The sequence below is a fragment of the Citrobacter sp. MNAZ 1397 genome, from assembly GCF_023613995.1.
In the GTDB taxonomy this organism is placed as follows: domain Bacteria; phylum Pseudomonadota; class Gammaproteobacteria; order Enterobacterales; family Enterobacteriaceae; genus Phytobacter; species Phytobacter ursingii.
Window position 1 is genome coordinate 1 of the sequence record NZ_JAKIVH010000004.1, and the last position, 230,686, is coordinate 230,686.

Here is a 230,686-nt window from a genome sequence, read left to right on the forward strand (position 1 = left end):
GGCCGAAGCCGCGTATGAAAAATACGGCTTTAACGACTTCAAACTCAAAGGCGGCGTGCTGGCCGGTGAAGAGGAAGCGGAATCCATTGTCGCCCTGGCGAAGCGCTTCCCGCAGGCCCGTGTCACCCTCGACCCGAACGGCGCATGGTCCCTGAACGAAGCCATCAGCATCGGTAAGTACCTGAAAGGTTCGCTGGCCTACGCGGAAGACCCGTGCGGCGCTGAGCAGGGCTTCTCCGGGCGTGAAGTGATGGCGGAGTTCCGTCGCGCCACCGGCCTGCCGACGGCGACCAATATGATTGCCACCGACTGGCGTCAGATGGGGCACACGCTGTCCCTGCAGTCGGTGGATATCCCGCTGGCGGACCCGCACTTCTGGACCATGCAGGGTTCCGTGCGTGTGGCGCAGATGTGCCACGAGTTCGGCCTGACCTGGGGTTCCCACTCCAACAACCACTTCGACATCTCGCTGGCGATGTTCACCCATGTGGCGGCCGCGGCGCCGGGCAAAATCACCGCTATCGACACCCACTGGATCTGGCAGGAAGGCAACCAGCGCCTGACCAGAGAGCCGTTTGAAATCAAAGGCGGGATGGTGCAGGTGCCGACGACGCCGGGGCTGGGTGTGGAGCTGGATATGGAGCAGGTGATGAAGGCGCACGAGCTGTATCAGAAACACGGTCTGGGCGCGCGCGACGATGCCATGGGGATGCAGTACCTTATCCCCGGCTGGACGTTCGACAACAAACGTCCGTGCATGGTGCGTTAACCCATAATACGTTCTACACAGCCCGCAGGCGCAAACCTGCGGGCTTTTTTTTACAGCATGTTGATGACAAAGAAACCCAGAGCAGTCATCAGCAATGAGCCAAACACATGCACCATCACCGACGTGATGGCCCAGAGATAATTGCCCACCTGTAGCTGCGAAAAAATTTCCAGCGAAAACGTCGAGAAGGTGGTCATTCCTCCGCAAAGCCCGGTGGTAATCAGTAATCGCCAGCAAGGATCCAGATGCGGCTGTCGTGTGAAGAACGCCAGCGCCCCGCCAATAATAAACCCGCCTATCAGGTTCACCAGCAACGTGCCAGGCGGCAGATGAGGGAAGAGTACATTCAGGCGCACAGAGAGCAGCCAGCGAATTACGCATCCTGCGGAACCACCGACAATCACGGCAAGGAGAGATTTCAGCATGTTTTCCTCAACAAAATTAATAATGTCAGAGGCATGCAGAAGGGAAAAGACAAGCGCCCGACATGCCTCCATTGAAAGAGTCATACCAGGCGTCATCAGCTTCACAGGGAAGCGGTTGGGTAAGGTGGAACGCCATCACCTTGCTAACCATTTTTCAACTTTTTTTGGCGGGAGGCAAGAATAAGACATTCATAACATGGATGTATCAACATTAACGTAGCGACCCGACATCCTTGCCTTATGCGATCTTACCCCAACGCAACGTTTTCTTTTTGCAACGATAAAACCAAACATAGCCAGTGCAATAAAACATAGCCAATATTATATATAATTGATTTATAAGATATTTTTTTGATTTTCACGCATTTCCATGGCAGCATGATCATTATTGAGATTTGACACATTTGACCCGCTCACACTAGCGGGTATTTAAAGGTACGCACATGAGCTTCTACGCACTCCTCATTCTGGCATTTGGGATGTCTATGGATTCCTTCGCTGCATCGATCGGTAAGGGGGCGGCACTTTATCGCCCGCCGCTGAAAGAAGCGCTACGCACTGGCATCATCTTTGGCGTGGTTGAAGCTATCACCCCTGTGATTGGCTGGGGGATTGGCCTGGCCGCCAGCCAGTACGTTATGCGCTGGGATCACTGGATTGCCTTTACCCTGCTGATGCTGCTCGGCACACGAATGATGTTTGAGGGAATGAAAAAAGATGGGCTGGAACCGCTCAATGCGCCCAGACGGCACGGTTTCTGGCTGCTGATCACCACCGCAATCGCCACCAGCCTGGATGCAATGGCCGTTGGCGTGGGCCTCGCGTTCCTGGATGTAAATATTGTCACCACCGCCCTGCTAATCGGCCTTGCGACCACCATTATGGCCACGACGGGGATGCTACTCGGCCGCTTCCTGGGTGCCGCGATTGGCAAGTGGGCCGAAGTGATGGGCGGCGTCGTGCTGATCGGTATTGGCTGTTCTATTTTACTGGAGCACCTGGCATTATTTGCCTGATTTTTCTTTTGCTGACCAGGGGTGGCTGTTAGTCAGCCTGAGGCAGACCGGATCTCAATGGGCATGCTGGTCTTAAGCGCACAGTCGATTATCGTCCATCACAACCGGACACTCAGTGGCTCATTAGTTACGTTGATTTCGACAGATAAATGCCAGTATTGGCCGTACGTTTAAAAACCCCGCCTTACCTGGCGGGGCCGGATTGCAGTCGTTAGCGGAATACGGAAATGGCTTCTGCCAGACGCGTCACCTGACTATTCAACCGATCTGACGCTTCTGCGCCTTCCTGAACACGGTCGGCATTTTGGTGAGTGAGTTTATCGAGCTCTTCTACCGCCAGACTCATTTGACTTATTGCCGATGCCTGCTCAGCCGTCGCCTGACTGATATGCTCAATCAACTGGGTTACATGTTTCACCTTACCGACAATCTCCTGCATCGCTTTCCCGGCATCATCGGCTAACTGACTGCCGGAGCGGACCTGCGTCACGCTGGACTCTATCAGCGCTTTAATTTCGCTGGCTGCGCTGGCGCTACGCTGGGCAAGGGTACGAACTTCACCGGCTACCACGGCAAAACCTTTCCCCTGTTCGCCCGCTCGTGCGGCTTCTACCGCGGCATTCAGTGCGAGAATATTGGTCTGAAAGGCAATGCTGTCAATGATGCTGGTAATACTGGCGATTTGATCGGAGCTGGAACCAATATTGCCCATCATCTGTATCATGCCGCTCATCACTTTGCCGCCCTGCTCAGCCGCTTCACGCGCGCCCTGAGATAAGGCACTGGCTTCGGCGGCAGTAAGGGTATTACTTTTTACGGTGGCCGCCAGCTCATTCATTGTCGCGGCTGTTTGCTGCACATTCGCCGCCGCCTGATCCGTCTGACGGCTCAGGCTATCGTTTCCTTTACATAACGCATCAGCGGCGTTAAGTACGTTCACAGCCTGACTACTGACATCATTGATTAGCCATCGGAACATCAACCCGAGCTGGCCGATTGCCCGCAGGGTGACGCCGACTTCGTCAATGCGTGTCGGTTGTTCCACCTGCTGCGTTTCCCCGGTTGCCACCTGCAGGGCTTGATGACACAGGCGCTCAACGGGACGCACAATTTGCATTTCCAGCCATGTCATCAACGCTAAAAACAGGACTGCCATCCCCCCCGTCAACATGCCCATCTGCCCGGACGTCAGTTGACATAGCGCCCCGACGAGAATGCTCAACAAAAAGGTTGTTATTAACGCTGATCGTAATCGCCAGCGTAATGGCATCGTGACAAACCACGTACGCCAGCGCATAAACCCTTTACGTATGATCAACCCTTTGAAAAGGCGTTTGCCGTTTGCACTCCCCTCACGAAATTGCTGATACAGCGCTTCTGCCTTTACGACCTCATCGTTATCAGGTTTAGTGCGTACCGACATATACCCCTTCACATCACCTTTGCGGATGATCGGGATTGCGTTGGCGCGAACCCAATAATGATCGCCATTTTTGCAACGGTTTTTTACCAGGCCGCTCCACGGCTCCCCCTGTTTAAGGGTAAACCACATATCTGAGAATGCGTGCGGTGGCATATCCGGATGACGAACCAGATTATGCGGTTGCCCCTCAAGTTCACTGAGCGAAAAACCAGACACCTCGATAAAAGCATCATTAGCGTAATTAATATAACTCTCAGGATCTGTGGTAGACATTAACGTCGCATCATTATCAAAAATGCGTTCTTGCTGTGTTACAGGGTGATTCTCACGCATAGAATGTATTCCCCATAAAGCTTAAGAGAGTTTAATTTATATTAAAGGCCTGTCGTTATGTTGGAAGAAACAAGATAAACGCAATGAAATTATGCTATTGAAATAAAAAAACCGTTTACCTCAGCATAGTTCATAAACGGATTTTATCATCATCAAACGCCACTTCTATAATCTACGACAATTATTTCTGCTTAAAAAAACTAAGCTTGCTTATCATTCTCTTCGACAGTGAACGCTATGGATAAGACATAAATAAAATAAAAATAAACCTTAAAGCAAATTAATAACGGTATTTTAAATGGATATTTCAGGAGCGCTGAATTGTATTTTAAATACACTTCAATTAATGGTGAGTTATTTGGGTTAAGTAAGCGGGGCTACTGCCCCTTACTTATAAGACAGGCAGCAAGATAAGCTATTTGTTTCCGGCATACTCTTCCTCAGAGGATTCTCTATTTGCTTGATTTATAATAGCTTTGGCCATCCATTGTACGTTATCAATGACTTCCTGATTGTCCATACCCCAGATATCCTTCATCACCAGAAAGACTTCTGAACCGTACAATAACGAAAAGGCAGCAATGACCTTGCGATACATCTCAGGCGAATATTTTTCCTTCACCGGTTCCATCACCCGAGCAAGCGTCGCTTTACGATTACCACGGACCAGCTTTTTTTCCATTTTATCCGGAGAGTGCCGCTCAAGCGCCCATTGCTGCAACGAGACAAGCAGTGCTGCACGCAGGGCACCCTCATGACGAAACATTTCCGGGAACGCGAAATCAAACAACTCGGCGATACGTTCGCCGACTTTATCATCGCTTTTCGGTTTCCATTCCCGAATAGTTTCCAGACTCGCGCCAACGGCAGCGGCAATTAAATCGCTTTGAGTCGGGAAGTAACGGTAAGCCGTCGCCCGTGAAACACCCGCTTCTGTGGCTAACCGTGAAATGGAGGGGATCTCCCCTTGCTCAAACAAAACTAACGCCTTATTCATTAGCAAATCATACGTTTTCTTGCGCGTTACAGATGGCTCCAAAGCTTCCTCTCCATACGTCCAGACTTTCCCAATTTCACTCGTTGTAACACAAACATAGCAAATCAACATTCGCCTATCCAGGTGACGCAAAATAACAAATCACGCTCGACAAGAAAATTAATTACCTTATAAAACATACTGTTAATTTTAACATCAAAAAATATTTGAGACAATCGTCTCATTTATGCTAGCTTTTTTGAGACGCCAGTCTCAATCGCTGCTACATTTTTTGAGACGGCAGTCTCAATCGTTGTCGCAACAAATGCATTTCACTCTTCCGACTTTGAAATACTCGTTACAAAAGTGAGTTTAGTTAAGGAGAACACGTGAGCAAAGACAATGGCTACATATACGTCGTAACAACTCTTGACACGAAAAGCACGGAAGCTTTTTACGTTAAGTCGTTAATAAAAAAAACGGGTGCCGATGCGCTCATCGTTGACCTGACGACAGTCGCTGATCATTCCGCAAGGGGTGCGGATATTACAGCAGCAACCGTAGCCCGCTTTCATCCTGAGGGAGAAAGTGCTGTCTTTTGTGGTGACAGGGGAAAAGCTATCACCGCAATGTCTCTCGCCTTTGAATTATTCTTAACAAACCGTGAAGATGTGCTGGGCATTATCGGCTTAGGGGGATCGGGCAATACCGCATTAATTACGCCAGCCATGCAAGCCCTGCCGATTGGTATTCCGAAATTGATGGTTTCAACAATGGCCTCCGGAGACGTCTCCGGCTATATTGGCGCCAGCGATATCGCCATCATGAACTCCGTCACTGATATTTCAGGCTTAAACCGAATTTCCCGCAAAGTATTAAAAAGTGCAGCAAATCAGATTGCCGGCGCTGTGGTGTTCTCTCAGGACGACAGCGAAGCCGTTACGGATAAACCCGCGATTGGCCTCACTATGTTCGGCGTCACTACGCCCTGCGTACAGCAATTAACACAAAAATTAGAAAACGATTATGACTGTCTGGTTTTCCATGCCACCGGTAGCGGGGGTAAGGCCATGGAAAAACTGGCAGATAACCATTTATTACACAGCGTACTCGATATCAGTACCACCGAAGTATGCGACTACTTATTTGGCGGCGTTCTGGCCTGTAGTGATGACCGCTTCGGCGCGATCGCCCGCTCTAAAATCCCGTATATAGGTTCTTGCGGGGCACTTGATATGGTTAATTTTGGGTCCCGACCTTCGGTACCCGAGCACTATCGGGGTCGTCGGCTTTATCAGCACAACCCACAAGTAACATTGATGCGCACAACACCAGAGGAAAACGGCAAGATGGGGACATGGATTGCCGAGCGTTTAAATCGATGTGAGGGAGAAGTCAGGTTTGCTATCCCCATGGGCGGTTTTTCTGCCCTGGACAATATTGGTGGGGATTTCTGGGATCCAGAAGCAGACCAGGCTTTTCTCGATGCGTTTAAGGCAACATTTATCGAAACGCCGCACCGTAAACTGATCGTCAGCCCACATCACATCAATTCTGCCGAATTTAATCAGCTACTTATAAATTTACACAAAGAATTAATTCACTAAATACGGAATTAAAGCCATGAAACATACGCGTGAAGGATTATTGCAAAAATTTCATCAGATGATTGCCCGGGGGGAACCCATCATCGGCGGCGGAGCGGGCACAGGTTTGTCGGCAAAATGCGAAGAAGCTGGCGGTATCGATCTGATTGTTATCTATAACTCAGGTCGCTATCGCATGGCGGGTCGTGGTTCATTAGCTGGTCTGCTGGCTTACGGCAACGCTAATGAAATCGTTATGGATATGGCAAAAGAAGTGCTGCCAGTCACCAAAAAAACACCGGTTCTCGCGGGCGTCAACGGGACTGACCCTTTCTGTCAGTTTGATAAGTTTCTGGATGATATTAAAGCGATTGGCTTTGCTGGCGTTCAGAACTTCCCAACCGTGGGGCTGATCGACGGGAATTTTCGGGCCAACCTCGAAGAGACCGGGATGGGCTATGCGTTAGAAGTGGATATGATTCGACTGGCACATGAAAAAGGCCTCTTTACGACGCCTTATGTCTTTAGCCGCGAAGATGCCATTGCGATGACCAAAGCCGGAGCAGACATTATTGTTCCGCATATGGGATTAACCACCGGCGGGAATATCGGCGCGGAAACTGCTCTCACCCTGAAAGACTGCGTGCCATTAATTAATGACTGGGCGAAAGCGGCAAAAGAAGTGCGCCCGGATGTGATCGTCCTGTGCCATGGTGGCCCTATTGCAACACCGGAAGATGCGAAATTCATTTTAGAGAACTGTCCTGAATGTAACGGCTTCTACGGCGCGAGCTCCATGGAGCGTCTGCCGACTGAAATAGCATTAACTGAGACCACAAGGCAATTTAAAGCAATAAGAAACTGATCGGGAGTACGTGTAGCCTGAAAATCGATCCACCTTTTACCGGGGTTTGTATATGCACCCCGGTTTTTTATTGTCGGTTATTTTGCACAGCCGGGTATCTCACGACATTAAACTGGCCGTGTGTTTATGCGCCGGCGGCAATAGGCTTATAGGGGCCTTCAGGTCGCAAAGCCTGGCTACAACAGTCCCCGCAATCGCTCGTTGCTGTGTATTGCAGCGAGCCACGGCAATGACACATCAGCCCTTATGTGGAACATTTAATTAAATAGCACGCTTATTATTTGAAAATTTCCATTTCCCAATCAAATTATTGTTAATCCTTCAATATTTCCATATCCAATCGGCTCCTGTATACTTCACCATGAAGTAAAACAAGTGTGCTCGTTATAATTTGATTATTTTTATTGGCTACCAGGTAAAATAATGAATAACACAGCTCTTTTCCTTAAAAACATTCATTTCCTTGCACAAAAACTCAGTTGGATTGAAAGTGATTCTGTCATTGATGAGTTGAAAGATTTATTTATTACAAATAGTAGTCTTTTACATGATGATGAGAATACTGCATCTTTTATCAATGAGCTTATTTATTGTGCTGAAAAAAACGTCACGCCAGAGGATGTTGAAAAACTAATATCACATTTAAATTCTTTTTTTATATATTATCTTTCAACACAGTCGTTTCACATTGTTTTTGTAGGTGAAAACTGGAGTTCATATCAACGTAACGCACTTTATCTTCCATTCAATATGGAAAGAATCACTTCATTTGATGTGAATCTGGAAACAGATCCAGAATGCATACGCCTGGATCTGGATGATGATACATTAGTGCCAATACTTATCACCGATTACATTGGATTTAACTTCCTCAAAAAAAATAACATACAGTTCCCTGACATCCTGACATCCATTCAATTTCCGGAAAAAAATACAAGCCGATTTAATACAGACATCGGATACATACCGCTTCTCAACTCCCGTTATGAAAAACTCATCAATGAGCCAGATATAAAGAGTGTGATATTAGGTTCATCATATGCATATCAGGGATTCCCGCAGGAACTATTAGAAAAATCAGTAAACCTGTCCTTATTTTCTGGTGATTTTACTTTATCATACAGTCTAATTAAAAAAATAACAGAAATAACAAACACAAGAAACTTCATTATATGCATTGGCCTTTATGATGTTTTTTTCGAGTTTTCAATGGGAGAAGCGACAACATTTCCAGTATCTCGTTATTTCTGCAAAAGCCATAATATTGAATATAATTTCCGAAGCAAAGTTGAAAAACCGAAAAACGAAACAAGCAATCATACCATCCTGGGACCTCTTGATTTACTCGTTCAGCAGATCTGTAAAAAAAACCACCCTCATTATTTTAATGATGAAGAGCTATCAAGGTTAAACAGTTTACTGCTTGATGAAGCGATCGTGCAGGAATCTGTCGATTTTATTAATTCAAGAAATAATTCTACGGACTTTTCATATTCATCAGTTGACATCCTCAAACGCGTAAAAGCGCTGGCAAAGAATTGCCAAAGAAAACATAGCTTTGAAAACAATAAAAACATCCTCTCAACTTTGCTATCATTAATTAATGAAACAGATTCAAACCTTCATTTTATAGTGATGCCGTTTACTCAATTTTACGTTGATAACTTCGATAAAACCCTGAAAGATGAAACGTTGTCATATATAAAAAGTCTCACCAATGGTCATAATGTTTTCATGACTGATCTGTCCACGCAGAAAGCATTTACTCCAGAAGATTTTTACGACTCGGACCATTTAAATTTTAATGGTGCGAAAAAACTCTGTAACCTTGTTAAAGAATTAGGATTCGATATTTAACATACGAAAATTACATACTAAAAAGAGTGCTTTTCTTTATGATTTAACGCCAGGAAAGCAGTTCTGCGGCCTCTGCCCAGGCGATCTTCCGTCGGGGCGGAGGTCAGGATTTACCAGCATCTCTTATTCAGCAGCGCTCTGCGAAAAGAGTGACAGTTCCCACGACAACGAATACTGCCCACCAGGCCGTGTGATTTCAGAAACGACTGCCACGCACAGACTGCCCGGATTCGAGTGAACCAGCACCTGTTTTTGGGGATTACGCCGCCATACAGCCATCAGCAGTGCGTTCAGGAAATTATCTTTTGTCATCCGGGGTTGCATCGCCCAGCCGATAACTTTTCGCGAGAGCAGGTCAATAACCACGGCCAGAGATCTCGCTACATTGAACTAACTTTGTTGAACGCATCAGCGGTAGCAAACTTGCCAGAATAAACCACGGGTAATATTACCCTCAGGAAGCGGGTGGCGTCAGAGGCTGAATCTCCTTACTGTTAACCCAGCCGCGAATCATTTTCCCTGTTCCACTAACAAACTCAATTTGCGTCCAGCCTGCCTGGGTCTGTAAAACACCCACAACATCGCCCTTGACGATCCATGCCTTACGTCGGGTACCGACATCGGCAGTTGAACTCAGATAAACACGTTCAGCATTCGCCTGCGCCAGAGCTTGCCAGTGTGTCTCTTGTGTTGTTTCCAGTTCAAGGCCCGTATTAATTTCAGGCATTAACACATTAATGCACCCGGCGTGCGTTTGACCGCCAGGAATCGTCAGTTTTACACCGTCCGTGCTGGCGCTAATTTGACCTGGCAATACCGATGAGGACCATGAGGTAATCGCATTTGTTTCCTGTGCTGAAACCTGCCCTGATAAAGAAAATGAACAGGTGCGTTTCACGCCATCCGTAGCCGATTCGGCATAATAGCCGGTAAGATGACCCGCAGGAGATATAGCTAACATTAAACCTTCATACACTCCCGAATGGAGGCTGCTGGCATAAGAAGAAAAAGCTGACATCAATATCGAAAAGGCTAAGGTCGTTCGGATTACTCGATTATTTATCACTGTTCCTTCTCCAGGCTTTCATATGTTCTGCGGATTTTAACATCGTAATCGCCGAAATCGCTTCCATTATAGTTGAATGCCATATTATAAAAACCTTTATTCACCATTGCCGATAACAAGGCACTATTCTTATTAAACACATGGAGAAAGGCGCTTAACTGTTTACCTGCATTTGATTTCATATCTTTCAAAAAGGAATCAAAATATTTGTAGCTACATAACTCATAATTAAAGCCCATAACCTGAAACATTCCCCTGGAACATGCTTTTATGGCAGCCTCTGCATCTAGCGAATACGCTTTTGCAAGCGTATCCCATGCAGGAGCCTGGTCCTTGCTGTTTTTTTGTCATTCTGCGCCTGCTTTTTTATGTCTTTATACGACAAAAAAGGATGTGCTTAATCGTACTCTTCTGGTTCAATAACTTCATCAGGATGTTGAAACCGTAAATGTATAGACTGGAACTGGCTTATCGTTCTGATTAATGCACGAGAGATGATACCGTCCTACGGTATTTCATACTGAATAACGGGCTTGATTATATTAATAAGGTACTGAACGATCATTACGTCACGCTGAAAATTCCCAGCCTTCCCAGGTATTCCAACTGCACTTTTCATTAATGGTTGCAAACGGCTACGCGCATTACCCATGTCTGAACAGTCCAGAAGTAGGAAATTATTGCCACCAGGAACTACCGAGGCGCTAGATATCCAAAACTTACCAGCAGACGGCAAAACACATCATACTGCAGAGACATTCAAGGCGTAATGGAAATGGAGTAAAGCTGAAAATGCAAGATTATGGAGCGGGTGAAGGGAATCGAACCCTCGTATAGAGCTTGGGAAGCTCTCGTTCTACCATTGAACTACACCCGCCTTGTGGTGTGACAGGCATTATAAACCTTAAACACCGACTGGCAAGACGCTAAACGACTAACTGACCATAAATTAATCGCTTAGCGCGAATCTTAACATTTCGGTGGGCTGCCCTGCGGCGGCAGATAGCGCAGTGGGTCGATGGCCGTCGCCTTATAGCGTATCTGGAAGTGCAGTTGCACCCCATCGGCATCACTGCTGCCCATCGTGGCAATTTTTTGCCCAATCTTCACGCTCTGCCCGTTATTAACGAGAATAGTGTCGTTGTGCGCATAGGCCGTGATGTACTCATCACTGTGCTTAATCATGATCAGATTGCCATAACCGCGCAGCTGATTGCCGGCATAGACCACCTTCCCTGCTCCGGCCGCGTAAACCGCCTGGCCGCGAGCCCCTGCGATATCGATCCCTTTGTTCCCGCCTTCGGAGGTGGAATACGGTCTGATCACCTTGCCCGTGGTTGGCCAGCGCCAGCAGCGTTGCCCGACGGGCGGCCAGGAAGAGAGCGGTACAGCCGATGAAGGGATGACTTTCGCCGTTTGAGTACCGCCTTTTGCAGAGGACGATTTCGACGAGCTGTTCAGCTTCAGACGCTGGCCAATCTCAATGGTGTACGGCGGAGAAATCCCATTGAGCCGTGCAAGGTCGTTCACGCTGGTGCCGGTCTGGCGTGAAATTTTGGACAGCGTATCCCCACGTTTTACCGTGTAAACATTGCCGCTATCGGACGATTTACTGCCAGCACACCCCGCCAGCAGTAACGCCACTGTCAGGCAAATGACAATGTGGAATGGGTTTCTTGTCAGGCTTCCTGCACGCAAAACAGATCCTCTGTAAAAATGAATGGCCCCTTATTCTAGGCAGCCAACGCCGGGATGCCAACCACTTACCGCTTACTGTCGATAAAGGGATAACCGTGAGCAATAATTTCCATGATTTCAGGCAGCCAGTTCATGGCCGGGATTTTTACCAGCGCCGGATAAAAGACCTGCGGCGAGGGAAAAACATCCACCACGTGGCAGTTTGTTAACTTCGATGCATCCACTTCCGAGGAGGGTAATAACGTTGCCGCCGCCAGCCCGGACTCCAGCCATTCCAGAATGACTCCCGGCTGGGTGATATGCATGATGACCTTCGGGTTGCCCCCGGCTTTGCGGAACAAATCAATCAGCATTTCATAGGTGCCGGAATCTTTCGCCCGGTGCAAAAGCACCAACGGGAATGCCTCCAGCGCCTGATAATCAAAGGGACTTTGCGGTACCTGCGGCAGACATTTTTTACTGATCACCGCCACCAGCCTGACCGGGTCGAAGGAGACAAAATCGAACCCTTCACTGCGGTACGGGCGCTGAATCAACGCCAGATCGATAGTTCCCTCATTTAGCATCGTCTCTAAATGGCTGGAATCCGTAACAGAGATATTTATTTCAGCCTGCGGATGACGCTTATATAACTCGAGAAGCAGAGGTTTAAAATAGGACTGAAAAAGATGAGTTAAACCGATTCTCAATTGAAATTTTTCTTTATTAGCAATCGCCACAGTTTCACGGGCGGTATCTTCGACCTGACGTAATATTTCACAGGCTTTACGATAAAGAAAATAACCCGCATCAGTGGGTTCAATGCGATTTCCCTGGCGTGTAAACAATGGCACATTAAGTTCTTCTTCAAGTTCCTGTATGCGTTTGCTGAGCGGGGGTTGTGCCATATTCAGCACTTTTGCAGCCTGGCTTATGGAGCCTTGTTCCACCACACGACAAAAATAACGTAATCTTTTCAAATCCATACGCTTATACCCCGTAGCATTGAGGCGTTCAGTATCACACTTACCCAACCAAAGGAAAAGCACGTTAATTATTTCACTTTTGCTTTAAATATTTAACATCTGTGCAAAGAGTACTTTTTTGATATGGGGAGAATCAGGAAAACGGTATTTGTTTAAAAAGCACCTGGAAAATAAGGTAGGCGCAGACCTTAATTATCTTTCTTGAGATGGAACAGGCTATGTCAAATTCAGAAAATAAACCTACCAGCGATGTTTACGATTTACGTTCAGCGCTCGAATTATTAAAAACCTTGCCCGGCGAATATGTGGAAACCGATACCGAAGTGGATCCACATGCCGAACTGTCCGGCGTCTATCGCTACGTTGGCGCAGGCGGTACCTGCCAGCGTCCAACACGCAAAAATGGCCCGGTCATGGTCTTCAACAAAGTGAAAGGCTTTCACGATATCAGTGTCGCAATTGGCCTCAATGGTTCACGCAAACGCGTTAGCCACTTTCTCAACTGCCCACAGGAAAAACTTGGCCACCTGTTGAAAGACTCCGTACAAAACCCGATTCCGCCGGTACTGAGCAAAGACGACACTGTTTGCCAGCAGGTTGTACACCTGGCAAGCGCCCCCGATTTCGATCTGCGCAAATTACTGCCTGCACCGACCAACACCGAAGAGGATGCAGGTCCGTACATCACGATGGGGCTGTGCTATGCCTCCGATCCGGAAACCCGCGAATCCGACATCACCATTCACCGCCTGTGCGTACAGAGCCGTGATGAGCTGTCCATGTGGTTGACCCCGGGCCGTCATATCGATGCGTTCCGCATGAAAGCAGAAGCCGCAGGCCAACCGCTGCCCATCTCCATTAGCATCGGCGTGGATCCAGCTATCGAAATCGCTGCCTGCTTCGAGCCGCCGACCACCCCGTTAGGTTATGACGAGCTGAGCGTTGCCGGCGCGCTGCGCGGCCGTGCGGTAGAGATGGTGCAGTGTAAAACCATTAACGAAAAAGCCATCGCTCATGCAGAAATCGTCATTGAAGGCGAACTGCTGCCAAACGTGCGTCTTCGTGAAGACCAGAACACCAATACCGGCAAAGCGATGCCGGAATTCCCGGGCTATACCGGCGAAGCCAAAAACGCGCTGCCGGTAATCAAAGTGAAAGCCGTTACTCATCGCTACAACCCTATCTGGCGCACCACCGTCGGGCCTGGCGAAGAACACGTCAACATGGCGGGCATTCCGACCGAAGCCAGCATCCTGGATATGGTAGGCCGCGCAATGCCGGGCAAATTACTCAACGTGTTTGCGCACTCCGCGGGCGGCGGCAAGCTGCTGGCCGTGATGCAGTTTAAGAAAGCGGCAGCGGTGGATGAAGGCCGTCAGCGCCAGGCTGCACTGCTCGCGTTCGCTGCGTTCCCTGAGCTGAAACACGTCATTCTGGTGGATGAAGACGTGGACATTTTCGACAGTGACGACGTGTTGTGGGCGATGCAAACCCGCTACCAGGGTGATGTGGATACCATCACTATTCCTGGCGTTCGCTGCCACCCGCTCGATCCGTCGCAGATCCCGGAATACAGCCCGAGCATTCTGCAGCAGGGGACATCCTGCAAAACGATCTTCGACTGCACGGTACCGTTCCATCTGAAAAGCCACTTTGAGCGCTCGAAGTTCAAAGAGGTGGATGTAAAACGTTTCCTGCCAGACTTCGAATAAGGGGATAAGTGTGACCACATCACGACGCATCATTGTCGGCATCAGCGGTGCTTCCGGTTTTCAGTATGGCGTGAAGGCGCTGGAGCTTTTACGTGGGCAGGCTCTCGAAGTCCATCTGGTCGTAACAAAAGGGGCGGAAAAAACCTGCGAGCTGGAAACGGATTATCGGCTCGATGAGGTAATGGCGCTGGCGGATGTGGTACATCCGATCGGAAATCTTGGGGCTTCTATTTCCAGCGGGTCGTTTAAGACGCTGGGGATGTTAGTCGCCCCGTGTTCAATGCGATCTCTGGGCTCCATCGCACACTGTCTTACCGATAACCTGCTGACCCGGGCGGCTGATGTGGTGCTTAAAGAGCGCCGCCGCCTGGTACTGCTGGCACGCGAAACGCCGCTGAACCTGGGGCACATTCGCAATATGCAGGCCGTTACGGAGATGGGCGGGATTATTTTCCCGCCGGTTCCGGCGCTCTATCAGCGCCCGCAAAAGGCCGACGAAATCATTACGCATAGTGTCAGCCGCGCGCTGGATCTGTTCGATATTGATGTTAAAAACATCCCGCGCTGGGGCGAAGGGAACTTGCTTCATCGCGTTTAATTTCTCAGGAATTTCTATGTTAATTGGACCTTATGTTAATGGTGCTGCGGTCGTTATCGGCGGCCTGCTTGGCTCCGTTGTTGGCAGCCGTATTCCGGATCGCGTCAAAACCGCACTGCCGCTGACCTTTGGTTTGTGCTCGATTGGCCTGGGCATCAATCTGGTTATCAAAGTGAAGTTTATGCCCGCTGTCGTACTGGCCATGGTACTGGGTACGGTCATCGGGGAAGCCTTCTTCCTGGAAAAACAGATTGGCAAAGCCGCCGGTACCACACGCGGTTTGATCAACCATGTTTTCCCGCCGGTACAGGGGCTGACGCATGACGAATTTACGGAAAAATTCGTCGCCATTATGGTGCTGTTTTGCGCCAGCGGCACCGGGATCTTCGGGGCAATGCATGAAGGGATGACCGGCGATCCGTCGATTCTGTATATCAAAACAGTACTGGATCTGTTCACCGCCGCGATTTTTGCCACCATGCTCGGTTTCTCGGTCATGACCATCGGTATTCCGCTGATCATTGTGCAGGTCGCGCTGGCAACGATTGCCGTTTATATCCTGCACATGATCACACCCGATATGATGGCGGATTTCTCCTGCGCGGGCGGGCTGGTTATGGTGGCAACGGGGTTGCGTATCTGCAACATAAAACCGTTTCCGGTCGCTAATATGCTGCCCGGCCTTTTGCTGGTAATGCCCTTTTCCGCCCTCTGGGCCAAACTGTTTGCCTGAGAACGGGTATAATGTTTAACCGTTGGCGCGACGCCACCGATCCGGCTATGGAGTTGCGCCGTAGCCACACTGGCGTCGCGTCATACGGTTTTATATCGCTCCGGAGAAATCATAAGCATGCAAGAACATGTCATTTTGCTGGATGAGCACGGCTCACCCATCGGCATGGAAGAAAAGTATACCGCTCATCACCATAACACCCCGCTCCATCTCGCCTTCTCTTCCTGGCTTTTCAATTCACATGGTGAATGTCTGGTCACACGCCGGGCGATGGGCAAAAAGGCCTGGCCGGGTGTCTGGACTAACTCCGTTTGCGGACATCCGCAAGAGGGGGAAACGCTTGAACAGGCGATGGTTCGCCGCTGCCGCTATGAAGTTGGGGTCGATATTATCGACATTACGCCTATTGCGCCGGGTTTCCGCTATCGCGAAACCGACCCGTCCGGGATTGTCGAAAACGAAATTTGCCCCGTCTTTGCTGCACAAATCGTTACGCCACTGGATATCAATACCGAGGAAGTCATGGAGTATCAGTGGGTTAAAATTGATGCCCTCTTCCGCTCTCTGGTTGCAACCCCCTGGGCATTTAGTCCGTGGATGGTGCTGGAAGCAGAGAACGCCAACGAACAACTCAGACAATTTGCCGCCAGCGTCAGGCAATAAAAAAGCCCTGTGTTTGCACACCAGGGCTTTTTCACGTCTTAACGACTTATTTTACCGGACGCATCGCCGGGAACAGAATCACGTCACGGATGGTATGGCTGTTGGTAAACAGCATAACCATACGGTCGATACCAATGCCCAGACCCGCAGTCGGCGGCAGACCATGTTCCAGCGCGGTCACATAATCTTCGTCATAGAACATCGCTTCGTCATCGCCCGCATCTTTCGCATTAACCTGATCCTGGAAGCGTTGCGCCTGATCTTCGGCATCGTTCAGTTCGCTAAAGCCGTTACCGATTTCACGACCACCAATAAAGAACTCAAAGCGGTCGGTGATGTCCGGATTCACGTCATTACGACGCGCCAGCGGAGAAACCTCTGCCGGGTACTCGGTGATGAAAGTCGGCTGAATCAGGTGTGCTTCGGCCACTTCTTCGAAGATCTCAGTCACGATACGGCCCAGACCCCAGCTCTTCTCAACTTTGATGCCGATGCTTTCTGCAATGGCTTTTGCTGAGTCGAAGTTATCCAGATCTGCCATGTTGGTTTCCGGACGGTATTTCTGAATCGCTTCGCGCATGGTCAGTTTTTCGAACGGCTTACCGAAGTCGAACACTTCGTCACCGTAAGGGACTTCGGTTTTACCCAGAATGTCCTGCGCCAGGGTACGGAACAGAGATTCGGTCAGCTCGATCAGATCTTTGTAATCCGCATACGCCATATAGAGTTCCATCATGGTGAACTCTGGGTTATGACGAACGGAGATCCCTTCGTTACGGAAATTACGGTTAATTTCGAACACGCGATCGAAACCGCCAACCACCAGACGTTTCAGGTACAGTTCCGGCGCAATACGCAGGTACATGTCGAGGTCCAGGGCGTTGTGATGGGTGATGAACGGACGCGCAGACGCGCCGCCAGGGATCACCTGCATCATCGGGGTTTCCACTTCCATAAAGTCGCGGCTCACCATGAACTGGCGAATGCCGGCCATGATTTTGGAACGCACTTTGAACGTGTTGCGGGAATCTTCGTTAGAGATCAGATCCAGATAACGCTGACGATAGCGGGCTTCCTGATCCTGCAGGCCGTGGAATTTATCCGGCAGCGGGCGCAGGGCTTTGGTCAGCAGGCGCAGCTCAGTACAGTGAATGGACAGCTCGCCGGTTTTGGTTTTGAACAGCTTGCCTTTTGCGCCCAGGATATCGCCCAGGTCCCATTTTTTAAACTGCTCGTTGTAAACACCTTCCGGCAGATCGTCACGGGCAACGTATAGCTGAATACGGCCACCCACATCCTGCAGGGTGACAAAAGACGCTTTACCCATGATGCGACGGGTCATCATACGACCGGCAACGGCCACTTCAATGTTCAGCGCTTCCAGCTCTTCGTTTTCTTTTGCATCGAAGTCAGCGTGCAGAAGGTCTGAGGTGTGGTCGCGACGAAAATCGTTCGGGAACGGCACGCCTTGTTCACGCAGCAATGCCAGCTTTTCGCGGCGAGTTTTCAGTTCATTATTAAGATCGACTGCCGCGTCAGCGCCCTGTGCTTGTTGTTCAGACATGTTGGTTCCTCATAACCCTGCTTTCAAACTTGCTTCGATAAATTGATCCAGGCTGCCATCCAGCACTGCCTGCGTGTTACGGGTTTCAACCCCGGTGCGCAGGTCTTTAATGCGAGAATCATCAAGGACATACGAACGGATCTGGCTACCCCAGCCGATGTCGGACTTATTGTCTTCCATCGCCTGCTTCTCAGCGTTCTTCTTCTGCATTTCCAGTTCATAAAGCTTCGCTTTCATCTGCTTCATGGCCTGGTCTTTGTTCTTATGCTGTGAACGGTCGTTCTGGCACTGCGTTACCGTGTTGGTCGGAATGTGGGTAATACGTACCGCAGATTCCGTACGGTTAACGTGCTGACCACCCGCGCCCGATGCGCGATAAACGTCGATGCGCAGATCCGCCGGGTTGATTTCGATATCAATATCGTCATCTACTTCCGGGTAAACGAACGCCGAGCTGAATGACGTGTGGCGACGGCCGCCGGAATCGAACGGGCTTTTACGTACCAGGCGATGAACACCGGTTTCGGTACGCAGCCAGCCATAGGCGTAATCGCCGGAAATCTTGATGGTAACGGATTTGATACCCGCCACTTCGCCTTCGGATTCTTCGATGATTTCCGTCTTAAAGCCGCGCGCTTCTGCCCAACGCAGATACATGCGCTCCAGCATACTCGCCCAGTCCTGCGCCTCGGTGCCGCCGGAACCGGCCTGAATATCCAGGTAGCAGTCGGCGTTGTCATATTCACCAGAGAACATACGGCGGAATTCAAGCTGTGCCAGCTTCTCTTCCAGTGCATCGAGTTCAGCGACAGCTTCGTTGAAGGTTTCTTCGTCATCGGCTTCGACAGCCAGCTCCAGCAGACCGGAAACATCTTCCAGCCCCTGACTCATTTGGTCGAGCGTTTCAACAATGGCTTCGAGGGAGGAACGTTCTTTACCCAGCGCCTGTGCGCGTTCAGGTTCGTTCCAGACATCCGGCTGTTCCAGCTCGGCGTTTACTTCTTCCAGACGCTCTTTCTTGGCGTCATAGTCAAAGATACCCCCTAAGAACGTCGGAGCGCTCCGTGAGGTCCTGAATGCGATTTTTTACCGGGTTAATTTCAAACATGGTCTGATTTCTTTAGATGGACTTGTCAAAATGCGGTCATAAGGGCGGAATTTTACCGGATTTCAGCCCTTATTAGTAGAGAATACTGGCGTTAAATTGGCCACAGGTGATCAATGATTAATTGCACGCTGCGATTGCCGCGATACTCATTCACATCCAGTTTATAAGCGATATTGACGACGCGCACACCGTTATCGGGCCAGCAGGAGGTGTCGACATTAAAGGCGATACCATCAAGCAGCGGGCCGCCGCCGACCGGTTCGACCATCACTTTGAGATGGCGTTCCCCCACCAGCCGTTGTTGCAAAAGGCGAAACTCGCCATCAAACAACGGTTCCGGGAACATCTGCCCCCAGGGCCCGGCATCGCGCAACATTTCGGCTGTATCAAGGGTCATTTCATCCGCTTTTAACAGGCCGTCAGAAACGATTTCACCCTGCAACAGTGCCGGATCCAGCCACTCGGTGACCAGTTCGCCAAAGTAGCGCTGGAATTCCTCGAAACGCGCCTCCTCCAGCGACAGCCCCGCCGCCATCGCATGTCCACCGAACTTGATCATTAACCCAGGGTAGAGTGTATCCAGACGCTCCAGCGCATCGCGCATGTGAAGGCCCTGGATTGAACGCCCTGAGCCTTTTAGCGTGCCATCCCCGGCTGGCGCAAAAGCAATAACCGGACGGTGGAAGCGCTCTTTAATACGCGACGCCAGAATACCGACCACCCCCTGATGCCATTCAGGATGGTACATAGCGAGGCCGCCCGGCAGCGTATCCCGGCTGCGTTCCAGTTTTTCGCACAGCGTCAACGCTTCTGCCTGCATGCCCTGTTCAATCTCTTTGCGCGTCTGGTTTAGCGCATCAAGTTCGCTGGCCAGCACACGTGCTTCGCCGAGATTGTCACTAAGCAACAGCGCCACGCCAACTGACATATCATCAAGACGGCCGGCGGCGTTCAGACGTGGGCCAAGTGCGAAGCCCAGGTCACTGGCCGCCAGTTTTTGTGCGTCGCGGTTAGCGACTTCGAGTAGCGCTTTGATGCCAGGACGGCATTTCCCGGCACGAATGCGACTTAAGCCCTGCCAGGTGAGAATGCGATTGTTGGCATCCAGCGGCACGACATCCGCAACGGTGCCTAAGGCCACTAAATCGAGCAGTTCCGCCAGGTTAGGGATCGCCAGCCCACGCTCATCAAACCAGCCTTTGTCGCGTAAAAAAGTTCGCAGCGCCAGCATCAGATAAAAAGCCACACCTACACCCGCCAGCGACTTCGACGGAAAATCGCACTCGCGCAGGTTCGGGTTAATGATGGCTTCGGCATTGGGCAACGTTTCGCCGGGAAGATGGTGGTCGGTTACCACCACCGGAATACCCAGCGCATGGGCCCGTTCAACCCCGGCATGTGACGAGATACCGTTATCAACGGTCAGGATCAGTTGCGCGCCGCGTGCGTGCGCCTGATCGACGACCTCAGGGCTTAGCCCGTAGCCGTCTTCAAAACGGTTCGGCACCAGATAGGCGATGTTATTACCGCCCAGTGCGCGTAAGGCCAGTACGCTCAGCGCAGTACTGGTTGCGCCATCGGCGTCAAAATCACCGACAACCACAATACGCAACCCCTCGCGCAAGGCGTTATAGAGAATCTCTACCGCTTTATCAATGCCATGCAGCCGCTGCCAGGGCAGCATGCCTTTCACCCCGCGTTCCAGATCCGCAGCGCTACAAACACCGCGGCTGGCATAGAGGCGACGCAGAAGTGGGGGAAGCTCGGCAGGTAAATCCGCCGCGTCGTTTGCCTCGCGGCGGCGAAGTCGAATTTCGGCTTTCACGTGAATTACTTACCGCCAGTCTGTTTTTGATGTTGGTCGAGGAAAGCTTTCATCTCTTTCGGCCCCTGATAGCCCGGTACAACATAACCATCGTTTAACACAATGGCTGGCGTCCCGTTCACGCCAAACTGCACGCCAAGCGCATAGTGATCGGCGATATCAAGATCGCAACTGGCCGGCTTAACACCCTTTCCGCCCATCGCGTCGTCAAAAGCTTTGTTACGGTCTTTTGCGCACCAGATGGCTTTCATATCCTGCTCGGCCTGACTCTGCAGCCCCTGGCGGGGGAAAGCCAGGTAACGCACGGTGATCCCCAACGCGTTGTAGTCAGCCATCTCTTCATGCAGTTTGTGGCAGTAGCCGCAGGTGATGTCCGTGAACACGGTAATCACATGCTTTTCCTGTGGTGCTTTATAGACGATCATCTCTTTTTCCAGGGCGTTGAGATGCGCCATCAGTAACTGGTTGGTGACGTTCACCGGCTGGGCGCCGCTCACATCGTACATGGGTCCCTGAATGATGTGTTTGCCGTCATCGGTGACATACAGCACGCCACTATTGGTCAGCACAGTTTTCATTCCGGCAACTGGCGCAGGCTGAATATCGGAACTCTGTACACCCAGTTTCGCCAGCGATTGCTTGATAGCGGCATCATCCGCACGCGCGGTGCCGGTCAGCGCCGCCGCCAGAAGGGTGAAAATGATCAAACCTTTTTTCATAACATATCCTTTAAAAAGCAACGATCACGCCCGCGGGTGATGTTGCTGGTGAAGCTGTCGCAGCCGCTCCGTCGCGACATGCGTATAAATCTGGGTCGTGGAGAGATCGCTGTGGCCAAGCAACATCTGAACCACACGTAAGTCTGCACCGTGATTCAGTAAATGGGTAGCAAACGCATGACGCAAAACGTGCGGCGAGAGTTTTTCACTGTCGATACCGGCCAGTTGCGCGTAATGCTTGATACGATGCCAGAACGTTTGCCGTGTCATCTGCTGAGCGCGCTGGCTCGGAAAAAGCACATCAATCGATACGCCATTCAACAGCCAGGGGCGCCCATGTTCCAGATAGTTTTCTACCCAGTACACCGCCTCTTCCCCCAGCGGAACCAGACGCTCTTTATTTCCTTTACCGATGACGCGCACAACCCCCTGACGCAAGCTAATGTCACTCATCGTCAGCCCTACCAGTTCAGAGACGCGAAGGCCGGTAGCGTAAAGTACTTCCAGCATCGCTTTATCGCGTAACTCCAGCGGCTGGTCAATGCCCGGCGATGCTAATAGCCGTTCAACCTGCGCTTCACTGAGATCTTTCGGAAGACGCTGTGGTAATTTTGGCGAAGCGAGTAATGCGCTGGGATCGTCCTGACGAAATTTCTCCCGATAGAGATGCTGAAAGAAACGACGCATGGCGCTAAGCAATCGCGCTGAACTCGTTGCCTTGTAGCCACCGTCCATTCTTTGCGCCAGAAGGTTTTGCAAATCATCCGCCTGCGCGCTTTCCAGCGACAGTCCTTGATGATGTAGCCATTCCACAAGGCCCTGCAAATCACGGCGGTACGCGCTAAGGGTGTTTTCCGCCAGGTTTCGCTCAAGCCAGAGGGCATCAAGAAATTGTTCGATACGTGCGAAATCTTGTTCCACCTGTGCTCCCCCTTGCTTCGAATCCTTGCATTATGCCTGATTGCGGTGTGATTCTGGTACACTGCACGCAAAGACACATCCGGAATTGAGACGTTTACGTTATGAACATCGGCCTGTTTTATGGTTCCAGTACCTGCTACACCGAAATGGCGGCAGAAAAAATCCGCGATATCATCGGCCCGGAACTGGTGACGTTACACAACCTGAAAGACGACGCCCCCGCTTTAATGGAGCAGTACGACGCTCTGATTCTTGGCATTCCCACCTGGGACTTTGGCGAATTGCAGGAAGACTGGGAAGCCATCTGGGATCAGCTCGACACACTCAATCTCGACGGAAAAATCGTCGCGCTGTACGGTATGGGTGACCAGCTCGGCTACGGCGAATGGTTCCTCGACGCGCTCGGTATGTTGCACGATAAGCTGGCACCGCGTGGCGTAAAATTCATTGGTTACTGGCCAACAGAAGGCTACGAATTCACTACCACCAAACCGCTCATTGCCGATGGACAGCTGTTTGTGGGCCTCGCGCTGGATGAAACCAACCAATATGACCTGAGCGATGAACGTATCCAGAACTGGTGCGAACAGATTCTGGTAGAAATGGCCGGGCAGTTCGCCTGAGCTTAATGCTGGCGTTGCGCCGATTGTTGCGAAATCAGTCGGCGTAAATCTCGCCACTCTTGCGCGTCCATGCTATCTGCGGCCAGCCACAAATGCTGGCGGCGGCCATCTTTTTCCCGACGTAAACGCAGGATCATGCCAATATTCAGCATCCACGGCGTTCCGACGATTTCCCATTCCACGCCTTGCCAGCGCAAACGCGCATCCATCAGCAGTTTGATCTCACCCTGACAGGCATTAATGCGGCGCTGGCTTCGGACGCTGTCGAACACCACCAGTGACAAAAGCAGTAGCCAAAGCGGCGTATAGCTCAACGGCCAGGGCAGCAGCAACACGAAAGCCGCCATCAAGCCATGGAGTAATAGTGAGAGCCATTGTGAGCGCCATGAGACGCGTATATCAGATTGCCACAGGACCACGTTCCCGATTCCGTGTCTGAATTAACTGGATCATTCGCTGCAACGCCTCATCCTGAGGCTTGCCATGATTCATCAGCCAGTTAAATAAATCCGGATCATCGCTCTGCAGTAGACGCACAAACACGCGTTTGTCATCATCACTCAGCGAATCATATTCATGTTCAAAGAAAGGCATGATGGAAATATCCAGCTCACGCATTCCACGTCGACATGCCCAATGAATACGGGCTTTGTTGTTAATATCCATGTTCTGAAACCTGCATAGCCACGATGGGTTGCCATTGTAACGTGTTTTTAATCATCCATCGGCGGAATATTTATCTTTACGAGGAGACTTCCAGAATAAATCCCATGTATTGCAACCATTACGGCCATTTTGCGCGACTTTTCCCATACTCTTTATAAGGCACAAATCGCCTGTTTTTATCGCTTGCATTGGGCAACGGCTCTTTTACCATTAGGTGATAATACGCATCAGGCTAATCAGGACAATACTATGGCTTTTACTCCGTTTCCTCCGCGCCAGCCGACCGCATCAGCGCGCCTGCCGCTGACGCTTATGACTCTCGATGACTGGTCGCTGGCAACTATCAAAGGCGCAGACAGTGAGAAATACCTGCAAGGCCAGGTGACTGCCGATGTGGCGAAACTGACTGACGACCAGCATCTGCTGGCTGCGCACTGCGATGCGAAAGGCAAAATGTGGAGCAACCTGCGTCTGTTCCGTACCACTGAGGGTTTTAGCTGGATTTTGCGTCGTAGCGTTGCAGACTCGCAGCTTAAAGAATTGAAAAAATACGCGGTGTTCTCCAAAGTCACTATCGAAGCAGACAATGAACATGTTTTGTTGGGTATTGCCGGGTTCCAGGCTCGTGCCGCGCTTGCCAATTTGTTTTCGGCCCTGCCGGATGCAGACAAACAGCGCGTGCAGGATGGTGAAACCACACTTCTCTGGTTTGCCCATCCGGCGGAACGTTTTTTACTGGTGACCGATGTCGCCACCGCAGAAAAAGTGACAGAAGCCCTGCGTGGCGAAGCACAACTGAACAACAGCCAGCAATGGCTGGCGCTCAATATCGAAGCGGGCCTCCCTGTCATTGACACCATCAACAGCGCGCAATTTATTCCCCAGGCTACAAATATTCAGGCTTTGGGCGGTATCAGCTTCAAGAAAGGATGCTACACCGGCCAGGAGATGGTCGCCCGTGCGAAATTCCGTGGTGCGAACAAACGGGCATTGTGGTATCTGGCGGGGAAAGCCAGCCGGGTGCCGGAAGCGGGTGAAGATCTGGAACTGAAGATGGGTGAAAACTGGCGTCGTACTGGTACGGTGTTGGCTGCCGTACAGCTGGATGATGGACGCCTTTTGGTACAAGCCATCATGAACAACGATATGGAAGCCGACAGCGTGTTCCGCGTGCGTGACGATGTAAACACGCTCAGCATTGAGCCGTTGCCGTATTCCCTGGAAGATTGATGCCGTGTCGCCCGGTGGCGCTGCGCTTACCGGGCCTACCGATCGTGTAGGTCGGGTAAGGCGAAGCTACCACCCGACAACAAACTACACCTGCCCCACATACAAATAAATCGCCAGAAAGTGGCACATACTGCCGCCCAGCACAAAGCCGTGCCAGATAGCGTGGTTATAGGGAATACGCTTGCAGACGTAAAATATCACGCCCAGCGAGTAAACCACGCCACCTGCGGCCAGTAACGTCACGCCGCCAACCGACAGTTTGATCGCCAATTGATAAACCACAATCAGCGACAGCCAGCCCATGGTCAGATAGGTCACCAGCGATAGCACTTTGAAACGGTGGGCAATGGTCAACTTGAAAAGGATGCCCAGCAGGGCGAGACCCCAGATAACAATCATCAATCCCCGGGCCAGCGGCGAATCCAGTCCCACTAGCAGAAAAGGCGTATAGGTTCCGGCAATCAGCAGATAGATCGCGCAATGGTCGAATTTCTTAAGCCACACTTTTGCTCGCTGATGCGGTATAGCGTGATAAAGCGTGGAGGCGAGAAACAGCAGAATCATGCTGCCGCCATAAAGACTGTAGCTGGTGATCGCCAGCGTGCTGGCATTCGTGTCAACGGCCTGCACCAGCAGAAGCACCAGTCCTACAATACCAAACACCAGCCCGATGCCATGACTGATGCTGTTGGCTATTTCCTCAGCCAGCGTGTATCCCTGTGCGATTAATGGTTTATCCACCATAGTTAACTCCGGGAGAACTCAAAATAAAACGTCGCGCCTATAGAGTAACTGAGAATGATTCCAGTGCACACCTGTTCGCTAAAATAAATCATGATATTTATATGAATAGATAAATATCAGTTAGTTACATAAAAATTTAAACTAACAGGCGTTACTGTTTTTCTAAAGAACCTTGAAATCAATTACATAAAACTGGTTCTGTCCGGGATAGATATCGGCAATGACATTCCGGAGCTCAGCCAGGGACATGTTTTCCTGCTGCGCATGTTCTTCTGTCAGGCTGTCAAGGGTGGTCGTGGACGTACCAACAACCTTGATGGTGCAAAAATAGCCGTCATCCTCGTAACGCCCCACGCGCAAGATATCCCCGGTGCGAAAGTGCGATTCACTTTCATCGCGGAGAGTAATCGTTTTGCGGCCCGCCAGAATGTCGTCCTGAAAGCGCTGAAAAAAAGTGATGTCGTTCGGCTGCATGTTATTATTCCCTGATGATAAATCTGATAAGTGAGTCGTTGATACTGTGAGTATGTTCTCCCACGCCGCTATCGCCAGTCTCAACAATCTTGAGATGATGGTCTACAACTATGTCGTCAAAAATCGTGACAAAGTGATGTACATGACCATCCGCGAACTGGCCGACGGAGCTGGGGTGTCAACCACCACGGTGCTGCGTTTCTGCCGCAAGCTGCAATGTGAGGGGTATTCAGAATTTCGCGTCCGCTTTAAATTATATTTAGAACAAAATGAGCCCCAGCAGGCTAATTTTGGTGCCAGCGAAATTATCAGTTTTTTTAAAAGCGTAAATAACGATGAGTTTGACACGTTATTAGATAAAGCGGTCGATATTATATTATCATCGGAACGTATTATTTTTGTTGGTGCGGGAACATCCGGCGCTCTGGCAAAATACGGTGCACGATTTTTTTCCAATGTCGGGAAATTCAGTAATCATATCGACGACCCTTATTTTCCGGTTACAAATGACATGGCGAGAAATGCCCTGGCTATCGTGTTGTCTGTCTCCGGGGAGACCGAGGAGATTCTGCGTTTCGCCAGCCAGTTCAGCCTCCATCACTGTAAAGTGTTGACCATCACCAGCCATGAGCATTCGCGACTGGCAAAACTGGCCGATTTCAATCTTTCCTGGCATGTACCGCAAACGCGTATTGCCGGGGTTTATGATATAACGACGCAAATTCCGGTGATTTATATTCTGGAATCACTGGGTCGGAAACTGGCGAAGAAAATAGCATAAAAAAACATATTGTTTTATTGATGTAACAAATCACCATAAGGGTAATTTGTTATATCGTGACATTTTTATTCCCTTTGCTAGACTCGAGCGCAGATTTTATTACCAGGGCGAGAATAGCAACAATGAAAAAATTGACCTTACCAAAAGACTTTTTATGGGGCGGTGCCGTTGCCGCACATCAGGTTGAAGGCGGCTGGAATCAGGGCGGAAAAGGCCCGAGTATTTGTGATGTGCTCACCGGTGGCGCGCACGGTGTTCCACGTGAAATCACCCGGCAGGTCATCGAAGGGAAATACTACCCGAACCATGAAGCGGTCGATTTTTACGGCCACTACAAAGAAGACATCAAACTCTTCGCCGAAATGGGCTTCAAATGCTTCCGCACCTCTATCGCCTGGACACGCATCTTCCCGAAAGGCGACGAATTGCAGCCTAACGAAGAAGGTCTGAAATTCTATGATGATATGTTTGACGAACTGCTCAAATATAACATCGAACCTGTCATCACCCTGTCTCACTTCGAAATGCCGCTGCACCTGGTGCAAGAGTACGGCGGCTGGACGAACCGTAAAGTCGTTGATTTCTTTGTTCGCTTCGCCGAAGTGGTGTTTGAGCGCTACAAAGCGAAGGTGAAATACTGGATGACCTTCAACGAAATCAACAACCAGCGTAACTGGCGTGCGCCGCTGTTTGGCTACTGCTGTTCCGGTGTGGTCTATACCGACCATGAAAACCCTGAAGAGACCATGTACCAGGTGCTGCACCACCAGTTCGTTGCCAGCGCAATGGCGGTCAACATTGGTCATCGCATCAATCCGGAAATGAAAATCGGCTGCATGCTGGCCATGGTGCCGCTGTATCCGTTCTCCTGTAAGCCAGAAGATGTGATGTTTGCGCAGGAATCTATGCGTGAGCGCTATGTCTTTACTGATGTCCAGTTGCGTGGTTACTACCCGTCTTACGTATTGAACGAATGGGAGCGCCGCGGCTTCAACATCAAAATGGAAGCGGGCGACGAGCAGGCTCTGCGTGAAGGAACCTGTGATTATCTCGGCTTTAGCTACTACATGACGAATGCTGTGAAGGCAGAAGGCGGCAGCGGTGATGCGATCTCTGGCTTCCAGGGCAGTGTACCGAATCCACACGTGAAAGCCTCCGACTGGGGCTGGCAGATTGACCCGGTAGGCCTGCGTTATGCCTTGTGCGAACTGTATGAGCGCTATCAGAAGCCGCTGTTTATTGTTGAAAACGGCTTTGGCGCATACGACAAAGTGGAAGAAGATGGCAGCATTATCGACGATTATCGCATCGATTACCTGCGTGCTCACGTGAAGGAGATGGTTGAAGCGGTGACCTACGACGGCGTTGACCTGATGGGTTACACACCGTGGGGCTGCATCGACTGCGTCTCTTTCACCACCGGTCAGTACAGCAAACGCTACGGCTTTATCTATGTGAACAAGCATGATGACGGCACCGGCGACATGTCCCGTTCCCGTAAGAAGAGTTTCAACTGGTATAAAGAAGTGATCGCCAGCAACGGCGAGAATATCTAAGTTGAGTTCCCCTCACCCCACCGGGGTGAGGGGACAAACCGGCACTACTTTCCCCCCGCCAGCTCGATAAAACTCCCGGTTACATAAGACGCCTTCTCGCTCAGCAGCCAGGCAATCGCCTGCGCCACCTCTTCCGGCTGACCGCCACGTTGCATCGGCAGCATCGATTTCACCCGATCGACTCGCCCAGGTTCACCGCCAGATGCATGCATGTCCGTATAGATAAACCCTGGTCGAACGCTGTTCACGCGAATCCCCTGCGCCGCGACTTCCACCGACAAGCCCGTGGTAAGCGTATCCATCGCCCCCTTCGACGCCGCGTAATCAACATACTCGCCGGGCGAACCGAGCCGCGCCCCGGCCGAAGAGACATTCACTATAGCCCCGCCTTTTCCGCCATGGGGCAGTGCCATGCGTTTAACCGCCTCCCGGCAGCAGAGAAAAGTACCCGTTACGTTAGTACGCAGTACCTGATTAATCCGTTCCGCCGTCATCGCTTCCACACGACTCTGGGTAAACAGAATTCCGGCGTTGTTGACCAGCGCGGTCAGCGGTTCACCCACCTCATCAATGCGCGCAAACATCGCCACAACCTGCGATTCTTCGCCGATATCGGCCTGTATTGCGAACGCCTTCCCGCCTGCCGCAATAATGGTTTCCACCACCGACTGCGCGGCCTGCGCATTGTGCTGATAATTGACCGCGACCGTATATCCTTCCGCGCCCAGCAGCAACGCCGTCGCCTTTCCTATTCCCCGGCTACCGCCAGTGACCAGTGCAATTGCCAATCTGTATTCCCTCCAATAAAAAAGGCCGGGCAACGCGAACGTTCACCCGGCCTGTAGAAGCGTAGCGCTAATTACTGGTATTCGCTCATCGGCACGCAGGAGCAGAACAGGTTACGGTCACCGTAAACGTCATCAAGACGTTTCACCGTCGGCCAGTACTTGTTCGCCACGCCTGCCGGGAAGACAGCCTGCTCACGGGTATAACCGTGATGCCACTCGGTTACCAGCTCGTTCTGAGTATGCGGCGCATTCACCAGCGGGTTATCAGTCAGCGTCCACTCGCCCGCTTTCACGCGGTTGATTTCGCCACGAATGGCCAGCATCGCGTCAATAAAGCGATCCAGTTCGGCTTTACTTTCTGACTCCGTCGGCTCAACCATCAGCGTGCCCGCGACCGGGAAGGACATGGTCGGCGCATGGAAACCGTAGTCAATCAGGCGCTTCGCAATATCCAGTTCGCTAATGCCGGTCTCTTCTTTCAGCGGACGAATGTCGAGAATACATTCATGCGCCACCCGGCCATCGCGACCCGTATAAAGAACCGGGAATGCCTCTTTCAGACGGCTGGCGATGTAGTTGGCATTCAGAATCGCCACCTGACTTGCCTGTTTGAGCCCTTCGGCACCCATCATGCGGATGTACATCCAGCTGATTGGCAAGATCGACGCGCTACCAAACGGGGCGGCGGATACCGCGCCCTGGCGGGTCAGCATGCCTTCAATCTGCACCACGCTGTGGCCCGGCACGAACGGTGCCAGGTGTGCTTTCACGCCAATCGGCCCCATACCAGGACCGCCACCGCCGTGCGGAATGCAGAAGGTTTTATGCAGGTTGAGATGCGACACATCTGCGCCGATAAAGCCCGGCGAAGTGATGCCCACCTGGGCGTTCATGTTCGCACCGTCGAGATAAACCTGGCCGCCGAACTGGTGAACGATTTCGCACACTTCACGGATAGTCTCTTCGTAGACGCCGTGGGTGGACGGGTAGGTCACCATGATGCAGGAGAGGTTTGCCGCGTGTTGCTCCGCTTTGGTACGCAGATCCGCCAGATCGATGTTGCCGTTTTTATCACAGGCTACAACCACCACCTGCATACCTGCCATCTGTGCGGATGCCGGGTTGGTACCGTGTGCAGAGCTTGGGATCAGGCAGATATCACGATGGCCTTCGTTGCGGCTCTCATGATAGTGACGGATCGCCAGCAGGCCCGCATATTCCCCCTGTGCGCCAGAGTTCGGCTGCATACAAAGGGCATCGTAACCCGTCAGTTTCACCAGCCAGTCGGAAAGCTGAGCGATCATGTGATGGTAGCCTTCGGCTTGCTCCGCCGGGCAGAACGGATGCAGTTCGGCGAATTCAGGCCAGGTGATCGGGATCATTTCCGCAGCGGCGTTGAGCTTCATGGTGCAGGAACCCAGCGGGATCATCGCCTGGTTAAGCGCCAGATCTTTGCGCTCCAGAGAGTGCATATAGCGCATCATCTCGGTTTCGCTGTGATAGCGATTAAAGACCGGGTGGCTCAGGATCGCATCATCACGCAACATCGCGGCAGGTACGGAACGGCTGTCGAGCGCCACATCTTTATCCAGTGCGTCGATATCCAGTCCGTTCGAGTCGCCCAATACCACGGCAAAGAGTTTCTGCACATCTTCGCGGGTAGTGGTTTCATCCAGCGTGATACCCACGGCATTCAGAATATCGCTGCGCAGGTTGATTTCAGCCGCTTGCGCGCGCGCCAGTACGGCGGCTTTATCAGCGACTTCAACGCACAGTGTGTCGAAGTAGTGCGCGTGACGCAGCTTAAGCCCTTTTTGCTGCAGGCCAGCCGCCAGAATATCGGCCAGACGGTGGATACGGCTGGCAATACGTTTCAGACCAACCGGACCGTGATACACCGCGTACAGGCTGGCGATGTTGGCCAGCAGTACCTGCGAAGTACAGATGTTGGAGTTCGCTTTTTCGCGACGGATATGCTGCTCGCGGGTCTGCATCGCCATACGCAGCGCGGTATTGCCCGTCGCGTCTCTGGAGACACCGATAATGCGTCCCGGCATTGAGCGTTTGAATTCATCTTTTGCAGCAAAGAATGCCGCATGCGGACCGCCGTAGCCCATCGGCACACCGAAGCGCTGCGCGGAACCGAAGACAATATCTGCCCCCTGTTTGCCCGGCGCGGTTAACAACACCAACGCCATAAAATCAGCGGCCACGCTGACCACAATTTTACGGGCTTTCAGCTCGGTAATCAGCGCGCTGTAGTCGTGTACTTCGCCGGTGGTGCCCACCTGCTGCAACAGCACGCCGAAGACATCCTGATGATCCAGCACTTTACTGGCATCATCCACGATAACGTCAAAACCAAAGGTTTCGGCACGGGTGCGCACCACATCCAGCGTTTGCGGATGAATGTCGGCAGCAACAAAGAAACGGTTGGCATTTTTCAGTTTGCTGACGCGTTTTGCCATCGCCATCGCTTCGGCAGCGGCGGTAGCTTCATCCAGCAGAGAAGCTGAGGCCATGTCGAGGCCGGTTAGATCCAGCGTCACCTGCTGAAAATTCAACAAGGCTTCAAGACGACCTTGTGAGACTTCCGGCTGATACGGCGTATAGGCAGTGTACCAACCAGGATTTTCCAGCATATTGCGCAGGATAACCGGCGGTAATTGCACGGCGGTATAACCCATGCCAATGTAAGACTTAAAGCGCTTGTTACGACCGGCAATCGCTTTTAGCTCCGCCAGCGCGGCATATTCAGTCGTGGCTTCACCCACCTGCGGCGGCGTGGCGAGCTGGATATCTTTCGGCACGATCTGCGCAATCAGTGCATTTAATGAATCCGCGCCAACCGTTTTCAGCATCTCCTGCTGTTGCTGAGCATCCGGCCCAATGTGACGTTCAATGAAAGCGCCACGGTTTTCAAGCTGGCTTAAAGTCTGTGTCATGAGCGATGGTTCCTGAAACGTGCGGTGAATATAAGTTCCCTCTCCCTCCGGGAGAGGGTTAGGGTGAGGGGAAGCTTGGCACCCTCACCCCTGCCCTCTCCCAAAGGGAGAGGGGGATTAACAATTACTCGTCTTCTAACAGTGCTTCGTATTCTGTCGCACTCAGCAGCGCATCAACTTCTGCTTCATCACTGGCTTTGATTTTGAAAATCCAGCCTTCGCCATAAGGCTCGCTGTTAACCTGCTCCGGCGCATCGCCCAGAGTCTCGTTGACAGCAACGATTTCACCGCTGATCGGGGCATAAATATCGGAAGCCGCTTTTACTGATTCGGCGACGGCGCAATCATCGCCAGCAGCAACGGTTGCGCCCACTTCTGGCAGGTCAACAAACACCATGTCACCCAACAATTCCTGCGCATGTTCAGTGATACCGACGGTGTAGGTGCCATCCGCTTCTTTACGCAGCCACTCGTGTTCTTTGCTGTATTTCAATTCTGCAGGTACGTTGCTCATCACTAACTCTCCAAATAAGAATGAATCACGCGACGGCTTTGCCAGCGCGTACAAAAATAGGTTTCGTCACTTTTACCGGCATTTCACGGTTACGGATCTGAACGATTGCCGTATCGCCAATGCCCGCAGGCACACGCGCCAGTGCAATACTGTAGCCCAGCGTCGGGGAGAAAGTGCCGCTGGTGATCACGCCTTCTTGCGCGTTACCGTGGACATCGGTGAACCGCACCGGCAATTCGTTACGCAGCACACCTTTCTCTGTCATGATCAGACCGACCAGGTGTTCGGTACCTTTCTCACGTTGTAACTCGAGCGCTTCGCGGCCAATAAAATTACGCTCCGCTGGTTCCCAGGCAATGGTCCAGCCCATATTGGCTGCGAGCGGCGAAACGCCCTCATCCATCTCCTGACCGTACAAGTTCATGCCCGCTTCAAGACGCAGCGTATCGCGCGCGCCGAGGCCACAAGGCCTGACGCCTGCTTTCACCAGTTTTTGCCAGAAATCCGCAGCCTGTTCGTTCGGCAGCGCGATTTCATAACCCGCTTCGCCGGTATAGCCTGTGGTCGCGATAAACAGATCACCAGATTCAACGCCAAAGAACGGCTTCATGCCTTCTACTGCCTGACGCTGTTCGTCCGTGAAAAGGGTAGCGGCTTTGGCCTGCGCGTTTGGCCCCTGAACCGCAATCAACGACAGATCGTCACGAACGGTGATGTCAATGGCAAAAGGTTCAGCGTGTTGGGTAATCCAGGAGAGGTCTTTTTCGCGGGTGGCGGAGTTTACAACGAGGCGGAAGAAATCGTCGGTGAAGTAGTAGACGATGAGGTCATCAATGACGCCGCCCGACGCATTCAGCATTCCGGAGTATAGCGCCTTGCCGGGTTTGGTGAGCTTCGCTACGTCATTTGCCAGCAGATAGCGCAAGAATTCCCGGGTACGGCTGCCGCGTAAATCGACAATTGTCATGTGCGACACATCAAACATGCCCGCATCAGTACGTACCGCGTGGTGTTCATCAATTTGCGAGCCGTAATGCAACGGCATCATCCAGCCATGGAAATCCACCATGCGTGCGCCGCACAGCGTGTGTTGTTCATATAAAGGAGTCTGCTGGGCCATCTTTTCCTCGTCGAGTAAGCGGGGCTTTCACGTTTTCAGCGGCGAAAAATTCACCGCATGACAAGACGCCGACTCCGATCCCGGTCGCCGACGCAAACGTTCACTTTCGCCTGAACTTATCACCGAAAGGGGCACTTAACCATAAGAGAAAATGGGTCATCACATTAGCTTATGACCATTTTTAGCAAAACCCCCTACAGAATATTAAACCAGTGCTGAGCGCAAAATGGCGCATAAAGAATCACTCCGGTCGGGAAACTATCGCATTAAGCGATATTTACCACTACAAAAGAGATAATTTTCCCGACAGAGAAAAAACAAGAGATGAGAAAAACTAATCTGAAAAATGAGGTGAAATTAGAATTTTTCAAATGAGGAAGGGTCTCCCTTCCCGCCGGGGGGAAGGGAAAGTGTGACGCAGTTAACGCAACCACTGTGGGAGGTCATTCAGCCCCATCGCCTGGCGAAGCAACTGAGGTTTAACCCCTGGCAATGTATCCGCCAGTTTCAGTCCAATGTCACGGAACAGCTTTTTCGCCGGGTGGGTACCGGAAAACAATTCGCGGAAACCCTGCATTCCGGCCAGCATCAGTGCGGCACTGTGTTTACGGCTGCGTTCGTAACGACGCAGATACATATGCTGACCAATATCTTTGCCCTGACCGTGCAGCCGCTTGAGTTCACTCACCAGTTCGGCCGCATCCATAAAGCCCAGGTTAACGCCCTGCCCGGCAAGGGGATGAATGGTGTGCGCCGCGTCGCCCATCAATGCCAGGCGATGCCCGGCAAAATGACGCGCGTAGCGTCCGGTCAGCGGATAAACCTGCCGCTCGCTTTCCACACGGCACAACCCAAGGCGGTTATCAAACGCAACGCACAGCGCCTGATTGAATGCCTCTGCGTCTGCCTGCTGCATTTGCTCTGCCCGTTCAGGCGGCAGCGACCAGACAATGGAACACAAGTGCGGGTCGGCCAACGGCAGAAACGCAAGGATGCTTTCATCGTGGAAAACCTGCCGCGCGATAGCCTGATGTGGCTCATCGGTACGGATAGTCGCCACCAGCGCATGATGGTTGTAGTCCCAGAAGGTCAGCGGGATATCGGCTTTGTTGCGTAACCATGAGTTGGCGCCATCAGCACCGACGACCAGTCGGGCGGTAAGCATGCCGCCATCCTTGAGGGTAAGAAACGCTTCGTTTTCACCCCAGGCCACCTGCTGCAGCTCCGCTGGGGCAAGGATTGACACATCCGAACACTGATGGGCTTTGTTCCACAACGCCTGATGGATAACGCTGTTTTCAATAATATGACCGAGATGGCTATAACCCATGCTCTGATCGTCAAAAGCAATCCGGCCAAAGCTGTCTTTATCCCACACTTCCATGCCGTGATAACAGCTGGCGCGATGGGCAACAATCGACGACCAGACGCCAAGGCGCGTCAGCAGTTTTTCGCTTGCGGCATTGATCGCCGAGACACGCAGTTGCGCAGGGGCATCCTCTTCCAGGGGGGCGGGCGCATGCTGCTCCAGCACCGCCACGCGCAGGCCACTGCCCTGTAATCCACAGGCCAGCGCCAGTCCTACCATGCCGCCGCCTACAATCGCCACATCAACACTTTGCACAAATAACTCCTGGACCTTAACGCGCCACCCAGCCAAGGGTACGCTGCGCCAGCGCATCACGCGCCGGGGTAAATAATTCCATTGTCATCAAACCGACGTTACGCCCGACCACCAGTGGCGCCCAGCGATTAGCAAAAAGATGCACTAACCCGTCTGTCACGCCAATCGTAGCGCACTTATCATCATGGCGGCGATCGCGATAACGCGTCAGCACGCGATAACCGCCCACATCCTGCTGCTGCGACCAGGCATCAGCCAGCGTTTCGGCCAGGCTCATCACATCACGCATCCCCAGGTTAAAGCCCTGCCCGGCAATCGGGTGGAGCGTCTGCGCAGCATTACCCACCAGCACAGTGCGATGCGAAATAGGTGAAGAGGCGGTGGAAAGCGAAAGCGGATAAGCGTTACGTGCTCCTGCTTGCACAATTCGGCCCAGTCGCCAGCCAAAGGCTTTTTGCAACTCATGGCAGAACGTCTCGTCGCTCCAGCTCAGAATTTGCTCCTGTTTTTCGAGCGGGTGACACCACACCAGCGAGCAACGTCCCTGGGACATCGGCAGCATTGCCAACGGACCGTGAGCGGTAAAACGCTCAAACGCGCGCCCCTGATGCGCCTGCGAGGTCGTTACGTTAGCAATCACCGCGACCTGCTGATAGGGAGCCTGTTGCCAGCTGATGCCACATTGCGCGCCCAGCGCAGAGCGGGAGCCATCAGCGGCGACTAACAAGGTTCCGTTAATCGTCTCACCGCTTTCCAGCGCGACCGCCACACGGTCCTCATCCCTGGAGAAGAAGCTCACCCGTGCCGGACAGTGGAGCGTCACGCCAGGCGCTTTTTTTAGAAGGCTGAAAAGACGGGTACCGACATCATGCAGTTCCACTACCTGGCCGAGAGCCTCAACGCGATAATCATCCGCATCAAGCGTCACAAAACCGGCATGCCCGCGATCGCTGACATGCACAGTGGTGATCGGCGTGGCTTTCTCGGCGATATGCGACCAGATCCCCACTCGCGCGAGTTGCTGGCATGTGCCCGCCGCAAGTGCGATAGCGCGCGCATCAAAGCCAGGATGGTCCTGAGAACTCGGTTCGGTCGCTTCAATCAAATGAACAGGAAGACGGCCACCGGTTAAATGCGAAATCGACAGTGCGAGCGTCGCGCCCGCCATACCGCCACCAACAATAAGTACACTCATGAGCGACGTGCCGCTGCCATCAGCGCCTCAATATCGTCGGCTTTTTTGACGACGCTGGCGGTGAGGTTTTCATTACCGTTTTCGGTGATCACAATATCATCTTCCACACGGATGCCGATGCCGCGATACGCCTGAGGGACATCCGCATCAGGGGCAATATAGAGACCGGGCTCGACGGTCAACACCATTCCCGGTTCAAGGATACGTGAACGATCCTGACCGTAAACGCCGACATCATGGACATCCAGCCCCAGCCAGTGGCTCAGACCATGCATAAAGAAGGGGCGATGCGCATTCTCGGCAACCAACATCTCAACTTCGCCCTTAAGAATGCCCAGTTTCACCAGCCCGGTCACCATGATGCGTACCACTTCACCGTTCACTTCCTGAATCGAGGTACCGGGTCGGAACAGGCGCAGAGCCGTTTCCAGGGATTCCAGGACAATGTCATACACTTCACGCTGCGCCGGGCTGAATGTGCCGTTTACCGGGAAAGTGCGGGTAATATCACCGGCATAACCCATGTATTCGCAACCAGCGTCAATCAACACCAGATCACCATCCCGCATCACGCTTTCGTTTTCGGTGTAATGCAAAATACAGCCGTTCTCCCCGGCACCGACGATAGTGTTATAGGACGGGAAACGGGCGCCGTGACGGTTGAACTCGTGGTGGATTTCGCCTTCAAGCTGGTATTCAAACATCCCGGGTTTACAGGTTTGCATGGCACGGGTATGTGCCAGCGCAGAAATCTCACCGGCGCGACGCATCACGTCGATTTCTTCGGCAGACTTGAACAGACGCATTTCATGCACGATAGGTCGCCAGTCGGTCACGGTGGCCGGAGCAGTGAGATTCTGTCGAGAGCCTTTACGCAGTTTATCCAGGGCGGCAAAGACAATCTCATCGGCATAGGCGTATTCGCCCTGGGCGTGATAGACCGCGTCCAGGCCGTTGAGCAATTGATAAAGATGCTTGCCTATTTCCGGAAATGCCAGCGCTTTGTCCACACCCAGTTTTTCTGGCGCTGCCTCTTGCCCAAGTCGGCGGCCAAACCAGATTTCCGCCGTTTTATCACGTATCCGGTTAAACAGGACGCTGTGATTATGGGTATCATCACTTTTAATCAGCACCAGTACCGCTTCCGGTTCATTAAAACCGGTGAAATACCAAAAGTCGCTGTTCTGACGATACGGGTATTCACTGTCGGCACTGCGGGTCACCTCCGGCGCCGCGAAAATTAGCGCCGCGCTGGCTGGGGCCATTTGCGCCAGCAACGCCTGACGGCGTCGGAGAAACTCAAGCTGTGTCATGACACCTCCTCTGAGCGGAATAGATTAATGCAGGGTTGGCTTACGCACTTCTGGCGCGGTTGGCTGCGGGCGGGTAAATGTGTCATGGCATAACAGAGCCGCAACGCGCACATATTCGATGATCTCTTCGAGCGACATCTCCAGCTCTTCCTGATCTTCATCTTCGTCATAACCGAGCAAGGCGATATTACGCAGATCGTCAATCGCTTCACCGGTTTCGCCGGTTACTTTGTCGAGTTTAGGCTGCGTGACACCAAGCCCCAGCAGAAAATGGTTAACCCAGCCTGCCAGCGCGTCGGCACGATCAAACACGCTCACGTCATCGCCAGTCGGCAGATAAAGCTGGAACAGGAAACCGTCATCTTCCAGTGAGTCGCTGGTGGCGGCATGCATGCTGCGCAACGCCTGTGCGAGCTCATGGCCAAATGCCAGCCCTTCGTTGGTCAAATCATGCAACAGCGGCTGCCAGGAGCTGTCGTTGTTCCCGCCACAAAGCATCCCCGCGATAAGCCCGTGCATTTCCGCAGGAATCAGTCCAACACCTTGCTGATTGAGCAACTGGCCTACATCGTTGTAACCAGGTATTTCGTTCTGTATAGACATGCGCATTCATCGTCGTTGGGGAGAATATTCATGGTATGCTACCACTTTGGACCCTGGTGATATACCCGTCATGCTTCACGTTACATGCCTTTGCATGCACTATGAGTGAATTAAGGTATAGCAAAGAGCTTGAATCCTCTCACCAGGGTGGCTATAGTGACGCCCCTTCGCAGCCAGGACTCGGGTGTGAAGGCAGAGCGCAGTCAAACAGCAGGAAGGTGGCATGTCTGCACAACCCGTCGATATCCAAATTTTTGGCCGTTCACTGCGAGTGAATTGCCCGCCTGAACAGAGAGATGCTCTGAATCAGGCCGCGGAGGATCTGAATCAGCGGTTGCAAGATCTGAAAGTTCGCACTAGAGTCACAAATACTGAGCAGTTAGTCTTTATCGCAGCGCTGAATATCAGCTATGAACTGACTCAGGAAAAGGCAAAAACCCGTGACTACGCATCCAGTATGGAACAGCGTATTCGGATGTTACAACAGACCATTGAACAGGCATTGCTTGATCAGGGTCGCATATCCGAAAGACCGGGGCCGAAGTTTGAATAACACTTCAAGGTTAACTATGGTAGAGTGACCGTGAAGAAAAAATTTCTCTGAGATGTTCGCAAGCGGGCCAGTCCCCTGAGCCGATATTTCATACCACAAGAATGTGGCGCTCCATGGTTGGTGAGCATGCTCGGTCCGTCCGAGAAGCCTTAAAACTATGACGACACATTCACCTTGAACCAAGGGTTCAAGGGTTACAGCCTGCGGCGGCATCTCGGAGATTCCCTTCTTTCTACCTGGTACCATGACACAACTTTCTGCGCTTCCCCCATCACGTCAGGAAATCCGTAAAATCATACGGCAGCGTCGTCGCGCCCTTACCGCTGAGCAACAGGAACAGTTTTCGGTTGCAGCGGCAGCGCGCATGATGGCTTATCCGCCGGTCGTGATGGCACATACCGTCGCCCTTTTTCTCTCCTTCGATGGCGAACTGGATACCCAACCACTTATCGAACAGCTCTGGCGCAGCGGTAAACGCGTTTATCTCCCGGTACTGCATCCGTTCAGCCCTGGCAACCTGCTTTTTTTGCAATACCATCCGCATAGCGAGCTGGTCATCAATCGTCTGAAAATTCAGGAACCGAAACTCGACGTGCGTGATGTGTTACCGCTGGCTCAGTTAGATGTCCTGATAACCCCACTGGTTGCCTTTGACAGCCAGGGACAACGGCTGGGGATGGGCGGCGGCTTTTACGACAGAACATTGCAAAACTGGCAGCGATATTCTCTGCAGCCCGTTGGTTATGCACATGATTGTCAGCATGTTGATGTGCTTCCTGCGCAAGAGTGGGATATTCCACTACCTGCGGTGGTGACGCCATCGACATTGTGGAATTGGTGAATGAAAGAGGCCTACGCCCTGTGGGCGAAGGAGAACACAGAAAAAACGGCAACCCTGAGGTTGCCGTTTTGCATTTATCGCGCCATCAGGCATTACACCGAATCAGTACAGCAGACGTGCGCGGATCGTACCCGGAATCGCTTTCATGCTCTGCAGCGCTTTTTGCGCCACATCTTCTTCGGCTTCGATATCGATAACCACGTAGCCCATATACGGCGTCGTTTGCAGATACTGAGCAGCAATGTTGATGCCGTCGCCAGCGAAGATCTGGTTGATGGCGGTCAGTACGCCTGGACGGTTTTCGTGGATATGCAGCAGACGACGACCGCCGTGCAGCGGCAGCGACACTTCCGGGAAGTTAACGGCAGAGAGCGTAGAGCCGTTATCAGAGTACTTAATCAGTTTACCCGCGACTTCCAGACCAATGTTTTCCTGCGCTTCCTGCGTTGAACCGCCAATATGCGGCGTCAAAATCACGTTATCAAATTCACAAAGCGGTGAATTAAACGGATCGCTGTTCGTTGCAGGCTCTGTCGGGAACACGTCAATTGCCGCACCCGCCAGATGTTTACGCTTAAGCGCATCGCACAACGCTGGAATATCAACAACCGTACCACGTGCGGCGTTGATCAGCAGCGCGCCTGGCTTCATTAGCGCCAGCTCTTCCGCGCCCATCATATTTTTGGTCGAAGCATTTTCCGGCACGTGCAGGCTGACAACATCGCTCATGTTGAGCAGGTCGGACAGGTGCTGAACCTGGGTCGCGTTACCCAGCGGCAATTTGCTTTCAATATCGTAGAAATAAACGTGCATGCCGAGTGACTCGGCCAGAATGCCAAGCTGGGTACCGATGTGGCCATAACCAATAATGCCCAGTTTTTTACCGCGCGCTTCGTAAGAGCCCACGGCGAGTTTGTTCCAGATACCGCGGTGCGCTTTGGCGTTCGCTTCCGGAATACCGCGCATCAGCAGTAACAGCTCGCCAATCACCAGTTCCGCCACGGAACGCGTGTTAGAGAACGGAGCGTTAAAGACCGGGATACCGCGTTGTGCTGCCGCATCCAGATTGACCTGGTTGGTACCGATACAGAAGCAACCAATCGCTACCAGTTTCTCAGCTGCGGCAATAACATCTTCGGTCAGGTTAGTACGGGATCGAATGCCAATGAAGTGGGCATCACGGATAGACTCTTTGAGCTGCTCACTGTCGAGCGCGCCTTTGTGATACTCGATGTTGGTGTAACCTGCCGCACGAAGGCTATCGAGTGCTTTCTGATGCACCCCTTCGACGAGCAGAAATTTAATCTTGTCTTTCTCCAGTGATACCTTTGCCATTTACCCGACCCTGTTTTTTGTCATAACTGATGTTGTGTGGATATTCATCCCCTGTAGTCAACATATCAAAAAAAACTATTGCAGCAATATGAACGTTTGCGTCGCCACTGTGAAGGAATGTCATACAGCGAGAAATGGCAGATGAATATGCTGAAAATAGCTATAGGGGCGGGAGGATTATCAGGGTGAACTCAGAAGCGTGACAGATGTCACCAAATTTGCTCTTTGAGATTTTTTTAATGGGGGAACGCATCCCCCATACAGATCATTTTGTGATGGTTTTGACGCCATCGGCGCTGCCAATCAACGTCACATCCGCACCGCGGTTGGCGAACAAGCCCACGGTCACCACGCCCGGAATGCCGTTAATGGTGTTTTCCAGCGCAACAGGGTCAATAATTTCCAGGCCAAAGACGTCGAGGATAACGTTGCCGTTGTCGGTGACCACGTTCTGGCGATATTCCGGACGACCGCCCAGTTTCACCAGTTCACGTGCCACGGCGCTGCGTGCCATTGGGATCACTTCTACCGGCAACGGAAATTTACCCAGGATCTCGACCTGTTTGGATGCATCTGCGATACAGATGAATTTATCGGCTACCGAAGCAATGATTTTTTCGCGGGTTAACGCTGCGCCACCGCCTTTGATCATCTGCATCTGACCGTTGATTTCATCCGCGCCATCTACATAAATTCCCAGACGGTCGACTTCGTTCAGATCGAATACGGTGATACCCAGGCCTTTCAGTTTTTCTGTCGAGGCGTCGGAACTGGAAACCGCCCCTTCAATCTGACCTTTCATGGTACCAAGCGCGTCAATAAAGTGCGCAGCGGTGGAACCAGTACCAACACCTACGATAGTACCCGGTTCAACATATTTGAGCGCTGCCCAACCCACTGCTTTTTTTAATTCGTCCTGCGTCATCGTCGTTCGCCTGTGGTGAGAATGGTGTGGAATTCGAAGCGCATTATAGAACATGGAAGGGGGAAATGTCCCTGTGAGCTGTGTCACATTACCAGCAGGTACATTTTCGTCTGTAAGACACAAAAAATTATGTCATAGTGCTGAGTAATTATTTTGCAGGAGTATGTCAGTCAGATGAAACGTCCGGACTACAGAACGTTACAGGCGCTCGATGCGGTCATTCGGGAACGTGGGTTTGAGCGCGCCGCGCAAAAGCTGTGTATCACTCAGTCCGCCGTATCGCAGCGTATTAAACAGCTCGAAAACATGTTTGGCCAACCCCTTCTGGTACGTACCGTCCCACCGCGTCCAACGGAACAAGGGCAAAAATTGCTGGCGTTGCTGCGCCAGGTAGAACTGCTGGAAGAAGAGTGGCTGGGTGATGAGCAAACCGGCTCCACCCCGCTTTTGCTGTCACTTGCGGTGAACGCCGACAGTCTGGCAACCTGGCTGCTGCCTGCGCTTGCGCCAGTGCTGGCCGATTCGCCAATCCGCCTGAATTTACAGGTTGAAGATGAAACCCGCACCCAGGAGCGACTGCGTCGCGGTGAAGTGGTCGGTGCGGTAAGTATTCAGCCGCAGGCTCTGCCAAGCTGCCTCGTTGACCAGCTTGGCGCGCTTGATTACCTGTTTGTCGGTTCAAAAGCTTTTGCTGAACGTTACTTCCCGAATGGCGTAACACGTTCAGCATTACTGAAAGCGCCTGCTGTGGCGTTTGATCATCTCGACGATATGCACCAGGCCTTCTTGCAGCAAAACTTCGATCTGCCGCCAGGTAGCGTACCCTGTCATATCGTTAACTCGTCGGAAGCGTTTGTGCAACTGGCAAGGCAGGGAACGACCTGCTGTATGATCCCGCACCTGCAAATAGAAAGAGAGTTGAACGCCGGAGAACTGATCGACCTCACGCCGGGTCTGTTCCAGCGCCGGATGCTGTACTGGCATCGCTTTGCGCCAGAAAGCCGCATGATGCGCAACGTCACCGACGCACTGCTGGCTTATGGGCATAAGGTATTGCGACAGGATTAATACAGAAAGGCCGGGATAACCCGGCCTTTCTTTTCTCTGCTTTACAGCGCGCAAAAAGTTTACTGTGATTTCGTCGTCTGCTGAGCCTGAGCAGGCTCAAGCTGGAATACAACATCCACCTGATCGGCAAACTGAATGGTCGGCTGTTCGTATGTTTCCTGTGCAGATACGGGTGCCGCATCCGCTTTCATCATGCGAACCATCGGGCTCGGCTGATAATTGGAAACGTGGTAACGCACACTATATACCGGGCCAAGCTTAGCATTGAAACCTGCTGCCAGCTGTTCCGCCTGATGAACGGCATCATCAATGGCCGCTTTACGCGCCTTATCCTTGTACGAATCCGGTTGCGCAACACCCAGCGAAACGGAGCGGATTTCATTCAGGCCAGCTTTTAGCGCACCATCGAGCAGGGAATTGAGCTTCTCCAGATCGCGCAGCGTCACTTCAACCGTACGTACGGCACGCCAGCCTTTCAGCACGCTTTTACCGTTTTGGTAATCGTAATCCGGCTGGGTGCGCAAGTTGGCGGAGTTGATGTCTTTCTTCCCGACGCCATTCTTGTCGAGGAATGAGAGATATTCGGCGACGCGATCGTCTGCCTGTTTCTTCGCCGTTGCGGCATCTTTCGCCTGGATATTCACTTCAATCGCCAGGGTAGCAATATCAGGCACTGCGTCCACGCTCGACGTACCCGAGGTAACAATGTGCGGGCCATCAGGCAGTTCACTTGCCTGTACCGACATGACACTCAGTCCCACTAATGCCGCCAGGGCCATCACTTTGAATTTCACGTTTGCTCCTCCATGTTGCTTATTACGTCCGTAAGAAAACGGCACGCCAGGCAGAAGCTTAGCGGATGATTCGGCTTTGTCCATCGGACTAGCCTTAGTTGAACAAGGCCTGCATATGGGCAACACCATCTTTTGCCAGTTGCGCCGCGATAATCCACATCACCGCCCCGACAAGGAAATTGATAATGCGCTGTGCTTTCACGGTACGCAGACGCGGCGCAAACCAGGCGGCCAGAAGCGCCAGGCCAAAAAACCAGATGATGGAAGCACTCACCGTCCCCATCGCAAACCAGCGCTTCGGCTCCGCATCCAGTTGCCCGCCCAGACTGCCGAGCACCACGAAAGTGTCCAGATAAACATGAGGATTAAGCCAGGTTACCGCCAGCATGGTCGCGATAATCTTCCAGCGCCCCTGTTTCATTGCCTCTGCGGTGGTAAGTTCAATATTGTTGCTTAATGCCGTTTTAAACGCCCCAAAGCCATACCACAACAGGAAGGCGACGCCGCCCCAGGTTACCAGCCCCAGCAGCCAGGGAGATTGCATCAACAAGGCGCTGCCGCCAAACACCCCGGCACAAATCAACAGTAAGTCACTTAGCGTACACAGAAAAGCCGTCATGATGTGGTACTGGCGACGAATCCCCTGGTTCATCACGAAGGCATTCTGCGGACCAAGGGGTAAAATCAATGCCGCACCCAATATAAGACCTTGAAAATAATAGGTTATCACAATAGATTCTCAATCAACTTTATCTGGACGCAGACTATAACGCGCGAGAATCATTAGCGGAAATTGAATATTCTAATGAATAATAAGAATTGCTAATACCAAAAGACAAGAAAAAGGCCGGCAACGCCGACCTGATGATTTACGCTTTGACAGGCTCTTTCACCTGTTTGAAATTCACATCCATTTGCGGGTAAGGGAAACTGATACCGTGCTCATCAAAGCTGCGTTTCACTTTTTCCAGAACATCCCAGTAGACGTTTTGCAGGTCGCTACTGTTACTCCAGACGCGCACCACAAAGTTGATGGATGACGCCCCGAGTTCATTCAGACGCACCGTCATCTCCCGGTCTTTCAGAATACGGTCATCAGCCTGAATGATATCAGTCAGCAGTTTGGTGACCAGATCGATATCAGAATCGTAGGCAACGCCAATGATAAATTCGTTACGGCGGACCGGCTCGCGGGAAAAGTTAATAATGTTCCCGGCAATGATTTTTCCGTTGGGCACCACAATGATACGACCATCGGCGCTACGCAGTGTGGTGGAGAAAATCTGCACCTGCAGCACAGTACCGGCCACGCCGCCCAGGTCGACGTATTCCCCGGAACGGAACGGGCGGAAGGTCACCAGTAAAACACCGGCAGCCAGATTCGAGAGTGACCCTTGTAGCGCCAGACCGATTGCCAGACCTGCGGCACCGAGTACCGCAATGACCGATGCGGTTTGCACGCCCACGCGCCCCAGTGCGGCTATCAGGGTAAAGGCAATGATCCCATAACGGACAAGCGCGGAGAGAAAATCGGCAACGGTGGCATCAATGTGCCGCGCCCGCATCAGTTTGTTCACAGTGTTTGAAATCATGCGGGCAATGATCATACCCACGATGATGATGGCAATGGCGGCAACGATGTTAACAGCGTAACTCAGCAGCAACGCCTGGTTAGTCACCAGCCAGGAGCCTGCGTTATTGATGCTGTCGACGACGTGAAGATCTTCCATTCTTTGTTCCTTATGTTGATCCGTGCGGGAAAATGCCTTCCCGACGGTGACGGACAGACACCTAAAGGGTAAACAATAAGGGGCAATTTTGCCAAATCGATCACATTTAATAGTCTATGCAGGCTATTGAATCGGCAATAAAAAAGGCCCGCATAAGCGGGCCTGATTCAAGAAACAAGGCAAAAATTACAGAACGTCAACCGCGTTCAGTTCTTTGAAAGCCTGTTCCAGACGCGTGATCATAGAAGACTGAGCTGCACGCAGCCATACGCGCGGATCGTAGTATTTCTTGTTCGGCTGGTCTTCGCCTTTCGGGTTGCCCAGCTGACCTTGCAGATACGCTTCGTTAGTTTTGTAGTAGTTCAGGATACCTTCCCAGGTCGCCCATTGGGTGTCGGTATCGATGTTCATTTTGATAACGCCGTAGCTTACGGAGTCTTTGATTTCCTGAGCAGTAGAACCGGAACCGCCGTGGAAAACGAAGTTCAGGGCGTTGTGCGGCAGGTTATGTTTCTTAGAAACATATTCCTGAGAGTCGCGCAGGATAGTCGGGGTCAGTTTCACGTTACCCGGTTTGTACACGCCATGCACGTTACCGAAGGAAGCAGCGATAGTGAAACGTGGGCTGATTGCGTTCAGTTTAGTGTAAGCGTAATCAACGTCTTCCGGCTGAGTGTACAGTGCAGAAGCGTCCATATGGCTGTTGTCCACGCCATCTTCTTCACCGCCGGTGCAACCCAGTTCGATTTCCAGTGTCATGCCGATTTTGGACATGCGCGCCAGATATTTGGAGCAGATCTCGATGTTTTCTTCGAGGGACTCTTCAGACAGGTCGATCATGTGAGAAGAGAACAGCGGTTTGCCGGTAGCAGCAAAGTGTTTTTCACCCGCGTCCAGCAGGCCGTCGATCCACGGCAGCAGTTTTTTAGCGCAGTGGTCAGTGTGCAGAATAACCGGAACACCGTAGTGTTCTGCCATCTGATGTACGTGATGTGCACCAGAGATAGCACCCAGGATAGCAGCACCCTGAGGAATATCAGTTTTCACGCCTTTACCCGCGATGAATGCAGCACCACCGTTGGAGAACTGAACGATAACCGGCGCTTTCACTTTCGCAGCGGTTTCCAGAACGGCGTTAATGGAATCGGTGCCCACGCAGTTAACTGCTGGCAGCGCAAAGTTGTTTTCTTTTGCTACCTGGAACACTTTCTGAACGTCATCACCGGTAATGACGCCCGGTTTTACGAAATCAAAAATTTTAGACATGTTTTCGAGTCCTGTATCTGTATCTTCGACCGTTGGAAAAAAGTTCGCGAGCATTACGCGCGCTGAAAATTGGGCAGGTTTCCCTGCCCTTTGAATACTTACTTCTTAGCGCGCTCTTCGAGCATTGCGACTGCCGGCAGCACTTTACCTTCCACGAATTCGAGGAACGCACCGCCACCCGTGGAGATGTAGGAGATTTTGTCAGCGATACCGAACAGGTCGATAGCCGCCAGAGTGTCGCCGCCGCCTGCGATGGAGAACGCGTCGCTGTCTGCGATAGCATTAGCAACGATTTCGGTGCCTTTGCGGAAGTTCGGGAATTCGAACACGCCAACCGGGCCATTCCACAGAATGGTTTTCGCGTTTTTCAGGATTTCAGCCAGTTTCTGTGCAGAAGCATCGCCCAGGTCCAGAATCTGCTCTTCATCTTTGATATCAGAAACAGATTTCAGGGTTGCGGTAGCGGTTTCGGAGAACTCAGTAGCAACACGAACATCTGTCGGGACCGGAATATCGCAGGTACCCAGCAGGCGTTTTGCTTCGTCAACCAGGTCAGCTTCGTACAGGGATTTACCCACGTTGTGGCCTTGAGCAGCCACGAAGGTGTTGGCGATACCGCCGCCAACGATCAGCTGGTCAGCGATTTTAGACAGAGAGTCCAGAACGGTCAGTTTAGTGGAAACCTTAGAACCACCAACGATAGCCACCATCGGGCGAGCAGGTTCTTTCAGCGCTTTACCCAGCGCTTCGAGTTCGTCAGCCAGCAGCGGGCCTGCGCACGCAACGTCAGCGAATTTGCCGATACCGTGGGTTGAAGCCTGTGCACGGTGAGCCGTACCGAAAGCGTCCATTACAAATACATCGCACAGAGCAGCATATTTTTTGGACAGTGCTTCGTCGTCTTTCTTCTCGCCTTTGTTAAAGCGAACGTTTTCCAGCACAACCAGTTCACCTGCAGCAACTTCAACGCCATCCAGGTAGTCTTTTACCAGACGTACCGGGTTGGACAGTTTGTCTTTCAGGTAATTAACAACCGGCAGCAGAGAGAACTCTTCGTTGTACTCGCCTTCGGTCGGACGACCCAGATGGGAGGTAACCATCACTTTCGCGCCTTGTTTCAGCGCCAGCTCGATGGTCGGCAGAGACGCACGGATACGCGCATCGCTGGTCACTTTGCCATCTTTAACCGGTACGTTCAGATCCGCACGGATGAAAACGCGTTTACCTGCCAAATCCAGATCGGTCATCTTAATTACAGACATGGTGAATCCTCTCAATGATTCATAAAGTTTTGCGAACGCAATGTGCGCCCTACCTGAAACCTTTCGCGGCCATCTCTAACGTCGTGTCGAGCATTCGGTTAGCAAAGCCCCATTCGTTATCGCACCATACCAGGGTTTTAATAAGGTGCGCGCCACTGACCCGTGTTTGCGTACCATCAACAATGGCACTGTGCGGATCGTGGTTAAAATCTGTCGAGACCAACGGTAATTCCGTATAGTCAACTATACCATGAAATGTTCCCAGTGCTGCTTTTTGCAGCAACTCATTGACTTCACACGCTTTAACCGGATTTTTCACCGTCACACTCAGGTCAATGGCCGTCACATTTATGGTCGGTACGCGTACCGCAATCGCCTCAAACCGGTCATGAAATTGCGGGAAAATACGGGTGATACCCGCCGCCAGTTTGGTGTCCACAGGAATAATAGACTGGCTGGCTGCACGCGTACGGCGTAAATCAGGATGATAGGCGTCAATCACCTGCTGATCGTGCATCGCGGAGTGGATCGTGGTGACTGTACCCGATTCAATCCCCCACGCGTCATCAAGCAGCTTAATAATCGGAATAATGCAGTTCGTGGTGCAGGAAGCGTTAGAGACAATACGATCGTCAGGCTTTAAGGCATCCTGATTGACGCCAAAAACGACCGTCGCGTCAAGATCGTTACTACCGGGATGCGAGAACAGCACTTTCTTCGCCCCCGCCGCCAGATGTGCTTCGCCATCGGCGCGGCTGCCAAAAACACCAGTACAATCGAGCACCACATCAACGCCCAGTTCGCGCCATGGCAGGGCTGCGATATCGCGTTGATGAAGAATGCGAATTGCATCATCGCCAACAAACAGTTGCTCGCGTTCCTGATGTACGTCCCACGCGAAACGCCCGTGGCTGGTGTCATATTTCAATAAATGGGCCATGCCTGCCGCATCTGCCAGTTCATTGATTGCCACCACGGTGACTTCCGCCCGACGCCCGGATTCATACAAAGCACGAACCACGTTGCGCCCGATACGACCAAAGCCATTAATCGCTATGCGTACGCTCATAGATCTCCTGCAAGGTTACCCAATTTGAGGTGGCTCACAGAGTAATGCAGCAACCTTTACAGAGGAACCTCGCCTGTCACAAACTGCGTTTGATTGATTAATTGTCGAACATTTAAGCGACTGAAACGCTTCAGCTAGAATAAGCGAAACGCAGAATAAAAGGAATCCATGTCCAGCCCTGGCGACCATTTATCTGACTTGCGTCACATTTTTGCAGGAATAATTCGAGGTAAAAGCAAAACGGTAACCAGGCGGTTACCGTTTTAGTCTTTGCCCCTCTCCCGGCGGGAAAGGAAGGCGTTGAGGGCACCGGTTCGTGCCCGACAACAATTAGAGCAGTGCTTTCGCTTTTGCGACCACATTGTCGACAGTAAAGCCGAACTCTTCAAACAGCAGCTCTGCCGGTGCAGACTCACCGAAGGTGGTCATACCGACGATAGCGCCGTTCAGGCCCACATATTTGAACCAGTAGTCGGCGATACCCGCTTCGATGGCAACACGCGCAGAAACGGCTTTCGGCAGTACGGATTCACGGTAAGCCGCATCCTGCTTGTCAAACGCATCGGTAGACGGCATGGACACCACGCGCGCCTTCACACCTTCGGCAGTCAGTTTTTCCCATGCGGCAACCGCCAGCTCAACTTCTGAACCGGTCGCGATGAAAATCAGCTCAGGCTGGCCGTTGCTGTCTTTCAGCACGTAACCGCCACGGGCCACATTTGCCAGTTGCTCAGCGGTACGCTCCTGCTGTGCCAGGTTCTGACGGGACAGAATCAGCGCAGTCGGGCCGTCGGCGCGCTCAACGCCGTATTTCCACGCTACCGCCGATTCCACCTGGTCACACGGACGCCAGGTGCTCATGTTCGGGGTCACACGCAGAGAAGCCACCTGCTCTACCGGCTGGTGCGTCGGACCATCTTCACCCAGACCGATGGAATCGTGGGTGTAGACCATCACCTGGCGCTGTTTCATCAGGGCCGCCATACGCACCGCGTTACGGGCATATTCCACAAACATCAGGAAGGTGGAGGTGTACGGCAGGAAACCACCGTGCAGGGAGATACCGTTGGCAATTGCGGTCATACCGAACTCGCGCACGCCATAGTGAATGTAGTTACCGGCAGTATCTTCGTTAATCGCTTTCGAACCAGACCAGATAGTCAGGTTAGACGGTGCCAGGTCAGCGGAGCCGCCGAGGAACTCAGGCAGTAACGGACCGAACGCTTCAATCGCATTCTGGGACGCTTTACGGCTGGCGATTTTGGACGGGTTAGCCTGCAGTTTCGCGATGAATTCATTCGCTTTCGCGTCGAAATCAGACGGCAGCTCACCGCTCATACGGCGGGTGAATTCAGCCGCTTCCTGCGGGAAGGCTTTGGCATAAGCCGCGAATTTCTCGTTCCAGGCTGACTCTTTCGCCTGGCCGGCTTCTTTCGCATCCCACCGGGCATAAATTTCAGACGGGATTTCAAACGCCGGGTGTTTCCAGCCCAGCGCTTCGCGGGTCAGCGCGATTTCCGCATCGCCCAGCGGGGCGCCATGGGAATCATGTGTACCCGCTTTGTTCGGCGAACCGAAACCGATGATGGTTTTGCACATCAGCAGGGACGGTTTGTCGGTGACCGCACGCGCTTCTTCTACTGCACGTTTGATGGAGTCCGCATTGTGACCATCAACGCCACGCACCACGTGCCAGCCGTAGGCTTCGAAGCGTGCCGCGGTGTCATCGGTGAACCAGCCTTCAACGTGGCCGTCGATGGAGATGCCGTTGTCGTCGTAGAAGGCGACCAGTTTGCCCAGTTTCAGGGTACCGGCCAGGGAGCATACCTCGTGAGAGATACCTTCCATCATGCAACCGTCACCCATGAAGGCGTAAGTGAAGTGATCAACAATGTCATGGCCCGGACGGTTGAACTGCGCCGCCAGCGTTTTCTCCGCAATCGCCATACCGACCGCATTCGCAATACCCTGCCCTAACGGGCCGGTCGTGGTTTCCACGCCTGCGGTGTAGCCCACTTCCGGGTGACCTGGCGTTTTTGAGTGCAGTTGACGGAAGTTTTTCAGCTCGTCAATCGGCAGATCGTAACCGGTGAGGTGCAGCAGGCTGTAAATCAGCATTGAACCGTGACCATTGGACAGCACGAAACGGTCGCGGTCAGCCCATGCCGGGTTCTGCGGGTTATGGTTCAGGAAATCACGCCACAGGACTTCGGCGATGTCAGCCATACCCATCGGGGCACCCGGGTGACCGGATTTGGCTTTCTGTACCGCGTCCATGCTCAGCGCACGAATGGCATTGGCAAGCTCTTTACGTGAGGACATTTTGACTCCAGATCGGACTGTTAAAGGCCATGCCCGGAACGACTTGACTACAGCGCGTTATGGGCTACGCCGGAAAAAAGTGCCAACAATGTAACCCAAGCGGGAAGTCATGTACATGGAGCATCCTTTTGAGGATTAAGAAATCTCTGGAAGCTGCTTGCACGTTGCGCAATGGACTCGCCCGGTAATCGTTCTATTCTTTATACTTGTGCAACTGCACCGGCTCGTTTGTGCGCGGCGCATTATCAGAATTATGAATTAACCAGCGTGGAAGATAAGAGATGAAAATTCGCCCGGCTTTGCTTGCTCTGACGACAGCGACCCTGTTGGCAGGCTGCCAGAATATGGATTCCAATGGTTTTTTGACCTCCGGTGCAGAAGCTTTTCAGGCCTACACGCTCAGCGATGCTCAGGTTAAAAGCCTGAGCGACGAAGCCTGTAAGCAGATGGACAGTAAAGCAACGATAGCCCCGGCGGGCAGCCAGTATAATCAGCGACTTAGTAAAATTGCCGCCGCCCTGGGCGACAACATCAACGGCCAGCCGGTGAACTACAAGGTTTACGTAGCAAAAGATGTCAACGCTTTCGCCATGGCTAACGGCTGCATCCGCGTTTACAGCGGTTTGATGGACATGATGAATGACAACGAGGTTGAGGCGGTGATTGGCCATGAAATGGGCCACGTTGCGCTCGGCCACGTGAAGAAAGGCATGCAGGTGGCGCTTGGCACCAATGCCGTACGCGCCGCTGCCGCATCGGCGGGGGGCGTAGTGGGCAATCTGTCGCAATCTCAGTTGGGCGCGCTGGGCGAAAAACTGGTTAATTCACAGTTCTCGCAGCGTCAGGAGTCCGAAGCGGACGATTATTCCTATGATCTGTTGCGCAAACGTGGAATTAGCCCGATAGGGCTGGCCACCAGCTTCGAAAAATTAGCCAAACTCGAAGAAGGTCGCCAGAGTTCCATGTTTGACGATCACCCGGCCTCGGCGGAACGTGCGCAACATGTCCGTGACCGCCTGGCTGCGGATGGTATCAAGTAATTTTACACATAATGTCCCCGGTGGCGCTTCGCTTACCGGGGCTACATAGACTACATCACCGCTCTTTTTTCGCCGCCTGGATATAGAGCATCTCCAGCGCTAGCGTTGCCGCTGCCAGTGCGGTGATCTCGGCCCGATCATAGGCCGGAGCGACTTCGACCAGGTCCATCCCGACGATATTCAGATCCTTGAGTCCCCGCACCAGTTTAATCGCGCGATCGGATGTCAGCCCGCCGATCACCGGCGTCCCGGTGCCTGGGGCAAATGCGGGATCGAGACAATCGATATCAAATGTCAGATAGACCGGCAGATCGCCAACCGTTTTTTTCACTTCTGCGAGGATGTCTTCAACGCTGCGATCGTTTACCTGACAAGCATCCAGCACGGTAAAACCGTCTCGATGGTTAAATTCAGTACGGATGCCAATCTGCACGGAATGCGCCGGGTCAATAAGCCCCTCCTTCGGCGCCGTGTAGAACATGGTGCCGTGGTCAAATTCACAGCCATTGGCATAGGTGTCGGTATGGGCATCAAAGTGTACCAGTGCCATTTTGCCAAAATGTTTGGCATAGGCGCGCAGCAGCGGCAGCGTCACGTAATGGTCACCGCCAAACGACAGAAGTCTTTTGCCCGCTGACAGCAATCTTTCGCCATGGGCCTGTAACCTCTCACTCATTTCGCGGGCATCGCCAAAGGCATACACCAGATCGCCACAGTCCACGACGCGCAGGCGCTCGCGCATATCGAACTGCCACGGAAAGCGCTGGTGCTCCCAGGCCAGATGCGTGGAAATCTGTCGGATAGCGCCCGGCCCCTGACGGCTGCCGGGACGTCCCGACGTTGCCATATCAAAAGGAATGCCGGTAATCACCCACTCTGCATCGCTATCCCAGGGCTGAAAATGTAAAGGCAGGCGTAAGAAACCGAAGGCGTTGGAGATGAGAGAATTATCATACTGATGTCCCAGAGTGCTCATAAAGCGACCTCCTGATATCGTCGTGATAATGTTCCCGGTATAAATTGCTTATTGCCTTGCAGGAACATTCGATAAGAAAAAATTATCGGCAAAAATCGGAGGTCTTTCCAGGAAGGTGATTATTTGTGGCAAGGCGCAGGGGCAAATTCATTACCGTCGCCCGGAAATACATTCGCTGCACAGGGTGGAAGTTTGCCGCTCTTTCCAGGACTCTATAAATGAAAAACTGACCGATTTAAACGAATAAACCGGTCAGTCAAAGAAATAACCCTACTTATTCATCTTCCAGGTAGGTATACCCGTACAGCCCGGCTTCGAACTCTTCGAGGAACTGCTGTTGCAGCGCATCGTCCAGATCGGTCTGTTTTACCTGATCGCGGAACTGAATCAGCAAGGTTTTCGGATCGAGCTGTACGTATTGCAGCATATCCGCCACGGTATCGCCTTCATCCGACAGTTCAACTTCCACACTGCCGTCAGGGAAGACAAATACGTCTACCGCTTCGGTATCGCCAAACAGGTTATGCATGTTGCCGAGAATTTCCTGGTACGCCCCTACCATAAAGAAGCCCAGCATTGGCGGGTTCTCCGGGTCGTATTCCGGCATCGGCATCGTCGTTGCGATACCGTCACCGTCCACGTAGTGATCGATAGCGCCGTCGGAATCGCAGGTAATATCCAGCAACACCGCACGACGTTCAGGCGCGTGGTTCAGACCTTCCAGCGGCAGAACCGGGAAGAGCTGATCGATACCCCAGGCATCCGGCATTGACTGGAACAGGGAGAAGTTGACGTAAATCTTGTCCGCCATCCGCTCCTGCAGTTCGTCAATAATCGGACGATGCGCACGGTTGCTTGGATCGAGCTGTTTCTGCACTTCATGGCACATGTTCAGATACAGTTGCTCTGCCCAGGCGCGCTCCTGAAGATTGAAGGTACCGGAAGAGTAACCGATATGAATATCGTGCAAATCCATCTGGCTGTCATGGAGCCATTCGCGCAGAGAGCGACGCGTGCCCGGCTCGTGCATTTCCTGCCAGGTTTCCCACATGCTTTGCAGGGAACGAGGCGCATCATCCTGTGGCGGCGTAGCTTCGGAAATTTCACTACGCTCAACGCCGATGATGTTGGAGACCAGCACCGTATGGTGCGCGGTAACCGCGCGACCAGATTCGGTAATCACCGTCGGGTGCGGCAGGCCGTTCTCTTCACAGGCATCGCCAATCGCCCAGATGATGTTGTTGGCATATTCGTTCAGGCCGTAGTTCACCGAGCAGTCTGACTGGGAACGCGTACCTTCATAGTCCACGCCCAAACCGCCGCCCACGTCGAAGCACTGAATGTTGACACCCAGCTTATGCAGTTCAACATAAAAACGTGCGGATTCACGCACGCCGGTGGCGATATCGCGAATGTTGGCCATCTGCGAACCGAGGTGGAAGTGCAGCAGTTGAATGCTGTCCAGACGACCGCGCTCGCGCAGAATTTCCACCAGCTGCAGTACCTGGTTGGCCGCGAGGCCGAACTTGGATTTTTCGCCGCCGGAGGATTGCCATTTACCAGAACCCTGCGACGCCAGACGCGCACGCACACCCAGGCGCGGCACGACATTCAGGCGCTCAGCTTCTTCAAGCACAATGGCGATTTCCGACATCTTCTCGATAACCAGATAGACCTTGTGGCCCATTTTCTCGCCAATAAGCGCCAGACGGATGTATTCACGATCTTTATAACCGTTACACACGATCACCGAACGGGTCATTCCCGCGTGCGCCAGAACCGCCATCAACTCCGCTTTCGAACCCGCCTCAAGACCCAGCGGTTCGCCGGAATGGATCAGCGACTCAATAACGCGACGGTGCTGGTTTACTTTAATGGGGTAAACCAGGAAGTAGTCGCCGTTATAGCCATAGGATTCACGCGCGCGTTTGAAGGCGGCGTTAATGGAGCGCAGACGATGTTGCAGGATCTGCGGGAAGCAGAACAGCGCAGGTAAGCGTTGGCCTTGTGCCTCACGCGCCTTTACCAATTGAGCCAGGTCAACACGGGCTTCCGGGACGTCAGGGTCCGGGCATACGCTGATATGACCCAGTTCATTGACGTCATAATAATTATTACCCCACCAGGCAATATTGTAAGTACGAAGCATCTTGCTGGCTTCCTGGGAGCTCATCGCAACCTCCTGCATGGAACGTAGTACACCGTGTTCGCCTGCTGACGAAGGCGAAAATGAAGACATGTCGTCAGACATAGCGAACCTCAACTCTTTGTATTAAGTGTAAAACAGTTAACTACTATCACAACGTTACGTTGCGATAACAACCCATAAACAGTCCGGCTATGCAGCATAAGATGCTGAAATACCGACTGTGCGACCGGTTTCTTGTTCATAACATTGTAAAACACGTGACCGAACGAAATATGACGGTTCGGCGAAACCACGAGAAAACTCCTGAATCAGCAGGAGAGCCCTTGTTCAGTCATCACAGCGCCATACCGGCCCGGGAGTCCTGAGAAGCGCCGAAATGGGTATAACATCGGCAGGTTTGCAGATTTGAAATGCAGGTTGCGGGGAATAAACGCGCGTCAGAACGACGCAACGGATTCTGCTGAAAGCAACGGTTCATTATCTCGTATCACCTCCACACACGTCTTGCGACCTGCGACAAGCCAAAGCCATAAATTGCTTAACCCGGCTGGAAGTGGCAACACGAGAAATCCCGTGCGCTTTTAATATGAGCCGCGCGCGGCGTTTTATACCGATAACGGGGTGAAAATGCAAAATAAAAAATTCCGTTCGCGTCATCCATAGGGAAAATTTCTGTAACCAATTCAGACAGAACGTGCGTGACCTCAAAAAACGCTGGCAATGGGGTTAAGAAGTAACCTAGAATAGCCATCCAGATGTTAATCCATCTATACTGATTAACACTTAGACAGTCCGTGTCGCTACCTGCACGTCCTCGCGGAACAACCGTGAAGGCATCCTGACACACTGTTTAAGCCAACCGTTTTATTCCAGGGTGAAAACACAATATGGCAAAACACCTTTTTACGTCCGAGTCCGTCTCAGAAGGGCATCCTGACAAAATTGCTGACCAAATCTCCGACGCCGTGCTTGATGCGATCCTCGAACAGGATCCGAAAGCGCGTGTTGCCTGTGAAACCTATGTTAAAACCGGCATGGTGCTGGTCGGTGGTGAAATCACCACCAGCGCATGGGTCGATATCGAAGAGATCACCCGTAACACCGTTCGTGAAATTGGTTATATCCATTCTGATATGGGCTTTGATGCCAACTCTTGCGCCGTACTGAGCGCGATTGGTAAACAGTCTCCTGATATTAACCAGGGCGTTGACCGTGCAGATCCACTGGAGCAGGGTGCAGGCGACCAGGGTCTGATGTTTGGTTATGCAACCAATGAAACCGACGTGCTGATGCCAGCGCCTGTCACCTACGCACACCGTCTGGTTGAGCGTCAGGCAGAAGTACGTAAAAACGGCACTCTGCCGTGGCTGCGCCCGGATGCGAAAAGCCAGGTCACTTTCCAGTATGACGACGGCAAAATCGCGGGTATCGACGCGGTAGTGCTCTCCACTCAGCACGCAGAAGACATCGACCAGAAATCGCTGCAGGAAGCGGTAATGGAAGAGATCATCAAGCCGGTCCTGCCGACCGAGTGGCTGAACGAATCCACCAAATTCTTTATCAACCCAACTGGGCGTTTCGTTATCGGCGGCCCGATGGGCGACTGCGGTCTGACCGGTCGTAAAATTATCGTTGATACCTACGGCGGCATGGCACGTCACGGTGGCGGCGCGTTCTCTGGTAAGGATCCGTCTAAAGTTGACCGTTCCGCAGCCTACGCAGCCCGTTATGTGGCGAAAAACATCGTGGCGGCTGGCCTGGCCGACCGCTGTGAAATCCAGGTATCCTACGCTATCGGCGTGGCGGAACCGACCTCCATCATGGTGGAAACGTTCGGTACTGAGAAAGTGCCTGCTGAACAGCTGATCCTGTTAGTACGCGAGTTCTTCGACCTGCGTCCGTACGGTCTGATTCAGATGCTGGACTTGCTGCATCCGATCTATAAGCAAACGGCTGCTTACGGTCACTTTGGTCGCGAAACTTTCCCCTGGGAAAAAACCGACAAAGCCGCTCAGCTGCGTGAAGCTGCCGGTCTGAAATAATCGACTGAGTAAGCCGCTATGAAGGCCAGCCTTGTGCTGGCCTTTTGCTTTTCCGCTGGCCTAAGATCCCGTCTCTTTCTGTACATAAGCTATACTTGTCATGCGAATTCAGTAGCTTATTGAAAGCGATTACATAATCTATCTCTACTGCCTGCATCACTATTTGTAGCGCCTTCCCCCATAACAAACAGGGTTGTTACACCCCATTTCGGTTTAGTCTGAAACTGTCTTCCTCCCCCTCTCTGATGCTGTTCTTATATCTATAATATTTATCAGTTTTATTTGCCGGTGCGTTTGAATGGAAATGTAACCGATTACACTTGCGTGACATTCATCACAAAAAACAGCCTGGCATTAGCCTACGTTTACCATCGCAAAAACTGATATAACGAATGGAGGGCATCATGCCTGACAATAAAAAACAGGGACATTCAAACAAGGCGATGACCTTTTTTGTCTGCTTCCTCGCTGCACTGGCAGGACTTCTTTTTGGCCTGGATATTGGTGTTATCGCCGGGGCGCTGCCCTTTATCACCAATGACTTTAAAATTGACTCCCATGTACAAGAGTGGGTGGTCAGTTCAATGATGTTTGGCGCTGCAGTCGGCGCCGTAGGTAGCGGATGGATGTCGTGGAAACTCGGGCGTAAAAAAAGCCTGATGATCGGCGCAATCCTCTTTGTTATTGGTTCGCTGTGTTCTGCCGTCGCCCCTAACGTCGAAGTACTGATTATTTCCCGTATTATTCTCGGTCTTGCTGTGGGGATAGCCTCTTATACCGCCCCGCTCTATCTGTCCGAAATTGCACCGGAAAAAATCCGTGGCAGTATGATTTCGATGTACCAGTTGATGATCACCATCGGTATTCTCGGGGCTTATCTGTCGGATACGGCATTCAGCTACAGCGGCGCATGGCGCTGGATGCTCGGCGTGATTGTTATCCCGGCGATCCTGCTGCTTATCGGCGTCTTCTTCCTGCCGGACAGCCCCCGCTGGTATGCCGCCAAACGCCGTTTCCACGATGCTGAACGCGTGCTGTTACGCTTGCGTGATACCAGCGCCGAAGCTAAAAACGAACTGGATGAAATTCGTGAGAGCCTGCAGGTAAAACAGACCGGCTGGGCGCTGTTTAAAGAGAATAGTAATTTCCGTCGCGCTGTCTTCCTTGGCGTGCTGTTGCAGGTCATGCAGCAGTTCACCGGGATGAACGTCATCATGTATTACGCGCCAAAAATCTTCGAACTGGCAGGCTACAGCAATACCACGCAGCAAATGTGGGGAACGGTAATCGTCGGTCTGACCAACGTACTGGCCACCTTTATCGCAATTGGCGTCGTAGACCGCTGGGGCCGTAAACCCACGCTGGTGCTTGGCTTCCTGGTGATGGCCGTTGGGATGGGGGTGCTGGGCACCATGCTGCATCTGGGCATTCACTCACCGGGCGCACAATACTTTGCCGTCGCCATGCTGCTGATATTTATCGTCGGGTTTGCGATGAGTGCCGGTCCGGTTATCTGGGTACTGTGCTCGGAAATCCAGCCGCTGAAAGGGCGTGATTTTGGCATCACCTGTTCTACAGCAACCAACTGGATAGCGAACATGATTGTCGGTGCCACGTTCCTCACCATGCTGGACTCTCTCGGCAACGCCAACACCTTCTGGGTCTATGGTGGCCTGAACGTGCTGTTTATTGTCCTGACGCTGTGGCTGGTTCCGGAAACCAAACATATTTCGCTGGAGCATATCGAGCGTAACCTGATGAAAGGTCGCCCGCTGCGCGAAATCGGTTCGCATAATTAAGTTGCTGGCGTGCCTCCGGAACACAGGCACGCCGTCCCACCTACGCTACCGCGGGCCAGCCCTCTTCTGAGCGCTGGTTCGCGCATCTCCTGACAGAAAAATCTGAATTTTCGCTTCCGCCGCTGTTATAGACAGAGGGGGAAAACGATTGACGCTTCTGCGATTCCTGCTTCCTGCCGCCAATATGCTGTTTTTCATCCGCTAAAACGCACAAAGAATGACATATCGGGGATTCCGCCATTCATTTTTATTATTTTCATTTGAAACATGATAATGATAATTATTGTGTTAACATTTAGTTATCTTTTAGTAAAAATCATGTATGTCACTGTAATGTAAGAAACATAACGGGTGTCTCTTTTCGTCAGTTTCTTCCTTGCACAGACATATTCCTTAATAACCAGGAACACGCATGGATCACATTGTTTACGTTGTGGACGATGATAATTCCGTCAGGCAGGCGCTGGTGAGTCTGCTGCGCGCGGAGGATTATCGGGTGGCCGACTTCTCCTCAGCGCAAGCGTTTCTCTCCCACCCTTTTACCTCACAACCCGGCTGCCTGATTCTGGATATGAACATGCCCGGCGCCAGCGGTTTCGACGTCACTGACGCGCTTTCCCGGCTTGGGCACGTCATTCCGGTTATCTTCCTGACCGGCTTCGGCACCATCCCGCTGTCGGTCAAAGCGATGAAAGCAGGGGCATATGAATTTATGACCAAACCCGCCGTCCCCGGTTTGCTGCTGCAGGCGGTTGCCGATGCCCTGAAACTGGCAGAGAAAACCCTCGACGAAACACAAGAGATGCAGGCATTGACCACGCGTTATGACTCACTGACGCCGCGCGAAAAAGAGGTGTTTCAACTGGCCATTGGCGGCCTGCTGAATAAACAGATCGCCACCGAAATGGGCGTTAGCGAGATCACCGCCAAAGTCCATAAAAAGCGGGTGATGGAGAAAATGCAGGTCCGCTCCCTGACCGATCTGGTCAGGGCCGCAGACCGTCTGAATATTCAAAAGACCCTTGGGCGATAACAACCGGGTTTATGCTTCGGCGGTGTGAGTCGGCAACGTAAAAGTAAAGACGCTGCCGCAGGGTTGGCGAGGTTCCGCCGTCAATTTACCGCCGTGCTTTTCAATGATGCCGTAGCTGATACTCAGCCCCATCCCCATACCGTGCTCTTTGGTGGTATAGAAGGAGTCGAACAGACGTTTCTGTACCTCGGGCGTAAAACCCACGCCGGTATCGGCAATAGCCAGACGAATGTTACCCGATTGTGGATTGTCTGAACTCACCGTAAGCATCAGCGGGCGATCATCTATCCCCGCCATTGCATCAATCGCATTGACGATCAGGTTTAATAGCACCTGCTGTATTTGTACGCTGTCGCCAAAAATCGCGGCATCCTGCGCTTCCAGATGGTAATGCAGCGCGATCTCCTGGCGTTCCAGCTCGCTGCGCGAGAGCGCCACAATATGGTAGACAAGGTGATGCAGGTTAATCCGCGTGCAACCTGAGGTCTGGTTTCTCGTCAGCGCCTGCAGACCGCGGATAATGTTACCCGCACGCTCCCCTTCGCTAATGATCTCTTCCAGGCTGGCGCGTGCATTACCCAGCATCGCAGGCTCGCGGCTCAGCCAGCGCAGGCTGGCGCCCGCATTGGCGACAATCGACATCAGCGGCTGGTTAATCTCATGGGCGATAGAGGCCGTCAACTGACCAACGGTGGTCGCACGGGAAACACGGGCGAGATCGGCCTGCGCCACGCGAACCGCATCCTCAGACTGGCGACGCGCCGTGATATCGGTAATCACGCCGAAATATTCCGCGACGTTAGCCTCATATTCCACCGGGTTGCCCACGCCCAGAATATAACGGCATTCGCCATCCGGGCGGAAAATACGAAACTCCGCGCGCATTGAGACGCCATTACGCACGCTATCGGTAACCAGCGTGTTGATACGCGGGAAATCCTCCGGATGCACCAGCGTCATAAAGTCGGCCATTGATAACGTACGCTGATGCTCAGGCAGGCCCAGGATGCGCGCATACTCGTCGGAAACAAACATCACATCCTGTTCCAGCTCCCAGCGCCAGGTGCCGGTATTGCTGATTTTCTCCCCGAGCATCAGCGAGGTCTGGCTGGCGCGCAGCTCTTTTTCCGCCCGGCGACGCTGCACGTTCTCTTCGACCCGCTCGGCATAAAGGCGCGCCGTCTCCAGCGAAACCGCCGCCTGCGCCGCCAGCATTCTGACGATACGCGAATGCCCGGCGGTGAAAATCTCCGGCATTACCCGATTTTCCAGGTACAACACCCCCACCAGTTTGCCCTGCTTATGCATCGGTACGCACATGATGCCTGCACCAGACGTCACCAGATAGGGATCCTGGCTGAACGGACCGAACAACTCAGACTTGCTGATACGAATTTCCTGTCCGGTACGCATCACTGCCGTCAGTACCGACAACGGCATATCGGTAGCCGAGGGGCGCTCCCGGACAATCTGGACCTTCACCCCTTCCGAGGATGTCTCTGCCCATGCCTGAGTTTCAGGAATGGTGTTATCAAGGATACGAATCAAGAGCCCACGCTGCGCCCCCGCCCGCTCCAGCAACATCGTCATCAAGGTATGCACAAGGCGGTCGAGGTCAATCTCTTCGGTCATCGCGCGGACCGCCCGCAGTACACTCTCCAGATCGTGCATCATTTCGTTTTGCGCGAAGGTGATGGTGTCATAAGGCGAGCGTTGCCCTGCGGAGGCCAGATGGGGGTACTGCCTTTCAAGCTGACGCAGCTTTGCCATCGCCCCCCAGCGCCGCCATGCAGTGAAGGCATTTCGGAAATAGCCGTCTGCTGCCACATGCCAGCCCATGGTTTTAGCAAAGCCCCCGGCCAGTTCACACGCCAGGCCATTCACCGGATGACATTCAACCTCAGCGGAAAGGGCGATGGCGTTTTCGTACGAGGCGATGGCGAGATCGTTCGCCTGCTCCAGCCTCGCCAGCTCCGCGCGCACCAGCGCCACCTTATCGGCAAAGGTCGCCGGGTTGTGATCCGCCCAGCGAGCGATAACTTCATAATGTGCGCCAAGGATTTCCCGCTGTTCGGAGGTCACGGTTGCCGGCGTCAACCTCTGTGCCAGCGAAAGGGCGCTGTAGAAGTGATAATCCAGCAGATGCAGATAGCCCGGTACCATATCGGCTACCGGCGCCGCCCTTTCCAGGCAGCGGGAAGCATCGTCATACTCGCCAGCCATAAAATGGGCCATTCCCTGATAGAGCCAGAACCAAAAAATGGTCAGCGGTATCGGCTGCCTCTCGGGTTTATTGGTTGAGTCCAGGAGCGCTGCGGAAAAGAGATTATGACCACTTAACGTGCCCGAACCGGCATTACGCAAATGGTTAACGTACAGACGCTGGATAAGCAGCATGACCTCAACATCCGGGAAACGTAACTTGCGGATAAAACTCAGCCCGCCTTCAATGGTCGTCAGCACCCCATCGAGATGATCGCCACGGATCAGGAAGTTCATCGTCTGATGGCGAATAATAAGGCAGGCCGCGGTTAAATCACCGTGCTCGACCGCCGCACTAAAGCATGCTTTAGCGTGATCCACCGCTACGCTCAGCGGTTTGACCCAGGCACTGCACAAATCTACCGCCAGAAAGGTACGCCCCATAAAGGGATTTAGCGGATGTTCCTCAACCAAATCGCGCCCCAGCAGCGTGTACATATACCCCTTTTCGTACGTATGGTAGCGACAGCCAGTCAGGACGCCGTACCAGGCAATCGCTGTAGTGAACGCACCGCTGAAGCCATGCTCCAGGGTCATCAGTATGATTCGGCAGAGTAAAAGAAAATGCAGGCGTGGGGCGGTAAACGCGGAAAACATACTGGCGCTGAGCATCAGGTTGATGACGGCTTCGGCCTCGGGGTTGTCAATTCGCGCAAGCTGGCGAAAAAGCTTCGCCGGGTCATCCCCAATGCGCGCCTCTATCCGTTGCCAGGCATCATCGCACTCCGCATCTGTCGGCGCACGGCTCAGGTGAATGCCGAACACCGCAAGCCAGGCCAGGGCGGTCTCCAGCGCAAGACCCATATCCGACTGTCGCATTTGCACTTCCGCCATCATGCCTGCGGTAACCGCCTTTTGTTGCAGGCTGCCCGGCGCGCGCAGGAGCTGATGACACAGCGTCAGCGCAGAAGGCAGATTACCCTGCAAAAACTCACACTCCGCCTCTTCAAAAGCGAGCGCGAAATCCTCATCCGGCGCGGTAATCAGGGCATCTTCTTTCAATAACCGCGCGGTACGCAGATAACGCACCGCCGAGGCATAATCCCCCGTCAACCTGGCGCGCTGCGCAGCAAGACGGCAGATAGCGCGATAATTGTCTCGCTGGGGCGAAACGCGAACACAGTCAATGGAGGAAGTAATGTGGTGGACCGCCAGAAACAGATTTTCATTGCAGTCGTTTTGTGACACCGCGTCGGTAAAGAACCGCGCGGCAGCAAAATGGAGATGACAGATATCATCCGCTTCGAGCAGCGCCTGCGCCGCCTTCTGCACCCGATCGTGGGTAAAGGCGTACTGGTCACCGCTGCGGCTGATCAGTCGGGCGGCAACAGCAGGCAGCAGATGTTCATGTAGCAGCGCCGGCGCTATCTTCTGCATCGCACTGAGCAGTGCGGGGTTACCGTTTCCCCCCACACAGGCCAGACAGCCCAGCAGCCTGCGCGTCAGGGAGGGCATCTCCGCCAGTTGTTGCAGCACCAGGCTAGCGACATTCTCCGTGTAGTTACGCGAACGGATCGCATGTGAATCGTAGTGCAATTTGCCATGCTGTTTGTGATGAGTAATCAGCCCGTCTTTGACGATGCGCTGAATAAATTCATGCGTAAAGAGCGGATTACCGCCGGTTTTTTCGTGGATCAGCGCCGCCAGTTCACCGAGGCAGGAGGCCCGCGTCTGCAACAGTTCCGCCAGCCATCGCGACACCGCTTTTACACTCAACGGCTCAGGCCGCAGTTCAACGGTATAGCGGGCGCCGACGCGCAGAGTCGATAACAGAGCCTCTTCACTGCCATCCGCAAATACGCCGGTGTCAGCGTACGAAACCACCAGCAGCAGCGGTAGCGACTCGCTGCAACTGACAAGGTGCTCCAGCAGATGCAGGCTGGCCTGATCTATCCAGTGAATATCATCAATCAGCAGTACCAGTGGTCGGTCCGGTGTGGCAAACGCCTCAACAAGCCGGTGCGCCATCAGATTGAAACGCATTCTGCTATCCGCCGACTGGGTATTCACAACGGTCGACGGTGGGTTTTCAAGCAGTAGACCTAACTCCGGCACCAGATTGACCGCCAGCGCTGCATGCACGCCAAGCGCTCGCGTTAAACGCATTTTCCAGCGAGCCACCTCTTCCGCGCCCTGGCCTAGCAGCCAGAGCGTCAGCGCGCGAAACGCAGAGGCGATAACCGTATAAGGCAAAACCGGCGAATACTGGTCGGCCTTACTCACCGCGAGTAACGCCTGGCGCTGTTGCAACTTTCTCAGCGCCGAGGCAATGAGCGAAGATTTACCGCAGCCCGGCGGTCCACCGATCGTGACCAGGGCGTGCGCACCACTTTCCGCCACCCGGTCAAATACCGCCAGCAGTTGATGGTGTTGCGGGTGGTCGAGAAAAAGTGGGTCCGGCTGCAGACGCGCCGCAACCCGGTCCTGCAAGCCGGGAATAAACGGCGTAATTTCACCGTTTTTAGCCAGCGAAGCCTCGCAGCGACGCAGGTCGGCAATCAATCCGTCGACGGTCTGGTAACGGTTGTCCGGCGATTTCTCCAGCAGTCGCAAAATGATGTCCGACAGCGTTGAGGGAACCGATGGGCGTACCTGCCGGGGCGGTCTGGGGGCGGAAGCGATATGGTGATGAGCCCATTCAGCCTGCCCGCCATCGCTGAGATCGAAGGGCAGCTCGCCGGTCAGCAGTTCATAGAGCACAATGCCAAGACTATAGAGATCGCTGCGGCTGTCGACCCTGTCCGGCGTACGGGAGGTGTGCTCCGGCGACATATACGCCAGCGTACCGCCAGGCTCCGTCAGGCGAGACGGGTCGAAGGCGTTCGTCCCTTCGCTGGCGAGGCCAAATCCCCCCAGTCGATAAGCACCGCCGGGGTCGATAAAAAAGTGGCCTGGTTTGATATCGCTGTGCATCAGCCCCTGCGCATGCATCTGGCGTAGCGGGGCACAGAGGCCAATGGCAACCGAAAGAAAATCGGTAATGCTTCGTGTGCGCAGCCGGGGCAGTTGGGCAAGGGTGCGGAAAGGAAATGGCGTATAAACCAGTGCGTAATGACCATGATAGCTGGTACTGCTGAACGGTTTTATCGCCCATGCGTCTGAGAGTCGCCTGCGAAGCGCAAATTCATTTTTTAAGCGTTGGGTCGTATGAAACGCGGCTTCATCGCCAGATACGGCCGCGCTGGCAAGGATAAAACTGCTGCCGGAATGGAGCGGCTGGCAGAGTGTCCAGGCAATCCCTCCTTCCTGCGTCAGCGGCGTGAAAATGATGTCATCGGTTAAGGTGACAACCTCACCATCCATCATTTTACCGGCAGCAGAAAGTTTCTCGCTCATTAGCGCTCCTCACACAGAGAGTTCGCGGCGGATCTGTTCCAGCAGCGTTTCGATTTTAATGGGCTTACGCAGCAGCGTAACGCCCCCGAACTCGGGAGCATAACGCGACAGGTTTTCATCTTCATGTCCGGAAATAAAAATCACCGGCGGCGGCGCGCAAAGCTGAGCCACCCGGCGATACAAATCCAGGCCGCTCATACCTTTTAGCTTGATATCAATAATAAGCAGAGATGCGTCAGACAGCGCGGATTCATTATGAAGAAATGCCTCCGCAGAGTCGAAGGCGTCAGAGTCGTACCCCTCCGACTGGAGCAGGTTGCTTAATCCACTACGGACGGAACGTTCATCATCGATAATGACAATGCGCGGTGACAGCCTCATGCCGTACTCCTCTGTCTGCCCTCTGGCTAAGGGGCGCTTTTGTCGTCAGGAGGTGGCGTGCCGCTGATTTTGGGCACACATTCATGACGAAACCAGGCCATTGTCACCGGCTCGCGGCGCAGAAGTCGCCGGGCGAGCGGAATCAGTTGTTCGCCGACCAGCATACCAAAAAGGCCCAGCAGGGCGACGATCGGTGGCGCGGGTGAGTGTACCTGCATTGCGCCATAGATAACGCCCGCTAACAGGCCCGCCGCCAGAGAAATGACATACGATTTCAACATGGTTAGCCTGCCCCTGTCTGATGGCGTTGAGAAAGGATCGCGTTGTCTGCCGTTTGCGCTGCAGCCTGTGGCTGACTTATGGCGGCCTGGGGTTCATGGTGCGGGCGCAACGCAGAGATAGCCTGTTCACCTGCCAGCATGCCGAGCAGCCCTACCAGGGCTACCGCTGGCGGTGCCGGCGAACGGACCTTTAACAAGGCATAAACCAGCCCAATAAACACACCTGCGCCGAGGGAAATGAGCGCTGTACTCATGGTCATTCTCCCCTTATCGGGTTCAGAGCCGGGCGACGCTGACGCGCCGCCCCTGCACATTATTTATTGGCCGGAACCGGCGCCAGCGTGCGGTGAGCGCCTTTAGCGCGAGCCGGCGCTTTGTGCACCATGGTATAGGCATAATCAACGCCCATCCCATAGGCGCCAGAGTGTTCCTTCACGATATCCATCACCGCGTTGTAGGTCTCTTTGTGCGCCCAGTCACGCTGCCACTCCAGCAACACCTGCTGCCAGGTCACCGGGATCACCCCCGCCTGAATCATGCGCTGCATCGCGTAATCATGTGCTTCTTTCGAAGTACCGCCGGAAGCATCCGCCACCATATAGATTTCATATCCCCCTTCCAGCATGGCGCACAGGGCGAACGTGTTATTGCACACTTCTGTCCACAGGCCTGATACCACCACTTTTTTCTGACCATTTTTCGCCAGCGCATCACGCACTTTCTGGTCATCCCAGGAGTTCATGGACGTGCGCTCAAGAAGGTCATGCTCGGGGAATACGTCCAGCAGTTCAGGGAAGGTATTTCCGGAGAAGCTTTCCGTCTCAACGGTGGTGATGGTGGTTGGAATGTTGAAAACTTTTGCCGCTTTCGCCAGACCAACGACATTGTTTTTCAGCACCTGGCGGTCAATCGACTGCACGCCAAACGCCATCTGCGGTTGCTGATCGATAAAAATAATCTGGCAGTTCTGGGGAGTCAGTACTTCAAGCTTAGCGTTGTTCATAAGAATACCCGTTGTCGTTAAGGAGCAGTTTCCCGTGAAAGGGGAGCGGACGTTTTGCTGACAGTGACCGGGGTATTCTCGCGCGGCTTAAGCAGGCGAAATGACGTTCGTCCCGGACGCTGCTGTCGGGACGGATAGTAAGAGTTGTCAGAAATGAGAACTATTATCTCTGTGTATAACTATACGTTCGTATAGGTATACCTTCGTATAACTAGACGCCGTTTTCACCAGCTCACCATAATCCCTCCCACTTCCACGCTCTGTTCTCACGGAGCATCGCATCTTATCGTCCGGCAGCATCAGGCCTGCTTCGGATGGCTCAGACAGGAGGATTTATGGTCTCACTCGGTAAAGCCGAACTGATATTCATCAACGGCAAATTTCATACGGTAGACAGGGAAAACCCGGTCGCAGAAGCGGTCGCCATCCGTGACGGCAAATTCCTGGCGGTGGGCACTCAGGCCGACGTCATGGAATATCACAGCGACGGCAGCAAAGTGGTGGATCTCAACGGCAGCACCGCCATTCCGGGCCTCAATGACTCGCACCTGCACCTGATCCGTGGTGGTCTGAACTATAACCTCGAACTGCGCTGGGAAGGGGTGCCGTCGCTGGCGGACGCCCTGCGGATGCTGAAAGAACAGGCGCTGCGTACCCCCTCACCGCAATGGGTACGCGTGGTAGGCGGCTGGAGCGAATTTCAATTTGCCGAGCGCCGCATGCCGACGCTTGACGAGATTAACGAGGCCGCGCCGGATACCCCGGTCTTTATTCTTCATCTCTATGACCGCGCCCTGCTCAACCGCGCTGCTCTGCGCGTTGTCGGCTACACCAAAGATACGCCGAACCCGCCGGGGGGAGAGATCCAGCGCGACAGCAACGGCAATCCTACCGGCATGCTGATTGCGCGGCCAAACGCCATGATCCTCTATGCCACACTGGCCAAAGGGCCAAAGCTGCCGCTGGAACAGCAGGTTAACTCCACCCGCCAGTTTATGCGCGAGCTAAACCGTCTGGGCCTGACCAGCGCTATCGATGCGGGCGGCGGTTTTCAGAACTACCCGGAAGATTACGAAGTGATCAGCGAACTGCACGCCAAAGAGCAGATGACTATCCGCATCGCCTATAACCTCTTCACCCAGCGCCCCGGACATGAGCTGGAAGATTTCGAGAAATGGACCGACATGCTGACGCCGGGCCAGGGCACCGATTTCTTCCGCCACAACGGCGCGGGTGAAATGCTGGTGTTCTCTGCTGCGGATTTTGAAGATTTTCTTGAACCGCGCCCGGATCTCGCACCCGGCATGGAAGATGAGCTGGAGCGCGTGGTACGCCACCTGGTTGAGCACCGCTGGCCGTTCCGCCTGCACGCCACCTATAACGAATCGATCAGCCGCATGCTCGACGTGTTCGAGCGCGTGAACCGTGATATTCCGTTCAATGGTCTGCACTGGTTTTTCGACCACGCAGAAACCGTGACCCAGCAAAACATTGACCGCATCAAAGCACTCGGCGGCGGTATCGCCGTTCAGCACCGTATGGCGTTTCAGGGGGAATACTTCGCGGAACGTTATGGCATGGACGCAGTCCGCCATACCCCGCCGGTGACGAAAATGCTCGAAACCGGCGTGCCGGTCGGGCTGGGAACCGACGCAACCCGCGTGGCCAGCTACAACCCGTGGACCGCATTGTACTGGCTGGTCTCCGGACGCACCGTCGGCGGTATGCAGATGTACGACGTCAATGCCAGACTCGACCGTGACACGGCGCTGATGCTCTGGACACAGGGCAGCGCCTGGTTCTCCAGCGAACAGGGCAAAAAAGGCCAGATTAAAGTGGGCCAACTGGCTGACCTCGCCGTCCTGAGCAAAGACTATTTCCGCGTGCCGGAAGACGAGATCAAAGGCATTGAGTCGGTTCTGACCGTGGTTAATGGCAACATCGTCTATGCCGCAGGCGGTTTCAGCGCCGAGGCTCCGCCTGCGATCCCGGTACTGCCGGAGTGGTCGCCGGTGGTCAACGTGCCGGGTCACTACCGCAGCGCGCCGCCACAGCAAACACGCGTCGGCATGATGCCCGCCGCACATCACTGTAGCGGCCCCTGTGGCGTGCATAACCACCAGCACAATGTAGCGCGCGGATCGTCCATTCCGGTTTCAGACGATAACGCCTTCTGGGGCGCGCTCGGCTGCAGTTGCTTCGCGTTCTGATGCCTATGAAAAACACAACGCTGATGTCGCCCCGTATTGATGCGGGGCTGTTATTCCTGCGCCTGACCGGCAGCCTGTTGCTTCTCTATGTGCATGGTCTGCCGAAGGTGCTGAACTTTCATCAAGAACTGAGCCGAATTGAGGATCCGTTTGGGTTTGGCCCCTGGTTCAGCCTGCTGCCCGCCATTTTTGCTGAGGTGGTGTGCCCGATATTCATCATTCTCGGTCCTGGTGCGCGGCTGGCCTGTCTGCCGATTATTGGCGTGCTGCTGGTTGCCATGCTGGTTGTGCACCCGCAATGGAGTATCGCGGAAGGACAATTTGGCTGGCTGCTGCTCATCATCTTCACCACGCTGGCGTTAACCGGCCCGGGTAAATGGCGGGTAAATATGCCGGACAAACAGGAGTTCAGGCATGGCGCAAGTCAATGATGTTCATGCGGCGACGGCACAAACACCGCCCGCCGCATCCGCTGGCGCGTCCTCCTGGCAGCCACTGCGCCAGCCGGTATTTCGGATGCTGTGGATTGCCACGGTGGTCTCCAACATCGGTTCATGGATGAACGATGTGGGGGTGAACTGGACCATGCTGACGTTAAGCGCCGACCCGCTTTCCGTGGCGCTGGTTCAGGCGGCGAGCAGTCTGCCGATGTTTCTTTTCGCCCTCCCCTCCGGCGTGATGGCAGACATTGTCGACCGGCGCAAATATCTGCTGTTTTCCCAGCTATGGGTGTTTATTGCCGCCGCCGGGCTAACCCTGCTTTCTCTCTTCGGGCTGGTCACGCCGCTGGTGCTGCTGATTGCCGCGTTCTTGCTAAGCACCGGTGCAGCGATGAGTTCACCACCGTTTCAGGCCATTGTGCCGGACCTGGTGGAAAAACACGAACTGGCCCCGGCCATCGCGTTGAATTCACTCGGTATCAACATCAGCCGCGCCATTGGCCCGGCGCTGGGTGGGCTGATCCTCTCTTTTGCCGGACCATGGGTGGTCTTCGCCCTCAATGCGACATCGGTGCTGGGCGTCGCCTGGGTCCTGTGGCGCTGGAAAGCCGAACCGTTGATTCAGCGCCTGCCGCCGGAACACTTCTTTTCCGCCGTACGCGCCGGGCTGCGCTACGTGCATGCCGCCCCGGTACTGCGTAACGTGCTGGTGCGTACCGTGGCGTTCTTCACCTTCGCCAGCGCCGGCTGGGCGCTGCTGCCGCTGGTAGCGCGCCGTGAGTTGGGCCTTGGACCTGGCGGTTACGGCATCATGCTGGCCTGTATCGGTCTGGGAGCGATTTGCGGCGCGATAGTGCTGCCGCGTTTACGTAAGCGCCTCAACCCGGACAGGCTGATGGTACTTAACAGCGTCATTTTCGCTATCAGCATGCTGGCGCTGGCATTTATCCGTCATTTCTGGCTGCTCAACGCTTTTGAATTTTTGACCGGTTTCGCCTGGATTGCGGTGCTCTCCACCCTCAATGTCGGGGCGCAGCGTAGTGCCGCTAAATGGGTGAAAGCCCGGGCGCTGGCCGTCTATCTGACCGTCTTTTTTGGTTCGATGACGCTCGGTAGCGCCATCTGGGGCCAGTTGGCATCGCACTTTAGTATTCCAGCCTCATTGTGCGTGGCAACAGTGGGCATGCTGCTGGCAAGCCTGACGGTGCTGCGCTGGCAGTTGAATAAAGATCCAGACCTCAATCTGGACATACGCAATATCGACAGTAATGCCCAGGCGCTTGATATCTCACATGAACGTGGCCCGGTGATGGTGATGTATGAATATCTGATCGATCCCGAGGATGTCTCCCGCTTTGTCGTCTGCATCCAGGAGATTCGCCGGGTACGGGTACGCGGCGGCGCGTTGAGCTGGTCTGTCTATGAGGATGTCCAGCGCCCTGGCGTCTTTGTGGAATCGTTCGTGGTCGGCACATGGATTGAGCATCTGCGCCAACTGGAGCGTCACACGGTGAATGACTTGCTGATTCAAAGCAAGGTACAGGCATTCCATCGCGGCGGGCAGCTTCCCGAAGCACGTTATCTGATAGCACCCATAATGTAACAGCAACCCCTATCAACCCAAGCAATAGCGACAGTGAGGATTTACGTATGAGCACAATCAAAACGCAGGACGGTACGCAGATTTATTACAAAGACTGGGGCGCGGGAAAACCGGTATTGTTCAGCCACGGCTGGCCGCTGGATGGCGATATGTGGGACAGCCAGTTGAATTTCCTGGCCGAGCGCGGCTATCGCGTCATCGCCTTTGACCGCCGCGGTTTTGGCCGCTCCGACCAGCCGTGGGAAGGGTACAACTACGATACCTTCGCCTCCGACATTAACGATCTCATCACCGCGCTTGATCTGCAGGATGTGACGCTGGTGGGCTTCTCCATGGGCGGCGGCGATGTGTCGCGCTATATCGGTCGTTACGGCACGGCGCGCGTCAAAGCGCTGGTACTGCTGGGTGCGGTGACGCCGATTTTCGGCAAAACGGCGGACTACCCACAGGGTGTCGATGCCAGCGTTTTCGAGGGCATTCGCGACGGACTGCGCAAAGACCGGGCGCAATTTATCAGCGATTTCGCCACGCCGTTTTATGGTATTAACGCCGGGCAGACGGTTTCTCAAGGTGTGCTGACCCAGACGTTGAACATTGCACTGTTGGCCTCACTCAAAGGGACCATTGATTGCGTCACCGCCTTCGGCGAGACCGATTTCCGTCAGGATATTGCTAAAGTTAACGTGCCGACGCTGGTGATTCATGGCAGTAACGACCAGATCGTACCGTTCGAATCGACCGGTAAAGTGGCTGCAGAAATGATCCCCGGCGCACAGTTAAAAGTGTATGACAATGCGCCGCACGGTTTTGCAGTGACCCATCAGGATCAACTGAACAACGATTTGCTGACCTTCCTGCAATCGCTGTAAGTCAGAATGAAGCCTCGCTCCCTGTCCGGAGGAGGCTTTTCCTTGCACTCCCCCGCTCCCCGCCCTATTCTCTGCGATTATGAAAACCACCCGTCTCCCCATCGCTATACAGCAGGCCGTGATGCGCAGCCTGCGGGAAAAACTTGCCCTGGCCAATCAGAAACTTGAGCGTAATTATCCGGAACCCAAACTGGTTTATCAGCAACGGGGGACGGCGGCAGGCACGGCCTGGCTCAATACGTATGAAATCCGCCTCAACCCCGTGTTGCTGATGGAAAACCAGCAGGCGTTTATTGACGAGGTGGTGCCGCACGAACTGGCGCATCTGCTGGTGTGGAAACATTTTGGCCGCGTTTCACCACACGGCAAAGAGTGGAAATGGATGATGGAAAGCGTGCTTGGCGTCCCCGCGCGCCGGACTCATCAGTTTGAACTGGAATCGGTACGGCGCAATACCTTTCCCTACCGCTGCAAATGCCAACAGCATCAGTTGACCGTGCGCCGACACAATCGCATAGTGCGCGGTGAGACCACCTATCGCTGCGTACACTGCGGCGAAACGCTGGTACCTGAGCGCTAATTACATGAACCATTAAGAATGTTTTCCACGCCAACTGATTGCATCTGACAATCGCTTCCGCTACGTTGCGCACTCCAGTTGACAGGGAGTTCTCAATGTTACGCGTTATCTCATCTTTACTGCTTATTCTCAGCGCGCCGGTACTGGCGGGCGGCATCAATAGCTTCGCGCAGGCGAAAGCTGCCGGTGTTAACGTCAATGCCGACGTACCGGGCGACTTTTATTGCGGCTGTAAAATTCAGTGGCAAGGGAAAAAAGGGGTGGTCGATCTGGCCTCTTGCGGTTATAAGGTGCGCAAAAATGAAAACCGCGCCAGCCGAATTGAATGGGAGCATGTTGTCCCGGCCTGGCAATTCGGCCATCAGCGTCAGTGCTGGCAGGATGGCGGACGGAAAAACTGCGCCAAAGACCCTGTCTATCGCAAGATGGAAAGCGACATGCATAACCTGCAACCCGCCGTGGGGGAAGTGAATGCCGATCGCGGCAACTTTATGTACGGTCAGTGGAACGGTGGCGAAGGCCAGTATGGTCGCTGCGAAATGAAGGTTGACTTCAAGGCCAAACTGGCCGAGCCTCCTGCCAGCGCCCGTGGCGTGATTGCCCGTACTTACTTCTATATGCGCGATCAATATCAGCTCACCCTGTCGCGCCAACAGACACAGCTTTTTACCGCCTGGGATAAACTCTACCCGGTGACCGACTGGGAATGTACGCGTGATTCGCGCATCGCTCAGGTTCAGGGGAATCATAACCCTTACGTGCAGCGCGCTTGCATGGCGCGAAAGAGCTAACCTACACTAGCGGCAATTGTAAATTTGCAGGTACATTGCCCCTCACCCGGCCCTCTACCCGAAAGGGAGAGGGCAGAAACCAGCCTGATTACGGCGAGGGGAAATGCGCCACACTTCACACGGAAATCTGAACTATGCGCGTCCCACGCATCTACCACCCTGAACTCATCCAGACGGGCACTGAAATCGCACTCGCTGATGATGCGGCAAACCATGTTGGCCGCGTATTACGCATGGGCCATGGCCAGGCTATTCAGCTCTTTGACGGATCCAACCAGGTGTTTGACGCTGAAATCACCCGCGCCGATAAAAAGAGCGTTATCGTTAAAGTGATTCAGGGAGAGGTGGACGATCGGGAGTCGCCGTTGCACATTCATCTGGGCCAAGTGATGTCTCGCGGCGAGAAAATGGAATTTACCATCCAGAAATCGATCGAACTGGGTGTAAGCCTCATTACGCCACTTTTTTCTGAGCGCTGCGGCGTTAAACTCGATGCCGAGCGACTGAATAAAAAGATCCAGCAGTGGCAGAAGATCGCCATCGCCGCCTGTGAACAGTGTGGTCGTAACCGTATTCCCGAGATTCGCCCGGCAATGGATCTCGAACAGTGGTGTGCGGAAGAAGAGAGCGGCCTTAAGCTCAATCTTCATCCTCGCGCCAGCCAGAGCATTAATACTCTGCCGTTGCCGGTGGAACGCGTACGATTACTGATTGGCCCGGAAGGCGGGTTGACGGCAGACGAAATCGCCATGACCTCGCGCTACCAGTTTACTGATATTCTGTTGGGACCCCGCGTATTGCGCACAGAGACAACTGCCCTTACTGCCATTACCGCGCTGCAGGTGCGGTTTGGCGATCTGGGTTAAACGGAGAAGCCTATGATTAAGCTCGGCATCGTGATGGACCCCATCGCGCAGATTAATATCAAAAAAGACACCAGCTTCGCCATGCTGCTCGAAGCGCAGCGTCGCGGCTACGAACTGCACTATATGGAAATGGCGGATCTTTACCTGATCAACGGTGAAGCCCGTGCGCGTACCCGCCTGCTTTCCGTCGAGCAAAACTACGACAAATGGTATGAGTTTGGCAGCGAACAGGATATCGAACTCGCCTCGCTGGACGTGGTGCTGATGCGTAAGGATCCACCGTTCGATACCGAATTTATCTACGCCACCTATATCCTTGAACGTGCCGAAGAAAAAGGCACATTGATCGTCAATAAGCCGCAGAGCCTGCGCGATTGTAACGAAAAACTGTTTACCGCCTGGTTCCCGGAACTGACCCCGGAAACGCTGGTGACGCGCAATAAAGCGCAGCTTAAAGCGTTCTGGCAAAAACACACCGATATCATCCTCAAGCCACTCGACGGCATGGGCGGCACCTCGATTTTCCGCGTCAAAGAGGGCGATCCGAACCTGGGTGTTATCACCGAAACCCTGACTGAGCTGGGCACCCGCTACTGCATGGCGCAGAACTATCTGCCGGCTATTAAAGATGGCGATAAACGTGTGCTGGTGGTGGATGGCGAGCCGGTCCCATACTGCCTGGCGCGTATCCCGCAGGGTGGCGAGACACGTGGTAACCTGGCCGCAGGTGGCCGCGGCGAACCGCGTCCGCTGACCGAAAGCGACTGGGCGATTGCTCGCCGTGTCGGCCCGACGCTGAAAGCCAAAGGGCTGATTTTCGTCGGTCTGGATATTATCGGCGATCGTCTGACCGAAATTAACGTCACCAGCCCAACCTGCGTACGTGAGATCGAGGCGGAGTTCCCGATCTCTATTACCGGCATGCTGATGGACGCAATCGAAAAACGCCTGGCGAAACAATAAAGAGATTTACTCGGGCTCATTCGGGTCGCATAACGCTGCCAACGCACAGGCAACGCGAACAGGTCGGGTAAAAGGATGGCGGGAGGGAACCCGCTCTTAAACTCCAAAGTCTGGCTAGTGACAGCGTGCAGCTTTCCCCTCATACTAGGCTGCTGCTTTTTTGAACCAGGAAACAGAACCTCTGACAATGAATTTACAGCATCACTTTCTTATTGCCATGCCTGCTCTCCATGATCCCCTTTTTCGGCGATCGGTGGTTTATATTTGCGAATACAACGAAGACGGCGCCATGGGCCTTATCATTAATAAGCCCCTTGAAAACCTGAAAGTTGAAAGCGTCCTGGAGAAGCTGAAAATTAACCCGGAAGCACGCGATCCGGCCATTCGTCTGGATAAACCGGTGCTGCTTGGCGGCCCCCTGGCGGAAGATCGCGGGTTTATTCTGCACACACCGCCCGCCAGTTTCTCTTCCAGCATTCGCGTTTCGGATAACACCGTGATCACCACCTCGCGCGATGTTCTGGAGACTCTGGGCACGGCCGATCAACCTAAGGACGTGCTGGTCGCGCTGGGCTATTCCTCATGGGAAAAAGGTCAGCTTGAACAGGAGATCCTGGATAACGCCTGGCTTACCGCGCCTGCGGATCAAAATATCCTGTTTAAAACGCCTATCGCTGACCGCTGGCGGGAAGCGGCAAAACTTATCGGCATTGATATCTCGACCATGCCGGGCGTGGCAGGGCATGCCTGATGAGTGGAACCCTGCTGGCCTTTGATTTTGGTACCAAAAGTATTGGCGTCGCCATCGGACAACGCATAACCGGAACGGCGCGTCCTCTGAACGCCCTGAAAGCGCAAGACGGGACGCCGGACTGGAAGCTTATCGAGAAGCTGTTAAAAGAGTGGCAGCCGGAAGCCGTTATTGTCGGCCTGCCGCTGAATATGGATGGCACAGAGCAACCATTGACCGCACGCGCACGCAATTTCGCCAATAAAATCCATGGCCGTTTCGGGGCAAAAATTATATTGCATGATGAGCGACTGAGTACGGTAGAAGCCCGCGCGGGTCTGTTTGAGCGCGGCGGTTTTCGTGCATTGAATAAAGGCAGCGTTGATTCTGCCTCTGCGGTTATCATCCTCGAAAGCTACTTCGAGCAGCATCTGTGATTCTCAGGCTGAGCGCCGCTCAGCCTTTTTTGTCTTCTCCCTTCCCCAAAACGCAATCCCCCGATCCCCCTCACATTTCCAGGGTGTGCTTTTTGCTTTTTCATTAATGTTTCTATAAAAGAAACATTAGTCAGAAATTAAATGCGTCAGGGTTTTTGCGTCAGCCGCCGCGCCAGAGTGTGAAGTTCACTTAAACGTTCATCAATGGCTGCGTCGTCGGCTTGCCACATTCCGGCAAACGCCAGCGCGGCAGAGTGTGCGCCAAGAGGCTTCGCCATCGAAACCTCGCCATCATCGTGATGCCAGACCACACGTCCGAACTCACGTTGCTGGGCAATATGCGGCGCAAGTTGCCGCCACTGTTCGTCGACAAAACGTTTTTGCAGTTCTTCATCGCTCTCTGCCGCCAGAAGCGACATACCGATGACCGACTGCCATGCGGGAAGCATATGAAAACCGGCCAGCGCCTGGCTCATCTGGCTACCGGGTTCGGAGTGATAGATATAAATCACCTGATCCTCCCAGAGCACGCCCATCGCCACCACGATGTCTTTGGGCGCGTAGCTTTCCAGCAGGGGGAGCGCCTGGGAAAAGAGTGCCGAGCCGCGTATCGCCTGCGCCGCCAGCGCATGAATGCCGGGGCCGGGAAGGTAACGACGATGGTCGTCCTGCATCGTCAGACCAATGGATGCCATCGTCATCAGCAACCGGTTTACACGGGTGGTATTGATCCCCATCAGACGCGCCAGTTCGCGACAGCCAATCGCGCGGCCGCTGGAGACCAGGTATTGCAGGCAGCGAATGCCATCAATCAGGCTTTGGTTCGGTTGTGAGGACATAGCAGGCTTTATCTCTCAGGTGGCAGGAGTTTTCGATTTTACCGTCAGTTCAGTGAAGAAGGATACAAGGTATGAACATCTATCCGCAAACCGCGTCCAGAGTCTTTCCCTCTGAACAGTTGCAGGCCGATCTGCTGGTGGCGGGCGGTGGCCTCGCGGGTCTTTGCGCCGCGCTCGCCGCCGCCAGGGACGGCTTACAGGTCGTATTGATCCAGGACAGACCGGTGCTCGGCGGCAATGCGTCCAGCGAAGTTCGCCTGTGGGCCAATGGCGCCACATCGCATATGGGCAACAATAACCGCTGGGCGCGTGAAGGCGGCATCATGGGGGAAATCCTCGAAGAGAATCTCTGGCGCAACAAAGAGGGTAACCCGGTAATGTTCGATCTGGTGCTGCTGGATATGGCAAAAAGCCAGCCGGGGCTGACATTGCTGCTCAATACCACGATTTACGAACTGGAGAAAAACCAGCGAACCCTCACCCAGGTGAGCGCCTTTAACGCCATCAATGAGACATTTTATACCGTCACCGCCGACCAGTTTTGCGACGCAACGGGGGATGGCGTACTGGGTTTTCTGGCCGGGGCAGAATACCGCGAAGGCGCTGAAGAGGTTGACGAGCTGGGGGAAAAAATGGCGCCTGGCGACAACTTCGGTCACAAGCTCGGTCACTCGATCTATTTCTACACCAAACAGACGAACAGCCCGGTAAGCTTTGTTCCCCCCTCATTCGCGTTAAAAGATATTACTACTATTCCCCGCTACAAACGCCTGACGTCCACCCTGAATGGGTGCGACCTGTGGTGGCTGGAATGGGGCGGACGGCTGGACACTGTTCACCAGAGTGAAGAGATCAAATGGGAGCTGTGGAAAATCGTCTGGGGGGTGTGGGATTACATTAAAAACGCCGGCGAGTTCCCGGAAGCAGCCAACATGACCATCGAATGGGTTGGCGTCATTCCGGGTAAGCGCGAAAGCCGTCGTTTTATGGGCGATCATTTGCTTTGCCAGCAGGACATCATTGAACAGCGCGATCATTACGATGCCGTGGCCTACGGCGGCTGGTCTATCGACCTGCATCCGGCAGATGGGGTCTACAGCACCCATGATGGCTGTCGCCAGTTTCATAGCAAAGGCACCTATACCATTCCGTTGCGAAGCCTTTACAGCCGCTCGCTGGATAATCTTTTCCTGACCGGGCGGCTTATTTCCGCCTCCCACGTTGCCTTTGGTAGCGCCCGTGTGATGTGCACCTGCGGTCTGCTGGGGGATGTGGTCGGTCGCGCTGCTGCGCTGTGTAAAGCGTATGATCTGTCGCCCGCAGAGCTGGCCCAGCGGGATAATGTCGGCCTGCTGCAACAACGATTACAGGCCAGCGGATGCTACATCCCCCGCCAGTGGTTACAGGACCCGGCCATGGGCGCTTCGGTCACCGCCAGCAGTGAATACTCGCTGAGTACGCTTGCCTCTAACGGCCACTGGCATTCGCTCGGCGAAAGAATGGCGTTGCTGCTGCCTGTTCAGACCGGGGCATCGCTGCCCGACATCACCTTTACCCTGCGTTCCGCCTCTCAGCAGACGCTTGAGGTGTCGCTTCTGGGCAGCGCGCGCAGCGGTAACTTCACACCCGACTATCAGTACGCCAGTACAACGCTACACGTTGAGGGCGAACAGGAACAGACGGTACATTTCCCGTGGCAAAGCGAGCGCGATCAGTATGTTTTTATCGCCTTTGAGGCGAACGCGCAGGTAGAAATTGCCCTCACTGACACACATCTGCCTGGCATCATGACCGTGTTTAATAGCCTGAATGCCCGCGTCGCCAAACATACCCGCCAGGTGGTGGACGGTGACTATGGCGTCGATGAGTTTGACTTCTGGCTGCCGCGCCGCCGCCCGCATCAGGTAATGCCTGCATTGCGTTTTAGCCAGCCGTTGAGCTGCTATCGCGCCGACAACGTGCTTAATGGTCGTCTGCGCCCCGAGCAGCAGGCCAATGCCTGGGTACCTGCCCCCGATGACATTAAACCGGTATTGCGCTGGGGCTGGGATGCACCGCAAACTTTCACCCGCCTGACGCTGGTACAGGACAACGATTTCGATAACGCTATGGAAACCGTGCAGATGGGCCATTTTCTGCCCGTAACGCCACACTGCATCACCCATTATCGGCTTTGGGCCGATAATACCCTGCTGGTCGAGGAAACAAATAACCACCAATCCGTGCGTGAACACCAGTTATCCGCCCCCGTCACCGCGCAAAATGTGCGCCTGGAGATCATGGCCACCGCAGGCGCGTTACCGGCGGTCTACGCGCTGAACATCCGCTAAAGCCGCCCCTGCGCCTGCCGCTGCTGGCGGCTTTGGTCAAAGGTCTGCATTCCCGCCTGCTGTCCGGTCTGCACCACGCCGGGCAACTGGTGGGTTTTTCCTTCACGGATAAGGTTGGCTACCGCAGGTGTATTAATAAGCAGTTCAAACAGCGCCACACGCCCGCCCTGCCTGTCTTCCTCCAGCCGCTGTGACAACACAGCCTGCAGGCTTCCGGCAAGCTGGCTGCGCACCGGGTCTTTCTCCTGAGCGGGGAAACTGTCCACCAGCCGTTCAATAGCCTGCGGCGCGCCGCGCGTATGTAATGTTGCCAGTACCAGGTGCCCGGTTTCAGCGGCGGTCAACGCCAGGCGGATAGTTTCGCTGTCGCGCAACTCGCCCAGCAAAATGACATCCGGGTCTTCGCGTAATGCCGCGCGCAACCCCGCGGCAAACGAGGCACAGTGCGGGCCGATTTCCCGCTGTTGGATCAGGCAACGTTTGCTTGTATGGATAAACTCCACCGGATCTTCGAGAGTCAGGATATGCCCGTCGAGATGGTGATTGAGGTTATCTACCATCGCCGCCAGGGTGGTGGATTTTCCGCTCCCCGTCGCCCCGGTAACCAGAATAAGGCCGTTGTCGCGCCGCAGTAATTCGGGGATTGCGGCGGGCACGTCCAGCATGTCCAGCGTCGGGCAGGTGTCAGGCAACAGGCGCAGAGCAAGCGATACCCCATCGTGATGTAAAAACGCGCTGGCGCGAAGGCGTTGTAGCCCTGGGGTACTGAGGGCAAAATCAATCTGTCCACACGCTTGCCACTGCTGTTGCTGCTGCGTGTTCAAACGTTCCGCGAGCAGCGCGTGAATATCCACAGCGGCGAACGGTGCGGCTTCCAGCCGTCCTTGCCTTCGCCAGCGCGGCGGATGGCGATCGCACAGGTGTAGATCCGAGACATTATGCTTTACACTAAGCTCCACTATTTTTTCCATATCCATAAAGCCACCTGGGAACATGAACGATATTGCGCATAACCTGGCACAGGTCAGGGACAAAATCTCAGCCGCTGCAACGTCCTGCGGCCGTGCTCCAGAAGAAGTCACACTGCTTGCAGTCAGCAAAACAAAACCTGCGAGCGCCATCGAAGAAGCTTACGCAGCGGGTCAGCGTGGCTTTGGTGAAAACTACGTGCAGGAAGGCGTAGATAAAATTCGCCATTTCAAGGATTCGGGCATCGCGGATATTCAGTGGCACTTTATCGGCCCGTTACAGTCCAACAAAAGCCGTCTCGTGGCAGAGCATTTTGACTGGTGCCACACCGTGGACCGTCTCAAAATAGCCAGCCGCCTGAGCGAGCAGCGCCCGGCGTCTCTGCCGCCGCTGAACGTGCTGATCCAGGTTAATATCAGTGACGAGCAGAGCAAGTCCGGCATTTCCCTTGCAGAACTGGACGCGCTGGCGGCGCAGGTGGCGGAATTACCCGGTCTTTGCCTGCGTGGACTGATGGCGATCCCCGCCCCCGAGGCTGATTATGAACGGCAGTTTGCCGTAGCCCGCCAAATGGCTGTCGCATTTGACGCGCTTAAGGTACGTTACCCTGGCGTTGACACCCTTTCGCTGGGTATGTCTGACGATATGCAGGCCGCCATTGCGGCAGGTAGCACCATGGTGCGCATCGGAACCGCCATTTTTGGCGCGCGCGATTACACAAAAAACTAAGGAACACTGAGGAACGCCATGAATACGTTGTCCACTCTCCTGTCACTGATTATCCAGGCTTACACGATGGTGCTGTTGCTGCGTATCTGGATGCAGTGGGCGCGCTGTGATTTTTATAACCCGTTTTCCCAGTTTATCGTGAAAATCACCCAGCCGATTGTTGGCCCGCTGCGTCGCATCATTCCGGCAATGGGGCCCATTGACAGCGCATCATTGCTCATCGCGCTACTGCTGTGTGTCGTGAAAGCCTTCCTGAACCCGTACGTCTCCATGGACGGCGTGTTTATCGTGCTGGCGGCAGTGTTGATTGTTATCAAAACCCTTGGCTCGCTGATCTTCTGGGTGCTGCTGTTAATGGCCATCATGAGCTGGGTCAGCCAGGGCCGTAGCCCGGTGGAATATGTGCTGCTGCAGCTTACCGAACCCTTGCTGCGCCCGATTCGTCGCCTGCTGCCGTCAATGGGCGGCCTTGATTTCTCGCCGATGATTCTGGTGCTGCTGATGTATGTCATCAATATGGGCGTGATGGAGTTTCTGGCTAACACTATCGTACCGTTAGCCTATATCTGGAACTGGGCATGAGTGCTGTCACATCCTGTGACGACGGGCTGGTGCTAAGGCTGTATATTCAGCCCAAGGCCAGCCGGGATAGCATTATTGGGCTGCATGGCGATGAGCTAAAAGTCGCCATTACCGCCCCACCGGTTGATGGGCAAGCCAATGCCCATCTGGTGAAATTTCTCGCCAAACAGTTTCGGGTGGCTAAAAACCAGGTGCTGATTGAAAAAGGCGAACTGGGCCGCCATAAACAAGTCAAAATTACCCATCCGCAACAGATACCTTCGGCCGTCACGGCCCTGATGAATTAGGATCTATTATGCAAAAAGTTGTTCTCGCAACCGGTAATGCCGGTAAAGTGCGCGAGCTTGCCTCGCTGTTGAGTGACTTCGGTCTGGATATCGTGGCGCAAACCGAGCTGGGCGTGGAATCCGCCGAGGAGACCGGCCTGACCTTTATTGAAAACGCCATTCTGAAAGCGCGACATGCCGCTCAGGTGACGGGTCTACCCGCGATTGCCGACGACTCCGGCCTGGCCGTCGATGCGCTGGGCGGCGCGCCGGGGATCTACTCCGCACGTTACTCTGGCGTGGATGCCACCGATGAAGCGAATCTGCAAAAATTATTGACCACCCTGCAGGATGTGCCGGACGACAAGCGTCAGGCTCAGTTCCACTGTGTGCTGGTCTATCTGCGCCACGCTGAAGACCCGACGCCGCTGGTATGCCACGGCACCTGGCCTGGTGTGATTACCCGTGCGCCTGCCGGTCAGGGCGGGTTTGGTTACGATCCGATTTTCTTCGTCCCGACGGAAGGTAAAACCGCCGCCGAACTGACCCGCGAAGAAAAAAGCGCTATCTCCCACCGTGGACAGGCGTTGAAACTGTTACTGGAAGCGTTACGTAATGGCTAATTTGCCACCCCTGAGTCTTTATATTCACATTCCGTGGTGCGTGCAGAAATGCCCGTACTGCGACTTCAATTCCCACGCGCTTAAAGGCGAAGTGCCGCACGATGATTACGTGCAGCATCTGCTCGCCGACCTGGATGCTGATGTGCCTTACGCGCAGGGGCGTGACGTAAAGACTATCTTTATAGGTGGCGGTACGCCGAGCCTGCTCTCCGGCCCGGCGATGCAGACATTGCTGGACGGCGTTCGTGCGCGCCTCAATCTGGCGGCAGATGCGGAAATCACAATGGAAGCCAACCCCGGAACGGTAGAGGCGGACCGCTTCGTTGAGTATCAACGTGCCGGGGTAAATCGCATTTCGATTGGCGTGCAGAGCTTTAGCGAGCCGAAATTGCAGCGGCTGGGGCGTATCCACGGTCCGGAAGAAGCCAAACGCGCGGCGCGGCTGGCAACGGGTCTTGGGCTGCGTAGTTTTAACCTCGATTTGATGCACGGCCTGCCGGACCAGACGCTGGAAGAGGCGCTGGACGACTTGCGCCAGGCTATTGAGCTCAACCCGCCGCATCTTTCCTGGTATCAGTTGACCATCGAACCCAACACCCTGTTCGGCTCGCGTCCGCCGGTGCTGCCTGATGACGACGCGTTGTGGGATATTTTCGAGCGCGGCCATCAGTTGCTTACCGCCGCAGGCTATCAGCAATACGAAACCTCGGCATACGCAAAACCGGGCTACCAGTGTCAGCACAACCTGAACTACTGGCGCTTTGGCGATTACCTCGGTATTGGCTGCGGCGCGCACGGTAAAATCACCTTCCCGGACGGACGCATTCTACGCACCGCGAAAACGCGCCACCCACGCGGGTTTATGCAGGGGCGTTATCTGGAACGCCAGCATGACGTGGAGGCTGCCGATAAACCGTTCGAGTTCTTTATGAACCGCTTCCGTTTGCTCGAACCGGCACCACGCGCGGAGTTCGGGCTCTTCACCGGGCTGGATGAAAGTGTGATTCGCCCGCAAATCGATGAGGCCTTAGAACAGGGCTATCTCACTGAATGCGAGCAGTACTGGCAAATCACCGAGCACGGTAAGTTATTCCTCAACTCATTGCTGGAACTGTTCCTGAGCGAATAATAAGTACAGACCTATCCCGCGCGCTTATTAAACGGGCGGGATATCCCTTCCCTCGCCAATTAAAAACCTGACATTGCCATAACCCTCACCGGGCAAATATATTCTTAGAATAGATATTTTAATTTCAATTTATTCATCACAATAATATTCAACACCGTTTTAAAACGCTCACACGAACAAAAAAATAAAAACTGTGAGACAGATATCTTAAAGATGTCAGACAACCAGGATAATATGTCATACAGAAATAAGGATTATTGCTTTTAGATATAGACCATTAATGTGCATGGAGCCAAACGATGAGTAAACTCTCTTTTCCTAAAACACTTGTGTGTGCATCTCTTCTTTCGTTATTTTCTTTGAATGCTGTCGCGCAGGAAAAAATCACATTAAAGCTTGCGCATAACCTCGAGCGAAGCCATGTTGTACATCAGGCTTTAGATGAAATGGCTAAACAAGTCAAACAACTGTCTGATGGTAAAATGACGATCCGCATTTATCCCAGCAGCCAAATGGGGAGCGCAAGAGAGACGCTGGAATTATTACAAAATGGCGCACTGGATATGACCAAAAGTTCCGCCAGCGACCTTGAATCATTTGATAACGTCTACGCTATTTATAATCTTCCATTCTTGTTTAAAGATCAGGCGCATTTTAATAACGTCGTTTTCGGTAATGTGGGCAAAGAGATCATGGAGTCTACCAAAGACAAAGGTTTCTTCGCACTGTCAGCTTATGTTGCTGGCACAAGAAGTTTTTATGCCGGGAAGCCCATTACGAAACCGGAAGATTTGAAAGGATTAAAAATACGCGTCCAGGCCAGCCCAACTACAATAAAAATGATTGAATTGATGGGCGGCTCGCCTACGCCCATTTCATTTGGGGAAGTTTATACTGCTATGCAGCAGGGCGTTGTAGACGGAGCAGAAAATAATGTACCTTCCTGGGTGCAAACGCGCCATATCGAAATTGCAAAAGTTTTTTCAGAAGATGAGCACGCCTCCATTCCAGATTTTTTGGTTATTTCAACTAAAACCTGGAACAAATTAACACCGGAGCAAAAAGAAATTCTACAAAAAGCGGCAAAATATTCAGAAACATACCAGCAAAAACTTTGGACTAAAATCGATGCCGATACGCGCGCCCAGGCGATATCACAGGGCGGTAAAATTGTGAAAGTGGATAAAGCGCCCTTCCGCATTGCCGTACAACCTCTGTTTGATGAATTTAAAAAAGATCCCAAACAGGCCGCATTATTAGCAAAATTCGAAAGCGCTGCTGAATAATCTCTACCTGGGCCAATTATTGGCCCATATTCACCTGGATAATTAATGATGATATTTAACCGCATAAAGCTCGTGGTCGACCGCGTGATCGCTGCGTTTTCTATTATGGTGATGAGCGTACTGGTTATTTGCGTCGTATGGCAGGTATTTAGTCGCTATGTTCTCAATCAGCCCAGTACGTTAACTGATGAACTTGCACGCTTTCTGATGATTTGGGTAGGTTTACTCGGTGCCGCCTATACGGTTGGCGCTCAGCGACACCTGTCAATTGATCTCCTGTCAATGGCGCTACAGCCGCGTAAACAAGCCTTATTGAGCATCGTGGTAAATTTGCTGATTTTCCTTTTTTCTGGTGGGGTTATCGTAACGGGGGGAATGAAATTGATCGGCAAAACGCTGGCAACTACCCAGGTTTCAGCCGCGATGCAAATCCCCATGGGTTACGTCTATCTTATTTTGCCACTGACCGGGATTGTGATGATGTTCTATGCCTTGTGGTTCATAAATGCTGGCATAACTTCACTTAAAAATTCCATGGAGGGCGTAAATTAATGGATGGCTATATCGCTTTAGTATTATTTGGTTCTTTTTTCATCCTGGTTTTCCTTGGTGTACCTATTTCATTTGCTATTGGTATTTCGACTGTTAGCTCCATGCTACTGATGTTTCCCTGGGACATTGCTGTTATTACGGTTTCACAGCGCCTGGCTAATGGGCTGGATAACTTTGCCCTGCTGGCCATTCCTTTCTTTATTTTTGCCGGAACACTGATGAATCGGGGCGGGATAGCGCTACGCCTGATTAACCTCGCGCAGGTCATGGTTGGCCGCGTACCCGGCTCACTGGGGCATGTTAACGTACTGGCCAATATGATGTTTGGTTCCATTTCCGGCTCTGCGGTTGCCGCAGCGGCTGCGGTAGGCGGAACGCTTCATCCCATCCAGACCCGACAGGGTTACGACCCTGCCCTTTCAACCGCGATTAACGTTTCGTCCTGTATTACCGGCCTCTTAATACCACCATCAAATGTATTAATCGTTTTCTCACTTACAGCCGGGGGCGTCTCCGTTGCCTCGCTGTTCATGGCAGGTTATTTACCCGGCATTTTGATGGGGCTTGCCATCATGGTGGTCTGCGCGATTATCGCCAGCCGACGTGGTTACCCGCTTTCAGAGAGGCCTTCTCTCAGAATGGCGATAGCCGCATTTTTAGCCGCGCTACCCAGTTTGTTACTGGTCATCATTGTGATGGGTGGCATTCTTGGGGGCGTGTTTACCGCTACAGAAGCGTCTGCTATTGCAGTGGTTTACACTTTCATCTTATCAGTTGTGGTTTACCGTGAGGTGAAGTGGTGTGAGCTACCGACGTTGATCCTTGAATCAGTAATAACAACATCTATCGTTTTGTTGCTGATCGGTTTTTCCGTTGGGATGTCATGGGCAATGACGAATGCAGATGTGCCCTACATGATTAGCGATGCGCTCATGTCTATTTCTGAAAATCCGCTCGTTATTCTTTTATTAATTAATCTGGTTCTACTTATTGTTGGCGTTTTTATGGATATGACGCCAGCGGTGCTTATCTTTACGCCGATATTCCTGCCTATTGCACAGGACTTAGGTATGGATCCAGTACATTTTGGCATCATGATGGTTGCGAATCTGTGTATCGGATTATTAACGCCACCGGTCGGAAGCGCCTTGTTTGTCGGTTGCTCGATTTCGGGCGTTAAAATTCAACATCTGATTAAACCACTGCTTCCTTTTTATGCCGCACTACTCTTAGCGCTGGTGTTGATCACTTATATACCGCAAATCTCGCTGTGGCTGCCCCGCACGCTGGGTTTGATGTAGCATGGACATTAAAGAGAGAAACAACATACTTTCTACTCGAAAATAATTAATGGGCCGCCCGGCCCATTAAATTTTCATGGTCAAAATGTCTCCCGGTCTCATCCATCCGTAACCTTGCAAAAGCGAAGACGATACGTTGGAAGGCAGTTCCCAATAACGGGAGAAGGCTGTGATGATACAGGGGAATGGTGGCCGAGTGTGGGGATGGAAAAAGCAAAACAACTACGCATCAGAATGACGGCAGAGGAATTACACCTTTGGTACTTGCTCAGAGGACGCCGTTTTTACGGCTACAAGTTTCGTCGCCAAATGCCGATTGGTAATTATGTTGTCGATTTCGCCTGTTTTAAAGCAAAACTGATTGTTGAGCTGGACGGCGGGCAGCATCAGGATAACGAAGAGTATGACTTGCGCAGAAAGGCATTCCTGAATGCTAATGGCTGGGAAGTGATTCGCTTCTGGAACAATGAGCTGAGCGCCAATGAGGAGAGTGTATTACTGGCGATTCCTGGACATTTGCATCGTCGGTTGCCCTCACCCCTGCCCTCTCCCACAGGGAGAGGGAGTAAAGACCGCACCTGACGCTTTCCCAACTACAGGGAGAGGGAGTAAAAACCGCACCTGACGCTTTCCCAACCACAGGCAGAGAAAGTAAAGACCGCATCTGACAAGTCCCCTCTCCCTTGGGAGAGGGTTAGGGTGAGGGGAACAGGCACGAAACAACACAACCTTACTTAAGCCCGCTCACCAGCGCTTTACGATTACCTTCCAGCGACACCACACGGCTGCACACGTCTTTACCAAACTGCTGGAAATCTGCTTCCTGGTTTTTCCACTCATTCTGGATGGCAGTCTGTAAACCGCCGAGGTTGCCGAGCACACCCTGCAATGGGTTGCCGCCGCCTTTCAGCACCGCTTTGGCGCCCATCTCGTTAATACTGTCCTGCAGAATACCGCCCATCGCCTGGTTCACCAGCTGTTGACCATTAGCCTGCACGTCATCAACTGCTTTATAGTGGAACGCCAGACCGTCACTGCGATGCTCAATAATTTTGTTCATCTGCTCTTTAAGCTGGGCATCCAGCTTTGTCAGACGACCGCGCATGTTGCTGCTCTCGCCCACTTCCTTGACGATGATTCGGTCCAGCGCCACGCGACTTTTCTCGACCCGTGTACGAGCGCCTTCGTCGATCCACGGTAAGGCGCTGCGCAATTCAGCCTGGTAATCCTTCGCCTGCTCGCGCTGCGCAGCGCTTAACGAATATTGTTTACCGTTGAAGGTCACATTACCTTCCGGCGTTAAGATCAGATTACCGTTCTCGCCTTTCACCTGGACGGTTTGCGGGCTTAGAATCACATCATCACGCGGGTTCACGCTACATTTGTAATCCGCATTCGCGGCAAAAGCCGTTGCCGTCAGTACTACCGCCAGTAGCGTCTTGCGCATCATAACCACTCCTGTAGAGACAAAACGGGTCGGCATTTGCCGACCCTTTCATTCTTAGTCCCACCAAATATCGAAAAGTTCGCTGACGCTGACCTCTTCGAATTTGTGATCCTCAAGCCACTTACGAACCAGCGCCTGGTCCTTTTCGGTGCAATGACCAATGTTCGGTTTGCAGACGAGGCCTTCCCATGCCAGGAAGCCGCTACCACCAAAAATCAGGCCATTAGCTTCAACCGCTTCGCTAATAAACTCATCCACCAGCTTATCGATCTGTTCTTCAGTGGTGCCTTCCGGAAAACGCCATTTGACGGAAAAACCGATCTCCTGAAATTCGTCAATGTGCATCTTTTTACGCAGACGACGACTACGGTTCTTTGCCATTATTTTACCCTCTCGAACATTAAGTCCCATACGCCGTGGCCAAGACGATGACCACGTTGTTCAAATTTGGTTACCGGGCGCGAATCCGGGCGCGGCACATAATCTTTCGTCGACGACAGGTTCTGATAGCCATCAATAGAGGACATCACTTCCAGCATGTGCTCTGCGTAAGCTTCCCAGTCTGTCGCCATGTGAAATACGCCGCCCAGTTTCAGCTTGCTCTTCACCAGTTCAGCAAACGGCACCTGAACGATACGGCGCTTATTATGACGTGCTTTCTGCCACGGGTCAGGGAAAAAGAGCTGAACCATGTTTAAGGAATTGTCAGGAATCATTTTGTGCAGCACTTCAACGGCGTCATGGCACATCACACGCAGGTTCCCGACACCCTCTTCATGGGCAGAAGATAAGCAGGCGCCCACGCCCGGCGAATGTACTTCAATACCTAAAAAGTTCTGCTCCGGACGGGTTTTCGCCATTTCCACCAGCGATGCCCCCATACCGAAGCCAATCTCCAGCGTCACCGGCCCGTTATTGCCAAACAGGGCGGCAAAATCGAGCGGCTGCTCAGCAAACTCAACACCCATCACCGGCCAGTAATTATCAAGCGCGTGCTGTTGCCCTTTGGTCAGGCGCCCCTGGCGGCGGACAAAGCTGCGGATACGGCGCAGCGGGCGGCCGTTTTCATCAAATTCTGGTGAGATGACGTCGTTATTCATAAATAAGTCTGCTTGTGAGAGTGTTCAGGAAACGGGCATTATCCAAAGTTCGATACAGTATGCAAGTTGAAAGCACCGGAAAGTTCCGGTTTACACGTTCATGCCGCTGTGCTGCAATCAGCCCCCCTGTTAATGCAATGTTGGTGACCATGCAAGCGTCTCAATTTTCAGCCCAGGTTCTGGACTGGTACGACAAATACGGGCGCAAAACCCTGCCCTGGCAAATTGAAAAAACGCCTTACAAAGTATGGCTATCCGAAGTGATGTTGCAACAGACGCAGGTCGCAACCGTTATCCCTTATTTTGAACGCTTTATGGCGCGTTTTCCTGACATCACCGATCTGGCAAATGCGCCGCTGGATGAAGTGCTGCATTTATGGACCGGGCTCGGCTATTACGCCCGTGCGCGTAATCTGCACAAAGCGGCAAAACGGGTGGCCGAGGTTCACGGCGGCGTCTTCCCGCAAACCTTTGATGAGGTTGCCGCCCTGCCGGGCGTTGGGCGTTCTACGGCGGGGGCCATTCTCTCTTTATCATTGGGTAAACACTTTCCTATCCTTGATGGTAACGTCAAACGGGTTCTGGCACGCTGCTACGCGGTGGCAGGCTGGCCTGGCAAGAAAGAGGTCGAAAAACGTCTGTGGACGCTGGCAGAACAGGTAACCCCCGCCAAAGGTGTGGAACGGTTTAACCAGGCGATGATGGATTTAGGCGCCATGGTCTGTACACGCTCAAAGCCCAAATGCGCGCTTTGCCCGCTACAAACAGGCTGTATCGCCTACGCAAACCACTCATGGGCCGAGTATCCTGGCAAAAAACCGAAGCAAACGCTGCCGGAGCGCACCGCATACTTCTTACTGATGCAACAGGGCGATCAGGTCTTTCTGCAACAGCGTCCACCGGTTGGGTTATGGGGTGGTTTGTTCTGTTTTCCGCAGTTCGAAGATGAAGCGTCATTGCGGGAGTGGCTGGCGCAACATCAGATTAGCGCCGATAATCTCAGCCAACTGATTGCGTTTCGCCACACATTCAGCCACTTCCATCTGGATATTGTGCCTGTGTGGCTTACCGTGTCCTCGTTCAGTTCTTGCATGGATGAAGGTACGGGTCTTTGGTATAACTTAGCGCAGCCGCCGTCAGTGGGCCTGGCGGCCCCCGTGGAGCGCCTGTTACAACAATTACGTATCGGCGTGGCGATGTAACGCCGCGCAGAGTAAAGAGGACTATTTATGAGCCGCACTATTTTCTGTACCTTCCTGCAACGTGATGCAGAGGGACAAGACTTCCAGCTCTATCCGGGCGAGCTGGGTAAGCGTATCTACAACGAAATCTCCAAAGAAGCCTGGTCCCAGTGGCAGAAAAAGCAGACGATGCTGATCAACGAGAAGAAACTTAACATGATGAACGTTGAGCATCGTAAATTGCTTGAGCAGGAAATGGTGAGTTACCTGTTCGAAGGGAAAGATGTGCATATTGAAGGCTATACGCCGGAAGATAAGAAATAATTTCATGGCCGCAGCGATATTCACCTGTCTGCGGCCTGATTCAGGGTCATTTTTACAACCAACAATACTTCCGGAATGATGAAAAAATTTTTAGCGCTAGCGATCATTGCGCCGTTGCTTATTTCGTGTTCCAACTCAGATAAAAATAGCGAGACCTATAACGAAGCCTGGGTTAAAGATACCAACGGTTTTGACATTTTGATGGGGCAGTTCGCCCATAATATCGAGAATTTATGGGGGTTTAGTGAAGTACTGATTGCCGGTCCAAAAGATTACGTCAAATACACCGATCAGTACCAAACCCGAAGCCACATTAACTTCGACGAAGGCACCATCACCGTCGAGACTATCTCCGGCACCGACCCTACGGCACATTTGCGCCAGGCCATTATCAAAACCCTGCTGATGGGTGATGATCCAGGCTCTATCGATCTCTATTCCGACGCCGACGATATCCAGATTTCCAGAGAGCCGTTCCTCTATGGACAGGTGGTGGATAACACGGGTCAGCCCATTCGCTGGATAGGACGCGCAACCAGCTTCGCCGATTACCTGCTGAAAACGCGGCTGCAAAAACGCAGCGTCGGGCTAAAAATCATCTACAGCGTGACGTTTAATCTGGTGCCAAACCATCTGGATAAACGTGCGCATAAATATGTCGGCATGGTCCATCAGGCCGCCCGACGCTATGGCGTTGACGAGTCGCTGATTCTGGCGATTATGCAGACCGAATCGTCATTTAACCCCTATGCAGTCAGCCGCTCCGACGCGCTGGGGCTGATGCAGGTGGTTCAGCACAGCGCCGGTCGTGATGTGTTCCGCGCGCAGGGCAAATCCGGTACCCCAAGTCGCAGCTATCTGTTCGATCCGGAAAGCAACATCGATACCGGCACGGCTTACCTGGCGATGCTGAATAATGTCTATCTTTCCGGGATAACCAACCCCACCTCGCGCCGTTATGCCGTCATCACCGCTTACAATGGCGGTGCCGGTAGCGTTCTGCGTGTCTTCTCCAGCGACAAAGTACAGGCAGCCAATATCATCAATACGATGGCGCCAGGCGATGTCTATTCCACCCTGACCACACGTCACCCTTCTGCGGAGTCACGTAACTATCTTTATAAAGTGAATACCGCGCAGAAAAGCTATCGTCGCACGAAGTAAGCGGTAATTATCCCCTTCCGTTTTAACGGGAGGGGATAAGAATTCCCTTTGAACGTCGCTGTAACCCGCCCATAAATGTGACGAACGTCACTATATTTGACTGCAACCATATCAAGTTTGCATTTATATGTCGGATGTAACAATCTCGCTCCAGCTTCAATGATAGAATCGCCTCACATAACAACAGTAATTGTCTTAATTCCAACATCTACACCCTAAATAATTCGAGTTGCAGGAAGGCGGCAACGCAGCGAATCCCCAGGAGCTTACTCTGGTAAGTGACTGAGATGAGTGAGTAAAGCCAACGCACATGCAGCCTGAGGTATGACGGGTATATCAGACTCCTTCGGTGAGGAAACTAACATGAATCTTAAGCTGCAGCTTAAAGTGATTATCTTCCTGCAGTTCTGCCTGTGGGGGAGCTGGCTGACTACGCTGGGCTCTTATATGTTCGTCACCCTGAAATTCCAGGGTGCAGAAATTGGCGCGGTCTATAGCTCCCTGGGTATTGCATCGGTCTTTATGCCGGCTTTGCTGGGTATCGTGGCCGATAAATGGCTGAGCGCGAAATGGGTTTACGCCCTCTGTCACCTGGTTGGTGCCATTACCCTGTTTATCGCCGCTGGCGTGACCACGCCGGGTGCGATGTTTGCGATTATCCTGCTCAACTCGCTGGCGTATATGCCAACGCTGGGGCTGGTCAACACAATCTCTTATGCACGTCTGCAAAATGCCGGATATGACATCGTTACGGACTTTCCACCGATTCGTATCTGGGGCACCATCGGCTTTATCCTGGCGATGTGGGCGGTGAGCTTCTCTGGCTTCGAACTGAGCCATATGCAGCTCTATATCGGCGCGGCGCTCTCCCTGCTGCTGAGTCTGTTCTCGCTGACCCTGCCGCACATGCCGGTAAGCAACACCCAGAAAAACCAGACCTGGGTGGAAATGCTGGGCCTGAACGCTTTCGCGCTGTTCAAAAACAAACGTATGGCGATTTTCTTTATCTTCTCCATGCTGCTGGGCGCGGAACTGCAGATTACCAATATGTTTGGTAACACCTTCCTGCACAGCTTCGACTCAAATCCACTGTTCGCGAATAGCTTTATCGTGACGCACGCCTCCGTGCTGATGTCCATCTCGCAGATTTCAGAAACCGTCTTTATCCTGGCGATTCCGTTCTTCCTGGGCCGCTACGGCATCAAGAACGTGATGCTGATGAGTATCGTTGCGTGGATGCTGCGTTTCGGCCTGTTCGCCTATGGCGATCCGACCCCGTTCGGTACCGTCCTGCTGGTTCTCTCCATGATCGTTTACGGCTGTGCGTTCGACTTCTTCAACATCTCCGGTTCAGTGTTCGTAGAAAAAGAAGTGAACCCGGCTATTCGTGCCAGTGCGCAGGGCATGCTGCTGATGATGACCAACGGCTTCGGCTGTATCCTCGGCGGTATGGCGAGCGGTAAAGTGGTTGAGATGTACACCGTTGCCGGCGCAACCGACTGGAAAACCGTGTGGCTGATTTTTGCCGGTTACTCCGTGGTTCTGGCCTTTGCGTTTATGGCGATGTTCAAATACAAACATGTGCCGCAAGCGGCTGGCGTAGCGCAGAAAGCGTAAGCCTGACAAATTTAATGCCTGCCCGGTGCGCGTTATGCCACCGGGCTTTTTTATGGCTGGCGATTAGCGTCTGCCGCTACCCCAGCGTTGCCAGCACATAAGAGACCGCCAGCAGATCGGCGCTACCGCCGGGGCTGAGGTTACGGCTGATTAAGGCCTTATCCATCTCCTGCAGGCGCGCAATGTTCCAGCCGTTTGTTAACAGCGTCTGCGCATATTCCTGTACATAGCACAACCCGTCGATACCGCCGCGGGATACCAAATTACTGTCGGGATTTATCGCCATTAAACGCAGTAGCGCATGATGAAAACGCCGCTCCCCCGCCTCCTGATACCAGTACGGCAGAACATGTTGCCGTACCGTGGGAAAGCCCAGCTCCGCTTCACCACGCGCGCCGGTCAGGCCAAATTGTTGATATTGTTTTTCACCGGCCGTTGCCGCATGCGTGCGGGAAGCCAGCTCCCGTGCCACCAGCCCTTTACAGATTTCAGCGACCTGCTGACAGACCGATTGTGCGCAGACCAGACGGTTCAGACCACGTAAACGCCCTGCCGCAAAGCAGATCAGGCCCAGGGAAAAGATACCGCCTTTATGGGTATTAACGCCGTCAGTCGCCTCGAACATCGCCTGTTCGCAGGCCATTCCTGCCGGGCGCAATAAGCGCAACTGCTCGCTGGCGGGTTTTAAAGCATACTCGAAACCGGCTTTTTCAAAGACGCGAAACCAGGGGGTGATGGCGTCGATACTGCGTAAAAACAGCGCGTGATCCATATCGCTGTGCGAACCGTTATTCGCCCTGTCCACCAGCCCCGGTTTGGGGGTGAGATTAACTTCCAGACGCAGTGCCGTGGCGGCCAGCGCCCAGACATCAAAACGGGCGAGTTTAGTCGCGAGCGAACCAGCCATCGATCAGGGTCTCCACGCGTGACACGACCTCTTCCATAGGATGACGGCGCGAACGGGCGCAACCGTGAGCAGGCTCATCGCAGACCAGACAGCGTCGGGTACTGAGATCCAGCGACTGACGCCCCACCTGGCCGTTTTTCGGGCATATCACATCAAAATCCCACAGTCTGCCAAGCGGATGCGTCTGTTCCAGTTCAATACACTGGGCTTTAATTTCCGCCGCCGCATGGTCAACGCACCACAGGGCTTCCGCACCGGTCGGCAACCACAGTACCTGGCGATCCAATACCGGCCAGTGGTTCTGCCACAGCAGTTGATCGCACGCCTGTAGCGCCACGCCCATGGTATTACGATAACGAATACTGTCTTTCTGCGCGCCGGGAGTAACCAGCGTCAGGGAGATAACCGGATGGTGATAATGAGTGAGCCAGTCAGCCTGACGCGCCGCGCGGTTTTCTTTTGCCGTCAGCAGCGCTTCAAGGCTGACGCCCGCTCTTACGGGCGTCAGTAATGTCATGAGATGTTACTCCTTCACCTGACGCACAACGTCAATCACGCTGCCGTCACGATAGCGAATCACGCCGACGATACGGTCGGTGAATTCAATGGGTTTCGGCGCGCCGGTCAGCGAGATCGCACGCGCGTACAGTGCCTCGATATCCACCACTTTCAGCCCGGCATTCACCAGGCGTTCGCGGATTTCCGGGCGAGCCGGGTTGACGGCGATCCCGTGGTCGGTAACCAGCACATCAATGCTTTCACCCGGCGTCAGCAGCGTGGTGACGCGTTTTACCACGGTCGGAATACGGCTGCGCAGAAGCGGCGCCACGACAATCGTCAAGTTGGCTGCCGCAGCAACGTCGCAGTGGCCGCCGGACGCGCCGCGCATCACGCCATCGGAGCCGGTGATGACGTTGACGTTGAAGTCAACGTCGATTTCCAGCGCACTGAGGATAACGATGTCCAGTTGGTCACAGCAGGCCGCTTTGCTGCCTGGATTGGCGTAAACGTTCGTGGAGATTTCCACGTGGTTCGGGTTACGCGCCAGTGACGCTGCCGCCTCACTGTCAAAGCATTGCGTATCCAGCAGTTTTGCTACCAGACCTTTTTCATGCAGAGACACCAGACCACCGGTGATACCGCCCAGCGCAAAGCTTGCTTTTACGCCGCGACGCTCCATTTTCTCTTCCATGAAACGTGTACAGGCCGTTGAAGCCGCGCCGGAACCCGTCTGCATGGAGAAGCCATTTTTGAAATAGCCGGAATGCTCAATAACATCCGCCGCATAACGGGCAATCATCAGTTCACGCGGGTTGCTGGTCACACGCGCCGCACCAACGCTGATTTTCGCCGGGTCGCCTACGCTCTCGACCTGGACGATGTAATCCACCTGATCCTGTACCAGGCTGGCCGGCATGTTCGGGAACGGCACCAGTTCTTCGGTCAGCAACACCACTTTTTTAGCGAATTGCGCATCGACCATGGCATAACCCAGCGAACCGCAGCAGGATTTACCCTGTGTACCGTTGGCGTTACCAAACTCGTCGCTGCACGGTACGCCGAGGAAGGCGACATCGATATTCAGCTCGCCATCCTGCAGCAGTTTCACACGGCCGCCGTGTGAGTGGATTTGTACCGGTTCCGCCATCAGGCCATGAGAGATCGCATCCGCCAGCTTGCCGCGCATGCCGGAGGTGTAGATGCGGGTGATAACGCCGTTTTTGATATGCTCAATCAGGCTTTCGTTACAGGTCATCAGCGAGCTGGAGGCCAGCGTCAGATCTTTAAAGCCCAGTCGCGCCAGGATTTCCACCACGTTGTTGATCACCCGATCGCCTTCGCGAAACGCATGGTGGAACGAAATGGTCATGCCGTCTTTCAGGCCACTGCGGGCAATGGCGTCTTCCAGGGAGGCGCATAATTTGCGGTTATGTTTGCTGTCGAGATCGGCAAGCCACGGCGTGCTGGCATGGGCGCTATCGAACGGTTTTAAATCGCGCAGATGCGGAAAGTTAACGTGGAGAAGCTCTGTCTGATTCATTGTTCTGTCCTTACCGACGCACGCCGGACGCGGCGGCACGTTCCAGCACCATTCGCGCATGATTAATAATGGGGCCGTCGATCATCTTACCGTTCAGCGACACCACGCCCAGCCCGTTGCGTTCGCCCTCTTCTGCCGCTTCGATCACTAATTTCGCGTGATCCACTTCGTGCTGCGTTGGCGCATAGGCGTTGTGCAGCAGATCGATCTGACGCGGGTTGATCAGCGACTTGCCGTTAAAGCCCATTTTGCGGATCAGATCGACTTCGCGCAGGAAACCGGCTTCGTCATTAACGTCCGACCACACCACGTCAAAGGCATCGATCCCGGCGGCACGTGCCGCATGCAGTACTGCACAGCGGGCATAAAACAACTCGGTACCGTCGCCGCGCTCGGTTTGCATATCCATCACATAGTCAAATGCGGCCAGCGCGATGCCGATCAGGCGCTGAGAACTGCGCGCGATCGCCACGGCATTGATAACGCCGATCGCGGATTCGATCGCCGCCATCACCTTCGTGGATCCGATTTCACGCCCACAGGCCATTTCGATGCGTTCAAGATGGCGTTCAAGTTCGTAAATATCTTCCGGCGTGTCGGTCTTCGGCAGACGTACGACATCCACCCCGGCACGTACCACGGCTTCCAGATCTTTCAGGCCAAACGGGGTATTGAGCGGGTTAATACGGACAACGGTTTCGATATCTTCATACATCGGGTGTTGCAGCGCATGAAAAACCAGCAGACGCGCTGTGTCTTTTTCACGCAGCGCCACGGCATCTTCCAGGTCAAACATGATAGAGTCCGGGCGGTAAATAAACGAGTTGGAGAGCATGGCGGCGTTGGCGCCGGGTAGAAACAGCATGCTACGACGAAGCTTTCTCATTGCAGTTTCTCCCAGTCAATATTGTCACTGTCACTGGCGCGTAATACCGCGCTCTGTAGGCGGGCGCGGATCACACAGTCCAGCGCGCCTTTATCTTCGATAATGATCAGTCCCTGGTGGACTTCCATGGTACGCAGCGTGGTGGTGACCACATGGCGAATTTGATCGCCAAACTGCTTAATCACTTCACTGTGGATGACGATGTCCAGCTCGCCATCAGCGGGGGCTATTTTCACCATCAGGTCGCTGGACTCCATAGTCCCGGCCAGCGCCTCCTTAACAATTTTCATAATTTATTTCCTGAGTTTTTTAAGCGACTTCCGCGCTGTAGTGCGTTTCGAGATGCACGAAAGTGGTATCCGGTACTATTTCCCGAATACGGGAAAACTGGTGCGTCTTGAGTAGACGGCGAACTTCCGAGGCAGAGATGGCATTGCCCGTGGCTTTGATGCGCGGGATCTCCACCACCTCAACCGCGCCTGCAAGCAGGCGGTGCATAGTCTGGTTGTACTGGCGCGTAATATCGCAAAACGGTTCTGAGCCGATAAATCGATGGGTAATACCCAGCGCGGGGGCGATGTGGTCACGAAAAATCAACAGATCGATTTCGCTCCATGCCTGTTGCACCTTGCCGGTCTCTTTGAGGAAATAGGCCGGAAATGTCGCCCGCGAAATGATGTATTCCGATCCCTTATGTACGGTCACGTTCGGCAGATGAGCGACCCCTGCCCGTACCATGTCCAGACGGTCGGTGAAGGGGAAAAACGACGCATCTTCCTGGACCACAAACAGATGTAAGTGATCGCAGGAATGCGCCGCCTGTTCGACCAGATGGCGATGCCCAAGAGTGAACGGGTTGGCGTTCATCACAATGGCGCCAATACGCTTTCCTTCCACGCGATAAGGCTGCAATGAACGGCAGTAACGGCTGATGCCAAAAGGCGTATTTTCCATTAACACCGCATTGTTGCCACTCTGCGCAATGGGCCAGAATCCGCTGTGCGCAAAGCGCTCCTTATTACAAGGACGCGTGCAGAGAAACAGATGAAAATGGCCCCGGGACAGCGCGAGGTGTTCCACCTCAGCCAGCAAACGGGCGCTGAGATTTTCCCCGCGCAGGTTTTCATCTACCGCCACACACTTGATGACATTGGCGGCCAGGCCCGCACAACCCACCAGCCGGAGTCCCGACCAGGCTTCAACGAAAGTGGTGATATCGTTGTCCATGCCTAAGCCGCTGTCCGCGAGCAAATTACGAATCTGCGCAAAACGCTGCGCGCCGCTCGTGACATCCGCAATGCGAAAATCAATGGGAGGTTGTGCTTGCATAAATCCGCCGCGTTCCTTAGTGCATGGGCGACAGCGATAAGGCTGGCGCGTCCATGATCACATTGCTGAGATGACCGATATTTTCGATCTCCACTTCGATGCGATCGCCCGCGTTCATAAACAGCGGTGGATTACGTTTTTTACCAACGCCGCCCGGCGAACCGGTGATGATCACATCGCCAGCATTCAGGCGCGTAAAGGTACTGATGTACTCGATAAGCTCCGCCACTTTGTGGATCATGCTGGCGGTGTTGTCTTCCTGCACCATACGGCCATTCAGCCAGGTGCGGATCGCCAGACTGTGCGGATCCGGAATCTCATCAGCCGTGGTCATCCACGGACCGAACGCACCGGTCTGACGCCAGTTTTTACCGGCGGTAAACCAGGTGTGCTGCCAGTCGCGTGCAGAACCGTCCATATAGCAGCTGTAACCGCCAACGTGGCTTAATGCCGCTTCACGGGAGATGTTCTCTCCGCTTTTGCCAATGATTACCGCCAGTTCACCTTCGTAATCAAACTCGCTGGAGTGACGCGGTTTGAGTACCGGAGTCTGGTGGCCGGTTTGCGAATCAGCAAAACGGACGAACAGCGTCGGCGCCGGATTGTGCTGATCGAACTCTTTACGTTTGTCGGCGTAGTTCATGCCGACGCAAAGAATTTTCCCTGGGTTATCAATCACCGGCAAAAATTCCAGCGCGTCGAAGCTCAGATCCGGCGTTTCGCCAGACAGCTGTTGCGCTTCATTTAACGCGTTGGCGGCGAGCAACGATTTCAAATCGCTGTAACGATCGCCCAGACGGCGTCCCAGATTGATCACACCATCCGCCTTCACGATCCCGTAACTGCGGATCCCCTGATGGACAAAGCTTGCGAGTTTCATATCAGTTCCTGTAACACATGAATCAGACGAGGAAGTTGCCGAGAACCAGCAGTGATACCGAGACGTTGATCGCGCCGCCGATACGGGTAGCGATCTGTGCGAACGGCATCAAGCTCATACGGTTACCTGCAGTGAGGATGGCAACATCCCCGGTGCCACCCTGCCCGCTCTGACAGCAGGAGACGATGGCGACATCAATCGGATGCATACCGATTTTTTTACCTACGAAGAAGCCCGTGGCGACCAGCGCGGACACGGTGCTGACAATCACCAGCAGGTTAGTGATGGTGAAGGCATGTACCAGCTCCTGCCATGGGGTGATAGCCACGCCCACCGCGAAGAGGATTGGATAAGTCACAGAGGTCTGGAAGAATTTGTAAACAACCTGAGAACCTTCGAGGATCTTCGGCGATACGCCGTGAACCAGTTTGACCAGCACCGCCATAAACAGCATGCCAACCGGCGCCGGCAGACCAATCAGTTTATGGCCCAGCATACCCAGCATGTAGAGCAGCACCGCCAGCAGCGCGCCGGAGGCGATAGTGGTGACGTCAGCTTTACCGCTGAACGCAGGCGCAGCAGGGGCTTTCTCATCGGTGTTATCACGATTAGGCATCAGTTGGCCTTCACCGGTCAGGTGCGGGAAGCGTTTACCCAGTTGGTTCAGACAGCCGGAGATAATGATCGCCGTCAGGCCGCCAAGCATCACCATTGGTAAGACACGACCCAGCGCGACGCCCTGATCCATATGCAGAATCGTGGCGTAACCGATAGAAAGCGGAATAGCGCCTTCACCCACACCACCCGCCATGATTGGCAGAATGATAAAGAAGAAGATCTGGAACGGTTCGAGACCCAGCAGCAGCCCCACGCCCATCCCTACCAACATGCCGACGATTTCACCGCACAGCATCGGGAAGAAAATACGCAGGAAGCCCTGAATCAGCGTGGTGCGATTCATGCTCATAATACTGCCGACAATAATGCAGCAGATGTAAAGGTAGAGAATGTTGGTGGATTTGTAGAACTTGGTGGTGGACTCAACGACCACGTCCGGCAACAGGCCATAATAGACCATTGCGGAAGGGATGAAGGTGGCGCAAATCGCCGCCGCGCCCAGTTTACCGACAATCGGCAGACGTTTACCGAACTCACCACAGGCGAAGCCGAAAAACGCCAGCGTGGCAACCATCACCACGATATCACTGGGTAATTTACCACCCAGGCAATCAATGGCGATTAATACACCAGCCAGTAAAAACAACGGCAATGGAATAATCCCGACTTTCCAGGTATCCATAATGTGCCACCATCTGTCTTTCAAAGATGGTTTTTGAATCGATAGTGACTCAGAGGTAATAGAAAAAGAATCGTCAGTTGTGCTCATAATTAAGCCCCTTGGTTATTTTGCATTTTTAGCTTAAAGGGCCATGTTTTTACGTTATGTGAGGCACAGCATAATAAAACCGAAGTTTTAATGGCACCTATGGTTTTTATGGTTTCTTTTATTTAGTGTGATTAATGCCGTAATTATTCCCGTGGTTTTTATGGTTTTTTTAAATAAAAATACAAGTTAATAACATTTCCAGAAAATCTTTGTTTCTTTCGCATCGCCAGTCAGTGCCTGATGTGCAAGGGATCACAAGTTTCCAGTAAACTCGCCACTGTCAACAGGAAAGATGTTACATTACTGGTTTTGTTGCTCTGTGCGTACCACACCATGAAAGTTTCTTTCCAGATTAAGCTTTTTATTTCGCTGGTGCTGTTTTTCTCCGGTTTGTTCATCTTACTGGGTGGTTATTATTATATCGATATCGGTCGCCAGCTTTATCAGGAAATGAGTACGCGAGCAAAAATACAAGCAGAAGAAATAGCGATAATTCCGAATTTACGCAAGTCGGTTGCTGAAAAAGATATTCCCGCGATTGCAGAATTTATGCAACAAGTCGTCGACCGCAGCGACGCCAGCTTTATTGTTATTGGCGATAATAAAGGCATTCATCTGTTTCATTCTGTTTATGATGACCGGGTGGGCACCACCCTGATTGGGGGCGATAACCAGGAAGTGTTGCAGGGCAAAAGCCTGACCACTATTCGTCAGGGCGGCCTGGGTATTTCATTACGCAGTAAAGCACCGATATTCAATGATGCGGGTCAGGTGATTGGTATTGTTTCCGTGGGTTATCTAACCAGTTACCTTGATACCATCACGCTGGGTAAGGCAATCAATATCTTTATAGCCGCCGTACTGCTGTTAGCGGCACTCTTTATCTTTTCGTGGTTCTTTACCCGCAGTATCAAGAAGCAGATATTTTCACTGGAGCCGCGGGAAATTGGGCTGCTGGTGCGCCAGCAAAAAGCAATGATGGAGTCGATTTACGAAGGGGTGATCGCCATCGACAGCAATCTGCGCATCGAGGTAATAAACCAGGCCGCGAGAACCTTACTCAATCTGAGCCAGCCCACGCGTGAACTGCGGGGGCAACTGATTACCGACGTGATTCCGGCAGTGCCCTTTTTTTCCCGCGATGCGATGCTGGCGAAAGATACACACGATGAGATCTGCCGTTTTAATCACGCTACGGTCATTGCCAGTCGCGTGCGCATCATGCTGGAAGATAAGCTACAAGGCTGGGTCATTACTTTTCGCGATCGCAATGAAATCGACAGCCTTAGCGCCCAATTAAGTCAGGTGAAGCGTTATGTCGATAACCTGCGCATCATGCGCCACGAGCAGCTTAACCGGATGACGACGCTTTCCGGCCTGCTGCATATGGAACGCTACGACGAGGCGATACGTTATCTTCAGGCCCAGTCGGAACATGCGCAGGAGTTGCTCGACTTTATTTCGTCACGTTTTAGCTCCCCGACGCTGTGCGGTTTGCTGCTGGGCAAAGCGGCCCGCGCCAGAGAAAAAGGCGTGGAGTTGGTTTTTGACCCTGGCTGCCGGATGTCGCGCCCCGCGCACCTGCTGGTGGAAGCCGAACTGATATCGATTATTGGTAACCTGCTGGATAACGCCATTGAAGCAACGCAACGCGCCAGGTTGCCTCATGAGCCGGTCGAGGTCCTGATCCTGCAAAATGAACGCGAGCTGATTATTGAAGTGGCGGATCGCGGCGTCGGGATTGATCCGTCCATCCGGGATCGCATTTTTGACCGGGGGATGACGACGAAACGCAATGGCGATCATGGTATCGGCCTGTATCTGATCTCCAGCTATGTCACGCAGGTGGGCGGCACCATTGAAGTTTCTGATAACGCGCCGCGTGGAACGATTTTCTCTTTATTTATTCCGGAAACGGGTCAGATACTACGCCCCGCTCCGACTCTGGAAGATCAGAATTATGCGACATGAACAGATAGATGTGCTGATAGTAGAAGACGAAAATGAGCTGGCGCAGCTCCATGCGGAACTTATTGGCAAGCATCCGCGATTGCGGCTGGTGGGCATCGCCACCAGCCTGGCAGAGGCTAAGGCGCAGCTCGCCAGTAAGCAACCGCAACTGGTATTGCTCGATAATTATCTGCCGGACGGAAAAGGGATTACGCTAATCAGCGACCCGATGATCATTCGCGCCAACTGTTCGGTTATCTTCATTACCGCCGCCAGCGATATGGATACCTGTAGCCAGGCTATTCGCAACGGTGCGTTTGACTATATTCTCAAACCGGTGTCATGGAAGCGTCTGAGCCAGTCACTGGAACGTTTTGTCCAGTTCACCGAGCAGCAACGGGTTTGGAAGATCGTCGATCAGCAGAACGTGGATTCGCTGTACCAGTTGCAGGCGAAGAACTACAAGCTGGATAACGGCAGTAAAGGGATTGAGGAGAATACGCTTTCTCGCGTACAGACACTGTTTGCCGATGCAGGCGAGCGCTGTTTTTCCGTTGATGAAGTCGTGACGGAGACGGGGCTAAGTAAGACCACCGCCCGCCGCTACCTGGAGCATGGTGTGGAGTCCGGCTTTTTATCGGTAGAGATGCAATATGGCAAGATTGGGCATCCACGCAGGATGTATCGCCGGGCAGATGAAGAGGTGTAGGGGTTGCGAGGGTTCCCCTCACCCTCTCCGGGACGTAGCCCGGATTGGCGAAGCGCCATCCGGGGTTTCTGCCATTCACAAACCCTCCCGGATGGCGGCGTAAACGCCTGATCCGGGCTACCTGCCCAGGCCAGCGGACTGCTCGCCTTTCTCCCTTTCCCCCTCACCCTAATCCTCAATGGAGAGGGGACCGATCGAGCACGATGTTAAATCCGATTCGCCTTTCTCCCTCTCCCGTGGGAGAGGGCCGGGGTGAGGGCATCAGGCCGCAGAGGACTGTTTCAACACATTCCCGTATAAACGCTTAATCCCGTCGGCATCCGTCTCGGAGTAAACCCCCTGCAGTTCCGGTGAAAAGCCTGGCAGCAAATTGACACCCTCTTCCAGAGCCAGGAAGTAGCGTTGCACCGCCCCGCCCCACACTTCGCCGGGCACCACGCACAACACACCTGGCGGGTACGGCAGCGCCCCTTCCGCCGCAATCCGTCCTTCCGCTTCGCTGATACGCACCAGCTCCACGTTGCCGCGAATATACTCCTGGTGGGCATCCTGCGGGTTGACGGCAACGGCCGGGAAACTCGCCTTGCGGAACATCTCTTTTTGCAGATCCTTCACATCGAAGCTGACATAAAGGTCATGCATCTCCTGGCAGAGTTGGCGGATTGTGTAATCACGATAACGCACCGGGTACTTGTTATAGATGGTCGGTAACACATCCGCCAGCGGCGTATCGTCTTCAATGTGGCGCTCAAACTGCGACAGCATGGCCACCAGATGGGCCATCTTCGTGGTGCTTTCCGCTGGCGTCAGCAGGAACAGAATGGAGTTGAGATCGCATTTTTCCGGCACAATGCCGTTCTCACGCAGGTAATTGGCGAGGATCGTCGCCGGAATACCAAATTCCGTGTATTCGCCCGTTTGCGCGTCGATACCCGGCGTGGTGAGCAGCAGTTTGCAGGGATCAACAAAGTACTGATCCTGCGCGTAGCCTTCAAAACCGTGCCAGCTTGCACCGGGCTCAAAGCTAAAGAAGCGACGTTCGCGAGCGATGATCTCTGTCGGATGATCCTGCCACGGACGCCCGGCAATGACCGGTGGCACGAATGGCTGGATCATTTTGCAATTAGCGATAATCGACTTACGCGCTTCGATCCCCACCTCCACACACTCGGCCCACAGGCGGCGGCCACTTTCACCCTGATGAATTTTGGCATTCACGTCGAGTGCTGCAAACAGCGGGTAGAACGGGCTGGTCGAGGCGTGCAGCATAAAGGCATTGTTCAGCCGCTTATGCGGGCAGAAACGCGCCTGACCGCGCAGATGATTATCTTTTTTATGGATCTGCGAGGTTTGCGAGAAACCGGCTTGCTGCTTGTGCACGGACTGGGTGACGAAAATCCCCGGATCGTTCTCGTTGAGTTCCAGCAGTAACGGCGACGTGTCCGCCATCATCGGAATGAACTGTTCGTAACCCACCCAGGCGGAATCAAACAAAATGTAGTCGCACAGGGTGCCGATTTTGTCGATCACCTGACGTGCGTTATAGATCGTGCCGTCATAGGTGCCAAGCTGGATCACCGCGAGGCGAAACGGGCGCGGCTGGTTGGCTTTATCCGGCGCCACTTCGCGGATCAATTCACGCAGGTATTTTTCATCAAAACAGTGTTCGTCAATGCCACCGATAAAACCAAACGGGTTGCGGGAGGCTTCCAGATACACCGGCGTCGCGCCCGCCTGTATCAGCGCGCCATGATGGTTGGATTTGTGGTTGTTACGGTCAAACAGTACCAGATCGCCACGCGTCAGCAGCGCGTTAGTCACCACTTTATTCGCAGCAGAGGTGCCGTTCAGCACAAAATAAGTTTTATCCGCGTTGAAGACTTTGGCCGCGAACTTCTGCGCGTGTTTAGCGGACCCCTCGTGAATCAGCAGGTCGCCCAGCTTCACATCGGCATTGCACATGTCAGCGCGAAAAACATTTTCGCCAAAGAAATCGTAGAACTGTCGGCCAGCCGGATGCTTTTTAAAGAACTCACCATGCTGATGCCCCGGGCAAGCGAAGGTGTCATTTTTCATCTCAACATACTGGCGTAACGTATCGAAAAACGGCGGCAACAGATTATCTTCATAATCACAGGCGGCGGTTTCCAGCTCCAGCCAGTCCTGTTCTTTGCCATTGATCACCGCCGTGACGCCGTCCGGTGTTTCATCCGACGTCTGGTCAAATAAGAATACCGGCACGTCGAAGCCCGTCCGTTTGAGCAGGGTCAGAATGCCGCTACGGCTTTCCGCCAGCGTAATGACGACTGCCGCCACATCCGTAAAATCAGTACTGTCCAGCGTCACCATCTGACGGTGGGTAGACAGGATGGAGATCAGCTCGCGGCTGACGGCAATTTTCATTGTTTTCATAAGCACAGATACCCGTTTCAGGGGAAGAAAAGGCCCCGGGCAAAGCAGGTGCCTTACCCAACGAACGTGTCTGACTGGAACCAGCTCCGACCGCCAGACATCACTAAAAACAGAGACATTCTGGTTTTACTGTTGTCCTACAGTGAGCGTGCGTTACCCTCACCGCATGGTGAGTGAAGTATGGGATAAAATTGAACGGGTGCACGTTCGCAGCGTGGCGCGGCATCTCTGTATGAGCGATAAAAACTGCGTCATTTCAGGTGTCCCCGTGAGGTAGAGAAGAAAATTCGCGCAATCATGTCATCATTTTTTCGCAGGTGCAACCAACGAAGCGAAGGCGAAATGCAACATAATGCAATTGCGTTTTTAGTAATTTATATAAGTGATTATATTCAAAAGCTAAATGCAATTATTACTCGCATTAATCAGGCATAATAATGTGATTCATTGCGGCATACTATGCAGTTGTATTCGCAAAATCTCTGGAGAAAAAACGTGTTAACAGGACCTTATATCAACGCCGCCGCCGTTTTACTGGGGGGGACGATTGGTGCATTGCTCAGCCACCGTTTACCGGAGCGGGTTCGCTCCTCTATGCCCTCCATCTTTGGTCTTGCCTCGCTGGGCATCGGTATCCTGCTGGTGATTAAATGCGTCAATCTGCCCGTTATGGTGCTTGCAACGCTGGTTGGTACGTTGATAGGTGAACTGTGTTATGTGGAGCGCGGTATCAGCGGCGCGGTGAACGGTTTACGCAAAGTAGTTCAAAAACGCCGTGCAGCAAGCCATGCGCTGGATGCCCACGAATCTTTTATCCAAAGCCTGGTGGCCATCATTATTCTGTTCTGCGCCAGTGGTACCGGGATTTTCGGCGCCATGCGCGAGGGGATGACCGGCGATCCGAGTCTACTGATTGCCAAGGCATTTCTCGATTTTTTCACGGCGGTGATATTCGCGACTTCATTAGGTTTTGCCGTCGCGCTGATCTCCGTACCGATGCTTATTATTCAACTGACGCTCGCTACCTGCGCCACGCTGATTTTGCCGTTGACCACGCCCGCCATGATGGGTGATTTCACCGCAGTGGGCGGCGTGCTGTTGCTGGCGACGGGCTTAAGGATTTGTGGAATCAAAATGTTTGCAGTAGCAAATATGCTGCCAGCACTGGTACTTGCGATGCCGCTCTCTGCCCTGTGGACCGCTTTTTTTGCCTGAGTTCGCGTGCATCATCGGCAAAGTGGTGATAGATTGTGCAGTCTGCAACGATTTGAAGAAATTTCGTTGACGAGGCGAGGCGGATCGGGTTTAATGCGCCCCGTTGCCCGGATAGCTCAGTCGGTAGAGCAGGGGATTGAAAATCCCCGTGTCCTTGGTTCGATTCCGAGTCCGGGCACCACTATTCATAAGGCCTCGCTGAAAAGCGGGGCTTTTTCCTTTTTTCGCTATGGTAGATTTCTGGTCTCCCAGTATTTCATCAACCCGATACAGCATTTCTATTTCCCGAGTAACTTTATCTAAGCAAAGAAATTAATGCAGAAGAGGAGAAAAATATTTACTACATACTCCCCATCAAATCCCCTAACGTCACCATCAGCATCATTGAGTCCATCGGCGACGGCTCAAAGCCCACTTTCAGATAAAACTCCCGCGCTTCGTCAGACAGCGCATGAACCAGCATCCCGCGAATGCCGATAGTCTCCGCCACCTGAATCACCCGCAGCCCGGCATCACGCACTAAAGCTCGCCCTACCCCCTGCCCATGCAACGATTTATCCACCGCCAGACGCCCCAACACCACAACCGGGATTGGGTCAGGCATATTGCGGCGAAAGCGACCGGGGGCGGTGTTTGTCGTCACTGCGCTGGACGCCAGCGAATAATACGCCCGTACATTAGAATTATTGTCACAGCTAACAAAGGTACGGGATGCGCCTATGATTTGATTTTTCATCGCCCGCTGTTTTAGCCAGTTATCCATAGAATCCACGCCGCAACAAAATGAAGTTAATACATGCCCGGCGTGGAGAGGCTCAGGGGCGGAAATCATTTATTTTGCTCCCACGGCGCTGGGGTCTGCATAGTTTTACGAAGCGCGGCATTGGGTTCAGGAGCCTGATCGAGACGAGTGAGAAATGCCTGATAGGCATCGGGATCGGCCATAATAATACGCTGTTCAATCAACGCTTCCTCTGCGGCCGCACGAGCGGCTTCCAGCACGAAATCCGTGCGGTTTTTCCCTTTGGCTTTCGCGGCCCGGTCTATAAGATCGCGCTCGGCGGGCTTGATGCGCAGGTTCAGGGTTTCGCGCTTCATCGTCATACTGTTTGCGGCTGGCATGGTGTTATCCTCTGGTGTTTCTCTGGATATTAAGTATACAGCACACGTAACGCAGATGTCAGTACGTCAAATTCAGAGGGAATCGAATCGGAGTATCGAACCGGACATGTTTTTGAATATTCAAATCTACTGAACTGATTTAAAAGCAAAAACACGGGTCAACCACAGGGTCCTGACAACTTATCAAAAACGGATTCATGATGAAATACAGCTAAATAGATTGCTGAACGAGTCCGGGCACCACTTATTTAAAGAAACCAGCCTAAGGGCTGGTTTTTTGCTTTTGGTTTTCTCCCTTTCTCTGCGGGAGAGTGTCGGGTGAGGGGCGGCATGCAGCCCCTTCTCTCCCGGATGCGGCTACGCCTTATCCAGGCTACGTGATTGTAGGTCGGGTAAGCGAAGCGCCACCCGACAGATTTTTTCCGGATGGCGGCGCAAACGCCTTATTCGTGCTACGGATCCCAGCCAGCCCTTCTTGTATGACTCCTGCCCCGCACCCATAAACCACATAAAAATCATGCCATTATAGAAATATTTTTTAACATAAACTGTTTACATGGTAACGATAATTCATATCATCTTGATAATCACTATCACCACTGAGGTGATGCGTTTGCGGCACAGGAGAATCAATGCCGCCGTACCTTTGGATTAATCAGGATTACCACAATAATGAAACCTCGTTACTTTTGGACATTAAGTCCTTGTTTACTCATGATGTTAAATACAAATGCCGCAGCCGAAGGTCAAAAAGAAGAGACACTGGTGGTGGCCGCCAGCCGTGCGAATCACAGCATTACCGACATGGCGCAGACCACCTGGGTCATTGAACAGGCTGAAATCGAACAGCAGGTTCAGGGCGGTAAAGAGTTCAAAGAGGTACTGGCGCAGCTGATTCCCGGTATGGATGTCAGTAGCCAGGGGCGCACCAACTACGGCATGAATATGCGTGGTCGTTCGATGATGGTGATGGTCGACGGCGTACGTTTAAACTCCTCGCGCAGCGACAGCCGCCAGTTGGACTCTATCGATCCATTTAATATCGCCCGCATTGAAGTTATCTCCGGTGCCACCTCCCTCTATGGCGGCGGCAGTACGGGTGGTTTGATCAATATCGTGACCAAAAAAGGCCAGCCGGAAACGGAAGTCGAGTTTCAGACGGGCATGAAGACGGGCTTTAACAGCCATAACGATAATGACGAGAACATCGCGGCAGCGGTCAGCGGCGGCAACGACAACGCATCCGGACGCCTGTCGGTGGCGTATCAGCGCTTTGGCGGCTGGTATGACGGCAAAGGTAATGAGGTCAATATCGATAACACCCAGACCGGCCTGCAGTACTCAGACCGCCTGGACGTGATGGGCACCGGCACGCTGAATATCGACGCTCATCAACAATTGCAGCTCACCACCCAGTATTACAAGAGCCAGTCCGACGGCAAGCACGGCCTGTACCTTGGCGAGAATTTCTCGGCGGTGACAGGTTCTGGTAACGCGTACAATAAAAACAACCTCGACTCCGACCGCATTCCGGGCACAGAGCGCCACCTGATCAATCTGCAATATTCAAACACTGATTTCTGGGGCCAGGACCTGCTCGCGCAGATTTACTACCGCGATGAAAGCCTGACATTTTATCCCTTCCCTACCCTCTCCGGCGGCCGGGTGACCAGTATTGGCGCATCGCAGCAAAAGACCGATTTCTATGGCGGCAAGCTGACCATCAACAGCAAGCCACTGGATGATTTAACGCTAACATGGGGCGTGGATGCCGAGCATGAAACCTTCGACGCCAACCAGCAATTTTTCGACCTCAACAAAGCGGCGGCCAGCGGTGGCATGAAGCTGGATAATGCGTATAACGTTGGTCGTTATCCGGGTTACAGCATCACTAACCTCGCACCGTTCCTGCAAACGAGCTACGACATCTCTGCCATCACCTTAAGCGGCGGCGTGCGCTACCAGTACACGGAAAACCGGGTCGACGACTTTATTGGTTATGCCCAGCAGCAGGCCATCGCCACGGGCAAAGCCACGTCGGCAGACGCAGTGCCGGGCGGGAAAACCGATTACAACAACCTACTGTTTAACGCAGGCATTCTGGGCCATCTGACCGATCGCCAGCAACTGTGGTTTAACTTCTCACAAGGGTTTGAAATTCCGGATCTGGCGAAATACTACGGCTCCGGCACCTATCAGTTGAGCAATGGCCACTATCGTCTGGTTAACAGCGTGAACGTCAACGACTCAAAACTCGACGGGATCAAAGTCGATGCGTACGAGCTGGGCTGGCGCTTCACCGGAGATAACCTGCGTACCCAGGTTGCCGCGTACTACTCGCTTTCCGACAAGACCATCAACATCAATAAAACCGACATGACCATCAATATTGAAGATGACCAGCGTCGTATTTACGGTGTGGAAGGCCAGGTGGATTACTCCTTTACCGACAGCCAGTGGAGCACTGGCGCGAACTTTAACGCCATCAAATCGCAGACCCGCGTCGACGGCAAATGGGAAAAGCTGACGGTCGACAGCGCCAGTCCGTCAAAAATGAGCGCATGGGTGACCTGGGCGCCGGGCGACTGGACACTGCGTCTGCAAAGTACCCAGACCTTTGATCTCTCTGACGAAGCCGGTAAGCACATTGATGGCTATAACACCGTTGACCTGTTAGGCAGCTATGTTCTGCCCGTGGGCAAGCTGAGCTTTAGCGTCGAAAACCTGCTGGATGAAGATTACACCACCGCCTGGGGACAGCGTGCGCCGGGCCTCTACAGCCCAACCTACGGCGCTGAGAATCTCTATACCTACAAAGGCCGCGGTCGTACTTTCGGCTTGAATTACTCGGTGTTGTTCTGATATCGGCTGCCGCCTGCAACGTGGGCGGCAGTTTTGCTTATATCAGCTTAAAGCCACCGCCGTGCGCAGCCAGAAGCAGCACCAGACATGCGCTTTGAATTGATGGCCTCTTTGCAATCTCAGGCTTTTCGCCCATTCCCTCTCACCCAAACACCTTCTCCCCCAGCGCCAGCGCCTTATCCAGATACGCCTCGCCACTTCCCAGTTCCGGCAGTAACAGTAGCTCAGACGCTTTTACTTGTGCGCCGCAGTAATCAAAAATGCCGTGGGCGATTTGTGCGTGAAAGGCGGCGGTAAAACCATGTCGGTCATAGGCGCCCTGGCTTGCCGCGCCCAACCCGATGATATGCACCGGCAGGTGACCCAGCTTTTTCACTATGTCCCCTTCGGCGGTCTCTTCATAGGCCCAGCCGTTGGTAAATACGCGATCAATCCAGCCCTTGAGCAGCGCAGGCATCGACCACCAGTAGACCGGGAATACCAGCACCAGCGCATCGGCCTTATCAATTCGCGCCTGCTCTGCGACAATATCCGCCGGGACGGGTGCGGTAAGCTTGAACGCGGCAAAATCGTGCGCGGTGAAGATCGGGTTAAAACCCTCAGCGGTGAGATCGATAATCTCCGCAGTGTGTTGCGGTTTAGCGGTGATCCCTTTCGCCACGGCGGCTGCGACGCCGTGGGTCAGAGAATGGGTATCCGGATGAGAAACGACGATTAAAGCATGCATCTGGCGACTCCTGGTTGCGGGATAGCGTAAGCAAACGTACTCTATATACCAAAGGTAAGTTACCATTAGTAAGTTACCTTTGGTATATAAGCATGTCAACGGAGAATTTCTACGATGGGCAGTCAGATCGCGCGCCAACGTTTATCAAGGCAGGAACGTTATACCCAGCTGATTGAGGTGGCCTGGCAGATCATTCGGGAAGAAGGCACAGAAGCCCTGACGCTCGGTCACCTCGCAGAACGCGCCGGGATCACGAAGCCGGTGGTTTATGATCATTTCACCAGTCGTTCGGGGCTGTTTGCTGCACTTTATCGGGAATACGACCTGCGCTCGACGGCACGTATGGATGAACAAATTCGCCAGACGGCACCAGAGCTGGACAAGCTTGCGGCGGTGATTGCCGATGCCTATATCGAATGTGTGTTGTTGTCAGGACGTGAAATGCCAAGTGTGATCGCCGCGCTAAGTGGCACCCCGGAACTCGAACAACTACGCCAGGAGTACGCCACGGCGTTTACCGAGAAGTGCGGGGCACTGTTTGCTCCTTTCTGCAATGGTAATCCGTTACCGACATCTGCACTGTGGGCGATGCTCGGTGCCGCAGAAGGGTTATCCTGGGCAGTGGTGATTGGCAAAATCAGCGCGCAGCAGGCGAAGGATGAATTGGTGCAGGTGATCGTGACGAGGGTGCGCGGCAACCCGCAATAACGAACACGAGGGGAAGCCCCTTCCCCCTCGCATGATCAAAATGGTGCTCTGCTTTCAGACACGCATTACCGCTCTGTCAGCCAGCCTGACCAGGCGCTGCGTTTTTCAAACGCTCATTACGCAGGCGCAGAGTGGCCGGCAAAATTCGCTGCAGCTCGGTCGGTTCATTACCCTCAATCAGTTGCGTGATGAGGTCAAAACAGTCATACGCCAGGCGCGGGATATTCTGTTCGACGGTATCAATACTCAGCGAAAGCGAGTCGTAGAGATAGTGGTCGTCGAAGCTGGCGATGTGAATATCGCTTTGCAGCAAATGATGCTGACTCATATAGCGCAACACACCCTCAAGCAGCCCGCATGCCGCCGTAAACAAGGCTTTGGGCGGACGGCCCAGTTTTGCACAGAGGGCGGCAAACATTTCGTAGCCGCTGCTGGGATGGTAGTTGCCGTGAATAATCCATTCAGGTCGCAGCGCCACCCCTGCTCTCTCCAGCCCCTGCGTGAACCCCGCCAGACGATCTTTGGTTGGCGACAGTCGCGATTGCCCGCCTAAAAAATAGATCTCATCAGGGTTCGCCCGGGCCAGCCGCTCAACCAGATCGGCGGTTGGCGTCACCGCATCGGTAATCACCAGCGGCAAAGGGGTGCTGTTCATGTGGCGGTCAAACAGCACTACGGGCAGTTGCTCGCTCAGTTTCAGGTAATCCGCGTCGTTGAGCATGCTGGAGGCGACAATCAGCCCGTCCACCTGGCGGGAGACCAGATTGTTGACCACCACCGACTCCTGGCTGGCATTTTCATCGGTACAGGAGATAAGAAGCTGCAGCCCCGCTTCGCGGCATAAGTTTTCCAGCTCATGAGAAAAAGCAGCAAACCCGTGGTTGGTTATCTCAGGGACCACCAGCCCCAGCGTGTGGCTACGATCCTCGCGTAACAGCCGGGCATGGATACTCGGCTGATAATGGTGCTGCTGAGCAAGCGAAAGCACACGCTGACGAGTTTCCTGCGCCACGCGTAACTCTTTACCTCGTCCATTGAGTACCAGACTGGCGGTGGCTTTAGAGACACCCGCCAGCGCGGCAATATCAGTGATGGTAACGCGTTTTGTTTTTCTCACGACGATGCATCGGTTAATGAAACAAGCAGTTATTCTACCATGCAAGGGCGTAACGACCAGTATTGCGCCCGCAGTTCGCCACTTCCGCTAACGGTTATTTGCGCAGGATGTGACGGGAAGTAGCGGCTGCTCATTACGCCAGCACCCTCATTAATGAAGATCTCAACGCTGGAGCTGTCGCATAAAATCTGCAGTACCCTTGCCTCTCCCTCCCAGTAACGCGAGAGCCATTCACCGTTCTCCAGGCTACGGCGGTCAAGGCGCAGCTGGTTTTTATGCCAGTGGAGGATAAGCGTATTGCCAACATTTAACGTCAACTCGCCCTCGCTCTCGACCAATAGCTCCAGGCTCCGGGCGTCAATCACCGGAGCGTCATCCCCGCGGCCTGTAAAACAGTGCTCATCTTCGCGCAGCGCCTGCAATTCCCTGACCGGCTGTTGATACAACTTGCCATCGCGGTTGAAAAGTTCACGCACGCAGGTCATTTGATGGATCCAGCCCTGCGCTACCGTCGGCTGGCGCATCTCTTCGCCATCCGGCACGCCCATCCAGCCTACCAGCAGGCGCCGACCATCAGCGCTTAGCGTGGTCTGCGGGGCGTAAAACTCAAATCCGGCGTCAAGTTCATGCAGCGCGCCATGTTCAAACGTCGCCTGTTCGGGTGAAAATGTCCCGCTCAGGTACGCGCTCGGGTGCGTATTAAGGAAACGGCGCGCTTCACGAGCCACCCCTTGTGGGCAACAGATGAGGAAGGTCTCTGCCCCCAGCGTGAACAGGTCCGGGCATTCCCACATGTATCCGGATTCCCCTAACCCCCCGAGTCCGCTCCCGGCGATTTCACCGAGTAATTGCCAGTGGTGCAAATCGTCGGAACGTAACAGCAGCACCTTACCGCGTAGCGCCAGATCCTGCGCGCCGAGCACCATGTACCACTGATTTTCGTGTCGCCAGACTTTCGGATCCCTGACGTGCCCGGTGTATCCCTCCGGCAACGCGATGACAGGCCCGGACTTATCAAACCCACCTTCGGCGTTCTGCACGGCCAGACACTGCCAGGCCGTGCGTCCGCCTTCGGCGAATTTCACATTGCCGGTATAACACAACGTCAGTTCGCCCTGGTTGTCGACCGCGCTGCCGGAATAGCAACCGCTGCGGTCATACTCTTCTTCCGGCATCAGCGCTATCGGCTCGTGCTGCCAGTGCAGTAAATCCGCTGAACTCCAGTGTCCCCAACATTTATGGTTATGCTGGCAGCCAAGCGGATTCCACTGATAAAACAGATGAAACCGCCCCTGAAAATGGATAAAGCCGTTGGGATCATTCAACAGCCCCGTTGCCGGGGCCAGATGCCAGGCCGGATAGTGACTGTCCCGCAATGCTGTCGGTTGGCCTTTCAGCACTGACAGTAAAATCTTCGGCAACAGGGTTGATGACGTCATTATTCTGAGTCCGTTTTGTATTTAAGCAGGTAAGAGATAACAAAAGCGACGCTGAAAGCGATCACCATCCCGATAGCATAATTCAGTAGCGAGCTGGCCTGCACAATCGCCATGCCCGGAATACCCGTCAGGCCGACGGCGGTCATGTAGACGTGGACGGAAACGACCCATGCCCCACCCACTGCACCGCCAATCAGCGCGGCAATAAAAGGCTTCACAAAACGCAGGTTAATACCAAAAATCGCCGCTTCTGTAATGCCGAGAACCGCAGAAAACGCCGACGGTAAGGTAATAGCTTTGATTTTGGCATCGTTGGTTTTGAACCACACCGCCAGACAAGCGCCACCCTGCGCGACGTTAGCCATCGCCCAGATAGGCAGCAGGAAGTTCACGCCAATGGACGGATTGCCCAGTAATCCCGCTTCGATCGCATGGAAGCTGTGGTGCACGCCGGTAATGACAATCACCGAATAGAGACCGCCGAACAGCAGCCCTGCAAGCCAGCCTGCGTGGGTGATGAGCGTGCTCAGCACAAAGGAGATGCCATCACCCAGCGCACGACCCGCCGGGCCGATGACCAGCAGCGCGACAAAACCGGTGATAATCACCGTCAAAAACGGCGTCAGGATCAGATCCAGCGCGTCCGGAATAACCCGGCGCAGCTGCTTTTCCAGGATGCTCATAAACCAGACGGCAAGCAACACGGGGAAGACCGTCCCCTGATAGCCGATCATCGCCACTTCGATACCAAAAAAGTTCATGGTATGGAACCCGGCGGCCACGCCCCAGGCGTTGGTCAGGGCCGGATGCGTCAGAATGCCGCCCAACGTCGCGCCCAGGAAGGGGTTACCGCCAAATTCCCGCGCCGCGGTAAAGCCAATCAGGATCGGCAGGATAATAAACGCCGCCGAGCTGAACATGTCCAGCATGATATAAAGCGCATTTTCCGGGTTTACCCAGCCGTAGGTTTTCACCATGCCCAGCAGTCCCATCAACAAACCCGACGCCACGATGGCGGGGATGATCGGGACGAAAATGTTCGACAACAAACGGGCCACGCGCTGGAACGGATTCAGTTTGCGGGCAGCAATGGCGGCCGCTTCAGACTTGCTTGTTTCGCCAATCCCCGCCTCTTTGATAAACGCCGCATACACTTTGTTCACCACACCGGTGCCAAAGATAATCTGCAACTGTCCGGCATTGCGAAAACAGCCTTTCACACCCTCTACTTTGCCAATTGCGGTGGTGTCTGCTTTTGCATCTTCCGCCAGCACCAGCCGCAGACGTGTGGCGCAATGCGCCGCACTGACGATATTGTCCTTGCCGCCCAGCAGCGGTAAGAGCGACCGGGAAATCTGTTCAAAGTCCATATAAGCCCCTGTTTTATGGAAATTTGTAATAATTAGCGCGTAAAAAGCCCCTTACCGGGGCTTGATGATCAGAACCAGGTTTCCATCTGCACGCCGAAGGTCCATTCACCGCCAGACTTAAAGCCGTTGCTACCCAAAGCATCATCGCTGGCATAGTTGTCCAGCTTATGATCCCAGTCCATCCAGGAAGCGAAAAGACGCAACTCCGGACGTTTCAGGAACTCACCCACATCACCCGCTTTCAACGTTGGCGCGACGGTGAGTTTGTAGAAGCTGCCGTTGACCGCGTTGCGGCTGTTGTAGCCCTCAGGTTTGAGATCCATGTACTGATAGCTGCCTTCATACTGCATCTCGAAATTCTGCGTCAGCGCCTGAATCAGCCGCATGTTCACCGTCGCCCACTCATAGCTGTCGCCTTTGACGTAACGGTCTTTGCTGCTCTGTGCCAGTACCGCAGGGGCAATATGCCAGCCACCACCCAGCGGCGTCATACCGTAGGTCGCCAGACGCCAGGTATCCGCCTGGGATAACAGTGCGCCATCAGCCCCTACCGTTTTCACCTCGGCACCCAGCCCATGACCATAAAGCAGCGCCGTTTTCGACATCCCCTCACGCAGGCCATAGAAACTCTCGTTGTGCAGCCCTAACAGCGCATGAACACCAGTATTCGCCGCGTCGCTTTTCACTTTATTGCCATCAAGATCGAGGCGGTCGTTGTTGTCTTTCGCACGCATCCCACTGACCATCGCCTGTACCGGGCCAAAGTAGTTGTTCAGCGTCAGGATGTAGTTTTGGGCATTGTTTTCACTGTTTTCGATATCGCCAAAGGTGCGACCATACAGTGAGAAGTTACTGCGCGCGGTATCGCTCCACTTCATGTCATAGATACCGGCCCCGGTTCCGGCGAGGAAAATCACGTCCGAATCGAGCCAGTGAATGTCGAAGTTATCGCGGTCAAAGCGTTTCCCGGCCCAGACGGTGGAATCTTTAAACGCGCCGGTGAAGGTGGGCAGATGGCCGAGTTCGGTAAAAGCCTGACGCAGGTTGAGGTCGCTACTTGAGGCGGTCCAGTCGTTGTAGCTGCGCTGTCCGTCGGCCAGCATCACCTTAAAGCGCGTGGTGGCACCGTTAGCCAGCGTCTGTTTATGTTCAAGATTCATCTCGACGTAAGTATCCGGCTCGTTACCCAGGCGCCCTACATGTCCACCCGTTTCTCCGGCTGGCGTCATCCCTGGACCACCCTGGGTTTTCGCTGCGGAGTCGCTCATCAGTAGCCCAGAACGGGCATAGCCATGGAACTCAAATCCACCTTCCTGTGATGATTTCTGCTCCAGTTGCGTGGTGCGCTGCGCCACCTCTGCCGTGGTGGTTTGCGTTTTCTGCTGTTCAGTCGCCAGATTTTTTGCCTGTAACTCGGCGGCTTCCGCTCTTTTTTCAGCGTTAGTGGCCCGTTGTTCTGCGGCCTGCAGACGTTGCTCCAGCGCGGTAAGGCGCGCCTCAATGCTCCCGGTTCCCGCCTCTGCCGCAAGGGCAGAACCCGATCCCATTAATAAACCAAGCGTGATAGCGAGCGTGCTTTTTCTCATTGTTTTTGCGTCCCTAAGAAAGAGGTAAGAATATTGAATATTTTGCTAAACCGGTTTAGTTGCGAATCATAATCGTGGTCAATTTCAACCTGCAAACAAATTAGCTAAACCGGTTTAGTGAATGTGAGGAGGGTCGCAAATCGTTGGAAAATCAGTCCTGCGGTGCCATCAACGCCGCAAGATGGGGTAACGCGGTCATGGCCCCTTTCGCCGTGGTCGCCAGCGCGCCGCACCGCTGCGCATACCTCAGGCTCAATGCCAGATCCGATTCGCTGTGAGGTAAGCCTGTTTGCGCCAGTTGCCATAGCAGCCCGGCCACAAAGGCATCACCCGCGCCGGTGGTATCCACGCTTGCCACAGGGACGCAGGGATAATGGAAAATATCGCCCTGAAACAGCGCCAGCACACCGGCTTTACCCTGGGTGACCAGCAACAGTTTGATCGCAAACCGGTTTACCAGCGTTTTCATCGCGATGTGCAAATCCGTGGAGGCTGTCATAAAAGCCAGCTCCTCTTCCGAGAGTTTGACCACATCAGCCAGTTCAAAGGCGAGCTCCAGACACCGTTGCAGCCTCTGCGGATCCTGCCAGAGATCGGTTCGAATATTAGGATCAAAACTGACAAAACCTCCCGCTTCACGTATGCGCTGCATGGCAAGTAACGTCGTGCTCCGCGAAGGTTCTGCGGAAAGTGCAATAGAACAGCAGTGTAACCATTCCCCTTGCCGGAAAGCTGGCAAATCATCGGCCTGCAAGAAAAGATCGGCGCTGGGACGCACCATGAACGTGAAGGAACGCTCGCCTTCATCATCAAGGGCGACGACAACGGTGGATGTGCGCTGTGCCTCGTCAAAGGTCATAAAATCCGTATTCACCTTTTCCCGGCGAAGTGTGTCGTACATAAATTTGCCAAAGGGATCCTGCCCCACCCGGCCGATAAAACCGCTTTTCCCTTCCAGCCGCGCAATGCCAACGGCGACATTGGCCGGGGCTCCGCCCGCGCACTGCATTAATCGCCCGTCGCCCTCAGGCAACAGATCAATAACGGCATCACCCAGACACCAGACTTGAGATGACATGATTTTCTCCCGGTAGAATGTATCGCTAAAATTTAATTAAACCGGTTTAGCAAAGCAAATCTATTCTGTTGCCAATGCAAAATGACCTGCGCTACATCAACAGCATGGCCTCGCCAGGTGGCCGGTTTGTTGAATTAGCGTTTTGGGCGGTTTAGCCGTTCTTCCTGTCAAATTCATCAATTCCAGTGCCTCGCGAAATCACATCCTGATATTCTCTTTTGTCATCGCAACGTTCACATCTGCCACAACATCGTGCTAACCATCAGGAGTCAACATGAGCCAACCGTTACATGCCGAGCCGCTGGTCTGGGGTCACGGTCCACGCACTTTCGAAGTATTTCTGGAACCCACCTGCCCGTTCTCCGTGCGCGCCTTTAACAAACTGGATGCGCTGCTAAAAGAAGTGGGTGAAGACACGGTGACAGTAAAGATTCGCCTGCAGTCGCAGCCCTGGCATTTGTTCTCTGGCGTTATTGTGCGCTGCATTCTTGCCGCCTCCACGCTGCCCAATGGGCGCGATGCCGCGCATAAGGTGATGCAGGCTGTCGCCGATCATCGGGAAGAGTTCGAGTTTACCGACCACTGCAGCGGCCCGAATATGGAGGCAACGCCGCAGCAGATTATTGAACGCATTGAAAATTACAGCGGCGTGAAGTTGGGCGAAGCCTTTGCGCGCCCGGAATTGCAGACGGAAATTAAATGGCATTGTAAGTATGCGCGCCAGAACGGTATTCACGTCTCCCCCACCTTTATGGTCAACGGCCTGGTACAGGCAGATCTCGGCAGCGGCGATGATATCAGCGCCTGGGCGGCGCGCATTCTGGCCTGATAAGAATGGGGAAAACACGCCCCCTCCGACGGCTGCTACACTGCTTCAATACATTAACGAAAATGCAGGTCAACATGTCAGAAAACAACTATCAGCCACCCAAAGTCTGGACGTGGGATAAGTCCGCCGGCGGCGCATTCGCCAATATTAACCGCCCGATTTCCGGCGCGACCCACGACAAAGAGTTACCCGTAGGTAAACACCCGCTACAGCTTTATTCGCTGGGTACGCCAAACGGGCAAAAAGTAACAATCATGCTGGAAGAGTTACTGGCGAAGGGCGTGAAAGAGGCGGAATATGACGCCTGGCTCATCCGCATTGGCGAAGGCGATCAGTTCTCCAGCGGCTTTGTGGACGTAAACCCGAACTCCAAAATTCCAGCGCTACGTGACCACTCCACCACCCCGCCAACGCGTGTGTTTGAGTCCGGTGCCATTCTTCTGTATCTCGCGGAGAAATTTGGTCACTTCCTGCCTAAAGACCCGGCCGGGCGTACTGAAACCCTGAACTGGCTGTTCTGGCTGCAAGGCTCCGCGCCGTTCCTCGGCGGCGGCTTTGGTCACTTCTATAATTATGCGCCGGTGAAAATCGAGTACGCCATCAACCGCTTTACGATGGAAGCCAAGCGCCAGTTAGATGTGCTCGACAAACAGCTCGCGAAACACACATTCGTCGCGGGCGACGAATACACTATTGCCGATATGGCCATCTGGCCGTGGTATGGCAACGTGGTGCTGGGCAGCGTTTACAACGCCGCTGAGTTCCTTGAGGCCAGTGGCTACCAGAATGTTCTACGCTGGGCCAAAGAGGTTGCCGCACGTCCTGCCGTAAAACGCGGGCGCATGGTCAACCGTACCTTTGGCGAACCAAATGAACAGTTGCATGAACGCCACGACGCCAGCGACTTCGATACCCATACCGAAGACAAACGCAACGGCTGACTCCCCTTCCCGGACGTCAAACGTCCGGGAATATCCCTTCCAGACCCGGCCTTACACTGTTTTTATCACTTCATATTTACATCCCTGGAAATAACCAGTAAGAATGCCTTTTATTTATCCATAGTCACGCCAAATGACTGAAAATGCGCTAAAACAGCAGATCCAGAATCTAAAAAAGCATAACGCCCGTCTGGTGCGGATTGCGCGTGATGCCCGTAATAAGCTCAGCGCGGCGCTGGATGGTACAGGGCTCTGTTTATGGCAACTTGATGTGCCAAGCGGAAAACTGATTATCTACAACCGCCGCTGGGGATCGATGCTCGGCTATCAGCCAAAGGAGCTCAGCGCCCACTTTGATGTCTGGAAAGAGCACTTGCATGAGGACGACCGCCAGCGCGTGCTGGATGCGTTTTACGATCACCTGCATGGCAAAACCCCTTTCTATGAAGCGCTGCACCGTATGCAGCATAAAAACGGCACCGTCACCTGGGTACTGGACCGTGGGCGCGTCACTGAGTGGGGCAGCGACGGCAAGCCGTTAAAAGTCACTGGCACCCATATCGACATGACCAAAGAGAAACAGTATGAAGAGCAGCTTGCGGCTCTGGCGAACCACGACCCGCTGACCGGGCTGGCGAACCGCCACGCGCTGCTCAAGCACTTCGATACCCTTAAAAACGCCGGCCCACTGTGCGTGGCGTTTATCGATCTGGACGATTTTAAAGTCGTTAACGATACCTTTGGTCACCGTAGCGGCGATGAGTTATTGATACAGTTGAGCCAGCGCCTGCGCGAGGCCTGTCCGGAAGGCTCGGTGGTGGGACGCCTGGGGGGCGATGAGTTTGTTCTGTTGCTGCCGTTTGCGCTCAACAGTCTGCTGACCAATAGCACTGCGCATAATTGTCTGCGCGCCGCGCTCACCCCGTTCGAACTGGATAATGGCGATGCACAGGTTGGCGCCTCCATCGGCATTGATGAAGTACAACGCGACGACGATTTTGTGAACGCGCTGCGGCGCGCCGATCAGTCGATGTACCAGATTAAACATACGGGTAAAAATGGCGCAGCCATTGGTCACATGCTGCTATCCCTCTCGTACCGTCAGGCGGAACCCACATGAAAATGACACGCCAGGCATCGTTACTTCAGCTACTGGCAGAACATGAGACATTGACTACCGACGCTCTCGCCGGGCAGCTTGGCGTCAGCAAAGAGACCATTCGTCGGGATCTTAAGGCTCTGCAGACCCAGGGAAAAATTGTCCGGCGTCACGGTCGTGCGCGCTTACTTCACGCGCCGCAGCAAAATGATGGCGAGCCGTTTTACGCCCGGCGCAAAAGCCACTATGCCGATAAAGCCGATATTGCCCGCCACGCCCTGAACTGGATTGAGAAAGGGATGACGCTGGCGCTGGATGCCAGTTCGACCTGCTTTCATCTGGCACGTCAGTTACCGGATATCCCGCTGACGGTCTTTACCAACAGCCTGCCCGTGTGCCAGGAGATGGCGCGCCGCCAGCATATCAACCTGATTTGCTCCGGCGGGCGTCTGGAACGGCAAAATCGCTGCTACGTAAACCCGGCGCTGGTTACGATGCTGAAATCACTTGAGGTCGACCTGTTTATTTTTTCCTGCGAAGGGGTGGATGCCAGCGGAGAGATGTGGGATTCAACGAAATACAACGCCACCTATAAAGCGCATCTTCTGCGCCGGGCGAGCCAGTCTTTGTTGCTGATAGATAAGAGCAAATTTTACCGGGCCAGCGAGGCGAAAATCGGTAATCTGGCGCAGGTCACGCAGATGATTACCGATGCCAAACCCGGTACGCTTCATCTTTGAGGTTCGGTGAAATCCATATCCAGTTCGCGCAGGGCTTCCAGCGTCGCCAGGGCTTCTTGCTCATCAATTACGCTCATGGCAAACCCCACGTGCACCAGCACCCACTGACCAAGTAAGGCGGCTGGCTCGCTTTCGCACACCAACATAATATTCACGTCACGGCGAACGCCGCAGACATCGACCTGCGCCAGATGATGAACGCTTTCACCGACGCTAACCACCTGGCCGGGCACCCCAATACACATAGCTACTCCTGATCGACTTCGATACTTTTGATTTGCATGCCGCTGTCGTTTTCTCGCTGCAAGCCGGGACTGTGGCAACGCGGGCAGATTGCTTCCCCGCTCACCTCAACGCTTTCGTTACAGTTCCAGCACCAGGCCTGCGAAGGACGCTGTGAAAGGTGCAACTGACACCCTTCCGCCATCGTGCCGCGACAGGTTATCTCAAAGCCAAAACGCAGCGCGCTCTCTTCGATGCAGGCAAAGGCCCCCAGCTCCAGCCAGACGCCCGTCACCCGCTTTGCGCCATGTTGCTGAGCCTGTTGTTGCAGAATCTCAACCAGGTTCTGGCACAGGGAAAGCTCATGCATACTCGCCGCCTTTGAGGCCGGCAAACAGGGCCCGACGGCTGATCTGCGGATCACGCACCGGCAACGAAAGCACCATCCGCAGGCAGTCCCGGGCCAGCGCTTCCCCTTGCTCGACGCTGAGATCCGGTGCCAGCGGCGACATCAACGAGCAGGCACAGTACTGTGATATCCCGTCCAGTTCGCCAACGGTAAACATCATCTCGCCATAGGGAAGCTGCAGACCGAGCTTCTCCCCCACTTTTCGCGGCGGCCAGGCCTGTTCCGGGCCGGGAAAGATAGCCAGGCTCAACATCCATGGTGTCAATACACTGCCGATCCATTGCCCTTCAAACAGCGTAAACCCGGGGACGAAAACCGGCATAGTCGGATGTAAAAAAGGCAAATCCTGCATCTCTTCTGCGGCAATGCGCGCAAACGCAGCCTGCACCAGGCCGTGCGGAGAATGCTCAAAACCGGGGAAATCACACATGCGCACGCTCCCGTAATGCCGGGGTTATACCGGATTCCTGTAACGCCGCAAGTACCGCCTGTAGCGCGGGCTCCAGGCTTGCCTCGACCGTTGGCGTAAGCCCGATGTTCGGTTCCAGCGAGTGGGGGATCACCCCCACCAGCGTGATCTTGTCGGGGAATTCGCCGGTAAAGCGCAGGGCGGAAAGCACATCGGAAAGCCCCAACTGATGGGGCGAGATTTTATTGTTGAACAGCACCGGCACTTCGTCATCGCGCAGAATGAGCAGCGCACCCGGCTCGCTTTTACGCGACACGATCGCATCAACGATGATCAGGTGGGTGCGACTTGCCATGGCCTCCAGCAACTCCATGCCGGCGGTGCCGCCGTCCAGCACGTCCACGTTATCTGGCAGAACGTAGCGCTGCTCCAGCGCCTCGATAACGCGCACGCCAATGCCTTCGTCGCTCAATAAAATGTTACCGACACCCAGTACCAGAATGCTCATCACAACACCTTCACCGAGACAACGTCGTTACCGTCCGCGTCGACCACGTGCACCGCGCAGGCCATGCAAGGGTCAAACGAGTGGATGGTACGCACCACTTCGAGCGGTTTATTCGCATCCGCAATCGGGGTGCCAATCAGCGACTGCTCATAGGGCCCAATATCGCCATTCGCATTACGCGGACCGGCATTCCAGGTCGAAGGAACGACCGCCTGATAGTTGCTGATTTTCCCGTCTTTGATAACCATCCAGTGCGACAACATACCGCGCGGCGCTTCCAGGAACCCCACCCCTTTAAATTCGCCCGTGGCAGGAATATCCGGCTTCACAAACGTTACGTGATCCCCTTTACCGATATTGGCAATCAGCGCGTTGTACTGGTGCTGCAGAATATGCTGTAGCTCGCAAGCGTGAACGGTGCGACCAATTACGCGCCCCAGGGTGGAGTGCAAGTGTTCGACACCAAGCGTTTTCCCGGTGAGCTTCTGGTAAATAGCGATGATATCGTTAAGTTTTTCCCAGGTGGATTCCCGCTTCGCAGCCAGCTTATTGAGCATGTTCGCCAACGGGCCGACTTCCACCGTTTTGCCATAGAAGGTGGGGGATTTCACCCAGCTGTATTTGCCTTCATCCTGCCAGCCCGTATAAGCCGGGATAGTCGTTCCTTCCCACGGCGCCTGCGGCTCCTCGTCTTTATACCAGGCGTGTTTCGCGCTCTCCTGAATACCCTTAATCAGGTATTCATCACTGTGAGAGGTGATTTCACGACGTGAAGAGAGGTCACCGTTAGCAATGTAACCGCCCGGGAAAAGGAAGCTGCCGTTCTGAGCATCTGTAGGGAACTCCGGCGCGCTCAGATAGTTAACCGCACCTTTGCCCATCGTCAGCCATTCCGGGTAGAACGCCGCGATCACCGCCGTATCGACCTTGTAAACCTGTTCGACAAAGTCCTCCAGGCGGTCAATAAAGGTTTTGATGTACATCAGACGCTCAAGATTGAGCACGCCCAGGCCATCGAGATTAATCGGGTTAGCCACGCCGCCCACTGCCAGGTTCTGGATATGCGGGCTTTTACCACCGAGCAATGCCACCACGCGGTTGGCATCGCGCTGACACTCCAGCGCCTGCAGATAGTGCGCGACCGCAATCAGGTTAATTTCCGGCGGCAGTTTCATGGCCGGATGTCCCCAATACCCGTTCGCGAAAATACCTAACTGCCCGCTGGCTACCAGCGTTTTGATTTTCTGCTGCACTTTGGCGAACTCTTCGGCACTATTAAGCGACCAGGTCGAGATGCCTTTGAGCAATGCCGAGGCTTTTTGCGGATCGGCCTGCAACGCTGAGGTGATATCTACCCAGTCGAGTGCAGAAAGCTGGTAGAAGTGCACGATATGGTCGTGGGTGGTATGCGCCGCCAGAATAATATTTCGAATGTACTGAGCGTTCAGCGGCACATTGATTTTCAACGCGCTTTCCGCCGCACGTACCGAGGAAATCGCATGGGTGGTGGTACAAACGCCGCAAATGCGCTGCACGATCATCCACGCATCACGCGGATCCCGCCCCTTCACAATCTCTTCCATTCCGCGCCACATGGTTCCCGATGCCCAGGCACGGGAAACCACGCCGTTTTCAATTTCGCAATCAATGCGTAAATGACCCTCAATACGGGTCACCGGATCGATGGTGATACGTTGACTCATGCTTTACTCGCCTCATGGCTTTTTGATGGTTTTAACGGGGGAATTATGGGTAACAGGCGGATAAGTAGGATGTACGCGCAAATCTCCGTTGCCACAAAACCAATGGAAATGATCAGCTCTTCAGCCGTTGGGAAGTAGTGGTAGCCATCGCCGGGGTTGAATGCCAGCAACGAGTAGGACAACCGCCACAGCGCACAGCCCAGCAGCATGCTCACGGCCCCGGTAAACAGGAACCGGGCGTCGCTGCGCAGGCGTGGCAGACGAAATACCACCAGCGGGAACGCCAGCAGCACGATTTCGGCCCAGAACATCAGGCTGTAACCATCACCGGCAAACGCGAGCGCCAGTTTGTTACGCCAGATAAGTTCGCCAAAGCGCGCCACCAGAAACAGCGCCAGCAACACGCTCAACGTACCGGTGAGTTTCGAGAACAGATGCCGTTCATCAGGCCCGTTACCTTTTAACCCGGCCTGCAGCAAAGAGCCCTCAAAAATGAGGATTGAGAAGCCCATAATAAACGCCGTCAGCAAAGAGAAAAGCGGCAGCATTTCATAGCTTTGCCACAGCGGATGCACTTTGTGTCCGGCTGCAATCATCAGTGAGCCCATGGACGACTGGTGCATGGTGGGCAGTAATGCGCCCAGCGCAATAATAAAAAACATCACTTTATTGAGCCGTTTTAGCGACACCTTCCAGCCCAGACGCTCCAGCAACGCAGGGGCAAATTCCAGCGCCATCACGCCGATATAAATCGTCATGCATACCGCGGTCTCGAACAGCACCGAGTTGACGTTAAAATGGCCCGGAATGTAGAAATACGGCAGGTTCCAGTAACGGCCGACATCGACAGTAATGGACAGCCCCCCAAGCGAATAACCGAACAGGCTGGCCAGCAATGCCGGGCGCACCAACGGATGGTATTCGCCACGATTAAAGGCATAGACCATCCACGCGAGCGCCCAGCCACCGCAGGCGAAACCGGTGCCGATCAGCAAGTCAAAGGCGATCCAGATCCCCCACGGGTAGCCACCATTCAGGTCGGAGACAGAGCCCAGGCCGAATACCAGGCGCTTGAGAATAAACAGCCCGCACAAGACGATCAGCGGGCCAAACATGTAAATTGGCTTGCTGAGTAACTTTCCGCCAAGCGGTTGCGGATCATGATGCATCGTCATCCCCTCCCTTGTGGTCATCGCTTCGGGTATGGCGGTACACCAGCGCGGTCAAGCCCGCAAGAACGGCCAGCGGCAGCATCATCCCCTTATACACCGTATGCTGAATGTTTTCTGAACGCGCCCCGGTCGAAACATCATCCAGCTCAGGCAAGCCCAGACAGGTATACGGCACGCCCGTCAGCACCATCACCTGGGTGCCCCCTCCTTCATGTTCGCCATAAAGATGAGGATGGTATTTTGGGACTTCGCGAACGTTAGGATCGTTGGCGTCCAGCGTCTGGCGCGGGTAGTGATATTCACTGCCCGGTTGCAGCGCCAGGCGTTTTTTTGCCTCGGCCATTAACGCTTCACGCGTACCCAAAATAACCGCGCCGGTCGGGCAGACTTCTACGCACCCCGGCAGGCCGCCTTTGTTGAGACGCTCCACGCCCGCCTGGTTACACAGCTCGCATTTATGCAGCGCGCCGAAGGGATTGTTGTAATCATACTTCGGCACATTATAGGGACAGGCCACCATGCAGTAGCGGCAACCGGTACAGACGCTGGCGTCGTAATGCACGATGCCGGTTTTGGGATCTTTTTTCAGGGCCGAAACCGGGCAGACAGAAACGCAGTTGGGATCGACGCAGTGCATGCACTGTTTTTTGATATAGGCATAACCGTCCGTCGGCTGATCTTTATGCTGCGCCGTACCGCTACGCCATACCTGGATAATATTGTTGGTATAGGGGGTGAGTTTGGCGTTATTGGACCAGGTCTGTTCGCCCTGCGGGTTACGCGCCGGGAAGTTAATGTCCTGACAACGGGTGACGCACGCCTGGCAACCAACGCACAGGGTAGAGTCGTAGAGCATTCCCCACGCGCCCGGTATTGCCGGACGGTTATGCACGGCGGCGGAAACGGGTAATGCTCCCCCCGCCAGCAGCGCCCCACCGGAGGCCACCTTCAGAAAGTTACGTCTGTTCACGGTCACTCTCCCTGTGAGTCAGCGTTGTTTTTCTTTTGTTGGCGGCCCAGCTCGCGCACCGTCATTACCCCGACGCCTGCCAGTAATCCCACCACACCGCCAAGCAGGCCGACAGCAGAAGCCGACATCACGCCGCCTTCTTTGCTGTTCACCTGTGGTTTATCAACGCGCGGCGTGGTGTTCTCAACGTGTGCCAGTTGGTGAATGCCTTTGTGGAAGCCAACGCCTTCTTCGTTGCAGCCATAGCAGGGGTGACCAATGGAAACCGGCCAGACGCCGCCCACATCGCAAAATTGCAGTGTTGAACAGTTACCCCAGGTTTCCGGACCTTTACAGCCTAAATGGTAGAGACACCAGCCTTCACGATGACCATCATCGCCAAACTCTTTGGCAAAGCGTCCGGCGTCGAAATGGGGACGTCGTTCGCAATGTTCGTGAATCAGGCGACCATAGGCAAAGAGCGGACGATTTTTCGCGTCGAGCTTCGGCGGTTTGCCAAAGGTGATGATGTGCGCCACGGTGGCGAGGAAATTATGTGGGTTTGGCGGGCAACCCGGAATGTTAATCACCGTTTTACCGGGCAGCACTTCTTGCAGACCCACCGCCCCGGTTGGGTTGACCCCGGCTGCGGCAACACCGCCCCATGCCGAACAGGAACCAATCGCGATAATCGCCGCGGCATTTTCCGCCGCTTTACGGATATGGTCGATAATCGGTTCGCCCGCCACCATACAGTAAATACCGTTGTCTTTGAGCGGAATCGACCCATCCACCACCAGAACATACTGCCCTTTATAGGTTTCCAGAGCGTGATGTTTGTTCTCTTCAACCTGGTGACCAAACGCAGCACTCAGAACTTCGTGGTACTCCAGCGAGATGGTTTCCAGTACCAGGTTTTCAACGGTGGGATGCGTTGCGCGCAAGAGTGATTCAGTACACCCTGTACACTCCTGCGCGCCAATCCAGACCACGGGTGGACGCTTATTCTGGGTAACGGCCTGCGCCATCTTCGCAGCAGCATTACTGCTAAGCCCCATCGTGGCCGCCAGCGCGGTACAAAGCTTCATAAAATCGCGACGATTAATGCCGCAGGAGGTAAAAGACGTCAGTTGAGGAATTTCGTCAGCCATGCATTGTCATTCCTTTGCCAAAAATTAACCCTGCTTTTACCCTGGTTTTCGATCAGAGTTGTGCGTGTGCGATCAAGTAATCACACAAAAACTGTGGCTATATATAGAAAAAATTCAATATCGGAGCAACAGATCACATTGATTTTGGAAATGAAATAAAAAAAGCCGCATCCGGAGATACGGCTTCTTAAAAGAGGTAAATATCGCTGAAAGCATTCGGCAATGAACTTAACGTTCGACCCGATAACCCGCCATAAAGAAACGGATTACCGTGCTGGAATGACTCTCACGAAAAAAATCCATGATCATCTCTTTATCCAGTCCATAACGTCGCGTCAGCACACCTGCTTCCCAGGCGCTTAACTGCCTGTCACCGGTTTTTTCGAACATGCGATGCGAAAAACCGAGCACAAAACCGCGTTTATAGTCAGAACAAAAATGCGCAACGCGACTGGCCTCATCCGCCTGTATTGCTTTAAGCCCTGCCATCAAGCCTTTGCCAAAATGGTTTTCCATTCTTACTGCCCTCAATCGATATATACATAACTATATAGCGATATTTTGAGCAGTGATAGCGTTATTTAAAACGCGACCCATTCATCTGCCGAAGCAGCAGCTTTCTTAGCGGTACCGCGCAGTGCAGGGGTTTTCACTGGCATCGGCGCGGCGACGTTAACCTGCTCATCAGCAGACAAACGGAACTGCTGTACAGAGCGCTGCAACTCTTCTGTTTGACGTTCGAGCGCAGCAGCCGCAGCAGAAACTTGTTCTACCAGCGAGGCGTTCTGCTGGGTAACGCTATCCATCTGCGTAATGGCGGTGCCCACCTGAGAAATGCCTTTGCTCTGCTCGGCGGATGCGGCCGCAATCTGTTTCATGATGGTGGTGACTTCGGTAACCGCACGCAGAATGCCTTCCATGGTCGTGCCGGTGTCATTGACCAGTTTGGATCCTTTCTCCACGCGGCTGACGGAGTCCGCGATCAGCGACTCGATCTCTTTCGCCGCGCCCGCGCTTCGGCTGGCGAGGTTACGCACTTCGCCTGCCACTACCGCAAAGCCGCGCCCCTGCTCGCCCGCACGTGCCGCTTCAACGGCGGCGTTAAGCGCCAGGATATTGGTCTGGAAAGCAATGCTGTTAATGACCGTGGTGATTTCGGCAATTTTCTTCGAGCTTTGAGAGATACCATCCATCGTGCTGATAACTTCATCAACCAGCGCCCCGCCTTTGCTCGCCGTGGAGGAGGCGACATCGGCCAGTTCACTTGCCTGACTGGCGTTGTCGGCGTTCAGTTTTACCGTTGCCGTCAGTTGTTCCATGCTGGCCGCCGTCTGTTCCAGGGCAGCCGCCTGCTCTTCGGTTCGGGAAGAGAGGTCATTGTTACCGCTTGAAATCTCCGTCGCGCCGCGCCAGATATTTTCACTGCCGTTACGGATAGAGCTGACCGCATCACGCAGGCTATCCTGAGTCGCACGCAGTAAGGGCACAACACGCCCTACGCAATTGCGACCAAAATCGGGGATTGGTTGGCTAAGGTCGCCCTGCGCCATTTTCGTGAAATGATCGCGGATGGCATCCAACGGCCTCACCAGCATGGCCACCAGGTAGCGGTCAGTGAATAACAGAATCAGTAACCCCAGCACCATTGCCACGATAATAATCACACGGGTGATATAGGTCTGAGTGTCAACCATCACGCGAGTTTCATCGAGACTGGCACCAGCCGCTTTGTTAAAGCTGTCAGTGGTTGCGCCAAATGCCCGGCTCAAGGCTGGCGTCACGTTGTTTGCCTGCTGACGATAGGCTTCAACCGAGCCCTGCTGGGCCGCCTGCATCTGCGGTGTGATGCCCTGATCAAGCAGCGCCTGCCAGGCCGCGATCACCTGCTCTGATACCTTCGGATCCATCGGTCCTGGCGAGATAGCTTTAAATTCGGTGAGTTTTTTCGCCATGCTTTCAAGCGACTGCTGCGCAGGAGCAAAATCGACTGCACCGCCTGCGGTTTTTGTCTCCATCGCACGACTCAGGCGCGTAACAAAACGGAAGTATTGGTCATTGCCCTGGCTAAGCAATGTCATTTGAGACACCAGTTGGCGATCGACTTCATTGCCATCTGATACTTTTGAAAGAGAGAAAACGCTATACAAACCGACACCGGACCACAGCAGGCCAAAAAGGCCCAGGATCACCAGCATGACGATTCGGATAGTAAAGTTTTGAAGCATACGCATAATTATTTCCTTGCAGTGAAGGGACATGCTTACTCGAAAGTGAGAGTTAATTCCTTTATCGGCACCATTCAGGAAACATGTATGGTTCAAAGTAAAAAATTGATCACAAAATGTGCAATAATTGTCCATATGAAAAGATGACTTCTTACTGCTTACGGATGTTATTTTTTGACAAGTAAAGACGATTTATCAATCATTTCTTAAGGTTAGCAACCTAACTAAACCATAGGTAACTGCCTTATATCATGAGAGAAATTTATTACCCCCACATCAGTTCTGTACCGTAGATTAAATTAACGCAATTCCCATAAATAAAATAAAAGGAATAAAAACCTCCCAGGATGACATTTAAAAATCATACTAACCGACAGCAAAAAAAGAAAAGTATGCACACCACGAGTGGATTAAAAATGAAAATAAGAATGCTAAAAAAATATAAAAAATCGCATTAAACATATCGCTAACAATAATAAAAAAGGGGTCTTACCTCCCCATTATAAGTGCCATAAAGGCATGTTTTTGTTACCCGTAATGGTGACAAAAGACAGGATTCACCGCAACGCCCGGAGCAATCCATAACAAACTGATTAAAAAGGAATAAATTACATAGCACGTTGTGCTAAAAGTGACACAGGCCAGGCAGTATGGTGAGGCACGCGGGATACAAAAAGTTACTTCAGACATATTCGGATAAATATAATTTATCGTTTATCCGTCTAACGGTTGCAGCGATTCCCGAACGTCATAACCTAAGAATTTTCTCAGAAAAGTTGCGCATCTTCCGAAAATGCTCATCGCCCCCATCACCGCCAGTGCTGACGATATGAAGCATTTGCGCAAGTCTATTTTGCCTTACCGTGACGCTTTTAGCGCTATATTGCAGCGAAGGTCCGGGCCTCCTCATCGGCTTACGTTTCGACCATCCATTGAGCATCTGATAATTTCGTACTGAAATTATTATCAGAAGAGATACTGTCGAAGAGACTTTTCACATCAGTCAGGCAAAACATACCGTCGTGTGCTTGCCCAACAATCATCCGCATTAAAAACACAAAGTCTTGTTGTGACACGATGGCAATATAGAATAAAACACGGTTTCGACCCTACACCTACAAGAAAGGAGACATCATGTCCTGGTTTGCCAACCCTGCTCGCTATGAGCAGATGCAGTATCGTTACTGCGGTAAGAGCGGCCTGCGCCTGCCCGCATTATCGCTGGGTTTGTGGCACAGCTTCGGCCATGTTCATGCCCTTGATTCCCAACGCGCCCTGTTGCGTAAAGCCTTTGATTTAGGCATCACCCACTTTGACTTAGCCAATAACTACGGGCCGCCTCCAGGTAGCGCAGAAGAGAACTTTGGTCGTTTGCTGCGTGAAGATTTCGCCGCTTACCGCGATGAGTTGGTGATATCCACTAAAGCGGGTTACGACATGTGGCCCGGTCCGTACGGTTCCGGCGGCTCCCGTAAGTACTTACTCGCCAGCCTCGATCAAAGCCTGAAACGCATGGGGCTGGACTATGTCGATATCTTCTATTCGCACCGTGTCGATGAGAATACACCGATGGAAGAGACTGCCGCGGCGCTGGCCCAGGCCGTACAGAGCGGTAAAGCACTCTATGTCGGCATCTCGTCTTATTCAACGCCGCGAACCCAGGCAATGGTCGCCTTGCTACGCGAGTGGAAGATCCCCCTGTTGATCCACCAGCCTTCTTATAATTTGCTTAACCGCTGGGTCGATAAAACGGGCTTACTGGATACGCTCGAAGCCAGTGGCGTTGGCTGCATCGCCTTTACCCCGCTGGCTCAGGGGTTGTTGACCGGAAAATACCTTAACGGCATCCCGGAAGGCTCACGGATGCAGAAAGAAGGGAAAAAGGTTCGCGGCCTGTCGGAAAAAATGCTGACCGAAGCCAACCTGAGCAGCCTGCGGTTGCTCAACGAGATGGCCAGCGCGCGCGGTCAGTCCATGGCGCAGATGGCGCTGAGCTGGCTATTGAAAGACCCTCGCGTCACCTCGGTATTGATCGGCGCAAGCCGTCCAGAACAACTGGAAGAAAACGTCCTGGCGTTAAATAATCTGACGTTCAGTGAGCAAGAACTGGCACAGATTGATAAGCATGTCGCCGACGGTGAACTCAACCTCTGGCAAGCTTCCTCCGATAAGTAAAACAAGAAGGGGGCGCAGCTCCCTTCATTTATTACCATTCAGGTGGTTTATGAGCGATAAAGAGAAAAATTCGCAATATTCACCCCGGCATTAACGCACTTTCAGCGGGTAACTCCCGTTATCCCGCTTTTTATCCCCGCTAATCACCGCATTGCTCTCTGGTTATTTATAGCATCATAAGTCATATCGACTGTATAACCCGAGGCACTCAGTATGTCGTTAACGTCAGAGCCGGAAGCTCAATCGTTGCCATTCCTGGGAATGGCGCCGTTTTTACGTATGAGCATCGCAGGTGTTGACTTCTCCTCTATGACACAAGAAATGATCGCTCTTGCGGAAAAAACGCCGGAAGATGCGACCCTGTGGATGAACCTGGCCATCGCTATGATGAGCCTAAAGCACGAAGAGTCAGGTCTGCAAATTCAAAACCAGGCGCTGCAAATGCAACGCGTCTACCACTGGCATGCGCGTCAGCCGACAAAACTGCGCGTACTGCTGCTGATGGTGCCGGGTAATCTTTCGGCCAATATTCCGCTCGACTGCCTGCTTGAAGACAGCGACATCGATCTTATCCATTACTATGTGGATCCCGGCGCGCCGTACCCGTTGACCTCCCCTGTGCCGGAGCACGATCTGGTCATGGTGGCCATCGGCGCCAGCGACGAGCAAGCTGCCGTTTTACAGCGCCTGGAAAACGTACTTCACGACTGGCCGAAGCCGGTTCTGAACTCACCTCAAAATGTCCCCAATTCTGAGCGACACAACGCCAGCATTCTGCTGCAAAACGTACCCGGTCTGGTGATCTGTCCGGCGCTGCATATCAGCCGCCAGTCCCTGCAGTCTGTGGCTGCGGGAGAAAAGTCCGTGTCTGATATTGCCGACGATCACGCATTCCCGATTATTCTGCGTCCTGTCGGCAGCCACGGCGGCCATGGTCTGCAAAAAGTGGATGACCGCGAGGCCGTCGCTTCCTATCTGCAGCACCACGAAGGCGATATGTTTTTTCTGTCGCGTTTCGTTGATTACAGCAATGACGACGGTCTGTTCCGCAAAATGCGCCTGGTGCTGATCGACGGCAAAGCGTATGCCTGCCATATGGGCGTGTCGTCCAACTGGATGATTCATTACGTCAACGCAGGCATGTACGAAGACGAAAACAAGCGCGCCCAGGAAGCTCGCTTCCTGAACGAATTCGCTGATTTTGCCGCACGTCACCATGATGCCCTGGAGGCAATCAGCCAGCGCACAGGCCTTGAGTACATCGGTATCGACTGTGCCGAGACACAGAGCGGCGAATTACTGATTTTTGAAATCGATCCGGCGATGGTCGTACACGCCATGGACGACGAAGAGATGTTTCCCAACAAGCAGATTCATATGCATAAAGTCAAAACTGCGATGCGGGAAATGCTGTTACAACGAGCCGGTAAAACGCTCTAACCCATTTATGCTACACAGGTATGAACATGTCATTGAATCCGAATAACGCACTGAATTTCTCCGGCGGCCCGGGCGCACTGCCCGAGGTAGTTTTAAACCAGGTCCAACAGGCGATCATTAATGTCCCGGAAGCGGGGCTGTCCATTCTTGGCATCAGCCACCGTTCAGACTGGTTTGAAAATGTGGTGCGCGAAACCGAAAACAATATTCGCACGCTGTTGGGTCTGCCTTCCGACTACCACATCCTGTTCCTGCAGGGGGGTGCGACGCAGCAGTTCTCTATGGTCCCGATGACCATGCTGCGGGGGAAAAAACACCCGGCAGAATATTTTGATACCGGCTACTGGAGCCGTAAAGTGGTGACCGAAGCTATGCGTGAAGGCCCGGTTCGCGTCATCTGGAGTGGCGAGCAGCATGGTTATCGCCGTCTGCCAACCGATGAAGAATTAGATTTTTCGCCGGACGCGCCCTACATTCACTATGTCTCGAATGAGACGGTAGAAGGTCTGCAGTTCAATCGTATTCTGGGTCGTGACGATGTGCCGCGCGTCTGTGATATGTCTTCTGACTTTTTGTCGAAGCCGTGTGAAGCGGATAAATTCTCGCTGATTTATGCCCATGCGCAGAAAAACATTGGCCCGGCAGGCGTTACCATCGTACTGGTTCGCGACAGCGTGGTACAAAACGCCCCGGATAACCTGCCGTCATTCCTGGATTATCGCCGCCAGGTTGAGTCTCATTCGAACTTCAACACCCCGCCGGTCTTCGCAATTTATGTTGTCTTGCTGGTCACCCGCTGGCTGCTCAATGAGGTCGGTGGGCTGGAAAACATGGCGCAAATCAACCAGCAAAAAGCGAAATTACTGTATGGCCTGATTGACGGTAGCAACGATTTCTACCGTCCGTGGGGTGAAGCGGCTTTCCGTTCTGATATGAATGTTGCATTCAATTTGCCAACCAAAGATCTGGAAGCGTTATTCCTGAATGAAGCAACAGCCGCCGGATTCTCCGGCCTGGGTGGTCACCGTGCCATTGGCGGCGTGCGCGCCTCAATCTATAACGCGCTAACGCTCGGGGCGGTAGAGAAACTGACCGGCTTTATGGAAGATTTCCGCTTCAAACACCACGCGAAATATTAATCCCCCTTGACCACTGCTGCTCCGGCAGCAGTGGCTCGTCATGACGAGTTACACCTCTGCCGGGTCGATCTCCGGGCGCTTATATTCTGGCCATACCAACACAACCAGTTCCGGGTAGGCTTCCATACTGAACTCGCGAAAACACTGGCGCAGGTTCAAAACGTCAAGGTCGGAGTACATCACTTTTTCGCCGTTTAAACAGCGCTTTTTAATATTGTCATAATACTTGTACACAGCGGAATTGAGATCGCTGCAACGGCGCTGCGCCTCAAATAACCCTGGTACGCTATTAAGCTCCGCCATGTTCATACGCTTAATCGTCGCATGAAGAAAATCGATATATTCGTGATTTACTCGCCAGTACCACACCGGGGTAATGGCATTCATTAGCATTGCGAAATGGTCTTCGCCCTCCTCTTTGGACAGAGGCTTAGCTTGCTGGGCCAACGTTTCAGTTTCATCTACGGACGGCTTTTTATTGTTTTCGCGCATCAATAAAAGTACGCCGCCCGTTAACAGCAATAAAATGACAACAGAATAATAAATACTGTTCATATGCAGGCTCCATTTTTTTTGATTTTAAAAGTGCGCCATGATATTGTCAACGAACCTCACGCCCAAACTTCGCCTACCTTATTGATATTAAAGGATATTGGAAATGCTCCCCGAGAATCTTGTCCCGGCTCGATTTCACATTTCTGTTACGGAAACAGAACCGGGAGAAGCAGAAAAAGATACTAATTTAACTCAGGGAAAAAGAACGCTCTCTGATTATGCCAGCGATATATTAGCGAACGCCAATCGTACCGGGCAGTCGCGGAATATGTTGCTTGAAGAGCGCGATCGTCATATAAAAGACCGATTATATCGTGTGGTAAAAATCGAAACTTTTGCCCGCCTGCTGAACGATTTGCAAGCCGAAGGCGAGATTGATGCTCAGGCATTAAGCCAAATAATTTCCGAAAAGACCAAACAAATTAATGAGGCCGGAAATGAAATTTGGCTTAATCTCATTACCCGCGAAAAAGATACGCCTTTGTTTTATAAACTAGGGGATGAATGACGTGGAGAAAATAGATAATAACGACGTTTATTTGACTTTAGACAATCAACCCAGCGACGAATTTATCTTAAAGCAAAATATTGATGCGCTCATTCAAAGTAAGAATGCCACTATCCAGCGCATTGCCCATGAGCTCATCTCCATCCCCGCAGCCCTCGTGCGCCTGAAGTGGCAAAATCGCCGGGAAATCTATGCTTTTCAGGTGAAAGAAGAGATCTATGGTGCGACCATTAACGCTATCGTGCAGGAACGTCCTGACCTGCTGGAAAAAGTAATGGCCAGACTGGAAGCCAATTACCAGCATATTCTTGCCAGAGAGACAGCAACCCTGCGTATCAGCCGCAAACTTGCCGATGCAGAATACCGTACCGCAGTTGTGACTACCGTCGCGCCTGAGGAAAAAACCACGCCAGAAGACGCTGTAACGCCCCTCACCTCAGAGCCTGCGCAAGCGCAGAAATAACCTTATAATCCCCCCTGTTACTATCAATAATTATTCACCCTATTTGATTATTCACTGAATAATCCCCGCGTTTAATGATTTACACATTCTTAAGTGCAAATTAAACATCCCTAAAATAATGCGTTATAGCGTTAGCTGAGCGGGATCCTGAAATGAAAAAGGCCGGCCCACAGGCCAGCCTTAATAAGCAAACGCGAGGGTTACTTCGCGGCTGCGGTCTCTTCTCCGACCAGGCCAATTTTGAGATATCCCGCGCGATGCAGGGTATCCATCACCTTCATAATGGTTTCGTAGTCAACGGTCTTATCTGCGCGGAAGAAAACCGTCGTATCCTTCTTCCCTTCGGTGACAGCATTGAGCTCAGTAACCATCGTTTCATCGGTCACCGACTCGTTGCCAATAAACATGGTGTTATCCGCTTTTACGGACAGGTAAATCGGTTTTTCCGGGCGCGGCTGCGGCTGGCTGGTAGAAGCCGGCAGATTAACTTTCACATCTACCGTCGCAAGCGGCGCGGCCACCATGAAGATAATCAGCAGAACCAGCATAACGTCGATAAACGGCGTTACGTTGATTTCGTGCATTTCGCCGTTATCGTCGAGGTTTTCGTTAAGACGCATTGCCATGGGGCATTAACCTACTCGTAGTTTCTGGGCGGCGTGGACAGGTTTTGCAGAGGCGCTGGCAGCCAGGTCCAGGTCGCGGCTTTGCAGCAGCAGAACCTGTGCGGCAACATCACCGAGCGTCGCTTTATAACCGCCGATCATGCGGGCGAAGATGTTATAGATAACCACCGCAGGAATCGCTGCCACCAGGCCGATCGCAGTCGCCAACAGCGCTTCCGCGATACCCGGCGCGACCACAGCAAGGTTAGTGGTCTGCGTCTGGGCAATACCGATGAAGCTGTTCATGATACCCCATACGGTACCAAACAACCCCACAAACGGGGAGATGGCGCCGATAGTCGCCAGGTAACCATTGCCACGGCCCATATGACGGCCCGTAGCGGCAACGCGACGTTCCAGACGGAAGCCCGTACGCTCTTTAATGCCTTCGTTATCTTCGCTACCTGCGGACAACTCCAGCTCATTTTGGGCTTCGTTAAGTAACTGCGTACTCAGACTTCTGGCATGGAAAGAGGAGGCAATTTCACTGGCCTGATCCAGCGAACGGGCATCGGCCAATAATTGCTGCTCACGTTTCAGACGGCGTTTATGCGCAATCATCTCAGCACTTTTACTAAAGAAGATTGCCCAGGTGACCACTGATGCCAGCATCAACCCGATCATCACAATTTTTACTACGATGTCGGCATGTTGATACATACCCCAAACGGAAAGATCCGCCTGCATCAAATTATTACCCACTGTGTATCTCCACGACGCATATCACAAAATCTGAGCATAATAATATCAAAACATCGTCGAATTGATAGTAGTTCTCATTAGTATTTACATACTGCCGTAATATCCCCGCGTTTTCCTTGCGCTCACGCAGTAAAAAAGTCTCATAGCTGAATATTCATAAAATTTTATGCTTTATCAGAACGGGTATCGATGCATCACCTGGCATTCATGGTAGTCTGGACATCCAGACGTATAAAAACAGGTTAAGCGAACATGACGGCGAAGCATATTGATACTGCTCTGGTTAACGCGGGGCGCAGCAAAAAATACACGCAGGGTTCGGTGAATAGCGTTATTCAGCGAGCTTCCTCTCTGGTTTTCGATACGGTCGAGGCGAAAAAGCAGGCCACGCGCAACCGCGCGAAGGGCGAGCTTTTTTACGGACGTCGCGGCACGCTGACCCATTTCTCGTTACAGGAAGCCATGTGCGAGCTGGAAGGTGGCGCAGGCTGTGCTCTTTTCCCCTGCGGCGCAGCCGCGGTAGCCAATACCATTCTGGCGTTTGTCGAACAGGGCGACCATATCCTGATGACCAACACGGCCTATGAACCCACACAGGATTTCAGCACCAAAATCCTCGCCAAACTCGGGGTAACCACCAGCTGGTTTGACCCGATGATCGGCGCAAGCATTGTGCGTCTGATACAGCCCAATACCAAAATCGTGTTCCTCGAATCACCAGGTTCGATAACCATGGAAGTCCATGACGTGCCGGCAATCGTGCAGGCAGTCAGAAGCGTTGCGCCCGAGGCGATCATTATGATCGACAATACCTGGGCTGCGGGCATTCTCTTTAAGGCGCTTGAGTTCGATATCGATATTTCTATTCAGGCAGCCACCAAATACCTGATTGGTCACTCTGATGGCATGATTGGTACCGCGGTTTCCAACGCCCGCTGTTGGGATCAACTGCGCGAGAATGCCTATCTGATGGGGCAAATGGTCGATGCTGATACGGCGTATATGACCAGTCGCGGCCTGCGTACCCTTGGCGTACGCCTGCGTCAACATCATGAAAGCAGCCTGAAAATCGCACAGTGGCTGGCTTCGCACCCGCAAGTCGCGCAGGTTAACCATCCGGCGCTGCCAGGTAGCAAAGGACATGAGTTCTGGAAGCGCGATTTTAACGGCAGCAGCGGTCTGTTTTCCTTCATTCTGAACAAGCGTCTTAACAATGAAGAGATGGCAGCCTACCTCGATAATTTCTCGCTGTTCAGCATGGCCTACTCCTGGGGCGGGTATGAATCATTAATTCTGGCAAATCAACCGGAACAGATCGCAGCTATCCGTCCTGACGGCGGCGTGGATTTTAGCGGTACTCTGATTCGTGTTCATATTGGTCTGGAAGATGTTGATGATTTAATTGAAGATTTGGCTGCAGGTTTTCAGCGCATCGTATAAATTGTTAACTGCTTGTTGAAAATTCTCATTATGCCAGCAGAATACTCTGTATTAATTGCGCCTGGGATCAAGGTGTTTCGGGCGATAAGCGGGTACAATAGCCTTCTCTAAGCGGTACCACAGGAAAGTCCATGGCTGTAATTCAAGACATTATCGCTGCGCTCTGGCACCACGACTTTGCAGCGCTGGCGAATCCACATATTGTTGGCGTCGTTTATTTAGTGATGTTTGCCACTCTCTTTTTAGAAAACGGATTGCTTCCAGCCTCGTTTTTGCCTGGGGACAGTTTGCTTTTATTGGCTGGCGCGCTGGTGGCGCGTGGTTGCATGGACTACCTGTCGACACTCGTAATCCTGACTTCTGCCGCCAGCCTGGGCTGCTGGTTGAGCTACCTGCAGGGGCGCTGGCTGGGGAATACCCGCGTGGTGAAGAGTTGGCTGGCGCAGTTGCCGGAGAAATATCATCAGCGGGCGACCTGCATGTTTGACCGACACGGTTTGCTGGCGCTGTTGGCTGGGCGATTCCTGGCGTTCGTGCGCACCCTGCTGCCAACCATGGCCGGGATTTCAGGCTTATCCAGCCGCCGTTTCCAGCTTTTCAACTGGCTGAGCGGCCTGCTGTGGGTCGGCATGATCACCACGCTGGGCTACGCCATCAGCATGATCCCCTTTGTAAAACGCCACGAAGATCAGGTGATGACATTCCTGATGATTCTGCCGCTTTTCCTGCTGGTCGCCGGGCTGGTGGGCACCCTGGCCGTGGTGATTAAGAAAAAATACTGCAGCGCCTGATACTTTCCCTCTTTTCCTTCTCCCAAAAGGAGAAGGAAAATCAGCCCCCCTGCATCATACGAATACGCGCCGCATCTTCCCCCGGCGTGACGCCAAAATAGCGTTTAAACTCGCGGCTAAATTGCGACGGGCTTTCATAACCCACACGAATGGCCGCAGCGCTGGCCTTCATACCATCGTGGATCATCATCATCCGTGCTTTGTGCAGGCGGTAGCTTTTGAGGTACTGCAACGGCGAGGTGCTGGTCACCGATTTAAAGTTATGGTGAAACGCAGAGACGCTCATATTCGCCTCAGCAGCCAGTTCGTCGACGCTCAGGTTTTCTGTGTACTGGCTCTCAATGCGTTTAAGCACCCGGCTGATTAAGCTGAAATGGGTCTGGCGGCTGACCAACGCCAGTAATGCGCCGCCACGCGGCCCGATGAGCACGTGATAGAGCAGTTCACGAATGATCTGTTTACCCAGAATACGGGCGTCCAGCGGGCGTTCCATCACGTCGAGTAAACGTTCCGCCGCACACAGAATTTCCTCGGACAGGGTGGCAGAGTTGATACCGCTTGCCGCCATCGCGGGCTGGAAAGATTCATCTTCGCCGATATCCATCAACAGTTCCTGTAACTGCAGAATGTCGACGTTAAGGCGTAATCCCGCCAGCGGAACTTCTGGCGTTGCATAGGTTTCGCACTCAAACGGTAAAGGTACGGTAAGGAGTAAATATTCATTGGTATCGTAGCGAAACACACGCTCATTGATATAACCAATTTTATGGCCGGAGAAGAGAAAAACGATCCCCGGCTGATACATCACCGGGGTACGGGTTCCCGGCTCAGTGCCGTAAAGCAAACGGATATCCGGAAGCAGCGTGCTGAGATAATTTTCATTATTTTTCAGTGCGTTTACTTTTTGCGTTAATACCTGGCAAATCTCGTCACGGTTCATAACTCGCCGCTCCTTCACTGTTTTTTGACCGCTACAGTGTGCAATCTTTTGTGCGGTTTCTCCAGCGACCTGGAGAAACAGGCAAGACATCGGCAGAAATGTGCATTGAGAGGCAAGCCCGCCACGGCCACAATTAATGCCATCGGGCAGCATCCTGCCTGCTCTTCTATCACCCACCTAAAGGGAACGAGCAATGAACAACTTTAATCTCCATACCCCTACCCGCATCCTGTTTGGTAAAGGCGCGATTGCCGATTTGCGTGAACAAATTCCGGCAGACGCTCGCGTACTGATTACCTACGGCGGCGGTAGCGTGAAGAAAAACGGCGTGCTGGATCAGGTATATAGCGCGCTGGAAGGTCTGGATGTACGGGAATTCAGCGGCATCGAACCCAACCCGTCTTACGAAACCCTGATGAAAGCCGTCAAAATCGCCAAGGATGACAACATCACCTTCCTGCTGGCGGTCGGCGGCGGCTCTGTACTGGATGGCACCAAATTTATCGCCGCAGCGGCCCATTACGCCGATGGCGTGGACCCGTGGGAAATTCTGCAAACCTACGGCGGCAAAATCACCAGTGCGATCCCAATGGGCTCCGTGCTGACCCTGCCAGCCACCGGTTCCGAATCCAACAAAGGCGCAGTTATCTCCCGTAAAACCACCGGTGATAAACAAGCATTTATGTCTGAACACGTTCAGCCGATTTTTGCCGTGCTGGATCCGGTATACACCTACACCCTGCCGCCGCGTCAGGTGGCGAACGGCGTTGTCGATGCCTTTGTGCATACCGTTGAGCAATATGTCACTTACCCGGTGAACGGTAAAATTCAGGATCGCTTCGCCGAAGGTATTCTGCTGACGCTCATCGAAGAAGGCCCGAAAGCGCTGAAAGAACCGGAAAATTACGATGTTCGCGCCAACGTCATGTGGGCGGCCACCCAGGCGCTGAACGGCCTGATTGGCGCGGGCGTGCCGCAAGACTGGGCGACCCATATGCTTGGCCATGAACTGACGGCAATGCACGGTCTTGATCATGCCCAAACGCTGGCGATAGTGCTCCCTGCTTTGTGGAATGAAAAACGCGACACCAAACGCGCCAAATTGCTGCAATACGCAGAACGCGTCTGGAATATCACCGAAGGTTCCGAAGACAGCCGTATTGATGCCGCTATCGAAGCAACCCGTGGTTTCTTTGAACAGATGGGTGTACCGACTCGCCTGTCCGGTTACGGTCTGGACGGCAGTTCCATCCCGGCGCTGCTGGCAAAACTGGAAGAACACGGCATGACAAAACTCGGCGAACATCAGGACATTACCCTTGATGTCAGCCGTCGCATTTACGAAGCGGCACGCTAAGCTTTTTACTCCGCTGCCTTTCGTTTTTGGACTTTTCGTCCAGACTTAATGCACACAACCTTACCGGGACATGTCCCGGTAAGCTCATACAGGAGGAATGCATGACACATCCAACCGTGATTAAGCTTTCGGACGGCAATCTGATGCCGCAGCTGGGTCTTGGCGTGTGGAAAGCGGGCAATGAGGAAGTGGTTTCCGCCATTCACAAAGCGCTGGAAGTCGGCTATCGCTCTATCGATACCGCAGCCGCGTATAAAAATGAAGACGGCGTTGGCACGGCATTAAAAAGTGCAGGCGTTGCGCGTGATGACCTGTTCATTACCACAAAACTGTGGAATGACGATCAGAAACGCCCACAGGAAGCATTGCAGGAAAGCCTCGACAAACTCCAGCTTGATTATGTTGATCTCTACCTGATGCACTGGCCGGTCCCGGCTATCGACCACTATGTTGAGGCCTGGAAAGGAATGATCAAACTCCAGGAACAGGGACTGGTGAAGAGTATTGGGGTGTGTAATTTCCAGATTCATCATCTGCAGAAGCTGATTGATGAGACAAACGTGACCCCGGTTATTAACCAGATTGAGCTGCACCCTCTTTTGCAGCAGCGTCAGTTGCATGCCTGGAACGCCACGCACAAAATCCAGACCGAATCCTGGAGCCCGCTGGCACAGGGTGGCGAAGGGGTATTTGATCAGAAAATTATCCGCGAACTGGCGGATAAATATGGCAAAACCCCAGCACAGATTGTGATTCGCTGGCATCTGGACTGCGGCCTGATCGTGATCCCGAAATCCGTTACCCCGGCACGCATTGCCGAGAACTTTGACGTCTGGGATTTCCGTCTCGATAAAGACGAACTGGGCGAAATCGCCAGACTCGATCAGGGGAAACGTCTTGGCCCTGACCCGGATCAGTTCGGCGGCTAATTCTTTTTACTCCCCCCAGCCCGGCGCCCGCGTCGGGCTTTTTTTGCCATGAAATCAGAAACATCAGGAAACAATTTAACCACACTCTTCGTGTGTATTTGTTCACGTTTGTAGCGCAGCATAATTTATGCTGCAACAACATAATTACTCACGTTGATTATTTTTCCTCGACGTTTTATTTACATCATGTATAGGGATGACTTTATGGCTGAAAAAAATACGTCAGGAGTCCGATGGCTCCCTTTAATTATTATTGTTGTTATCGCCACCGGTCTCTGGCAGGTGGCACCCCCGGAAGGACTCAGCGCCCAGGCCTGGCATTCTGCCATTGTCTTTGTCGCGACCATTGCCTCAATCGTCGCTAAGGTGCTGCCTATTGGCGCTGTCGGCATCATCGGCATCACCGTGTTCGCCATCACTTACGCCGCCGGTGATAAAACGGCCAATGGCGCTATCCTCACGGCACTGAGTGAGTTAAACAGTTCACTTATCTGGCTTATCGTCGTTGCCTTTATGATCGCCCGCGGTTTTATCAAAACCGGACTTGGCCGACGCATCGCACTACAAATGATCCGCCTGCTCGGTAAGCGCACGCTCGGGCTGGCTTACGGTCTGGCGTTTGCCGATCTGATCCTCTCCCCCGCCATGCCAAGCAATACTGCGCGTTGCGGTGGCGTCATCTATCCTATTGCGGACTCACTGGCTCGCAGCTTTGACTCTCGTCCGGAAGATGAATCACGTAGCAAAATCGGCACCTTTCTCATTACCTGTATCGGCAACGTTAACGATGTCACCGCCGCGCTGTTTATGACCGGGTATACCGGCAACCTGCTGGCAGTGAAACTGGCGGCAAACGCTGGGGTGACGCTGACCTGGGGCGGCTGGTTCATCGCCGCGCTGGCCCCTTGCCTGGTCTCCTTACTGATTGTGCCGGTACTGGTTTACTGGATAACGCGTCCCGAAATCAAACACACCCCGGATGCGCCCGTCCTCGCGCAGCGTGAGCTGGCATTGATGGGGAAAATGAGCCGGGGCGAATGGCTGATGCTCGGCACCGTCCTGCTCCTGCTGATACTGTGGATCTTCGGCGATGCGCTGGGGGTGGATCCGACCACGGCATCCTTCGTCGGCCTGTCGGTGCTGTTACTTTCCGGGGTACTGAGCTGGGAAGATGTAAAAAGCGAGAAAGGAGCCTGGGATACACTAATCTGGTTTGCGGCGCTGCTGATGATGGCGAACCAGCTGAAAAAACTGGGCTTCACCACCTGGTTTGGCGGCGTGATTGGTGAAAGTATCGGTAACGCGATGGGCGGTACCAGTTGGGTGATAGTGCTGTTGCTGTTGAACGCAGCCTACTTCTACACCCACTACTTTTTCGCCAGCGGTAATGCGCAAATCGCCGCGCTGTATGCCGTCTTCCTCGGCGTAGGTATTCATCTGAATATTCCCGCCGCGCCGATGGCGCTGATGCTGGCATTTACCAGCAGCCTCTATTGTTCACTGACGCAATACACCCACGCACGCGGCCCCATTCTGTTTGGCGCCGGTTACGTGCCAACCGGTATCTGGTGGCGAACAGGGTTTTTAATCAGCCTGTTCAACCAGGCTGTATTTATGGTCATCGGCCTTGCCTGGTGGAAAATGTTGGGGCTGTACTGATTAGCCCTTTACGCCCGGCTTCACGGCCGGGCTGATTTGCGTAGTCTCACTCTGCCGCGCGGGATGCTTGCATATTTTTATACGGTACACGCTGGCAGATTTCCGGCGTTGTGCCCTCTTTTTCTGTCGGCAGCTGCGCCTGAGGTAACGTACACAACACGCCCACTTCCGACGGCCCCGAACCGTAAGGCCCACTCAGCCCATACGAGAACAAAACATCGTATTGCTGACCCTGCGCGCTGATAAGCAACCTGGAAAGGTTAATCTTATCGATTGGCCCAATGGGTAAAAAGAACGACCATTCGTGCTCGCCTGCAAAAGCGAAGAAACCGTTGCTATCGGTCACGGTGCTGGCGCCGGGACGATGACTTTTCAGCGTAATAGTGGCCGCAGGTATGGGTTTTCCTGTGCTATCCAACAGGCGGCCTTCCAGGGCGGGTTGAGACTGGGTGTAGGCAACGCACCCGCTTTGTAATAGCGCTAAAAGCGCGACACCCGGCCAGAATCGTGTTGCCATCACTCGCTCCTTGAATTCAGATGAACATCTCTTCATATATGAAGACTTACGCCTGCGCAAAGGCAATGCTACTCTGGGTATAGTGCCCCACAAGAAGAATCGACTATGCGAAAACTATTGGTATTGCTTTTTATTTGCAGCTTTTCCGCGTTTGCTGAGTCACCTCAGCGTAGCGTGGAATTGCTCTATCAGCACTATAAGGATAATCAAGCCGGCGTTATTTTTGATGCTTCCGGTAAAGATCAGGTGATTTCCAGTCGGCTCATGAAAGAAGTCGCCGAAGATCAGCGGCTGACGGCTGAGGGGGATGTGGGCTATCTGAATTACGATCCTATCTGCAATTGCCAGGATTATGACAATCTGGTGCTGGAACAGGTCGATATCGTGCCCCATGATGGCCAGCACGTTGACGCCGTGGTCCGCTTCCGCCCGTTCAGCGACGGGCCGGAGACCGTGACACAGACGCTCTCGCTGGTGGATGAAAATGGACGCTGGCTCATTGACGACATCGTCAATGAAACCCAGAGCTTATATCAGGGGATTAAAGAGTATAACCGCGAGCGGCAGCAGGAAGCGTTAGGCGATAAAGCGGCGGAGAAAAGTACTACCAGTTCACCCTCACCCCAGCCCTCTCCCTAGGGAGAGGGAGAAAAGCCAGAGACCTCTCCCAATCGGAAATGACGGAATGCTGGCACCTCTCCCACATGCGGCACATATTCCCTCTCCCTGAGGGAGAGGGAGAAAAGCCAGAGGCCTCTCCCAATCGGAAATGGCGGAATGCTGGCACCTCTCCCACATGCAGCACATGTTCCCTCTCCCTGTGGGAGAGGGTTAGGGTGAGGGCATCAGACCGCAGTTAACCCGCCTTACGCTTTACCGCTTTTTTCGCGTTATCGTTTTTCATTACGCTGCTTTTCACCGCACCACTCTTCACCGTTTCACTTTTCACCGCGCCCTTTTTCACAGCGCCGCGCGTTGCGGTTTCGCTGCGTGGGGAGCCATTCTGACGCTGATGAGCAATCGGCGTGTGCTTGGTCAGCGCCGGACGGGTATTACGATTCTGGCGGCGCGCTTCACGCATTTCATCCAGCGTCGGAGCGGGTACCAGGCAATCGCGACGTGAACCAATCAGGTGCTTTTTACCCATCTCTTCCAGCGCCTGGCGGATCATCGGCCAGTTCGCCGGATCGTGGTAGCGCAGCAGCGCTTTATGCAGACGACGCTGTTTATCGCCCTTCGGCACCACCACATCTTCACTCTTATAGCCAATCTTACCGAGCGGGTTTTTCCCCGTGTAATACATAGTCGTCGAGTTGGCGAGCGGAGACGGATAAAAATTCTGCACCTGGTCGAGGCGGAAACGGTGCCGTTTGAGCCACAGCGCCAGGTTAACCATATCTTCATCACGCGTACCCGGGTGCGCAGAGATAAAGTACGGGATCAAATACTGCTCTTTACCGGCCTGTTTCGAGAAAGTATCAAACAGCTCTTTGAAACGGTCATAGCTGCCCATGCCCGGCTTCATCATCTTCGACAGCGGCCCTTCTTCGGTATGTTCCGGCGCAATCTTCAGATAGCCACCCACGTGGTGAGTTGCCAGCTCTTTGATATAACGCGGATCTTCTACAGCGATGTCGTAACGTACCCCGGATGCGATCAGGATTTTTTTGATGCCTTTCAGATCGCGCGCACGGCGGTATAAATTGATCGTCGGCTCATGGTTGGTATCCATGTGCTGGCAGATATCCGGATAAACACACGACAAACGACGGCAGGTTTGTTCCGCGCGCGGCGACTTACAGCGCAGCATGTACATGTTGGCCGTCGGGCCACCCAGATCGGAGATAACGCCGGTAAAGCCCGGAACTGTGTCGCGAATCGCTTCGATCTCATTAATGATCGAATCTTCCGAACGGCTCTGAATAATGCGTCCTTCATGTTCAGTGATTGAACAGAAGGAGCAACCACCAAAGCAGCCACGCATGATATTGATTGAGAAACGGATCATTTCGTACGCCGGAATACGGCTGTTACCGTAGGCCGGATGCGGGACGCGCTTGTACGGCAGGGCAAAAACACTGTCCATCTCTTCGGTAGACAGCGGGATGGCTGGCGGGTTAATCCAGATGTAGCGATCGCCATGTTTTTGCATCAGTGCACGAGCACAGCCGGGGTTGGTTTCATGATGCAAAATACGCGAAGCGTGCGCATACAGTACTTTGTCGCTTTTGACCTTCTCAAAGGAGGGCAGCAGCACGTAGGTTTTTTCCCACGGTTTCGGACGCGGCGGTTGAACAACAACCGCTTTCGCTTCGGCTTTCTTCGGTTCGACAGGTTTATTATCCGCGCACGGTAAATCTTCACCATAGGGATGCGGAATGGGGTCGATTTTACCCGGCATATCAATAATGCGAGAATCCACGCCGCTCCAGCCTGGCAGCGCTTCTTTCACCATGATCGCGGTATTACGGACATCGCGAATCTCTGAGATAGGCTCGCCCTGTGCCAGGCGATGCGCCACTTCCACCAGCGGACGCTCGCCGTTACCGAACATCAGCATGTCGGCTTTGGAATCCACCAGCACTGAACGACGCACGGTATCGGACCAGTAATCGTAATGGGCGGTACGGCGCAGGCTCGCTTCAATGCCACCAAGAATAACCGGCACCTCTTTCCAGGCTTCTTTGCAGCGCTGGGTATACGCGAGCGTCGCACGATCCGGACGTTTACCCGCCACGTTATCCGGGGTGTAAGCATCATCATGGCGCAGTTTACGATCCGCCGTATAACGGTTGATCATCGAGTCCATGTTACCTGCGGTCACGCCGAAGAACAGGTTGGGTTTCCCCAGACGCATAAAGTCGTCTTTGCTGTTCCAGTCCGGCTGGGCAATGATGCCAACACGGAAACCCTGGGCTTCGAGCATACGCCCACAGATCGCCATACCGAAGCTCGGGTGATCGACATACGCATCGCCGGTGACCAGAATGATGTCGCAGCTATCCCAGCCAAGTTGATCCATTTCATCGCGGGACATAGGTAAAAACGGAGCCGGACCAAAGCAGGCCGCCCAGTACTGGGGCCATGAAAAAAGGTCACGATCCGGCTGGATCAGGGATATTGCGCTCATCTTGCTTCCAAAAAAAAGTGGCAAAAAAATAAACAAAGGGCGTGGATTATACGCTGGATCAATACATGAAATGAAGGAATATGTGTGGGGCTTTCCCCCTCGCCCCGGCGGCGCTTCGCCTACCAGGGCTACGGTATGGTTTTCTCCCTTTCCCCTATGGGGAGGAGGGCTATGCCGCCGGATTCACCAGCAACTGACCAATCGACCCGCGATCCGCCATCTCCAGGGTCTGACTGCCATACTGGAACGGGAAATGCGGCCATGACGGTTGCCCGTAATAGACCAGCAGTTCCACCTGACCATCAACCCACACGGTATCTTTCCAGCCACGGTCTTCCGGGAACGGCATGGCGCCATTAACGTTACGCACCTGGAACTGTACGCCTTCCATATGGAACGATTGCGGCATGTCAGCACGCACTGTCCAGCGCTCCCATGAGCCCTGCTGGGCGGTAATGTCGATACGCTGCGGATCCCATAATTGCCCGTTGATCCCCGGATCGCTGCCCAGCGTAATATCGCGGCTACGCACTGGTGTGCCGGTCATGATGTCCGATGGCAACAGCCGCATCGGCAACGTATCAGTAACAAGTGGCAACAGTCCGGTAGGACGCAGCGTCAGCACAAGGGTGGAAATCAAAATACTGGAGGGCTCAAAAAAGCCGCGCAGACGATCCATGATGCCAGCGGCCTCACCGCAGGTAACCGAAACCTCATCACCGTTGGTCATATCAACCAGGACTTCGCGCCGCTCACCCGGCGCCAGCGCCAGTTGCTTGATCGACACCGGAACCGGCAAAAAGCCCTGATCGCCGGAGATCACGTGCAGAGGACGTCCGTCGCTCATCTGCAACTGATAACGACGTGAATTGGAGGCATTCAGCAGACGTAAACGTACCCAGCCGCGCGACACTTCGACAAACGGACTTTGCGCGCCGTTGACCATCAGGGTATCGCCCACGAAGCCGCCGCTGCCAGGCTCGCTGTATTCCGGCGTACCAAAATTATCCAGCCGCTTATCCTGGATAATGATCGGAAAATCATCCACACCGTAGTGGTTCGGAATGGGCAGCGATTTACTGACGTCATCTTCCACCAGCCACATTCCGGCGAGGCCATTGTAAACCTGCTGTGCGGTACGGTTTGGCGTGTTGGCGTGATACCAGAGCGTGGCGGCACTTTGCCGAATCGGCAACACCGGCGCCCAGTCGTTATTCGCGGTCATCATCCGCGCGGCGCCGCCAATTAATGGCCCGGGCACCTGCAGCCCGCTCACCGTCATGGAGACATTTTCCGCCAGGCGGTTACTGTAAATCATTTTGACGTCATCGCCGCTCCAGACCCGAATCGTCGGCCCAAGATAACGCCCGTTTACTCCCCAGACCTGAGCGCGCGTTCCGGTGGCAAATGACCAGTGCGCGCGCTGGAGTGTCAGGAAAAGGGGCTGCCCGCGACGGGATTCAATTAACGGAGGTATCGGCAGCGGCGGTTGCTGCCCGGCGGCGTTCGCCCTCAGCGGTATCGCGCCTGCACAGAATGCAGCTCCGGATACCTGGATAAATTGACGCCGACTGAGTGACATAGTTGCTCCGTGTAAAAACTGAATAAACCGCGCGGGAAATCATTTCCCGGCATCAATATAGCAAAAGGATTAGACCCGTCCCGTGGCCTCGCGCTCAGCCACTTCTTTGTCCAGCTCATCAATTTTCGTTTTCATCAGCTCATGGCAACGCGCGGCCAGTTCACGAATCTGATCTTTACCGTAACCGGTGGTCTCGATTGGCGGCAGCATTTCGACAATTACCAGCCCGTTTTTCAGGCGGTTAAGATTGATTTTATTCGACGTACCAGACACACAAACCGGGATGATAGGCACACCCGCGGCGATGGCCGCGTGGAACGCGCCCGTTTTAAATGGGAGTAAACCACGCCCACGGCTTCGGGTCCCTTCCGGGAACATCCAGACAGAAATATTGCGTTTCTGAATATGCTTCACCACCTGGGCGATTGTACCGTGCGCTTTTGCCCGGTTATTACGATCAATCAGCAGATTGCCCGTTAACCAGTAAAGCAAACCAAAAAACGGCACCCACAGCAGGCTCTTTTTGCCGACGGTGACGGTAGGGGGTTGCACGATGTTAGACGCGGTGACCATATCGTAGTTGTTCTGGTGATTCGCGATATAGATAGCCTTGCCATGCTGCTGGTAACCCTGCGGGAAACGCTTTTCAACCTTTAAGCCGAATACCGGCGCCAGTCGGCCGAACATATGCCCGAAGGTAGCAACATGCTTCGGATTACGCGGGCTGAACAGGCAGTAAAGAGAACCAAAGACACACACCAGAATGGAATAAATAACAACGATAATGAAGCGAACAATAAATAGCATAGCTACCTCGAAAACCCATCCCTATGTGCACAAACACTAGCCTGCAACACTCAGGCCGGGTTAGATGCGGGGTCGTAAAAACGTATTGTTAATCGCAACTCTGGAATAAACAACGCTTTTACGGGAAAAATTCGTCATTCCCCCACGGATGAGCGGGGGATGAATGCAGAACGGTTACTCTTCGCTGTTTCCGGCGCTGGGGCGGGACGGCGAATCAATCTCAACGCGGTCGATACGCTGTAACCCACGCATCAATGTCCCACGACGACCACGCTCCCCCTGCACTTTCTGCAGTTCTTCCGGGCGCAGTTTGATTTTACGTTTACCCACATGAATCGTCAGCGTGCTCTGCGGCGGCAGCAGATAGAGATGAGCCAGGCCATCTTCGCCTTTTGCGGCTTCTGCCGATGGAATGCCGATGATCTTGTTGCCTTTGCCTTTTGACAACTGCGGCAGATCGCCCACCGGGAACATCAGCATGCGCCCTGCCGTGGTGATCGCCAGCAGCATATCCGCGTCGTTTTCAATTTCCAGGGGCGGCATCACACGGGCGTTATCCGGCAGACTGATCAGCGTTTTACCCGCACGGTTGCGCGCCACCAGATCGTTGAACGTGCAGACAAAACCATAGCCAGCATCGCTCGCCATCAGCAGTTTCTGGTCTTCGTTAGTCATGACCATATGCTCAACAACGGCACCCGGCGGCAGGGTCAATTTACCGGTTAACGGCTCCCCTTGCCCGCGCGCGGAAGGCAGCGTAATGGGGTCAATGGCGTAACTGCGCCCGGTCGAGTCGATGAAGACCACCGGCTGATTGCTCTTGCCTTTCGCCGACGCCTTCCAGCTGTCGCCCGCTTTATAACTTAAGCCCTGCGCATCAATGTCATGGCCTTTGGCGCTACGCACCCAACCCATTTGCGACAGCACGATAGTCACCGGCTCAGACGGCTGCATATCGTGTTCGTTCATCGCCTTCGCTTCTTCACGCTCATGCAGCGGTGAACGGCGGTCGTCGCCAAAAGCATCAGAATCCGCCTGCAGCTCTTTCTTGAGCAGATTATTCATCTTGCGCTCAGAGGCAAGGATAGCCTGCAGTTGATCGCGTTCTTTTGCCAGCTCGTCCTGCTCACCGCGAATTTTCATCTCTTCGAGTTTGGCGAGGTGGCGCAATTTCAGTTCGAGGATGGCTTCTGCCTGGGTCTCGCTGATGCCAAACCGCGACATCAGAACCGGCTTCGGCTCATCTTCGGTGCGAATAATATGAATCACTTCGTCAATATTGAGGAACGCCACCAGCAGACCTTCAAGGATATGCAGGCGCTTGAGCACTTTCTCCAGACGGTAATTCAGGCGGCGACGTACCGTATCGCGACGGAATGTCAGCCATTCGGTGAGGATTTCCAGCAGGTTTTTCACCGCCGGGCGACCATCCAGACCGATCATGTTCAGGTTAATGCGGTAGCTTTTTTCCAGATCGGTGGTGGCAAACAGGTGATTCATCACCTGCTCCATATCCACGCGGTTAGAGCGCGGCACAATCACCAGACGGGTCGGGTTTTCATGGTCGGACTCATCGCGCAGGTCGTCCACCATTGGCAGCTTTTTGTTGCGCATCTGGGCGGCAATCTGTTCGAGTACGCGCGCACCGGAAACCTGGTGCGGCAGCGCGGTAATCACCACTGCGCCGTCTTCTTTTTTCCACACCGCACGCATCCGCACGGAACCACGCCCGTTCTCGTAAATTTTACGGATCTCAGTTCGCGACGTGATGATTTCCGCTTCGGTCGGATAATCCGGCCCCTGGACGATATCCAGCAACTGATCAAGGGTGGTTTTCGGTTGTTCAATCAGGGCGATAGCCGCTTTTGCCACTTCGCGCAGGTTATGCGGAGGAATATCGGTCGCCATCCCTACCGCAATGCCGGTGGTGCCGTTGAGCAGAATGTTTGGCAGGCGCGCAGGGAGCATCTTCGGCTCCTGCAACGTACCGTCAAAGTTCGGTACCCAATCCGCCGTGCCCTGCCCCAGTTCACCCAACAGCACTTCTGCGTATTTAGACAAACGGGATTCGGTATAACGCATTGCGGCGAAGGATTTCGGATCGTCCGGCGCGCCCCAGTTCCCCTGCCCATCAACCAGCGGATAACGGTAAGAGAACGGCTGTGCCATTAAAACCATGGCTTCGTAACAGGCGCTGTCGCCATGCGGGTGATATTTACCCAACACGTCGCCCACGGTACGGGCGGATTTTTTGAATTTGGCGCTGGCACTCAGCCCCAATTCAGACATAGCGTAAACAATGCGACGCTGAACAGGTTTCAGGCCATCACCGATAAACGGCAACGCACGGTCCATGATGACGTACATGGAATAGTTCAGATACGCGTTTTCCGTAAATTCATGTAGCGCAAGGCGCTCTGCCATATCGCTCATTAAGTGTGATTCCTCAACGTGTGCGTCCGCCTTTTCGGCGGCAATATTGCCGCAGATACTACCCTATCTGTGACGTTAAGGCATAGTGATGCGCATACAAAACCGATCGCGCCGGGGGACTTTCGTCTGGTCAGGAATCATTTAGCCATTTATCAACATGGCAGCGGCCGCCGAAGATTGGCGACCGCGTTATGCTTATGCGAGGGGAAGGTAAATATCGGTCTTGAGTTCGTGCTCAGGCACCTGATGCACAAAATTCAGATAGTGGAAAAAAACCGGGAAGTCGCGCACGGTTTCGCCACTCTCCGGCAGCCAGTGCCGATAGAGGTGATACACGCTCTCGCCTATGGAATCGAGAGAGCCATGGTGACGAATGACCGCGCAGCGCCCGCCGGGGATCTCGCTATTTTCCACGCCAAATGTATTCGCCGGGACGGCCTGCTCCACGGCCGCGCAAATATCAAAGCGGAACGCGTCTGCAGGCACTGAGGCGGGATCGTCCCACGCAATACCGTAGGTCGGATAACGCTCAACCGGCGAAAGCCCGCTGCTTCGACGCCACTCAATAAATGTTGCCGCGCTGGCATTCACCCGTGCCGGGTCGCCCCGGTGTTTGAGTATTGCCACCGGCGTGGTTGGAAATACGACTATGTTGATCTCTTTCATCGTTCGCTCCTGTAAAACGTTTTTCGGTACGCGTTGGTGCCAGCTCACCCAGTCCGGCTCAAGACGGAACTGACGGGGGCTGGCGCCTAACGCCGTTTTGAAGGCGCGACTGAACGACTCCGGATTTTGAAAACCGGCATCCAGGGCAATATCGATAATTTTATCGTGCGGATTAAACGCCAGCCGCCATGAGGCGTGACGCAGCCGCAGCCACTGAATATAGCGATAAAGCGGTAACCCGCTCCAGGCCGTAAACATCCGGTGAAAGTGGAAAGGCGAGCAGTGCGCAATCGCACTCAACGCCTCCAGTGATAACGGCTCATCCAGATGACGTTCAATATAATGACAAACCATTCTGAAACGTGCTGAATAATCCGCCTTACGCGTGTCGTTCATCGCATCCTCCTGAGGCTCTACTTTGGCGATTCGACAGACGTTAATCCTGACCGATCTTGCGTAATACGCACAGTCGTTTCCGTACGCCACCTGAGAAGGATTATTGCTTTAAACGCAAAAGTCTTTGCACGCTTTGCCAATTTTGTCACCGACGCAGGCGGGATAAAATGACCGGCATTAACGTTTCGCTAAGGACAAAAAATGAGCAACATCCTGATCATCAACGGCGCGAAAAAATTCGCCCACTCCAAAGGTCAACTCAATGACACCCTTACCTCCGTCGCGGAAAGTTTCCTGCGCGATAACGGGCACGCTGTAAAAAGCGTACGTACCGACGGAGATTATGATGTTAAAGAAGAAGTGCAGAATTTTCTCTGGGCCGATGTGGTTATCTGGCAGATGCCCGGCTGGTGGATGGGCGCCCCCTGGACTGTGAAAAAATACATGGACGATGTGTTTACCGAAGGCCACGGCTCGCTGTACGCCAGTGACGGCCGTACCCGTTCTGACGGCGCGAAAAAGTACGGTTCCGGTGGTCTGATTCAGGGTAAAAAATATATGCTTTCTCTGACCTGGAATGCCCCGCTTGACGCATTTACCGATGAAGAGCAGTTCTTCCATGGCGTCGGCGTTGACGGTGTTTATCTGCCGTTCCATAAAGCGAATCAGTTCCTCGGGATGGAAGCCCTGCCGAGTTTTATCGCGAATGACGTGATCAAAATGCCAGATGTGCCGCGTTATATTGAGGAATATCGCAAGCATCTTGCGGAGATTTTTGCTTAACTGTGAGACTGGACTTAGAAGGAGTTAACCATGTTGACAGTGATTGCTGAAATTCGTACCCGTCCTGGCCAGCACCATCGCCAGGCGGTCCTTGATCAATTCGCAAAAATTATCCCGACCGTGTTGCAGGAAGAGGGTTGCCATGGCTATGCGCCGTGGGTTGACCATGCCGCAGGCGTCAGTTTCCAGACAACCGCACCGGACTCCATCATCATGGTGGAAAACTGGGAGAGCGTGGCGCACTTAGAAGCGCATCTGCAAACGCCCCATATGAAAGCCTGGAGCGAAGCCGTGAAAGGCGATGTTCTGGAAACGCATATCCGCATTCTGGAGCAAGGGGTTTAATCCCCTCGTAGAACCCCGGATGCGGCAACGCCTCATCCGGGCATCTCAAATAGCCTGGATAAGGCGAAACCGCATCCGGGACAAAACCCCATTCACTACCAGTACAGCTTCCAGCTCTCGCTAAAGCGCATTAACGCCTCAACGTAGAAATAATCCCCCCAGCTACAGCACTCATCCACCCCTTTATCACTGGAAAGATGGTACACCGAATGCTTAAGCAGCCCGTTGGTTGGCTCGTTTTTACCGGCCAGATAGTGCTTGCCCAGTGACGACATAATACGCATCGCCCACTGCTGATAACGTTCACGATCCGGGTCGGTAACCGGTAGGTGTTTGACCAGCTCCAGTAGACCGCAGACCGCAATCGCCGCAGAAGAGGAGTCGCGCAGCGCGTCGGTCCCCACCAGTGCCAAATCCCAGTGACACACCGCATCCTCCGGCAGGCGATTCAAAAAGTAGTTCGCCAGCCGTTTTGACAGGGCCACCATCTCTTTATCGCCGGTATAAATGAAGCTCAGCAGGAAACCGTAAATCCCCCAGGCCTGCCCGCGCGACCAGCAGGAGTCATCGGCGTAGCCTTGCTGAGTGTTACCGTAGCGCGGCTCGCCGGTCTGCACATCCATATAGTAGGTATGAAAGGTCGAGGCATCTTCGCGGATAAGATAAGTCGCCGCCTGCCGGACATGGGCCTGCGCTGCCCGCGCAAAACGCGGGTCACCGGTTTGCTCGCTCGCCCAGTACAGCAGCGGCAAGTTCATATTGCAGTCGATGATCATCCGCCCGGCCTGCTGCGGGTCTTTAAGATCGCCCCATGCCTGAATGATCTGTGCCTTTGCGTGAAAACGCTCAAGCAGCGCCTCGGCGGCCTGCAGAGCAAACCCGCGTGCATCGCGGTTACCCGTTAAACGCCAGGCGGCAACGCAAGAGAGCGTATAAAGAAAGCCGAGGTCGTGCGTGTTAGTGTCGCTGCGCCCCGCAATGCGCAGGCCAAAAGAGCGCACATTTTTTTCCGCCATGGCGCGAAACGCCGCGTCACCGCTCATCTCCCACGCCAGCCACAGTTGCCCGGTCCAGAAACTGGTGGTCCACTCAACGTTATCGGTCAGCGGGTAGTAGCCTTTCTCGCAGGTCTCTGCGGGAAACTTCTCACCGAATTCCGTTAAATGACGGCGAATCAGCTCAAGGGTGTGTTGACGTGCGCTGTCCAGCTCATCAGAAAACGCCTGCCGATTAAACGGTGCGCCTGGACATTCACGTAACGGCTCCTCAACGATTTTACTTAACATATTTCGGTTCCTTATTTTACTGGCAGTTATGGCCGGGAATTAACGTGAAAGGTTATTTCCAGCAATATCTAAAGGAGAATGCTGTCGCCATTTGCTTTGGCAGGCGGAAAGCGTTATTGCAGAGATGGCGGTAAAAGCCAGCGCAATTGATCCCATAATGATGTAGGTATTTTCAAAACCAATGCGGTCATACAATAATCCCGCCGGTGAAGAGACCACCACATTGCCGACATACAACATGGCTTGATAGCCTAACAAATACATGGTGGCATTAACGCGCTTATCGAAGTGCTCAGCGATATATTTAAATACCGACACCAGCAGCAAACAGATTTCCAGTCCATACAGCGGTTTTAATACGGAAATCAGCAAATGCGATTCACACAGGCCGGAAATAATCAGGCGGGCACCGACAAAGGCGCCGACCAGTAATAAGCCCCGCTTAGCACCGATAAAGTTCACAAACAGCGGGATGACCATATACATCACAAATTCCATGCCTGACTGTACCGTGCCCAGATAGCCGAACACGGCGTTGCCCTGGTGGATATCCGCGAAAAAGGTAACGAAATAACGGGAGAACTGCTGTTCGGCGATAAACATCATCCATGCCACACCCGCGACATACAGGCAGAAAGCCCAGAACTTCCGGTTACGCAGCAGGGCATACACGTCCGCCGGAGCGATCTTCTCTTTTGCCAGCACCTCACTGGCGTGAGCCGCCTGGGTGTTCACTTTCAGGCTCAGCAGTACGCAGAACATGATGACGGAGGCCACGCTCCCCATAATGAAGTTCCACGCCGGGGAGATGTTAAACAGCAGCCCGGAGAAAGAAGACGCCACCGCCCAACCGAGCGAACCCCACATGCGGATCTGCCCGAACTCCATACCGTTTAATCGGCTGTAGCGGTCGCTGTACGATTCACAGGCGGCCACCCCGGCATACCAGGCAAAACTTAAATAAATCGCACCAACGATAATCCCCAATATAGTGTTGGAAATTAATAGCGGCTGATAGACATAGATAAAGAACGGCGCCATCAATGCCGACATCAGCACGACAAAATAGAGCAGATATTTACTCATGCCTATTTTATCCAGAATGTATCCATATATCGGTTTGAGAATAACGGAAAACACACCGTTAACGGCAAAGACGGTACCGATAACCGTACCACTCAGGTTGGCTTTTTGTCCCAGCCAGATAGCGAGCAAACCAATACTTGCCGACCAGGTAAAGAAATAGAGAAAGATAAAACTACTGATTTTATAATATTCAGTACGGGTATTTATGGTTAACTTTTCCATACTATCCTCGACAAAACAGGTAGAGTTCAGGGGTGCTGAATGCAATTTAAAATACTGTTTGTGGGTAATAGCATTCACTAAAATACAATGGTGATGCTTTTATTCCAGCGAGCGGGAGTCACCACCAGCTGGTTATTTTCACGTTGAAACACGGGTAATTCAGGCGTTAACGGGCTGTCCGTTGGCATTGCCTGCACTGCACACACCAGCCAGTGCGTTCCCGGTAAAAGCTCGCCTTTAAGCTGCGGGATAGCCGCGCACTGGGCAAACATGATGCTGCTATTGGGCGGTGTTACCAGGCAGTCCGGCTCGCGCGCAAGATCAGGCGATAAGTCATAAATCATGCTGGTCCCGTTTTCCGCCTCCACCCGACAGCCCGCTTTCCCTTCATGCGGAGCTAACTGGTACGGCGCTTTGATTACCGCAAAGCCCCCTTCCACACTCTGCAACGTGCGAGTCGTGTCAATACGGTGCACGCGGACATGCCAGTCATCGCAGGGAATCAGCCAGGTTGAGACATGTACGTCATGCCAGGCAGACCAACGCGAGAAAATGTGGTCGACATGGACGCTCACCTCTTCGCACTCACGGCGGCCGCGGAAATAGTTATCGCCTTCGCTCAGTAGCAGCATGGAGTCGCTGGCGGCATGCTTGATGCCGTAGCGCCCGCGTTCGATGGTAAAACCAAAGGCGCTGGAGTACGCAAATTTGGTGTATTTGGCCTCGGTATTGACGTAATTGTTCAGCTCCAATTGTCCGGATGTCAGCATATAGACGTGCCGGGATGCCGCGCTGTGCACCAGGATTTGCTGGGCATGAGGAACGACACGTTGCGCGGCAAGCTCCGGCAATGGCAGCTCCTCTGCCTGCCAGAAGGCGTGGCTTTCCGGCAGCGCCAGAACCAAAAACACTTTCAGCGCCCAGTAAGGCGAACCCGGCGAGTTGTAGTCTTCGCACATCGCCAGATTGGGGTAGGCAAACCCCAGTGTCAGAATGCCGTCGCGATCGAAAATAGGCTGGCGTAACCACCAGCGCAGATGGCGGAGGATCAGCCCCTTTACCACGCCCGGCGAGAACGTATTCAGCCCCGCGAATGCCACCGCACTCCAGAAGGCCACCATCGCAAAACGGTACGTCAGGCTACGGCCAAACGGCACGGATTCGCCGCCCGACGCGGACATATAGATAAAGTCGCGGGCAAATAACGCCGCCCTTTCACGTAGACAGGCGGCGCGCCCTGGGTCATCTTCGCCATTGAGCGTGGCATAAATCAGCCCATAGAAATGAAAGGCCATCGAGATGTAGTAATCTTTGGGCCTACCCGGCCCGTCCGAGTACCAGCCATCGCCCAGATAGTAGGCTTCCATCAGGTTAAAGCGCCGCTCGATGGCTTCACGATCCCACGGCAACCCCGCACGCTTGAAGCCCAGTTGCACCAGGATGGCGAAGTAATTCCAGTTGCTGTCAGGCATCTGCGCGTCGCTGATTTGATTAAGCCAGCGATGCAGATTGTCCCGCTCCCGTGCAGAGAAGCTGGCCAGGCATGTGTCCTGCAACAGCGCGAGCCCAAGTCCCCAGGCCGCCATCTCGACCAGACGCTGATCGTAAGGTCCTGTGTCGCCCCAGTAGCCGCTGCTTTGCGGGTCGGTGCCGAGCTTCAACGCTGTGATGTATTTTTCACTCAGTGGCAGTACTTCACCGCCTGCCAACAGAGGGAAAATCCCCCACATCGCCCGGGATAATCCCTCCATTTCAGCAATGTCTGCGCCGTAATGCGCACAGGTTTCGCCCAGCGAAAATCCCGAACGCCCCGCCGGAAACTGCTTATCCAGCGCACTCAGCATCGTCTTAAGCGCTGCTGACACATCGCTACGTGAAGACAATGGAATTGATTTTTTTCCTTCAGCCATCTGCATCGGTTCACCCTCCGGTAAGTGGCTAAAGAATAGTGAATCGATAGAGTAGTGAAATGTTACCTCAGTCACAGTGGAGAATTTTCACCGAACCAGTAGTTGAGGAAATTTAAAATGGTGGTTTATAACAGCAGGTAATGAGACCAAAATTGAGAATGGTTGCACTATGGCTGAACCCTGGCATGCGGAACGTCTGGAGCTGATCTCGTTAAACGACGCTATCGTGTCGTTTAGCCGCCTGTTTGCCAATACCGTGCGCTACCATCATTGGCATCAATGCCTTGAGCTGCTGTACGTGGAAGAGGGATTTGGCGTAGTGATGGTCGATAACCGCCAGTACACCATGCGCCCCGGCAGGTTGTTTTTCTTCCCGCCTTTCACACTCCATAAAGTGATGGTGGATGAGCAAGCACAGAACAGCTACCGGCGCACCATCATCCACGTGGATCATCGAGCCATCCTCAAACTATTTCGTGACTTTCCGCATAACCAGCGGCGGTTGCAGCGTCTCTCGGTGCGCGGCGGGCAGGCCGTGGTGATGGATGCAGCGGATATTCATACGCATATCGATCACCTGTTTAGCCGCTACGCGCAGCAGGCCACCCTCGCCAGCCTCAATAGTGAGCAGGTCGCTTGTTTGCTGTTAACCCTGCTGAATATGCTGCCGGAAGAGAATGAAAAAATGCCGGAAGATCTCACCGGAATTGCCACGCCGGTGATGTTCTGGCTGGAAGAAAATTATCAGCAGAAATTTAGCCTCGCCCGGCTGGCAGAGGATTTGGGGAAATCGCGCAGCTATGTATCGCGTCGTTTTCTGTTTGAGACCGGTGAACATATTCACCAATACCTCAATACCATCCGCCTGCGAAAAGCCTGCGAATTACTGCTGCACAGTATGAGAAGCATCGGCGAAATTGCCAGCGAGACAGGATTTTCTGATGTGACCTATTTTATTAGTACCTTCAAAAAAGGGATTGGCGAGACGCCCTTACAGTATCGAAAAAATCATGCGACCCGCTTCGCTCAGAAGCAATAGCAATATTATATACAGAACCCGTCTTGCCATTACCCATGCGACATGAAAGGTTATAGTCTTTCTATGTTACCAGGGTAAATCACGATGACGGCATTACACGTATTCCAGCGCCCGCAGACAACCGACCCCATACAATCACTTTCCGGCTTTGATGATATCCGCACCTTTCTTTCCCAGGCCGGTATCGTGCTTGAACGCTGGGATGTCAGCGGCGTTGATAAAAGAACGGATGGCGCACTGCTGCTGGCACAATTTCACGACAGTATCGAAGCATTAAAACAGCGCGAAGGCTATCAGTCGGCGGATGTTATAGCGCTGACGCCAGACCATAAAGACCGTATAGCGCTGCGGGAAAAATTCCTTCAGGAACATACGCACAGTGAAGATGAGGTGCGTTTGTTTGTGCATGGCAGCGGCACGTTCTTCGTGCCTGTCGGGAACCTGGTGGTAAAACTGGTCTGCCATGCGGGGGATTTGCTGCGCGTCCCCGCCAATACGCCGCACTGGTTTGACAGCGGTGAATACCCGGATTTTGTCGCCATCCGCATCTTCACCAACCCGGAAGGTTGGGTTGGCCATCTGACCGGTCGCAGTACATTTTATTGAGGGCGGCTATCTGGTGGCGCGTCTGGCCGCGTTTAAGATCGCACGGCGGTAAACCCAAAGGCGAAAGCGCGAAACATATCGCGTTCTTGTGCCCGTTACCGGAAGAAGGTAATCAGATGCGCCGCCTGGCCAGTCATACTGGCCGAGCTGGCGATCCTTGCTATATCAGAAGTGACTTACCATCCGCAGACGTTGGTCTCTTCGTCTGATTCATAGCCACGCACGATATTAATCAGATCCTTGACCGCATCCGCTGCCACGGTGGCATCCTGCAACTCAGCCAGCGCAGAGAAATCTTTATCCACTGACACGCCGTTATTGTTATTGGTCACCGTCAGAATAAAACCCAGCTCGCTTGCGCTCTTGTCCGCCAATGTTTCAACCAGCTCTGCTACCGCCGCGACGGCGATATCCGGCACATAGAGCGCCATCGGTTTCAGATACACTTTCTCTGCGCTTTTTTTGCTGCCGCGGTTTGTGATGGCCAGAGAATAGCCTTTGTTTTCCGTTGTCATGACATCCACCTCACCCTTCAATCAGTACATTGGGATCGACCCAAAAATCGACATTGAATACCGTATCGTCTGATAGCGCTTCAATGCGATGCCACTTTTCTGCCGGAAATACGCCAAACTGTCCGGCTTCGATGGTCAGCGTTTCCACCGGCTGCGGGCTGGTTTCGTCGGCATAGCCGTAATAGCGAATCGCCCCCTGCATAACACACAAGCGTGGATTTACCCCCTGGCGCGTCCCGGCATCCAGATGGCGTTGCCATATAGAGGCGGGTGCAGTCTCTTTGGTCCATAACGGCGTTGATCGCACGTGCACATAATGTGTTGGTATAACAATACGTTGCATGTTTCATCCTTAATAAAGTGAGTGTCGGTTGAAACAATATATTGCAAATAAAATACACCTTTAATGAGAGAATAAAAGCGTTGAAGCAGCGTTGTACAACATGAGGGGTAGAGAGGGGGTAGACCGGGAAAAAGAGAGATAAAGGGGTATGAAAAAAGCGCACCCGGACCATCCGGTTGCGCCGTAAAATGCCTTATCCAGGGGCCCTGATTTCAGTATCACAGGGTTATGGCGATGGAGTATCGCCAGTTTCAGAACATTACGCAGACTGTTTTTGCAACGCTTCCCACAGGCCCATCAGGTAAGTGACACCCAGTGCGCGATCGTATAATCCGTAGCCCGGGCGACCGGTCTCCCCCCAGATAAAGCGACCATGATCCGGGCGAATATAACCATCGAAACCATTGTCATGCAGCGCTTTCATCACGTTGTACATATCCAGAGATCCGTACTGCGATGGATGTGCACACTCATAAAAATCTTTATCTTTTATAAGTTTAATATTACGCACATGGGCAAAATGAATACGCTTGCGACGGGTAAATTCAGCCAGAATTTCGTAGACATTGTTTTCAGGGTCTTCTGCAATTGACCCCGTGCAAAGAGTGATGCCGTTGGCTTCTGAATTCACGGCATTGCAGAGCCAATCCAGATCCTGACGATTTTTGACCACGCGCGGCAGACCGAAAATAGAGTACGGCGGATCGTCCGGATGAATAGCCATTTTGACGCCAACATCTTCACAAACCGGAATCACTGCCTTGAGAAAATAAACTAAATTTTCACGCAGCTTTTCGTCATCGACATCTTTATAACTGGCGAATAATTTCTGTACCTGCGCCAGTCGTTCCGGTTCCCACCCAGGCAGCGCAAAGCCGTTTGAATTACTGAGCACTTCACTGACCACCTCTTCCAGGCTTTTATCAATATCCTTCTTCTCAAATGCCATGGTCAGGGAGCCGTCTGGCAGAACATAGTTCATGTCAGTCTTCATCCAGTCAAAAACAGGCATGAAGTTGTAGCAAATGACTTTCACACCAAACCGCGCCAGATTTCGAATAGTTTGCTGGTAATTGGCTATGTAACGATCGCGGCTCGGCAGACCAATTTTAATGTCGTCATGAATATTAACGCTTTCGATAACCTCCATTTTCAGCCCGGCAGCACTTGCCTGGCCGACCAGCGCTTCAATCTTGTCTTCGGGCCAGATTTCGCCTACCGGGACGTCGTACAACGCGCCGACTACACCTTCGACGCCCGGAACCTGGCGAATATATTCCAGAGAAACCTTGTCCTCTTTTGGTCCAAACCACCGCATTGTCATCTGCATAAAACAACCTCGACCCGAATGAATAAAAATATCTACCATACTAGTAGCTGATGAGCAGTACAGTAAAACGACGAGCTTCAATAATCAATAGATTTTGTGAATCAATAAGCGAGGTTAAATAGATTAAGCAGTATGTTAAGCATCCGTTAATAACTAACCCGTAAATGCGGTTAAAACATCATTTCAAAATTTGACCATCTTCACATAATTAAAAACTAATCTGGTATGGTAGTAGACTGAACGGTTTTTAGGTATACCGTAAATACAGCTCAGTTAATGCATCTATAGAATTTCCTCAGGTAAAAAATTTCAGGAGCAAGTCGGTCATGACGTTGATTAACGACGATTTTATGATTAACAGTAGCGCAGGAAAAACGCTATATACGCGCTATGCTAAGAAACAACCGATACTGGATTATCATTGTCATCTTGAAGCGAAGGATATTTTCGAAAACCTCCCCTTTCGCGATATCACCCACCTCTGGCTTGAAGGCGACCATTACAAATGGCGAGCTATGCGTGCCAATGGTATTAAGGAAAAATATATTACAGGCAATGCTTCTGCTGAGGAGAAATTTGAGGTCTGGGCTAAAACGGTTGAATCCAGCTTTGGCAACCCGTTATATCACTGGACACACCTTGAATTAGCTCACTATTTTGATATTCACACTCCGCTAAACCATAGCAACTGGCGCGAAGTGATGAATGAATGTAATAAAAAATTGAAAAATAGTGATTTCACCCCGCGCAACCTTATTACACTTTCGAATGTTGAGGTTATTTGCACGACAGATAAACCTCTTGATGATCTGAAATATCATCAACTACTTAAAAATGAGAACGGGTTTACTACGCGTGTTCTGCCGACATTTCGTCCTGATGAATTATTCGAAGCGGATCCCGTCCGCTTTAGCCAATTTATTGATCAGCTCAGTAAAATAAGCTCAGTCACTGTTACGCATTTTTCATCGTTCATTGCTGCCATTGCCGGGCGTATCGATTTCTTCCATGAAGTGGGCTGCCGTATTTCCGACCATGGTCCGCTGGAAGTGAGCTATCAGCGCGTCAGCGATGAGCAGGCAGAGACGCTTTTTGCAGCTCGTATGGCGCAACAAGCGCTTTCTCCTGAGGGGATGCAGGCATGGAACAGCATTATGCTGGTGAAACTAGCCGCCCTCTATAAGCAAAAAGAGTGGGCGATGCAGATTCATTTCGGTGCTATCCGCAATAACAATATGCCGCAATATCACGCCATTGGTATTAATAGCGGTTTTGATTCAATTGCCGACCAACAAAATCTGGCAGCTAATTTAAACGCGTTACTTAACGCTATGGCAGAAAATAACGGATTACCCAAAACCATTCTCTACAACTTAAACGCTGGCTACAACGATATTGTAGCATCCGCATTAGCTAATTTTCAGAGTGGTGAGGAAGGAATTAAATCGCCAATGCAATTCGGTTCGGGATGGTGGTTTAACGATACCCAGCGAGGCATGCTCAATCAATTAACGACATTATCCGATCAAGGACTGCTTGCTAATTTTATTGGCATGCTTACTGATTCCCGTAGTTTTGTTTCTTATACCCGCCATGATTATTTCAGACGTATTCTTTGCAATCTTATAGGCGGTTGGGTGGACCGGGGTGAGGTACCAGAGGATATGGATATTTTATCCAGCATGGTCAAAGGGATTTGCGCTGATAACGCCCGTTCTTATTTCAATTTCTGATTTTACAATCGAGATAAAACATGAAGAACTCAGAAAGAAAAATTACCATACCTGTCAGTATCGGTTATGGCCTTACCGATATCATGGGGGGTGGCGCATTTACCGTCATTGGCGCATGGCTATTATTTTATTACACAACTTTTGTTGGTCTCTCGCCATTACAAGCGGCTTCCATCGTGGCAATAGCGCGAATTGTCGATGCAATAATCAGCTTGTTCATGGGGTCATTCACCGACCATTTTTATAAAAATACGCTTGGTAAGAAATTTGGCCGTCGCCGGTTTTTCCTGCTGATTGGTTCACCGTTGATGTTGGTTTATGCCCTTCTTTGGCTGAATGGCATGAACTACTGGTTCTATCTCAGCGTTTATCTCGCCTTTGAAATTATCGCTGCCATGGTGCTTATTCCGTGGGAAACGCTGCCGTCTGAAATGACCAAAGATTTCAACTCCAGGACAAAACTGTCTACAGGGCGTATGTTTCTTTCTGCAACGGGCACCTTTCTCGCCACATTTATTCCGGGGCTGCTGATTGGCTACCTTGGCGAAAAAAGTGCGGAAGCCTACCTGATAAACGGTATTGTATTTGCCGTTGCTTTTATGGTTTGCGTATTTATCTCATGGAAAGTGACCTGGGAGCGCGAATTAACGCCGGAAATGCTTGCCGAACTGGAAAGCGATCGCTCGGCTTCACGGGTGAATATTGTGGGCCTTTTTAAGGATTACTTGTCAACGCTGAAAGTCAGAGCTTTCCGTAAACATCTGGCCATCTATCTGCTCTCCTTTACCGCTAAAGATATTTACAACACCGTCTTTGTATTTTTCTGCGTCTATTGCCTGCAAGTTTCTTCCGCATTTGCGGGAAGCCTGCTGTCGATGAGTATTATCGGTCTGCCCGTTACACTGGTGGCCGGTTTCGGCATCATCAAATTTGGCCCGTCAAAACTGTATGTTTTTGCCTATAGCCTGATGATGCTTTGCCTTGGCGGCATTCTGCTGATTTATCTCTTCCCGACGGAACAAAAGGCCCTGTTACTGATTATCCTTGCCGGTTTGTACCAGGTTGGCCGCTGTGTTCTGGAATTCACGCCGTGGAACGTCTTTCCGTTTATTCCGGACATTGATGAGATGATTACGCGTCAGCGCCGTGAAGGCCTGTTTGCTGCGGTGATGACCTTCTCTCGCAAAACCACCGTCGCTATCGCGACCTTTATTGTCGGTTTTATTCTGCAGGAAGGCGGTTTTGTAAAAGGCAGCCAGGTTCAGCCAGAACAAGCTGTTCATACCATTGCCATGACGCTGTTTATCGGTACCGCAGGCTTGCTGGTGCTCGCCTTATGGCAGGCATTGACCTTCCATCTGAATAAACAGACTCATAAAGTGTTTGTTGATGAAGTAGAAAGGTTGAAAAAGAACGGTTCACGTGCAGCCGTAACGGCTGAAACGCGCACCATTGTGGAAGATCTGACTGGGGTAAAATATGAAAAACTCTGGCCGGAAATTGCCGCTGAAACACAACACCTTTCACCAAAACAGAAAGCGATAATGGATTAACTGAGGCAAACACTCTTCAGGCCACCCGGCCTGAAGAGTTTCAGTTGCTTAAACTTCAATATCCGCCATATCGCCTTTTTCCTGCAACCAGTTACGACGATCTTCCGAACGTTTCTTGGCCAGCAGCATATCCATCATCGCATTGGTGCGTTGGTCGTCATCGTCACTGATAACAAGCTGCACCAGGCGGCGGGTATTCGGATCGAGCGTCGTTTCGCGCAACTGCATCGGGTTCATTTCACCCAGGCCTTTAAAGCGTTGCACGTTCGGCTTGCCTTTCTTACGCTTAAGCTGCTCCAGTACACCCGTTTTCTCTTCTTCGGTCAGGGCATAGTAAACCTCTTTACCCAGATCGATACGATACAACGGCGGCAGCGCCACGTAGACGTGACCGTTCTTCACCAGCGTCCGGAAATGTTTCACAAACAGCGCGCACAGCAACGTCGCGATGTGCAGCCCATCCGAGTCAGCATCCGCCAGAATACAGACCTTGCCGTAACGCAATTGGCTCAGATCGTCACTGTCGGGATCAATACCGATCGCCACGGAGATGTCATGCACTTCCTGGGATGCCAACACCTCATCGGAGGAGACCTCCCAGGTATTCAGGATCTTGCCTTTCAGCGGCATGATCGCCTGATATTCACGATCGCGTGCCTGCTTGGCAGAACCGCCCGCCGAGTCCCCTTCCACCAGGAACAACTCGGTCCGGTTGAGATCCTGGGCGGTACAGTCCGCGAGTTTGCCAGGCAGTGCCGGGCCGCTGGTGAGCTTTTTACGCACCACTTTCTTCGCGGCGCGCAGGCGGCGCTGGGCACTGGAAATCGCCATTTCCGCCAGCATTTCTGCGGCCTGAACGTTCTGATTGAGCCACAGGCTAAAAGCATCTTTCACCACGCCGGAAACAAAGGCCGCGCACTGACGCGATGACAGACGCTCTTTAGTCTGTCCGGCGAACTGCGGATCCTGCATCTTCACCGACAGCACATATGCACAGCGTTCCCAGATATCTTCCGCCGAGAGTTTCACGCCGCGCGGTAAGATATTGCGGTATTCGCAGAATTCGCGCATCGCGTCGAGCAGCCCCTGACGCAAACCGTTTACATGGGTACCGCCCTGCATGGTCGGGATCAGGTTAACGTAGCTTTCCGTCAGCAGTTCCCCACCTTCCGGCAGCCAGAGCAGCGCCCAGTCCACCGCTTCGGTTTCAGCAGCAAAGTTGCCAATAAATGGTTTTTCCGGCAGGGTCGGCAGGCCGTTCACCGCTTCGGCAAGATAGTCGTTCAGACCGTCCTGATAGCACCAGCGCTGCTCGGCGTTGTTCACCTCATCTTTGAAAGTGATTTCCACCCCAGGGCACAGCACGGCTTTCGCTTTCAGCAAATGGGTCAGACGAGAGACGGAAAAACGCGGGCTGTCGAAAAACTTCTCGTCTGGCCAGAAGTGGACGCTGGTGCCGGTCGCGCGTTTCGCACAGGTACCGACGACTTTGAGGTCGCTGACCTTCTCGCCATTTTCGAAAGCGATATTGTAAATCTGGCCGTCACGCTTCACGTTCACTTCCACGCGGCGAGACAAGGCGTTGACCACGGAAATCCCTACGCCGTGCAAGCCACCGGAGAACTGATAGTTCTTGTTGGAAAACTTGCCGCCCGCGTGCAGACGACAAAGAATCAGCTCAACCGCTGGCACGCCCTCTTCCGGGTGAATATCCACCGGCATACCGCGACCATCGTCAATGACTTCGAGAGATTGATCGGCGTGAAGAATGACATCCACGCGCTTCGCGTGACCTGCCAGCGCTTCGTCCACGCTGTTATCAATAACTTCCTGACCAAGATGGTTGGGACGGGTGGTATCGGTATACATCCCCGGACGGCGGCGAACCGGCTCAAGCCCGGTGAGTACCTCTATGGCATCAGCGTTATAGGATTGCGTCATGGTGTGTTCGTAGATAATGACCGCTTCGTTTCCCCGTTGGCTCAATGGAGCCCAAGGAAATCGACAATCTGTGTGAAATGATTCTCAAAGCCCACAAATGCATGGTTACCGCCCTCTTCTACCGTCTGACGACATGCGTCGTAATACGCCACGGCCTGGCGGTAATCCAGCACTTCGTCCCCAGTCTGTTGCAGCAACCAGATTAAATCCGGCGCGTCCAGCGGGTCGACCTGCATCACTTTGAGCTCGTAAATATGGCGAGACTCTAGCACATATTGCTCCCCGGTGTAGGGGTTCTCGTTGTTACCGGGGAACTCTGCCAGCAATTCAAACGGGCGAACGGCAGGATTCACCACCACCGCTGGCAACGTAAAACACTGAGATAACCAGGTTGCGTAGTAGCCCCCAAGCGACGAACCGACAATACCCAGCGGTTGTCCGCCATGTTGCATCACCAACGATTCCAGCAATTCTGCTGCCTGCGCCGGGTAAGCGGGCAACTGGGGAACGACAACGTCGATATCAGGGTAATATTCAGCCAGCCAATGACGCAGCTGCGTTGCTTTCGCAGAACGCGGCGAGCTGTTAAAACCATGCAAATAAAGAAGCGTGGCCATCAGTATCCTTCTGACGCGGTATCCGGATTGAACCGCGTGCTTTGCAAACGACAGACCTCAGTTTGCAGGCTTCCGTCCGGGTACAGATCCAGCCAGCGCCAGCCAGGCGCGATTGTGTCGAGAGTGAAGTTGGCACAATGCGGTTTAAACTGCACACAGGTTGATGGCGTCGCTAACAGGCGACGGCCATTCCAGTCGAGGTCCAGCTCCTGGTGAATATGTCCACATAACAGGTAGCGAACATGAGGGAAACGCGCCAGCACGTTATCCAGCTCTGCGGCATTGCGCAGGCTGTGTTGATCCAACCAGCTACATCCTGAAGGCAGCGGGTGATGATGTAACAATAGCAGCGTATGACGCTCAGGGCTGGCACTCAGTTTTTTTTCCAGCCAGTCGAGCTGAAATTCACTTAGTTCACCGTGTGGAACGCCAAACACCTGGCTATCAAGCAGGAGAATTTGCCAGTTATCGCCAGTGATTACCCGTTTGGAGGAGGAAATTCCTGCTTCCTGCAGTGCGGTATACATTGCCGGTTGAAAATCATGATTGCCTGGCAGCCAGACACAAGGCGCGCCAAATCTTGCGATGCCCTCAGCAAAATGCTGATAAGCCGCAGCGGTCTGATCCTGCGCCAGGTCGCCCGTGGCGACAATCAAATCACACTCACGCTGCTGGGCCTGAATGGCATCCAGTACGGCCTGATAGCTTTCCCAGGTATTCACACCTAACAGCGTTTCATGTTTTTCGGCAAACAGGTGAGTGTCAGTAATTTGTAATATCCTGACTCTGGCCCCACCAGCCAGAGGAAGGTTTAACAGGCTTTCCAAATGGTGTCCTTAGGTTTCACTACGCTAACAAACCGGAATCGCCATTGCTCCATGTGCTAAACAGTAACGTAGCCAGTCGGCCAGAAACTGATTAATTTGATGCTTTTCGTCGCGTTGATGCAACTTTTTATTCGGGTAATCATAACGCGCTTTAAAACGAAAGATCTGCTGACTCGAACACACTTCGGCTACCATCGCGTCGTGATACAGGCGCACTGTCATTGACGGCAGGCTCCAGTAACTCACAGCGGGCAGGGTCTGTTCGATTTCCACAAGCGTAGTGTAGCGGGTGGATTCGACAATCGTTAACCGGTATTGCGCATTCGCCACCTGATAGCTCACTGTTTCGCCTGTCTCGTCGTTACGCGGCAGCAGGCGGCGGAGCTGCGCGAAATTGGTCTCGCACAGGCGCATCATTTCAGGGAAGTCAGGTGTATAACGCTTCATTTTTTCCACTCGTTTCGTAAGCTCTCATAATGCAGTTGCAGCCATTGCAGGGCGATGACAGACGCTGCGTTGTCGATTTTCCCCTCTTCTACTAACTGATAAGCCCGTTCCCGGCTCACCACATGAACACGAATATCTTCGTTTTCATCCACCAGGCCGTGAATACCTTCAGCCTGCGTGGCATCCACTTCGCCAACCAATAAGGACAAGCGCTCGCTGGTGCCCCCAGGGCTTGCCAGATAGCTCAACATCTTCTTCACGCGCCCCACGTTCAGCCCGGCTTCTTCTACCGCCTCGCGTCGAACGACATCTTCAACAGACTCGCCCTCTTCGATCATGCCTGCGACCATCTCGAGCAACCACGGGCTTTCGCTGGTATCAAACGCGGCAATACGAATCTGTTCGACCAACACCACTTCATCCCTCACTGGGTCAAAGGGTAGCAAGACTGCGGCATGGCCGCGTTCAAAAATTTCACGCCGTACCTCACCGCTCATCTCACCGTTGAATAAACGGTGGCGAAAACGGTAGAGATCGAGCGAAAAAAAACCGCGATAGAGAGTTTCCCGTGCAATAATTTCTACATCGTTTTTTGTGAAAGTCACAGCAGAGGTTTCTGGCTTACTCATGCGGATATCCTGTTATTAATTAATGTTGATTTTGTGGTTTTCAAGCCTGTTTGACTGCCGTTTCAACCGCCATGTGATAGATTGGGGCAAATTTACGTCGGATGGCACTTTACGCCAACCTTCAGCGGTGGCGCTCTCTGTTAGAATCGGCGAATATTTCTGAATTTAGATCAGCGCTATTCATGCTTCACAACAAGGAATGCAAATGAAGAAATTGCTCCCCATTCTTATCGGCCTGAGCCTGACAGGTTTCAGTGCTATGAGCCAGGCAGAAAACCTGTTGCAGGTTTATCAGCAGGCGCGTTTAAGCAACCCCGATCTGCGTAAATCCGCCGCCGATCGTGATGCAGCTTTCGAGAAAATTAACGAAGCGCGCAGCCCGTTACTGCCACAGCTGGGTTTGGGTGCGGATTACACCTACAGCAATGGCTACCGCGACAGCAATGGTGTGAACTCCAACGCCACCAGCGGCTCCCTGCAGCTTACGCAAACCTTGTTTGATATGTCTAAATGGCGTGCGTTGACGTTACAGGAAAAATCCGCGGGCATCCAGGATGTGACGTACCAGACCGACCAGCAAACGCTCATTCTGAATACCGCTACTGCCTATTTTAACGTACTGAGCGCGATTGACTCGCTCTCTTATACCGAAGCGCAGAAACAGGCCATCTACCGTCAGTTGGACCAAACAACCCAGCGTTTTAATGTGGGTCTGGTGGCTATTACTGATGTACAGAACGCCCGTTCACAGTATGACACTGTCCTGGCTAACGAAGTGACCGCCCGTAACAACCTCGACAATGCCGTCGAGTCACTGCGTCAGGTCACCGGTAACTACTATCCGCAACTGGCATCCCTGAATGTTGATGGCTTCAAAACAGACAAACCGCAGGCGGTGAACGCACTGCTGAAAGACGCGGAAAGTCGCAACCTGACGTTGCTGCAGGCACGTCTGAGCCAGGATCTGGCTCGTGAGCAGATTCGCCAGGCGCAAGACGGCCACCTGCCGACGCTGGATTTGACCGCGTCCACCGCAGTATCGAATACGTCTTACAGCGGCTCCCGCACAAACAGCGCCCAGTATGACGACAGCAAAATTGGTCAGAATAAAGTGGGTCTGAGCTTCTCCCTGCCGCTGTATCAGGGCGGGATGGTGAATTCACAGGTGAAACAAGCGCAGTACAACTTTGTTGGCGCAAGCGAGCAACTGGAAAGCGCGCACCGCAGCGTTGTGCAGACTGTCCGTTCCTCCTTCAATAATGTGAATGCCTCCATCAGTAGCATCAACGCGTATAAACAAGCCGTTGTTTCTGCACAAAGCTCTTTGGATGCGATGGAAGCAGGTTACTCCGTGGGTACGCGTACCATTGTGGACGTACTGGACGCAACCACCACGCTGTATAACGCGAAACAGCAGCTCTCCAGCGCGCGTTATAACTACCTGATTAACCAGTTGAATATCAAATCTGCTCTCGGCACCCTGAATGAACAGGATCTGCTGGCGCTGAACAACACGCTGGGTAAACCTGTCTCGACCTCGCCGGAAAATGTCGCCCCGGAAAACCCGGAGCAAGAAGCTCGCGTTGAGAAGATGGCAAACGGACAAGCGTCGCAGGCACAGCCAGCCAGCGTACGCAAAACAACGCGTTAATTCGTTTTTCCCGCATTATCGTTACGGGGGCACTTAGCCCCCGTTTTTACGTAAGGCAACGTAAAGATCCCCCCTGCTGACCCGCACCCTGCTTCATTTTCAGACACTCATCCACTATCCTGACCTTTTATTAATACCTGTGGGTCTCGGAAGACAAATATGAAACGGACAAAGAATATTAATCATGCGATGTTTCGCAAAAGCTGGGGCGCTCGTCACCTGACGCCCGTGGCGCTGGCCGTGACTGCCGTCTTTATGTTGGCAGGGTGCGAACAAAACGATGAAACGGTGAAAATGTATCAGAATGCCGATGACTGCTCTTCGGCAAACCCGGGCAAAAGCGCCGAATGCAAAACCACCTATGACAACGCGCTGAAAGAAGCAGCACGTACCGCGCCGAAATATGCATCACGCGAAGATTGTGTGGCTGAATTTGGCGAAGGCCAGTGTCAACAAGCACCCGCTCAGGCAGGCGTGGCGACGGAAAACCAGGCGCAGGCACAACAGTCTGGCGGCAGCTTCTGGATGCCGCTAATGGCGGGTTACATGATGGGCCGCCTGATGGGTGGCGGCGCGGGTTATGCCCAGCAGCCGCTGTTCAGCTCCAAAAACCCGGCCAGCCCGGCCTATGGCCAGTACACCGATGCCAGCGGCAAAAGCTACGGCGCAGCCCAGCCAGGGCGTAGCGCAACAGTTTCGAAAACCGCGATGGCACCAAAACCGGCAACAACCTCCACCGTCACGCGTGGCGGCTTTGGCGAATCCGTGGCCAAACAGACTTCGATGCAGCGCAGTGCCAGCGGCACCTCAACCCGTTCAATGGGTGGCTAATAACCATGGAAAGAATGACTATTGCCGAACGGCCCGACTGGCGCGAGAAAGCCACCGAGTATGGTTTCAACTTTCACACCATGTATGGCGAACCCTACTGGTGTGAAGACGCCTACTACAAACTGACGCTCGCCCAGGTCGAGAAACTGGAAGAAGTTACCGCCGAGCTCCATCAGATGTGTCTGCAGGTTGTGGACAAGGTTATCGCCAGTGACGAATTGCTGGCGAAATTCCGCATTCCCAGGCACACATGGGGCTTTGTGCGCCAGTCCTGGAAAACCGGACAGCCGTCGCTTTATTCACGCCTGGATCTGGCATGGGATGGCACCGGCGAACCTAAGCTGCTGGAAAATAATGCCGATACACCAACCTCACTGTATGAAGCGGCATTTTTTCAGTGGATTTGGCTGGAAGATCAGATAGCCGCGGGCAAACTGCCGGACAGCTGCGATCAATTCAACAGTCTGCAGGAAAAACTGATTGAGCGCTTTGCCGCGCTACGCGAGCAATATGGCTTTAACCTGCTGCATTTCGCCTGCTGTCGCGATACCGTCGAAGACCGTGGTACCGTGCAATACCTGCAAGACTGCGCCGCCGAAGCCGATGTAGCCAGCGAGTTTCTCTATATCGAAGATATCGGCCTCGGGGAAAAAGGGCAGTTTACCGATCTGCAGGATCACGTGATCAGTAATCTGTTTAAGCTGTATCCCTGGGAGTATATGCTGCGCGAAGTTTTCTCAACCAAGCTGGAAGATGCGGGCGTGCGCTGGCTGGAACCAGCATGGAAGAGCATCATTTCGAACAAAGCGCTCCTGCCAATGCTGTGGGAAATGTTCCCGAACCATCCGAATCTGTTGCCCGCCTGGTTTGCCGAAGACGCGCATCCGGAAATGGACAAATACGTGCTTAAGCCTATCTTCTCTCGCGAAGGGGCGAATGTGTCCATCATCGAAAATGGCAAAACGGTTGAAGAAGTCGAAGGCCCATACGGTGAAGAAGGAATGATCGTCCAGCAGTTCTGTCAGCTACCCAAGTATGGCGACAGCTACATGCTGATTGGCAGTTGGCTTATCAACGATCAACCCGCAGGTATTGGCATTCGTGAAGACCGGGCGTTGATCACCCAGGATCTGTCGCGCTTCTATCCGCATGTCTTTGTTGAGTAACATGCGTCCAGGATCCCCGGATGCACTTACCCGGGGCTTCTGAGTCGTCACCCGAGGCAACGCCGCATTCGGGAATATACCGGGTACGCATACTGTACGCTTACCCGGCTACAAAGCCTTAGCCTATCTGCACCGACAACATACTGAGGCTGCCCATTTCAAGACCGTCTACCGGAATCGAGATACTCTCCACCCCATCCCACGCCCCCAGGACATAGAGCAGCGGCAGGAAATGGTCCGGTGTCGGGTTAGAAAGCGAACCGCCTTCATGCTCCATATAATTAACCAGCGGATGCTGCTCGGTCGGCCCTTTCCACGTCAGGTTATCCTTCACAAATTCGTTGAAAGCGGTCGCCCACGGATAAGGCGAGTTATCGCCATGCCAGCGTGCCGTGCGCAGGTTATGCACCACGTTACCGCTCGCCACCAGCATAATGCCTTCATCGCGCAGTGCTGCCAGCTTACGCCCCACTTCCATATGCCATGCCGCCGGTTTGGTACTATCGATACTCAACTGCACCATCGGGATATCGGCCTTCGGATACATTTTGATCAGCACGCCCCAGGAACCGTGGTCAAAACCCCATGCTTCTTTATCCAGAGTAACCGGCACGGGTGATAACAGTTCAACCAAATGCCGGGCCAGCGCAGGCGAACCCGGAGCCGGGTAATGGGTGTCGTACAGCGCCTGAGGGAAACCGCCAAAGTCATGAATTGTCTGCGGTGCTTCCATCGCCGTTACCCCGGTACCACGCGTAAACCAGTGCGCTGAGACAACCACAATAGCTTTAGGACGCGGCAGTGTTTCGCCAAGCTGAGCCCAGGCGCGGGTATAAACGTTATCTTCCAGAACATTCATCGGGCTGCCGTGGCCCAAAAACAGTGCTGGCATGCGAGGTGCAGACATGATGATATCCTTACTGAGTGTGTCATATTTGATGAACACACATTACGCTTATTCCCCGGGTGATGAACTCAGATAAGCGTGATGAAGATATTCAGAATTTTTGAATGTAAGGATTGCGTAAAGGTAACGCAACGGCCTCGCTTTGGAATCCATTAATATTTAACATTAATGAGAAGCATTATCATAAGGAGTGATACATGTCAGCACCACTGATTCTGACGTTACTTGCCGGCGCTGCCACCTTTATCGGCGCCTTTCTGGGGGTTCTTGGCCAGAAACCGTCAAACCGTGTACTGGCATTCTCGCTGGGATTTGCCGCTGGCATCATGCTGCTTATCTCCCTTATGGAGATGTTGCCAGCCGCACTGGCAACTGAGGGCATGTCACCCATGCTGGGCTATGGTATGTTCGTCATTGGCCTGTTGGGCTATTTTGCTCTTGACCGTCTGCTTCCCCATGCACATCCACAGGATTTAATGCAGAGTGCGCATTCACAGCACCCTGTCCCTCGCAAAATTCAACGTACGGCGATCTTATTAACGCTGGGTATCAGCCTGCATAACTTTCCGGAGGGCATCGCCACCTTTGTGACAGCCAGTAACGACCTTGAACTGGGTTTCGGTATTGCACTGGCGGTAGCCTTGCACAATATTCCAGAAGGTCTTGCGGTTGCCGGCCCGGTTTATGCGGCAACCGGTTCAAAGCGCACGGCAATTTTTTGGGCGGGGATTTCCGGGCTTGCGGAAATTCTTGGTGGGGTTCTGGCCTGGCTGATTCTGGGAAGTCTGGTCTCCCCGATGGTGATGGCGGCGGTCATGGCGGCGGTTGCCGGAATTATGGTCGCGCTCTCTGTCGATGAACTGATGCCGCTGGCAAAAGAGATCGACCCCAACAACAACCCAAGCTATGGCGTGCTTTGTGGGATGTCAGTGATGGGTCTTAGCCTGGTCGCGCTGCAAACGATGGGATTTGGTTAATACATGCAGGCGTTGCTCGCGCCTATTGGGCAACGCCGCTTCCGGAAGCCGCCTCAGGTTCCACCTGCTCTTGCTCCTTTGCTTGCATCGACTGGATTATCTTTAACGCGCGCTGGTATCCTTCTTGTTGTGCATCACGATCCTGGCGAAATGCCCTGCAATTACGTCGCAAACACATGATATGTGCGAACATCACGAGCACAACGACCAAAAAACCGCACCAGTAAATCAGCATATCCCTTCCTTATCCCGCTGGTTAGCGAGCCATTACGTCATGGATACCACTTTATAAGTAGCAAGCCGATGTCGCCATTAGCGAGATCAACAAAGCGGAGAAATGAGCTATTTTCAGCAAGGGACTAACAGGGAAATAAAAAAATCCGAAGCAGGCGGTCCGGCTTCGGATTCTTTGCAAAGCATGGCTATCGCTTAGCTTGCTTTACGCTCATGCTCCAGACGATAGGCCACCAGATCTTCAATGGTGACAACGGCCATGTTGTGCTCGCGTGCAAACTTGATACATTCCGGCGCGCGCGCCATGGAGCCATCATCGTTCGTCAGTTCACACAGCACACCAGCCGGTTTGAACCCAGCCAGGGAGACAAGATCGATCGTCGCTTCGGTATGGCCACCACGAGTCAACACACCGCCCTGCTGCGCACGCAGCGGGAAAACGTGGCCCGGACGATTCAGGTCAGAAGGTTTAGCGCCATCAGCAATGGCAGCACGCACGGTGGTAACACGGTCAGCCGCAGAAACCCCGGTAGTAACCCCTGTAGCGGCTTCGATGGTAACGGTAAAGCCGGTACCGTAAGCGCTGGTGTTGTTTTCAACCATCATCGGCAGATCAAGTTGTTTACGACGATCTTCGGTGATGCACAGACAAACAATACCGCTACCGTGACGGATGGTCAGCGCCATCTGCTCAACGGTCATGGTTTCAGCAGCAAAAATCATGTCGCCTTCATTCTCGCGATCTTCATCGTCGAGAACCATCACACCGCGACCTTCGCGCAGTGCGGTTAAAGCAATTTCAATACGTTCGAATGGCGTGCCAAAAGAAGAAAGCAGCGTCTGATTCATGGTAAAAGACCTCAATAAAGTTATGGTTACCAGAATCAGGGCAGTCTTAGGAGTATAAAAAAATAACGCGAGCGGGCCTCCAGGCCCAACTGAATCGTTACTCTCTCCCATCCGGACTCTAACCGTCGGCCCCGGAATTACACCGGATCTGCTGACCTTCCGGTTTTCACCAGAAGCGCTCGCGGGCTTTCAGCGTAGGCTGATTTACCGCCGGTGGGGAATTTCGCCCCGCCCTGAGAATAAGCGGGATAACTATAACGCTATTGATTACCTTCGGCAACGCGTAACCTTCAAACAAATCTGGTTTATCGTTATGGCATATCACACTACAATAATTGTCAGAACCTATCCGAACAGGGAACTTACAAATGATTGACCCGAAAAAAATTGAACAGATTGCGCGTCAGGTCCACGAATCGATGCCAAAAGGGATCCGCGAGTTCGGGGAAGATGTTGAGAAAAAAATCCGCCAGTCCCTGCAGGCACAGTTGACCCGTCTTGACCTGGTCAGCCGCGAAGAGTTTGACGTACAGACGCAGGTACTGTTGCGCACGCGTGAAAAACTGGCGCTGCTTGAGCAACGTCTTAACGAACTGGAAAACCGCAATGCCTCAGCAGAGGTGAAGCCGGCCCCGGCGATCCCTCCGGTTGATTCGCCGGAGACGGGCGCATAAGCCCACGCCGGCATCCCCTGAGTCTTTTCCCGCAAAGGGGGTAATCAATAAAGTGTCCTTGATTACCCCTACAATATTCCAGTAGTCCCTCTGCCTTTTTGTTACTCCCCCATTCGTGATATTATTGCCTTCGATACTCAAAGCGTTATTTGCCTTTATTAAAAATAATAACCCAAGGAGAATATATGGATATTTTTCCTGAATACTACTCACCTTACTTTTTCGCCCTCACATTTGTGGCGCTTATAGGTATCGTGGAAATTGTCTCGCTGTTCTTTGGGAATGTTATTTCTGGCGTCATTGATTCACATTTGGGTCATTATGATGGGGTCGCTTCCGGCCATTTGAATCAATTTTTCCATTACCTTAATTTTGGTCGCGTTCCCGCGCTGGTTGTTCTTTGCCTTATCGCCGGTTGCTTCGGATTGACTGGCATTTTTTTGCAGCAGCTGAGCGTCACACTGCTACAAACCCCGCTTCCCAACGTAGCCCTTATCCCTTTTTGCCTTATTTTTTCAGGTATTAGCACGCACTATACCGGTAAGCTTTTGGGGCGCTGGCTACCGGGCGATGAAACCAGCGCAATCACAGAAGATGATTTTATTGGTGCCATGGCTATTATCACGGGTCACAGCGCGGCACCTCAGCGTCCCTGCGAAGGAAAATTTAAAGATAAATTTGGACAGGTACATTATTTACTTCTGGAACCCGAAGAGGGAAAAACCTTTAAACGCGGTGATAAGGTTCTCATTATTTGTCGGTTGTCCGCCAGCCGTTATTTGGCGGAGTTGAATCCCTGGCCAAATGAATTGTAAAAACAAAAGGAAATATTATGGAAAATCTATTGAGTCTATTTCCCTCATGGATGAGTTATGCTCTGGCAGTCGTTTTTATCCTGTTGGTCATTGGGGTTATTTTTGCCCGATTATATCGCCGGGCCTCGGCTGAGCAAGCGTTTGTACGAACCGGTTTAGGCGGACAGAAAGTGGTAATGAGCGGCGGCGCGATTGTGATGCCCATATTCCACGAAATAATTCCGATTAACATGAATACCCTCAAGCTCGAAGTAAGCCGTTCTACGGTAGACAGCCTGATCACTAAAGACCGTATGCGCGTTGATGTCGTTGTTGCCTTTTTCGTCCGTGTAAAACCGTCAATTGAGGGGATTGCCACTGCCGCACAGACGTTGGGTCAGCGTACATTGTCGCCAGAGGATCTCCGTGTGTTAATTGAAGATAAATTCGTTGATGCCCTGCGTGCTACAGCCTCCCAGATGACCATGCATGAGTTACAGGACACCCGCGAAAACTTCGTTCAGGGCGTACAAAACACCGTGGCGGAAGATCTTTCAAAAAACGGTCTGGAGCTGGAGAGCGTTTCGTTAACCAACTTCAACCAGACGGAAAAGGTGCATTTCAACCCGAATAACGCCTTTGATGCCGAAGGTCTCACCAAGCTGACGCAGGAAACTGAGCGCCGTCGTCGTGAACGTAACGAAGTCGAGCAGGATGTGGAAGTCGCAGTCCGTGAGAAGAACCGCGATGCCCTGGCGCGCAAACTTGAGATTGAGCAGCAAGAAGCCTTTATGACGCTTGAGCAGGAGCAGCAGGTGAAAACCCGCACCGCCGAGCAGAATGCCAAAATCGCCGCCTTCGAAGCAGAGCGTCATCGTGAAGCCGAGCAAACACGTATCCTTGCAGAACGGCAAATTCAGGAAAGTGAAATCGAGCGTGAGCAGGCGGTACGCTCCAGAAAAGTTGAGGCTGAGCGTGAAGTTCGCATTAAAGAGATCGAACAGCAGCAGGTGACGGAGATTGCCAACCAGACGAAATCCATCGCCATTGCGGCGAAGTCAGAACTACAGTCACAGGCGGAAGCAAAGGCCAATGACGCACTGGCGCAAGCCGTTCGTGCTCAGCAAAACGTAGAAACCACGCGCCAGACTGCCGAAGCCGATCGTGCCAAACAGGTTGCGCTGATTGCCGCCGCTCAGGACGCGGAAACCAAAGCGGTTGAGCTGACAGTACGCGCCAAAGCCGAAAAAGAAGCGGCAGAATTGCAGGCCGCAGCCATCGTAGAACTGGCGGAAGCCACGCGCAAAAAAGGGCTGGCGGAAGCCGAAGCGCAGCGCGCGCTAAACGATGCAATTAACGTACTTTCCAACGAACAAACCAGCCTCAAATTTAAACTGGCGCTTCTGCAAGCACTGCCTGCGGTTATCGAAAAATCCGTTGAGCCGATGAAGTCTATCGACGGAATCAAGATCATTCAGGTGGATGGGATGAATCGTGGCGGAGCGGCTGGCGAAGTGAGCGCGGGAACAGCCAGCGGCGGAAACCTTGCGGAACAAGCACTCTCTGCCGCCCTTGCCTACCGAACCCAGGCACCGTTGATTGATTCGCTGCTTAATGAGATTGGCATTTCCGGTGGCTCGCTGGCCGCCATGACAACGCCGTTAAATGCATCATCAGCGGTCGGGCCAAATGAAGAAATCGCGGTCACAGCGGTAAAAGAAGAGACGGTAAAAGAGGAATAGTTTCTTCCCACCTTATGTCACCCCTCCCTGGCCTGTAAAGCCGGGGATTTTTTTATTCTGAACGCGCCGTTTCAGTGCGTAACGTTCGGAACAGGGCCATTTTGCGTGAACGATCCAGTAATAAAACATCCGAGGGGAAAAGCCCTTGTCCCTGTAGAAGCACTCACCAACAATCGCTGGGTCAGCAAGGGGCTGAAACGGGAAAGCCCCTTCCGAGGAAGGGGCTTTAATAAGGAAAGGGTTATGATGAAGCACGTCATCATACTGATTGTTCTGTTAACGATAAGTTTCCACGCTTACTAACAGTCAATCAGAGGGGGGAGAAATCCCCTCTCACCCTTGTTCCTTTAATTTAGGTCGAAAAAGCAGCACCGTCAACAGCGAGGAGAGCCTCATAACGGGATGTTCGATGCATCTCCCACATTGCTTACTTCTCGCTGTCTTTCTGGATTTTCCTGATGATATTGGTGGTCGAACAGCCATCTTCAAAGTTGAGCACCAGCACTTCGCCGCCGTTGGCCCACACTTCTTCACTGCCGGCAATCTCTTCCGGCTTGTAGTCCCCGCCTTTCACCAGCTTATCCGGCAGAACGGAGGCAATCAGACGCTGCGGCGTATCTTCTTCAAACGGCACCACCCAGTCCACGGCTTCCAGCGCGCTCAGAACGATCATACGTTGCTCAAGTGGGTTTACCGGGCGTGAATCCCCTTTCAGACGTTTAGTGGATGCATCGCTGTTCACTGCGACAATCAGACGATCGCCGAGCTTACGGGCATTCGCCAGATACGACACATGGCCCGCATGCAGGATGTCGAACACGCCGTTGGTCATCACCACTTTTTCGCCACGTTTGCGTGCTGCAGCGACGGCATCGCGCAATTCTTCTTCGGTCATCACGCCAAAACCCGTCTCCGAGCGTCCGCGCACTGCGTTTTCCAGTTCGATAGGTGAAACGGTGGAGGTCCCGAGTTTACCCACCACCACGCCCGCAGCCGCGTTCGCGAAGAAGCACGCTTCTTCCAGCGAATTACCTGCGGCAAGGGTAGCCGCCAGTACGCCAATCACCGTGTCACCCGCGCCGGTCACGTCATACACTTCCTGCGCCTGCGTCGGCATATGCAGTGGCGCTTTGCCCGGCTGCAGCAACGTCATTCCCTGCTCAGAACGGGTAACCAGCAGCGCGGTCAGGTCGAAATCGGCAATCAGCTTCATACCGCGTTCCACAATCTCGTCTTCGTCTTTGCATTTGCCAACCACGGCTTCAAATTCGGAGAGATTCGGCGTCAACAGGGTCGCGCCACGGTAGCGTTCAAAATCGGTCCCTTTCGGGTCGATCAGTACCGGCACGCCCGCACCGCGCGCCAGCGCGATCATCGTCTGAATGCTCGTTAGCGCCCCTTTGGCATAATCGGACAGCACCAGCGCACCGATGCTGCTCAGCGCCTGATTAATACGCTCATGCAGCGGCTCAGGATCCACGCCATCAAAGCCTTCTTCGAAATCGAGGCGAATCAGTTGCTGATTACGCGACAGTACGCGTAGCTTGGTGATGGTGGGATGAGTTGGAACAGAAACGAAGTCGCATTTCACGTTGACGTCCGCCAGCGCCTTGCTCAGTGCACGCGCCGCATCGTCAATACCGGTCAACCCGACCAGACGCGCGCCCGCGCCCAGGGAAGCGATGTTCATTGCCACGTTAGCCGCGCCACCCGGACGCTCCTCAATGGTTTCGACCTTCACCACTGGCACCGGCGCTTCCGGTGAAATACGGCTGGTTGGACCGTACCAGTAGCGGTCCAGCATCACATCGCCTACGACCAGCACTCCCGCTTGATTAAACTCTGGCAGCGTTACTTTCATTCCTGTCTCCTGAGAGATACAAAATTTGCGCGCGATAATAGCACACTTACGCGTCCTCGCACGGCTCCACCAACCACTTGTTCCAGCAGGCTCGCACCATCGCGCGCTCAGCGACAAAACATGCATCCGGTACATGCCCCGGCAACTCCTGCAACGCCAGGTGGTGCAGTTCATCACGCAATGTTGTATAGGCGGCGGTAAGCGCCTGCGCTTCCTGCTCTTCCATAATGCCGTTTTGCGCCAGGCCTTCCAGAATGCGGACATTGTCCGACCAGCGCGTCAGTTTCGGTTTTGTATGGGCATAACGCAGCACCAGATACTGAGTGATAAATTCGATATCAGTGATACCGCCCTCATCGGCTTTGATATCAAAGCGATCTTTGTGCTTATTGCTCAAGTGGGCGCGCATTTTTTCGCGCATCTCGCGCACCTCGGTTTGTAACGTCGCGCCGTCACGCACGGTCATGGTGATATCGCGACGGATGGTATCAAATTGCGCGTTTAATTGCGGATCGCCATAGACCACGCGGGCGCGTACCAGCGCCTGGTGTTCCCACGTCCAGGCCTCAGTGCGCTGATAATCGGCAAAGGATTCGGTTGACGTTACCAGCATTCCTGCCGCGCCGGACGGGCGCAAGCGTGCATCCACTTCATACAGAATGCCGGACGAAGTGCGCGTACTGAACAGATGCATCACGCGCTGGGCAAGGCGCAGGTAAAACTGACGGCCATCGATTTCGCGCTCGCCATCCGTCATCACATCCACCGGACAGTCATGAAGGAAAATCAGATCCAGATCGGAGCTATACCCCAGTTCCCAGCCGCCCAGTTTGCCGTAACCAACCACCGCAAACCCACGACCTTCACGATCGCGTAAGTGTTTCGGTTGCCCGTAACGCGAAACCATCAGGTTCCACGCCTGCTGCACCACGGCTTCGATGATGGCTTCGGCAAGCCAGGTTAAGTGATCGCTCACTTTCATCACGGGGAGTGTGCCAGCGAGGTCTGCTGCCGCCACACGCAACAATTGCGCCTGTTTAAACTGGCGTAACGCCTCCAGTTGCTGCTCTTCATCATCATCCGGCACACGCAGCAGATACTGACGTAGTTCATCCCGGTAGGCATTCATCGCCGTGGGCTGATAAAGCGTATTCGGGTCGAGCAACTCATCCAGCAATAGCGGATAGCGCGCCAGCTTGCTCGCCACCATTGGCGAAGCGGCACAAAGTGAAATCAGATGTTTACGCGCACCGGGATATTCGCTGAGCAGTTCGAGGTACGTCGTGCGCGTGACAATTCCCGTTAACAGCGGCGTCAAGCGTGACAGCGGCACAGGGGCGTCCTCGCGAGAGCATACATCGCTCAACAGATGCGGCATCAGGTGATCGAGCACCTGGCGGCCGCGCGGGCCAATGGTGCGCTTATCCATCTCTTTGCGAAAATCAGCAATCATCGCCACCACACGGCGGCGATCATCGTCAGAAAGATGCGCCAGTACGGGCGTGCTGTCATCTTCCTGGAACGCATCCTGCCACAACTCCCCCCATTGCCCCGAGAGCGCATCCTCCTGCTCTTCGGCTTCATCATCGCCAATCAGGGTGTTGAATATGCCTCGTACGGCGGACATTTGTTTTTCCAGCTCAGCGGTCAGCGTTTCCCAGTCGGGCACACGCATTCCCCAGGCCAGACGCGCCCGATTGAGTTCATCTGACGGTAGCGTCTGCGTTTGCTCGTCATTAATGCTTTGCAACAGGTTTTCCAGGCGGCGCAGATACAAATAGGCCTGGCGCAGCGCCGGTGCGTCACCTGTCGGCAACAAGCCCAGCTTATCGATAGCCTCCAGCGTCGGTAACAGTGAGCGGGACTGCAGCGAGGGCTCACGCCCGCCGCGTATTAACTGGAACACCTGAACGATAAATTCAATCTCACGGATACCGCCCGCCCCCAGCTTGATATTATCTTTCAGGCCACGGCGACGCACTTCACGGGCAATCATCCCTTTCATATTGCGCAGAGACTGAATAACGCTGAAATCGATATAGCGACGGAAAACGAACGGCCGCAGCATCGCCCGCAATTCACCGGCGTACGCATCGTCCTTATCGCCCATAATGCGCGCTTTCACCATCGCATAACGTTCCCAGTCGCGCCCCTGCTCCTGATAATAATCTTCCAGCGCGGCAAAACTCAGTACCAGCGGGCCGCTGTCGCCAAACGGGCGCAAGCGCATGTCCACGCGATAGACAAAGCCATCCTGCGTCGGCTGGTCGAGCACTTTGATCAGGCGCTGTCCCAGACGAGTAAAGAACTGGGCGTTATCGAGCTCGCGTCGCCCGCCGCGCGTTGAGCCGTTTTCCGGCCAGGCGAAAATCAGATCGATATCGGATGAAAAGTTAAGCTCCCCGCCGCCCAGCTTGCCCATGCCGAGGATCAGCAACGGCTGCGGTTCCCCCTGCTGATTGCACGGCGTTCCCCACTCGCGGCAACAGGCATCATAGAGCCACTCACGTGCAGCGACGATCAGGCTCTCCGCCAGTACGCTTAACTGCTGCAACGTCTCCTCTTCGGCCACCAGCGCCAGCGACTGCGCCCAGGCAATGCGCACCATCATTTGACGCCGGAACAGACGCAGCGCACGCATTAATGATGCCTCATCTGCCACGCTCTGCAGCGATTCGCGAAGCGTTTGCGCATACTGCTTCCACTCGTCCGCCTGCGGCGGCGCACTTTCCAGCTCGGCCAGCCAGTCAGGATGCGCGGCAAGGCTATCCTGCACGAAATCGCTGAAAGTAAGCACTAACTGCGCTTGTTCACTAAGCGGTGTTTCGCTGAACGACTCAGGCAAGCGCGCCTGTACAGTTTGCCAGTGCTGCTGGAGCTGAGGAGAGTGCGGCATCATCGATGGGTATCCTTGACCGGGTTAGCGTTGTCCACTGTGCAGCCAGAAGGGCTGCTGACAGATTGCTTCGTTACGGAAATGTTCGATCTCAATACGCTGGCGCGTCTCAATGGCGTGGAGCAATCCTTGCCAGTTTTCCAGCCAGGCATTGGCCTGTACCGCGTCGTAATAGCCGGCAAGTAACAGCACACTGTCTATTTCTCGTGCCAGACGCGGCAACTGGTCGCGATAACTGTCGCCCAGCGGATGCGCAAACGTACTTTTAAGTTCAGCGGCGCAGCGGGACAAATGGGTATCGGCAAAACGCTTGAAAGAGTCGGCAAATTTCGCCTGCGCTTTGTCATCCAGGAAGGTGCGCCAGCCCTGGGAAACCAGCCATTCTGTCAGCAGCAGTTTCGCCGTTGCCGCCTCTGCGCTCCATGCGGCCGTCGCTGCAGAGACATCTGATGTCAGCGTCGCTTCCGCCTGGGTCAGCAAATCGCGCAGGCGAGCACTCGCTTTGCGCGGCACGATGCCGCCGAACAACATGAGAGTATGACGAATGAGCGTTATCGCAGACTGGACATCCGCTTTTGCCCGGTTATCGCCGCGAACCCACAGTTCCTCATGGTACTGCCATTGCGAAAGCCCCAGCTCCAGCGCGGCGGTAAAAGCCTGCTCCGTGGTGGCTTTCGCTTGAACGTTGAGTATCGGCGTCGGACGACGATGACGTTCGGCATTCCCCTGCGCCAGATGATAGCCGCGCGCTGCCTTACTCAGGCTTCCCTGGCGCAGCCCTGAAAGCGTCACGAGCTGACGGGCCAGTTTGAGGATATCCGCCGGGTCGCCGCTGAGCAGCTCAAGCTCAAGCTCACAGATCGGCTCAGCCAGCTCGCCGGCTTTAACGTCGCCCAGGTCCAGCCCAATCTCAATACGGCTTTCCCCGGCATTAACCAGCCATTTCTCCCGGTAGAAATCGGTACTGAATAGCGGCTGTGCCTGCGTCTGAAGATCTTCTGGCAGCACGCCGTCAGGCCAGACTTCCTGCGGGAAGCGAGCCAGGTCCAACTCCGGTTTATCCAGCGCAATATTATATTCAGGGCGTTGATGTAACCCGCCGACCACGCGTCCGGCGATTTTCATCGTCATTTCGTACTGACCATCAAAGCCGCGTATACGCAGCCCCATATCATGACGACGCAGCCAGTTATCCGCCGTTTCGTAATAGATGTTGAGTAACTGAGTGGGCGCTACGCGATCGTCGGTGAGCGAATGAATATGGTTACGGAGCGTTTCAACGCTGTCGGGATGTACGTAAAATTTTAATTCGATTTCCTGAGCCATGGCTTTGCACTTATGGTTATGTCACATCAGTGAAAATTTCGGCGAACTAACGCGCCCGATGTTTGTCAGTAGATAGTATTTTGTGTCAGATTGCCATGCAATGCGCGATCTGATGGGTGTAAAAGTTCACTTATGCGCTTTGTTCGACCCGGATGATTCCGATTGATGCCGCCTGCCAGCTATCGTCAGACTGTTGGCACTGTTTTTATTCACGCTTAAAGATAATAACGACGCCTGATGCTTAAATTACGCCTGATTGGAATAACCTTATTTGCGCTTAGCGTTTCCACATTGGCTCACGCCGAAGAAAAACGTTACGTCTCTGATGAATTGAACACCTGGGTTCGCAGTGGCCCGGGAGATAACTATCGCCTCGTGGGTACCGTAAACGCCGGCGAGGAAGTGGAACTGCTGCAAACCAATGAAGCGTCTAACTACGCTCAGGTTCGCGACAGCAGTGGCCGTACGGCCTGGATCCCGCTAAAAGAGCTCAATACTCAGCCCAGCCTGCGCACACGCGTGCCAGAACTGGAAAATCAGGTGAAAACCCTCACCGATAAGCTCAACAATATCGATAATACCTGGAACCAGCGCACGGCAGATATGCAGCAAAAAGTGGCCGGTAGCGATGGGGTCATTAACAGCCTGAAAGAAGAAAACCAGAAGCTTAAAAACGAGCTGATCGTGGCGCAGAAGAAAGTGAATGCCGCTAACCTCCAGCTCGACGACAAACAGCGCACCATCATCATGCAGTGGTTTATGTATGGCGGTGGCGTATTGGGTGCGGGACTGTTCCTCGGTCTGGTACTGCCGCATTTAATCCCGCGTCGTAAAAGCAAAGATCGCTGGATGAACTAAGCTGATTAGCCATCTTCTCTACACTTACGTATTATCTGTCGGCAAAAATAGAACCTGTCTTGATTCCGATAAGTCAGGTTTATGCAAAGTCACAGATGTGAGGAGTCAGGCGGCGTGAAGAGTTATCTGGTCGGTGGTGCAGTTCGCGATGCGTTGCTGGGCCTGTCGGTCAAAGACAAAGATTGGGTGGTGGTTGGCGCCACGCCAGCAGAGATGCTTGACGCGGGTTACCAGCAGGTAGGCCGCGATTTTCCCGTGTTTCTCCATCCACAAAGTCACGAAGAGTACGCGCTTGCCCGCACCGAACGAAAATCCGGTTTCGGTTATACCGGATTTTCCTGCTATGCCGCGCCGGATGTGACGCTTGAGCAAGATCTGCTACGCCGCGACCTGACCGTCAATGCGCTGGCGCAAGATGATGATGGCAACATTATCGATCCCTACGGCGGTCAGAGCGATCTGCACCACCGTTTGCTGCGCCATGTTTCCCCCGCATTTGCCGAAGATCCGTTGCGCGTTCTGCGCGTAGCGCGTTTTGCCGCCCGCTATGCGCATTTAAGTTTTCGCATTGCCGACGAAACCATGGCGCTCATGCGCGAGATGACCGCCGCCGGTGAGCTGACGCATCTTACCCCGGAACGCGTCTGGAAAGAGACGGAGAACGCCCTCAAGACCCGTAATCCGCAGGTCTTTTTCCAGGTGTTGCGTGACTGCGGGGCGCTAAAAGTATTATTCCCGGAAGTGGACGCGCTGTTTGGTGTGCCCGCGCCGGCAAAATGGCATCCTGAAATAGATACCGGGCTCCATACCCTGATGACCGTGACCATGGCCGCCATGCTCAGCCCTGAGGTTGATGTGCGTTTTGCGACCCTGTGCCACGATCTGGGCAAAGGGTTAACGCCGCCAGAATTGTGGCCACGCCATCACGGGCATGGTCCAGCGGGCGTCCGGCTGGTCGAGGGCGTCTGTCGGCGTTTACGCGTACCGAATGAGATCCGCGATTTGGCAAGGCTGGTGGCAGAATTCCATGACCTGATCCATACCTTCCCGATCCTGCAGCCAAAGACCATTATTAAATTGTTCGATTCGATTGACGCCTGGCGCAAGCCACAGCGGGTTGAGCAAATCGCCCTGACCAGCGAAGCCGACGTTCGCGGACGCGCGGGGTTTGAGGCGTGCGATTATCCGCAGGGACGCTTACTGCGTGAGGCCTGGAGCATCGCAAAAGCGGTCTCCAGCAAAGCGGTCGTTGAAGCAGGTTTCAAAGGCATTGAAGTGCGAGAAGAGTTAACCCGTCGTCGCATTCAGGCCGTGGCCGACTGGAAAGCACAACGTTGCCCTCAGCCAAAAGACTGAGGGCGAAGGTATACGCTAGATAAAGATGAAGTAAACCGCGGCGGCGACGATAAAGCGATAGATCGCGAAAGGGATAAACGAGATACGCTTGATCAATTCCAGGAAGGTTTTGATCGCAATAAGGGCGACGATAAAAGCCATCACAAAGCCGACGGCAAACATCGGGATGTCGCCCACGGTCAAAAATTTCAGGCTCTTATACAAATCCAGTACTGTGGCTCCCATCATCATTGGCACCGCCAACAGGAACGAGAACTCCGAAGCCGCATAACGGCTTACGCCCATGAGCATACCGCCTGAAATTGTCGCGCCAGAACGGGAGAACCCCGGCCAGAGCGCCAGGCACTGGAAGCAGCCAATCATAAATGCCTGACGCAAGGTGATATCGTCCACCCCTTCAGCGCGCGGCACTTTCGGTTTGAGGCATTCAGCCGCTATCAGCAGCACCCCGCCCACCACCAGCGCATACATCACGTTAATGGGGGTAAAGAGAGATTTAATAGCGTCGTGAAAAACCAGCCCCAGAACAACGGCAGGCACCATGCCCAGCAGGATATGAATGAGCGTCAGGCGACCCGTGCCTGTGCCTTCATGCGGGGGACGGCCAAAGTGAATACCAATCAAGCCAAACAGGCGACGCCAGAACATCACCACCACAGCCAAAATCGATCCTAACTGAATCACTACTTCAAAGGTTTTTGCGGTTTCTCCCTCAAAACCCAGCAAATGCCCCACAAGAATCATGTGGCCTGTACTGGAAACCGGTAAAAACTCCGTCAGTCCTTCGACAACACCCAATATTGCTGCCACCAGCAGCGAGTGCATATCGCTCATCAAATAAACCCCTAAACAGACATAAAAAACGGCTTACCACTTGGGAAGCCGCGTATGGCCATGATGTATGACCAGAAGACTAGCGCTTGGTTTAACAATTATGAATTTAAATAATTTTTTTCAGATTATTGCCACGCTCAATGATTACGCCAACATTGGCAGCCCGGGCGACGGCGCCTGGTTTACACAATTTGATACGCACCCACGGAGAGTTAAAACGAGCCAGCAGTAACTCTGCAACCTCTTCGGCGACACGTTCTACCAGGGCAAAACGACTTCCTTCGACGTGCGCAATGACGGTCTCTGCAATGTCCGCATAGCTCAGACAATCATTCACATCGTCACTCTTCGCTGCCTGACGGTTATCCCATGCCATTTCGATATCGAACACCAGCTTTTGTTCAATCGTCTGCTCCCAGTCATACACACCGATGGTGGTGATTACCGAAAGTTGCTCTATAAATACAATGTCCATCACGCCCCACCTGCTTTTTGGCTAACCTGGATACCACTTTCCATAATTTATGCGTATTATCCACTGATGCAGATAATAAAACGACATTTTCACAATGGAACAGCGTTATGAGTGCAATCGCGCCTGGAATGATCATCCTCGCGTATCTTTGCGGCTCAATATCCAGCGCCATTCTGGTCTGCCGCATCGCTGGTCTGCCTGACCCACGTGAGAGTGGTTCGGGCAACCCAGGGGCGACCAACGTATTACGAATTGGCGGCAAAGGAGCAGCCGTAACGGTACTGATTTTTGATGTGCTAAAAGGCATGCTGCCGGTCTGGGGAGCCTATGCGCTTGGCATTACCCCCTTCTGGCTAGGGCTTATTGCTATCGCCGCCTGCCTTGGGCATATCTGGCCTGTTTTTTTCCATTTCCAGGGTGGCAAGGGCGTTGCTACCGCCTTCGGCGCGATTGCGCCTATTGGCTGGGACTTAACCGGCGTGATGGCGGGAACCTGGCTACTGACCGTCCTGCTTAGCGGTTACTCTTCGTTAGGCGCGATTGTCAGCGCCCTGATTGCGCCATTCTATGTCTGGTGGTTTAAACCCCAGTTTACCTTTCCGGTCGCCATGCTCTCCTGCCTGATCCTGATACGTCACCACGACAATATTCAGCGGTTGTGGCGTCGTCAGGAGACAAAAATCTGGCACAAACTGAAAAAGAAAAAAGAGACCGATAAGTCAGAGTAAGTTAGCCATGCCACTGGCAATGATCGGATATCTTCCGGACGGTTTTCTACCTGAAAGGGCAGCGCATCTAATACCGTAATACCTTGAATAAACATTAAAAAAGGGCAACATCACGCTGCCCTTCATTGATTACGCCTGCTGCGCGGCGGGAAGTTCCGCCAACGGCCAGCGTGGGCGCACAGTCACGCCAAGTCCGGCAACGCCGCCGGCTTTCAGGCGCACCATCCCGGCGTAGGCAATCATTGCGCCATTATCGGTACAAAATTCCGGACGTGCATAGAACACTTCGCCACGGCGCTTTTTCATCATTTCAGCCAGTTTTGCGCGAAGCGTACGGTTTGCACTAACGCCTCCCGCCATGACCAGACGGGTAAATCCGGTTTGGTCCAGCGCACGTTTACATTTGATCATCAGCGTATCAACCACGGCGTCTTCAAAGGCACGCGCGATATCGGCACGCGTTTGCTCATCCGGCTCATTTTCACGAATGGTATTTGCCGCGAAGGTTTTCAGACCAGAGAAGCTGAAATCAAGACCGGGTCTGTCCGTCATAGGACGCGGGAAAACGAAACGCCCTTCCGTACCCTGTGACGCCAGTTTCGATAACATAGGGCCGCCAGGGTAATCAAGACCGAGCAATTTGGCCGTTTTATCAAACGCCTCGCCGGCGGCGTCATCAATAGATTCGCCGAGCAACTGGTACTCGCCAATCCCCGTCACGCTAATCAGTTGAGTGTGGCCGCCGGAGACCAGCAGCGCCACAAACGGGTATTGCGGCGGATTATCTTCCAACATCGGTGCCAGCAGGTGGCCTTCCATATGGTGAACAGGAATAGCCGGAACATCCCAGGCAAATGCCAGCGCCCGGCCGACCGTTGCGCCAACCAGCAGCGCGCCAACAAGACCAGGACCGGCGGTATAGGCAACCGCATCGATATCTTTTGCCATCAGCCCCGCCTCTTTCAGCGCCGCCTGAATCAACGGTACGGTTTTACGTACATGATCGCGGGAGGCCAGTTCAGGTACGACGCCGCCATAGTCGGCATGCAGTTTTACCTGACTATACAACTGGTTGGCTAACAGGCCGTTCTTATCGTCATAAATAGCGATGCCGGTTTCATCGCAGGATGTTTCAATTCCCAGTACACGCATGGCTGTTTTTTTACCTCGCTTCAATGCCGCGCAGTGTAGGATCAATGCCCCTTGTTGTAAACTTTACTCACCCCCTTGAAGGACTTCGTGTATACTCCCCACCCTTACAAAAGTCCCTTTCAAAAAAGGCAGCGGTGCTTTACAAAGCAGCAACTGTTGAAGTAAAATTCCGCACCATTTTGAAATAAGCTGGCGTTGACGCCAGCGGCAAACCGAATTTATCAAAGGTGAGAGGCACATGCCGGTAATTAAAGTACGTGAAAACGAGCCGTTCGACGTAGCACTACGTCGCTTCAAGCGTTCCTGCGAAAAAGCAGGTGTTCTGGCGGAAGTTCGTCGTCGTGAGTTCTATGAAAAACCGACTACCGAACGTAAGCGCGCTAAAGCTTCTGCTGTGAAACGTCACGCGAAGAAACTGGCTCGCGAAAACGCACGCCGCACTCGTCTGTACTAAGTTTTTTGAGAGTTTAGCTCTCAATTTCAGACCGAGTTGTAGTTGTAAGGCCGTGCTTCCGAAAGGAATGCGCGGCTTATTTTCGTTTATGAATTGCTAAAAATGAATGGGGCATATGGCTGGACGAATCCCACGTGTTTTTATCAATGATCTGCTGGCTCGCACCGATATCATCGATCTGATCGATGCGCGGGTGAAACTGAAAAAGCAGGGCAAGAACTGGCACGCATGCTGTCCATTCCATAACGAAAAAAGTCCTTCCTTCACCGTAAACGGTGAAAAACAGTTTTATCACTGCTTCGGCTGTGGGGCGCACGGCAACGCGATCGACTTTCTCATGAACTACGACAAACTCGAGTTCGTGGAAACCGTCGAAGAACTGGCCGCCATGCATAACCTGGAAGTGCCCTATGAAGCAGGCAACGGGCCAAGTCAGATAGAGCGCCACCAGCGGCAAAGTCTCTATCAGTTGATGGATGGCCTGAGTGCGTTTTATCAGCAATCCCTGACGCAACCTGCGGCTGAACCGGCGCGCCAGTATCTGGAAAGACGCGGTTTAAGCAGCGATGTCATCGCCCGTTTTGCGATTGGTTACGCCCCTCCCGGCTGGGACAACGTTTTAAAGCGTTTTGGTGCAAACCAGGAAAATCGTCAATCTCTGATTGATGCGGGCATGCTGGTCACTAACGATCAGGGACGCAGTTATGATCGTTTTCGCGAAAGGGTGATGTTCCCTATCCGCGACAAACGTGGTCGGGTAATGGGATTTGGTGGCCGAGTGCTGGGTAATGATACGCCCAAGTACCTCAACTCCCCGGAGACCGATATTTTCCATAAAGGCCGCCAGTTATACGGGCTTTATGAAGCGCAGCAGGACAATGATGAACCGCAGCGGCTTTTAGTCGTGGAAGGTTACATGGATGTGGTTGCGCTGGCGCAATATGGTATTAACTACGCCGTTGCGTCACTTGGCACCTCGACCACAGCAGACCATATTCAGCTGTTGTTTCGGGTAACGAAAAACGTCATTTGCTGTTATGACGGCGACCGCGCGGGCCGCGATGCCGCATGGCGTGCGCTGGAAACCGCATTGCCGTACATGAGCGACGGGCGTCAGCTACGCTTTATGTTCCTTCCGGACGGCGAAGACCCGGATACGCTGGTTCGTAAGGAAGGCAAAGCAGCGTTTGAAGCGCGGATGGAGCAGGCAATGCCGCTCTCCACGTTTTTGTTTAACAGCTTACTGCCGCAGGCGGACTTGACCACCCCGGATGGGACAACGCAACTTGCCGCGCTGGCACTGCCGTTGATTTCGCAGGTGCCGGGTGAAACGTTACGTATCCAGCTCAGGCAGTTACTGGGCAATAAAATTGGCATCTTCGACGACGCGCAGCTTGATCGTTTGATGCCAAAACAGGCGGAAAATGCCACGGCCCGGCCGGCGCCTCAGCTAAAACGTACAACCATGCGTATACTGATAGGATTACTGGTCCAGAGTCCGGAACTCGCGCCGTTAGTGCCTCCGCTGGAGGGGCTGGATAAATCCAGAATGGCTGGACTTGGCTTATTTACAGAACTGGTCAACACTTGTTTGTCACAGCCTGGATTAACCACAGGGCAGCTTCTGGAACAGTATCGCGGAACAAAAGAGGCCGCAACCCTTGAAAAACTGGCGATGTGGGACGATATAGCAGATAAAGACATTGCAGAAAAAACGTTCAACGACGCGCTCAATCATATGTTTGATTCGATGCTTGTACAGCGGCAAGAAGAGTTGATAGCTCGTGACCGCACCCATGGTTTAAGCAGCGAAGAACGCCGGGAGCTCTGGCAACTAAACCAGGAACTGGCGAAGAAATAAAAAGACAAAATCATTCAGGTTGTATCAAAGCGGCAAGAGAACGCAGCTAACGCAGAGACAACGTGAAGGATAAAGTATTCAACGGCTTAAGTGCCGATAATCGTTCGGGAAGCACCCGACAGCCGCATTGAGGGGCAGCGGCAAAAATATAAGTAAGCCCTCGTTAGACCAAGTTGGCGGTTTTTAATTTCGCTAACCGACACCAACCCTCTTGAATTAAGTGTGGATACCGTCTTATGGAGCAAAACCCGCAGTCACAGCTGAAACTTCTTGTCACCCGTGGTAAGGAGCAAGGCTATCTGACCTATGCCGAGGTCAATGACCATCTGCCGGAAGATATCGTCGACTCCGATCAGATCGAAGACATCATCCAAATGATCAACGACATGGGCATTCAGGTGATGGAAGAAGCACCGGATGCTGATGATCTGATGCTTGCTGAAAACACCGCGGACGAAGATGCTGCCGAAGCCGCCGCGCAGGTGCTTTCCAGCGTGGAATCTGAAATCGGTCGTACGACCGACCCGGTGCGCATGTACATGCGTGAAATGGGCACCGTTGAGCTGTTAACCCGTGAAGGCGAAATCGACATCGCCAAACGTATTGAAGACGGCATCAACCAGGTACAGTGCTCCGTTGCTGAGTACCCGGAAGCCATCACCTATTTACTGGAACAATACGATCGTGTCGAAGCGGAACAGGCTCGCCTGTCCGATCTGATTACCGGTTTCGTCGATCCGAACGCTGAAGAAGATCTGGCGCCTACGGCGACCCACGTCGGTTCTGAGCTCTCTCAGGAAGACCTGGACGATGATGACGAAGAAGACGAAGACGAAGATGGCGATGACAGCAGCGATGATGACAACAGCATCGACCCTGAGCTGGCGCGTGAAAAATTTGCTGAGCTGCGTACTCAGTATGAAGTAACACGTGACACCATTAAGGCAAAAGGCCGCAGTCACGCAGCAGCGCAGGAAGAGATCTTAAAGCTCTCCGAAGTCTTCAAACAGTTCCGTCTGGTACCGAAACAGTTCGATTACCTGGTAAACAGCATGCGCATCATGATGGATCGCGTACGCACCCAGGAACGCATTATCATGAAGCTGTGTGTTGAACAGTGCAAAATGCCGAAGAAAAACTTCATTACGCTGTTCACTGGCAACGAAACCAACGAAACCTGGTTCAATGCAGCCCTGGCGATGAACAAACCGTGGTCTGAAAAATTGCATGAGGTCTCGGAGGACGTTCAGCGCGGCCTGCAAAAACTGCAGCAGATTGAAGAAGAAACTGGCCTGACTATCGAGCAGGTGAAAGACATTAACCGTCGTATGTCTATCGGTGAAGCGAAAGCGCGCCGTGCGAAAAAAGAGATGGTTGAAGCGAACTTGCGTCTGGTTATTTCAATCGCTAAGAAATACACCAACCGTGGTCTGCAGTTCCTCGATCTGATTCAGGAAGGCAACATCGGTCTGATGAAAGCGGTAGATAAGTTTGAATACCGTCGCGGTTACAAGTTCTCCACCTACGCAACCTGGTGGATCCGGCAGGCAATCACCCGCTCTATCGCGGATCAGGCGCGCACCATCCGTATTCCGGTGCATATGATTGAGACCATCAACAAGCTCAACCGTATCTCCCGCCAGATGCTGCAAGAGATGGGCCGCGAACCGACGCCGGAAGAACTGGCTGAGCGCATGCTGATGCCGGAAGACAAAATCCGTAAAGTGCTGAAAATCGCTAAAGAGCCAATCTCCATGGAAACGCCAATTGGCGATGATGAAGATTCGCATCTGGGTGATTTTATCGAGGATACCACCCTCGAGCTGCCGCTGGACTCTGCCACCACCGAGAGCCTGCGTGCCGCCACCCACGACGTTCTGGCTGGCCTGACCGCCCGTGAAGCGAAAGTCCTGCGCATGCGTTTCGGTATCGATATGAACACCGACCACACGCTGGAAGAAGTGGGTAAACAGTTCGATGTTACCCGCGAACGTATCCGTCAGATCGAAGCGAAGGCGCTGCGTAAACTGCGCCACCCGAGTCGCTCTGAGGTTCTGCGTAGCTTCCTGGACGATTAATTCGCCTGCATTTTACGCCTAATCAGACGCCATCCTTCGGGATGGCGTTTTTTTACCGCTAATAATGGGAAAAAGGAAACCAGATATCAATGTCAGACTATTCCATATCAACCTAAATATATTTTTAATATGAATGTAAAAACAAAATTACTTGATAAAATAAATACAAATAATCGATAAAATATTATCTCATTACGTTTTCATCGTTCTGGATAATGCATTCACGCCAAATCCCCTTCACTTTATAAAAATCATAAAAAGCATATATTTCAAAATATTATGCATGCAAAGACGATAGTAAGAACAATTAATACTAAATCAACAAATCCGTTTATGTTGTGTATAAGTGCCGCTTGTGCTAAAAAGCAGGGGAATAAAAACAGTCCCCAAATTCGTAAGTTTCAAATGTACTTCATAAAAGTCACCGCCACGGTGACGGGTATTTATTTGCATTTCTAAAAAATGGATGGCAGCTGAGTGGTATGTCCTAAATCGGTTGCTGTGACGGTGCGCCTGTTAACGGTGGTCTGGACCGTCACGTAGAGATTACCAACAGGAAACAAAATGGATTTTGACTTGAATACGGAAGCTGAAGAGCAAGCGCTGATTGACAGCGTACGCAGCACGTTGACGGAACAAGGTGACGCACTCCGCCATCTGGCAGAAGCCATCAATGCGGAAGCCTACAGCGCCGCATTAAGACTGATTGTGGCCTGTAAAGGCCATGTGATTGTCTCCGGCATGGGAAAATCCGGGCATGTCGGACGTAAAATGTCTGCAACCCTCGCCTCAACCGGTACCCCCAGCTTTTTTGTTCACCCGGCAGAAGCGTTCCACGGCGATTTAGGGATGATCACCCCCTACGATGTGCTGATGCTGATCTCCGCCAGCGGTGAAACGGATGAAGTGCTTAAGCTGGTGCCTTCATTAAGAAATTTTGGCAATAAAATCATCGCCATTACCAATAATGCACACTCGACGCTGGCAAAATACGCCGATGCCATCCTTGAGTTGAATATGGTCAGTGAAACCTGCCCTAATAATCTGGCGCCGACAACCTCCACCACCCTGACGATGGCCATTGGCGATGCCCTGGCGATTGCACTTATTCACAAACGTCATTTCAAACCCGACGATTTTGCCCGCTATCATCCGGGTGGTTCACTGGGCCGTCGCCTGCTGACCCGCGTGACCGATGTGATGCAATCGGATGTACCTTCTGTGGATATTGACGCAACCTTCCGTCAAATCATTCAGGAACTGACCAGCGGTTGTCAGGGTATGGTAGCCGTCAAAGCAAATGGCAAGCTGGCAGGTATCATTACCGACGGCGATCTGCGTCGTTACATGGAAAAATGCGAAGACTTTGTCAAGGGTACCGCAGCAGACATGATGACCCGCAATCCGATTACCATGCCGCAAGACACCATGATTATCGATGCAGAAGAAAAGATGACCAAACACCGCATCTCAACCCTACTCATTACCAATGGATCACAGGATGTGATTGGTTTAGTCAGGATTTTCGACTAATTCCTCATCTGTATATACCGAAATAATAAGTCATCCCATCAGCAGATTTTGCCGGAGGGAATAACGTTGAAAGTGACATGTCTACACACAAAGTGAAGTTACTGGCCTCCTCGCTACGCGCATGTACGGCCAAATTTAACCTTGCCTGGATCCAGCAGCACCTTGCCTGGATTGTTATTGCCGCCCCGATGGCGTTACTCGTCATCTATTTGGTGATTTTCAGCCAGCCTCGCTATATGAGTGAATCGAAGGTCGCGGTAAAACGTCCCAGCGACATCGAAGCTTCCGGCCTGAATGTCGGATTGCTGCTGGGCGCCTCCACCTCCAGCTCCGGCGAAGACTCTCTCTATTTAAAGGAATACATCAACTCAGCGGATATGCTGAAAGTACTCGATAAACAGCTCGATTTTCACGATGCATGGAGCCATAGCGGGCTGGATTTTATTTATCATCTGTCTAAAGACACAACGGCGGAACAATTCCTCAATTACTACCGCGATCGCATTTCTGTGGTATTTGACGACAAAACCGGTTTGCTGACGATTCAGACTCAGGGTTTTACACCAGAGTTCTCACAGCGGTTTAATAAAGCAGTCCTCAAAGAGTCAGAGCGTTTTATTAACGAGCTCTCACATAAAATCGCCCGAGACCAGCAGAACTTCGCCCAGGAAGAATTACGGCAGGCCCGTGTTCGCCTGGATAAAAGTAAAGCGGAATTACTGAATTATCAGAATCAGAACAACATCCTCGACCCTGAGGTCTCCGCAACGGCGGCCACATCGCTGGTGATGACGCTACAGGGTAAAAAAGTTGAGCTGGAAGCCGAGCTGCGTAATTTACTGAGTTATTTGCGTGAAGATGCGCCCCAGGTCATTAGCATTCGTAATTCAGTAAAAGCCCTGCAGGCGCAGATCGATGCAGAACAGAACAAAATCACAGCGCCAGGCGATAAGAAACTCAACAGCATGGCGGCTGACTTTGACGAGATTAAAGCTCGCGTCACCTTCGATACCGAAATCTACACAATGGCGATCAAAGCCATTGAAAAAACACGCCTGGAAGCGGCACGTAAACTCAAAGTGTTGTCGGTTATCAGTTCACCACAACAACCGGAAGAGTCCAGTTTTCCCAGGAGCGGCTACCTGCTGGCAAGCTGGTTGTTAGTCTGCTGTCTACTCTTCGGCACGATCAAATTGCTGCTGGCCGTGATTGAAGATCACAAAGACTAATTTTGGACGCACAGTGAATTTTACAGAGTTGAACATGAAATTATTAAAATCGGCACTGCTTCTTCTGGTCTGCCATACGGTCTTTGCGGCTGGTCCGACTGCTATTACAGCCGATCCGAATTTGACAGGGGCGTCGCCGTTGCCGTCGATTATCGCCGGCAAAACAGAAGAACCCCAGGACGCAACAGGGTTTGACAACACACCGCCACCTGTGGCTGCCGCTCTGCCCAGTCGCATGTTCGGCGCACAACTATTTACCTCTATCAGCGCGGCCTCAGGCGCAGGTCTGGGATTCAACCCAGGCTATGTCATTGGTCTCGGCGATACTATCCAGATTCGATTGTGGGGGGCATTCCAGTACGACGGAGCGCTGACCGTGGATCCGAAAGGCAATATTTTCCTGCCGAATATTGGCCCGCTGAAAGTTTCGGGTATGACCAATGCGCAGTTGAACAATACCGTCACCAGTAAGATCAAAGAAGTTTATACCTCTAACGTCAACGTTTATGCCTCTCTGCTGCAGGCCCAGCCGGTTAAAGTCTTCGTGACCGGCTACGTGCGTAGCCCCGGCTTATATGGCGGCGTCGCGTCTGACTCCCTGCTCTCTTATCTGAGCAAAGCCGGTGGCGTCGACAGTGAACGCGGCAGCTATGTTGATATCATCGTCAAACGTGGCAAATCGGTTATCTCACGCGTGAACCTGTACGATTTTCTGCTGAACGGTAAGTTGGGCCTGTCGCAGTTTGTCGATGGCGATACCATTGTCGTTGGTCCACGCCAGCATACGTTTAGCGTAGAAGGTGATGTGTTTAACCGTTACGACTTTGAGTTCGCCACTAGCACCATTCCGGTTACAGAGGCACTCAGCTGGGCGCGTCCGAAACCCGGCGCCACCCATATGACCATCATTCGTCAGCAAGGCGCCATAAAACGTAGCGAATACTATCCGCTTAGCTCCGCACCAGGTCGCTCTCTTCAGGACGGCGACCGACTCATTGTGAGTTCAGACCGCTATGCAGGCACCATTCAGGTACGTGTCGATGGAGCCCATTCCGGCGAGCATGCAATAGTTCTGCCCTACGGCTCGACTATGCGTCAGGTCCTGTCGCAGATCCGCGCAAATAGCATGTCACAGATGAAGGCTATTCAGTTGTACAGAACGTCAGTGGCGGAGCGCCAGAAAGAGATGCTGAATCTGTCTTTGCAGAAACTGGAAGAGGCCTCTCTGTCTGCACAATCCTCGACGCAGGAAGAGGCCCGTTTACGTATGCAGGAAGCACAACTGGTCAGCCGCTTCGTCAATAAAGCGCGAGAAGTCGTTCCGAAAGGGCAGGTCGTACTTAATGAAAGCAACATCGACTCAGTCCTGCTGGAAGATGGTGACGTCATCATGATACCGGAAAAAACCTCGCTGATTATGGTGCACGGAGAAGTGTTGTTTCCGAACGCCGTCACCTGGCAGGACGGGTTGGATGCGGATGACTACATCAAGAAATGTGGCGGGCTAACGCAAAAATCCGGTAACTCGAAAATTATCGTGATTCACCAGAACGGCGAGTCGGTTGGCGCTGACGATGCAGGAAAACTGCAGCCCGGTGATGAAATTATGGTTCTGCCGAAATACGAATCGAAAAATATCGAAGTTACACGAGGTATTTCGACCATCCTTTACCAGCTTGCCGTTGCGGCCAAAGTTGTGCTGACAATCTAATCAGCTCTGTAGAAGATGCTTTCCCCGGCATGCCGGGGAAAGCGAAACAAGCAGCGGTAAAAACGTTTTCTTCTTTAATCAACGGATTGATATTGATGGAACGAATGAAAAACATACTGGGTATTTACTCCGGAGGGATCTGGCGTATTCCGCATCTGGACAGTTTTCTGCCAGGAGAACATATACGGCTTTCGCCTTTCAAAACCATCCCGGCGCAGGTGAATGCTGTTGTCGTCTGGGGCCAGCGCCCCAGCGCGCGAAAACCTGTTGCTATGGCGCAATCAGCGGGTCTGCCAGTCATCCGCCTCGAAGATGGTTTTATTCGTTCTCTCGGCTTAGGCGTTCAGGATTGTTCGCCCCTCTCCATCGTCGTTGATCATTTTGGCATCTATTACGACGCTTCGGTTCCGAGCACGCTCGAATGCCTGGTCAAAGATAAGGCAGGCAATCAGCCTCTGGCAGCTGAAGCGCAGGCGATGATGCGCGCCATCGTCGACAATGATTTGTCGAAATACAATCAGGCGCCGCCGTTTGTCGTACCGGATATTATGCCAGAGGCCGTGCTGGTGATTGACCAGACGTTTGGCGATATGTCTGTCACCAAAGGCAACGCCGGCCCGGCAAGCTTCCAGCAGATGCTCAAGGCGGCAAAGCAGGAAAATCCGCGTGCAGAAATTTGGGTGAAGGTGCATCCGGATGTGCTATGCGGCAAAAAGACGGGCTATTTTAGTAACCTCAAATCCGACAGCCGTGTGCGCATGTTTGCCGAAGATGTCAGCCCACAATCGCTGCTGCGGCACATGCAAAAAGTGTATGTGGTCACCTCGCAGTATGGTTTTGAAGCGTTGCTGGCCGGCAAACCCGTCGTCTGCTTTGGGCAGCCATGGTATGCGGGCTGGGGACTCACAGATGATCGTCATCCAAAGGCCAGCAAGCTTGCCGCACGCCGACAACCCTGCACGCTGAGCAATCTGTTTACCGCCGCCTATTTGCGCTATTGCCGCTACCGACACCCCGTAAGCGGAAAACCAGCAACGCTGGCCTGCGTTGTTGACTGGCTGTCCTTACAGCGTAACCACAGCCTGGTACGTCGCGGTACGCTATGGGCACCGGGATTGAGTCTGTGGAAAACCGCAATTCTCAAACCTTTCCTGAAAACAGCAGAGAATCAGGTTCGCTTTGCGAAACAGTGTACACAAGCCAGCGCGCTTATCGCCTGGGGCACTCGGGGGGAGAAAAAATGGCAGGCGCAGGCAGATGCACAGCGTATTCCACTGTGGCGAATGGAGGACGGGTTTATCCGTTCCTCCGGCCTGGGCTCTGATCTGCTTGCGCCACTGTCTTTAGTACTGGATAAAACCGGTATCTATTACGACGCATCACGTCCCAGCGATCTGGAAAATCTGCTGAGCGCGAGCAACCTGAGTGAGCGTCAACGGGTGCGCGCACAAGCCCTACAGCAACAACTCGTGCACAACAAAGTCAGTAAATACAACCTTGGACAAGACTGGCACTTACCACCCGGGGCGGTCGGTAAGAAAGTCATTCTGGTACCCGGTCAGGTGGAAGATGACGCCTCGATTCTGACCGGGACATTGTCTGTTAACACCAATCGGGATTTATTGCGCACGGTACGCGAGCGTAATCCTGGTGCATTTATTGTCTTTAAACCGCACCCGGATGTTTTGGTAGGTAATCGCAAAGGGCAAGTTGCAGCAGAAGATGTCAGCCGCTGGGCCGACTGCCAGGCGCTGGACGCCGATATTATTCAATGCATCCAACTCGCAGATGAATTACATACCATGACCTCTCTTTCTGGCTTCGAAGCCCTGATGCACGGTAAGCGCGTATTTTGCTATGGCATGCCTTTTTATGCGGGTTGGGGGCTCACACAGGATGAGCACCAGATTCCTCGACGATCCCGCCAGCTCACGCTTACGGATTTAGTCTGGCAAACGCTAATCGCGTATCCAACCTATATCCATCCGCAGCGGATGGAACCGATGCAGGCAGAAGAAGCCGCGCTGTGGCTAAGTTCCGCCCCTCGCGGTGAAATGAAAATCACGAAGAAGAATACTGGTCGATTAACCAGACAGTACCGCAAGTTATTGATGTTTTATAACGTTCGCTTTGGTTAGCGTTAACCCTGGACTCATGGACGATGATGCAAAACAATTCCGTTAAGACATTACTTGCGGGGAAAAAATACTTGCTGTTGCAAGGACCGATGGGGCCTTTCTTCAATGATGTCGCCAACTGGCTGGAGACGCTGGAACGCGAGGCGGTGAACGTTGTATTTAATGGCGGCGATCGATTCTATTGTCGACACCGTCAATTTCTTACCTATAGACAAACCCCGAAGGAATTCCCGACCTGGCTGAAAGAGACGTGGAAGAATTATTCGTTCGATACAATCTTGTGCTTCGGTGATTGTCGACCATTACACAGAGCGGCACACGCCTGGGCCAAAGCGAAAGGTATTCGTTTTCTGGCTTTCGAGGAGGGCTATCTGCGTCCCCATTTTATTACCCTCGAAGAAGGCGGAGTGAACGCTTTCTCTCCCCTGCCCCGCGATCCTGATTTTTACCGGAGCTTGCCCGATTTCCCGCCATCAGAACCCCAGCCGCTAAAACCATCCTCTGCTCTGCGCTACATCCATGCGATAGGGTATTACCTTGTCGGCTGGCGTTATCGCCATGAGTTCAGTCACTATCGACATCATAAATCTTTTTCGCCTTGGTACGAGGCAAAATGCTGGGTGCGTGCGTGGTGGCGTAAGCAATGGTATGGCTGGAAACAACGAGATGTAATGGAAACGCTGCAGACGACACTCAATCACCGCTATTATCTTGCGATTTTGCAGGTCTATAACGATAGTCAGATTCGCAACCATAGCCCATACACTGATGTCCGGGATTATATTAATGACGTTATCTTCTCGTTTTCACGCAAAGCACCTAAGGAAGATGTGCTGGTCATTAAGCACCACCCGATGGATCGCGGTCATCGTCTGTACCGGCCACTGATTAAGCGACTGAGTAAGAAGTATGGCGTGACCAATCGCGTAATATATGTGCACGATTTGCCGATGCCGGAATTACTGACACATGCCAAAGCCGTGGTGACGATTAACAGTACGGCGGGGATTTCAGCGCTGATCCATAACAAGCCGCTGAAAGTGATGGGCAATGCCCTGTACGACATCAAAGGAATGACGTATCAGGGACATTTGCACCAGTTCTGGACGGCGGACTTTAGGCCGGATATGACGTTGTTTAAGAAGTTCCGGGGGTATTTGCTGGAGAATACACAGATTAATGCGGTGTATTATGGCGGAGATAGACTGAGGCAAGTAATAAAACCCGAAAAGCACCGGCATAGTAAAAGAATTAACATGCCCATAAAATAAAAAAAGGCGTTAAAAATTTTTAAGCGCAATTAATTCATTGTTGCTTTTAGTTTTGTTCGTACAGCTTTCAAATGCTCAAGTGTATTTTGATAAGCAGGATGAATGAGATGGGATCTCTTTAAGGCTTCCAGAGAATCCATTAGCTTTCCATTTTGATGCAAATAGACTCCAAGCCTGTTCCAGGCAAAGCCATAAGCAGGATATTTTTCGATACAACGCTTAATTGCCTTATTATAATTTTCACTAAATGGAGCATCGAACAATAAAGGATAAATATCTTCTGGATACAGTTCAGTAGCCATGTGGCCTCGTCCGATAAATGATCTCCCCCCCGATAGAAATTCATTAAAGAAATTAACGATACCAATCTGCGCATTTAAGTACTCAGGTACAATATGTGCAGCACAAGCACAGGAATATAATGAAAAATTTTTATCATATTTCATTGATAATGCACAAAAAGAATCTACGATATCAAACTCGCCAAATATCATATTAACATCAAGACCGGAATAGTCCAAATACCTGATATCTTTAAATTTGTCTAATACTTCAAAATGATTCTCAGCACTTTTTGAATAGGGCAATTTCAGCACTGTTTCAGTACCAAATAAAATAAGAGTTGTATTTACCTTGCGGCTTGAGAGCGCTCCATAGACTAAAGCACCATATCCGCCCATAGATGCCCCTAAACAAATAACTTCGTGTATATGATGGCTAAGGCAAAAACTATCCAGCCTCTCAGATAAGGCCTTGAATGCGGTTGGTAAATCATCTCCCAGACTAACTAAACCGTTTTGATACCAGGAAAAATCAGAAGGTGTTATATGTAATACATTAACATTCAATCTTTCAAATGTTTTGTAAAAACTAAAATTTCCGGGCCCCGCCCCTCTGGAAGAAAAAACAACAAACAACCGTTTGTCCTGAATGTCTTTAGCCCGCCATAAATAATAATCCCGATGCAAATCACCAACAGGACCGATTTCAAAGTCCTTTACTTCTTTTTCCATCATGCACTCCATATTCTATACTCCCTGAAAAGCCCATATTGCAATGTCATGATAACAGTCTAAAGAAATAATAAAATTAAACATAAAAAAACAGAAACTCACTTACAATAATTTTTATATAAAGATACCATGCTCAACCAGCATAGTATCTTTAAAATAAATCCCCTTATAAAAAATAGATTTTTTAATTAAATCTTTTTTTATATTTAAAAAAGACCCGAAGAATTTTTAAGTAAGATTTTTTGGAATCATTAAAGAAAGAATACGGATCTTTGATGAACTTAGAAAACTTTCTTTGCTTACTGGTTTTAATTGGATGCGCATATGTCGATTTTTTCGATGCAACAGTGGCGGGACCCGCAACGGAAACATTATTAATGCCAGTGCCAGAGTTATTTCCCATGACATAATTATAGTAAGCAGAAGCACCTTTTTTCCATTTTGAGCACTTGAGCAATTCCTCAATAATTTTTGGATCAATTGAGCCTTTTGCGTCTTTATAACTATCAAGTACCGGAGATATTAAACACACGGATCCTCCCCCAAAAACATTTTCGACTTCGTGTGATGAAAACATTCCGGCGTCTTTTCCATTAGGGTTATTGGCAAAGTTCAATATGATTTGTGAAGAAAGAATGGATGAGAACTCAATATAATTAAAGTATGATCCAAACCTAATCTTAATGTCTGTCACGAAATCTAAAACTCCCTGGTGGGTCCTCAGTAAAGCCTTTCTTCTGATCACTTCTTCTTCTGCTTCTAAGAACACCATTTTTCGGTTATTGCCTTTACCTTGCATTTTTATAAGACTTCCTTCCGGAGAGCTTAAAGCAGCTTCAAAAATAAAAACGTGATCATTCAATCCATGTCGATAAGCAATTTTATGGTCATCTAAATTTTGTAAGAAGCCCTCAAAATGGTCATTATCAAAATAATCGCGGCTATGATGATGGGTTAAAAAATAAAAACCGTGCAAACTATCACATTGAATAACCTTCTTAAGGTAGTATTGCATTGAACCACTATAGCCAATATCGACAACAGCAGTATTCTCATTTAAACAATCATTAATAAAGCCAATATCATTTAAATAGTCCTTATAACTCTCGCGTTCTTCTTCGGCATTAGCAAAAATAAGATATTGAATATCTGTCAAGAAAGAAATTAACTTCCCAAATTCAAAATATGGTGAAACCATACTATCTTTTTTAAAATTATATTTATTCAAATAAGTTTGATCGATGTCATCTATATTTAAACCAAATCGCGAGGAAAGAAAATCACTAAGTCTTCGTGCATTAAAGTTTTGTGATGCGACTTCGATAATATCTTCGATTGTACGAATAGAAGAGACCATTGCTGTTCTTCGAGAACTGTATAAATACTCGGTTTTTATGTCAGATAGATTACCCGGATAGTAAAAATCAAACGCTTGCTTTAAGATCCAGCCGTCTCTGGACAAAAAATAGACTTTGTTTATTCCTAATCTTCTGACTCTACGGTATAGCCATTGAGTAAAACCGGTAACTAATGGCCCTATTGCCATATATCCATAATTATATTCATCTGCATTAAAAACAGATTCCTTGTTTATTTTAAACCAGTGTCCAGCATGACACTTGTTTGCGAACATACCATTGATTACCGAACTAGAAACCCCTAAATTATTAAGGCTTGAGCGCATAACGTCAGCAATACGCGACTTTTTATAATTATCAATTGCCTTGGGAAATACATATGACTTCATTCCATTCTTTTTTGCCATTTCTCCGTCAGCCTGATTGTTATCGCCGATATGGAGAGCCTGTGCAGGTAAAATAGAGTGATATTTTTTGATATAGTTCAAGTAATCAGGATAAATAGTCCCATTATGTTTTCTTGTTTTTGTTTCTGCAGAGACCCATAATTTATCATATCCGCGAATATTTACTTTTTCTAATATCCGTTCGATTATATCTCGCGATAAATAAATGTCTGTTATAATGGATACGCTTTCGCATATGATTTGTGAAAAATAAAATTCCCGGATCATTTCCTTTTTAGGATGGACTAATTCAACCTCAGCTTCGATTTCAATATTTTTTATGATATTAAGTTCAGGCACCGATAAATCGAAATATCGAGGGAATCTGTTATAAATTTCATCCAGAGTGATCTCAAATTCACCTCTTGATTCTCGACGAAGATCGATTTCCGCTTGCCGCCTGATGTAATAGAAAGGAAAATTTTTATTTTTTAATACTTTTCTAATTCTTGGCTCAATCAGATTAAATAATTCATGAGGTTCAACAAAATCGCGCTCAACTAATGTATCAAATAAATCGTATGAAACAGCTCTGGCATGCGACATAGCAACCCGAAGATGATCCACATCAGGAGTAATGTCGCATTCAACAAGTGTTTTCTTTAATAACCAATCTCTGTTACCAGAAACAATATCCTTTCTGATATCTTCAATATCTTTTTTATCACTAAAATAGTCATATTCATCACACTTAGCTTTAAACTTTGAAAATAAGCGCCTTAAAATGATTATATATTTATCACCATCGAATAAATCATTTTTGTGCGATAGATGTATTTTAGATAGTAAAGTATATATTATATTATCACGATCATATTTTTCCCCAATGTTTACATCCCTGAAAAAATCTTGTATTGAATTATGTGAGGAAAATATATCAACTTGAGAGCATCCCAAACCAAAATAAGGTATTTGCCACAATGCAGCTTGATAACCTATAGACGACGAAACGGATAATGCCCCATCAATATAAGGTAAAATGAACTGTGTAGGTGTGGGCATATCTTTCTCTGAGAAATATATAAATCCAGAAAAATTATCTGACAGATATTTTAGTTGCTCATCATTTATTTGCCGTTTATACCCATGCTCAGTAACAATTACGCCTATTTTATCAGAAGTATGAGCCAGAACGTCTTTGACCATTTCAAACTGGCTAGCATATTGAGTACAACCATTATAGGAGAAATAATTATCAACCTGACATGCCAGTACGATCAATCTGTCAAATCTCTCATACAGTGAGGAGATATACTTCTTCAACGGATGATGAGTTGCTAAACTTTCAGTCGTCTGGTTTCGTAATAAATTAATAACGTCACGCTCATCACTACTTATTTTCTCCTGGCGAATCCGTTCAGCATATTTATATTGATATGAATATTCATATAGCCCGCAAGGATCTAAAAGGCCATAGGCCGGATAAGGTGCGCGAGAGAAAATCCCAAACATTGAATTGAGTAGAAGTGCATCGGGATACATTTCTTTCAAGAATGGAGCGGGGCTTTCATAAGAAATAATTAAATCAGGGTAATAACTCTCAGGAATGCTCTCACGAATAATACCTTTGATTACATTATTATCTTTTTCATTCAGGGTATTATGATATAAAGAAATGCTGGTACTACAATTATCTTGTGACAGCCTACTTTCAAAAAAATCCTCATCAACAATAAAGCATTCTACGTCATCAAATTTTAGACCATTCTTTATAGCTTGTGTAAAAATGTTTTTTGAAAGAATAATTTTCACTTCAAGTGATGGGTCAGCCTTTTTTAGACCTTGAATTTCAGGTAGTAGGTACGAGCGCAAAGTCGAATACCTGAACATTTTATCATTTAATTCTGTACGCGGATCCAAATAATATAGTATCGATTTCATTTATATTCCATTATTTAATTTAAATTAATCCAAATAATTACAAGGATTCATTTTCTTTATACTTTTCGATGGCGTCACTGATGTTATCAAAATACTCACAAACATTATTACGCTCAAGCAACAAAGCGGCAGAACAGTATTCACTTAAAGAAGCAAGGCTATGTGAAACCATCAAAAAATTAGATTCTTCATGTTTTTCTTTAAACAACTCTGCACATTTATTTTTAAATCTTGCATCACCAACAGCTGTGACTTCATCTACCAGATAATAATCAAATTTAAAAGCCATACTTAACCCAAAACCCAGACGAGATCGCATACCCGAAGAGTAAGTTTTTATTGGCATATCAAAATATTTTCCCAACTCAGAAAATTCTTGTACAAAGGCAACTTTCTCTTTTAACTCTTCTTTTTTTGCATATAACCTGGCAACAAATTTCACATTTTCTCTCCCCGTTAAGCTTCCCTGAAATCCACCAGAGAGCCCGACAGGCCATGATACAGTTTTATCTGTGAATATTTTTCCGCTGTCAGGACGATCTATCCCACCAATCATGCGTAAAAGCGTAGATTTTCCCGCTCCATTGCGTCCGATTAATGCAATACTTTTTCCCGTTGGTAATACTATTGAAAGATCTTTAAAAACATAGTGCCTTCCCATTGGGGTTCTGTATGATTTACTCAAATTTTCAATTTGAATCATGATGTCAACATCGCCTCTTCACGGGTACGATATAAAGCTATGCCTAAAAAAAGCGAAGCCAGCGCACAAAACGTTAAATAATGCAGACTTGCACCTTCACTGATATAACCTGAGACCACAGATTCGCGACTTAACTCAATGACATGTACGATAGGGTTCCATAATAAATAAGACCAGTAATCTTTAGGTATAGTATGTAGTGGAAACATCACGCAGGAAATGAAATACAGTGGTTTAATTATTATCGGCAAGAATTTTTCAGTTTCAGGAAATGCATTACCTACAACCATAAATATAAGACCAATGCCAAAGGAAAAAATGATCAGCAACATCCATGTAGCAATCAAAACAAGAATATTCGCAATAGAAAATTCTTCACCTAATAAACCAACTACTGACATTAAGATGATATAAACTCCACTATAAATTAATAACTCCAGAATAACTCTGGCTATAATCGTATCTATTGGTTTTACTGGCCTATAGTTAAATAACCCTAAATTTGCCTCAATGGCGCCGATGGATCTAATAGCTATATTACTAAATAAAAAATAAGGAATTAAACCATTAAGCAAAAATACAGGAAAAGAAATATCAGGCATGTTGCGATGCATAATATAACCAAAGATTGCTAATAGAATAAGCAAATGTGCCGTTGGTTCCAGTATCGCCCATAAGTACCCTAATCGATACTTACCAAAGCGTGTCTTAATTTCGCGCAAGAATAATGCTTTCACAGCCGCTTGCTGAACTTCTAAACCACTTCTGACCATCATCGTGTAACCCTGATATCGTGAGACACGCTACCGCCCCTGGCTCTAGCTACCAGCATGCTCGGGCGCGTTGTATAAACCAAACAGGAAATTAGCTTGCTAATTTCCTGTTTGGCAGAACATCACTTTTCTGGAATAAAATTATTGACAGGAAGATAAAGAAGGAATGATAACAATTGCGAGTATCTTCCTGATACAAAACTCCTGAAATCCTAAATTAACTATAAATGTAGCGAGGTGTCCTGATAAAACATATAACTTAAAAGCATTAATATAATGTTATAAATCAATAAGAAAAATAGTACAGTTGTTAACTCAATCGACCAATAAGGATTATTTTATATCAGATAATTATAAAGACATCAAATTTGTAATTTGAATAGTTTCATTTAGCTCTATTAATTTAGTTATAATATTTATACGCCGAATAATTCATGCTATTTATTTTGTTTTTTCCAATTTACGCACTTTCCTCACCTAAAACATAATGTATTTAATATTAAAAAACAGAGTAACTTATTATTTTTCAACAAAATAAGGCAATTCACTCATCAATTTATTCGAGAGAATGAGTAAATAATAGTCATTCAGGTCGAAATTAATTTATTCATTGTAGTGATACTTATGGAGAATTAGCGTTATCGTGTATCAACAATCACGTAGAAGGCAACTCATGTTAAGTCAGCAGAAACCTCTCGTATGCTGTTCTGTTTCACCCGCAGAATTTTTGAAACCCAGGATTAGGGTCATCTCAATGATAATTTTGTTGTCTCCTGAGGGCTACAGAGGTGCTCCTTTGCAAACTTCCCATTGTCCGGAACAATGAGTACCGTGAATCAATCGTCATCCATTATGTTTAACAATTTGAACCTCGCTGCTATAGCCTAATTATTGAGTGATACCGAATCAGTTGCTCTTCCGCTGGTTACTGTAAGCAGTCAATACTGCCAACCCCGATGAATACCATACCAGATACGATTTTTTGCGCTTAAGGAGCGCCTGGTACATCCAGAGTATTTGGCGATATTCAATATACAGAAAACAACGTGCAGGCTGGCACGAGCTTATCGAGAACATCTTCTCTACCGCTGCAAGACGCGGGACTTAAGTATAACGGATTGATTATGCATTGTTTATAAAACAGGCAGATGGATGGTTGATGCTGGATCGCCTGAACAAGTTACTTTATAATTGCCCGCCACGGCCCCTTAGCTCAGTGGTTAGAGCAGGCGACTCATAATCGCTTGGTCGCTGGTTCAAACCCAGCAGGGGCCACCAAATTAAAGGGCCTGGGTGAAAACACAGGCCCTTTGGCGTATTAAAACCCAGGTGAGTCGCGAAACGAGACGCGCTTAACTTGCCGGGTCAAATTCGGCGTTCATTCGCGCGCGCAGCTCTTCCTTCATATACGAAGTAAAGTATTCAGGATTTTTAATCACCACCCGGTCAGCGGACTCGATTTTATCCGCCCATCCCGCCACTTTTTTTGTGAACTCAGGGTTCCACCCTTCCCGCTCTCCTCGCGCAATAATCTCCTCGGCATGAGCCGGGACACCAAGGTCTTTCAAATACTTAAACATCCCCTTCACCGTACTCTCATCCATGGAATGCGGCGTTGAGGCTGACGTGTTCATACCGCCAATGAAGTCTAATGCTTTATCAATTACTGTTGGCATATTCGTATCCTTAAACTAACCATCTAATAATCACCTCTTCACTATGACCTGAAATGGCGAAGAGTCTGCAATTGATGATTAAATCTGTTACCTGGCCCCAAAATCAGCGTCGTATGTGATGTTTTTCTGCTCGATGACGCCCCCCAAAAGTACAAACGCTTTTTCGCATCTACCGGAACGTTACTGCTTCCCCAGCCGATCATTGCGCTGACGGCCAGTACTACCATCAAGAAAGGTCAGAAGCACATACACGTCATGCTGTTATAGGGTTTACAAATATGCTGGAAAATCCAGTAAGCTAGTTCTGTACCTGGCTATCGTCGGCAAGTCTTACGTGGCGGGCTATCATGATCGGTGAGGCATTATATGAGTTGTAAAAAATGAAACGTGCAATTTTATGGCTTTTACAGTCATATATCTATTTAGTTCCTTTCATCCTCATCCTGGCGGGCGCCTATATATTTGCGCGCTTCATACCTGATTATTTCGGAATAATGACTTTTTTGTGGATCGTCATTGTTACCTTTTTTTATGTCAAATATAACCGATGGTATTAACAGAGACAGGTACCTTTTGCACTTCCGGCCAAACAATGTCCTGGACGATATTCGACTGATGAATGATGGCTCAAAGACGCACGCAGGGGCTCACGGTTGTATTCTGACTATCAATCTTCCGTGAATTCCCGCACCTCATTCAGTTTTTGTGAACCGATAAAAATCGAATATTTCTGTCCGGTATGGCCGGTGAACGCGATCGGTGTCCCGGTTCAGACTGAAATCACATAAATGCCGTATCATGCTCCCGGCTGTACGCATCCCTCACGAACTCAACCCAGGATGAATCCCCGTTCGGCTTGCACAGCGCTTTCCAGAATACGTCGTCAAAGCAACCCGTCAGGAAAAGATAGCGGCATACATTCATTAACTCATCGGGACGCCAGTCGCGCGCACCGCCAACGCCCATCAATTCGGACTCCAGACAGCTATAGGTCAAGTGGTCCTCTTCATCTGCCCATGCCCGATTGAGGCGTTCGTAAATCGATGCGCCTTTCTGCGCCGTAATCTCAAAATAGTCACCGTATAACTCATGAGGAAGATACTGATGTTCGCCTCCCAAATCGTGCAAAAACGGATAAACGCCGGATTCCCAGGCAAAAATATATGCGTCGGTATATTCCTTATGATGCTTTCCCAAATGCATGATCTGAATTCGCTGCTGCGTGAACATGGCTTTCATTATGTGTTGATCAGACATCGAACCTGGCTCCTTTTCGAATGCGACAGTCATTTTCGGCTCTAAGGTAATGCACAACGTACCAGGCCGCCAGCGGTGAAAACGTGGCAACATGAGCGTTTTGTCTATTTTGAGAATTAGCCCCCAATCCCGAGACGACTTCATCTCGAATAAGGTTACAACGCGCCTGAATTTACCGGCATGTTAATGCTGCTAAAAAAAGATTTCTCGTTGCTAAATACATCACTACGTTTTAATTACACGTTGTAATTATTCACATCAAGACTATCTCATATCATCACTGTGAATAGGTAAAAGCCCGATTTTTGGCGGGGTGAAGTTTGCCTGTTCGCTGTCTAAAATAAGGAAACTTTAACGTTTCCTTTGCCGTTGGTCAGTAACTATAGCAAGCGAAAAATCAATAAAAACAAATTAAATCAATAAGTTAAAATATAAAAATGCACTTCCGTTCGTTCCATACAGTCCAGAATATTACGTGAGTATCTTTGTCTGGTCTGAATATTGTGTGGCGAAACAGGTCCACACAAAGGGGAAAAAAACCCGTTTGTTAGCCCTGGGAGTCCAGGAATAATCCTGGATTAATACTTTGTACTCATCATTACAAGGAATGAAAAATGACGCTGCCCGGACTCAACCCCGAAGCAAATATGCCTGGCTATGATTTTGCTCGCTTTAGCGGTAAAGGTGCGACAGATTTCAATTTCGATGCGCTTGGTGCAGCGATGGACTGCACACGTGATTTTGCGCAGGCTGGAATTATCTACGCCGATGGCCCGGAGCGATACCTCGTACGCCCCAGTAAACGTCACCCGAACGGACAAAGTGGCATCGTCACGCATGTGGTTGTGACAAAGCCTCCCGCACAAGGCTCAAAAACCACTGTGGGTCAGTCGTTGACCGATGCCGTTTCCGCAACCTCTCTCGGCCCGGAAATCGCCTCTACCGTCCTCTCTTGCGGCGCGATGATCATTACCGCCGGGGTCATGGCCACTGCGGGGGCTGCCGTCCCGCTCACTGCCGGAGCCAGCGGTGCGCTGGTGGCATTGGGTTATGCCGGTGCGGCTGCCACAGGTTTACAATGCATAAACGGTCTCTATCGTTTGTATGACCTGGTGGAGAATGGCGGGGAAGATGTGGCCTGGCTGGATTCGCAAGGCTGGTATAATGCCACCTCTACCGCGCTCGATCTTATCTCGCTGGCAAGCGCTGGCGGCGTACTGAAAGAGGTTGTCACGACGTGGCGCGCAATGAAGTCCGTTTCATCATTGAAAGCGTCTCAATGGCTGAAAGAGTACCCCCGTCAGGATCGCAAACGCCTGACGGAGCTCATCATCAAGCTGCAAAACCCTGGCATCAGTAATAAGGAAATCAAAGCGCTTATCCGCGCAGGCATCTACCCGAAACGGTTCCCGGTTGAACCCGTACAGGTCGAACTTACCCGGCAACTGGGCAACCTGGTCACCAGTGCGGCCGCGCTGGCAGGAAGCGCGGTAAGTGGCGTCGTTGCTTCGCCGGGTAATATACCCAAAACCGGGCGATACATTGCGGACGGGATCCCCAAAGCAAGCCGCTATATTGTGGGCACCATTCAGTCGCTGGCGGTACTGTAATGCGCCTGACCACGCTCATTTCTGGTTGGTTTTTTTGTGATCTGCTGGCGCATGGCAGGGAGATGGAGCAGGTTATTGCCCGCGGCGATAACAGTCTGTTGCAGCATTCAACGCCAGAACTGGAGCGCTGGTTTGATAAGCCACCGTCTGAACTGCCCCGCCAGAACGGATTTCCGCTGGCGTTTGTACTGCTGTTTTTTCTGATAGCCTTCGCCTGTAATTTACTGACGCTGATGTCGATGCTGCCCAGGCAGACGCCGCCAACAAGGGCGCTTCTCTTCTTTCTGCCTGCAATCCTGTTTATTTTCAGCAACCTGACTGCCACCTGGCTTATCGCGCGCGGTAAAACATCCGGACTGGCGTGGTATGGCCTGGTGCATGGTGTTCTTACCGTGCTGAGCGCGGTGCTTCTGGCGATCACCGTGCTGAATGGGCAGATGCATCATGCGGTCATTATGCTGGTGGCAATGCTCATCATGTTGGCCTGCCGCTATGTGCTTAATGGAAGAGGGTTTATTTTATTCGTGCTCTATAGTCGCACGCAGCGTATCGCCACATTGTCTCGCGGGATGCGCATACGATCGGGTCAGTAAGGGCAACAAAGCCGCCATGCGTTACGCGCTGGCGGCTTTTTACGTTAATGGCAATAACCCGATGCTAAAGGTAATCAGCCCGGGCACAATGCCAGGTGAATTCGCTATCACCATCGGCCAGTTTTTCCTTTCATTCAGTACCCGTACGTTACCCACAACAACATGCGCTTTTGCGTAAAACATCACGCTTCGCCTTATGACGTGTGAATATTCACTCCGCGTTAACGCGTCGGGCAACTGACTCCCGGCTCACCAGGGTTCCCTGATGGGAAAACACAGTTTTTTCATCGGGATGCAGTACTATTTCGACCGCATCGCGGATCATTTCGTCCATCGGGACATGGATAGTTGTCAAAGAAGGCGTGTAATACTTACCAATCACCGAATCATCGAACCCGGCCAGCGAAATCTCCTCCGGCACCGTTTTCCCCGCATCCTGAAAGGCTTTCGCCAGGCCAATTGCCATATCATCATTGGCTGCCAGTACGCAGGTAAACGGGACATTGAGCGCCAGCAACTGGCGTCCCGCCTCATAACCGCTTTCGGTGCTCCAGGCGCCCCGCACCACCAGTTGTGGATCAGGGCTGATACCCGCTTTTCGCAACGCATCGCGGTAGCCGCGTAAACGGCGCTCGCCGGTGGGCGAACCACATACGCCGGCCACGAATGCTATCCGGGTATGCCCCTGGGCCAGCAAATGTTCCACCATTTCTTCGCTGCTGCGGCGATGATCGGTAAACACGCAGCGGTTTCGGTTTCTGATAAGTTCACGATTAATGACAACTATCGGCGTCTGGTTGCCGTCAATGATGTCATCCAGCTCACTGACCGACAGATATTTGGGATAGATCATGATGGCTTCGCAGCGAAGCTCGAGGAGCAAACCAATGGCATCGCGCTCGTCCTGAGCACTGTGTTTCCCGTCTGCAAGCACCAGTTGCCGGCTATGACCTTCACTGCGGGTCGCCGCCTGATATACCATGCTTGAGAAGAACGGGCCGTTGTACAACCCGTTGGTGATAACCAGCCCAATCGAATTCGTTTTGTTATTAGCAAGATTGCGCGCCAGCTGGTTGGGCCGATAGCCGGTGTCAGCAACGGCCTGTAAAATTTTGGCCTTCACCTCTTCCCGGACAAACACCTTACCGCTTAACGCGCGCGATACCGTCGCCTTTGACACTCCTGCCATTCTGGCGACGTCCAGTATCGTTACCATAAGAAAACCTCGATCAATGGGTGGCTCACACCGAGTCGGGAACATCCAACTCAGAAACATGCTGCAAAAGCGTGCGACTCGCGAAGCCCGACGGGTTACGCCGTGGCTTCGTTGACACCATGTTCGTGCGCCCGTGTCTCCTTATGCAAGAGACATCAGCGGCGCCCCCCGACCAATCGCGCCATCAAGCTGATGCTTTGTCAGCGTGAAATCTTCACTGTTCACCACCAGAACCGGGGTTGTCAGGTCATAGCCTTCGCGTTCGATGCTGGCTTTGTCGAATTCAAGAAGAGGCGTACCCGCTTTGACCACATCCCCCTCTTTCACCAACGGACGGAAATGTTGCCCCTGCAGGTTGACGGTATTTAACCCAACATGGATCAATAATTCAGCGCCATTATCGCACAATAACCCAATGGCATGATGTGACTCGATCACGGTCGCTACCGTCGCGTCGCATGGCGCTACCACTTTTCCTTCTTCCGGCTTGATGGCAATACCATCGCCAAGGGCTTTTCCAGCAAACGCATCATCTGCCACGCTTTCCAGCGCGACCACTTCGCCTTTCAGCGGGCTAAGCATCTCTATCGCGCTTACCGCTGCGATATGGGGCGTCGCCTGTGATTTAACCGCATCAGCGGGTTGGCTTTCTTCTTCGTTCGCCGGATCTTCGAAGCCCACGAACTGCACCATCACAATCGTTAGCACGATACAGGTTCCGGCACCCACCAGTTCGCCGACAAACGACATTGGCGCATTCGGACTGATGGCGTTAACCAGGGTAAACAGACCCGGCAACGCAGCATAGGCGTAGTACAGGCTACCGAAGAGGCTGGCGACGACCGCGCCAATCGCCCCGCCGATACAGCCGCAAATAAACGGCTTTTTAAAACGCAGCGTCACGCCGTAAATAGCCGGTTCGGTGATGCCAAAAATCGCCGTAATCCCGGCTGACACGGAGGTCGCTTTTAACTGGGTATTGCGGGTTTTCAGGAACACGCCAAACACCGCCGCCATCTGGCCGATAACCGCAATGGTCTGGTAAGCCTGGAAAGAGTCGTACCCCTGGGTGTCGAAATTCGCCATGATTACCGGCGTTATTCCCCAGTGCACCCCGAAGATAACAATAATCTGCCACACACCGCCAATTACCGCCGCCGCAACCGCCGGTGCCGCATGGAACAGCGCGTTATAACCATTTGCCACCCCCATTGCCGCCCAGGTGGTAATGGGGCCAATAACAATCAATGTCAGCGGCACAATGACAACAAAACAGATCAACGGCGTAAAAAGCGGGCTCACGACTTCCGGGATCCATTTTTCTACCCGGCGTTCGAACCAGGAGAGCGCCCACACCAGAAACAGCGGCGGCAAAACAGAGGAGGTATACACCGTTTTAGACAGCGGAAAGAAGAGGAAAGTAATACTCTCCCCACCGGCAATACGCCCCGCCAGCGCCGCCCAGTCCGGGCTAATCAGCGCACAGCAGCAAAGAACAGCGATAAACGGGTTACATTTGAAATGGCGCGCCGCCGTGATGGCGATAAATACCGGCAAAAAGGCAAATGGCGTCCAGGACATAAAGTTGAGCACAGCGAAAGTGCCGGTGGTTTTGATATCGGCATCTATCAGGCTGACAACAATCAGCAGCCCCTGCAAAATGCCTGCCGCCGCCAGAATGTAGACAATAGGCGCGAATACGGCCGACATGGTGGCAATCACCGCGTCGAGCTTACGCGTTTTTTTCGCGGCGCTGTTAATGGAAGCCGTCTCTTTTACCAGACCCGACATCGCGTTGAACACGTCTGCCACGTGGGTACCGATCACCACCTGAAACTGTCCGCCGCTCTCCACCACCGCAATGACACCTGGCAGACTTTGCACCCGACGTTTCGCATCAGCGGGCGTTTCGTTCAGGACCAGACGTAAACGCGTGGCGCAACGGGTAAAGCTATTGATGTTCTCTTCCCCTCCAACTTCCCGGAGAATATCACTTGCTAACTTATTGTAATCCCGAATCACAGCCATCTTTTTTCTACCTTTTATTTTCGGTAACTGAGTCATGCAATGAATGAAACCGGTTTCATGCTAACCTGGACAATCCACCATGCAACCGGTTTCATGGAAATATGAGAGCTAAATCACTCGATAAGGTGAATATGAAACAACCGGGAAATGGGGAAAAAACGTACCGGGGAAGTATTTCTTTCAGGAATACTAACGCCTGTAACTTGTCACCTGTATTATGATTTCAGCCATATCGGCTTAGCTGAACTGGTGCTAATCTTTCAGGGTTGAACGCAGCGGCTGTGGTTACGACAATGAGCTTATTTCGTGTTTGATCATTAACAACTACCATTAACTCAATCTTTAAGCGCCTTAGCAAAACACCATGAACAAACCTATAAAACGGCTTGAGATCATTAAATACGCCATTGAACTGGAAGATGAAGGCATTATTCAGAGCCAGCTTCCCTTTCTAAAAAATGAAGTCACCGACAGTGAACTGGCGTTCATCGTATGGGCGCTTGAAGAGAAAAACTATTCCGATGCGTTGCGCACCATCAATGCCTGGCTGCAGAGCCAGCGTTCAGTGGTGCAGTGGCAGGATCCGCAGGTTGCCGCCAGCAAGCTGGAGCTGAAAGCGCTGGAAGAGCAGTTGCGTGAGTTAATCGATAAACGTAACACACGCATTCAGTTGCTGGATGATTTTAACGATCTGTACCTCACCCGTCTTGGACCATTGATGTCACAGATCCTGCGCCTGCGTAAGATCCTCGCCGAAGCCGCTGTTCGTCGTCAGGAAGCGGAAGCGCATCGTCGTGAGGCAGATTATCTTCGCTGTCAGAAATATCTGTCGCAGGCGGTGGAGGTGCTGGTCACCCTTACCCGCCGCTGGCAAAGTTTCCCGCCACAGTCCCCACAGGCTGCGGAAGCGCGTAAACATCTGCAGCAGCAGAACGCGCTGATCGCCTCTTTGCTGGCCGAAGCGCAGGAACTGGAGCAAGGCTTAACGCGTGAAGATGAACCGGCGCGTCAGGCGAGGGATGAAGCGCGCCAGGAGTATGAGGAGTACCAGGAACAACAGCACGATGCCGAGCAGCGTTTTGGCTTCGAACAGAAGATGTCGCCGGATGAGCGTGTTGAACTGAAACGCTTGTGGCGCCAGGCCAGTAAACTTTGCCACCCGGATTTAGTCGACGACGCCTTTAAAGAGGAGGCGCATGCCATGATGGTTCAGTTGAATCAGGCCAGGCAGCGCGGCGATCTGGGGGCGATTCGCCTTTTATTAACCCGCCTGCAAAAAGGGCTGGAGCCGTTAATGGCCAGCGATCGCCTTAACGATCTTGCCCGCCTGCGCCAGCGTATTCATGAGGTGAAGCAGCATATTGCCAGCCTGATCGATGAGCTGAATGCGCTGGAGAAAGAGGAGTCGTGGCAACTGGTATCGTCACTGACCGATCAGGAAGGGTATTTCCGCCAGCAAGAGAAAGCCCTTGCCGAGATTCGTCAATCGCTGGAGCAACAGGTCAGCGAAGCTGAATACGACGAGGTGGCGTAATCCGGCCACCTCCCGGATGCGGCGCAGACGCCTTATCCGGGCTACTCACCGATACCCACTGCACAACCGCAGCACCACCGGGGACTGAACGCCCCCACCGCACAATCGTAGCCCCGGTAAGCGCAGCGCACCGGGGAGTGGGATAAGTGCAGTACTCCCCCTCAGAATGAAGGAAACCGCAGCGAACTACTTCTTATGCCAGTAAGCCTGACCACGAACCTGTTGCTGGTCAATATCCCCAGTCGCATAGTGCTCCAGCAGCGATTTCACCACCGTACCCTCGCCCGTAAGCCAGATAAAATAGTCTGTCGGCGGCACGGCAACTGACGCCAGTTTATCCATCACCGTCTGCCCGTCATGACCAATCACCCACTCAATATTGTAACCCTCTAAATGAGCGAAATAATCTTTGTAAGATGCATCCGCAATGGTGACCACCGCTTTCACCTCCGGTCGTACCGCCAGGCGGCTTAACCCTTCCAGGCGACGGCGCAGCGCCGGCATCCCGGACTCATCGCACACATACAACTGCCAGGCATAATCCTCAGGCACCACCAGCGATCCACGCGGACCGCCGATCGTGAGTTTGTCACCCACCTGGGCCTGCATCGCCCAGGCGCTCGCCACACCCCCTTCATGAATAAAGAAATCGATCGCCAGCTCATGACGGCGCTCATCATACAGCGGTGTGTAATCACGCGATGCGGGGCGCGGGCCATCAGCCCAAACGATACCCTCATCGGTTACCTGTGGGGGAGTAAACTGACTGCCAGGCTGTGGGAAGAAGACTTTGGTATGGTCATCGAACCCGCGAGAGGTAAACCCCTCCAGCGCTTCGCCGCCCAGCACAATGCGCTGGAATGCGGCACCCACGCGTTCGACGCGTAATACCGTCAACTCGCGAAAACGCAGCGCATTGCGCACACGCTGAGGATAACGTTGTTGTTGGATTGTCATAATCGGCCTTCGTGAAATTGAATACGATATATCTAAATTGATTTCCAAATGATAATGATTGCTGTTTGTCGCGATGGCAAGCATTTTTTAGATACACAAAAACCGAAACGCACAACCTGCAAAAAAGAAAATTTAAAATTATCAAAATCAATTAATTAAATAATTACCCAAAAACAACCTTGTCAGTTTTTTAATTTTAGATATAAATTAGATATATCAAATTAACGAAGAGGAAGAACATGCGACACCATCACAATGCATTCGATGAAGAATGCCAGCACGGTCACGACGGCGAGTGCCAGACCGGACGTCGCGGGGAACATCATCGCGGTCATCACGGCGACGTCCACCACGGGCGCGGCGGCGGTGGACGTCGGCAACGCTTTTTTGGTCATGGGGAATTACGTCTGGTTATCCTGGATATTCTGACCCGTAACGCCAGCCACGGTTATGAGTTGATTAAGGAAATCGAAACCCTGACCCAGGGAAATTACACACCCAGCCCGGGCGTGATTTACCCAACGCTGGATCTCTTGCAGGATCAGCAGCTTATTATCATTAACGAGGAAGACGGCGGACGTAAAAAGATAGCCATTACTTCGCAAGGCCAGGCGTGGCTTGCCGAAAACAACGAACATCTGCAGCATATTCAGGCGCGTATCAAGGCGCGAAGCGTGGGTTATCAGTTACGAAAAGATCCGCAGATGAAGCGCGCGCTGGAAAACTTCAAGGCGGTACTGGGTCTGAAAGTCAACCAGTCAGAATTAAGCGCCGCCCAGTTAAAACAAATTATCGGCATTATCGACCGGGCAGCGCTGGATATCTCGCAGCTGGATTAGGCCATTACCCCATCTTCACGCAGACGGAAGACTTGCACCAGTTCACGCAGATGCGTCGCCTGCTCGTTCAGCGCCGCCGCCGCTGCAACGGACTCTTCCACCAGGCTTGAGTTCTGTTGCGTGGTGGAATCTATCAACCCGATAGCGCTATTGATTTGCGAAATGCCGTCGGTCTGTTCGCGGCTTGCCTGGCCAATCTCACGCAGGATGATATCCATCTCCTGAACGTTGCTCACCATGCCGTTGATCAAGCTACTGGCTTTTTCCACCAGCGCCATGCCCTCACGGGTCTGGCTGGTGGAATTTTCAATAAGCTGGCGGATTTCATTGGCTGATGCGGCGCTCTTTTGTGCCAGTTGCCTTACTTCGCCAGCCACCACCGCAAAGCCACGACCATGCTCGCCCGCGCGTGCCGCTTCGACTGCGGCGTTTAGCGCCAGGATATTGGTCTGGAAGGCGATGGCGTCAATCAGGTTGATGATGTCAGACATGCGGTTGGACGTCTCATTGATCACGCGCATCTTCTCGGTGACCTGTTTCATCATCTCGCCGTTGTTTTTAACCACATTGGCCGCGTCCGCTGACAGACTGGTGGCTTCGGTCGTATGATCGGCGGTGTTCTTCACGGTGGCGGTAATCTGCTCCATGGACGATGCGGTCTGTTCGACAGAACTGGCCTGCTCCTCTGTACGGGCTGCCAGATCCTGGTTTCCGGCCACAATTTGCGCCGCAGCGCTTGAAATACTGGCCGAGCCGAACTGTACTTCCTGAACGATGTCGACCAGGCGGGTTTTCATCTCCATCAGTGCACGCAGCAACACACCCGTCTCATCACGATAATCAGAGTGGATAGTGCGGGTTAAATCCCCGCTGGCAATCGCCTCAGCAAACGTCACCGCTTCACGCAGCGGACGAGTAATGGCGCGCACTATCACCCATCCCAAAAGCGTACCCACACCGATACTAATAATCGCCAGGGCAATCAGCAGTAAGCGGTTGGTCGTGAAATCGCTTTGGACCTGTACGCTGCCATGACGCATCTGCGCATCCTGGATAGCAATCAGGGCCAGCACTTTCTCTTTGTAGGCTTTTTGGATTGGCACCATTTTGGTCATCATTTCGGTGATAGCGGCCGAATGGTCCTGATTCTTCACGGCTTCCAGAATACGAAAGCGCGAGTCCAAAAATTGCTGACGAATATCTTTAATTTCGGCGAGGATTTTTTGCGATTCGCTGTCATGGAGGTTTTTTGTCAGATCGTCCAGAAGCGTCGTTACGCGGGAGCTAATTTCACCGAGTTGCTTCTGGGTCTCTTCCTGCCATTTACCGTCAGTGTCCAGTAACATGAGTTGTTGCGTATTGACGAAGGTCTGGAAGTTATCGATGAGTTGATTGGCTTTTACTGTGGTCGGATAATCATTGTGAATAATTTCCTGCATCCCATTATTAGCACGATTCAGGCTGAACAGTGAAAGAGCGGAGCTGGCTACCATCAAGACAATAAAAAAACCGAACGCGAAAAATAATTTCGCACCAATTTTTACATCATGTAAAAACATATATTCCCCCATGCACATGATTGTAATTTTGATAAAAAACCCTTTTTAACAAAGAGTTAGATATGTTGCTTTTAAAGAGACGCCAGAAATAATATCTCCACTGCATGTTATCGGTAACCGCAGCGCTAACTTTATGAGATTGATCGTTTTTTTATTTCGATTGTGATCATTCTGATAGTTATCAACTATTAATGGAGATCTATCGATCGTTATATGTACTAAGGGAAGAAGTTGCGCAACGTATATTAACCGTGCTTAATGATCTTTTAATAGGAATAACAAGTTAAATTATATGTAATATAATCGATCAAAAAAGAAACCATATTTAATATTAATTTAACATTTTATAAATATAAAAAAAACAAATTAGACCATGCTATATAACCATGCAGATAGAAAGGTTAAATAAATATAAGGAGAAAACTCCCTCTCTTTTATTAGAGAGGGAGAAGAATTAATGAAGCACGGAAACGGCGTCCTGCAAACGACTGGCGCGGTGTTTTACCATGGAGGAGACATTGGCGTTTTCGGCTACCAGCCCGGCATTTTTTTGCGCGATGGTATCAAGCTCTGCCACCGCATGCGTCAGCTCCGACAGCCCTTGCGCCTGTTCAGAAGTCGACTGGCTAATTTGGCCAATCAGAGAGGTCACGTTCTGGACCTGGGTAACGATATTGTCCATCGTCCTGCCTGCCGCGTGGACCTGCTCATAGCCTGACTGAACTTTACTGGCGCTGGCATCAATCAACTTGCGGATATCATTTGCCGCGCTGGCGCTGCGGCTGGCAAGGTGGCGAACTTCGCCAGCGACCACCGCAAAACCTTTGCCCTGCTCGCCGGCACGGGCGGCTTCCACCGCAGCATTGAGCGCCAGAATGTTCGTCTGAAAAGCGATGTCATTAATCAATGCGGTGATGGAACCAATGCGCTGTGTACTGTCGGCGATTTCGTCCATTGTCTTCACCACCGTTTCCATCGCCTTGCCGCCATTCGCCGCCGCGCTACTGGCGGAGCTGGAGAGCTTGTCAGCCTCCGTGGCGGTATGGGAATTATTCTGTACCGAGGCGGCCATCTGACTCATCGTGGCAACCGTCTGCTGAACATTGACGACCGTCTGACGCGTACGTTCGTTCAGATCCTCGTTACCTTTTGCCAGCGTTTCACTACCGCTGCGCACGCTACTCACCTGACCGGCAACATCGTGAATCAGCCAGCGACACATTAAACCCAGCTGCCCAACCGACCGCAGAGTCAGGCCCAGTTCGTCGCTACGTTTCAGATGCGTCACGCTGTTACGTTCCCCTGTCGCCACGCTGAGGGCCTGACGGGCGACCTCTTCAACCGGACGCACGATTTGCCATTCAAGGCAGGCACAGCCTAACAGCAACATGGCGGCGCTGAACAACATCGTTGCCGGACCATTTCCGAGAAGCCACAGACCGGTCGCCAGCAGTATCCATAGTAGCGCCATCATCCCACGCGTCCGCCAGCGCAAAGGCAGAGACGGCAGTTTACCCAGCCAGCCCCGGCTCACCACCAGCCCTTTATGGATACGCTTTGTAGTTCGTCCTTCCTGGATGGCCTTATATAAAGGTGTCACAGCGTCAATTTCTTCCTGGGTGGCGCGGGTGCGAATGGACATATAGCCCGTCACTTTTCCGTTACGCACCATTGGCGCAGCGTTCGCCCGTACCCAGTAATGGTCGCCATTCCGGCGGCGGTTTTTAACGATACCACTCCAGGGTTCGCCCTGTTTAAGGGTGTACCACATGTCCGCAAAAGCGGCTTTCGGCATATCCGGGTGGCGTACCAGGTTGTGCGGCTGGCCGATCAATTCGTCCAGATCAAAGCCGCTTACCTGAGAGAAGGTGTCATTAGCGTGGGTGATATAGCTTTGCAAATCGGTGGTCGACATCAGAGTGGTGTCAGCGTCAAGGGTATATTCCCGTTGCGTGACAAACGGCGGAGCAGACATGATTAGCATCCTTTGCAAGTTATTCGACTGTTAAAAATTTTATCGAATGTTATTTCGGCGATAATGAATTTATCTTTAGTTGTTAAATTTGATTTAGATCGCAATTTGCGATTAAACCGCACTATTTGTATGTTTTTAAATTGCTGATTTATATAGTAACGGATTGAAACTACCAAATTTTCCTGATTTATCGCTGCGCAAAAATGAGGCAATAATCGCACCACCACGGTGCATTTTGCTTAAATAATGCTCAATGCTTGTTTTCCTTTCCTCTATTTCAGAACGTAACAAAGGGTAAGTTCCGGGATCTAATCTCGCAGAACTGCGTTTTTCCCTGGTGTTTATCCCGATTTTCATTTGCGGCTTCGATGTGGCGCAATCCCTGCAATACTTAAATCAGTATCATGTGATACGCGAGCCCCGGGAGCATATTTTGAACAGATTACCTTCCAGCGCATCGGCTCTGGCCTGCAGCGCACACGCACTGAACCTCATAGAGAAACGAAAGCTTGATCATGAGGAGATGAAAGAACTAAACCGAGAGGTACGGGAATACTTTAAAGAGCATGTAAATCCGGGGTTTTTAGAGTATCGAAAATCTGTTACTGCCGGCGGGGATTACGGAGCCGTAGAATGGCAAGCGGGAAGTCTGAATACGCTTGTCGACACCCAGGGACAGGAATTTTTAGATTGTCTGGGTG

General features: G+C 52.4%; 210 protein-coding genes, 3 tRNA genes, 1 other RNA gene, 2 pseudogenes and 2 riboswitches (1 of these 218 cut by a window edge). Of the genes and pseudogenes, 97 read left to right on the forward strand and 119 right to left on the reverse strand.

The window, feature by feature from the left end; all coding sequences use genetic code 11:
- Window positions 1-769 (forward strand): enolase C-terminal domain-like protein (locus L2097_RS19565; protein WP_284454064.1); only part of this gene is annotated, 769 nt, incomplete at its 5' end.
- 50 nt (window positions 770-819) lie between these two features.
- On the opposite strand, the gene crcB is transcribed toward L2097_RS19565, so the two are convergent.
- Entirely contained in the window at window positions 820-1,194 is a 375-nt protein-coding gene (crcB, locus tag L2097_RS19570) for a fluoride efflux transporter CrcB (RefSeq protein ID WP_085006454.1), read from the reverse strand.
- A gap of 79 nt (window positions 1,195-1,273) precedes the next feature.
- A riboswitch (Fluoride riboswitch) is annotated at window positions 1,274-1,343 on the reverse strand.
- 294 nt (window positions 1,344-1,637) lie between these two features.
- Here crcB and mntP point away from each other — a divergent pair.
- Window positions 1,638-2,210 carry a manganese efflux pump MntP gene (mntP, locus tag L2097_RS19575; RefSeq protein WP_250353526.1) on the forward strand — a complete coding sequence of 191 codons (573 nt, stop codon included), beginning with the start codon at window positions 1,638-1,640 and terminating at the stop codon, window positions 2,208-2,210.
- A 211-nt stretch (window positions 2,211-2,421) separates the two neighbouring features.
- Here the strand turns inward: mntP and L2097_RS19580 are convergent, their stop codons facing one another.
- Together L2097_RS19580 and L2097_RS19585 are read right to left on the reverse strand one after the other, a co-directional pair.
- Window positions 2,422-3,966, reverse strand: coding sequence for a methyl-accepting chemotaxis protein (locus L2097_RS19580; RefSeq protein ID WP_250353527.1), 1,545 nt, complete (start codon window positions 3,964-3,966; stop codon window positions 2,422-2,424).
- Window positions 3,967-4,381: 415 nt separating this feature from the next.
- Entirely contained in the window at window positions 4,382-5,074 is a 693-nt protein-coding gene (locus L2097_RS19585; protein WP_085006451.1) for a TetR/AcrR family transcriptional regulator, read from the reverse strand.
- Window positions 5,075-5,331: 257 nt separating this feature from the next.
- Here L2097_RS19585 and L2097_RS19590 point away from each other — a divergent pair, with 257 nt between their 5' ends.
- From L2097_RS19590 to L2097_RS19600, 3 genes are all read left to right on the forward strand, one after another.
- Entirely contained in the window at window positions 5,332-6,549 is a 1,218-nt protein-coding gene (locus L2097_RS19590; RefSeq protein ID WP_085006450.1) for a Tm-1-like ATP-binding domain-containing protein, read from the forward strand.
- A 16-nt stretch (window positions 6,550-6,565) separates the two neighbouring features.
- Window positions 6,566-7,393 carry a phosphoenolpyruvate hydrolase family protein gene (locus L2097_RS19595; RefSeq protein ID WP_085006449.1) on the forward strand — a complete coding sequence of 276 codons (828 nt, stop codon included), beginning with the start codon at window positions 6,566-6,568 and terminating at the stop codon, window positions 7,391-7,393.
- Between the two features lie 423 nt (window positions 7,394-7,816).
- Complete coding sequence (locus L2097_RS19600; protein WP_250353528.1) at window positions 7,817-9,250, forward strand: hypothetical protein; 1,434 nt, start codon at window positions 7,817-7,819, stop codon at window positions 9,248-9,250.
- Between the two features lie 149 nt (window positions 9,251-9,399).
- Here the strand turns inward: L2097_RS19600 and L2097_RS19605 are convergent.
- The 6 genes and pseudogenes from L2097_RS19605 to L2097_RS19630 all read right to left on the reverse strand — a co-directional run.
- Window positions 9,400-9,622 (reverse strand): annotated as a pseudogene (locus tag L2097_RS19605) (DDE-type integrase/transposase/recombinase); the annotation flags it as partial.
- 82 nt (window positions 9,623-9,704) lie between these two features.
- Complete coding sequence (locus L2097_RS19610; RefSeq protein WP_250353529.1) at window positions 9,705-10,316, reverse strand: SH3 domain-containing protein; 612 nt, start codon at window positions 10,314-10,316, stop codon at window positions 9,705-9,707.
- Window positions 10,313-10,594: pseudogene (locus L2097_RS19615) on the reverse strand (N-acetylmuramidase domain-containing protein); the annotation flags it as partial. The gene L2097_RS19610 and the pseudogene L2097_RS19615, both read right to left, overlap by 4 nt.
- Before the next feature lie 525 nt (window positions 10,595-11,119).
- Window positions 11,120-11,193: transfer RNA gene (locus tag L2097_RS19620), tRNA-Gly, on the reverse strand.
- Between the two features lie 92 nt (window positions 11,194-11,285).
- Window positions 11,286-12,014, reverse strand: a complete 729-nt coding sequence (gene actS, locus L2097_RS19625) for an amidase activator ActS (RefSeq protein WP_250353530.1) — start codon at window positions 12,012-12,014, stop codon at window positions 11,286-11,288.
- A gap of 65 nt (window positions 12,015-12,079) precedes the next feature.
- Window positions 12,080-12,979: a LysR family transcriptional regulator gene (locus L2097_RS19630; protein ID WP_047368974.1), complete on the reverse strand. Its 900-nt coding sequence runs from the start codon at window positions 12,977-12,979 to the stop codon at window positions 12,080-12,082.
- A gap of 218 nt (window positions 12,980-13,197) precedes the next feature.
- On the opposite strand from L2097_RS19630, the gene L2097_RS19635 reads away from it, so the two are divergent.
- The 4 genes from L2097_RS19635 (at window position 13,198) to idi (ending at window position 16,685) form a co-directional block, all read left to right on the forward strand.
- Complete coding sequence (locus tag L2097_RS19635; RefSeq protein WP_250353531.1) at window positions 13,198-14,691, forward strand: UbiD family decarboxylase; 1,494 nt, start codon at window positions 13,198-13,200, stop codon at window positions 14,689-14,691.
- A 10-nt stretch (window positions 14,692-14,701) separates the two neighbouring features.
- Window positions 14,702-15,289: a UbiX family flavin prenyltransferase gene (locus L2097_RS19640; RefSeq protein WP_250353532.1), complete on the forward strand. Its 588-nt coding sequence runs from the start codon at window positions 14,702-14,704 to the stop codon at window positions 15,287-15,289.
- A 16-nt stretch (window positions 15,290-15,305) separates the two neighbouring features.
- A complete protein-coding gene (locus L2097_RS19645; RefSeq protein ID WP_250353533.1) occupies window positions 15,306-16,022 on the forward strand; it encodes a DUF554 domain-containing protein in 717 nt (238 codons plus the stop codon).
- A gap of 117 nt (window positions 16,023-16,139) precedes the next feature.
- Complete coding sequence (gene idi, locus L2097_RS19650; RefSeq protein ID WP_085006442.1) at window positions 16,140-16,685, forward strand: isopentenyl-diphosphate Delta-isomerase; 546 nt, start codon at window positions 16,140-16,142, stop codon at window positions 16,683-16,685.
- A gap of 46 nt (window positions 16,686-16,731) precedes the next feature.
- Here idi and lysS read toward each other — a convergent pair whose 3' ends face one another.
- From lysS to xerD, 5 genes are all read right to left on the reverse strand, one after another.
- A complete protein-coding gene (lysS, locus tag L2097_RS19655) occupies window positions 16,732-18,249 on the reverse strand; it encodes a lysine--tRNA ligase (RefSeq protein WP_047368969.1) in 1,518 nt (505 codons plus the stop codon).
- A gap of 9 nt (window positions 18,250-18,258) precedes the next feature.
- Window positions 18,259-19,357 (reverse strand): peptide chain release factor 2 gene (prfB, locus tag L2097_RS19660; protein WP_103281441.1). Its coding sequence is split into 2 segments (ribosomal slippage): window positions 18,259-19,281 and window positions 19,283-19,357, totalling 1,098 coding nucleotides; the frame shifts between segments, so codons are not numbered across the junction.
- 91 nt (window positions 19,358-19,448) lie between these two features.
- Window positions 19,449-21,182, reverse strand: coding sequence for a single-stranded-DNA-specific exonuclease RecJ (gene recJ / locus L2097_RS19665; protein WP_085006440.1), 1,734 nt, complete (start codon window positions 21,180-21,182; stop codon window positions 19,449-19,451).
- Between the two features lie 5 nt (window positions 21,183-21,187).
- Window positions 21,188-21,901 carry a bifunctional protein-disulfide isomerase/oxidoreductase DsbC gene (dsbC, locus tag L2097_RS19670; protein WP_250353534.1) on the reverse strand — a complete coding sequence of 238 codons (714 nt, stop codon included), beginning with the start codon at window positions 21,899-21,901 and terminating at the stop codon, window positions 21,188-21,190.
- A gap of 24 nt (window positions 21,902-21,925) precedes the next feature.
- Entirely contained in the window at window positions 21,926-22,822 is an 897-nt protein-coding gene (xerD, locus tag L2097_RS19675; protein ID WP_047368965.1) for a site-specific tyrosine recombinase XerD, read from the reverse strand.
- 101 nt (window positions 22,823-22,923) lie between these two features.
- Between xerD and fldB the strand changes: the two genes are divergently transcribed.
- Window positions 22,924-23,445, forward strand: a complete 522-nt coding sequence (fldB, locus tag L2097_RS19680) for a flavodoxin FldB (protein ID WP_047368964.1) — start codon at window positions 22,924-22,926, stop codon at window positions 23,443-23,445.
- A 2-nt stretch (window positions 23,446-23,447) separates the two neighbouring features.
- Here fldB and L2097_RS19685 read toward each other — a convergent pair whose 3' ends face one another.
- Together L2097_RS19685 and sdhE are read right to left on the reverse strand one after the other, a co-directional pair.
- On the reverse strand, window positions 23,448-23,864 hold the full coding sequence (locus tag L2097_RS19685; protein ID WP_039077972.1) for a protein YgfX: 417 nt from the start codon (window positions 23,862-23,864) through the stop codon (window positions 23,448-23,450).
- Entirely contained in the window at window positions 23,845-24,111 is a 267-nt protein-coding gene (gene sdhE / locus L2097_RS19690) for an FAD assembly factor SdhE (protein ID WP_039077973.1), read from the reverse strand. The genes L2097_RS19685 and sdhE overlap by 20 nt, the downstream gene beginning before the upstream one ends.
- A gap of 249 nt (window positions 24,112-24,360) precedes the next feature.
- Between sdhE and ygfZ the strand changes: the two genes are divergently transcribed.
- Window positions 24,361-25,341 (forward strand): tRNA-modifying protein YgfZ, encoded by a 981-nt coding sequence (ygfZ, locus tag L2097_RS19695; RefSeq protein ID WP_250353535.1) that lies wholly within the window; start codon window positions 24,361-24,363, stop codon window positions 25,339-25,341.
- 84 nt (window positions 25,342-25,425) lie between these two features.
- Here the strand turns inward: ygfZ and trhA are convergent, their stop codons facing one another.
- Together trhA and yqfB are read right to left on the reverse strand one after the other, a co-directional pair.
- The gene (trhA, locus tag L2097_RS19700; RefSeq protein WP_085006437.1) at window positions 25,426-26,085 is read right to left on the reverse strand and encodes a PAQR family membrane homeostasis protein TrhA; all 660 of its coding nucleotides are present in this window, start codon (window positions 26,083-26,085) and stop codon (window positions 25,426-25,428) included.
- A gap of 162 nt (window positions 26,086-26,247) precedes the next feature.
- Window positions 26,248-26,559, reverse strand: coding sequence for a N(4)-acetylcytidine aminohydrolase (gene yqfB / locus L2097_RS19705; protein ID WP_047368961.1), 312 nt, complete (start codon window positions 26,557-26,559; stop codon window positions 26,248-26,250).
- Window positions 26,560-26,611: 52 nt separating this feature from the next.
- Here yqfB and L2097_RS19710 point away from each other — a divergent pair, with 52 nt between their 5' ends.
- Complete coding sequence (locus L2097_RS19710; RefSeq protein ID WP_039077977.1) at window positions 26,612-27,340, forward strand: MurR/RpiR family transcriptional regulator; 729 nt, start codon at window positions 26,612-26,614, stop codon at window positions 27,338-27,340.
- A gap of 122 nt (window positions 27,341-27,462) precedes the next feature.
- Complete coding sequence (locus tag L2097_RS19715) at window positions 27,463-28,896, forward strand: 6-phospho-beta-glucosidase (protein WP_250353536.1); 1,434 nt, start codon at window positions 27,463-27,465, stop codon at window positions 28,894-28,896.
- 44 nt (window positions 28,897-28,940) lie between these two features.
- Here the strand turns inward: L2097_RS19715 and L2097_RS19720 are convergent, their stop codons facing one another.
- The 8 genes from L2097_RS19720 to L2097_RS19755 form a co-directional block, all read right to left on the reverse strand.
- Entirely contained in the window at window positions 28,941-29,684 is a 744-nt protein-coding gene (locus L2097_RS19720; protein ID WP_250353537.1) for an SDR family oxidoreductase, read from the reverse strand.
- A 71-nt stretch (window positions 29,685-29,755) separates the two neighbouring features.
- Window positions 29,756-32,629: an aminomethyl-transferring glycine dehydrogenase gene (gene gcvP, locus L2097_RS19725; protein ID WP_250353538.1), complete on the reverse strand. Its 2,874-nt coding sequence runs from the start codon at window positions 32,627-32,629 to the stop codon at window positions 29,756-29,758.
- A gap of 124 nt (window positions 32,630-32,753) precedes the next feature.
- On the reverse strand, window positions 32,754-33,143 hold the full coding sequence (gene gcvH / locus L2097_RS19730; RefSeq protein WP_047368957.1) for a glycine cleavage system protein GcvH: 390 nt from the start codon (window positions 33,141-33,143) through the stop codon (window positions 32,754-32,756).
- 25 nt (window positions 33,144-33,168) lie between these two features.
- Complete coding sequence (gene gcvT, locus L2097_RS19735) at window positions 33,169-34,263, reverse strand: glycine cleavage system aminomethyltransferase GcvT (RefSeq protein ID WP_047368956.1); 1,095 nt, start codon at window positions 34,261-34,263, stop codon at window positions 33,169-33,171.
- 421 nt (window positions 34,264-34,684) lie between these two features.
- Window positions 34,685-35,887 carry an FAD-dependent 2-octaprenylphenol hydroxylase gene (gene ubiI / locus L2097_RS19740; protein ID WP_250353539.1) on the reverse strand — a complete coding sequence of 401 codons (1,203 nt, stop codon included), beginning with the start codon at window positions 35,885-35,887 and terminating at the stop codon, window positions 34,685-34,687.
- Between the two features lie 16 nt (window positions 35,888-35,903).
- A complete protein-coding gene (gene ubiH, locus L2097_RS19745; protein WP_250353540.1) occupies window positions 35,904-37,082 on the reverse strand; it encodes a 2-octaprenyl-6-methoxyphenyl hydroxylase in 1,179 nt (392 codons plus the stop codon).
- A complete protein-coding gene (gene pepP, locus L2097_RS19750; RefSeq protein WP_047368953.1) occupies window positions 37,079-38,395 on the reverse strand; it encodes a Xaa-Pro aminopeptidase in 1,317 nt (438 codons plus the stop codon). The genes ubiH and pepP overlap by 4 nt, the downstream gene beginning before the upstream one ends.
- Before the next feature lie 24 nt (window positions 38,396-38,419).
- Window positions 38,420-38,998: a YecA/YgfB family protein gene (locus L2097_RS19755; RefSeq protein WP_125123904.1), complete on the reverse strand. Its 579-nt coding sequence runs from the start codon at window positions 38,996-38,998 to the stop codon at window positions 38,420-38,422.
- Window positions 38,999-39,221: 223 nt separating this feature from the next.
- On the opposite strand from L2097_RS19755, the gene zapA reads away from it, so the two are divergent.
- The 3 genes from zapA (at window position 39,222) to L2097_RS19770 (ending at window position 40,392) form a co-directional block, all read left to right on the forward strand.
- Entirely contained in the window at window positions 39,222-39,551 is a 330-nt protein-coding gene (gene zapA, locus L2097_RS19760; protein ID WP_039077987.1) for a cell division protein ZapA, read from the forward strand.
- 41 nt (window positions 39,552-39,592) lie between these two features.
- A non-coding RNA gene (ssrS, locus tag L2097_RS19765) (6S RNA) lies at window positions 39,593-39,776 on the forward strand.
- Window positions 39,777-39,795: 19 nt separating this feature from the next.
- Window positions 39,796-40,392, forward strand: coding sequence for a 5-formyltetrahydrofolate cyclo-ligase (locus tag L2097_RS19770; protein ID WP_250353541.1), 597 nt, complete (start codon window positions 39,796-39,798; stop codon window positions 40,390-40,392).
- 102 nt (window positions 40,393-40,494) lie between these two features.
- On the opposite strand, the gene serA is transcribed toward L2097_RS19770, so the two are convergent.
- A complete protein-coding gene (gene serA, locus L2097_RS19775) occupies window positions 40,495-41,727 on the reverse strand; it encodes a phosphoglycerate dehydrogenase (protein ID WP_085006429.1) in 1,233 nt (410 codons plus the stop codon).
- 265 nt (window positions 41,728-41,992) lie between these two features.
- A complete protein-coding gene (rpiA, locus tag L2097_RS19780; RefSeq protein WP_250353542.1) occupies window positions 41,993-42,652 on the reverse strand; it encodes a ribose-5-phosphate isomerase RpiA in 660 nt (219 codons plus the stop codon).
- 174 nt (window positions 42,653-42,826) lie between these two features.
- On the opposite strand from rpiA, the gene argP reads away from it, so the two are divergent.
- A complete protein-coding gene (gene argP, locus L2097_RS19785; protein ID WP_047368950.1) occupies window positions 42,827-43,720 on the forward strand; it encodes a DNA-binding transcriptional regulator ArgP in 894 nt (297 codons plus the stop codon).
- 59 nt (window positions 43,721-43,779) lie between these two features.
- Here the strand turns inward: argP and L2097_RS19790 are convergent, their stop codons facing one another.
- The 7 genes from L2097_RS19790 to tkt all read right to left on the reverse strand — a co-directional run bounded on the left by L2097_RS19790 (window position 43,780) and on the right by tkt (window position 52,163).
- Window positions 43,780-44,514: an oxidative stress defense protein gene (locus L2097_RS19790; RefSeq protein WP_047373169.1), complete on the reverse strand. Its 735-nt coding sequence runs from the start codon at window positions 44,512-44,514 to the stop codon at window positions 43,780-43,782.
- Between the two features lie 94 nt (window positions 44,515-44,608).
- Window positions 44,609-45,244, reverse strand: coding sequence for an arginine exporter ArgO (argO, locus tag L2097_RS19795; protein ID WP_047368949.1), 636 nt, complete (start codon window positions 45,242-45,244; stop codon window positions 44,609-44,611).
- A gap of 139 nt (window positions 45,245-45,383) precedes the next feature.
- The gene (mscS, locus tag L2097_RS19800; RefSeq protein WP_047368948.1) at window positions 45,384-46,244 is read right to left on the reverse strand and encodes a small-conductance mechanosensitive channel MscS; all 861 of its coding nucleotides are present in this window, start codon (window positions 46,242-46,244) and stop codon (window positions 45,384-45,386) included.
- A 186-nt stretch (window positions 46,245-46,430) separates the two neighbouring features.
- On the reverse strand, window positions 46,431-47,510 hold the full coding sequence (gene fbaA, locus L2097_RS19805) for a class II fructose-bisphosphate aldolase (RefSeq protein ID WP_047373168.1): 1,080 nt from the start codon (window positions 47,508-47,510) through the stop codon (window positions 46,431-46,433).
- 98 nt (window positions 47,511-47,608) lie between these two features.
- Window positions 47,609-48,772: a phosphoglycerate kinase gene (pgk, locus tag L2097_RS19810; RefSeq protein ID WP_047368947.1), complete on the reverse strand. Its 1,164-nt coding sequence runs from the start codon at window positions 48,770-48,772 to the stop codon at window positions 47,609-47,611.
- 49 nt (window positions 48,773-48,821) lie between these two features.
- Window positions 48,822-49,841: an erythrose-4-phosphate dehydrogenase gene (gene epd / locus L2097_RS19815; protein WP_250353543.1), complete on the reverse strand. Its 1,020-nt coding sequence runs from the start codon at window positions 49,839-49,841 to the stop codon at window positions 48,822-48,824.
- 330 nt (window positions 49,842-50,171) lie between these two features.
- Window positions 50,172-52,163, reverse strand: coding sequence for a transketolase (gene tkt / locus L2097_RS19820; RefSeq protein ID WP_250353544.1), 1,992 nt, complete (start codon window positions 52,161-52,163; stop codon window positions 50,172-50,174).
- 281 nt (window positions 52,164-52,444) lie between these two features.
- Between tkt and loiP the strand changes: the two genes are divergently transcribed.
- A complete protein-coding gene (gene loiP, locus L2097_RS19825; protein ID WP_085006424.1) occupies window positions 52,445-53,203 on the forward strand; it encodes a metalloprotease LoiP in 759 nt (252 codons plus the stop codon).
- 55 nt (window positions 53,204-53,258) lie between these two features.
- Here the strand turns inward: loiP and speB are convergent, their stop codons facing one another.
- The 4 genes from speB to yqgG form a co-directional block, all read right to left on the reverse strand.
- Window positions 53,259-54,179 (reverse strand): agmatinase, encoded by a 921-nt coding sequence (gene speB / locus L2097_RS19830; RefSeq protein WP_047368942.1) that lies wholly within the window; start codon window positions 54,177-54,179, stop codon window positions 53,259-53,261.
- A gap of 274 nt (window positions 54,180-54,453) precedes the next feature.
- Complete coding sequence (gene speA / locus L2097_RS19835; protein WP_085006423.1) at window positions 54,454-56,430, reverse strand: biosynthetic arginine decarboxylase; 1,977 nt, start codon at window positions 56,428-56,430, stop codon at window positions 54,454-54,456.
- A gap of 8 nt (window positions 56,431-56,438) precedes the next feature.
- A complete protein-coding gene (gene yqgB, locus L2097_RS19840; RefSeq protein WP_250353636.1) occupies window positions 56,439-56,570 on the reverse strand; it encodes an acid stress response protein YqgB in 132 nt (43 codons plus the stop codon).
- A 92-nt stretch (window positions 56,571-56,662) separates the two neighbouring features.
- Entirely contained in the window at window positions 56,663-56,806 is a 144-nt protein-coding gene (gene yqgG, locus L2097_RS25925) for a small protein YqgG (RefSeq protein WP_431520374.1), read from the reverse strand.
- A gap of 409 nt (window positions 56,807-57,215) precedes the next feature.
- Between yqgG and metK the strand changes: the two genes are divergently transcribed.
- From metK to L2097_RS19855, 3 genes are all read left to right on the forward strand, one after another.
- Window positions 57,216-58,370 carry a methionine adenosyltransferase gene (metK, locus tag L2097_RS19845; protein ID WP_085006421.1) on the forward strand — a complete coding sequence of 385 codons (1,155 nt, stop codon included), beginning with the start codon at window positions 57,216-57,218 and terminating at the stop codon, window positions 58,368-58,370.
- A 404-nt stretch (window positions 58,371-58,774) separates the two neighbouring features.
- Window positions 58,775-60,169, forward strand: a complete 1,395-nt coding sequence (locus L2097_RS19850; RefSeq protein ID WP_047368939.1) for a sugar porter family MFS transporter — start codon at window positions 58,775-58,777, stop codon at window positions 60,167-60,169.
- A gap of 412 nt (window positions 60,170-60,581) precedes the next feature.
- Complete coding sequence (locus L2097_RS19855; protein ID WP_047368938.1) at window positions 60,582-61,202, forward strand: response regulator transcription factor; 621 nt, start codon at window positions 60,582-60,584, stop codon at window positions 61,200-61,202.
- A 9-nt stretch (window positions 61,203-61,211) separates the two neighbouring features.
- On the opposite strand, the gene L2097_RS19860 is transcribed toward L2097_RS19855, so the two are convergent.
- The 5 genes from L2097_RS19860 to L2097_RS19880 are packed head-to-tail and all read right to left on the reverse strand — an operon-like array spanning window position 61,212 to window position 68,465.
- A complete protein-coding gene (locus L2097_RS19860; protein ID WP_250353545.1) occupies window positions 61,212-66,800 on the reverse strand; it encodes an ATP-binding sensor histidine kinase in 5,589 nt (1,862 codons plus the stop codon).
- Window positions 66,801-66,809: 9 nt separating this feature from the next.
- On the reverse strand, window positions 66,810-67,181 hold the full coding sequence (locus L2097_RS19865) for a response regulator (RefSeq protein ID WP_047368936.1): 372 nt from the start codon (window positions 67,179-67,181) through the stop codon (window positions 66,810-66,812).
- A 26-nt stretch (window positions 67,182-67,207) separates the two neighbouring features.
- Window positions 67,208-67,462, reverse strand: coding sequence for a XapX domain-containing protein (locus L2097_RS19870; protein ID WP_085006419.1), 255 nt, complete (start codon window positions 67,460-67,462; stop codon window positions 67,208-67,210).
- Window positions 67,463-67,464: 2 nt separating this feature from the next.
- Window positions 67,465-67,716 (reverse strand): DUF1427 family protein, encoded by a 252-nt coding sequence (locus tag L2097_RS19875; protein WP_047368934.1) that lies wholly within the window; start codon window positions 67,714-67,716, stop codon window positions 67,465-67,467.
- Between the two features lie 59 nt (window positions 67,717-67,775).
- Complete coding sequence (locus tag L2097_RS19880) at window positions 67,776-68,465, reverse strand: hydrolase (RefSeq protein ID WP_047368933.1); 690 nt, start codon at window positions 68,463-68,465, stop codon at window positions 67,776-67,778.
- A gap of 335 nt (window positions 68,466-68,800) precedes the next feature.
- On the opposite strand from L2097_RS19880, the gene L2097_RS19885 reads away from it, so the two are divergent.
- The 10 genes from L2097_RS19885 (at window position 68,801) to ruvX (ending at window position 77,954) form a co-directional block, all read left to right on the forward strand.
- Window positions 68,801-70,675: an amidohydrolase gene (locus tag L2097_RS19885; protein ID WP_085006418.1), complete on the forward strand. Its 1,875-nt coding sequence runs from the start codon at window positions 68,801-68,803 to the stop codon at window positions 70,673-70,675.
- A gap of 5 nt (window positions 70,676-70,680) precedes the next feature.
- A complete protein-coding gene (locus L2097_RS19890; protein WP_120785441.1) occupies window positions 70,681-71,106 on the forward strand; it encodes a DoxX family protein in 426 nt (141 codons plus the stop codon).
- Complete coding sequence (locus L2097_RS19895) at window positions 71,090-72,718, forward strand: MFS transporter (RefSeq protein WP_250353546.1); 1,629 nt, start codon at window positions 71,090-71,092, stop codon at window positions 72,716-72,718. Before L2097_RS19890 ends, L2097_RS19895 begins: the two co-directional genes overlap by 17 nt.
- Before the next feature lie 47 nt (window positions 72,719-72,765).
- Window positions 72,766-73,587 carry an alpha/beta fold hydrolase gene (locus L2097_RS19900; protein ID WP_047368929.1) on the forward strand — a complete coding sequence of 274 codons (822 nt, stop codon included), beginning with the start codon at window positions 72,766-72,768 and terminating at the stop codon, window positions 73,585-73,587.
- Window positions 73,588-73,666: 79 nt separating this feature from the next.
- Entirely contained in the window at window positions 73,667-74,167 is a 501-nt protein-coding gene (locus L2097_RS19905; protein WP_250353547.1) for a SprT family zinc-dependent metalloprotease, read from the forward strand.
- A gap of 95 nt (window positions 74,168-74,262) precedes the next feature.
- Window positions 74,263-74,958: a deoxyribonuclease I gene (gene endA / locus L2097_RS19910; RefSeq protein WP_250353548.1), complete on the forward strand. Its 696-nt coding sequence runs from the start codon at window positions 74,263-74,265 to the stop codon at window positions 74,956-74,958.
- Window positions 74,959-75,092: 134 nt separating this feature from the next.
- Window positions 75,093-75,824 (forward strand): 16S rRNA (uracil(1498)-N(3))-methyltransferase, encoded by a 732-nt coding sequence (gene rsmE / locus L2097_RS19915; RefSeq protein ID WP_250353549.1) that lies wholly within the window; start codon window positions 75,093-75,095, stop codon window positions 75,822-75,824.
- 12 nt (window positions 75,825-75,836) lie between these two features.
- Complete coding sequence (gene gshB, locus L2097_RS19920; protein ID WP_085006415.1) at window positions 75,837-76,787, forward strand: glutathione synthase; 951 nt, start codon at window positions 75,837-75,839, stop codon at window positions 76,785-76,787.
- Window positions 76,788-76,974: 187 nt separating this feature from the next.
- Complete coding sequence (locus L2097_RS19925; RefSeq protein ID WP_039078016.1) at window positions 76,975-77,538, forward strand: YqgE/AlgH family protein; 564 nt, start codon at window positions 76,975-76,977, stop codon at window positions 77,536-77,538.
- A complete protein-coding gene (gene ruvX / locus L2097_RS19930) occupies window positions 77,538-77,954 on the forward strand; it encodes a Holliday junction resolvase RuvX (protein WP_047368924.1) in 417 nt (138 codons plus the stop codon). The genes L2097_RS19925 and ruvX overlap by 1 nt, the downstream gene beginning before the upstream one ends.
- Window positions 77,955-78,100: 146 nt before the next feature.
- Here the strand turns inward: ruvX and L2097_RS19935 are convergent, their stop codons facing one another.
- Entirely contained in the window at window positions 78,101-78,793 is a 693-nt protein-coding gene (locus L2097_RS19935; RefSeq protein WP_047368923.1) for an IclR family transcriptional regulator domain-containing protein, read from the reverse strand.
- Window positions 78,794-78,864: 71 nt separating this feature from the next.
- On the opposite strand from L2097_RS19935, the gene L2097_RS19940 reads away from it, so the two are divergent.
- Window positions 78,865-81,123, forward strand: coding sequence for an FAD-dependent oxidoreductase (locus L2097_RS19940; RefSeq protein WP_250353550.1), 2,259 nt, complete (start codon window positions 78,865-78,867; stop codon window positions 81,121-81,123).
- Here L2097_RS19940 and L2097_RS19945 read toward each other — a convergent pair.
- Complete coding sequence (locus tag L2097_RS19945; protein WP_250353551.1) at window positions 81,120-82,100, reverse strand: type IV pilus twitching motility protein PilT; 981 nt, start codon at window positions 82,098-82,100, stop codon at window positions 81,120-81,122. The genes L2097_RS19940 and L2097_RS19945 overlap by 4 nt on opposite strands.
- A 16-nt stretch (window positions 82,101-82,116) precedes the next feature.
- Here L2097_RS19945 and L2097_RS19950 point away from each other — a divergent pair, with 16 nt between their 5' ends.
- The 9 genes from L2097_RS19950 to L2097_RS19990 all read left to right on the forward strand — a co-directional run bounded on the left by L2097_RS19950 (window position 82,117) and on the right by L2097_RS19990 (window position 89,142).
- Window positions 82,117-82,821, forward strand: a complete 705-nt coding sequence (locus L2097_RS19950) for a YggS family pyridoxal phosphate-dependent enzyme (RefSeq protein ID WP_250353552.1) — start codon at window positions 82,117-82,119, stop codon at window positions 82,819-82,821.
- Between the two features lie 18 nt (window positions 82,822-82,839).
- Window positions 82,840-83,403, forward strand: a complete 564-nt coding sequence (locus L2097_RS19955) for a YggT family protein (protein ID WP_047368919.1) — start codon at window positions 82,840-82,842, stop codon at window positions 83,401-83,403.
- The gene (yggU, locus tag L2097_RS19960; protein ID WP_047368918.1) at window positions 83,400-83,690 is read left to right on the forward strand and encodes a DUF167 family protein YggU; all 291 of its coding nucleotides are present in this window, start codon (window positions 83,400-83,402) and stop codon (window positions 83,688-83,690) included. Before L2097_RS19955 ends, yggU begins: the two co-directional genes overlap by 4 nt.
- A gap of 8 nt (window positions 83,691-83,698) precedes the next feature.
- On the forward strand, window positions 83,699-84,292 hold the full coding sequence (locus L2097_RS19965; RefSeq protein ID WP_047368917.1) for an XTP/dITP diphosphatase: 594 nt from the start codon (window positions 83,699-83,701) through the stop codon (window positions 84,290-84,292).
- Window positions 84,285-85,421 carry a radical SAM family heme chaperone HemW gene (hemW, locus tag L2097_RS19970; protein WP_250353553.1) on the forward strand — a complete coding sequence of 379 codons (1,137 nt, stop codon included), beginning with the start codon at window positions 84,285-84,287 and terminating at the stop codon, window positions 85,419-85,421. Before L2097_RS19965 ends, hemW begins: the two co-directional genes overlap by 8 nt.
- A 299-nt stretch (window positions 85,422-85,720) precedes the next feature.
- Entirely contained in the window at window positions 85,721-86,707 is a 987-nt protein-coding gene (locus L2097_RS19975; RefSeq protein ID WP_047368915.1) for a TRAP transporter substrate-binding protein, read from the forward strand.
- A 48-nt stretch (window positions 86,708-86,755) separates the two neighbouring features.
- Window positions 86,756-87,259, forward strand: coding sequence for a TRAP transporter small permease (locus L2097_RS19980; protein ID WP_047373167.1), 504 nt, complete (start codon window positions 86,756-86,758; stop codon window positions 87,257-87,259).
- Entirely contained in the window at window positions 87,259-88,560 is a 1,302-nt protein-coding gene (locus L2097_RS19985; protein WP_250353554.1) for a TRAP transporter large permease, read from the forward strand. Before L2097_RS19980 ends, L2097_RS19985 begins: the two co-directional genes overlap by 1 nt.
- A 204-nt stretch (window positions 88,561-88,764) precedes the next feature.
- The gene (locus L2097_RS19990; protein WP_250353555.1) at window positions 88,765-89,142 is read left to right on the forward strand and encodes an endonuclease domain-containing protein; all 378 of its coding nucleotides are present in this window, start codon (window positions 88,765-88,767) and stop codon (window positions 89,140-89,142) included.
- Between the two features lie 148 nt (window positions 89,143-89,290).
- Here L2097_RS19990 and L2097_RS19995 read toward each other — a convergent pair whose 3' ends face one another.
- From L2097_RS19995 to trmB, 3 genes are read right to left on the reverse strand one after another with little or no spacing between them, the layout of a single operon-like run.
- Window positions 89,291-90,010, reverse strand: coding sequence for a YggN family protein (locus tag L2097_RS19995; RefSeq protein WP_085007623.1), 720 nt, complete (start codon window positions 90,008-90,010; stop codon window positions 89,291-89,293).
- Window positions 90,011-90,061: 51 nt separating this feature from the next.
- Complete coding sequence (locus L2097_RS20000; protein ID WP_047368910.1) at window positions 90,062-90,388, reverse strand: YggL family protein; 327 nt, start codon at window positions 90,386-90,388, stop codon at window positions 90,062-90,064.
- Window positions 90,388-91,107: a tRNA (guanosine(46)-N7)-methyltransferase TrmB gene (gene trmB / locus L2097_RS20005; protein ID WP_250353556.1), complete on the reverse strand. Its 720-nt coding sequence runs from the start codon at window positions 91,105-91,107 to the stop codon at window positions 90,388-90,390. The genes L2097_RS20000 and trmB overlap by 1 nt, the downstream gene beginning before the upstream one ends.
- A 149-nt stretch (window positions 91,108-91,256) precedes the next feature.
- Here trmB and mutY point away from each other — a divergent pair, with 149 nt between their 5' ends.
- From mutY to L2097_RS20025, 4 genes are all read left to right on the forward strand, one after another.
- The gene (gene mutY, locus L2097_RS20010; protein WP_172399104.1) at window positions 91,257-92,309 is read left to right on the forward strand and encodes an A/G-specific adenine glycosylase; all 1,053 of its coding nucleotides are present in this window, start codon (window positions 91,257-91,259) and stop codon (window positions 92,307-92,309) included.
- Window positions 92,310-92,336: 27 nt separating this feature from the next.
- Complete coding sequence (locus L2097_RS20015) at window positions 92,337-92,612, forward strand: oxidative damage protection protein (RefSeq protein WP_039078032.1); 276 nt, start codon at window positions 92,337-92,339, stop codon at window positions 92,610-92,612.
- Between the two features lie 75 nt (window positions 92,613-92,687).
- Window positions 92,688-93,776 (forward strand): membrane-bound lytic murein transglycosylase MltC, encoded by a 1,089-nt coding sequence (mltC, locus tag L2097_RS20020; RefSeq protein WP_071845821.1) that lies wholly within the window; start codon window positions 92,688-92,690, stop codon window positions 93,774-93,776.
- A 363-nt stretch (window positions 93,777-94,139) separates the two neighbouring features.
- A complete protein-coding gene (locus tag L2097_RS20025; protein WP_047368907.1) occupies window positions 94,140-95,393 on the forward strand; it encodes a nucleoside permease in 1,254 nt (417 codons plus the stop codon).
- A gap of 76 nt (window positions 95,394-95,469) precedes the next feature.
- Here L2097_RS20025 and citG read toward each other — a convergent pair whose 3' ends face one another.
- The 8 genes from citG to L2097_RS20065 are packed head-to-tail and all read right to left on the reverse strand — an operon-like array spanning window position 95,470 to window position 102,823.
- Entirely contained in the window at window positions 95,470-96,300 is an 831-nt protein-coding gene (gene citG / locus L2097_RS20030) for a triphosphoribosyl-dephospho-CoA synthase CitG (protein WP_047368906.1), read from the reverse strand.
- Window positions 96,278-96,817: a citrate lyase holo-[acyl-carrier protein] synthase gene (gene citX, locus L2097_RS20035; protein WP_047368905.1), complete on the reverse strand. Its 540-nt coding sequence runs from the start codon at window positions 96,815-96,817 to the stop codon at window positions 96,278-96,280. The genes citG and citX overlap by 23 nt, the downstream gene beginning before the upstream one ends.
- 6 nt (window positions 96,818-96,823) lie before the next feature.
- A complete protein-coding gene (gene citF / locus L2097_RS20040; RefSeq protein WP_047368904.1) occupies window positions 96,824-98,341 on the reverse strand; it encodes a citrate lyase subunit alpha in 1,518 nt (505 codons plus the stop codon).
- Window positions 98,342-98,351: 10 nt separating this feature from the next.
- Window positions 98,352-99,227, reverse strand: coding sequence for a citrate (pro-3S)-lyase subunit beta (citE, locus tag L2097_RS20045; RefSeq protein ID WP_047368903.1), 876 nt, complete (start codon window positions 99,225-99,227; stop codon window positions 98,352-98,354).
- Window positions 99,224-99,517 carry a citrate lyase acyl carrier protein gene (gene citD, locus L2097_RS20050; RefSeq protein WP_250353557.1) on the reverse strand — a complete coding sequence of 98 codons (294 nt, stop codon included), beginning with the start codon at window positions 99,515-99,517 and terminating at the stop codon, window positions 99,224-99,226. Before citD ends, citE begins: the two co-directional genes overlap by 4 nt.
- Window positions 99,518-99,536: 19 nt before the next feature.
- Window positions 99,537-100,556: a [citrate (pro-3S)-lyase] ligase gene (gene citC / locus L2097_RS20055; RefSeq protein ID WP_142517553.1), complete on the reverse strand. Its 1,020-nt coding sequence runs from the start codon at window positions 100,554-100,556 to the stop codon at window positions 99,537-99,539.
- Window positions 100,557-100,572: 16 nt separating this feature from the next.
- Window positions 100,573-101,436 carry a fumarylacetoacetate hydrolase family protein gene (locus L2097_RS20060; protein WP_047368900.1) on the reverse strand — a complete coding sequence of 288 codons (864 nt, stop codon included), beginning with the start codon at window positions 101,434-101,436 and terminating at the stop codon, window positions 100,573-100,575.
- Between the two features lie 22 nt (window positions 101,437-101,458).
- Complete coding sequence (locus tag L2097_RS20065) at window positions 101,459-102,823, reverse strand: 2-hydroxycarboxylate transporter family protein (protein ID WP_085007629.1); 1,365 nt, start codon at window positions 102,821-102,823, stop codon at window positions 101,459-101,461.
- 333 nt (window positions 102,824-103,156) lie between these two features.
- Between L2097_RS20065 and L2097_RS20070 the strand changes: the two genes are divergently transcribed.
- Both L2097_RS20070 and L2097_RS20075 read left to right on the forward strand, forming a co-directional pair.
- Complete coding sequence (locus tag L2097_RS20070) at window positions 103,157-104,794, forward strand: ATP-binding protein (protein WP_047373165.1); 1,638 nt, start codon at window positions 103,157-103,159, stop codon at window positions 104,792-104,794.
- Window positions 104,784-105,482, forward strand: coding sequence for a response regulator (locus L2097_RS20075; RefSeq protein WP_047368898.1), 699 nt, complete (start codon window positions 104,784-104,786; stop codon window positions 105,480-105,482). The genes L2097_RS20070 and L2097_RS20075 overlap by 11 nt, the downstream gene beginning before the upstream one ends.
- 261 nt (window positions 105,483-105,743) lie before the next feature.
- On the opposite strand, the gene L2097_RS20080 is transcribed toward L2097_RS20075, so the two are convergent.
- Complete coding sequence (locus L2097_RS20080) at window positions 105,744-107,894, reverse strand: ornithine decarboxylase (protein ID WP_047368897.1); 2,151 nt, start codon at window positions 107,892-107,894, stop codon at window positions 105,744-105,746.
- A gap of 495 nt (window positions 107,895-108,389) precedes the next feature.
- Between L2097_RS20080 and L2097_RS20085 the strand changes: the two genes are divergently transcribed.
- Both L2097_RS20085 and L2097_RS20090 read left to right on the forward strand, forming a co-directional pair.
- Window positions 108,390-109,109, forward strand: a complete 720-nt coding sequence (locus L2097_RS20085; RefSeq protein ID WP_047373489.1) for a DUF554 domain-containing protein — start codon at window positions 108,390-108,392, stop codon at window positions 109,107-109,109.
- 105 nt (window positions 109,110-109,214) lie between these two features.
- Window positions 109,215-109,290, forward strand: a tRNA-Phe gene (locus L2097_RS20090).
- Window positions 109,291-109,449: 159 nt separating this feature from the next.
- Here L2097_RS20090 and L2097_RS20095 read toward each other — a convergent pair.
- Both L2097_RS20095 and L2097_RS20100 read right to left on the reverse strand, forming a co-directional pair.
- Window positions 109,450-109,941: a GNAT family N-acetyltransferase gene (locus L2097_RS20095; RefSeq protein ID WP_250353558.1), complete on the reverse strand. Its 492-nt coding sequence runs from the start codon at window positions 109,939-109,941 to the stop codon at window positions 109,450-109,452.
- Window positions 109,938-110,231: a type II toxin-antitoxin system TacA family antitoxin gene (locus L2097_RS20100; RefSeq protein WP_047373139.1), complete on the reverse strand. Its 294-nt coding sequence runs from the start codon at window positions 110,229-110,231 to the stop codon at window positions 109,938-109,940. The genes L2097_RS20095 and L2097_RS20100 overlap by 4 nt, the downstream gene beginning before the upstream one ends.
- 672 nt (window positions 110,232-110,903) lie before the next feature.
- Here L2097_RS20100 and L2097_RS20105 point away from each other — a divergent pair.
- Entirely contained in the window at window positions 110,904-113,093 is a 2,190-nt protein-coding gene (locus L2097_RS20105) for a TonB-dependent siderophore receptor (protein ID WP_250353559.1), read from the forward strand.
- Between the two features lie 142 nt (window positions 113,094-113,235).
- Here the strand turns inward: L2097_RS20105 and L2097_RS20110 are convergent, their stop codons facing one another.
- Window positions 113,236-113,820 (reverse strand): NAD(P)H-dependent oxidoreductase, encoded by a 585-nt coding sequence (locus L2097_RS20110; RefSeq protein WP_250353560.1) that lies wholly within the window; start codon window positions 113,818-113,820, stop codon window positions 113,236-113,238.
- 114 nt (window positions 113,821-113,934) lie between these two features.
- On the opposite strand from L2097_RS20110, the gene L2097_RS20115 reads away from it, so the two are divergent.
- Entirely contained in the window at window positions 113,935-114,528 is a 594-nt protein-coding gene (locus tag L2097_RS20115) for a TetR/AcrR family transcriptional regulator (RefSeq protein ID WP_250353561.1), read from the forward strand.
- 76 nt (window positions 114,529-114,604) lie between these two features.
- Here L2097_RS20115 and L2097_RS20120 read toward each other — a convergent pair whose 3' ends face one another.
- The 5 genes from L2097_RS20120 to cscK all read right to left on the reverse strand — a co-directional run bounded on the left by L2097_RS20120 (window position 114,605) and on the right by cscK (window position 121,118).
- The gene (locus tag L2097_RS20120; RefSeq protein ID WP_142517502.1) at window positions 114,605-115,645 is read right to left on the reverse strand and encodes a substrate-binding domain-containing protein; all 1,041 of its coding nucleotides are present in this window, start codon (window positions 115,643-115,645) and stop codon (window positions 114,605-114,607) included.
- 29 nt (window positions 115,646-115,674) lie between these two features.
- Window positions 115,675-117,084, reverse strand: a complete 1,410-nt coding sequence (locus L2097_RS20125; protein WP_250353562.1) for a sucrose-6-phosphate hydrolase — start codon at window positions 117,082-117,084, stop codon at window positions 115,675-115,677.
- Window positions 117,084-118,454 (reverse strand): sucrose-specific PTS transporter subunit IIBC, encoded by a 1,371-nt coding sequence (locus L2097_RS20130; RefSeq protein WP_047373133.1) that lies wholly within the window; start codon window positions 118,452-118,454, stop codon window positions 117,084-117,086. Before L2097_RS20130 ends, L2097_RS20125 begins: the two co-directional genes overlap by 1 nt.
- 68 nt (window positions 118,455-118,522) lie before the next feature.
- Window positions 118,523-120,040, reverse strand: coding sequence for a carbohydrate porin (locus L2097_RS20135; RefSeq protein WP_250353563.1), 1,518 nt, complete (start codon window positions 120,038-120,040; stop codon window positions 118,523-118,525).
- Between the two features lie 151 nt (window positions 120,041-120,191).
- Window positions 120,192-121,118, reverse strand: coding sequence for a fructokinase (cscK, locus tag L2097_RS20140; protein WP_250353564.1), 927 nt, complete (start codon window positions 121,116-121,118; stop codon window positions 120,192-120,194).
- A gap of 274 nt (window positions 121,119-121,392) precedes the next feature.
- On the opposite strand from cscK, the gene L2097_RS20145 reads away from it, so the two are divergent.
- The 4 genes from L2097_RS20145 (at window position 121,393) to fucR (ending at window position 124,727) form a co-directional block, all read left to right on the forward strand.
- Window positions 121,393-121,947 carry a DsbA family protein gene (locus tag L2097_RS20145; RefSeq protein ID WP_103278074.1) on the forward strand — a complete coding sequence of 185 codons (555 nt, stop codon included), beginning with the start codon at window positions 121,393-121,395 and terminating at the stop codon, window positions 121,945-121,947.
- Window positions 121,948-122,021: 74 nt separating this feature from the next.
- Window positions 122,022-122,888, forward strand: a complete 867-nt coding sequence (yghU, locus tag L2097_RS20150; protein WP_047373128.1) for a glutathione-dependent disulfide-bond oxidoreductase — start codon at window positions 122,022-122,024, stop codon at window positions 122,886-122,888.
- A gap of 133 nt (window positions 122,889-123,021) precedes the next feature.
- A complete protein-coding gene (locus L2097_RS20155; RefSeq protein ID WP_047373127.1) occupies window positions 123,022-124,008 on the forward strand; it encodes a sensor domain-containing diguanylate cyclase in 987 nt (328 codons plus the stop codon).
- Window positions 124,005-124,727 (forward strand): L-fucose operon activator, encoded by a 723-nt coding sequence (fucR, locus tag L2097_RS20160; protein ID WP_250353565.1) that lies wholly within the window; start codon window positions 124,005-124,007, stop codon window positions 124,725-124,727. Before L2097_RS20155 ends, fucR begins: the two co-directional genes overlap by 4 nt.
- On the opposite strand, the gene hybG is transcribed toward fucR, so the two are convergent.
- The 10 genes from hybG to L2097_RS20210 form a co-directional block, all read right to left on the reverse strand.
- Window positions 124,718-124,972, reverse strand: coding sequence for a hydrogenase maturation factor HybG (hybG, locus tag L2097_RS20165; protein ID WP_047373125.1), 255 nt, complete (start codon window positions 124,970-124,972; stop codon window positions 124,718-124,720). The two genes, fucR and hybG, sit on opposite strands and share 10 nt — an antisense overlap.
- 2 nt (window positions 124,973-124,974) lie before the next feature.
- Window positions 124,975-125,319, reverse strand: coding sequence for a hydrogenase maturation nickel metallochaperone HypA (hypA, locus tag L2097_RS20170; RefSeq protein WP_085005765.1), 345 nt, complete (start codon window positions 125,317-125,319; stop codon window positions 124,975-124,977).
- Window positions 125,312-125,788, reverse strand: a complete 477-nt coding sequence (hybE, locus tag L2097_RS20175; RefSeq protein ID WP_047373123.1) for a hydrogenase-2 assembly chaperone — start codon at window positions 125,786-125,788, stop codon at window positions 125,312-125,314. The genes hypA and hybE overlap by 8 nt, the downstream gene beginning before the upstream one ends.
- Window positions 125,781-126,275 carry a HyaD/HybD family hydrogenase maturation endopeptidase gene (locus tag L2097_RS20180; protein WP_250353566.1) on the reverse strand — a complete coding sequence of 165 codons (495 nt, stop codon included), beginning with the start codon at window positions 126,273-126,275 and terminating at the stop codon, window positions 125,781-125,783. The genes hybE and L2097_RS20180 overlap by 8 nt, the downstream gene beginning before the upstream one ends.
- A complete protein-coding gene (gene hybC, locus L2097_RS20185; protein WP_047373121.1) occupies window positions 126,275-127,978 on the reverse strand; it encodes a hydrogenase 2 large subunit in 1,704 nt (567 codons plus the stop codon). Before hybC ends, L2097_RS20180 begins: the two co-directional genes overlap by 1 nt.
- Window positions 127,975-129,147 (reverse strand): Ni/Fe-hydrogenase cytochrome b subunit, encoded by a 1,173-nt coding sequence (hybB, locus tag L2097_RS20190; RefSeq protein WP_085005768.1) that lies wholly within the window; start codon window positions 129,145-129,147, stop codon window positions 127,975-127,977. Before hybB ends, hybC begins: the two co-directional genes overlap by 4 nt.
- Window positions 129,137-130,120, reverse strand: a complete 984-nt coding sequence (gene hybA, locus L2097_RS20195) for a hydrogenase 2 operon protein HybA (RefSeq protein ID WP_085005769.1) — start codon at window positions 130,118-130,120, stop codon at window positions 129,137-129,139. Before hybA ends, hybB begins: the two co-directional genes overlap by 11 nt.
- A 2-nt stretch (window positions 130,121-130,122) precedes the next feature.
- Entirely contained in the window at window positions 130,123-131,250 is a 1,128-nt protein-coding gene (gene hybO / locus L2097_RS20200) for a hydrogenase 2 small subunit (protein WP_085005770.1), read from the reverse strand.
- A 228-nt stretch (window positions 131,251-131,478) separates the two neighbouring features.
- Window positions 131,479-131,766 carry a DUF2623 family protein gene (locus L2097_RS20205; protein ID WP_047373118.1) on the reverse strand — a complete coding sequence of 96 codons (288 nt, stop codon included), beginning with the start codon at window positions 131,764-131,766 and terminating at the stop codon, window positions 131,479-131,481.
- A gap of 65 nt (window positions 131,767-131,831) precedes the next feature.
- Window positions 131,832-133,481 carry a methyl-accepting chemotaxis protein gene (locus tag L2097_RS20210; protein ID WP_047373117.1) on the reverse strand — a complete coding sequence of 550 codons (1,650 nt, stop codon included), beginning with the start codon at window positions 133,479-133,481 and terminating at the stop codon, window positions 131,832-131,834.
- A gap of 1,128 nt (window positions 133,482-134,609) precedes the next feature.
- Between L2097_RS20210 and L2097_RS20215 the strand changes: the two genes are divergently transcribed.
- From L2097_RS20215 to L2097_RS20225, 3 genes are all read left to right on the forward strand, one after another.
- Window positions 134,610-135,650 (forward strand): aldo/keto reductase, encoded by a 1,041-nt coding sequence (locus L2097_RS20215; RefSeq protein ID WP_250353567.1) that lies wholly within the window; start codon window positions 134,610-134,612, stop codon window positions 135,648-135,650.
- A gap of 213 nt (window positions 135,651-135,863) precedes the next feature.
- Window positions 135,864-137,090: an ATP-grasp domain-containing protein gene (locus tag L2097_RS20220; protein WP_250353568.1), complete on the forward strand. Its 1,227-nt coding sequence runs from the start codon at window positions 135,864-135,866 to the stop codon at window positions 137,088-137,090.
- 26 nt (window positions 137,091-137,116) lie between these two features.
- Window positions 137,117-138,229, forward strand: a complete 1,113-nt coding sequence (locus tag L2097_RS20225; protein ID WP_047373114.1) for a phosphoserine transaminase — start codon at window positions 137,117-137,119, stop codon at window positions 138,227-138,229.
- Window positions 138,230-138,277: 48 nt separating this feature from the next.
- Here the strand turns inward: L2097_RS20225 and L2097_RS20230 are convergent, their stop codons facing one another.
- On the reverse strand, window positions 138,278-138,784 hold the full coding sequence (locus L2097_RS20230) for an ESA_00282 family adhesion-associated protein (protein ID WP_047373113.1): 507 nt from the start codon (window positions 138,782-138,784) through the stop codon (window positions 138,278-138,280).
- Window positions 138,785-138,887: 103 nt separating this feature from the next.
- On the opposite strand from L2097_RS20230, the gene L2097_RS20235 reads away from it, so the two are divergent.
- Together L2097_RS20235 and L2097_RS20240 are read left to right on the forward strand one after the other, a co-directional pair.
- Complete coding sequence (locus tag L2097_RS20235; protein WP_085005772.1) at window positions 138,888-139,292, forward strand: hypothetical protein; 405 nt, start codon at window positions 138,888-138,890, stop codon at window positions 139,290-139,292.
- On the forward strand, window positions 139,285-139,755 hold the full coding sequence (locus L2097_RS20240) for a cytoplasmic protein (protein ID WP_142517486.1): 471 nt from the start codon (window positions 139,285-139,287) through the stop codon (window positions 139,753-139,755). Before L2097_RS20235 ends, L2097_RS20240 begins: the two co-directional genes overlap by 8 nt.
- Before the next feature lie 200 nt (window positions 139,756-139,955).
- On the opposite strand, the gene exbD is transcribed toward L2097_RS20240, so the two are convergent.
- Together exbD and exbB are read right to left on the reverse strand one after the other, a co-directional pair.
- Window positions 139,956-140,381, reverse strand: coding sequence for a TonB system transport protein ExbD (gene exbD / locus L2097_RS20245; protein WP_047373110.1), 426 nt, complete (start codon window positions 140,379-140,381; stop codon window positions 139,956-139,958).
- 6 nt (window positions 140,382-140,387) lie between these two features.
- Entirely contained in the window at window positions 140,388-141,122 is a 735-nt protein-coding gene (exbB, locus tag L2097_RS20250) for a tol-pal system-associated acyl-CoA thioesterase (protein WP_047373109.1), read from the reverse strand.
- A gap of 252 nt (window positions 141,123-141,374) precedes the next feature.
- Here exbB and metC point away from each other — a divergent pair, with 252 nt between their 5' ends.
- Both metC and L2097_RS20260 read left to right on the forward strand, forming a co-directional pair.
- Entirely contained in the window at window positions 141,375-142,562 is a 1,188-nt protein-coding gene (gene metC, locus L2097_RS20255) for a cystathionine beta-lyase (protein ID WP_047373108.1), read from the forward strand.
- Between the two features lie 131 nt (window positions 142,563-142,693).
- Window positions 142,694-143,353 (forward strand): DedA family protein, encoded by a 660-nt coding sequence (locus L2097_RS20260; protein WP_047373107.1) that lies wholly within the window; start codon window positions 142,694-142,696, stop codon window positions 143,351-143,353.
- A gap of 40 nt (window positions 143,354-143,393) precedes the next feature.
- Here the strand turns inward: L2097_RS20260 and L2097_RS20265 are convergent, their stop codons facing one another.
- Entirely contained in the window at window positions 143,394-144,293 is a 900-nt protein-coding gene (locus L2097_RS20265; protein ID WP_250353569.1) for an AraC family transcriptional regulator, read from the reverse strand.
- A gap of 193 nt (window positions 144,294-144,486) precedes the next feature.
- Between L2097_RS20265 and yqhD the strand changes: the two genes are divergently transcribed.
- The 3 genes from yqhD to L2097_RS20280 all read left to right on the forward strand — a co-directional run bounded on the left by yqhD (window position 144,487) and on the right by L2097_RS20280 (window position 148,238).
- Complete coding sequence (gene yqhD / locus L2097_RS20270) at window positions 144,487-145,650, forward strand: alcohol dehydrogenase (RefSeq protein WP_047373105.1); 1,164 nt, start codon at window positions 144,487-144,489, stop codon at window positions 145,648-145,650.
- Window positions 145,651-145,751: 101 nt separating this feature from the next.
- Window positions 145,752-146,579 carry a 2,5-didehydrogluconate reductase DkgA gene (dkgA, locus tag L2097_RS20275; protein ID WP_047373104.1) on the forward strand — a complete coding sequence of 276 codons (828 nt, stop codon included), beginning with the start codon at window positions 145,752-145,754 and terminating at the stop codon, window positions 146,577-146,579.
- Between the two features lie 204 nt (window positions 146,580-146,783).
- Window positions 146,784-148,238 (forward strand): DASS family sodium-coupled anion symporter, encoded by a 1,455-nt coding sequence (locus L2097_RS20280; protein WP_047373103.1) that lies wholly within the window; start codon window positions 146,784-146,786, stop codon window positions 148,236-148,238.
- Between the two features lie 46 nt (window positions 148,239-148,284).
- Here the strand turns inward: L2097_RS20280 and L2097_RS20285 are convergent, their stop codons facing one another.
- A complete protein-coding gene (locus tag L2097_RS20285) occupies window positions 148,285-148,755 on the reverse strand; it encodes a carboxypeptidase-like regulatory domain-containing protein (RefSeq protein ID WP_250353570.1) in 471 nt (156 codons plus the stop codon).
- A gap of 105 nt (window positions 148,756-148,860) precedes the next feature.
- Between L2097_RS20285 and L2097_RS20290 the strand changes: the two genes are divergently transcribed.
- Complete coding sequence (locus tag L2097_RS20290) at window positions 148,861-149,394, forward strand: DUF3828 domain-containing protein (RefSeq protein WP_052958937.1); 534 nt, start codon at window positions 148,861-148,863, stop codon at window positions 149,392-149,394.
- A gap of 217 nt (window positions 149,395-149,611) precedes the next feature.
- Here the strand turns inward: L2097_RS20290 and L2097_RS20295 are convergent, their stop codons facing one another.
- The 5 genes from L2097_RS20295 to L2097_RS20315 form a co-directional block, all read right to left on the reverse strand.
- Complete coding sequence (locus tag L2097_RS20295) at window positions 149,612-151,885, reverse strand: YgiQ family radical SAM protein (RefSeq protein WP_082137107.1); 2,274 nt, start codon at window positions 151,883-151,885, stop codon at window positions 149,612-149,614.
- Window positions 151,886-152,054: 169 nt separating this feature from the next.
- The gene (ftsP, locus tag L2097_RS20300; protein WP_085005776.1) at window positions 152,055-153,467 is read right to left on the reverse strand and encodes a cell division protein FtsP; all 1,413 of its coding nucleotides are present in this window, start codon (window positions 153,465-153,467) and stop codon (window positions 152,055-152,057) included.
- A gap of 69 nt (window positions 153,468-153,536) precedes the next feature.
- On the reverse strand, window positions 153,537-154,274 hold the full coding sequence (locus L2097_RS20305; RefSeq protein ID WP_047373101.1) for a 1-acylglycerol-3-phosphate O-acyltransferase: 738 nt from the start codon (window positions 154,272-154,274) through the stop codon (window positions 153,537-153,539).
- Between the two features lie 174 nt (window positions 154,275-154,448).
- Window positions 154,449-156,707, reverse strand: a complete 2,259-nt coding sequence (gene parC, locus L2097_RS20310; protein WP_047373100.1) for a DNA topoisomerase IV subunit A — start codon at window positions 156,705-156,707, stop codon at window positions 154,449-154,451.
- Window positions 156,708-156,902: 195 nt separating this feature from the next.
- Window positions 156,903-157,769 carry an AraC family transcriptional regulator gene (locus tag L2097_RS20315; RefSeq protein ID WP_250353571.1) on the reverse strand — a complete coding sequence of 289 codons (867 nt, stop codon included), beginning with the start codon at window positions 157,767-157,769 and terminating at the stop codon, window positions 156,903-156,905.
- 201 nt (window positions 157,770-157,970) lie between these two features.
- Between L2097_RS20315 and L2097_RS20320 the strand changes: the two genes are divergently transcribed.
- Window positions 157,971-158,552: an NAD(P)H-dependent oxidoreductase gene (locus tag L2097_RS20320; protein WP_047373098.1), complete on the forward strand. Its 582-nt coding sequence runs from the start codon at window positions 157,971-157,973 to the stop codon at window positions 158,550-158,552.
- A 30-nt stretch (window positions 158,553-158,582) separates the two neighbouring features.
- Window positions 158,583-158,897, forward strand: coding sequence for a putative quinol monooxygenase (locus tag L2097_RS20325; protein ID WP_047373097.1), 315 nt, complete (start codon window positions 158,583-158,585; stop codon window positions 158,895-158,897).
- 95 nt (window positions 158,898-158,992) lie between these two features.
- Here the strand turns inward: L2097_RS20325 and L2097_RS20330 are convergent, their stop codons facing one another.
- The 3 genes from L2097_RS20330 to L2097_RS20340 all read right to left on the reverse strand — a co-directional run bounded on the left by L2097_RS20330 (window position 158,993) and on the right by L2097_RS20340 (window position 163,407).
- Window positions 158,993-160,183, reverse strand: a complete 1,191-nt coding sequence (locus L2097_RS20330) for a glycoside hydrolase family 88 protein (RefSeq protein ID WP_250353572.1) — start codon at window positions 160,181-160,183, stop codon at window positions 158,993-158,995.
- A gap of 39 nt (window positions 160,184-160,222) precedes the next feature.
- The gene (locus tag L2097_RS20335; RefSeq protein WP_250353573.1) at window positions 160,223-161,491 is read right to left on the reverse strand and encodes an oligosaccharide MFS transporter; all 1,269 of its coding nucleotides are present in this window, start codon (window positions 161,489-161,491) and stop codon (window positions 160,223-160,225) included.
- A gap of 77 nt (window positions 161,492-161,568) precedes the next feature.
- Window positions 161,569-163,407, reverse strand: a complete 1,839-nt coding sequence (locus L2097_RS20340) for a DUF2264 domain-containing protein (protein WP_250353637.1) — start codon at window positions 163,405-163,407, stop codon at window positions 161,569-161,571.
- A 163-nt stretch (window positions 163,408-163,570) separates the two neighbouring features.
- Between L2097_RS20340 and L2097_RS20345 the strand changes: the two genes are divergently transcribed.
- Both L2097_RS20345 and L2097_RS20350 read left to right on the forward strand, forming a co-directional pair.
- Window positions 163,571-164,440: a helix-turn-helix transcriptional regulator gene (locus L2097_RS20345; protein ID WP_085005781.1), complete on the forward strand. Its 870-nt coding sequence runs from the start codon at window positions 163,571-163,573 to the stop codon at window positions 164,438-164,440.
- Window positions 164,441-164,524: 84 nt separating this feature from the next.
- Window positions 164,525-165,046, forward strand: coding sequence for a 1,2-dihydroxy-3-keto-5-methylthiopentene dioxygenase (locus L2097_RS20350; protein ID WP_250353574.1), 522 nt, complete (start codon window positions 164,525-164,527; stop codon window positions 165,044-165,046).
- Window positions 165,047-165,222: 176 nt separating this feature from the next.
- Here the strand turns inward: L2097_RS20350 and L2097_RS20355 are convergent, their stop codons facing one another.
- The 3 genes from L2097_RS20355 to uxuA form a co-directional block, all read right to left on the reverse strand.
- Window positions 165,223-165,561: a DUF1869 domain-containing protein gene (locus L2097_RS20355; RefSeq protein ID WP_250353575.1), complete on the reverse strand. Its 339-nt coding sequence runs from the start codon at window positions 165,559-165,561 to the stop codon at window positions 165,223-165,225.
- A gap of 10 nt (window positions 165,562-165,571) precedes the next feature.
- Entirely contained in the window at window positions 165,572-165,904 is a 333-nt protein-coding gene (locus tag L2097_RS20360) for a TehB family protein (RefSeq protein WP_047373095.1), read from the reverse strand.
- A 259-nt stretch (window positions 165,905-166,163) separates the two neighbouring features.
- Complete coding sequence (gene uxuA, locus L2097_RS20365; RefSeq protein ID WP_047373094.1) at window positions 166,164-167,234, reverse strand: mannonate dehydratase; 1,071 nt, start codon at window positions 167,232-167,234, stop codon at window positions 166,164-166,166.
- A gap of 326 nt (window positions 167,235-167,560) precedes the next feature.
- On the opposite strand from uxuA, the gene uxaC reads away from it, so the two are divergent.
- Window positions 167,561-168,967, forward strand: coding sequence for a glucuronate isomerase (gene uxaC / locus L2097_RS20370; protein WP_250353576.1), 1,407 nt, complete (start codon window positions 167,561-167,563; stop codon window positions 168,965-168,967).
- Between the two features lie 20 nt (window positions 168,968-168,987).
- A complete protein-coding gene (locus L2097_RS20375; protein ID WP_250353577.1) occupies window positions 168,988-170,520 on the forward strand; it encodes an MFS transporter in 1,533 nt (510 codons plus the stop codon).
- Window positions 170,521-170,568: 48 nt separating this feature from the next.
- On the opposite strand, the gene parE is transcribed toward L2097_RS20375, so the two are convergent.
- Genes parE through nudF form a run of 5 tightly spaced genes read right to left on the reverse strand, consistent with a single transcriptional unit; the run spans window position 170,569 to window position 174,981 of the window.
- Complete coding sequence (gene parE / locus L2097_RS20380; protein WP_047373479.1) at window positions 170,569-172,461, reverse strand: DNA topoisomerase IV subunit B; 1,893 nt, start codon at window positions 172,459-172,461, stop codon at window positions 170,569-170,571.
- A 41-nt stretch (window positions 172,462-172,502) separates the two neighbouring features.
- A complete protein-coding gene (gene yqiA / locus L2097_RS20385; protein WP_250353578.1) occupies window positions 172,503-173,078 on the reverse strand; it encodes an esterase YqiA in 576 nt (191 codons plus the stop codon).
- Window positions 173,078-173,905, reverse strand: coding sequence for a 3',5'-cyclic-AMP phosphodiesterase (gene cpdA / locus L2097_RS20390; RefSeq protein WP_047373090.1), 828 nt, complete (start codon window positions 173,903-173,905; stop codon window positions 173,078-173,080). Before cpdA ends, yqiA begins: the two co-directional genes overlap by 1 nt.
- Before the next feature lie 24 nt (window positions 173,906-173,929).
- Complete coding sequence (locus L2097_RS20395) at window positions 173,930-174,352, reverse strand: DUF1249 family protein (protein WP_047373089.1); 423 nt, start codon at window positions 174,350-174,352, stop codon at window positions 173,930-173,932.
- Window positions 174,349-174,981, reverse strand: coding sequence for an ADP-ribose diphosphatase (nudF, locus tag L2097_RS20400; RefSeq protein ID WP_047373088.1), 633 nt, complete (start codon window positions 174,979-174,981; stop codon window positions 174,349-174,351). Before nudF ends, L2097_RS20395 begins: the two co-directional genes overlap by 4 nt.
- 205 nt (window positions 174,982-175,186) lie before the next feature.
- Here nudF and tolC point away from each other — a divergent pair, with 205 nt between their 5' ends.
- From tolC to L2097_RS20415, 3 genes are all read left to right on the forward strand, one after another.
- Entirely contained in the window at window positions 175,187-176,632 is a 1,446-nt protein-coding gene (gene tolC / locus L2097_RS20405; RefSeq protein WP_047373087.1) for an outer membrane channel protein TolC, read from the forward strand.
- 159 nt (window positions 176,633-176,791) lie between these two features.
- A complete protein-coding gene (locus L2097_RS20410; RefSeq protein ID WP_047373086.1) occupies window positions 176,792-177,463 on the forward strand; it encodes a DUF1190 family protein in 672 nt (223 codons plus the stop codon).
- A 5-nt stretch (window positions 177,464-177,468) separates the two neighbouring features.
- Window positions 177,469-178,629 carry a glutathionylspermidine synthase family protein gene (locus L2097_RS20415; RefSeq protein ID WP_085005790.1) on the forward strand — a complete coding sequence of 387 codons (1,161 nt, stop codon included), beginning with the start codon at window positions 177,469-177,471 and terminating at the stop codon, window positions 178,627-178,629.
- Window positions 178,630-178,747: 118 nt separating this feature from the next.
- Here L2097_RS20415 and ygiD read toward each other — a convergent pair whose 3' ends face one another.
- A complete protein-coding gene (gene ygiD / locus L2097_RS20420; protein WP_047373084.1) occupies window positions 178,748-179,536 on the reverse strand; it encodes a 4,5-DOPA-extradiol-dioxygenase in 789 nt (262 codons plus the stop codon).
- Between the two features lie 197 nt (window positions 179,537-179,733).
- Here ygiD and zupT point away from each other — a divergent pair, with 197 nt between their 5' ends.
- Complete coding sequence (gene zupT, locus L2097_RS20425; RefSeq protein ID WP_142517469.1) at window positions 179,734-180,513, forward strand: zinc transporter ZupT; 780 nt, start codon at window positions 179,734-179,736, stop codon at window positions 180,511-180,513.
- A 22-nt stretch (window positions 180,514-180,535) separates the two neighbouring features.
- Here zupT and L2097_RS20430 read toward each other — a convergent pair whose 3' ends face one another.
- Window positions 180,536-180,748, reverse strand: coding sequence for a hypothetical protein (locus L2097_RS20430; RefSeq protein ID WP_085005792.1), 213 nt, complete (start codon window positions 180,746-180,748; stop codon window positions 180,536-180,538).
- 194 nt (window positions 180,749-180,942) lie between these two features.
- A complete protein-coding gene (gene ribB / locus L2097_RS20435) occupies window positions 180,943-181,596 on the reverse strand; it encodes a 3,4-dihydroxy-2-butanone-4-phosphate synthase (protein ID WP_250353579.1) in 654 nt (217 codons plus the stop codon).
- Window positions 181,597-181,691: 95 nt separating this feature from the next.
- Window positions 181,692-181,841, reverse strand: a riboswitch (FMN riboswitch).
- Window positions 181,842-181,964: 123 nt separating this feature from the next.
- On the opposite strand from ribB, the gene ubiK reads away from it, so the two are divergent.
- The 4 genes from ubiK (at window position 181,965) to L2097_RS25815 (ending at window position 185,109) form a co-directional block, all read left to right on the forward strand.
- Window positions 181,965-182,270 carry a ubiquinone biosynthesis accessory factor UbiK gene (gene ubiK, locus L2097_RS20440; RefSeq protein ID WP_047373080.1) on the forward strand — a complete coding sequence of 102 codons (306 nt, stop codon included), beginning with the start codon at window positions 181,965-181,967 and terminating at the stop codon, window positions 182,268-182,270.
- Window positions 182,271-182,455: 185 nt separating this feature from the next.
- Window positions 182,456-183,085 (forward strand): OB-fold-containig protein, encoded by a 630-nt coding sequence (locus L2097_RS20445; protein ID WP_085005793.1) that lies wholly within the window; start codon window positions 182,456-182,458, stop codon window positions 183,083-183,085.
- A gap of 17 nt (window positions 183,086-183,102) precedes the next feature.
- Window positions 183,103-184,806, forward strand: a complete 1,704-nt coding sequence (locus L2097_RS20450; protein WP_250353580.1) for a flotillin family protein — start codon at window positions 183,103-183,105, stop codon at window positions 184,804-184,806.
- A 243-nt stretch (window positions 184,807-185,049) separates the two neighbouring features.
- A complete protein-coding gene (locus L2097_RS25815) occupies window positions 185,050-185,109 on the forward strand; it encodes a type I toxin-antitoxin system Ibs family toxin (protein ID WP_223883644.1) in 60 nt (19 codons plus the stop codon).
- A gap of 124 nt (window positions 185,110-185,233) precedes the next feature.
- Here L2097_RS25815 and hldE read toward each other — a convergent pair whose 3' ends face one another.
- From hldE to L2097_RS20465, 3 genes are read right to left on the reverse strand one after another with little or no spacing between them, the layout of a single operon-like run.
- A complete protein-coding gene (hldE, locus tag L2097_RS20455) occupies window positions 185,234-186,667 on the reverse strand; it encodes a bifunctional D-glycero-beta-D-manno-heptose-7-phosphate kinase/D-glycero-beta-D-manno-heptose 1-phosphate adenylyltransferase HldE (RefSeq protein ID WP_047373077.1) in 1,434 nt (477 codons plus the stop codon).
- Window positions 186,668-186,713: 46 nt separating this feature from the next.
- On the reverse strand, window positions 186,714-189,566 hold the full coding sequence (glnE, locus tag L2097_RS20460; RefSeq protein WP_250353581.1) for a bifunctional [glutamate--ammonia ligase]-adenylyl-L-tyrosine phosphorylase/[glutamate--ammonia-ligase] adenylyltransferase: 2,853 nt from the start codon (window positions 189,564-189,566) through the stop codon (window positions 186,714-186,716).
- A gap of 21 nt (window positions 189,567-189,587) precedes the next feature.
- Complete coding sequence (locus L2097_RS20465; RefSeq protein WP_250353582.1) at window positions 189,588-190,889, reverse strand: CYTH domain-containing protein; 1,302 nt, start codon at window positions 190,887-190,889, stop codon at window positions 189,588-189,590.
- Between the two features lie 237 nt (window positions 190,890-191,126).
- On the opposite strand from L2097_RS20465, the gene L2097_RS20470 reads away from it, so the two are divergent.
- Both L2097_RS20470 and L2097_RS20475 read left to right on the forward strand, forming a co-directional pair.
- On the forward strand, window positions 191,127-191,747 hold the full coding sequence (locus L2097_RS20470; RefSeq protein WP_047373075.1) for a TIGR04211 family SH3 domain-containing protein: 621 nt from the start codon (window positions 191,127-191,129) through the stop codon (window positions 191,745-191,747).
- Window positions 191,748-191,861: 114 nt separating this feature from the next.
- The gene (locus tag L2097_RS20475) at window positions 191,862-193,103 is read left to right on the forward strand and encodes a multifunctional CCA addition/repair protein (RefSeq protein ID WP_250353583.1); all 1,242 of its coding nucleotides are present in this window, start codon (window positions 191,862-191,864) and stop codon (window positions 193,101-193,103) included.
- Window positions 193,104-193,118: 15 nt separating this feature from the next.
- Here L2097_RS20475 and bacA read toward each other — a convergent pair whose 3' ends face one another.
- Together bacA and folB are read right to left on the reverse strand one after the other, a co-directional pair.
- Window positions 193,119-193,937 carry an undecaprenyl-diphosphate phosphatase gene (gene bacA / locus L2097_RS20480; protein ID WP_085005797.1) on the reverse strand — a complete coding sequence of 273 codons (819 nt, stop codon included), beginning with the start codon at window positions 193,935-193,937 and terminating at the stop codon, window positions 193,119-193,121.
- Between the two features lie 106 nt (window positions 193,938-194,043).
- Window positions 194,044-194,412: a bifunctional dihydroneopterin aldolase/7,8-dihydroneopterin epimerase gene (folB, locus tag L2097_RS20485; RefSeq protein ID WP_047373072.1), complete on the reverse strand. Its 369-nt coding sequence runs from the start codon at window positions 194,410-194,412 to the stop codon at window positions 194,044-194,046.
- 107 nt (window positions 194,413-194,519) lie between these two features.
- On the opposite strand from folB, the gene plsY reads away from it, so the two are divergent.
- Window positions 194,520-195,140 carry a glycerol-3-phosphate 1-O-acyltransferase PlsY gene (gene plsY, locus L2097_RS20490; RefSeq protein WP_047373071.1) on the forward strand — a complete coding sequence of 207 codons (621 nt, stop codon included), beginning with the start codon at window positions 194,520-194,522 and terminating at the stop codon, window positions 195,138-195,140.
- Between the two features lie 129 nt (window positions 195,141-195,269).
- On the opposite strand, the gene tsaD is transcribed toward plsY, so the two are convergent.
- A complete protein-coding gene (gene tsaD / locus L2097_RS20495; protein WP_047373070.1) occupies window positions 195,270-196,292 on the reverse strand; it encodes a tRNA (adenosine(37)-N6)-threonylcarbamoyltransferase complex transferase subunit TsaD in 1,023 nt (340 codons plus the stop codon).
- Between the two features lie 238 nt (window positions 196,293-196,530).
- Here tsaD and rpsU point away from each other — a divergent pair, with 238 nt between their 5' ends.
- The 8 genes from rpsU (at window position 196,531) to L2097_RS20535 (ending at window position 208,567) form a co-directional block, all read left to right on the forward strand.
- Window positions 196,531-196,746 (forward strand): 30S ribosomal protein S21, encoded by a 216-nt coding sequence (rpsU, locus tag L2097_RS20500; RefSeq protein WP_001144069.1) that lies wholly within the window; start codon window positions 196,531-196,533, stop codon window positions 196,744-196,746.
- A 115-nt stretch (window positions 196,747-196,861) separates the two neighbouring features.
- Window positions 196,862-198,607: a DNA primase gene (gene dnaG, locus L2097_RS20505; RefSeq protein ID WP_047373069.1), complete on the forward strand. Its 1,746-nt coding sequence runs from the start codon at window positions 196,862-196,864 to the stop codon at window positions 198,605-198,607.
- Window positions 198,608-198,843: 236 nt separating this feature from the next.
- Window positions 198,844-200,685, forward strand: coding sequence for an RNA polymerase sigma factor RpoD (gene rpoD, locus L2097_RS20510; RefSeq protein ID WP_047373068.1), 1,842 nt, complete (start codon window positions 198,844-198,846; stop codon window positions 200,683-200,685).
- A 564-nt stretch (window positions 200,686-201,249) separates the two neighbouring features.
- A complete protein-coding gene (locus L2097_RS20515) occupies window positions 201,250-202,218 on the forward strand; it encodes a KpsF/GutQ family sugar-phosphate isomerase (RefSeq protein ID WP_047373067.1) in 969 nt (322 codons plus the stop codon).
- Between the two features lie 77 nt (window positions 202,219-202,295).
- Window positions 202,296-203,447: a KpsE/RkpR family capsule polysaccharide export protein gene (locus tag L2097_RS20520; protein ID WP_250353584.1), complete on the forward strand. Its 1,152-nt coding sequence runs from the start codon at window positions 202,296-202,298 to the stop codon at window positions 203,445-203,447.
- 34 nt (window positions 203,448-203,481) lie between these two features.
- Window positions 203,482-205,158, forward strand: coding sequence for a polysaccharide biosynthesis/export family protein (locus L2097_RS20525; protein WP_250353585.1), 1,677 nt, complete (start codon window positions 203,482-203,484; stop codon window positions 205,156-205,158).
- Between the two features lie 113 nt (window positions 205,159-205,271).
- Window positions 205,272-207,296 (forward strand): capsule polysaccharide biogenesis protein, encoded by a 2,025-nt coding sequence (locus L2097_RS20530; RefSeq protein WP_250353638.1) that lies wholly within the window; start codon window positions 205,272-205,274, stop codon window positions 207,294-207,296.
- Window positions 207,297-207,322: 26 nt separating this feature from the next.
- Window positions 207,323-208,567: a capsule polysaccharide biogenesis protein gene (locus L2097_RS20535; protein ID WP_250353639.1), complete on the forward strand. Its 1,245-nt coding sequence runs from the start codon at window positions 207,323-207,325 to the stop codon at window positions 208,565-208,567.
- Window positions 208,568-208,596: 29 nt separating this feature from the next.
- On the opposite strand, the gene L2097_RS20540 is transcribed toward L2097_RS20535, so the two are convergent.
- The 4 genes from L2097_RS20540 to L2097_RS20555 form a co-directional block, all read right to left on the reverse strand.
- A complete protein-coding gene (locus L2097_RS20540) occupies window positions 208,597-209,583 on the reverse strand; it encodes a tetratricopeptide repeat protein (RefSeq protein WP_250353586.1) in 987 nt (328 codons plus the stop codon).
- A gap of 181 nt (window positions 209,584-209,764) precedes the next feature.
- The gene (locus L2097_RS20545; RefSeq protein ID WP_250353587.1) at window positions 209,765-213,265 is read right to left on the reverse strand and encodes a hypothetical protein; all 3,501 of its coding nucleotides are present in this window, start codon (window positions 213,263-213,265) and stop codon (window positions 209,765-209,767) included.
- 37 nt (window positions 213,266-213,302) lie between these two features.
- Window positions 213,303-213,968 (reverse strand): ABC transporter ATP-binding protein, encoded by a 666-nt coding sequence (locus L2097_RS20550; protein WP_250353588.1) that lies wholly within the window; start codon window positions 213,966-213,968, stop codon window positions 213,303-213,305.
- Window positions 213,965-214,741 (reverse strand): ABC transporter permease, encoded by a 777-nt coding sequence (locus L2097_RS20555; RefSeq protein ID WP_250353640.1) that lies wholly within the window; start codon window positions 214,739-214,741, stop codon window positions 213,965-213,967. Before L2097_RS20555 ends, L2097_RS20550 begins: the two co-directional genes overlap by 4 nt.
- Before the next feature lie 1,202 nt (window positions 214,742-215,943).
- On the opposite strand from L2097_RS20555, the gene L2097_RS20560 reads away from it, so the two are divergent.
- Window positions 215,944-216,019 (forward strand) — tRNA-Ile (locus tag L2097_RS20560).
- A gap of 74 nt (window positions 216,020-216,093) precedes the next feature.
- Here the strand turns inward: L2097_RS20560 and L2097_RS20565 are convergent.
- Window positions 216,094-216,417 (reverse strand): DUF1889 family protein, encoded by a 324-nt coding sequence (locus L2097_RS20565; RefSeq protein ID WP_047373059.1) that lies wholly within the window; start codon window positions 216,415-216,417, stop codon window positions 216,094-216,096.
- Between the two features lie 780 nt (window positions 216,418-217,197).
- Entirely contained in the window at window positions 217,198-217,674 is a 477-nt protein-coding gene (locus L2097_RS20570) for a hypothetical protein (protein ID WP_047373058.1), read from the reverse strand.
- Window positions 217,675-218,288: 614 nt separating this feature from the next.
- Here L2097_RS20570 and ssp4 point away from each other — a divergent pair.
- Complete coding sequence (gene ssp4, locus L2097_RS20575; protein WP_142517447.1) at window positions 218,289-219,284, forward strand: Ssp4 family T6SS effector; 996 nt, start codon at window positions 218,289-218,291, stop codon at window positions 219,282-219,284.
- Window positions 219,284-219,877, forward strand: coding sequence for a hypothetical protein (locus tag L2097_RS20580; protein WP_047373056.1), 594 nt, complete (start codon window positions 219,284-219,286; stop codon window positions 219,875-219,877). Before ssp4 ends, L2097_RS20580 begins: the two co-directional genes overlap by 1 nt.
- Window positions 219,878-219,916: 39 nt before the next feature.
- Here the strand turns inward: L2097_RS20580 and L2097_RS20585 are convergent, their stop codons facing one another.
- From L2097_RS20585 to L2097_RS20595, 3 genes are all read right to left on the reverse strand, one after another.
- Window positions 219,917-220,060, reverse strand: coding sequence for a hypothetical protein (locus tag L2097_RS20585; RefSeq protein ID WP_172399043.1), 144 nt, complete (start codon window positions 220,058-220,060; stop codon window positions 219,917-219,919).
- Between the two features lie 28 nt (window positions 220,061-220,088).
- Entirely contained in the window at window positions 220,089-221,093 is a 1,005-nt protein-coding gene (locus L2097_RS20590) for a LacI family DNA-binding transcriptional regulator (RefSeq protein WP_250353589.1), read from the reverse strand.
- 141 nt (window positions 221,094-221,234) lie between these two features.
- Complete coding sequence (locus L2097_RS20595; RefSeq protein WP_250353590.1) at window positions 221,235-223,121, reverse strand: beta-glucoside-specific PTS transporter subunit IIABC; 1,887 nt, start codon at window positions 223,119-223,121, stop codon at window positions 221,235-221,237.
- A 364-nt stretch (window positions 223,122-223,485) separates the two neighbouring features.
- Between L2097_RS20595 and L2097_RS20600 the strand changes: the two genes are divergently transcribed.
- Window positions 223,486-224,655, forward strand: coding sequence for a GumC domain-containing protein (locus L2097_RS20600; RefSeq protein WP_047373053.1), 1,170 nt, complete (start codon window positions 223,486-223,488; stop codon window positions 224,653-224,655).
- 186 nt (window positions 224,656-224,841) lie between these two features.
- On the opposite strand, the gene L2097_RS20605 is transcribed toward L2097_RS20600, so the two are convergent.
- Window positions 224,842-225,612, reverse strand: a complete 771-nt coding sequence (locus tag L2097_RS20605) for a siderophore-interacting protein (protein ID WP_047373052.1) — start codon at window positions 225,610-225,612, stop codon at window positions 224,842-224,844.
- Window positions 225,613-225,851: 239 nt separating this feature from the next.
- Here L2097_RS20605 and L2097_RS20610 point away from each other — a divergent pair, with 239 nt between their 5' ends.
- Window positions 225,852-226,451: a PadR family transcriptional regulator gene (locus L2097_RS20610; protein WP_250353591.1), complete on the forward strand. Its 600-nt coding sequence runs from the start codon at window positions 225,852-225,854 to the stop codon at window positions 226,449-226,451.
- Here the strand turns inward: L2097_RS20610 and L2097_RS20615 are convergent.
- The 3 genes from L2097_RS20615 to L2097_RS20625 all read right to left on the reverse strand — a co-directional run bounded on the left by L2097_RS20615 (window position 226,448) and on the right by L2097_RS20625 (window position 230,342).
- Entirely contained in the window at window positions 226,448-228,010 is a 1,563-nt protein-coding gene (locus tag L2097_RS20615; protein ID WP_085005846.1) for a methyl-accepting chemotaxis protein, read from the reverse strand. The genes L2097_RS20610 and L2097_RS20615 overlap by 4 nt on opposite strands.
- Before the next feature lie 454 nt (window positions 228,011-228,464).
- Window positions 228,465-229,985, reverse strand: coding sequence for a methyl-accepting chemotaxis protein (locus L2097_RS20620; RefSeq protein WP_250353592.1), 1,521 nt, complete (start codon window positions 229,983-229,985; stop codon window positions 228,465-228,467).
- Window positions 229,986-230,120: 135 nt separating this feature from the next.
- Window positions 230,121-230,342, reverse strand: a complete 222-nt coding sequence (locus L2097_RS20625; RefSeq protein WP_167337911.1) for a hypothetical protein — start codon at window positions 230,340-230,342, stop codon at window positions 230,121-230,123.
- 76 nt (window positions 230,343-230,418) lie between these two features.
- On the opposite strand from L2097_RS20625, the gene ygjG reads away from it, so the two are divergent.
- On the forward strand, window positions 230,419-230,686 hold the beginning of the coding sequence (ygjG, locus tag L2097_RS20630) for a putrescine aminotransferase (RefSeq protein ID WP_047373471.1). Its footprint extends 1,112 nt past the window's final position; 268 of the gene's 1,380 nt are visible here — the first part of the coding sequence; its start codon is at window positions 230,419-230,421; its stop codon lies beyond the right edge, outside the window.

What these genes read in the sequence shown, in the direction of transcription:
- L2097_RS19895 (WP_250353546.1), top strand. Translation starts at nt 71,090, where the DNA reads ATGGCGCAAGTCAATGATGTTCATGCGGCGACGGCACAAACACCGCCC.
- L2097_RS20335 (WP_250353573.1), bottom strand. Translation starts at nt 161,491, where the DNA reads ATGGAAAAGTTAACCATAAATACCCGTACTGAATATTATAAAATCAGT.
- mntP (WP_250353526.1), top strand. Translation starts at nt 1,638, where the DNA reads ATGAGCTTCTACGCACTCCTCATTCTGGCATTTGGGATGTCTATGGAT.
- loiP (WP_085006424.1), top strand. Translation starts at nt 52,445, where the DNA reads ATGAAAATTCGCCCGGCTTTGCTTGCTCTGACGACAGCGACCCTGTTG.
- L2097_RS20320 (WP_047373098.1), top strand. Translation starts at nt 157,971, where the DNA reads ATGAGCAACATCCTGATCATCAACGGCGCGAAAAAATTCGCCCACTCC.
- yqhD (WP_047373105.1), top strand. Translation starts at nt 144,487, where the DNA reads ATGAACAACTTTAATCTCCATACCCCTACCCGCATCCTGTTTGGTAAA.
- glnE (WP_250353581.1), bottom strand. Translation starts at nt 189,566, where the DNA reads ATGATGCCGCACTCTCCTCAGCTCCAGCAGCACTGGCAAACTGTACAG.
- serA (WP_085006429.1), bottom strand. Translation starts at nt 41,727, where the DNA reads ATGGCAAAGGTATCACTGGAGAAAGACAAGATTAAATTTCTGCTCGTC.
- parE (WP_047373479.1), bottom strand. Translation starts at nt 172,461, where the DNA reads ATGACGCAATCCTATAACGCTGATGCCATAGAGGTACTCACCGGGCTT.
- L2097_RS19860 (WP_250353545.1), bottom strand. Translation starts at nt 66,800, where the DNA reads ATGAGCGAGAAACTTTCTGCTGCCGGTAAAATGATGGATGGTGAGGTT.
- L2097_RS19925 (WP_039078016.1), top strand. Translation starts at nt 76,975, where the DNA reads ATGAATTTACAGCATCACTTTCTTATTGCCATGCCTGCTCTCCATGAT.
- tkt (WP_250353544.1), bottom strand. Translation starts at nt 52,163, where the DNA reads ATGTCCTCACGTAAAGAGCTTGCCAATGCCATTCGTGCGCTGAGCATG.
- L2097_RS19880 (WP_047368933.1), bottom strand. Translation starts at nt 68,465, where the DNA reads ATGAACAACGCTAAGCTTGAAGTACTGACTCCCCAGAACTGCCAGATT.
- L2097_RS19940 (WP_250353550.1), top strand. Translation starts at nt 78,865, where the DNA reads ATGAACATCTATCCGCAAACCGCGTCCAGAGTCTTTCCCTCTGAACAG.
- L2097_RS19980 (WP_047373167.1), top strand. Translation starts at nt 86,756, where the DNA reads ATGATATTTAACCGCATAAAGCTCGTGGTCGACCGCGTGATCGCTGCG.
- rsmE (WP_250353549.1), top strand. Translation starts at nt 75,093, where the DNA reads ATGCGCGTCCCACGCATCTACCACCCTGAACTCATCCAGACGGGCACT.
- L2097_RS20515 (WP_047373067.1), top strand. Translation starts at nt 201,250, where the DNA reads ATGGATTTTGACTTGAATACGGAAGCTGAAGAGCAAGCGCTGATTGAC.
- L2097_RS20205 (WP_047373118.1), bottom strand. Translation starts at nt 131,766, where the DNA reads ATGGAAAACCATTTTGGCAAAGGCTTGATGGCAGGGCTTAAAGCAATA.
- L2097_RS20285 (WP_250353570.1), bottom strand. Translation starts at nt 148,755, where the DNA reads ATGGCAACACGATTCTGGCCGGGTGTCGCGCTTTTAGCGCTATTACAA.
- L2097_RS20345 (WP_085005781.1), top strand. Translation starts at nt 163,571, where the DNA reads ATGGCTGAACCCTGGCATGCGGAACGTCTGGAGCTGATCTCGTTAAAC.
- L2097_RS20360 (WP_047373095.1), bottom strand. Translation starts at nt 165,904, where the DNA reads ATGCAACGTATTGTTATACCAACACATTATGTGCACGTGCGATCAACG.
- L2097_RS20520 (WP_250353584.1), top strand. Translation starts at nt 202,296, where the DNA reads ATGTCTACACACAAAGTGAAGTTACTGGCCTCCTCGCTACGCGCATGT.
- tolC (WP_047373087.1), top strand. Translation starts at nt 175,187, where the DNA reads ATGAAGAAATTGCTCCCCATTCTTATCGGCCTGAGCCTGACAGGTTTC.
- L2097_RS19855 (WP_047368938.1), top strand. Translation starts at nt 60,582, where the DNA reads ATGGATCACATTGTTTACGTTGTGGACGATGATAATTCCGTCAGGCAG.
- endA (WP_250353548.1), top strand. Translation starts at nt 74,263, where the DNA reads ATGTTACGCGTTATCTCATCTTTACTGCTTATTCTCAGCGCGCCGGTA.
- uxaC (WP_250353576.1), top strand. Translation starts at nt 167,561, where the DNA reads ATGACGTTGATTAACGACGATTTTATGATTAACAGTAGCGCAGGAAAA.
- fbaA (WP_047373168.1), bottom strand. Translation starts at nt 47,510, where the DNA reads ATGTCTAAAATTTTTGATTTCGTAAAACCGGGCGTCATTACCGGTGAT.
- L2097_RS20290 (WP_052958937.1), top strand. Translation starts at nt 148,861, where the DNA reads ATGCGAAAACTATTGGTATTGCTTTTTATTTGCAGCTTTTCCGCGTTT.
- idi (WP_085006442.1), top strand. Translation starts at nt 16,140, where the DNA reads ATGCAAGAACATGTCATTTTGCTGGATGAGCACGGCTCACCCATCGGC.
- L2097_RS20330 (WP_250353572.1), bottom strand. Translation starts at nt 160,183, where the DNA reads ATGTTAAGTAAAATCGTTGAGGAGCCGTTACGTGAATGTCCAGGCGCA.
- L2097_RS19585 (WP_085006451.1), bottom strand. Translation starts at nt 5,074, where the DNA reads ATGTTGATTTGCTATGTTTGTGTTACAACGAGTGAAATTGGGAAAGTC.
- L2097_RS20470 (WP_047373075.1), top strand. Translation starts at nt 191,127, where the DNA reads ATGCTTAAATTACGCCTGATTGGAATAACCTTATTTGCGCTTAGCGTT.
- L2097_RS20180 (WP_250353566.1), bottom strand. Translation starts at nt 126,275, where the DNA reads ATGAGCATTCTGGTACTGGGTGTCGGTAACATTTTATTGAGCGACGAA.
- rpsU (WP_001144069.1), top strand. Translation starts at nt 196,531, where the DNA reads ATGCCGGTAATTAAAGTACGTGAAAACGAGCCGTTCGACGTAGCACTA.
- L2097_RS19850 (WP_047368939.1), top strand. Translation starts at nt 58,775, where the DNA reads ATGCCTGACAATAAAAAACAGGGACATTCAAACAAGGCGATGACCTTT.
- folB (WP_047373072.1), bottom strand. Translation starts at nt 194,412, where the DNA reads ATGGACATTGTATTTATAGAGCAACTTTCGGTAATCACCACCATCGGT.
- L2097_RS19630 (WP_047368974.1), bottom strand. Translation starts at nt 12,979, where the DNA reads ATGGATTTGAAAAGATTACGTTATTTTTGTCGTGTGGTGGAACAAGGC.
- L2097_RS20535 (WP_250353639.1), top strand. Translation starts at nt 207,323, where the DNA reads ATGCAAAACAATTCCGTTAAGACATTACTTGCGGGGAAAAAATACTTG.
- L2097_RS20590 (WP_250353589.1), bottom strand. Translation starts at nt 221,093, where the DNA reads ATGGTAACGATACTGGACGTCGCCAGAATGGCAGGAGTGTCAAAGGCG.
- L2097_RS20325 (WP_047373097.1), top strand. Translation starts at nt 158,583, where the DNA reads ATGTTGACAGTGATTGCTGAAATTCGTACCCGTCCTGGCCAGCACCAT.
- L2097_RS20585 (WP_172399043.1), bottom strand. Translation starts at nt 220,060, where the DNA reads ATGTTTTACGCAAAAGCGCATGTTGTTGTGGGTAACGTACGGGTACTG.
- L2097_RS19865 (WP_047368936.1), bottom strand. Translation starts at nt 67,181, where the DNA reads ATGAGGCTGTCACCGCGCATTGTCATTATCGATGATGAACGTTCCGTC.
- L2097_RS20465 (WP_250353582.1), bottom strand. Translation starts at nt 190,889, where the DNA reads ATGGCTCAGGAAATCGAATTAAAATTTTACGTACATCCCGACAGCGTT.
- L2097_RS19600 (WP_250353528.1), top strand. Translation starts at nt 7,817, where the DNA reads ATGAATAACACAGCTCTTTTCCTTAAAAACATTCATTTCCTTGCACAA.
- L2097_RS20145 (WP_103278074.1), top strand. Translation starts at nt 121,393, where the DNA reads ATGAGCCAACCGTTACATGCCGAGCCGCTGGTCTGGGGTCACGGTCCA.
- lysS (WP_047368969.1), bottom strand. Translation starts at nt 18,249, where the DNA reads ATGTCTGAACAACAAGCACAGGGCGCTGACGCGGCAGTCGATCTTAAT.
- L2097_RS20525 (WP_250353585.1), top strand. Translation starts at nt 203,482, where the DNA reads ATGAAATTATTAAAATCGGCACTGCTTCTTCTGGTCTGCCATACGGTC.
- hybC (WP_047373121.1), bottom strand. Translation starts at nt 127,978, where the DNA reads ATGAGTCAACGTATCACCATCGATCCGGTGACCCGTATTGAGGGTCAT.
- citC (WP_142517553.1), bottom strand. Translation starts at nt 100,556, where the DNA reads ATGCAAGCACAACCTCCCATTGATTTTCGCATTGCGGATGTCACGAGC.
- gcvT (WP_047368956.1), bottom strand. Translation starts at nt 34,263, where the DNA reads ATGGCCCAGCAGACTCCTTTATATGAACAACACACGCTGTGCGGCGCA.
- L2097_RS20240 (WP_142517486.1), top strand. Translation starts at nt 139,285, where the DNA reads ATGAATGACGTGGAGAAAATAGATAATAACGACGTTTATTTGACTTTA.
- L2097_RS20555 (WP_250353640.1), bottom strand. Translation starts at nt 214,741, where the DNA reads ATGGTCAGAAGTGGTTTAGAAGTTCAGCAAGCGGCTGTGAAAGCATTA.
- hybG (WP_047373125.1), bottom strand. Translation starts at nt 124,972, where the DNA reads ATGTGTATTGGGGTGCCCGGCCAGGTGGTTAGCGTCGGTGAAAGCGTT.
- dsbC (WP_250353534.1), bottom strand. Translation starts at nt 21,901, where the DNA reads ATGAAAAAAGGTTTGATCATTTTCACCCTTCTGGCGGCGGCGCTGACC.
- argP (WP_047368950.1), top strand. Translation starts at nt 42,827, where the DNA reads ATGAAACGTCCGGACTACAGAACGTTACAGGCGCTCGATGCGGTCATT.
- L2097_RS19770 (WP_250353541.1), top strand. Translation starts at nt 39,796, where the DNA reads ATGACACAACTTTCTGCGCTTCCCCCATCACGTCAGGAAATCCGTAAA.
- hybE (WP_047373123.1), bottom strand. Translation starts at nt 125,788, where the DNA reads ATGTGTGATTTCCCCGGTTTTGAGCATTCTCCGCACGGCCTGGTGCAG.
- exbD (WP_047373110.1), bottom strand. Translation starts at nt 140,381, where the DNA reads ATGGCAATGCGTCTTAACGAAAACCTCGACGATAACGGCGAAATGCAC.
- L2097_RS20070 (WP_047373165.1), top strand. Translation starts at nt 103,157, where the DNA reads ATGAAAGTTTCTTTCCAGATTAAGCTTTTTATTTCGCTGGTGCTGTTT.
- L2097_RS20060 (WP_047368900.1), bottom strand. Translation starts at nt 101,436, where the DNA reads ATGAAACTCGCAAGCTTTGTCCATCAGGGGATCCGCAGTTACGGGATC.
- L2097_RS19595 (WP_085006449.1), top strand. Translation starts at nt 6,566, where the DNA reads ATGAAACATACGCGTGAAGGATTATTGCAAAAATTTCATCAGATGATT.
- L2097_RS20215 (WP_250353567.1), top strand. Translation starts at nt 134,610, where the DNA reads ATGTCCTGGTTTGCCAACCCTGCTCGCTATGAGCAGATGCAGTATCGT.
- L2097_RS19955 (WP_047368919.1), top strand. Translation starts at nt 82,840, where the DNA reads ATGAATACGTTGTCCACTCTCCTGTCACTGATTATCCAGGCTTACACG.
- L2097_RS19935 (WP_047368923.1), bottom strand. Translation starts at nt 78,793, where the DNA reads ATGTCCTCACAACCGAACCAAAGCCTGATTGATGGCATTCGCTGCCTG.
- L2097_RS19965 (WP_047368917.1), top strand. Translation starts at nt 83,699, where the DNA reads ATGCAAAAAGTTGTTCTCGCAACCGGTAATGCCGGTAAAGTGCGCGAG.
- L2097_RS20110 (WP_250353560.1), bottom strand. Translation starts at nt 113,820, where the DNA reads ATGCATGCTTTAATCGTCGTTTCTCATCCGGATACCCATTCTCTGACC.
- L2097_RS20395 (WP_047373089.1), bottom strand. Translation starts at nt 174,352, where the DNA reads ATGAAGCGTTATACACCTGACTTCCCTGAAATGATGCGCCTGTGCGAG.
- L2097_RS20015 (WP_039078032.1), top strand. Translation starts at nt 92,337, where the DNA reads ATGAGCCGCACTATTTTCTGTACCTTCCTGCAACGTGATGCAGAGGGA.
- bacA (WP_085005797.1), bottom strand. Translation starts at nt 193,937, where the DNA reads ATGAGCGATATGCACTCGCTGCTGGTGGCAGCAATATTGGGTGTTGTC.
- mscS (WP_047368948.1), bottom strand. Translation starts at nt 46,244, where the DNA reads ATGGAAGATCTTCACGTCGTCGACAGCATCAATAACGCAGGCTCCTGG.
- L2097_RS20025 (WP_047368907.1), top strand. Translation starts at nt 94,140, where the DNA reads ATGAATCTTAAGCTGCAGCTTAAAGTGATTATCTTCCTGCAGTTCTGC.
- L2097_RS19990 (WP_250353555.1), top strand. Translation starts at nt 88,765, where the DNA reads ATGGAAAAAGCAAAACAACTACGCATCAGAATGACGGCAGAGGAATTA.
- rpoD (WP_047373068.1), top strand. Translation starts at nt 198,844, where the DNA reads ATGGAGCAAAACCCGCAGTCACAGCTGAAACTTCTTGTCACCCGTGGT.
- L2097_RS20445 (WP_085005793.1), top strand. Translation starts at nt 182,456, where the DNA reads ATGGATATTTTTCCTGAATACTACTCACCTTACTTTTTCGCCCTCACA.
- L2097_RS20610 (WP_250353591.1), top strand. Translation starts at nt 225,852, where the DNA reads ATGCGACACCATCACAATGCATTCGATGAAGAATGCCAGCACGGTCAC.
- L2097_RS20430 (WP_085005792.1), bottom strand. Translation starts at nt 180,748, where the DNA reads ATGCTGATTTACTGGTGCGGTTTTTTGGTCGTTGTGCTCGTGATGTTC.
- citD (WP_250353557.1), bottom strand. Translation starts at nt 99,517, where the DNA reads ATGAAAATTGTTAAGGAGGCGCTGGCCGGGACTATGGAGTCCAGCGAC.
- ssp4 (WP_142517447.1), top strand. Translation starts at nt 218,289, where the DNA reads ATGACGCTGCCCGGACTCAACCCCGAAGCAAATATGCCTGGCTATGAT.
- L2097_RS20105 (WP_250353559.1), top strand. Translation starts at nt 110,904, where the DNA reads ATGAAACCTCGTTACTTTTGGACATTAAGTCCTTGTTTACTCATGATG.
- L2097_RS20375 (WP_250353577.1), top strand. Translation starts at nt 168,988, where the DNA reads ATGAAGAACTCAGAAAGAAAAATTACCATACCTGTCAGTATCGGTTAT.
- ubiK (WP_047373080.1), top strand. Translation starts at nt 181,965, where the DNA reads ATGATTGACCCGAAAAAAATTGAACAGATTGCGCGTCAGGTCCACGAA.
- L2097_RS20210 (WP_047373117.1), bottom strand. Translation starts at nt 133,481, where the DNA reads ATGCGTATGCTTCAAAACTTTACTATCCGAATCGTCATGCTGGTGATC.
- L2097_RS19580 (WP_250353527.1), bottom strand. Translation starts at nt 3,966, where the DNA reads ATGCGTGAGAATCACCCTGTAACACAGCAAGAACGCATTTTTGATAAT.
- L2097_RS20075 (WP_047368898.1), top strand. Translation starts at nt 104,784, where the DNA reads ATGCGACATGAACAGATAGATGTGCTGATAGTAGAAGACGAAAATGAG.
- zapA (WP_039077987.1), top strand. Translation starts at nt 39,222, where the DNA reads ATGTCTGCACAACCCGTCGATATCCAAATTTTTGGCCGTTCACTGCGA.
- mutY (WP_172399104.1), top strand. Translation starts at nt 91,257, where the DNA reads ATGCAAGCGTCTCAATTTTCAGCCCAGGTTCTGGACTGGTACGACAAA.
- L2097_RS20280 (WP_047373103.1), top strand. Translation starts at nt 146,784, where the DNA reads ATGGCTGAAAAAAATACGTCAGGAGTCCGATGGCTCCCTTTAATTATT.
- tsaD (WP_047373070.1), bottom strand. Translation starts at nt 196,292, where the DNA reads ATGCGTGTACTGGGAATTGAAACATCCTGCGATGAAACCGGCATCGCT.
- L2097_RS20135 (WP_250353563.1), bottom strand. Translation starts at nt 120,040, where the DNA reads ATGAGAAAAAGCACGCTCGCTATCACGCTTGGTTTATTAATGGGATCG.
- L2097_RS20305 (WP_047373101.1), bottom strand. Translation starts at nt 154,274, where the DNA reads ATGCTATTTATTGTTCGCTTCATTATCGTTGTTATTTATTCCATTCTG.
- yqiA (WP_250353578.1), bottom strand. Translation starts at nt 173,078, where the DNA reads ATGGCCACGCTTCTTTATTTGCATGGTTTTAACAGCTCGCCGCGTTCT.
- ygiD (WP_047373084.1), bottom strand. Translation starts at nt 179,536, where the DNA reads ATGTCTGCACCTCGCATGCCAGCACTGTTTTTGGGCCACGGCAGCCCG.
- L2097_RS20265 (WP_250353569.1), bottom strand. Translation starts at nt 144,293, where the DNA reads ATGAACCGTGACGAGATTTGCCAGGTATTAACGCAAAAAGTAAACGCA.
- L2097_RS20620 (WP_250353592.1), bottom strand. Translation starts at nt 229,985, where the DNA reads ATGTCTGCTCCGCCGTTTGTCACGCAACGGGAATATACCCTTGACGCT.
- hybO (WP_085005770.1), bottom strand. Translation starts at nt 131,250, where the DNA reads ATGGCTGACGAAATTCCTCAACTGACGTCTTTTACCTCCTGCGGCATT.
- yghU (WP_047373128.1), top strand. Translation starts at nt 122,022, where the DNA reads ATGTCAGAAAACAACTATCAGCCACCCAAAGTCTGGACGTGGGATAAG.
- gcvH (WP_047368957.1), bottom strand. Translation starts at nt 33,143, where the DNA reads ATGAGCAACGTACCTGCAGAATTGAAATACAGCAAAGAACACGAGTGG.
- L2097_RS19870 (WP_085006419.1), bottom strand. Translation starts at nt 67,462, where the DNA reads ATGTTGAAATCGTATGTCATTTCTCTGGCGGCGGGCCTGTTAGCGGGC.
- rpiA (WP_250353542.1), bottom strand. Translation starts at nt 42,652, where the DNA reads ATGACGCAGGACGAATTAAAAAAAGCAGTGGGTTGGGCAGCGCTCAAA.
- pgk (WP_047368947.1), bottom strand. Translation starts at nt 48,772, where the DNA reads ATGTCTGTAATTAAGATGACCGATCTGGATTTGGCAGGTAAACGCGTT.
- L2097_RS20595 (WP_250353590.1), bottom strand. Translation starts at nt 223,121, where the DNA reads ATGGCTGTGATTCGGGATTACAATAAGTTAGCAAGTGATATTCTCCGG.
- cscK (WP_250353564.1), bottom strand. Translation starts at nt 121,118, where the DNA reads ATGTCATCTCAAGTCTGGTGTCTGGGTGATGCCGTTATTGATCTGTTG.
- mltC (WP_071845821.1), top strand. Translation starts at nt 92,688, where the DNA reads ATGATGAAAAAATTTTTAGCGCTAGCGATCATTGCGCCGTTGCTTATT.
- L2097_RS19715 (WP_250353536.1), top strand. Translation starts at nt 27,463, where the DNA reads ATGAAAAAATTGACCTTACCAAAAGACTTTTTATGGGGCGGTGCCGTT.
- L2097_RS20235 (WP_085005772.1), top strand. Translation starts at nt 138,888, where the DNA reads ATGCTCCCCGAGAATCTTGTCCCGGCTCGATTTCACATTTCTGTTACG.
- citE (WP_047368903.1), bottom strand. Translation starts at nt 99,227, where the DNA reads ATGAGAAAGCTTCGTCGTAGCATGCTGTTTCTACCCGGCGCCAACGCC.
- crcB (WP_085006454.1), bottom strand. Translation starts at nt 1,194, where the DNA reads ATGCTGAAATCTCTCCTTGCCGTGATTGTCGGTGGTTCCGCAGGATGC.
- ubiH (WP_250353540.1), bottom strand. Translation starts at nt 37,082, where the DNA reads ATGAGTGTACTTATTGTTGGTGGCGGTATGGCGGGCGCGACGCTCGCA.
- L2097_RS20580 (WP_047373056.1), top strand. Translation starts at nt 219,284, where the DNA reads ATGCGCCTGACCACGCTCATTTCTGGTTGGTTTTTTTGTGATCTGCTG.
- L2097_RS19645 (WP_250353533.1), top strand. Translation starts at nt 15,306, where the DNA reads ATGTTAATTGGACCTTATGTTAATGGTGCTGCGGTCGTTATCGGCGGC.
- L2097_RS20350 (WP_250353574.1), top strand. Translation starts at nt 164,525, where the DNA reads ATGACGGCATTACACGTATTCCAGCGCCCGCAGACAACCGACCCCATA.
- epd (WP_250353543.1), bottom strand. Translation starts at nt 49,841, where the DNA reads ATGAGCGTACGCATAGCGATTAATGGCTTTGGTCGTATCGGGCGCAAC.
- L2097_RS20550 (WP_250353588.1), bottom strand. Translation starts at nt 213,968, where the DNA reads ATGATTCAAATTGAAAATTTGAGTAAATCATACAGAACCCCAATGGGA.
- L2097_RS19755 (WP_125123904.1), bottom strand. Translation starts at nt 38,998, where the DNA reads ATGTCTATACAGAACGAAATACCTGGTTACAACGATGTAGGCCAGTTG.
- L2097_RS19635 (WP_250353531.1), top strand. Translation starts at nt 13,198, where the DNA reads ATGTCAAATTCAGAAAATAAACCTACCAGCGATGTTTACGATTTACGT.
- trmB (WP_250353556.1), bottom strand. Translation starts at nt 91,107, where the DNA reads ATGAATAACGACGTCATCTCACCAGAATTTGATGAAAACGGCCGCCCG.
- gshB (WP_085006415.1), top strand. Translation starts at nt 75,837, where the DNA reads ATGATTAAGCTCGGCATCGTGATGGACCCCATCGCGCAGATTAATATC.
- speA (WP_085006423.1), bottom strand. Translation starts at nt 56,430, where the DNA reads ATGTCTGACGACATGTCTTCATTTTCGCCTTCGTCAGCAGGCGAACAC.
- L2097_RS20065 (WP_085007629.1), bottom strand. Translation starts at nt 102,823, where the DNA reads ATGAGCACAACTGACGATTCTTTTTCTATTACCTCTGAGTCACTATCG.
- L2097_RS20080 (WP_047368897.1), bottom strand. Translation starts at nt 107,894, where the DNA reads ATGAAAACAATGAAAATTGCCGTCAGCCGCGAGCTGATCTCCATCCTG.
- metC (WP_047373108.1), top strand. Translation starts at nt 141,375, where the DNA reads ATGACGGCGAAGCATATTGATACTGCTCTGGTTAACGCGGGGCGCAGC.
- L2097_RS20615 (WP_085005846.1), bottom strand. Translation starts at nt 228,010, where the DNA reads ATGTTTTTACATGATGTAAAAATTGGTGCGAAATTATTTTTCGCGTTC.
- zupT (WP_142517469.1), top strand. Translation starts at nt 179,734, where the DNA reads ATGTCAGCACCACTGATTCTGACGTTACTTGCCGGCGCTGCCACCTTT.
- L2097_RS20570 (WP_047373058.1), bottom strand. Translation starts at nt 217,674, where the DNA reads ATGTCTGATCAACACATAATGAAAGCCATGTTCACGCAGCAGCGAATT.
- citX (WP_047368905.1), bottom strand. Translation starts at nt 96,817, where the DNA reads ATGACATTACTGACGCCCGTAAGAGCGGGCGTCAGCCTTGAAGCGCTG.
- L2097_RS20410 (WP_047373086.1), top strand. Translation starts at nt 176,792, where the DNA reads ATGAAACGGACAAAGAATATTAATCATGCGATGTTTCGCAAAAGCTGG.
- dnaG (WP_047373069.1), top strand. Translation starts at nt 196,862, where the DNA reads ATGGCTGGACGAATCCCACGTGTTTTTATCAATGATCTGCTGGCTCGC.
- L2097_RS19945 (WP_250353551.1), bottom strand. Translation starts at nt 82,100, where the DNA reads ATGGATATGGAAAAAATAGTGGAGCTTAGTGTAAAGCATAATGTCTCG.
- L2097_RS20260 (WP_047373107.1), top strand. Translation starts at nt 142,694, where the DNA reads ATGGCTGTAATTCAAGACATTATCGCTGCGCTCTGGCACCACGACTTT.
- L2097_RS20540 (WP_250353586.1), bottom strand. Translation starts at nt 209,583, where the DNA reads ATGATGGAAAAAGAAGTAAAGGACTTTGAAATCGGTCCTGTTGGTGAT.
- sdhE (WP_039077973.1), bottom strand. Translation starts at nt 24,111, where the DNA reads ATGGATATTAACAACAAAGCCCGTATTCATTGGGCATGTCGACGTGGA.
- L2097_RS20100 (WP_047373139.1), bottom strand. Translation starts at nt 110,231, where the DNA reads ATGCCAGCCGCAAACAGTATGACGATGAAGCGCGAAACCCTGAACCTG.
- L2097_RS19905 (WP_250353547.1), top strand. Translation starts at nt 73,667, where the DNA reads ATGAAAACCACCCGTCTCCCCATCGCTATACAGCAGGCCGTGATGCGC.
- uxuA (WP_047373094.1), bottom strand. Translation starts at nt 167,234, where the DNA reads ATGCAGATGACAATGCGGTGGTTTGGACCAAAAGAGGACAAGGTTTCT.
- L2097_RS20095 (WP_250353558.1), bottom strand. Translation starts at nt 109,941, where the DNA reads ATGATTTCCGCCCCTGAGCCTCTCCACGCCGGGCATGTATTAACTTCA.
- L2097_RS20295 (WP_082137107.1), bottom strand. Translation starts at nt 151,885, where the DNA reads ATGAGCGCAATATCCCTGATCCAGCCGGATCGTGACCTTTTTTCATGG.
- dkgA (WP_047373104.1), top strand. Translation starts at nt 145,752, where the DNA reads ATGACACATCCAACCGTGATTAAGCTTTCGGACGGCAATCTGATGCCG.
- L2097_RS20230 (WP_047373113.1), bottom strand. Translation starts at nt 138,784, where the DNA reads ATGAACAGTATTTATTATTCTGTTGTCATTTTATTGCTGTTAACGGGC.
- ftsP (WP_085005776.1), bottom strand. Translation starts at nt 153,467, where the DNA reads ATGTCACTCAGTCGGCGTCAATTTATCCAGGTATCCGGAGCTGCATTC.
- yqgG (WP_431520374.1), bottom strand. Translation starts at nt 56,806, where the DNA reads ATGAACCGTTGCTTTCAGCAGAATCCGTTGCGTCGTTCTGACGCGCGT.
- L2097_RS20130 (WP_047373133.1), bottom strand. Translation starts at nt 118,454, where the DNA reads ATGGACTTTGAACAGATTTCCCGGTCGCTCTTACCGCTGCTGGGCGGC.
- trhA (WP_085006437.1), bottom strand. Translation starts at nt 26,085, where the DNA reads ATGGTGGATAAACCATTAATCGCACAGGGATACACGCTGGCTGAGGAA.
- L2097_RS20000 (WP_047368910.1), bottom strand. Translation starts at nt 90,388, where the DNA reads ATGGCAAAGAACCGTAGTCGTCGTCTGCGTAAAAAGATGCACATTGAC.
- L2097_RS20155 (WP_047373127.1), top strand. Translation starts at nt 123,022, where the DNA reads ATGACTGAAAATGCGCTAAAACAGCAGATCCAGAATCTAAAAAAGCAT.
- L2097_RS19890 (WP_120785441.1), top strand. Translation starts at nt 70,681, where the DNA reads ATGAAAAACACAACGCTGATGTCGCCCCGTATTGATGCGGGGCTGTTA.
- metK (WP_085006421.1), top strand. Translation starts at nt 57,216, where the DNA reads ATGGCAAAACACCTTTTTACGTCCGAGTCCGTCTCAGAAGGGCATCCT.
- L2097_RS20625 (WP_167337911.1), bottom strand. Translation starts at nt 230,342, where the DNA reads ATGAAAATCGGGATAAACACCAGGGAAAAACGCAGTTCTGCGAGATTA.
- fucR (WP_250353565.1), top strand. Translation starts at nt 124,005, where the DNA reads ATGAAAATGACACGCCAGGCATCGTTACTTCAGCTACTGGCAGAACAT.
- nudF (WP_047373088.1), bottom strand. Translation starts at nt 174,981, where the DNA reads ATGAGTAAGCCAGAAACCTCTGCTGTGACTTTCACAAAAAACGATGTA.
- yqgB (WP_250353636.1), bottom strand. Translation starts at nt 56,570, where the DNA reads ATGAACAAGAAACCGGTCGCACAGTCGGTATTTCAGCATCTTATGCTG.
- L2097_RS19975 (WP_047368915.1), top strand. Translation starts at nt 85,721, where the DNA reads ATGAGTAAACTCTCTTTTCCTAAAACACTTGTGTGTGCATCTCTTCTT.
- yqfB (WP_047368961.1), bottom strand. Translation starts at nt 26,559, where the DNA reads ATGCAGCCGAACGACATCACTTTTTTTCAGCGCTTTCAGGACGACATT.
- L2097_RS20225 (WP_047373114.1), top strand. Translation starts at nt 137,117, where the DNA reads ATGTCATTGAATCCGAATAACGCACTGAATTTCTCCGGCGGCCCGGGC.
- L2097_RS19985 (WP_250353554.1), top strand. Translation starts at nt 87,259, where the DNA reads ATGGATGGCTATATCGCTTTAGTATTATTTGGTTCTTTTTTCATCCTG.
- citF (WP_047368904.1), bottom strand. Translation starts at nt 98,341, where the DNA reads ATGAATCAGACAGAGCTTCTCCACGTTAACTTTCCGCATCTGCGCGAT.
- L2097_RS20545 (WP_250353587.1), bottom strand. Translation starts at nt 213,265, where the DNA reads ATGAAATCGATACTATATTATTTGGATCCGCGTACAGAATTAAATGAT.
- L2097_RS20565 (WP_047373059.1), bottom strand. Translation starts at nt 216,417, where the DNA reads ATGCCAACAGTAATTGATAAAGCATTAGACTTCATTGGCGGTATGAAC.
- plsY (WP_047373071.1), top strand. Translation starts at nt 194,520, where the DNA reads ATGAGTGCAATCGCGCCTGGAATGATCATCCTCGCGTATCTTTGCGGC.
- hldE (WP_047373077.1), bottom strand. Translation starts at nt 186,667, where the DNA reads ATGAAAGTAACGCTGCCAGAGTTTAATCAAGCGGGAGTGCTGGTCGTA.
- L2097_RS20355 (WP_250353575.1), bottom strand. Translation starts at nt 165,561, where the DNA reads ATGACAACGGAAAACAAAGGCTATTCTCTGGCCATCACAAACCGCGGC.
- yggU (WP_047368918.1), top strand. Translation starts at nt 83,400, where the DNA reads ATGAGTGCTGTCACATCCTGTGACGACGGGCTGGTGCTAAGGCTGTAT.
- parC (WP_047373100.1), bottom strand. Translation starts at nt 156,707, where the DNA reads ATGAGCGATATGGCAGAGCGCCTTGCGCTACATGAATTTACGGAAAAC.
- L2097_RS20220 (WP_250353568.1), top strand. Translation starts at nt 135,864, where the DNA reads ATGTCGTTAACGTCAGAGCCGGAAGCTCAATCGTTGCCATTCCTGGGA.
- L2097_RS19900 (WP_047368929.1), top strand. Translation starts at nt 72,766, where the DNA reads ATGAGCACAATCAAAACGCAGGACGGTACGCAGATTTATTACAAAGAC.
- L2097_RS19995 (WP_085007623.1), bottom strand. Translation starts at nt 90,010, where the DNA reads ATGATGCGCAAGACGCTACTGGCGGTAGTACTGACGGCAACGGCTTTT.
- L2097_RS20315 (WP_250353571.1), bottom strand. Translation starts at nt 157,769, where the DNA reads ATGAACGACACGCGTAAGGCGGATTATTCAGCACGTTTCAGAATGGTT.
- L2097_RS19885 (WP_085006418.1), top strand. Translation starts at nt 68,801, where the DNA reads ATGGTCTCACTCGGTAAAGCCGAACTGATATTCATCAACGGCAAATTT.
- L2097_RS19950 (WP_250353552.1), top strand. Translation starts at nt 82,117, where the DNA reads ATGAACGATATTGCGCATAACCTGGCACAGGTCAGGGACAAAATCTCA.
- citG (WP_047368906.1), bottom strand. Translation starts at nt 96,300, where the DNA reads ATGGCTGGTTCGCTCGCGACTAAACTCGCCCGTTTTGATGTCTGGGCG.
- ygfZ (WP_250353535.1), top strand. Translation starts at nt 24,361, where the DNA reads ATGGCTTTTACTCCGTTTCCTCCGCGCCAGCCGACCGCATCAGCGCGC.
- pepP (WP_047368953.1), bottom strand. Translation starts at nt 38,395, where the DNA reads ATGACACAGCTTGAGTTTCTCCGACGCCGTCAGGCGTTGCTGGCGCAA.
- hypA (WP_085005765.1), bottom strand. Translation starts at nt 125,319, where the DNA reads ATGCATGAGCTTTCCCTGTGCCAGAACCTGGTTGAGATTCTGCAACAA.
- fldB (WP_047368964.1), top strand. Translation starts at nt 22,924, where the DNA reads ATGAACATCGGCCTGTTTTATGGTTCCAGTACCTGCTACACCGAAATG.
- L2097_RS20115 (WP_250353561.1), top strand. Translation starts at nt 113,935, where the DNA reads ATGGGCAGTCAGATCGCGCGCCAACGTTTATCAAGGCAGGAACGTTAT.
- L2097_RS20450 (WP_250353580.1), top strand. Translation starts at nt 183,103, where the DNA reads ATGGAAAATCTATTGAGTCTATTTCCCTCATGGATGAGTTATGCTCTG.
- hybB (WP_085005768.1), bottom strand. Translation starts at nt 129,147, where the DNA reads ATGCATCATGATCCGCAACCGCTTGGCGGAAAGTTACTCAGCAAGCCA.
- L2097_RS20415 (WP_085005790.1), top strand. Translation starts at nt 177,469, where the DNA reads ATGGAAAGAATGACTATTGCCGAACGGCCCGACTGGCGCGAGAAAGCC.
- L2097_RS20600 (WP_047373053.1), top strand. Translation starts at nt 223,486, where the DNA reads ATGAACAAACCTATAAAACGGCTTGAGATCATTAAATACGCCATTGAA.
- L2097_RS19875 (WP_047368934.1), bottom strand. Translation starts at nt 67,716, where the DNA reads ATGAGTACAGCGCTCATTTCCCTCGGCGCAGGTGTGTTTATTGGGCTG.
- hemW (WP_250353553.1), top strand. Translation starts at nt 84,285, where the DNA reads ATGGCTAATTTGCCACCCCTGAGTCTTTATATTCACATTCCGTGGTGC.
- L2097_RS19710 (WP_039077977.1), top strand. Translation starts at nt 26,612, where the DNA reads ATGTTCTCCCACGCCGCTATCGCCAGTCTCAACAATCTTGAGATGATG.
- ribB (WP_250353579.1), bottom strand. Translation starts at nt 181,596, where the DNA reads ATGAATCAGACGCTGCTTTCTTCTTTTGGCACGCCATTCGAACGTATT.
- L2097_RS20605 (WP_047373052.1), bottom strand. Translation starts at nt 225,612, where the DNA reads ATGACAATCCAACAACAACGTTATCCTCAGCGTGTGCGCAATGCGCTG.
- ruvX (WP_047368924.1), top strand. Translation starts at nt 77,538, where the DNA reads ATGAGTGGAACCCTGCTGGCCTTTGATTTTGGTACCAAAAGTATTGGC.
- L2097_RS20125 (WP_250353562.1), bottom strand. Translation starts at nt 117,084, where the DNA reads ATGACGTCATCAACCCTGTTGCCGAAGATTTTACTGTCAGTGCTGAAA.
- speB (WP_047368942.1), bottom strand. Translation starts at nt 54,179, where the DNA reads ATGAGCACTCTGGGACATCAGTATGATAATTCTCTCATCTCCAACGCC.
- L2097_RS20340 (WP_250353637.1), bottom strand. Translation starts at nt 163,407, where the DNA reads ATGCAGATGGCTGAAGGAAAAAAATCAATTCCATTGTCTTCACGTAGC.
- gcvP (WP_250353538.1), bottom strand. Translation starts at nt 32,629, where the DNA reads ATGACACAGACTTTAAGCCAGCTTGAAAACCGTGGCGCTTTCATTGAA.